Source organism: Cellulomonas sp. P4_H4 (assembly GCF_056400865.1).
Genome location: NZ_JBFUKL010000004.1, coordinates 1 through 228,191 on the forward strand (window position 1 = coordinate 1; position 228,191 = coordinate 228,191).

The following is a 228,191-nucleotide window of genomic DNA, read 5'->3' on the forward strand; positions in this document are numbered from 1 at the left end:
CCCTCGCAGCTGACCGGTACTAATAAGCCGACAACTTCATCACATTCATTCAAGTCAATGTGCTACGCGTCCACTGTGCGGTTCCCGAGAGACGAACGGGAACCCGTTTGACAACTCGACAACGTTACGGCGGTCATAGCGAAGGGGAAACGCCCGGTCCCATTCCGAACCCGGAAGCTAAGCCCTTCAGCGCCGATGGTACTGCACTCGCCAGGGTGTGGGAGAGTAGGACGCCGCCGGACATCATTCAGGAAGAGCCATCCCTCGCGGGGTGGCTCTTTCCTGTTTTACAGGCATTTTGTGCGCGCAGCGTCGGGCGTATCGAGGAATTCTTTGCCGCTCTGATCGGGGCTTCTGTCCGGTCGTCGTCCAGCCCGTCGAGGGTTCGTTCGGCGCCGGGAACGGGGGATGAGACGATAGGGCGGTCGAACGCGACGAGGAGAGCACACAGATGAACAGCGATGACCGTGCCCAGGGCACATCCGACGACCGTGGTCGGTCGGGTGGCGCCAGTGGCGGCCGATCCGGCAACGGGTCCAGCTCGCAGCGTGGCGCAGGCGGCTCTCAGAGCCGTGGCGGCTCGTCCGGCGGTGATCGTGGACGTTCCGGTGGAGCCTCGTACGGTGGCTCCCGGGACGGTGGCTCGCGTGAGCCGTATCGCGGAGGTGGCAGTGGCGGTCGCCCGCCGGCCGGCCGTGACGACCGTGGAGGTCGACCCTCGTCGGGCGACCGTGGCGGTCGTCCGTCCTACGGTGGGTCGTCGTCGGGTGACCGCTCGAGCAGCGGCGGGTCCTACGGTCGCTCGTCGGGCGGCGCGTCCGGCGGTGGACGTCCGTCGTATGGCGACAGGTCTGGTTCCTCGGGGCCTGGCTATGGCAGCCGGCCCTCGTCGGACCGCGGAGATCGGTCCGCCTACGGCAACCGGCCGTCGTCCGACCGTGGCGACAGGCCCGCGTACGGCGGCGCGCGCGGTGAGGACCGCTCGGGTCGTCCCGCGCCCGGCGGCCGCGATGGTCGACCGCCCTACGGTGGTGCCTCCCGCGGTGAGCGTCCCAGCTACTCGGGTCGTACGGACCGCCCGCCGTTCTCCGACCGTTCCCGTGGTGGTTCGGGCGACCGGCCGTCCTACGGTGACCGGCCGCGCACGGATCGCCCGTCGGGCGAGCGTTCCTCTTACGGGGACCGGCCGCGCACTGAGCGTCCGTCCGGTGAGCGTTCGTCCTATGGCGACCGCCCGCGCACGGATCGTCCGGCGTCGGGTGGCCGTCCTCCCTACTCGGGTCGTCCGGCCGGTGGCGAGCGTTCGTCGTACGGCGACCGTCCGCGTTCCGATCGTCCGGCGTCGAGCGATCGTTCCTCCGGCCAGCGTCCCTCGTCCGGGGACCGAGGCCGAGACGACCGTCGCCCGTCCGGGGACGGCGGCCGTCCTTCGTACGGCGATCGCTCGCGCAATGACCGTCCCGCGACGGGCGGGCGTCCGTCCTACGGTGACCGCAACGACCGTCCTGCCTCCGGCGAGCGCCCGTCCTACGGTGACCGTTCGCGAGCCAGTGAGGCGACCTCCGGTGAGCGCTTCTACGGCGACCGTCCGCGCACGGACCGGGCGCCCTACGGTGAGCGCTCGCGTGATGACCGTCAGTCGGGTGGGCGTCCCTCCTATGGTGACCGGCCGCGTGATGACCGTCAGTCCGGCGGGCGTCCCTCCTACGGTGACCGTCCCCGTGATGACCGTCAGTCGAGTGGGGGGCGTCCCTCGTACGGTGACCGTCCGCGCACCGACCGTCCCGCTTCCGGCGACCGTGCCGAGCGTTCGTCGTACGGCGATCGGCCGCGCACCGACCGACCGGCCTCCGGGCAGCGTCCGTCGTCCGACGAGCGTCCCCGCACCGACCGGCCGCGCACGGATCGGCCGTCGACCGGCGACCGGACCGAACGGTCCTCGAGCGGTGAGCGCCCCCGCACCGACCGCCCGTCCCACGGACGCAGCGACCGGCCGGCCACGAGCGACCGCCGGCCTCCTTCCGGGGACCGCGGGCGCCCGTCGCACGGATCCGCGGCTGTTGCGGGAGCGCGCGGCGCACAGCGTGGTGACGAGCGTCGGGACGACGACAAGCGGCTGACGCGTCCTCCGCAGGAGGAGCGCATCCAGGCACCCGAGATCCCCGAGGACGTCGTGTTCGCGGACCTCGACCGCTCGGTCCGGGGTCGGCTGCGCACGCTGAGCAAGGACAACGCCGACGGCGTCGGGCGACACCTGGTCATGGTGGGTCGTCTGCTCGACACCGACCCTGAGCTCGCCTACGAGCATGCGCAGGCTGCCGTCCGGCGCGCGGGCCGTGTCGACGTGGTGCGCGAGGCCGCTGGTCTCGCCGCCTATCGCACCGAGCGGTACGCCGAGGCGCTGCGCGAGCTGCGCACGGTCCGCCGGTTGAACGGCTCGTCCGAGCACCTGGCGATCATGGCCGACTGCGAGCGCGGCCTCGGTCGTCCTGAGCGTGCCCTCGTGCTCGCGCAGGAGCCGGAGGCGGCGACGCTCGACGCCGAGGCACAGATCGAGCTCGCGATCGTCGTGAGCGGCGCGCGTCTCGACCTCGGGCAGCCGGAGGCTGCGGTTGCTGCGCTCTCGACCGAGGCGGTCCGCGCCGGGACCGGGACGGTGGCGATCCGGGTCGCGCAGGCACGGGCGACCGCGCTCGAAGCGTCCGGACTCGTGGACGAGGCAGCCGCCGAGCTCGCGCCGTACACGCAGGACCAGCTCGACGAGGCGGCCGGTGACGTCGAGCCGGACGAAGAGTTCATCTCGTTCGACCTCAGCGAGTTCGACGCCGAGGGCGAGTACGAGGACTACCCGCTCGAGGCGTCCGGTGACGCCGGTACGTCGGAGATCGCGGAAGCCGGGCTCGACGACGACGAGGCACTCGCCGAGGCAGAGGCGCTCCTTGCCGACGAGGACGTCGACGACTCCGACGACTCCGACGAGTCGGATGACGAGGCCGGGTCGGCTGACGACTCGGACCACGTGGCCGCGTCCGACACCAGCTCGGCAGACGTTGCCGACCTGGAGGAGGACGAGTCCGACGACGTGAAGGGCGCTGGGGCCGATGAGGCCTCGAGCACCGGCGAGGGTGCGGGGAACGACGACGGCGAGGGCGATCGGTGACGGAACCGGCAACCCTGATCGGGTCGGCGACGCCTCTGGCAGACCGGTTCGACCTGGCGCTCGTCGATCTCGACGGCGTCGCGTACAAGGGTCACGACCCGATCGACGGTGCGGCCGAGGGCCTCTCGGCCGCCCGTGAGCGGGGGATGCGCCTGGTGTTCGTCACCAACAACGCGTCCCGTGAGCCCGAGTCGGTGGCGGACCAGCTGACCGACCTCGGGATCGCGACGAAGCCTGCCGAGGTCATGACCGCGGCGCAGGCTGCGGCCCAGCTGCTGACCTCGCGCCTTCCCGCGGGCGAGAAGGTGCTCGTGGTCGGCGGGGCCGGCCTCGTCACCGCGGTGCGGGCGGCGGGGTATGAGGTCGTCTTCTCGGCCGACGACAATCCGGCCGCGGTGGCCCAGGGCTTCGCGCCCGAGGTCGGCTGGCCGCAGCTGGCCGAGGCCGCGTACGCGATCGAGCGTGGCGCGTGGCACGTGGCGTCCAACCTCGACCTGAGCCTGCCGACCGCGCGGGGGTTCGCGCCAGGGAACGGGTCGCTGGTCGGGGCGGTGCGCGCCGCGACGGGTGTGACTCCGGACAGTGCGGGCAAGCCGTCACCGACGATGTACCGGATGGCCGTCGAGCGGGCCGGTGCGCGCGAGACGCTCGTCGTCGGAGATCGTCTCGACACGGACCTCGCGGGTGCGCGGGCGGGTGGCTACATCGGCCTGCACGTCCTCACCGGGGTGAACTCGGCCCGTGACGACGTGCTCGCGCACCCCGGCGAGCGCCCGCACCTGATCGGGGCCGACCTTCTCTCGTTGCTCGTCGCGCACCCTGAGCCGGTCCAGGCCGGTGACGGCTGGTGGACCTGCCGGGACGCTGCCGCACGCGTCGTCGACGGCGCCCTCGAGCTCGGCAGGTACCAGCCGTCGAGCACCGAGGACGGAGTCGACGTGGCGCGTGCCGCGTGCGCGGCCGCCTGGGCCGCGGCAGACGCCGGCGTCGAGATCGACCCGACCACAGTCCCGGAGCTCGCGACCGCCTGACGCGTCTGTGTGTGGCGGACGGGCCTCGTCCGACATCCCAGGTAGCGTGGGCGCGTCGCAGGCAGGACGTCGCCACGCGACGAGCAACGGCGCCCAGCAACCCCGGAGGCAGTGCAGTGAGCGAGATGGTCAGCCCAGCGATGGACGGCGGCGACGACGCGTACGAGTCGACGACCGACGCTGCCGTCGACGAGGCGCTCTCGCGGCTCCAGGGGCTCGAGGACCAGCCGCTACGCGCGCACGTCGCGGTGTTCGACGCGGTGCACGGCGCGCTGCAGGACCGGCTCGCCGACGCCGAGGGCTGACCCAGACGTGACCACTCGCCTCGACACCGAGCTCGTGCGGCGCGGCCTGGCCCGCTCGCGCAGGCACGCGGGGGATCTGATCGCTGCCGGGCGGGTGGCCGTGGACGGCCAGCCCGTCGCGCGCAGCGCCGCCCAGGTCACCGACGAGCGTGACGTCACGGTGCAGCCTGACGACGACGACCCGGGCTACGCCTCGCGCGCCGGGTTCAAGCTGGCCGGGGCGCTCGACGAGCTCGACGGTCTGGACGTCGTCGGCCGACGCTGCCTCGACGCGGGCGCGAGCACCGGTGGGTTCACCGACGTGCTGCTGCGTCGTGGCGCCGCGCACGTAGTCGCCGTCGACGTCGGCCACGACCAGATCGTCGCTGACCTTCGCGCCGACCCGCGGGTCGACGTGCGTGAGGGGGTCAACGTGCGATCGCTCGAGCGCGGCGACGTCGACCCGGCCCCGACGCTCGTCGTCGCGGACCTGTCGTTCATCTCGCTCACCCTCGTGCTGCCCGCGCTCGTCGACGTCGCGTCGCCCGACGCGGACCTGCTCCTCATGGTCAAGCCGCAGTTCGAGGTCGGTCGCGAGCGTCTCGGCTCCGGCGGCGTCGTCCGCGTGCCCGCCCTGTGGGTCGATGCGGTCGTCGGCGTCGCGCAGGCGGCGGCCGGGCTGGGACTGGGTCTCCGCGAGGTGGTGCGCAGCCCTCTGCCGGGACCGAGCGGGAACGTGGAGTTCTTCGTGTGGGTACGACGGACCGAGGAACCGAGCGTCGACGTGGAGCACATCCGGGCAGCCGTGCTCGACGAGGGGGAGCGATGACCAGGCGCGCGCTGGTGGTGACGCACGGCGGCCGCGAGGAGGCCCTGGCAGCCACGCGGGACGCCGTCGCGGCGTTGGAGGCGGCGGGTGTCGAGCCCGTGCTCGCGGCCGAGGACGCCGTCGCGGCCGATCTGCCGTCGTTCGAGCTGGCGATCGTGCTCGGGGGCGACGGCACGATCCTTCGCGCGGCCGAGCTCACGCGTGGCACGGCGGTGCCGCTCCTGGGGGTCAACCTCGGGCACGTGGGGTTCCTGGCGGAGAGCGAGCGCGACGACATCGGTGAGGCGGTGCGTCGACTCACGAGCGGCGACTTCGAGGTCGAGGAACGCGTCACGATCGACGTGCGCGTCCTGGTTCCCGACGGCGAGGTCGGCACGGGCTGGGCACTGAACGAGGCAGCACTGGAGAAGGTCGACCGGTCACGCATGCTCGAGGTCCTGGTCGAGGTCGACGGGCACCCGCTGTCCTCGTTCGGCTGTGACGGCATCGTCGCCGCGACAGCCACGGGGTCGACGGCGCACGCGTTCTCCGCAGGCGGGCCGGTCGTCTGGCCCGACGTCGACGGGATGATCCTGGTGCCGATCGCCGCGCACGCGCTGTTCGCCCGCCCTCTGGTCGTCGGACCGCACAGCATGCTCGCGGTCGAGGTGCTCGAGCGTTCACCTGCCGCAGGACTGGTCACGCTCGACGGTCGTCGGCGCCTCGAGGTGCCGGTCGGATCGCGCCTCGAGGTCACCCGTAGCGAGACTCCCGTTCGCCTCGCGCGGCTGACACCGGCACCCTTCACGACGCGTCTGGTGAACAAGTTCGCACTCCCGGTCGACGGCTGGCGCGGTCGACCGAACGGGCGCCGCCCACGGCACAGCGGAGGGGACGCCGGATGATCGAGGAGATCCGGATCGACAACCTCGGAGTCATCGGCCGAGCTCACCTCGAGCTCGGTCCGGGGCTCACCGTGATCACGGGGGAGACCGGCGCGGGCAAGACGATGGTGCTCACTGCGCTCGGGTTGCTGCTCGGTGGCAAGGCTGACTCCGCCACGGTGCGGGTCGGTGCCTCGTCGGCCGCAGTCGAGGGACGCGTGACTCTGGCCGCCGGCTCCGACGCGCTCGAGCGGGCGGCCGATGCCGGCGCCGACCTCGACGACGACGGCAGCCTGGTGCTGGTGCGGACCGTGGGCGCCGGAGCGGCAGGACGGTCCCGGGCGTTCCTCGGCGGACGCTCGGTGCCGCAGACCGTGCTCGCCGAGCTCGCGGACGACCTGGTGACCGTGCACGGCCAGGCAGACCAGGCACGGCTGCGCTCGCCGTCCCACCAGCGGGAGGCGCTCGATGCGTTCGTCGGCGCCGACCACCGTGACGCACTCACGCGGTACCGGACGGCATGGGCCGAGCGGGCGCGTGTCGACGCCGAGCTGACCGAACTGGTCGACCGTGCCCGCGACCGGACGCGCGAGGCGGAGCTGCTCCGGCTCGGCATCGCCGAGGTCGAGCGGGTGGACCCTCAGCACGCCGAAGACGTCACGCTGGCCGAGGAGGTCGAGCGGCTCGCGCACGCGGAGGACCTGCGTAGCGCCGCGAACGGGGCGCACTCGGCTCTCGTCGGCGGCGAGGTCGACGAGGCAGGTGCAGCGGTCCCGACCATCGAGCTGGCTCGCCGGCTGCTCGAGCACGAAGGTGCCCACGATCCCGCGCTGGCCGCGCTGGCGACCCGGATCGCCGAGGCGGGCTATCTCCTCGCGGACGCTGCGACCGACCTGGCGGCCTACCTGGAGGACCTCCAGGCGGATCCGCTGCGCCTCGACGCTGCGCAGCGACGGCGCGCGGAGCTCGCGACGCTGACCCGTAGCTACGGCTCGACGGTCGACGACGTGCTCGCGTGGGCGGACACGGCCGGGCGACGGCTCCTCGACCTCGACGGCGGAGACCAGAGGATCGAGGAGCTGCACGGCGCGCGCTCCGCACTGGACGCCGAGCTCGCGGCGCATGCGGCCCGCATCACCGCGGGGCGCGTGGACGGGGCGACGAGACTGTCGGCGGTGGTCTCCGACGAGCTCGCGGGCCTGGCGATGGGTGGCGCCGAGCTGCAGATCGTCGTCGTGCCGCTCGAGGAGCCGGGACCGCACGGTGCCGACCGCGTCGAGATGCTGCTCGTGCCCCACGCGGGAGCGCCCGCGCGCCCGCTCGGCAAGGGCGCCTCCGGCGGCGAGCTGTCCCGCGTCATGCTGGCGATCGAGGTCGCGCTCGCCACCGCACCAGACTCCGGGGCGACGCGGCCCGGCACGTTCGTCTTCGACGAGGTCGACGCGGGCGTCGGCGGTCGGGCGGCGGTCGAGGTCGGACGGCGGCTGGCCGGGCTCGCGCAGGGCACCCAGGTGCTCGTCGTCACGCACCTCGCGCAGGTCGCGGCGTTCGCCGACCGGCACCTCGTCGTCACCAAGTCGACCGCCGGCGGCGTCGATCTGGTCACCGAGTCGGACGTGCGCTTGGTCACGAACGACGACCGTGTACGCGAGCTCGCCCGCATGCTGTCGGGGCAGGAGGACTCCGACGCCGCGCGGACGCACGCTGCAGAACTTCTCGAGCTCTCGTCCGTGGGACGATGAGCGACGATGAGAGCATCCCTGCGCAAGCGCACTCCTGTGCCCGAAGCCGGCGTCGTCGCCGGTCCGGCCCGGGTCGACCCACGCACCAAGGGCCTCACCAAGCGCCTTCGCCCCGGTGACATCGCGGTCATCGATCACCTCGACCTCGACCGCGTCTCCGCCGAGGCCCTCGTTGCGTGCCAGCCTGCCGCGGTCCTGAACGCCGCCCGCTCGACCTCGGGTCGCTACCCGAACCTCGGGCCGGAGATCCTGATCGAGGCGGGTATCCCGCTCGTCGACGACCTCGGTGCGGACGTCATGTCGCTGACCGAGGGCCATCACCTGCGCGTGGTCGACGGTTGCGTCTACGAGGGCGAGGTCCTCGTGGCCGAGGGCGTCACCCAGACGGAGACGACGGTTGCCGCCGCCATGGAGGAAGCCCGAGCGGGTCTCTCCGTGCAGCTCGAGTCGTTCGCGGCGAACACGATGGACTACCTGCGCCGCGAACGGGACCTGCTGCTCGACGGAGTGGGCGTGCCGGACATCAGCACGCACATCGACGGGCGTCAGGTGCTGATCGTGGTGCGCGGCTACCACTACAAGGAAGACCTGGTCACGCTCCGGCCCTACATCCGCGAGTACCGGCCGGTCCTCATCGGCGTCGACGGGGGAGCGGACGCGATCCTGGACGCCGGCTGGCGGCCGGACATGATCGTCGGCGACATGGACTCGGTCTCCGACCGCGCGCTGACCTGCGGGGCCGAGGTCATCGTCCACGCGTACCGCGACGGCCGTGCGCCCGGGCTGGCGCGTGTCGAGCAGCTCGACGTCCCGCACGTGGTGTTCCCGGCCACGGGCACGAGCGAGGACGTCGCGATGCTGCTCGCCGACGACAAGGGCGCCGAGCTGATCGTCGCCGTCGGGACGCACGCGACCCTGGTGGAGTTCCTGGACAAGGGCCGCTCCGGTATGGCGAGCACGTTCCTGACCAGGCTGCGGGTCGGCAGCAAGCTCGTGGACGCCAAGGGTGTGTCGCGGCTGTACCGGAACCGCATCTCGAACGTCCAGCTGACGCTGCTCGTGCTCTCCGGCCTGCTCGCCCTCGGTGTCGCGCTCGCGTCCACCGCGGCGGGGCAGACGTTGATCGGCCTGCTCGGTGCCCGCATCGACGACATGACGTCGTGGGTCCGCGGCCTGTTCGACGGCATCTGAGCATGACCCCTCGCCGCCACCCCCACCTGCACCTGTACGTGACTCCGGCCATCGCCGGGCCCGGACCCGACGGAGACTGCGCACGATGATCGACTTCCGCTACCACGTCGTCTCACTGATCTCGGTGTTCCTGGCTCTCGCGGTGGGGATCGCGCTGGGCGCGGGTCCGCTCAAGGAGACGATCGGCGACACGCTGACCGGCCAGGTCCAGCAGCTGCGCGACGAGAAGGACGCACTGCGCGCCGAGCTCGACGACACGGCAGGTGCCCTGAAGGACTCCGAGTCCTACATCGACGCGGCCGGTCCCCAGCTGCTCGACGGGACCCTGACCGACCGACGCGTCGCCGTCATCGCGCTGGGCGAGGTGCCGGAGGGCACGCGCACCGCGATCGACCAGCGCCTCGGCGAGTCGGGTGCGACGGTCACGGCGCACGTCACGCTCACCGACATGTGGACGGACCCCGACGTCCGGACGTTCCGCCAGGCGCTCGTCGGCTTCCTCGCGCCGTACCTCGACCCGGCGCCCCCGGCCGATGCGGGCGTCGAGGCCGAGCTCGCCTCGGCGCTGGTGCAGGCGCTGGTCACCGCCGACCCCGCGAACCCGGACGCGCTGTCCAACGACGCGGTGACTCTGCTGGATGCGCTGTCGTCCTCGGAGAACAAGGACAACCCGCTCGTGTCCGTCTCCGACGAGGTGACGACACCGGCCGACGCGATCGTCGTCATCGCTGTCCCTGTCGAGGCAGCCGCCGAGGGCAGCACGCCGTCGCCCGAGCCCGAGGCGTCCGCAGTCGCCGCTCAGCTCGCGGTGCTCACCGCGGCCCAGGAGCTCTCGACGGGTGCGGTCCTCGCGGACGGCCCGCGGGGCAAGGACACGCTGACCGACGCGATCCTCGCGGACGGCGACCTCGCAGCGTCGCTGACGACCGTGTCGGGCACCGAGGTGCTCACCGGGCAGATCAATGTGCCGCTCGCGCTCGCCAACCGGATCGCCGGGACCAACGGTCACTACGGGTTCGGCGAGAACGAGACGCCGCTGCCGCCGGCCGTCACGCTGCCCACGGTGGACCGGACGGCGTCGGTCTCGGAGGGCACCCCGCAGGACACCGCTGTCGGGTCGGCACCGTGACGTCTCACCTCCTGCGCAGTGCTGCTGCGGGCACGGTGGCGAGCGTCGTCACGGCGGTCGTCCGCGGGACGTTCGACGGCCAGGCTCCCGGTGGTCAGGCGCGGTGGACGCGCACGAACCACCGGGGTGAGCCGGTCAGCCTGCTCGAGGGCCCGTCCGTCGCGGCCGGGTTGCTCGCCGGAGGTCTCGTCGGCGCGCAGTCCGCTCGCGACGCTGCGGCGCTGACGGTCGCGACGGCGGCGGGTGCCGCGTTCGGCCTCGCCGACGACCTCGGGGAGGACACCTCCGACCGGCGCAAGGGTCTGCGAGGGCACCTCGGAGCGCTGGCCCAGGGTCAGGTCACGACCGGCGGGCTCAAGGTGCTCGGCATCGGTGCGGGCGCGCTGGTGGCGGCCGCTCTCGCCACGCCCGGCCACCGGGCCGACGGCAGTCGACGGTCCGCGGTCGGCTGGCTCGCCGACGTCGCCGTCTCGGGTGCGCTGATCGCCTCGAGCGCCAACCTGGTCAACCTGCTCGACCTCCGCCCGGGCCGCGCCCTCAAAGCCGTGACCCTCGCGGCCGCCCCGCTCGCTCTGGGGGCCGGCGCAGGCGCCGGTGCTGCGGCTGCAGCGCTCGGTGCGAGCGGCGCCGCGATCGACCAGGACCTCGCCGAGGCCGACATGCTCGGCGACGGAGGCGCGAACGCGATCGGCGCGACGCTGGGCACATCCATCGTGCTCTCCGCACCCCGACCGGTCCGGGTCGCGGTGCTCGCGGCGGTCGTCGCGCTGACGGTCGCCAGCGAGAAGGTCAGCTTCACCAAGGTCATCGAGAGGACGCCCGTCCTGCGGGAGATCGACCGCTGGGGACGACGACCTGTGGGCCCGCAGGCGTGAGCCCGGCCGCGCGGCGCACCCTGGCCGGGCTCGGTGGTGCCGCGGCGATGATCGCGGCAGTCACCGTCCTGAGCCGGGTGCTGGGCTTCGGTCGCTACCTCGTGCAGGCGCACGCCTTCCAGGACGGCAGCATCGGCGGCGTCTACAACGCGGCCAACACGTTGCCGAACGTGCTCTTCGAGGTCGCGGCGGGCGGCGCCCTGGCGGGTGCGCTCGTGCCGCTGCTCGCTCTGCCGATCGCGCGCTCGCTCCGCAAGGACGTGGACGCGATCACCTCGGCGACGTTCGGGTGGACGCTCCTGGTGCTCGTCCCGCTCGGCGTCGCGCTCGCCGCGTGCAGCGGGCTCATCGCGTCGGTCTGGCCGGACCTCGACGACGCGCAACGCTCGCTGCTGCAGTACTTCATCGCCATCTTTGCGGTCCAGGTGCCGATGTACGGCGTCGCTGTGCTGCTCTACGCGGTCCTGCAGGCCCACAAGCGCTTCTTCTGGCCGGCGTTCGCGCCCGTGCTCTCCTCGCTCGTCGTCATCGCGACGTACCTGGTGTACTCGGCGCTCGCCGACGGCCAGCTGGACGACCCGAACGCCGTCCCTGGCGGTGCGCTCGCCGTGCTCGGCTGGGGAACGACGCTGGGCGTGGCCGCGATGTGCTTCCCGATGTTCGTGCCCGTGCACCGCCTGGGCGTCCGGATCCGGCCGACCCTGCGCTTTCCGGCCGGCATCGGTCGCAGGCTCGCGGTCCTGGCGTTCGCCGGAGTCGGCTCGCTCGTCGCCCAGCAAGTGTCCGTCCTGGTGGGGCTCCTCGTCGCCAGCGCCCGCGGCAACGTCGGTACCTGGTCGGTGTACCTCTGGTCCCAGCAGGTGTACCTGCTGCCCTACGCGGTGCTCGTCGTGCCGCTGGCCACCTCGACGTTCCCGCGGCTCTCGGCCCGGGCGGCGGGAGGGCAGCGCGAGGCGTTCGCTCGCATGGCGTCAGGGACCACGCGCGCAGTACTTGCCGCTGCGGCGCTCGGCAGCGCCGCGGTAGCCGCCGCCGCTCCGGCCGTGACCGACATCTTCGTCGGCATCTCTGACGGCGGAGCGGGCATGCGCGCGATGACGACGACGATCACGTGGCTCATGCCGGGTCTGCTCGGGTTCGGGCTGATGTTCCACGCGTCGCGCGCGCTGTACGCCCTCGAACGGGGACGGTCGGCGATCTCGGCCAACGTCGCCGGCTGGGGGACCGTGGCGATCGCAACGCCCGTCCTCGCGGCCCTCTACGCCCCGGACGGCCACGACCCTGGGGCCACCCTGCTCGCGCTCGCCCAGGCCAGCTCGATCGGCATGCTCGTCGGTGGCATCGCCGCGGTTCTGCTCCTGCGCCGCGCGGCGGGTCCGGCGGCCGTCGCCGGACTCGTGCGCAGCGGGTTCGTGCTCGTGCTGGGTGCGGCGGCCGGTGCGCTGGTGGGACGGTGGCTCGTCGACGCCGTCACGTCATTGGCCGGGCACGGCGTGCTGACGGCGATCGGTGCGGCGGCCGGAGGCGCGTTGCTGGCCGCCGTCGTCGTCGGCGGTGCGGTCCTGGTCGGCGACCGAGGCACGGTCCGCGACTTCCGGTCGCTCGACGCTCGGCCCCGACCCTCCGAGCGGGTCCCAGATCCCGCCAACCCGAACGCGCCGCTGTCCTGAGCACCGACGTGTCCTGACTCACCAGGCGTGGCTCTCCGGTATCGCCCGAAGGTCGGGTAGTCTGGAATCCCGTGACAGAGCGCGCGCATCGACTCTCCGGGCGGTCGGAATCCACGACCCGGCACATCTTCGTCACTGGGGGTGTTGCCTCCTCCCTCGGTAAGGGTCTGACGGCCAGCAGCCTCGGTCGACTTCTCCGCTCCCGTGGCCTCAAGGTCACGATGCAGAAGCTGGATCCGTATCTGAACGTGGATCCCGGCACCATGAACCCGTTCCAGCACGGCGAGGTGTTCGTCACCGAGGACGGTGCGGAGACGGACCTCGACGTCGGCCACTACGAGCGGTTCCTGGACGTGAACCTGGTGGGGTCGGCCAACGTCACCACCGGCCAGGTCTACTCGCAGGTGATCGCCAAGGAGCGTCGCGGCGAGTACCTCGGCGACACGGTGCAGGTGATCCCGCACATCACCGACGAGATCAAGTCCCGCATGCGGTCGCAGGCCGACGAGGACATCGACGTCATCATCACGGAGATCGGCGGCACGGTCGGTGACATCGAGTCGCTGCCGTTCCTCGAGGCCGCGCGCCAGGTCCGGCACGACCTAGGCCGCGACAACGTGTTCTTCCTGCACGTCTCGCTCGTGCCCTACATCGGGCCGTCGGGCGAGCTGAAGACCAAGCCGACCCAGCACTCGGTCGCCGCGCTGCGCAGCATCGGCATCCAGCCCGACGCGATCGTCCTGCGTGCGGACCGGGACGTGCCCGAGGCGACGAAGCGCAAGATCGCGCTCATGTGCGACGTCGACGTCGAGGGCGTCGTGACCGCCAAGGACGCGCCGAGCATCTACGACATCCCGCGCGTGCTGCACTCCGAGGGCCTCGACGCCTACGTCGTGCAGCGGCTCGCCCTGCCGTTCCGCGACGTCGAGTGGAAGGGCTGGGACGAGCTCCTGCACCGCGTGCACCAGCCCACCCACCGGGTCGAGGTCGCGCTCGTCGGCAAGTACATCGACCTGCCCGACGCCTACCTGTCCGTGACGGAGGCGCTGCGGGCCGGCGGGTTCCACCACGACACGAAGGTGGTCATCCGCTGGGTCACCTCGGACGACTGCCAGACGGCTGAGGGCGCTCGGCTCGCGCTCGAGGGTGTCGACGCGGTCCTCGTCCCCGGCGGCTTCGGGGTGCGGGGGATCGAGGGCAAGCTCGGCGCACTGCGCTGGGCACGGGAGAACCTGGTCCCGACGCTCGGCATCTGCCTCGGCCTGCAGTGCATGGTCATCGAGTACTCGCGCACGGTCCTCGGGCTCGAGGGCGCGTCGTCCTCCGAGTTCGACACCGACCCTGCGCATCCCGTCATCGCGACGATGGCCGAGCAGCACGCGTTCGTCGGCGGTGCCGGCGACCTCGGCGGCACGATGCGCCTGGGTGCGTACGACGCGGTCCTGACCCGCGGCTCGGTCGTTGCCGAGACCTACGGCAGCGAGCGCGTCTCGGAGCGGCACCGGCACCGCTACGAGGTGAACAACTCCTACCGCGACAAGCTCGAGGAGGCCGGCCTCGTGATCTCGGGTGTCTCGCCCGACACGTCGCTCGTGGAATTCGTCGAGCTGCCGCGCGAGGTGCACCCGTACTTCGTCGCCACGCAGGCGCACCCCGAGTTCAAGTCGCGTCCGACCAGGGCGCACCCGTTGTTCGCCGGTCTCATCGGCGCCGCCCTGGCTCTGCGCGGCGACGAGTCCTGATGCCGCTGGAGGACGTCGAGGCTCCTCGGCCGGTGGTCTCGAACCGCCGGATCCACCAGGGCAAGGTGTTCGACGTCGACGGGGACGTGGTGGACCTGGGGGAGACCCAGGTGCTCCGCGAGTACGTCGTCCACCCGGGCGCCGTCGCAGTCATCGCGTTGGACGACGAGGACCGGGTGCTGCTGCTGTCGCAGTACCGGCACCCGGTCCGTTCCGAGCTCTGGGAGCCGCCGGCGGGTCTGCGCGACGTTCCCGACGAGCTACTGGTGGTCGCGGCCGCGCGCGAGCTCGCCGAGGAGGCGGACCTGCGGGCCGGCTCGTGGTGGCGCCTGGTGGACTTCTACACGACGCCGGGCGCCTCGAACGAGCGGATCCAGGTGTTCCTGGCGCGGGACCTGTCGCTCGTGCCCGAGCCGGAGCGCCACGTGCGGACCGACGAGGAGGCGGGCATGGTCCCGGTGTGGGTCCCGCTCGACGAGGCCGTCGACGGCGCGCTCGCCGGTCGGCTGCACAGCCCGACTGCCGTGACAGGTGTACTCGCAGCCGCGGCGGCCAGGGCCCGCGGGTGGGCGACGCTCGAACCGGTCGCCCTCCCGGCTTGAGCCGGCCCCTCCTGAACAGCAGACGCCGCCCACCCGAGTCCGGGTGGGGCGGCGTCCTGCTCGGTGGGTCAGCGGCTCGCGGAGCGGCGGTACTGCGCGTTCGCCAGCGGGACGAAGACGACCAGGATGATCACGATCCAGAACGACGTGTAGAGCGCCGGGTTCTGCAGCGACCACTGCGTCGGTTCCGGCACGGCCGGCGGGATGTTGCCGAACAGCTCGCGTGCAGCCTGGGTCACGGTCGAGACCGGGTTCCAGGCCGCGAACGTCTGCAGGACGGGAGGCAGCGTGGCGAGCGGGACGAACGTGTTGGCGACGAACGTGAGCGGGAAGATCACGATGAACGCCGCGTTGTTGACCACCTCGGGGCTCGGCACGAGCATCCCGATCCACGCCATGATCCAGGAGATCGCATAGGCGAACGCGAGCAGGATGGCGAACCCACCGATCGCCTCGAGGACGCTGGTGTTGATCCGCCAGCCGACGAGCAGGCCCGTCAGCGACATGACGATGAGGACCAGGACGTTGTTGATGACGTCCGAGATCGTGCGGCCGGCCAGCACGGCCGACGGCGCCATCGGAAGCGACCGGAACCGGTCGATGATGCCCTTCTTCACGTCGTCGGCCAGGCCCGCGCCTGTGATGGTGGCGCCGAAGATGACCGTCTGCGCGAAGATCCCGGCCATCAGGAACTCGCGGTAGGACTGACCGTCACCGCCCCCGATCGCCCCTCCGAACACGAACGAGAACAGCAGGACGAACATGATCGGCTGGAGCGTCGTGAACACCAGCAGGTCGGGGACGCGCTTGATCTTGATGAGGTTCCGCTTGGCGACGACCGCCGCGTCCGCGAAGACGTAGGGGATGCTCATGCGCGGGCTCCTTCCTTGGCGCCGGTCTTCGAGTCGGCCTTCTCCGGGTCGCCCTCGTCCTCCGCGGTCGCGTGGCCGGTGAGCGACAGGAACACGTCGTCGAGCGTCGGACGACGCAGGCCCACGTCGTCGAGCCCGATGCCCGCGTCGTCGAGCAGCCGCAGCGCCTCGGTGAGGACCTGAGCGCCACCGGTGACCGGCATGACCAGCTGGCGCGAGCGGTCGTCGAGGACCGCCGTGCCGACGCCCTTCGGCTCGAGCAGCCCTCGCGCCTCGGCGAGGCGGGACCCGTCCTTGACGGTCAGCTCGAGCCGCTCCCCACCGACCTGGTTCTTCAGATGGTCGGAGGTGCCCTGAGCGATGATCCGCCCGTGGTCGATGACGACGATCTCGTCGGCCAGGAGGTCGGCCTCCTCGAGGTACTGCGTGGTGAGCAGGAGGGTCGTCCCACCCGCGACGAGTCCTTGGATGACCTCCCACATGTCGGTTCGGCCCCGGGGGTCCAGACCCGTGGTCGGTTCGTCGAGGAACAGCACCGGCGGGTCCGCGACCAGGGCGCCGGCGAGGTCGAGCCGTCGCCGCATGCCGCCCGAGTAGGTCTTGCTGGGCCGGTCGCCCGCGTCCTCGAGCCCGAACGCCGCGAGCAGCTCGCGCGCCCGCGCACGGGACTTGTTGCGGCCGAGGTGGTACAGCCGGCCGATCATGTCGAGGTTCTCGAATCCGGTCAGGTACTCGTCGACGGCGGCGTACTGCCCGGAGAGGCCGATGCGCCTTCGGACCTGGCGCGGATGGGCCAGGACGTCGATACCGGCCACCTGAGCGGTGCCGGAGTCCGGTTGGAGGAGGGTGCTGAGCACCCGGACGATCGTGGTCTTGCCTGCCCCGTTGGGACCGAGCAGACCGAGCACGGTTCCCTGCGGGACCGTGAGGTCGACGCCGTCCAGCGCTCGCAGGCTGCCGTACGTCTTCACCAATCCACGTGCTGTGATGGCTGGGTCCATCCGTCGAGCGTAGATGTGACGTCCGACACTGCACCCGACAATTCCCCACGAAGTCCGGCCAAGGGCCGGACGTAGTGCCGCTCAGCGAGCGGACGCGGCCCGGGCCGAGAGGTCGGCGGGCGCAGCGACGGGTCCCCGTGTACGGGTCGCCCAGACGAACGACGTCACCCCTGCGGTCAGCAGTGCGGCGCCGAGCATGTGCAGGTTGACCAGCGCGATCGGCAGGCCCGTGAACAGCTGCACGTACCCGATCAGCCCTTGCGCGAGGGTCACCGCGAGCAGCAGCAGCGCGGTCCGCCAGAGACGCCCTGTCGCGCCGGCCCGCCGGAGTCGCACGACGAGCGTGACCAGGACAGCGAGGAATGCCCAGACGGCCGCGGCGTGCACCTTTGCCATGAGCCAGGGATCGACGTCGAACCGGTAGCCCACCTCGTCGTCACCCGAGTGCGGGCCGGCACCGGTGACCACGACGCCGAGGACCAGGAGGACGGCGAGCAGGACGACGAGGACCCGGACGAGCGTGCGGTCCGTCGTCCCGACGAGGGAGGTGGACGGGCCGTCACCCTCGCGGAACCGGAGCATGAGCCAGGTCGAGAGGGCGACGAGCGTCATCGAGACGAGCAGGTGGATCCCGACGAACGCCGGGTTCAGGTCGAAGATGACGATGATCCCGCCGATCAGGGCCTGCGTCAGCACGAGGATCAGCGGCGCCATCCCCAGCCAGCGGTACGACGTCGGCCGGCGCCGGTCGGTCGCGACGAGAAGCGCGACGGCGACAGCGATGACGAGCAGGACTCCGGTGAGCGTCCGGTTGCCGAACTCGATGAGCGGGTTGATCGACATGGCCGCGTGCAGCTCGGGCGTGAACTGCCCGGGCTCGCACTCGGGCCACGTGGAGCAGCCGAGTCCCGATCCTGTGAGCCGCACCGCCCCGCCGGTCACGACGAGGCCGATCTGAGCGACGACGTTGGCGACGACGACGGGGAATCCGAGGCGTGTGCGCAGCCGGTCGAGCAGATCGAGGGCGGGGGACAGGATCACGCGCCCAGCCTAAGGTCCGACCGGCAGGCGACCGGCAGGCAACAGACCCTGACGCCCGCGAGACGCATCACACCAGGTCCGTCGTCAGTGCCAGCGGAACAGCCGCGAGGCTCCCCAGCCGAGTGCGGCCGTCCAACCGACGAGGACGACGACGGACCAGGCGGGCAGCGAGCCGTGCCAGAGCGTCTCGCGCATCGCGTCACCGAGGGCGCCGGACGGCAGCAGCAGGGCGATGTGCGCCATCGGGCCGGGCAGCCGGTCGGCCGGCACGATCACCCCACCCGCGACGGCGAGGAGCAGCAGCAGCAGGTTCGCGATCGCGAGGACGGCCTCGGCGCGCAGGGTGCCGGCGACGAGCAGTGCCAAGGACGTGAACGCCGCCGTGCCCAGGATCACGGCGACCACCGCGAGCAGCAGGCCGGTCGTGTCGGGATGCCAGCCGAGCAGGAGGGCAGTCGTCCCGATGACGACGACCTGGACGATCTCGACGGCGAGAACGCCGAGGATCTTTCCTGCGAGCAGGCCGCCTCGGCCCAGGGGCGTGGTGGACAGGAGCCGCAGGACGCCGTTGCGGCGGTCGAACGCCGAGGCGATCGCCTGGGACGTGAAGGACGACGTCATGATCGCGAGAGCGAGGACGCCGGGAGTGAAGAAGTCGATACGGCTCATGCCGTCGGTGTCGATCGCGATGCCGGTCGCCTTGGTCAGCCCGACCAGCACGAGGACGGGCACGATGATCGTGACGAGGAGCTGCTCGCCGTTGCGCAGGATCGCGCGGGCCTCGAACGACGTCTGGGCGAGGACCCGGCGCGATGCCGGTGCGGCGGCGCTCATCGCAGGCTCCGTCCGGTGAGGTCGAGGAACACGTCCTCGAGCGTCCGCCTGCCGACGGTGAGCCGGGTGACGAGCGCGTCGCGCTCGGCGAGCCAGGCGGTGAGAGCCGCGACGGTCGAGGGGCCGACCGCACCGGTGACCGTGTAGGAGCCCGAGGTCGGCTCGGTCACGACGAGCCCCACGACCTCGCTCAGCTGCGGCACGGGCAGCCCGGGTGTCGACTCGAAGCGCAGCGTCCGGTCCGCCGAGCCAGCGACGAGCGACCCGACCGTGCCGGACGCGATGACCGAGCCGTCGTCGATGACGACCACGTGGTCGGCCAGGTCCTCGGCCTCGTCCATGAGGTGCGTCGTCAGGACGACCGCGACGCCCTCGTCACGGAGCTCACGGACCAGGTCCCACACCGCGTGCCGCGACTGGGGGTCCATGCCGGCGCTGGGCTCGTCGAGGAACACGAGCTCGGGCTTGCCGACGACGGCCGCCGCGAGCGCGAGCCGCTGGCGCTGGCCGCCCGACAGCCGCCGCACGGTCGTGCCGGCGAACGATCCCAGGCCGAGCCGCTCGCTCAGCTCGCCGAGGTCCCGCGGCTCGGCGTACATCGTCGCCACGTGCGCGAGCATCTGGCGCGCCTTGACGCCCGTGGGCAGGCCGCCGTCCTGCAGCATCACGCCGACCCGCGGTCGGAGCTCGCGTGCGTCCGTGAGCGGGTTCAGCCCGAGCACGCGGACCGTCCCGGCATCGGGTTCGCGCAGACCTTCGCAGCACTCGATCGTGGTGGTCTTGCCGGCGCCGTTGGGACCCAGGACGGCGGTGACCTGACCGGGCAGCGCGACGAGGTCGATGCCGTCGACGACGGCCCGTGAGCCGTAGCGCTTGACGAGTCCGGAGATCTCGAGCGCGGGGGTGGCTGGCACGAGAGCGAAGTCTAGATCGGCCCGTCGGCACGGCCCTCGTGCGGTCCGTCACAGTCGGCGCTGCAAAGGGTGTCCTTGCTTGCCGGGATGGATATTCACAACAAGGATGTTGCCAATATCGAGGCGCGCCGTGCGGGTGCCCCGAGCAACGGCTCTGAAACGGTTCCTGGAGGTGTGCATGAGTGCGACGCTGCCCGTCGTGCACGCGGACACCTCCGACGCCGGAACGCGCGAGCGGGTGCTGCAGCTCGTGGCGTCGACCGGGCCGGTCGCGGCCGCGGAGCTCGCCAGCGCGCTCGACCTCGCCCCGGCCGGGATCCGACGCCACCTCGGCGTCCTCGAGTCGACCGACCAGATCACGGTGCACGACGCCGGTTCCGGCTCGGCGCACAAGGGACGCGGTCGGCCCGCACGTCGGTACGTGGTGACGTCGCACGGTCAGGCCGCGCTCTCGCACCGGTACTCCGAGCTCGCCACGCAGGCGTTGCGCTTCCTCGCCGAGACTGCCGGACCGCAGGCCGTCCAGGGCTTCGCCGAGCTGCGCATCCGTGAGCTCGAGGAGCGGCACACCGCCGCGGTCCAGGCAGCGGGCGACGACGTCGGCGCCCGCGTCCGTGCACTGGCCGACGGCCTCTCGGCCGACGGCTACGCCGCCTCCGCCCGCCCTGGGCCCGGTGGCTACGCGATGCAGCTCTGCCAGGGGCACTGCCCCGTGCAGGACGTCGCGCACGAGTTCCCCCAGCTGTGCGAGGCCGAGGCACGGGCGTTCTCGCGCCTCCTCGGCGTGCACGTGCAGCGCCTCGCGACGCTGGCCTCCGGCGGCCACGTCTGCACCACGAACATCCCGATCTCGAACGCACCCACCCCCAAGCACGTGCTCGTGGAAGGACACCCAGCATGAGTGCACAGACCGACAGCACGTCTGCCGCCGCTGCGCCGCAGATGACCCAGGACGAGGCCATCGCCTCCATCGGGAACTACAACTACGGCTGGCACGACGCCGACACCGCGGGGTCCGTCGCCACGCGTGGACTCTCGGAGGCGAAGGTCCGGGAGATCTCCGCGCTCAAGGACGAGCCCGAGTGGATGCTCAAGACGCGCCTGAAGTCGCTGCGCCTGTTCGACAAGAAGCCCATGCCCTGGTGGGGCTCGGACCTGTCGGGCATCGACTTCGACAACATCAAGTACTTCGTACGCTCGACCGAGAAGCAGGCCACCAGCTGGGAGGACCTGCCCGACGACATCAAGAACACGTACGACCGCCTGGGCATCCCGGAGGCCGAGAAGCAGCGGCTCGTCGCCGGCGTCGCCGCGCAGTACGAGTCCGAGGTCGTCTACCACCAGATCCAGGAGTCGCTCGAGGAGCAGGGCGTCATCTTCCTCGACACCGACACCGCGCTGCGCGAGCACCCGGAGATCTTCGAGCAGTACTTCGGCTCGGTCATCCCGCCCGGCGACAACAAGTTCGCCTCGCTGAACACCGCCGTCTGGTCGGGCGGCTCGTTCGTCTACGTCCCGCCGGGCGTGCACGTCGAGATCCCGCTGCAGGCCTACTTCCGTATCAACACGGAGAACATGGGCCAGTTCGAGCGGACGCTGATCATCGCCGACGAGGGTTCGTACGTTCACTACGTCGAGGGTTGTACTGCTCCCGTGTACTCGAGCGACTCGCTGCACTCCGCGGTCGTCGAGATCATCGTGAAGAAGAACGCCCGCGTGCGGTACACGACCATCCAGAACTGGTCGAACAACGTGTACAACCTCGTCACCAAGCGGGCGACCGCGGCCGAGGGCGCCACCATGGAGTGGGTCGACGGCAACATCGGCTCCAAGGTCACCATGAAGTACCCGGCGATCTACCTGATGGGCGAGCACGCCCGCGGCGAGACCCTGTCGATCGCGTTCGCGGGTGCCGGCCAGCACCAGGACGCGGGCGCCAAGATGGTGCACGCCGCGCCGTACACGTCCAGCTCGATCGTCTCCAAGTCGGTCGCGCGTGGCGGCGGACGCACGTCCTACCGCGGTCTGGTGCAGGTGCTCGAGGGCGCCCACCACTCCGCGTCGAACGTGCTCTGCGACGCTCTGCTCGTCGACCAGATCTCCCGCTCCGACACCTATCCGTATGTCGACGTCCGCGAGGACGACGTGTCGATGGGCCACGAGGCGACCGTGTCGCGCGTGAGCGAGGACCAGCTGTTCTACCTCATGTCCCGAGGCATGCCGGAGACCGAGGCCATGGCCATGATCGTGCGCGGGTTCGTCGAGCCCATCGCGCGTGAGCTGCCCATGGAGTACGCCCTCGAGCTGAACCGCCTCATCGAGCTGCAGATGGAAGGGGCCGTCGGCTGATGACGACCGCAACAGACTCCCTGTCGACGGACCACTCCAAGGCAACCGCCGTCGGGAGCCACAGCCACGGGGTCGGGCCGCTGCCCGAGGCGTCCCGTGCGTCCCGGCCCACGTCGTTCGACGTGGCCGACTTCCCCGTCCCGAACGGCCGCGAGGAGGAGTGGCGCTTCGCGCCGGTCGACCGCCTCGCGCCGCTGTTCGCCGGCGCGACCGACGGCGTGCTGTCGGGACACGGTGTGCTGACGACCGTCGTCGAGGCGCCCGAGGTCAAGGTCGAGATCGTCGACCGCGACGACGCCCGCCTGGGCACGGCCGGCAAGCCGGGCGACCGCACGGCCGCCGTCGCGTGGGCCTCGTTCCCGCGCGCCACGATCGTGACGATCCCGCAGGAGGCCGTCGCCACCGAGGTGACGTCGATCCGCATCGAGGGCGTCGAGGGGGCCGGCACGCACGAGGCCCCGCTGGAGCCCAGCGCGACGCACCTCGTGGTCCACGCCGAGGCGATGTCGCAGGCGGTCGTGGTCATCGACCACATCGGGCACGCGTCCCTGACGGAGACGGTCGAGATCGTCGCCGACGAGGGCGCGCACCTGACCGTCGTGACGGTGCACGACTGGGCGGACGGCTCCGTGCACGCGTCGAGCCACCGCCTGCGCATCGGCCGCGACGCGACCGTCAAGCACATCGCGGTCACGCTCGGTGGCGACGTCGTGCGGATCACTCCCGACGCCGAGTTCGTCGGCGAGGGTGCGGCCGTCAAGATGCTCGGCCTGTACTTCGCGGACGCCGGCCAGCACCAGGAGCAGCGGCTCTTCGTCGACCACGCCGTCCCCAACTGCGTGTCGCGCGTGGCCTACAAGGGTGCGCTGCAGGGCGAGGGTGCGCACACGGTGTGGGTCGGTGACGTGCTGATCCGCGCGGCCGCCGAGGGCACCGACACGTACGAGCTCAACCGCAACCTGGTCCTGTCCGACGGCGCCCGCGCCGACTCGGTGCCGAACCTGGAGATCGAGACGGGCCTCATCGAGGGCGCGGGCCACGCGAGCGCGACCGGCCGGTTCGACGACGAGCAGCTCTTCTACCTGCGCGCCCGCGGCATCCCGGAGCCCGACGCGCGTCGGCTCGTCGTGCGGGGCTTCTTCGCCGAGCTCATCCACGAGATCGGCGTCCCGTCGGTCGAGGAGCGTCTCATCGGAGCGATCGAGCGCGAGCTCGAGAAGTCGATGAGCGTGCTGGACGCCACGAGCGTCGAGGGCTCCGAGGTGGGCCTGACGACGGAGCGTGCATGAGCGCTCAGCTGGCCTGCTACGACGAGGACGTGCCCGTGGAGGGCACGTTCCGCGTCGAGCTCGAGGGCGAGAACGGCCCCGTCGAGGTCGCCATCGTGCGTGACGACGCCGGGGAGCTGCACGCCATCAGCGACATCTGCTCGCACGGCGCGGTCTCGCTGTCCGACGGCGAGGTGGAGGGCTGCACGATCGAGTGCTGGCTCCACGGCTCCCGTTTCGACCTGCGTACCGGCAAGCCCACCGGCCCGCCCGCTGTGCGCGCCGTCCCTGTCTACCCCGTGACCGTCGACGGCCAGCGCGTGCTGGTCGACATCGACGCCCCCCTCTGAACTGCCCCCGGAAGGAACACCGCATGTCCACCCTGGAGATCCGCGACCTGCACGTCAGCGTCGAGACCAAGGAAGGCCCCAAGCAGATCCTGCGCGGAGTCGACCTGACGGTCGCGAGCGGCGAGACGCACGCCATCATGGGCCCGAACGGCTCCGGCAAGTCCACGCTCGCGTACTCGCTGGCCGGTCACCCGAAGTACCACGTCACCAGCGGCACCGTGACGCTCGACGGCGAGGACGTCCTCGCGCTGTCGGTCGACGCTCGCGCTCGTGCGGGCCTGTTCCTCGCCATGCAGTACCCGGTCGAGGTTCCCGGTGTCAGCGTGAGCAACTTCCTGCGCACCGCGAAGACCGCGATCGACGGCCAGGCCCCGCCGCTGCGCTCCTGGGTCAAGGACGTCCGCAAGGCGATGGACGACCTGCGCATGGACCCGGCGTTCGCCGAGCGCTCGGTCAACGAGGGCTTCTCGGGCGGCGAGAAGAAGCGCCACGAGATCCTGCAGATGGAGCTCCTCAAGCCGAAGTTCGCGATCCTCGACGAAACCGACTCGGGTCTCGACGTCGACGCGCTCCGTGTCGTGTCCGAGGGCGTCAACCGCGTCAAGGAGAACCCCGACGTCGGCGTCCTGCTGATCACGCACTACACGCGGATCCTGCGCTACATCAAGCCCGACTTCGTGCACGTCTTCGTCGACGGCAAGGTCGCCGAGGAGGGTGGCCCGGAGCTGGCCGACCGCCTCGAGAACGAGGGCTACGACCGCTTCCTGACCACCGCGACCACGGTCGTCTGAGACTCGCCATGACCAGCACCCTCGAGGTTCCGGCCCGGACGCTCGACGCGACCGAGCTGGCTGCCGTGCGCGCGGACTTCCCGCTGCTCGCACGGACCCTGCGCGGCGGACGCGCGCTGGTGTACCTCGACTCGGGTGCCACCTCGCAGAAGCCCGAGGTGGTTCTCGACGCCGAGCAGGACTTCTACATCCAGCGCAACGCCGCCGTGCACCGCGGCGCGCACCAGCTGGCCGAGGAGGCCACCGAGGCGTTCGAGGACGCGCGCGACCGGGTCGCGTCGTTCGTCGGCGTCTCACCGGGGTCGCTGGTCTGGACGTCGAACGCGACGGCGGGCATCAACCTCGTCGCGTACGCGATGTCGAACGCGTCGCTCGGGCGCGGGGGAGCCGACGCACAGCGGCTCGCCCTGCGGCCCGGCGACGAGATCGTCGTCACCGAGGCCGAGCACCACGCCAACCTCGTGCCGTGGCAGGAGCTCGCCGCTCGCACGGGCGCGACGCTGCGGTGGATCGGGGTCGAGGACGACGGGCGCCTGCGGGTCGACGAGCTCGACACGGTCGTCACCGAGCGCACCAAGGTCCTCGCGTTCACGCACGCCTCGAACGTCACCGGTGCCATCACGCCCGTCGCGGCGTTCGTCGCGAAGGCGCGCTCGGTCGGGGCGCTCACCGTGCTGGACGCGTGCCAGTCGGTGCCGCACCTGCCGGTGGACCTGACCGCGCTCGGCGTCGACTTCGCCGCGTTCTCGGGGCACAAGATGCTCGGCCCGACCGGCGTCGGCGCCCTCTACGGCCGTCGCGAGCTGCTCGAGGCCATGCCTCCCGTGACCACGGGCGGGTCGATGGTCGAGGTCGTGACCATGGAGCGCACGACCTACGCGCCGCCGCCGCAGCGGTTCGAGGCCGGCACGCAGATGGTCTCGCAGGCCATCGGGATGGGAGCCGCGGCGAGCTACCTGGGTGAGCTGGGCATGGACGCGGTCGCCGCGCACGAGCACCACCTCGCCGGTCTGCTGCTCGACGCCGTCGCCTCGGTGCCGGGTGTCCGGGTCATCGGCCCGACGGACACCCGCGACCGGCTGGCGACCGTATCCTTCGTGGTGGACGGCGTGCACGCGCACGACGTCGGCCAGGTCCTCGACGACGCGGGCGTGGCCGTCCGCGTCGGTCACCACTGCGCGCAGCCCCTGCACCGCCGGTTCGGCGTAGCGTCCACCTCACGGGCCAGCGCCGCCGTCTACACGACGGACGAGGAGATCGAGGTCTTCCGGGAAGCACTGGCGGGGGTCCGGACGTTCTTCGGTCTGGAGGTGTCATGAGTTCCCAGATGGAGCAGCTGTACCAGCAGGTCATCCTCGACCACGCGAAGTTCCCGCACGGTCGCGGCCTGGGGCTCGTGGGGGACCATGTCGGTGAGTCCCACCAGGTCAACCCGACGTGCGGCGACGAGGTCACGCTGCAGGTCGACCTCTCTGATGGCGTCGTGCGCGACGTCCGCTGGGAGGGGCAAGGCTGCAGCATCTCCCAGGCCTCAATCTCCGTCCTGCACGACCTGGTCGTCGGCAACGACCTGGCGACCGTCGACCAGCTCGGCGGCACGTTCCGCCAGCTGATGTCCGCCCGCGGCAACGGCCTGGACGACGAGGCCGCCGAAGACTCGCTCGGCGACGCGACCGCCTTCACCGGGGTGGCCAAGTACCCCGCCCGCATCAAGTGCGCACTGCTCGGCTGGTCCGCGCTGACCGACGCACTCATCAAGACCGGCGCACGTCCCACGGAGGACTCATGACCACCCAACCGTCTCCGACCACGGTCGCCGATGTCGAGGAAGCCTTGCGCGACGTCATCGACCCCGAGCTCGGGATCAACGTCGTCGACCTCGGCCTGATCTACGGCGTCGTCATCGACCAGACGAACACCGCGATCATCGACATGACGCTCACGTCCGCCGCCTGCCCGCTGACCGACGTCATCGAGGACCAGTCCGCGTCCGCCCTCGACGGCATCGTCGACGGCTTCCGCATCAACTGGGTCTGGATGCCGCCGTGGGGTCCCGAGAAGATCACGCCCGACGGCCGCGAGCAGATGCGGGCCCTCGGCTTCAACATCTGACGCTCGACGACGGCGACCTCACGAAGGGCAGCACGATGAGCGGCGAGCTGGTGGTGCCCGAGACGCGGGGGATCGATGTGGAGCTGCTGTCCACGATCGACCTCGGCCCGGAGATCCCGGGCATGGAGGGTCTGCGGCTCAGGACTCGTCGGGTGACCATGGCACCCGGCGCAGTCTTCGGGCCGGTCCACGACCACCGGGGCCGACCGGGAACCGTCTACGTGCTCGAGGGCACGATCACCGACCACCGGGACGGCGTCGCCACGGACTACGGGCCTGGGCCAGGCTGGCCCGAGGACCGGAACACCGTGCACTGGCTCGAGAACCGCGGGTCCGTTCCGGCGGTCGAGGTCTCCGTGGACGTCGTCGGGCCCTCGTAGCGCTAGACCGTCGTCACCATCACGCAGTTGCGCGGCCCCTTGGGTCGCTGGTACTCGAACCCCGCCTTCTCGAAGAGCGTCCGGGTGCCGCTGTAGAGGAACGACGCCGACATCTTCTTTCCGCCCGTGTCGTGCGGGTAGGCCTCGACGATGCCGCCGCCCGCCGCCGCGATGAGGTCCAGGGCTCCGCGCAGAGCGACGCCCGACATCCCTCGACGTCGATAGTCGCGATCGACGAAGAAGCACGTGATCCGGTAGTCGGGCGCCTGGTCCAGTCCGGCCTCGTACTGCTTGCGGTGGTAGATGTTCGGCAGCTCGGTGGGGGTTCCGTACTCGGCCCACGCAACCGCCGCCTCGCCGTCGAAGACGAGTGCCGCGTGTGCGACGCCGTCGTGGACGAGGCGCTCCTTCATCAGCCGGCTGCCCTCGGCGCCAGGAGCCCGGTCCGGGATGCTCGGGTGGAAGTACGTGCACCAGCAGCCGCCCCACACGCCGTTGTGCTTCTCGGCGAGCCGGGCGAACGCGTCCCAGGTGTCCGGAGTCAGTGCCCTGACCTCGTAGTCGGCCATGCGCGCCTCACAGGGTGTCCGCAGCGAACGTGTCGCAGGCCTCCAGGGTGCCCTGCTCGTAGCCGGTTGTGAACCATCGTTCGCGCTGCTCGCTCGTGCCGTGCGTGAAGGCGTCGGGGTTCACGCCGCCTCCCGACTGCTTCTGGATGTGGTCGTCGCCGACCGCCGACGCCGCACCCAGCGCGTTCTGCAGCTGCTCCTTCGTGATCGGGTTCAGGAACGGCTTGCCGGTGTCCGGGTCGAGGGTCTCGGTCGCGTCGCCCACCCACATGCCCGCGTAGCAGTCGGCCTGGAGCTCGGTGCGCACGGAGTCCGAGTCGGCCCCGGTGCCCTGACGGTCCGCCTGGTCCATCACGCCCGTGATCTGCTGGATGTGGTGGCCGTACTCGTGCGCGACCACATACATCTCGGCCAGCGGACCGTCCTCGGCCCCGAGCTGCGACTCGAGGTCGTCGTAGAAGCTCACGTCGAGGTAGATCGTCTGGTCGGGCGGGCAGTAGAACGGGCCGGACGCGCTCGAGGCGTTGCCGCAACCCGTGCTCGTCGCCTGCGAGAAGGAGACGACTCCCGGCTGGCTGAACGCGGTGGGCACCGCGGCGGACCAGTAGACGTCGAGCGACTCGATGCTCCCCTCGAGCCGGCAGTCGCGGTCGGAGTTCGCCTCCGAGGCGGAGCACGCCGCGAGGGTGCTCTCCGCCTGCTGACCACCGCCCTGGCCGCCGGCCACCTGGTTGACGACGTTCGCGAGGTCGTTGTTGCCGGTGGCCTGCAGGATCAGGATCAGGGCCACGACCGCGATCCCGCCGATGCCGCCGCCGACCGCGACACCACCCTTGCCAGGTCCACGTCTGCGCACGCGGCCCGCGTCGAAGTTGCCACCCTCCTGAAACGTCATGAAAGCAACGTAGCTGCGCTCGCGCTCAGCCGCTCAGGGACGACCTGTCGCATCGACCGACCCCTGCGGCCAGGGGATGCCGCGTGCACGTCGAGGACGTGTCGCCACCGAGCCTGGTCAGTCCTCGCCCAGACCGCGGGCGGCGAGGGCGTCGCCGGTGGCGCGCGCGTGGGCGACCATCCGCACGGCGGCGGGGACGAGCACGGCCCTCGGGTTGCGCTCCAGACCGCGTGCACGCGCGGCGTCGCGGGTCTCGGTCGTCGTCCGCACTAGCACCGGGATGGTGCGCAGGAACAGACCGACGGTGAGCCCGAACAGCTCGGGGGAGAGTCCGACGTGACGCAGCGGCCGACCCATGCGGGCGAGCACGTCGAGCAGGGCGTCGGCACGCGTCGTTGCGGTGACGAGCGTGCTGACGAGCACGAGCGCGACCAGGTCGACCGCGACCTCGACCGCCGTCTGCCAGTCGCGCGCCCACCACTGGTAGCCACCGATCATCGCGGCGATCACGAGCGTCGGGACGAGGCCGCGGGTCGTCCGGTGCCAGGGCACGCGGGAGACGAGCTGCAGGAGCAGCGCGACGCCGAGCGCGACGAGGGCCGAGGCAGGTCCGTCTGCCAGGACCACGACCAGCGCGAAGACGGCGAGCAGGGCGAGCTTCAGGCCGGCTGGTGCGCGGTGCAGGAGGCTCGAACCCGGGTGGTAGAGGCCGAGGGGCCCGGTCCACGGCGGACGCAGCGGTCCCTGGCTCACGGCCGACCGGCTGTCATGAGCTCGCGGTAGAAGCCGACCGCGGGAGCCGGGTCCCCGTCGAACACCACGTCGCCCTGCTCGACGACGAGGACGCGATCGGCCTGCAGTGCGGCGTCGAGGTCGTGCGTGACGACGACGACCTGCTGGTCGAGGCCCGCGAGCAGGGTGTCGACGACGCCGCGCCATCGCAGGTCGAGAAGCGTGGTCGGCTCGTCGCAGACGAGGACCTGCGGCTCGGTGGCCAGCACGGACGCGAGAGCAAGAAGCTGGCGTTGGCCCCCGGACAGCGAGTGCACAGGGACCTCGGCGCGGTCTCCGAGCCCGAAGCGGTCCAGGGCGGCACGCGCTGCGCGGTCCCTTCCGGCCGCGTCCAGGGGGAGCCGGCGGAGCGACAGCGCGACGTCCTCGACGGGTGTCGGCATGACGAGCTGCGCATCGGGGTCGGTGAACATGAACCCCACCCGACGGCGCACCGCGGCCCCGTCCTTCGCCGTGTCGAGACCGTCCACGTGGACGGTGCCCGACGAGGGCAGGACGAGGCCGTTGAGCAGGCGCGCGAGCGTGGACTTGCCGGATCCGTTGGCGCCGACGATCGCGATACGGCGCTCGGCGAGCTCCAGGGTCACCGGCCCGAGCAGGCGCACGATGCGGTCCGCACCGCCTGCCGGATCGGGGCTGTACGCGGTGACCTGGACCTCGTCGAGCGTGATCACGTCTAGCGGCGGTTGCGCAGCATGTCGGGGAACGCGCGGAAGATCGCCATGGCGACGGCCGCGGCGGCGAGATTCTTGATGACGTCGCCGGGCCAGTAGACGACGTCGATCGCGAGGGCCTCGTGGAAGTCGATGCCCAGTCGTGCCATGAGGCCGAGGATTCCCGCGGGGTGGATGCTCAGGAAGCTCGCGGCGAGACCTGCCACGACCAGGGCGACGTACCGCAGGGCCCCCACGGCGAACTCCGAGGACACGCGACGATCGACCAGCCGCAGGCCGATACCGGCGAACAGGCCGGCGAGGACTGCGGCGACGGGGAACGCGAGCAGGTAGCCGACCGACGGCTTGCTCAGGACGGCGACGCCGCCGGTGCCCTCCGCGAAGATCGGCAGGCCGATCAGCCCGAGCGCGAGGTAGAGGAGGGTGGCCAGCCCGCCGCGGCGCCAGCCGAGCACGAGGCCGGACAGGATCACCCCGAACGTCTGCAGCGTGATGGGGACGCCGGACGGCGTCGGGATGCCGGGCAGGATCGCGCAGACCGCGATGAAGGCTGCGAAGCTCGCGATGAGCGCGATGTCGGTGGCCGCCGACGACCGGGCGACCGGTGCGGCGAGGACGGGCACGTCGGTGATGGCGGGTACGGCGTTGTCAGGTGCGCTGGACATGGTGACCCCTCGAGCGTCGTTGACGGTGAGCGGGAGATCCCGCTGGGGACGGCTGTGTCCTACGACTCAGCGACCGGCTGCAACGCTAGCCGCACGTAGACTCTTAGGCGTTTGTGCCGGCGACCAAGAGGCGCACGGCGATATCGGAGGAAACCGTCAAGTGATCACCGCCCAGGCTGTCGAGCTGCGCATCGGCGCACGTGTGCTGCTCGAGGAGTCGTCGTTCCGCATCGCGGGAGGCGACCGGATCGGGCTGGTCGGTCGCAACGGCGCCGGCAAGACGACCCTCACCAAGACCCTCGCGGGCGAGACGCAGCCGACCGGCGGCCAGATCGTCCGGTCGGGCGACGTCGGCTACCTGCCGCAGGACCCGCGCACCGGCGACCTAGAACAGCTCGCCATGGACCGCGTCCTCAGTGCCCGCGGCCTCGACGAGATCGTCCGGGCCTTGCGCGCGACCGAGACCGCGATGGCGAGCGAGGACGACGCCGTCCGCGAGAAGGCGATGGACAAGTACTCCCGCCTGGACGCCCGCTTCAACGCCGCCGGCGGTTACGCCGCCGAGAGCGAGGCGCACCGGATCGCGTCGAACCTCGGCCTCGACGAGCGCGTGCTCGGCCAGACGATCGGGACGCTCTCCGGTGGTCAGCGCCGCCGGGTGGAGCTCGCACGGATCCTGTTCTCCGGCGTCGAGACGCTGCTGCTCGACGAGCCGACCAACCACCTCGACGCCGACTCGATCATCTGGCTGCGCGACTACCTGAAGTCCTACAGCGGCGGGCTGATCGTCATCTCGCACGACGCCGACCTCCTGCGTGCCGTCGTGAACAAGGTGTTCCACCTCGACGCCAACCGCTCACAGCTCGACCAGTACGCCCTCGGCTGGGACGCGTACCTGCAGCAGCGCGAGACGGACGAGAAGCGCCGCCGCCGCGAGCGGGCCAACGCCGAGAAGAAGGCCTCGACGCTCATGGCGCAGGCCGACAAGATGCGCGCCAAGGCGACCAAGACCGTCGCCGCGCAGAACATGGCGCGCCGGGCCGAGCGTCTGCTGTCCGGGCTGGAGGACGTCCGCGCGTCCGACAAGGTCGCGCGCCTGCGGTTCCCGGAGCCCGCAGCCTGCGGCAAGACTCCGCTGACGGCCGCGGACCTGTCCAAGACGTACGGGTCGCAGGAGGTCTTCACCGGCGTCGACCTGGCGATCGACCGGGGGAGCAAGGTCGTCGTCCTCGGGCTCAACGGTGCGGGCAAGACGACCCTGCTGCGCATCCTCGGCGGCGTCGAGAAGTCGGACACAGGCGAGGTCCGTCCGGGTCACGGCCTCAAGCTGGGCTACTACGCGCAGGAGCACGAGACGCTCGACCTCGACCGGACGGTCGTCGAGAACCTCAAGTCCTCCGCCCCGGACCTGACCGAGACCCAGGTGCGGTCCGTCCTCGGCTCGTTCCTGTTCTCGGGCGACGACGCCGACAAGCCCGCCAAGGTCCTGTCCGGCGGGGAGAAGACCCGGCTCGCGCTCGCGGCCCTCGTCGTCTCGTCGGCCAACGTCCTGCTCCTCGACGAGCCCACGAACAACCTGGACCCCGCGTCCCGCGAGGAGATCCTCGCGGCGCTGCGCGGGTACTCCGGCGCGGTGGTCCTGGTCTCGCACGACGAGGGCGCCGTCGCGGCCCTCGACCCCGAGCGCGTCCTGCTGCTCCCGGACGGCGACGAGGACCTGTGGAACCCGGGCTACCTGGACCTGATCGCGCTGGCCTGAGGCCGGGCAGACGAACGGCCGGTGCCCTGCGGAGGGCACCGGCCGTTCCTGCTCTCAGTTCCTCGTGATCGTGAACGCCGGGCAGGTGTTGACGATGTCGTGCGAGTTGTTCGTCATCACCAGGTTGGTCAACGTCACCGCACGGATCCGTCCGGCCTTTGCGCGTTTGCCCGGTCGACCGTGACGTTGGTCAGCGCACAGCGTCAGCGGGTCGAGCGCTCGGCCTCGTCGAGCTGGGCGTCGATCAGAGCGTCCTCGGCGTCCTCGTCGCGGCCACCGCGACGGTGCGGCACGTTCGGGTCGCCGGCGCGACGCTTGGGCACGGGACGTCGGCGGGCAGGACGCGGGTCGTCGCGCGTGGGCCACAGCGCCGGGCCGTCGCCCTGCGGCTGCGGCGGCAGCTCCTGCGGCGGAGCGTTCTCGTACTGCTCCTCGAGCAGCTCACGCCGAGCCATGTAGAGGAACGCGATGAGCCCGCCGAGCGCGAACGCCCACCACTGGAACGCGTAGGAGAGATGCGAACCTGGATCCGTGCTCGGTGCCGGCAGCGGTCCGAGCAGCGCGCTCGCGGGCGGCGACTCCGACGCGAGCGCGCCGTACGCGTCGAACGTCGTCTCGTCGGGAGTCCCGGCCGCGTCCAGCACCTGCCCGACGGAGATCGCCTGCACCTGCCCGGGCGGCGCCGAACGGTTCGAGGCGGGCTCGTCCTGGCGCAGGATCGCGGTCAGGCGCACCGTGCCGGTCGGGGGCGCGGCCGGGTCGACCGCGGCGTCCGACGTCTCGCCGGTCGGTACCCAGCCCCGGTCGACCACGAGCACGGTGCCCGCCAGGGTCGGCTCGGGCGCGGTCCCCGCCGACGCGTCCTCGACGACGAACGGGACGAGCACGTGGTACGCCGCCGTCCCGTTGACCGGCCGGTTCCGCAGCAACGCGCCGGAGTCGGGCGCGTAGTGCCCGATCGCCTCGACGCGCCGCCACACGTCCTCGTCCGCGAGCGGGGAGTCCGTGGTCGGCAGAACCTCGTCGAGCGGCACGGGATCGGCCTGCGCGTTCGCCTTGACCACCGCGATCGCGTGGTCACGCCAGACGTGCCGGTTCCACTGCCAGCGGCCCAGGAAGGTGCACGCGGTGGCGACGACGATCGCGACGAGGACGAGCCCGGTCGCGCGACGGGCCGCGGGGCTCATGGCGCGTCGGCCTGCTCGAGCGTCGACGCGGGCACGACGTCACGCAGGAAGTCGCGGACGCCCAGGTACTGCGACAGGTGCTCGCGATGGTCGTCGCACGCGAGCCACACCTTGCGGCGTTCCGGCGTGTGCAGCTTCGGGTTGTTCCAGAGCAGACCCCACGTCGCCGTCGCCCGGCACCCTCGCGCGCTGCAGACCAGGTCGTCGACGGCGTCCGGCGTCGGTCCGAGCAGGCTCACGCGTCCGACTCCGGACCTCGGCCCGACGTCGGTGCCGGGCCCAGCCCGCCGGGCTCGCCCGTCCCGCCGGTGATCTCCCGCTGGGTCAGGTAGTCCGCGCCGTCGGTGTTGCGCTCGCGGCCGGCGTTGGCGAACAGGACGGCGGAGTACGGCAGCACGACGGTCGCGACGAGAAGGATGAGCGACGCCCAGCTCGGGATGTGACCCCACGTGAACACCGCGAGCAGGAAGCAGACGACACGCACGGACATCTGGATCACGTAGCGGTTCTGACGACGAGCCAGGTCTTGCGCGAGCGACTCCGGGGCGGTGGTGATCCTGTGCACCTCGCCCTCGGAGGCGTCCTGGCGTCGGGGGTTGCTGCTCACCTCCTGATGGTAGTCCGGTCCTGGTGAGGTGCCCCGCCCGGGCTTCGGGTACTCCTGAGCCTTTCTCAGGTTCACGCGCCGCTTGTGCAGGTCCCACAACGCTTCCCGAGGAACATGTGGGCGGCCGGTGCCGTGACGTGGGGCGGACGTCGGATAGCGTCGTGTCCCGTGCCTGAGACTTCCGACAACGTGACCCCCACTCCGCGCAGCGTCCTCGTGACCGGAGCCAACCGCGGGATCGGCCGCTCCATCGCCGAGCGGTTCGTGGCGAACGGTGACAAGGTCGCCACGATCTACCGCTCCGGTGACCTCCCCGACGGCGTCCTCGGCGTGGTCGGCGACGTCCGCGACACCGCGAGCGTCGACGCCGCGTTCGCGCAGATCGAGGCCGCGCACGGGCCGGTCGAGGTGCTCGTCGCCAATGCCGGCGTGACGCGCGACCAGCTGCTCATGCGGATGACCGACGAGGAGTTCGACGCGGTCATCGACGTCAACCTCACGGGCTCCTTCCGCTGTGCGCGCCGGGCGAGCAAGGGCATGATCCGGCTGCGCCGCGGGCGCATCATCTTCATCTCCTCGGTGGTCGGCCTGTACGGGTCCGCCGGGCAGGTCAACTACGCGGCCTCGAAGTCGGCGCTGGTCGGCATGGCCCGCTCGATCACGCGCGAGCTGGGCGGCCGTGCGATCACGGCCAACGTCGTCGCGCCCGGGTTCATCGACACCGACATGACGCGGGCGCTGCCCGAGGACCGTCAGAAGGCGTACCGCGACTCGATCCCTCTGGGGCGCTTCGCCGAGCCCGACGAGGTCGCCGGCGTCGTGGAGTTCCTCGCCTCGGATGCCGCCGCCTACATCTCCGGCGCGGTCATCCCGGTCGACGGCGGCCTCGGCATGGGTCACTGATCCACGAACCACAGCTCGACCGAACTAGAGCCTGAACTAGAGAACGGAACGCACATGGGTCTCCTCGACGGCAAGACACTCCTGGTCACGGGCGTCCTCACCGACGGATCGATCGCCTTCCACGTCGCGCGGCTCGCGCAGGAAGAGGGCGCGGAGGTGATCCTGACGTCGTTCGGGCGTCAGTTCCGGCTCACGCAGGCCATCTCGCGCCGCCTCCCCAAGCCTGCGCAGGTGCTGCAGCTCGACGTCACCGACGCGGAGGACCTCGCCGCTCTCGAGGGACGGGTGCGCGAGCACGCCGACCACCTCGACGGCGTCGTCCACTCGATCGGCTTCGCACCGCAGTCCGTCATGGGCGGAAACTTCCTGGCGGGCGAGTGGGACGACGTGGCGACGGCCCTGCAGGTGAGCGCCTACTCGCTCAAGTCGCTCGCGGTCGCGGCCCAGCCGCTGCTCACCCGAGGGTCGGCCGTCGTGGGCCTCACGTTCGACGCGCGCTACGCGTGGCCGGTGTACGACTGGATGGGCGTGGCCAAGGCCGCCTTCGAGTCGACCGCGCGCTACCTCGCCCGCGACCTCGGCAAGGAGGGGATCCGCGTCAACCTCGTGTCGGCCGGACCCATCCGCACCACGGCCGCCAAGTCGATCCCGGGGTTCAACACCATGGAGGAGGGCTGGTCCGACCGTGCCCCCCTCGGCTGGGACGTCAGCGACCCCGAGCCCACCGCGCGCGCCGTCGCAGCGCTGCTGTCCGACTGGTTCCCCGCGACGACCGGCGAGATCGTGCACGTCGACGGCGGCGTCCACGCGATGGGTCTGTGACGTCGCGGCGGTGCGCTCGACCGCTCGATGATGGGACGCTGAGCCGGTGACGCCCGATTCCGGCACCGCTCGTCAGCTGATCCTGCTGCGCCATGCCAAGGCGGAGCACCCGGAACGCATCGAGGACATCCAGCGTCCGCTGTCGCTCGTCGGGCGTCGCCAGGCGGGCCGTGTCGGCGCCACGCTGGCCGAGGACGGCCTCGTCCCCGACCTCGTGCTGAGCTCCTCGAGCGTGCGTACCCGGCAGACCTGGGAGCTCGCTCGTACGACCCTCGGGGCCACGCCGGAGGTGCGGTTCGTCGAGGGGATCTACTACGCGGGCGCGCGCGAGCTCCTGGAGATCGTGCAGGGGGTGTCCGACGACGTCCGCACGTTGCTCGTCGTCGGGCACGAACCCACGATGTCCCAGCTCGCCGCTGGCCTCGCGGGCCCGGACTCCGACGAGACGACCCTGGCGCGCGTGCGCGTCGGCGTACCGACCGCGAGCCGCTCCCTGCTCACGGTGCTCACCGTCTGGACCGAGCTCGCGCCCGGCGGTGCGACGCTCCGGCGGTTGACGCTCGCCGAGTGATCTACCGCGGCGCGGCCGCGGGCGCGACGACGAAGAAGCCCGGCCCCGATGGGCCGGGCTCCTTCGATGTCAGGCCGTGAAGACAGGGAGCGTGAGGACCGCGTCGAGACGGTCCTCGACGACCGCGTCGGCAGCGGCGCAGAGCAACGGCTTGGCGTTGTACGCGATCCCGAAGCCGGCCGTGGTCACCATGTCGATGTCGTTGGCGCCGTCCCCGATCGCGACCGTCCGGGTGAGGGGCAGGTCCACGCGTGCGGCGTAGTCGCGCAGCGTCACAGCCTTGGCGGCCCGGTCCACGACGTCGCCCGACACCCGGCCGGTGAGGCGCCCGTCGAGCACCTCGAGCCGGTTGGCGTGCGTCAGCGTGATGCCCAGCCTGGCGGCGAGCGGCTCCACGATCTCGATGAAACCGCCGGAGACCAGGCCGACGGGCCACCCACGCGCCGCCATCTCCGCGATGAGCTCGGTCGCGCCCGGCGACAGCTCGAGCTCGTCGAGGACGTCGGTGAACACGGAGACGGGAAGCCCGGCGAGCGTCGCGACGCGCTCGTGCAGCGAGGCCGCGAAGTCCAGCTCGCCACGCATCGCGCGCTCGGTGATCTCGGTGACCAGCTCCTCGGACCCGGCACGGGCCGCGAGCATCTCGACGACCTCGCCCGTGATGAGCGTGGAGTCGACGTCCATGACGAGGAGACGACGTCCGGGAGAGAGATCTAGAGCGGGGCCGGGGGAGGTCACGGGACGTGAGGGTAGCCGGTCGGCGACTCAGTCCGCCTCGATGACCGCGCCCTTCGGGACGACCGTGATCCCCGACTCCGTGACCGTGAACCCGCGTGCCCGGTCGTGCTCGTGGTCGAGCCCGATCCGCACGCGCTCGGGGATCACCACGTTCTTGTCGATGATCGCCCGGTGGATCTGCGCGTACCGACCCACCTCGACGTCGTCGAAGAGCACCGAGTCCGTGATCTGCGCCCACGAGTGCGCACGGATGCCCGGCGACAGGATCGAGCCGCTGACCGTGGCCCCGGAGATCAGCACGCCGGGGGAGACGATCGAGTCGGCCGCGTGCCCGAGGCGCCCGGCGCCCGCGTGCACGAACTTGGCCGGTGCCAGCGACGTGTACCCGTTGTAGAGCGGCCACGCGTTGTTGTAGAGGTTGAACACCGGCTCGATCGAGATGAGGTCGATGTTCGCCTCGTAGAACGCGTCGATCGTCCCGACGTCCCGCCAGTAGTTGCGGTCGCGGGGGGTCGAGCCCGGCACGTCGTTGCGGATGAAGTCGTAGACGCCCGCGGTGCCGCGCTCGACGAACCAGGGGGCGATGTCGCCACCCATGTCGTGACGCGAGTTCACGTCCTCGGCGTCCGCGGTCACGGCGGCGACGAGCGCGTCGGCGTTGGCCACGTAGTTGCCCATGGACGCGAGGATCTCGCCGGGGGAGTCGGCCAGCCCCACCGGGTCGGTCGGCTTCTCGCGGAAGCGGGCGATGCGGGTGGGGTCGTTCGGGTCGACCTCGATGACGCCGAACTGGTCGGACTCGTCGATCGACTGACGGATGGCGGCAACCGTGAACTCGGCCCCGGAGGCGATGTGGGAGTCGACCATCTGGGAGAAGTCCATGCGGTACACGTGGTCCGCACCGACGACGACCACGATGTCCGGACGCTCGTCGTCGATGATGTTGAGGCACTGGTAGATGGCGTCGGCGCTGCCCAGGTACCAGTGCTTGCCGACGCGCTGCTGCGCCGGGACGGCGGCGACGTAGTTGCCGAGCAGTGAGCTCATCCGCCAGGTCTGCGCGACGTGCCGGTCCAGGCTGTGGGACTTGTACTGGGTGAGCACGATGACGTGCAGGTACCGCGAGTTGATGACGTTCGACAGTGCGAAGTCGATCAACCGGTACAGGCCCCCGAAGGGCACCGCCGGCTTGGCTCGGTGTGCAGTCAGGGGCATGAGGCGTTTGCCTTCCCCACCTGCGAGGACGATAGCGAGAACCCGTGGCGCTGCCATGCCATGACCCTAGGCCCCCGCCGCGGTGTCAGCGAGGCCAGCCGCGGCTCACGCGCTAGCGTGTCGCGAGAAGAGCCGGTCGTCCGTGCCGGTGGGCGAGGGGATGGTGTCGCGTGCGTGTCGATCTGTTGACCCGGGAGTATCCGCCGCACGTCTACGGTGGCGCCGGTGTCCACGTCGCCGGACTGACGCGCGTCCTGGCGCGCACGATCGACGTGCGGGTGCACTGCTTCGACGGTCCGCGCGACGAACCGGGCGTCTCGGGGTACTCGGTGCCGAGCGAGCTCTCGGGTGCGAACGCGGCCCTGCAGACGTTCGGCGTCGACCTGGAGATGGCCGACGCGGTCGGTCACGTCGGTGCCGACGGGGTCGCCTCCGACCTCGTGCACTCGCACACCTGGTACGCGAACCTCGGCGGGCACCTCGCGGGCCTGCTGCACCAGATCCCGCACGTGGTCACCGCGCACAGCCTCGAGCCGCTGCGCCCGTGGAAGGCCGAGCAGCTCGGCGGGGGCTACGCGCTGTCCAGCTGGGCGGAGAAGACCGCCTACGAGGGCGCGGCGACCGTGATCGCCGTGAGCGGCGGCATGCGCGAGGACATCCTTCGCGCGTACCCGGCCGTCGACCCCGATCTGGTCAAGGTGGTCCACAACGGCATCGACCTCGAGCAGTGGCAGCGCCCGACGGGCGACGAGGCGCTCGCCCGCGCCGACGCCACGGTCCGCTCGCTCGGCATCGACCCGACGCGTCCGTCGGTCGTGTTCGTCGGCCGGATCACCCGCCAGAAGGGGCTGCCCTACTTCCTGCGTGCGGTCGAGCTGCTGGCACCGGACGTGCAGGTCGTGCTCTGCGCCGGTGCGCCGGACACCCCGGAGATCCTCGCCGAGGTGACGGGGCTCGTCGACGAGCTGCGCACGCGACGCACGGGGATCGTCTGGATCGAGCAGATGCTCCCGCGCGAGGATCTGATCGCCGTCCTCTCGCACGGCACGGTGTTCGCGTGCCCGTCGGTCTACGAGCCGTTGGGCATCGTGAACCTCGAGGCCATGGCCGTCGGGCTGCCCGTCGTCGGGACCGCCACCGGCGGGATCCCGGAGGTCATCGTCGACCGCGTCACCGGCCTGCTCGTCCCCATCGACCAGCTGCAGGACGGCACCGGGACGCCTGTGGATCCGGCGGCGTTCGTCGCTGACCTCGGGGCGGCGCTCACCGACGCCGTCAGCGACGCCACGCGGACCGCACAGTGGGGGCTCGCGTCGCGCCGTCGGGTCGAGGACCACTTCTCGTGGGAGGCCGTCGCCGAACGCACGTTGACGGTGTACCGCGCTGCCCTCGTGTGAGCTCTCAGCGGCCGGCTGCGTGCGCACGCGCTCTCGTCGTCGGCTGATCAGCCCTTGAGGGTCGTCGCCGCCGCGCTCATCGCGCGGCGCGCCATCCGGTCGACGTCGCGCAGCGCGGTCGAGCGTTGGTCGGCCTGCCACAGGTTCACGGCGGCGCCGTCGTCCTGCGCGGCGAGCATGACGATCGCGCGCAGCCGGGCCGCACTCGTCAGCACGCGGACGGCCCGGCCGTCCAGGCCGTCAGGCAGACGCCAGGCGGGCAGCCCGATGTCCCGCAGAGCGACGATCGCCTCCGCGGCGTCCGGCCGCCAGCGCGCCACGTCGAGCCGCTGCAGCGCCTCTGTCGCCTGCAGCAGTCCCTGGCGCAGGTCGCGCTCGGCCTCGGCGAGCGAGCCGGTGTGCGCGTGCACCCCGTGCCGCCAGTCCGACACCTCGGAGACCTCCCATGTCACGAGGTGCCCGGGCTCGAGGTCGGACCCGAATCGCTCCACGACCGGCACGGCGACGACGCACGTGTGCCCCGTGCGCACGAGGACTGCCTCGCCCGCGTCCGTCGCGGCCGCGCTCACCGCGGCGGGCGTCGCGCCCAGGTCACCGGGTGCCGGCAGGAGGGTGGCGGTCTCGCGCGGACCGGGCTCGAGCGCGTCCAGGAGCGAGGTCAGAGGCTGTGTCGTGACGTCGTCGCGGACGGGGTCGTCGGCGGCCGGCTCGAACCGGACCGTGTGGGGTTCGTCGTCCGACTGGACCGCCTGGAGCAGCGGTCCGCGGACGGCGCCGTCACTGCCGAGCCACAGGGCCAGCAGCACGGAGCGGGGGAGCTCCAGGGCGATGTCCATCCGACAAAGGTAGGACGTCCCGCTGCAGGTGACGGACCTCTCGCGGGTCCGGCGTCCCGTGTGGCCCGTCGCGCGCCCCTGCGGCGTTCCCGCCGGTTAGGGTCGTGCCCATGACCGACGTGCTCGACCTGCAGGCCGTGACCATCCGCCGCGGGACCACGACGATCCTGGACGACGTGTCCTGGACGGTCCGCGACGGTGAGCGCTGGGTGATCCTCGGACGCAACGGCGCCGGCAAGACGACGCTGGTGCAGGTCGCGTCCGGCCGGATGCACCCGACCACGGGTACGGCAGACCTGCTCGGCTCCCGTCTCGGCCGCGTCGACGTGTTCGAGCTGCGCCCCAGGATCGGGCTGTCCAGCGCCGCGCTCGCCGACAGGATCCCGGCGGGTGAGAAGGTCCGCGACGTCGTGCTGACCGCCGCCTACGGCGTGACGGGTCGGTGGCGCGAGGACTACGAGTCGCTCGACGAGGCGCGCGCGACTGACCTGCTGGCGGCGTTCGGCGTCGCGCACCTGACCGACCGGTACTTCGGCACCCTCAGCGAGGGTGAGCGCAAGCGGGTCCAGATCGCGCGCTCGCTCATGACCGACCCGGAGCTGCTGCTCCTCGACGAGCCGGCCGCAGGGCTGGACCTCGGGGGTCGCGAAGAGCTGGTCGGTGCGCTCTCCGAGCTGGCCGGTGACCACAAGTCGCCCGTGCTCGTGCTCGTCACGCACCACGTCGAGGAGATCCCGCCGGGCTTCACGCACGTGCTGCTGCTGCGGCAGGGCAAGGTCTTCGCGGCCGGTCCCGTCGACGAGGTGCTCACGGCGGAGACGCTGTCGGGTGCTTTCGACCTCGACCTCGTCGTGGACAAGGTCGAGGGTCGCTGGACTGCTCGCGCAACCGGCCCACGGTGAGGTCGCGGGCGTCCTACTATCGAAAGCAACTGGTCCGACGTCGGACGCGGCCCTACGCAGGAGAGTGAGCCCGATGGGTTGGCTGTGGTGGGTCGGCGGAGCGTTGATGTTCGGCATCCTCGAGATGCTCTCGCTCGACCTCGTCCTGGTGATGTTCGCCGGCGGTTGCCTCGCGGGCGCCGTCGCGTACCTGCTCGGTGCGTCCGTCGGAGTGCAGATCCTCGCCTTCGCGTTCACCTCGGTCCTCCTGCTCGCCACCCTGCGGCCGTTCCTGCTCAAGCGCCTGCGCGAGCGGACGCCGTTGATCGAGACCAACTCCGCGGCGCTCGTCGGTCAGGAGGCCGTCGTCGTGGCGACCGTGACGGTCGAGGGCGGTCGTGTGAAGCTCAACGGCGAGGTCTGGAGCGCTCGCGTGGACGCGGCGCAGGCGATACCGCCGGGCACGGAGGTGCGCGTGGCGCGCATCGAGGGTGCGACCGCTGTCGTCGCGCCGGTCGTCGGCCCCTGACGTCGGGCTGACCGCCTGGAGCCTTGTACGACGCGCGGGCAGCGTGTCCGAGCGTGATCTCTGGAGGATTGATGGACGAGCTGGGTTCCGGAACGATCGCCGCCTACATCGTCGGTGCGCTTGTCCTGCTGTTCGTCATCGTCGCCCTCGTGCGTGCGGTGCGGATCGTGCCGCAGGCCACCGCGGTGGTCGTCGAGCGGCTCGGCCGGTACTCGAGAACGCTGGATGCGGGTCTGCACCTGCTCATCCCGTTCATCGACCGGGTGCGCGCCGGCGTGGACCTGCGCGAGCAGGTGGTGTCGTTCCCGCCGCAGCCCGTGATCACGTCGGACAACCTCGTGGTGAGCATCGACACGGTCATCTACTTCCAGGTGACCGAGCCCAAGTCCGCGGTCTACGAGATCGCCAACTACATCCAGGGCATCGAGCAGCTCACCGTCACGACGCTCCGCAACGTCGTCGGGTCGATGGACCTCGAGCAGACGCTGACCAGCCGCGACCAGATCAACGGCCAGCTGCGCGGCGTGCTCGACGAGGCGACCGGCAAGTGGGGAGTGCGCGTCAACCGGGTCGAGCTCAAGTCGATCGACCCGCCGGACTCGATCAAGGGGTCGATGGAGCAGCAGATGCGTGCCGAGCGTGACCGGCGCGCCACGATCCTCACCGCGGAGGGCATCAAGCAGTCGCAGATCCTCACCGCGGAGGGCGAGAAGCAGGCGGCGATCCTGCGGGCCGAGGGCAACGCGCAGGCGGCGATCCTGAACGCCGAGGGCGAGGCCCGCGCGATCCTGCAGGTGTTCGACGCCGTCCACCGCGGGGATGCGGACCCGAAGCTGCTGGCCTACCAGTACCTGCAGACGCTGCCGAAGATCGCGGCGTACCCGTCGAACAAGATGTGGTTCCTGCCCTCGGAGCTGACCAGCGCGCTCGGCACGTTCGCGAAGGGCTTCGCCGGGCCGTTCACGCCTCAGGACGAGGAGTCGCGTCCGGCCGGGACGTCCCCGCTCCGCGACGACCTGCCGCCGACCACGCTGACCGACCCCGCCGTGGCGCTGGCCGAGGCGAGGCGCGAGTCGGCCGCTGCGACCGCGGACGCGACCAGCTCGGGGACGCTCAGCGGGGTGCCGTTCGACCCGGCCGTCGAGGTCGGCCAGCGTCCCGGTGCGGGAGCCGTCCCGCCTCGTGCGCCGGAGCCGCCGCCGGCCACGGAGGTCTGAGACCCGACCACCACGTGTTCGCTCACAGCGAACACGTGGTGGGAGTGAGTGCTCACTCAGTTAGGGTCGCACGCATGGAAGCCGTTGCCCCGGCCAAGGGTCGGGCCGCGCCGCTGCCGCCCGACGAGCGTCGTGCCGCGATCTTGCTGGCCGTCCAGCCGGTGCTCCTCGAGCGCGGTGCTGCGGCGACGACGCGGGAGCTCGCCGAGGCGGCGGGGGTGGCTGAGGGCACCTTGTTCCGCGTCTTCGCGGACAAGAACACCCTCGTGCGTCAGGCGGTCATGGCGGCCGTCGATCCGGCGGCCGGCGTGCCCGAGATCAATGCGGTGGACATGAGCCTGCCGCTGCGTGATCGTCTCGTGGTGCTCATGCAGCTCGGCCTCGACCGCGTCGAGAACGCCATGCGCTGGATGCAGGTCCTGCACGAGGTGGTCCGTCTCGACGACGTCCAGCCGGGGGACAAGCTCGAGCGCATGCGTGCGTGGTCGAAGCTCCAGGAACCCGGCAACGTGGCGCTCCGGGACGCGGTGCACGCGGTCCTGGCACCGGACGCCGACCAGCTGCGTCTCCCGGTCGCCGAGGTCGACGACCTGCTGGTGACCGTCCTGCTCGGCGCCATCATGCGGACCGCCGACGCTCGGCGTCGCGGCCTCGACCCCGAACCTCCCGACGCGGCACGTCTGGTCGACCTGATCCTGCACGGCGTCGCTCGCCCCGACGCATCCTCATCCCCCGAGAGGACCCGCTGATGCTCGTCAAGCTGCTCAAGGTGCACCTCAAGCCGTACCAGGGCGCCGTGATCGCGGTGGTCCTGCTCCAGCTGGTGCAGACGATGGCCACGTTGTACCTGCCCAGCCTGAATGCCCGGATCATCGACGACGGCGTGGTCGTCGGCGACACCGACGAGATCCTGCGGCTGGGCGGTGTGATGCTCGCGGTCAGCTTCGTGCAGGTCATCGCGGCCGTCATCGCGGTCTACTACGGCTCGCGCACGGCGATGGCGTTCGGGAGGGACGTGCGCGAGCGGCTGTTCGGTCAGGTGCAGACGTTCTCGGCGCAGGAGGTGGCCAAGTTCGGCGCGCCGACGCTCATCACGCGCACGACGAACGACGTCCAGCAGGTCCAGATGGTCACGCAGATGACCTTCACGATGATGATCATGGCGCCGATCATGCTGGTCGGCGGCGTGATCATGGCGATGCGCGAGGACGTGGTGCTCTCGGGCATCCTGCTCGTCTCGGTGCCCGTGCTCGGCCTGATCATCGGCCTGATCATCTCGAGGATGGTGCCGTACTTCCGGACCATGCAGAAGCGCATCGACGGGATCAACCGGGTGCTGCGCGAGCAGATCGCCGGGGTGCGCGTGGTGCGTGCGTTCGTCCGCGAGCGCCGCGAGTCGGAGCGGTTCGACGGTGCGAACGCCGAGCTCTACGACACGTCCCTGCGGGTGGGCAAGCTCATGGCCCTGATGTTCCCGTCGGTCATGGCCGTGCTCAACCTGACCAGCGTGGCGGTGCTGTGGTTCGGCGCCTACCGCGTCGACGCGGGAGACATGCAGATCGGCCAGCTCACCGCGTTCCTGTCCTACATCGCCTACATCCTCATCGCCGTGATGATGTCCACGATGATGTTCGTGATGGTCCCGCGGGCCGTGGTGTCCTCGGAGCGCATCGGTGAGGTGCTCGAGACCGAGACCTCGGTGGTCCCGCCGGCGAACCCCGTCCCGCTGCCCGGGACCCGTTCCGGTCTCCTGGAGCTGCGCGGCGTCGAGTTCCGCTACCCGGGCGCCGAGCGCTCGGTGCTGCACGGCGTCGACCTCGTCGCCGAGCCGGGCAGGACGACGGCGATCATCGGCTCGACCGGTTCGGGCAAGACCACGCTCGTGAACCTGATCCCGCGGCTGTTCGACGTGACGGGCGGCGCGGTGCTGCTCGACGGCGTCGACGTGCGCGAGCTCGACCCCGACGAGCTGTGGACGCAGATCGGCCTCGTGCCGCAGAAGCCCTACCTGTTCGCCGGGACGGTCCGCTCCAACCTCGAGTACGGCAAGCCGGGGGCGTCCGACGAGGAGCTGTGGCACGCGCTCGAGGTCGCGCAGGCACGCCCGTTCGTCGAGGCGCTGGCCGAGGGGCTCGACGCGCCGATCTCGCAGGGCGGCACCAACGTGTCCGGCGGGCAACGACAACGGCTCGCGATAGCCCGTGCACTCGTGCGGAAGCCCTCGGTGTACCTGTTCGACGACTCGTTCTCGGCACTCGACTACGCGACCGATGCGGCGCTGCGAGCGGCGCTCGTTCCCGAGACGCGCGACGCGACCGTGCTGGTCGTCGCGCAGCGCGTGGCCACCATCCGGCACGCGGACTCGATCGTCGTGATGGAGGACGGCCTGGTCGTCGGCGTGGGCACCCACCCCGAGCTGCTGGAGTCGTCGGAGACCTACCGGGAGATCGTGTACTCGCAGGTCAGCGTGGAGGAGGCAGCATGAGCACCGACGAGCGTCCCGGGACCGCACAGCGGATCCCCCCGCAGCGCCGCGGTCCAGGCGGCGGCGGTCCCATGATGAACATGGGCATGCCCGGCGAGAAGTCGATGAACTTCCGCGGCTCGGCCGGCCGGTTCCTGCGCGAGATGCGCGGCGAGCGGTGGCCGCTGGTGGCGATCATCGCGATGGGCACCGCGTCGGTGGTCCTGGCCGTCATCGGGCCCAAGCTGCTCGGCAACGCGACGAACGTGATCTTCAGCGGCGTGATCGGCAAGAAGCTGCCCGCCGGCACGACCAACGCGGAAGCGGTCGCGGGCCTGCGGGAGGCGGGGCAGACGTCCCAGGCCAACATCGTCGAGACGTCGGGCGCCGTGCCCGGCGTCGGGATCGACTTCACGCAGCTGCGCAACATCCTGCTCGTCGTCCTGGTGATCTACCTGGGGTCGTTCCTGTTCGGGTGGCTGCAGGGCCGCATGACGGCCGTGGTGGTCCAGCGCGTCGTCTACCAGATGCGCCAGCGCGTCGAGGCGAAGCTGTCGCGGCTTCCGTTGAAGTACCACGACGGCCAGCCGCGCGGTGAGCTGCTCAGCCGCGTCACCAACGACATCGACAACGTCGCCCAGACGCTCCAGCAGACCCTGTCGCAGCTCATCACGTCGGTGCTGACCGTCATCGGGGTGCTCGTGATGATGTTCCTCATCTCGCCGCTGCTCGCCGTCATCGCTCTGGTCACCGTGCCATTGTCGATGTGGATCGCGGGGATGATCGCGAAGCGTTCGCGTCCCCAGTTCATGCAGCAGTGGGCGGTCACGGGCCAGCTCAACGCCCACATCGAGGAGATGTTCACGGGGCACTCGCTGGTGACCGTCTTCGGTCGGCAGAAGGAGTCGGCGGAGACGTTCGCGGAGCGCAACGAGAGGCTCTACGAGTCGAGCTTCAAGGCGCAGTTCATCTCCGGGATCATCCAGCCGGCGCTCGGCTTCGTCGCCAACCTCAACTACGTGATCGTCGCGGTCGTCGGTGGTCTGCAGGTCGCCTCGGGCGCCCTGTCCCTGGGCAGCGTCCAGGCGTTCATCCAGTACAGCCGCCAGTTCACGCAGCCGATCACGGCGATCGCCTCGATGGCGAACCTGCTGCAGTCGGGCGTCGCGTCCGTGGAGCGCGTCTTCGAGCTTCTCGACGCCGACGAGCAGGAACCGGACCCGGCGACGCCGGCCCGGCCGGACCAGCCCATCGCGGGCCGCGTCGCGTTCGAGAACGTCGAGTTCAGCTACTCGCCCGACAAGCCGCTGATCCGCGACCTGTCTCTCGTGGCCGAGCCCGGTCAGACGATCGCGATCGTCGGACCGACCGGCGCCGGCAAGACGACGCTGGTGAACCTGCTCATGCGGTTCTACGAGGTCGACGGTGGCCGCATCACGCTCGACGGCGTCGACGTGCGCGACATGACCCGGGACGCGCTGCGCTCCGAGATGGGCATGGTGCTGCAGGACACCTGGCTGTTCGGCGGGACCCTGTCCGAGAACATCGCCTACGGCGTGGAGCACGCGACGCAGGACGAGATCGTCGAGGCGGCCGTGGCCACCCACGTCGACCGGTTCGTGCGGACGCTGCCCGACGGCTACGACACCGTGGTCGACGACGAGGGAGCGAACGTCTCGGCTGGGGAGAAGCAGCTGCTCACGATCGCCCGCGCCTTCCTGGCCGACCCCGCGATCCTCATCCTGGACGAGGCGACGTCGTCGGTGGACACCCGCACCGAGGTGCTCGTGCAGCAGGCGATGAACGCTCTGCGGCACGGCCGGACGTCGTTCGTCATCGCGCACCGGCTCTCCACGATCCGCGACGCCGACACGATCCTGGTCATGGAGGACGGCGCGATCGTCGAGCAGGGGTCGCACGACGAGCTGCTGGCGACCGACGGTGCATACGCCCGGCTGTACGCGAGCCAGTTCGCCGCGGCGGTGGCGCCCGTCGACTGACCGCGGAGCCCGTACGCTCGGCCCATGGTCACGCTCCCCACCGCCGAGAGGCCGGGACTCGAGCGGGACCGGATCACGATCGCGTTCTACGGCACCTTCGTGGTGTGGGGCTGGTTCCTGTACAGCTTCAACCCGAGCGTCCCGTTGCTCGCGGAGGACCTGGGCGTCTCCGACGCGCAGGCCGGTCTGCACGGCACGGCCATGGCGGCTGGGGCGATCCTGGCGGCCTTCCTGAGCCCGAGGTTCGTCCAGTGGTCCGGACGTCGGCCCGCGCTCCTCTCGTCGTTGGTCCTCATCGGGTGCGGTGTCGTGGCTCTGGTGCTCGCTCCGACGCTCGGATGGAGCCTCGCCGCGATCTTCTTCGTGGCGCTGGGGGGCAACGTCCTGATCAGCGCGACCCAGCCCGGGCTCGCGCTGCGGCACGGGGTGTCGGCGTCGGCCGCCCTGACGGAGGGGAACGGCGTCGGCTCCTCGATCGGTCTCCTCGGCCCGCTCGCCGTGGGCGCGTGCGTCGCCGTCGGCTGGGGCTGGCGTCCCGCGGTCGTCGTGACGTCGGTGCTCGCGCTCGTCTCGCTGCTGCTCTACACCCGGATCCCGGTGGGTGGAGCGATGACGCCGGCCCACGCCGAGGCGATCCCCGCGCCGACCGTGACGAGCGAGTCTCCTCCGCGTACGGCGCTGCCGGCGTGGTGCTTCCTGGTCTGCATGGTCGCCGCGATCGCGATGGAGTTCGCGACCACGTACTGGGCCACCGGCCTCGTGATCGACCAGACCGACGCCGGCGCAGGCATCGCAGCCGCGACCACCGCGGGGCTCGTCCTGGGCATGTCGGTGATCCGGTTCGTCGTCGGGCCGCTGTCCCTGCGCGTCGCACCGGCACTCCTGCTCGCGGCCGCCTTCGTCGTCGCGATCGGCGGTTGGACGATCTTGTGGACGGCGACCAGCCCCGCCGTGGCTATGGTCGGGCTCGTCGTCTCGGGCCTCGGCTACGGCGCCCAGTACCCGCTCTCGGTGGCGATGCTGCTGGCGACCGCACCGCACCGTCCGGACGCGACGCAGGCGCGGGCCACGCTCGCCGCCGGCCTGGCGATCGGCGTCTCGCCCTTCGCGCTCGGCGCGCTCGCCGACGAGTTCGGTACGCACGCCGCGTTCATCCTGGTGCCGGTGGTGGCGGTGGTCGGGGGTGTGGCTGCGCTGGTGGGCGGTCGCGCGGTGCGCCGGGCGGTCGTGGAGTCGGCCGACGCGGTCGCGCTGGGAAGATGAGCGGGTGCCCCGACCCGACCTCCAGACCGTCACCTCGTCCGACGACGAACGCCTCACCGACTACGTCTCCCTGACCGACGTCGCGCTGCGCTCGAAGCTGGAGCCCACCAAGGGCCTCTACATCGCCGAGAGCTCGACGGTCCTCGGGCGCGCGCTCGCCGCGGGCCACAAGCCGCGATCGGTCCTGCTGGCACCGCGATGGGTGCCGGACCTGGAGCGGATGCTCGCCGGGTTGCCCGACGACGACGTGGTGGTGCCCGTCTACGTCGCCGACGAACCCGTGCTCGAGGCGATCACCGGGTTCCACGTGCACCGCGGAGCGCTCGCGGCCATGCACCGGCCGCCGCTCGCACCGGTCGAGTCGCTGCTGACGACCGCGCGCCGGATCGCCGTGCTCGAGGACATCGTCGACCACACCAACGTCGGCGCCGCGATGCGTGCCTGCGCCGCGTTCGGGCTGGACGCCGTCCTCATCACACCCCGGTGCGCCGACCCGCTGTACCGGCGGTCCGTGCGCGTCTCCATGGGCACGGTGTTCCAGGTGCCGTGGACGCGTATCGACCCGTGGCCGGACGGGCTGGACCTACTGCGTTCGCTCGGGTTCGTCACGGCGTCGCTCGCGCTCACGGACGACTCGATCTCGCTGGACGCGCTGGCGGCCGACCCGCCCGTGCGGCTGGCCCTGATCCTCGGCGCCGAGGGCGACGGCCTCAAGCCGTCGACGATCGCCGGCTCCGACCTCGTGGTCCGCATCCCGATGGCGGGCGGCGTCGACTCGCTGAACGTGGCCTCCGCCGCGGCGGTGGCCTTCTGGGCGACGAGGGTGCCGTCCGTCTGAGGCCGTCACTAGGGTCGGCCTATGGCTGCTCCGACGACCGCCGCGCAGATCCTCGAGCGTCTCGGCGGGCTGCGGTCCGACGAGCAGCTGGCCGCGTACGAGCGGTACTTCCCCCTCGATGAGCGGGGCGACGACGTGTTCCTCGGGGTGCGGATGGGGGAGGCCTTCGCGCTGGCCAAGGAGGCGGTCGGGCTTCCGCTGGACGAGGTCGAGGTGCTGCTGGAGAGCGACGTGCACGAGGCCCGGGTGTGCGCGGTGAGCGTCCTCGACGCGCGCGCTCGGCTCGCGCGCACCTCGGACGACCAGCGGCGGGCGATGTACGAGCCGTACCTGCGCCGCCACGACCGGATCAACACCTGGGACCTGGTCGACCGTGCGGCCCTGCACGTCGTCGGGCGGTACCTGGAGAACCGCGACCGGGCTCCGCTGTACGAGCTCGCGCGCTCCGTCGACCCGTACGAGCGCCGGACCGCGATCGTCGCGACGATGTACTACCTGCGCGCGGGAGCCGCCGACCCGACGGACACCTTCGCGATCGCCGCTCTGCTGGTCGGCGACGAGTCGGACACGGTACGCAAGGGCGTCGGCTGGGCCTTGCGGGCCGCGGGCGGACCGGGGCTGGTCGCCTTCCTCGACACCCACGCGGAGCAGATGCCGAGGGTCATGCTGCGGGCCGCCGTCGAGCGGCTGCCGCCACCGGAGCGGGCACGCTACCTCGCGCAGGGGCCCGAGCGGGCCAGGTGACGGCGCAGCACGTCGGTCAGACGAGCTTGGGGAACGAGAGCAGCACCACGGAGAGCAGGACGAACCCGACCCCGCCGATCGCGAGCAGGAGCCACTGCGCGCGTGGTTGCCGCATCCGGCCCGAGAGCGCGCCGAGGAACAGCACGACCGCGAACGCCACCGTGAGCAGGGTGTAGTTGTCGCCGCGCTGGTTGTACACGAGCGCCAGGCCGAACTTCGTGTCGGCCCGGGCGTCGGCCTGCTGGGCCCTGGCCAGCTCCGGGATCACGTAGTCGGGCATCTCGAACGGGGTGGCCGGCGCGTCGCGGTTCTGCAGAGGCTTCTCGGCCACCCACTGCGGGAACGTCGTGGACAGGGGCTCGGGGAACCGCTCCTCGAGGAAGTCGGCGAGCTCCTGGTCACCTCCCTGGTACGCCTCCAGCCACTGCGTGAACAGGGAGACCTGGATCGTCTGCTTGCGGTCGGCGGTCGCCTCCATGCGCGCGGCCTCGATGCGGGCAGACGACGCCTGCGAGAACGAGATCGACATCGCGCCGGACCACTTGCTCGCCTGGAACCCGGTCCAGGCCGTGAGGATCGCGGTGACGGCTAGCAGGATCACGGCGACAAGCTCGCGACGGTCGGTCTGGGCCCTGCTCTCGTCTGCCACTGCACCCTCGTTCTGCGGAGCCGCCGGAGGCGCCGAGCCCGGCGTCGGATCACATCATGACGTGACCCACCCTCGACGGCCGGTCGACCCGGCCTTCCGCGTCGCCCTGGTCGTTGACACCATGGGGGCCATGTCCTCGGATCTGTTCGAACCGGTCGGGCACGAACCCGACGACGTCGCGAACCGGATGCTCGCCGCCACGCTCGGTGCGCAGGAGATGCTCGCGGTCTACGCGGGCGACCGGCTGGGGTGGTACGCGTCCCTGGCCGCCCACGGACCGTCGTCGTCGACAGAGCTCGCCGAGCGGACCGGGACTGACGAGCGCTATGCGCGCGAGTGGCTCGAGCACCAGGCGGTCGCGGGGTACGTCACGGTCGACGCATCGCACCGGTTCGCTCTGACCGAAGGTGCGCGCGAGGTCCTCACGGACGAGGACTCGGCCTTGTTCCTGGCGCCGCTCGGCCGTTTGCAGGCGGCGTCGGGGCGCGTGGTGGACGACCTGCTCGATGCCTACCGGACCGGTGGCGGGGTCTCGTGGGAGCGCATGGGCGACGACGCTCGCAGCTCGCAGGCGGCGCTGAACCGGCCGTTCTTCCTCGGCGCACTGGTCGACGACGTGCTGCCGTCGATCCCGTCCTTGCACACGATGCTGCGACGGGGCGGGCGGCTCGCGGACGTCGGGTGCGGTGCGGGCTGGTCGTCCATCTCCATCGCGCGGGCGTATCCCGACGTGTCGGTCGTCGGCATCGACATCGACGCGCCGTCGATCGAGTCCGCACGTCGCAGCGCCGCGTCCGCCGGGGTCGACGCGACGTTCGAGCTGGCCGACGCGGCCGTGCTGCAGGACGGCCGCTTCGACGTCGTGACGTTCTTCGAGTGCGTGCACGACATGCCGGACCCTGTCGCAGTGCTCGCGTCGGCCCGGCGGATGGTGCACGACGACGGGTACGTGCTCGTGGCCGACGAACGGACCCGGGAGTTGTTCTCGGCTCCCGGTGACGCGGTCGAGCGACTCTTCTACGGCTGGTCGCTGTCCGTGTGCCTCCCTGACGGTCGCTCGACGACACCGAGCGCCGCGACGGGCACCGTCATGCGTCCGGACACGCTGGACCGCTACGCACGGGAAGCAGGGTTCGCCGGTATCGAGATCCTGCCGGTGGAGCACGACCTGCTGCGCTTCTACCGTCTGCTCCTGGCGCCACAGGAGCCGTGAGCCGCCCGCCGTCACGGCGCCCTGCTGCCCGGTCGGCCGCCGCTCGAGGGGGCCGCACAGGTCTACAGCTGGGTGTCGGTCTTCGGGAAGGAGTACTGGCGCACAACTGGGCCGGGGTGGTCGCGCAGCTCACGACGATCGACGAGGAGCGCGGGCGAGCAGGGCGCCGGGCAGCGCGATCTTCGAGCGTCGCAGGCCGCTGCCGATGATGACGGGTCAGGTCGGGCGGTTGTCGTGACACGGGGAGGCGCGTAGCGTCGAGTCGGCCGAAATGACCGGAATGTCGCGCTTGTCGCTCACGAAGGAGAGAGACGATGAGGAAGCCTGCTCTTGCCGTCACAGCTGCCGCGCTCCTGATGCTCGGGCCGGTCGGGGCCGCCACCGCCGCACCGCCACCGACGGGGCCCACGACGCTGGCCCAGGGGCTGATCGGCCCGCTGCACCTGTCGGTCGGACCGGCGAAGACGGTCACCGTCTCCCAGGAGTTCGCCTCCCTGCTCACCAACGTCGGCAAGCGGGGTACGACGACGTTGTACGACGGCGGCCCGGAGTGGGACGTCTCGGGCGTCGACAACCTCGGGAGCAAGGTCTACTTCCTGGAGAGCCAGGGAGCGGGTCCGGAGGACCCCCGACCGCTCGCCGGCTCGCTCAAGGTGATCGACGCGCGCGGGCACGTCAGAACCGTCACCGACCAGATCGGCGCCTACGAGACGTCGGTCAACCCTGACGGCGATGTCGCCTACGGGCTGTCCGCAGCCGACGTGGCGGCGAACCCTGGCTGCGTCGCGCAGCTCACCGCCCTCGGGTTCCCGGTCAGCTACACGGGTGAGGTCGACTCCCACCCGTACTCGCTCGCTGTCGTCGGCAACACCGCATACGTCGCCGACGCCGGGATCAACGGCGTGCTCGCCGTGAACCTCCGCACCGGCGCGATCCGGACGGTGGCCGTGCTCCCACCGCGACCCGCCGCCATCACCCCGGAGGCCGGTGCCGCCTTCGGGCTGACCGACTGCGTGGGCCTGACGTACGCCTTCGAGCCCGTGCCGACCGACGTCGAGCTGGGACCGGACGGCTGGCTGTACGTCTCGTCGCTGCCGGGCGGACCGGAGGACGCCAGTCTCGGCGCCCGCGGCGCCGTGTTCCGGGTCTCCCCGACGAGCGGGTCTACCGAGGTCTACGTCGGCGGGCTCCTGTCGCCGACCGGGTTGACGCTCGACGGGGCGGGCAACGTGTACGTCGCGTCGCTCTTCGGCGAGGGCGTCTACAAGATCGCTGCCGGGTCCCGCGCCGTGAGCCTGTTCCTCCCGGCGAGCATGGCCGCGGACGTCGAGGTGAGCGGATCGACGCTCTACGCGACCACCGACGTCTTCGGCAACGGGACGCTCATCTCCGTCAGGCTGTAGGTCAACCACGACCTACGCCCCTCCGCCTGCTGCGCGGAGGGGCGTGGTCGTGCACCGGTCACCGGACCGGGAATCTGGCCCGTCTCCCGCTCGCTCAGCCCAGCGCGAGCCCGTCGACGACCTCGACACCCGGTGCGCGGGCGAGCAGCGCCCCGGGCAGCGCGATCTTGGAGCGGCGCAGACCGCTACCGATGATGACGGTGCCGCCGGCGTCCGGGTGGTCGACGGCGACGAGGCCGTCCACCAGCACGCGATAGCGGACGGGCAGGCCGAGCGGGGTGATGCCGCCGTACTCCATGCCGGACTCCTCGACCGCGCGGTCCATCGGCAGGAACGACGCCTTGCGCACGTCGAGGAGTCGTTTGACGGCGTTGTTCACGTCCGCGCGGGTCGTGGCGCGCACCACGCACGCAGCGACGCGTTCCTCACCCTCGCGCCGCCCCGCGACGAGCACGCAGTTCGCGGACGCGGCTGGTGGCAGGGCGAACGACTCGGTCAGGGTCGCGGTGTCGGCCAGCTCCGGGTCGATCTCGGTGACCAGCACGGTGTCGGCCACGGTCGCGTCCTCGTCGGCCCACGCGGTGATCGTCGCGAGGGTGGAAGGGGCGAGGAGGTCGGGGTGGTCGAGCGCGCGGGTCCAGGTCAGCGTGCCCAGGCTCATCGCTGGTAGGTCCCGACGAGGACGGCGCGCGCGAGCGTGTGGAAGGTGACCGCCGTGTTGGCGGCGCCCGGCATGGTGTCGGGGGAGAAGCCGAGCGACGGGGTGTCCAACGCGTGCACGACGTAGAAGTACCGGTGCACCTGGTCGCCCGGCGGCGGGGCCGCGCCGACGTAGCCCGCGACGCCGTCGTCGCCCTTCAGCTGCAGAGCGCCTGCCGGGAGGCCCGAGCCGTCCGGGTTGCCGGCTCCCCGGGGCAGGCTGGTGACGCTCGCAGGCACGTCCGCGAGGGTCCAGTGCCACCAGCCGGCGGGGCCGGGGGCGTCCGGGTCGAAGCAGGAGACCAGGAAGGACCTCGTGGCCTCCGGGAACCCCGACCAGGACAGCTGGGGGGAGACGTTGCGGTCGTCCGCCGTGTTGGTGTGCACGTCCGGGACCGGCTCGCCGCTGGTGATGTCCTCGCTGGTCAGCGCGAAGTCGGGGACCTTGGGCAGGAGCGAGTACGGGTCGGGGGCGACGGGGCGGGTGAGGTTCGCAGCCATGGCGACATCATGTCGCGGACGGGGCCTTGGTGCTGGCTGTCGTGCTCGTCGTCGTGCTCGTCGTCGTGCTCGTCGTCACCCGACCGACCAGGGCGCGGGCAGGCATCAGTCGGTCGATGCCCACGAGCGCGAGGCCGAGGACGAAGAAGCCCACGCCGTAGATCAGCACGTTGAGCAGCAGGCCGCCGTAGCCGAGCTCGGAGACGTCGATGAAGCCGTACGGGTAGTCGCTGCCGGGGCTGACCACGCCGCGGATCGTGGTGAACAGGCAGTACGCCACGGGGTAGGTGAGCCACCAGGCCGCGTTCCGGATGCGCAGGCTGCGGTGGGGGACCATCAGCAGGAAGTGCACGAACGTTGCGATGGGCGTCAGCCGGTGCACCAGCTGGTCGTGCGTCAGACCGAGCGCGATGACCTCTTCGCCCGGAGGGGCCGGGTCGAGGATCAGGTACGAGACCAGCCCCGTGATCAGGATGAACAGCGTCACGGCACCCCAGAGCCAGGGTCGCGGTTCCGTCCTGCGTGCGAGGACCGCGACGCCGCCCCAGAGCATCACGACCGCGAGCAGCAGGTTCGACTGGTTGGTGAAGTAGACGTAGTCCTCGAGGTCGAGGCTGACGCCACCGCTCGGTGACCAGAACAGCGCGACGAACGTGATCGCTGCCAACGCGAGGCGGTAGACCCCGACGACGACTCCCATGACTGCCCTCCCGACGCGCCGGCGACGCTGCCGGCTCGCGCAACCTACAACGGCCTGACGGCCCACCGGCGGATTGACAGTGCCGACGATGTCAGCGTGTACTGAGATACTTCGAACAGATGTTCGAGAGACCTGGCTTGAGCTGGTGCTGAGGTCCAACTTCATCGTGACGAGGGAGGTGCGCCGTGACCACCGGAACCATGACCCGGGAGGACCGGGTCCGGCTCGCCCGGGCTGCCCTCGCACGTGCCGAGGAGCGGACCGGTGCGCGCAGCGTGCTGCCGATCGGCACACGTCCTGAGCCGCCCGTCGTCGCACTGGTGCCCGAGGTGCCCACCGACGAGCCGGCGCCCGACGTGCATGTCGGGATCATCACCAGCGAACGACCGCCCATGGCGGTGCCTCCGGCGCTGGCCACGCTCCTGCCCGAGGGGCTGCGCCGCGGCGCGACGACGGTCGTGACCGGGTCCACCTCGCTGGTCCTCGTCATGCTCGCGCACGCGTGCGCCGGTGGGGCGTGGGCCGCGGTCGTCGGGCAGCCGACCGTCGGGCTGCTCGCCGCCGCGCAGGCAGGCGTGTCGCTCGAGCGGCTGGCCGTGGTACCGCGTCCCGGGCTCGAGTCGCCCACCGTGGTCGCCGCGCTGCTCGACGGGGTGGACGTCGTGGTCGTCGGACCGGAGGTCGCACTCACCGACGCCGACCGCAGGCGCCTGTCCTCCCGCGCTCGCGACCGCGGGTCCGTGCTGCTGTCGACCGTCGACTGGCCCGGTGCCGGGGTGGTGCTCACCGTGCAGCGGGGGCGGTGGACCGGGGTGGACGCGGGCGCGGGGCGGCTGCGGACGCACGAGATCCGGGTGGCGCGCACCGGCAGGGGCAGTGCCGCCGTGCCGCAGTCGCTCGACCTGACGCTGCCGCTGGGCGTCACCGAGCAGGTCAGCCAGCAGGTCACCGTTGCGCCGGCTGTCGAGGCGACCGGTCTGAGGCTCGTCGGATGAGCACGCGGACCACGGTGCTGTGGGTGCCGGACTGGCCGGTGGTAGCCGCCGCGGCGACCGAGGAGGTGCCTGCCCACCTGCCCGTCGCGGTGCACGACGGGCAGCGGCTCACGGCCGTGTCCGCCCTCGCGCGGGCCGAGGGGGTGCGCCGCGGGATGCGTCGGCGTCAGGCGCAGGGAGTCTGCCCGGAGCTGGTCCTGCTGCCTGCCGACGACACCCGCGACGTCCGCATGTTCGAGCCCGTCGCGGCTGCAGCGGAGACCGTGGTGGCCGGTATCGAGGTGGTCCGTGCCGGGATGCTCCTGCTGCCCGCAGGTGGCGCCAGCAGGTATCACGGGTCCGAGGAGGCGCTCGCGGAGCTGCTGGTCGACGCCGTCGCCGCGCGGTCAGGGCACGAGTGCGCGGTCGGCACCGCGGACGGGTTGCTGGCCGCGGTCCTGGCCACCCGGTCGGGGAGCGTCGTGCCACCGGGCGGGTCGCCCGCCTACCTCGCGCGGCACGGCGTGACCGAGCTGGTGCACGCGACGGTCACCGACGCGGCGGCGGCAGCGGTGACGGATCTGGTGGACCTGCTGCACAGGCTCGGGCTGCGCACGCTCGGGCAGCTCGCCGCGCTGCCGCCCACCGACGTGCACGCACGCTTCGGGCGCCTCGGCGCCTGGGCGCAGCTGCTCGCACGCGGGGACGACGAACGCCCGCCGGCACGCCGACGCCCCGAGGCTGACCTCGAGGTGTCCACCGAGCTGGACCCGCCGCTCGACCGGGTCGACTCGGCGACGTTCGCCGGTCGACGGCTGGCCGAGGAGCTGCACGAGCTGCTCGTGCAGCACTCCGTGACCTGCGGGCGCCTGCAGATCGCTGCACGCACGGACGAGGGCACCGACCTGGTCCGGACGTGGCGCACCGACCTCGGCGGATGGGGTGGCCTGACGCCTGCCCGCATCACCGACCGGATCCGCTGGCAGCTGGAGGGCTGGCTGGCCACGACCGCGGTCGAGACGGCACGCAGCCGCGCCGGGGACGACCCTGCGGCGCGTGTCCGGTCGGCCGGTGCGCGGGCGGCTGTCGCGTCAGGCAAGGACCCCTGGGCGCACGACGACCTGCCGGTGGACCCCTGGCACGACGACGACTCCCGGTCGGTCACGCTCGTGCACCTCGCCGTCACCGCCCTGGACGTCGCACCGGCCGGCGCCGAGCAGGGGCGCCTCTGGGGCGGACCGTCGGGCGGTGACCTGCGCGCGCACCGGGCGTTGGACCGCGTGCAGGGGATCGTCGGCGGGGCCGGGATCCTCGTCGCGACGCTGCAGGGCGGCCGCGACGTCCGTGACCAGGTGCACCTGCGGCCGTGGGGCGAGCAGACCGAGCCGGCGCGGCCGGTCGACCGACCCTGGCCGGGGCGGCTGCCCGATCCCGCGCCGGCGACGGTCCTGGACCCGCCCGAGCGGGTCGAGGTGCGCGACGCCGCAGGGATCCCGGTGGTGCTCGACGTGCGCGCGGGGATGACCGGGGAGCCGGCGTGGGTGCGGTGGCTCCCGCGGGAGGACGACGACACCACACCACAGGCTCGGCGACGACCCGGCGCGCGCTTCGACAAGCGGTCCCTCTCTCGTGCTGCCGTGCGGGACGTGCCCGCCGACGAGGTGCGGCCGGTCGTCGGCTGGGCGGGGCCGTGGCTGCTGAGCGAGCGCTGGTGGACCGACGACCGTCCAGGTCTGCGCGCGCACCTGCAGGTGACGTTCGACGACGGTCGCGCCGTGCTGCTCGCCTGCACGGCGACGGGCTGGACGTGCGAGGCGACGTATGACTGACACGGCAGCCGTCACCTCGCCGCGCGGCGGGACGTCGCTGCGCTACGCCGAGCTCCACGCGCACTCGGCCTTCAGCTTCCTGGACGGGGCCAGCCAGCCCGAGGAGCTGGCCGCGGAGGCGTCCCGGCTCGGGCTGCGGGCGCTCGCGGTCACGGATCACGACGGGCTCTACGGCGTGGTGCGGTTCGCGCAGGCGGCCCGCGCGGTCGGCCTGCCCACCGTGTTCGGCGCCGAGCTGCACCTTCCTGCACCGGACGGGCGCCGTCATCACCGGGAGGTCCGAGTGACCCCTGGGCCGCCGGTGCTCGACCTGCCGACGGGAGTGCCCGACCCGCGGTCGTCGCACCTGCTGGTGCTCGCCCGGGGTGCCGACGGGTACCGGGCACTGTCGCGCGCGATCGCGGAGGCGCACCTGCGCACCGGCAAGAAGGGCGCCGCGGACTACCGGCTCGAGGAGCTCGCCGCGACCGCGAACGGACAGTGGCTCGTGCTCACCGGGTGTCGCAAGGGGACCGTCCGTCGGGCGCTCGCAGGCGGTGACCCGTCCGGGGTCGCTGGAGTCGCAGCGTCGGGCGTCGAGGCCGCGCGCAGGGAGCTGGACCGGCTCGTCGCCCTGTTCGGGCGCGGCAACGTGGCGGTCGAGACAACGGCGGCGGGGGACCCGTACGACGCCGAACGGTCTGACGCCCTGGCATTCCTCGCAGCCGAGGCTGGCCTGCCGCTGGTCGCGACGGGGAACGTCCACTACGCCACCCCGCGCGACGCCGACCTCGCCTCGGCGCTCGCCGCGGTCCGCGCGCGGTCGTCGCTGGAGGACCTGGACGGCTGGTTGCCGGGCGGACCCGGTGCGCACCTGCGGTCGGCAGCCGAGATGCTCGCGCTGCACCGTCGGCACCCGTCGGCCGTCGGGACTGCGGCGGACCTGGCCGACGAGTGCGCGTTCGACCTGTCCCTCGTCGCGCCGAACCTGCCGCCCTACCCGGTGCCGGACGGCCACACCGAGGCGACCTGGCTGCGGGAGCTGGTTCGACGGGGTGCCCTCGAGCTGTACGGACCGCCCGACCATGAGCGTGTGCCCGGTGCGTACGCGCAGCTGGAGCACGAGCTGCGCGTGATCGAGGACCTCGGGTTCCCCGGCTACTTCCTGGTCGTCTACGACCTGGTCGACTTCTGCCGGCGCAACGGGATCATGGCCCAGGGCCGCGGCTCGGCCGCCAACTCGGCGGTCTGCTACGCGTTGCGGGTCACCGCCGTGGACGCCGTACGGCACGGTTTGCTGTTCGAGCGGTTCCTCGCCCCGGAGCGAGACGGGCCACCGGACATCGACGTCGACATCGAGTCCGCGCGCCGCGAGGAGGTCATCCAGTACGTCTACGCCAAGCACGGCCGCTCGCACGCCGCGCAGGTGGCCAACGTCATCTCCTACCGGCCACGGTCGGCCGTCCGGGACGCTGCCCGCGCGCTGGGGTACGACGCCGGGCAGCAGGACGCGTGGGCGTCGTCGATCGAGCGGTGGGGGAGCCTGCGCTCACCGGCCCAGCCCGTGCCGGTGCCGCCCGAACGTCCGCACACGAGCTCCCGGGCGCCTGCGCCGGTCGAGCCGGCACCGGGCCGTCCTGCCCGACCGCACGCCGGTCACGCCGGCCCGGTGCCCGAGCCCCCGACGACCGTCGTCACAGCACGCGAGGAGCGGTGGCGCACCCGGGCCTCGATGTGGGGCAACACGTGGGAGCCCGGGCCGGTGCTGCGGGCACCGAAGGGCGTGGACACCCCCGGGCTGGCCACGGCGGACGGGCACGACGTGGTCCCGGCGGTGCTGCCACCGTCCGCGAGCGACCTGGACGAGATCCCCGAGCAGGTCATCGACCTGGCGGACCGGTTCCTGCGGCTCCCGCGGCACCTGGGGATCCACTCGGGCGGGATGGTCATGTGCGACCGACCCGTGATCGAGGTGTGCCCGGTCGAGTGGGCGCGGATGCCCGGCCGCACGGTGCTGCAGTGGGACAAGGAGGACTGCGCGGACGCGGGGCTGGTGAAGTTCGACCTGCTCGGGCTCGGCATGCTCACCGCGCTGCGCATCGGGTTCTCGTTCGTGAAGGAGCACGAGGGCAAGGAGCTCGACCTGCACGGGCTGCCCGCCGAGGACTCGCAGGTGTACGACCTGCTCAGCGCGGCGGACACGGTCGGGGTGTTCCAGGTGGAGTCGCGTGCGCAGATGGGCACGCTGCCGCGTCTGCAGCCGCGCACGTTCTACGACATCGTGATCGAGGTCGCCCTGATCCGGCCTGGCCCGATCCAGGGTGGCTCGGTGCACCCGTACATCGAGCGCGCACACGGTCGGCAGCCGGTCACGTACCTGCACCCCCTGCTCGAGCGGTCGCTCGCCAAGACCAAGGGCGTCCCGCTGTTCCAGGAGCAGCTCATGCAGATGGCCATCGACGTCGCCGACTTCACGCCGGCCGAGGCGGACCAGCTGCGGCGCGCGATGGGGTCGAAGCGGTCGACCGAGCGGATGGAGGCGCTCCGGGGGCGGCTCCTCGACGGGATGGCGGGGCACGGGATCGACGCGGAGACCGGCCAGCAGATCTTCGACAAGCTCAAGGCGTTCGCGGACTTCGGGTTCCCGGAGTCGCACGCCTACTCGTTCGCGTTCCTCGTGTACGCCAGCGCGTGGCTGAAGGTCTACCACCCGGCCGCGTTCTACGCGGGTCTGCTGGCGGCGCAGCCGATGGGCTTCTACTCGCCGCAGTCGCTCGCCGCCGATGCTCGTCGGCACGGCCTGGAGGTGCTGCGCCCGGACGTCCAGCTCTCCGACGTGCAGGCGTGCGTCGAACGCCTGTGCCCGACGCCGACGGGCGGGGAGCCGCTCCTGGTCCCGACCCCCAGCGGGACCGGACCGGTCACCGCACCCGGCGTGCGCACCGGCGCGGGGGCAGAGCGGCCGAGGTCGTTGGCGGTGCGGCTCGGGCTCGCGTCGGTGCGGTCGGTGGGGGAGGACGTCGCGCAACGTGTCGTCGACGAACGCCGCGAGCGCGGCCCGTTCGCCGACCTGCGCCAGCTGGTCCGGCGGGTGCAGCTCTCCACCGCGCAGCTCGAGGCACTGGCCACCTCGGGGGCGCTGGACAGCCTGGGCGTGACGCGTCGGGAGGCGCTGTGGGCTGCCGGCGCGCTCGCGCAGGAAGGCCCGGACACGCTGCCGGGCGTCTCGGTCGGGGTCAGTGCACCGACGCTGCCGGGGCTGAGCGACGTGGAGATCGCCACCGCGGACGTGTGGGCGACGGGGGTGTCCGTCGACTCCTACCCGACGCAGTTCGTGCGCGACGGGTTGGACGCGGCGGGGGTCCTGCGGGTCGAGCAGGCGTACACGCACGAGATCGGGCGACGGGTGGCCGTCGCGGGCGTCGTCACGCACCGTCAGCGCCCGGGCACAGCCGGTGGTGTCACGTTCCTGTCGCTGGAGGACGAGACGGGGCTGCTCAACATCGTCTGCTCGGCGGGCCTGTGGCAACGGTTCCGCAAGGTGGCCCGCACGTCCCGTGCGCTGGTGGTGCGGGGGAGGCTGGAACGGTCCGACGGGGCGACCAACCTGGTCGCCGAGCACCTGGTGCCCATGTCGTTGCGGGTCAGGACGAGCTCACGCGACTTCCACTGAGGCGCCGGTGGCCCTCACGGTTCGCGGACCGGCTCTCCGTCTTCGATCTGCTCAACCTCGACGTCGGACGACGCGTCCTCCTCGTCCATCGGCGGGTCGAGCGTGCGCAACCGGGAGAAGATCGCCCAGCACACCGCGACGAGCGGCACGGCGATGACCGCTCCGAGGATCCCCGCCGTCAGGGTTCCGGCCGTGACCGACAGGGCGATGACGACCGGGTGGAGCCGCACCTGCCGACCCATGATGAACGGCTGGAGGATGTGCCCCTCGAGCTGCCCGATGCCGGCGATCCCGATCGTGACGAACACCGCGGACCAGAACCCGTTGGCGGCCAGGGCGACGATCGCGGCGATCACCATCGCCAGCGGCGCCCCGACCAGCGGGATGAACGCGCCGATCATCACGAGCACAGCCAGTGGCGCCGCGAGGGGCACGTCCAGGATCAGCAGCAGGACGAAGGCCAGGAAGCCGTCGGTGAGGGCGATGAACACCGTGCCCCGCGTGTACCCGGAGAATGTGTACCAGCCGGCGCCGGCCGCCGTCTTCCAGGTCTCCCGGACGCGGGACGGGAGCTGGTTGAGGAACCAGGTCCACATGTCTCGGCCGCGCGCCAGGAAGAACACCGTGCAGAAGATCGCCAGCGCCAGCGCGGTGAAGATCTCGACCACCGAGCCGGCTCCCGCAGCCGCCTGTCCGGCCAGGTCTCCGGCGTGGTCCTGCACCCACTCCTGCCCGTTGCTGATCCACTGGGCGATCTGGTCCGCCGTGATGGTGAACGGCAGCGACCCGCTCTCGAGGAAGTCGGTGATCTCGTTCAGGCCGTTGCCGAACTGCTTGGTCAGGTCGGTCCACTGGTCCGCCACGGAGTAGGCCACGTAGGCGAGCAGCCCGATGAACACGAAGAAGCCACCGAAGATCGCCAGCGCGGTCGACAGGCCCCGAGGGAGCCACCTCGACAGGAAGTCGACGATCGGACGCAGGACGGCGGTGAACACGAACGCGATGAACAGCGCGATGAACAGCAGCTGCACCTTCGCCAGCACGAAGACGATCACGTAGACCATCGCGAGGACGACGAGCAGCCGCCACGACACACCGGCCGAGTTCCGCAGCCACCGCGGCGCAGTTTGCTCGTTCCCGTACACGCTCGGATTGCGACGCGCACCGGCCACCTTCCGGGCAGCCGGCCCCGGTACACGCCCTGGTGTCTGGCCGACGTCCGTCATCGAGCTCCTTGCGTCGTCGAAGAATCCTCGTTCGTACCTCGCGCACAGTCTGCACCGGGCGACCGATGCGTGCCGGACTCCCGCGCCGTGCTATCTTTTCTGCCGCACCTGAGGGCGCCTCCGGGTGCCCTGCGGTCCACCTGTCCGGGTGGCGGAATGGCAGACGCGCTAGCTTGAGGTGCTAGTGCCCGAAAGGGCGTGGGGGTTCAAGTCCCCCTCCGGACACTCGTTGAGACAGCGACCAGAAGCCCCTGAACTGCGGAAACGCGGGTCGGGGGTTTCTTGGTTGGGCGCCGTCCCGAAGGTGAAATCGGGCGCGAGACGCTCGGCCCCCCTTCTGCAGCCTTCCGCCGAGCCCCTAGCGTGGACAATTCGGACACCGACGGCGGTGCCCGCCGTTCGTCAGGGGGATCTCATGGCACGTCTACGTCGCTCGCTCGCCACCGTCGGCCTTGCCGGCGGCTTGCTCCTCGCCTCGGCCGGTGCCGGGCTCGCATGCCCGTCGGACCCTTCCGCCGATCCGGCGACCTGGGAGTACGGAGGGGTCTACGACTGCAGCAAGGTCACCTACAAGCACGGGCCGCGGACGTACACCAAGCCGTCGGCCGTCGCGTTCGTCGTCATCAGGACAGGGAAGACGAACTTCGTCAGCGACCTCGGGGACGCGAACGAGGGCGACCGCACCTACGTCTTCACCAAGCCGATCCGGTTCGTCATCACGTGCTTGTTCACCGACGCGTAGTGGACCCGACGACCCTCAGCCGACGAGCCGCAGGGGCCGACCGGTGATCACCGCGAGCCGTTCGACCTCGCCGAGCGCTCCGGGCTGCGGCGCCAGGAACCACTCCACCCTGACGTCGTCGCCGGACTGAGACCACGTCCCGGACACGACGCCGCCCACGAGCACGAGGTTCGCGCCCTTGCTGACCAGGCCGCGCACCCCAGGAGGCACCACGTGCGCGTCTGCTGTGCCCGGGCCGAGGACCCACTGGTCGTACTTCGGCAGGAGCCGGACGTCGGTCGTCGCGGGAGTCGACCGCAGCTCGTCGAGGTCCTCGCGAAGGATGATCGCGGAGGTCCCCTCGACGTCGACAGACGCGAACCGGGAGGCCAGCGAGTCGAGCCAGGACCGGATCCGACGACGGCCCGCGCCCAGTCCGGCACCGAGCCAGTAGTACAGGTGGTCCGGCGTCGTCGGGCCATAGGCGCGCACGTAGGACTCGACGGCGTACCGACCGGCGTCCTCGAGCTCCGGCAGACCGGCCCAGAGCGGGTTGCCGTCCAGACGCTGGAACGTGCCGCCTGGCCCGAGGCAGAGGTCGCCCTGCCACGCGAGCGGCTTGAGCAGCGTCCAGGCACCCGCGGCGAACGCGCTCTCGAGGTGGCGGTACTCGGGTCTGGCGGTCAGGGCGGCGCCGAGCTCGTCGTGCGTCAGCGGACCGTCGCCGAGCGCCTCGCGGACTGCCGCCCGCAGCCGCGGCCAGTCCTGCGGTGCCAGTCCGTAGTAGCTCTGCCAGCTCGGCAGCTCCCACATCCGGCTCGCGGCGCGCAGGGCGAGGAACGCGGCGCCGTCCGACGGCGTCAGCAGGTGGGTCGCACCACGGAAGGCGAACGTCGAGATGACCTCCCCGGACGCCAGTGCGCGCGCGACGTCCCCCGGCCTCGGATCTCCGCGGCGGACGCCGGTGGCGAGCTCGGGCGCGTGCTCGGCGGGGACGGCGCCCAGCAGGCGCACCACGTCGGCGACCGACCGCTCGGCGACGCCCGGGGCGAGCGACTGCCGCCGCAGCCGCCAGGCGAGGGCCTGCGGCCAGCCGACCTTCGGGTCAGTCACCACCCGCACCCGGGACCTTGTCGGTGACGTCCTCGTACTCCTTGGCCGCCGGGAGCTGGCTGGGCGCGTAGATCAGTCGCACGACGCCCGTCGGGAAGACGTCCGAGCGCAGCAGCGTGAGCGGGTAGATCTGCTCACCCTCGTCGAAGAGCCGCTCTCCGTGCCGGGCCGCGACGGGGTGGACCAGGAGGCGCAGCTCGTCGAGAAGGCCCGCGGCCAGCAGCTGGCGGACGACGGAGATCGAGCCGGGAACCAGGATCTTGCCCTCGCCCGCCTTCAGGGCGGCCGCGACGTCGACGAGGTCGCCGTCCAGCTTCTCGGCGTTGCGCCAGCCGAGGTCCTGCGAACCACGGGTCACGACGATCTTGCGCACGTCTCCGAGCGACGCTGCGTACGCGGCGTCCTCGCCGCCTGCGGCCTCACGCTCGGGCCAGGCTCCGGCGAAGCTGTCGTACGTGACGCGCCCGATCAGCAGCACGTCGACGTCGGAGTAGTCGTCCCCGACCGCGGCGCCCATGTTCGAGTCGAAGTACGGGAAGTGCCACGCCGGGTCGATCTCGACGACACCGTCGAGAGAGATGAACAGGGTGGAGACGATCGTCGCCATGGGGTCCTCCGGGGCTTGTCGAACGTGGCCGCACGAACCGCGGCACCACACGATCTGACCGTATCGGGCGCCGCGGCGCAGGTCGGAAGCACCCTTGTGCCCTCGCGAGAGCCGGGCCTACGTTGGAAAAACCGCCGCCGGGCATCGGACCGGGGCTGCAGCGAAGCAGGCAAGAAATGTCCTCCGCGCTCTCCGCACTCGGTCGATGGGCCTTCCGCGCCCGCCGGCTCGTGGTGCTGCTGTGGGTCGCGGTCCTCGCGGTGCTCTTCGTCGCGGCCGGCCTGCTGGGCACGGGCACCGACAACACCTACAAGATTCCGGGGACCGAGTCGCAGGACGCGCTGGACTCGCTCGCCCGCACGTTCCCGCAGTTCAGCGGGTCGTCCGCACAGCTCGTCGCTGTCGCACCGGACGGGGGCGACGTCACCGCCCCGGACTTCGAGGCGGCCGTCGAGGCCGCTGTGGCCGCGATCACGGACATCCCGCAGGTCTCGGGCGCGTCGTCGCCGTACGGGGCGTCGACGGCCAACCTCAGCGCTGACCACTCGGCCGCGCTCGTTCCCGTCCAGCTGTCGGTGGGGACCACGTCGGTGCTCCCCGCGACCTCCGACGCACTGCAGCAGGCGGGCGTCGACCTCGAGGAGTCCCTGCCCGCCGGTTCGCAGGTGGCGGTGGGCGGGCAGCTGTTCGCGCAGAGCGCGGCCGGGATCAGCGTGACCGAGCTGGTCGGCATCGCGGTGGCGTTCGTGGTCCTGCTCGTGACGTTCGGGGCGTTCGCCGCCGCCGGGATGCCGCTGGTCACGGCACTCGTCGGCGCCGCGGCGTCGCTCGCGATCGTGTTCGTCGCGACGGGCTTCACGACGATCACGTCGACCACCCCGCTGCTCGCGCTCATGCTCGGGCTGGCGGTCGGCATCGACTACGCGCTGTTCATCCTGGCGCGCCACCAGGACCAGCTGAAGCAGGGCCTCGACCCGGAGGAGTCCGCGTCGCGCTCGGTCGCCACCGCCGGTTCGGCGGTCGTGTTCGCGGCGACCACCGTGATCATCGCGCTGCTCGGACTGAGCGTCGCGGGCATCCCGTTCCTCACCACGATGGGTCTCGCCGCCGCGCTCGCGGTCACCATCGCCGTCGTCGTCTCGATGACCTTGACGCCTGCGCTGCTCGGGTTCGCCGGATGGCGCGTGGCACCGAAGCGCTACCGCCCGGGCGCGCCGCAGGCGGAGGACGACGGCGAGGACGTCGCAGAGGCCCCACGGGGCGGCTTCTTCCTCGGCTGGGTGCGCGCGGTCACGCGGTGGCCGGTCGTGACGGTCGTCGGGGTCGTGCTCGTGCTGGGAGCGCTCGCCGTCCCGGCGGCCGGGCTGAGGCTCGCGCTGCCCGACGCGGGAGCACTCGACGAGGACGAGCCCGCGCGCATCACCTACGACCTGATCGCCGAGCACTTCGGTCCCGGGTACAACGGGCCCCTCGTCGTGACGGGCTCGGTGATCCAGAGCACCGACCCCGTCGGTCTCGTCAACGACGTCGCGGCCGAGATCGCCAAGGTCCCCGGGGTCGCGTCCGTGCCCCTGGCCACTCCCAACGAGTCCGGCGACACGGCGGTCATCCAGGTCGTCCCCGAAGGTTCTCCGGACTCCGAGGCGACGGAGGACCTGGTCGCGGCTCTGCGGGCGATGCACGACCAGCTCCAGGAGGAGTACCAGGTCGACCTGTCGGTGACGGGCTACACGGCGGCCGGCATCGACATCTCGGCCCGCCTGGCCGACGCGCTCCTGCCCTTCGGGCTCATCATCGTCGGCCTGTCGCTCGCGCTGCTCGCCATGGTGTTCCGCTCGATCGTCGTCCCGGTGACGGCGGCCCTCGGCTACGTCCTGTCGATCGCCGCAGCGTTCGGGCTCACCGCGCTCGTGTTCGTCGACGGGTTCCTCGCCGGACCGCTCAACGTCGCGTCGGTCGGGTCCGTCGTCAGCTTCATGCCGATCATCCTCATGGGCGTCCTGTTCGGGCTCGCGATGGACTACGAGGTCTTCCTGGTCAGTCGGATGCGTGAGCACTACGTGCACCACGGCGATCCCGAGGAGGCCATCGAGCAGGGCTTCCTCAGCTCGGCTCGGGTGGTCACGGCGGCCGCGATCATCATGGTCGCGGTCTTCGCGGCGTTCATCCCCGAGGGAGACGCGAACATCCAGCCGATCGCTTTCGGCCTCGCGGTCGGTGTGGCCATCGACGCGTTCGTCGTGCGGATGACGTTCATCCCGGCGGTCCTCGCGCTCTTCGGCGCCCGCGCGTGGTGGTTCCCGCGCTGGCTGGACCGGGTCCTGCCGCACGTCGACGTCGAGGGTGAGGGCCTCGCCAAGGAGCTCGTCCTGCAGGACTGGCCCGCGGAGCCCGGGATCGCGTTGGCGGCCGACGGCATGCGGGTCGGCTCGAGCGACGGGATCGACCTGCTCGTTCCCGTCGGTGACGTGCTCGTCGTCCGCGGTGGCTCCGAAGCGGACCGCCGGGCCGTGCTCCTCGGGCTCGCCGGGCGTCACCCGGTCACGGACGGCCACGTGAAGGTCGTCGGTCTCGTCCTGCCGCAGCGTGCCGCGTCGGTCCGGCGCGTGACGTCCTACGTCGACCTCGAGCTGTCGCCGGACCCCGTGGCGGACCTTCGCGCCGCCGTGCACGGCACGGTCAGGGTGCTCTTCGTCGCCGGTGTGGACACGCTCGCCGACCCGGCGACGCGGGGTGCCGTGCGAGACACGCTGGCCGAGGGCGAGCGCACGCTCGTGCTCGCGTGCCGTCCCGACGCCGACCTCGACGACGTCCTGCCCTTCGCGCGGACCCTGCAGGTGCTCGACCTCCCGACCGTGCTGACGGTGGCCTGATGCGCGGGAGAAGGTCCGTCGTGGTGGGTCTCGTCGTGCTGCCGCTCGCCGTCGCCGGGATCCTCACGTGGGCGCTGTCGACGCCGATGCAGCACCTGGACCGGATGACCGTCGCGATCGTCAACGACGACGTACCCGTCACGCTCAACGGCAAGACTGTCCCGGTCGGACGCGAGTTCGCGGCTGGGCTCGTGGGGTCCGACGACAGCTTCACCTGGGTGCTGACCAACGACGACGACGCGTCCGCAGGCCTGGCCTCGGGGGAGTACCTCGCGGTCGTCAGCATCCCGCCGTCGTTCTCCGAGTCCGCGACGTCGTTCTCGGGTCCCGCGCAGAGTGCGCACCAGGCCGATGTGCGCGTGGAGACCGCCTCGACGTCGGCGCTGCTCGACCCCGCGCTGACGCAAGCCGTCACCGAAGCCGCCGTGACCGCGCTGAACCAGCAGCTCACCGCGCAGTTCGTCGACCAGCTGCTGCAGGGCTACACGACGATCGACACGCAGATCGAGCAGGCCGCGACGGGGGCGTCCGACCTCGCGACCGGTGCCGCGTCTCTCGTGGACGGTGCGAACCAGCTGGTCGCCGGCGCGGGACAGCTCGACGCCGGGCTCACGACGCTCGACGCGGGTGCTGCGGCGCTCGCGGACGGCACCGCGTCGCTCGCATCCGGCGCGCAGGACCTGCCGGGCGAGACCGCGGGGCTGGCCAAGGGGTCGGCGGGGGTCGCCACAGCCACCGACGCTGCCGCCGCCAGGCTCGCGACCGCGACGACCCAGCTCACGACGGCCGTCGCGACCGTCTGCCAGACCCCGGGCCGAGCGTGCGACGAGGCGACCGCCGCGCTCGACGCCCTGCAGACCGCGAACGGCGACGTCAGCACCCTGGCGGGGGTCGCGGACCAGGTCGCGGCGGGCAACAAGAGCCTTGCCGCGGGGATGCCCGAGCTCGTCGACGGGATCGACTCGGCGGCGTCGGGGGCGGCGGACGTGGCGGCAGGCGCCGAGCAGGCGAGCGCGGGTTCGGGAGCCCTGGTCACGGGCGGCCAGAGCCTGGCCGCGGGAGCCACCCAGCTGCAGACGGGCGCCACCCAGCTCGCCGATGGCCTGACGCAGGCCGTCGACCAGATCCCGACCTATTCCGCCGACGACATCGGGATCCTGTCGACGGTCGCCGCCCAGCCGGTGCGTGCCGACCAGGTCGTGCCCGAGCCCGGCATGCAGGCGGTCCCGTTCTTCGCCGGGATCGCCCTGTGGATCGGAGCGCTCGTCGTCGCGTACGTGCGCCCGGCGCTCCCGACCCGGTCGGAGCTGCTGACCGCCGAGACGTCCACCTCGCTCGTCGGACGAGCCGTCCTGCCCGGCGCCCTCATCGGAGTCGTGCAGGGCGTGGTCGTGGGGATCGGTGTGCTGTTCGCGGTACACGTGGACGCGGGCGAGTGGTTCGGGTTCGTCGCGGCCTCCGCCCTGGTCGGTCTCGCGTTCGCGGTGGTGAACCAGGGGTTGGCGGCCGCGTTCGGCGGGGTCGGTCGGTTCGTCGCCGTGCTCGTCGGCGTCGTCGCGCTCGCCGTCGGCCTGTCGTCGACCGTGCCGCCGTCGCTCGACGCGCTCGCCGGCCTCCTGCCCACGACACCGGCCCTCGGGCTCCTGCTGAGCACCCTGACCGGAGGAACCGGCTGGGCGGACGCGTTCGCCCTGGTCGGCTTCGGCCTCGTGGGTCTGCTGCTCGTCCTCGCGGGTGTCGTCCGGGGACGTCAGGTGCGCGTGCTGGTCGCCGCGGCGTAGGCCGCCTTGATGACCGGCTCGGCGGCCTTGCCGAACACGTTGTAGTCGGCGTCGGTGGCCGCGTCGGCCTCGTCGTAGAGCTTCGCCGGCCAGTCCCAGAGCATGAAGCCCCGCACCCAGTCACGCCGTGCGCACGCGGTGAACGCGGCGTCGTACCAGTCGACCTGCGCCTGCTGCGAGGGCTCGCCCGGCAGGTTCCAGTCGTTGGGGATCGCGGGGGAGCCCGCGCGGCTCGGGCAGCCCGCCTCCATGAAGAAGAACGGTTTGTCGTGCGCCGCGACGACGGGCTCGATGCGATCGAGCTGGTTCTCCCAGTCGTCGACCGGGTAGTAGCCCGACGACGAGATGACGTCGACCGCGTCCCACCAGCCGACGTGGTCCTCCTGGTACTTGTCGCAGTTGTAGGTGATCAATCCGTCGTAGACGCCGCGGACCTGTGCGATCAACGACCGCCACTCGTCCTCGCGTCGGTCGGTCTGCACCATCTCGCAGCCGATGCAGAGCATCTCGACATCCTCCTCGGCCGCGATCCGGGCGTGATGCAGGATGAACTCGGTGTAGCTGGCGAACCAGTGCGACCACTTGGGCTCGGGCGGCACCTCGATGTCGAAGAAGTTGATGTGTGCCCGCCAGGTCCCGTCGGCGACGTTCACGACGGGCTTGAGGACGACCTTCAGACCGCGTGCCCTCGCCGCGCGGATCGCCCAGCGGACCTCGTCGTCGGTGACGGTCGGCTCGTCGCGGAAGTGGATCTGCGTGGACTGTGCCGTGTCCTGCAGAGCGGCGAAGGTGAGGGCGGTCCAGGTGACGCCGAGCCGTTCCACCATGAGGTCCAGGGAGCGTTCCGCCTCCGGGACGGCCCAGGTCCCGCGCACGCCGGTCCAGCCCCAGGTCATGCCTGCCACGTAGTCGTCGTTGATCACGGCGAGAGCATACGACTTATGTCGGCCGCTTAACAAAGCGCTGGCTGGGCTGTGGCGAGACGATCGGGAGACAGAGCCGAGGAGGCGACCATGCCCAAGACCGCGAAGTCCGGTGCCGCCAAGCAGAGCGAGCTCCCGGCGACGTTGCAGCGTTCCGACGAGAAGGCTCAGCGCACCTATGCGCACGCCTACGACGCGGCGATCGAGCAGTACGACGGCGACGAGGAGGCGGCGCACCGGGTCGCGTTCGCCGCGCTCAAGCACACGCACGAGAAGGTCGGCGACAGCTGGCGCCCGAAGGAGGAGAACGGGCCGAGCGACCAGCGCGCCGAGGAGGGCTACGGCTCGACGGCTCCCACCGCGGGCGGCGTCGACGCGAACGCGTCCAAGGCGCACCTGTACGACCTGGCCAAGGAGCTCGGGATCGAGGGGCGCTCGCGGATGACCAAGGGCGAGCTGGTCGAGGCGATCGAGAAGGAGAACGACCGTCGCAGCAGGCGGGCGGGCTAGTCCGCCAGCTCGCGCAGCGCGGAGGTCCGGTCGCCGCCCGCGTCACCCGTGTTGAGCGTCCCCGCCGGCTCGATGAGGATCGCCGACACCTCACCGTCCGCCCGGGGGCAGTGCTCGACCCCGCGCGGGACGACGAACACGTCCTGCGGCCCCAACAGGACGTCGCCGTCGCGCAGCTGGATGGTCAGCCGTCCGGAGAGGACCAGGAACAGCTCGTCGGTGTCGGGGTGGCTGTGCCAGACGAACTCGCCGTCGAGCTTGACCACCTTGACGTCGTAGTCGTTGACGCTGGCCAGCCGGTGCGGCTGCCAGGGCTCGGTGATCGTGTCGAGCGCGGCGTGGATGTTGCGCACCGTGGGAATCATCCTGCGAGCCTAGAAGGGCTCGAGCGCGACGATCGGCGGGACCAGCATCAACGGGTCAGCGTCCAGGTCGAGGACCTGCGAGCGGGCGGGCGGCGTGTCCACCGACTCGAACCTGACGGTGGCCTCACGACGACGCACGTGCACCACCCAGCCGCGGCCGAGGGTCTCGTGCTCGACGTCGAGCCCGGGCCGCGCGTTCTCCTCCGTGAGGGGCCGGGCCTGGGTCGGGTCTTCCGGCGGCAGATCGAGCGGCTCGGGCTCGATGTCGTCGACGTCCGGTCCCCACGGGAGCGTCAGCTGCGCGTGCGCGGACAGGTTGTGGAACGAGACGCCGAGCAGCCGCACGGAGTCCGTGATGCCCGCTGCCAGCGCCGCCTGCTGAGCGGCCGCGCGGAGCTCGGCGGGCTCGGCCGACGGCTGGGCGAGCGTGACCGAACGGGTCAGCGTCGTGAAGTCGGCGAACCGCACCTTGGCGACGACGGTCCGCGCGCCGCCGCCGTGTGCGGTCAGCCGGCGCAGCGCCTCGTCCGTGACGGCGTCGACCGCGGACGTGATGGCGTCCCGACCAAAGATGTCGGCGGCGAAGGTGCGCTCTGCGCCGACCGACTTGCGCTCGGCTCCCGGTGACACCGGCCGCGGGTCGATGCCGCGGGCGAGCCGGTAGAGGTTCGCTCCCGAGGACTCCCCGACGGTCATGGTGAGCATGTCGAGCGGTTGACGGCGCAGGGCGGCGACGGTCCGGGCGTCGAGACGTTCGAGCGCGGCCGCGGTCGCCGGACCGATGCCGGGCACCGCGCGCACGGGGAGAGGCAGCAGGAAGTCGTCCTCGTCGGCGGGCTCGACGACCAGCAGGCCGTCCGGCTTCGCGGCGTCGGAGGCGAGCTTGGCGACGAGCTTGGTCCGGCCGATGCCGATCGACACGGCGAGTCCCGTGCGGGCTCGGATGCTCGCCCGGACCTCGGCGGCCGCGGCCGCGGGGGCGTCGGCGAACGGTCCCTCTTCGAGATCGACGAACGCCTCGTCGATGCTGAGCTGCTCGACGAGCGCCGAGAGCGTGCCCAGCTCGGCCATGATCGCCCGCGAGTACGCGCTGTACGCCTCGAACCGCGGGTAGAGGACCGCCGCTGCCGGGGACAGGCGGCGCGCCCGGCTCATCGGCATCGCCGAGCGCGCGCCGGACTGCCGCGCCTCGTAGGACGCCGTCGAGACGACACCGCGCGGGCCCGTCCCGCCGACGAGCACCGGCTTGCCGCGCAGCGACGGCTTGTCGCGCTGCTCGACCGCGGCGAAGAACGAGTCCGCGTCTGCGTGCAGCACGGTCGCGCGGGTGCGCAGGCGGTCGACCACGCCCCTACTCTGCCCGCTGTCGCGCGCTCACTCGGGAGGCTCGGCCCGCACGAGGTCGCCGACGGGGTTGGGTGCCAGGATGCGGACGCGCATCTCGGCCGGCTCGCCGCCCTCGAGGCGCAACCTGGTCTCGGTGGGCGTGATCTCCACGACGTGCACCGAGCGCCACTCCGCGTCCGGCACGGCCTCGTGCCCGTCCAGCGGCACGGTGCGGCCCTCGAGCGTGTACGGCAGGAACGCCCACCACCGCCGGTCGATCGCCGCGAGCCCCGCCCGGTCCAGAGCAGCCCGTGCCTCGGGAGCCGGCATCGGGGCGCCTAGCGCGTGGCCGAGCAGGCTCGTCGGCACCACCACCACGTCGTCGTCCGTGGGCACCAGGTAGCCGACGTGCTCGCCGTCGGTCGAGCGGAGGTGGGGCGTCCAGGTCGCGGGGATCATGCCGCAGAGGCTCGCACCGTCGTGGCCGACGGGCCAGCGAAATCCGTCAGGCTGCGGCGAGCGCGTCGCGGGTGCCCAGGTCGTGCAGCGCGTCGAGGAGCACACGGTTGAACGCGACCGGTGCGTGAGCGTTCACGTCGTGACCGGCGCGGGGGACCACGGTCAGGCGGGCGCACGGCCGCGCCTCGAGGTAGCGGCGCTCGTCGAGACGCAGCGGGTCGCGGCTGCCGTTGACCAGCCACACCGGGAGCTCGGTGCTGCGCAGGTCGGCGAGCGGGGAGTAGCCGTCGAGCGACGTGAGCATGTCGGTGACGACGTTCCAGGTCCCGCCGCCCCGTCGCAGCGTTCGCGCGACGACGTCGGCGACGCGACGGTAGGTGCTGACCGGCTTGCCCTTGATCTCGGTCGAGCATCCCGCCAGGACGACGCCTGCGAGCTTGCTCTCGTGCTCGCGCGCGTAGGCGAGGCTCGCGTATCCGCCTAGCGAGAGCCCGACCAGCAGGGGCCGCTCGGAGCAGCTGTCGACGGCGGCGTCGATCGCCCGGATCGCGCCCGGGAGGCTGAAGCGCTCGCCGGTGCGGGTGCCGTGCCCGGGCAGGTCGATCGCGATCGTGCGGTGACCGGAGCGCTCGAGGGCGTCGACCTGTCGTCGCCAGATCAGCGAGGACGTGCGGGTGCCGTGCACGAAGACGATCGGTCGACGGTGGATCTCGGGCTCCGATGCTGGGGCGGCCCGCCGGGCGGTGGGGCCTGTAGCAACGTAATCGGCCGCCCTGGGAGTTTTGTGAGAGCTCTGGGTAGGCGCAGGTGGAGGTTGTGTGAGGGTCAGAGGTTGGGCGCGCACGCACCGGTGCCCAGCTCGGCGAGGCCCGCGAGGTCACCGGGCTGCAGCGTGGACACCGCTGCGCTGGCCCGGGGGTTCATGAGCTGGGCGGAATCGTCCACGTGGTCGAGACCGAGGACGTGCCCGAGCTCGTGGGTGATGACGCCGTAGGCACCGTTCGTTCCGTTGGGGCTGGCGAGCAGGTCGGCCATGGCAGGCGCGTCGAGGGTCACCGAGCCCGTCACGTAGACGGACAGACCGGCTCGCGTCACCGGCGCCGAGCCGCCGATCCCGACGGTGTCGCCGGCGAGGGTCGGCATCTCCTCGGGCGTCGACCACGCGATGAGCACCGGCGCCCAGCGCATCCCGTAGAGCTCCGGCTCGTAGGCGTCCCGGTCGACGCTCGGGGCCTCGTCGGTCAGTCCGTCGTCGACGAACTGCAGTCCCGACGCCGCAGAGATGCGCGCGACGGAGGTGGCGATCAGCTCGGGCCCTTTCACCGGGCTGCCCTGCGCGCGTACGACGTAGTGGATGGGCCGGCACGGGCTCCAGGCGACCGGACCGACGCCGTCCGGCTGCATCGCGGCGAACGCGTGGTTCCCCGTGGCCAGCAGCGTCGCGGCCGGCGGTGCCGAGAGTGGGCTCGACGCCTCCTCGAACCCGCCAGGCGGGGCGAAGGAGCTCTGGTTGGCAGTCCACCAGCGACCACCCGCGACCGCAGACGCCGAGACAAGAACCACCATGAGGAGCAGGAAGCCGCGCCGCGGGCGGCGTCGGACGGGCACGGGCGGCCCGAGGAACCGGATCGCGAGCGGCTCGTCGAGGGGCGCGCGGGGCGAGGGGAGCACGGGTGCGCGCCGGCCGTTCGCACGCGCATCGACCCACGGCTCGAACCCGTACGGGTTGTCACCGCTCACCGCGCCTCCTGCCGACACCTGTCTGCCGGACGCGCTCGACGACGACGACCACCCCGGTCCGCGAAGGATCGCACACGGACAAACCTCCGGCGAGCGCTCGACGGCCCACGACGGCACGGCGATAGCCTCGGTCGATGCCCGACCTCGATGTCCCCGCGAACCTGCGGGACGGCGTCGGACGGACCGCCGAGGGTGCGGCCTGGCTGCTCACCCTGCCCGGGCTGGTCGCCCGTTCGGCGCAACGGTGGGGCCTGGACCTGGGTCCCCCGTTCGAGTCGGGCGCCTCGGGCTGGACGGCCCCCGGCCGGGACGGTGACGACCGTGACATCGTCCTGAAGATCGCGTTCCCGCACGACGAGGCGCGGGACGAGGCTGTTGCGCTGCGTGCCTGGCACGGCCACGGTGTGCCGTTGCTCCTCGCCGACCACGCCGAGGACTGGGCGCTGCTGCTCGAGCGTGTGCTCCCGGGAACGCCTTTGGCCGGTGAGCCCGACGCGCAGCTCGTGGCGGCCGCGCATCTGGCCCGGGTCCTGCACGGCGCCCGCGTCGAGGCTGAGGTCCCGTCGATGGGCGTGGTGTGCGCCGCGTGGGCCGACAAGCTGGAGCAGCGCGCACTTCGTGTCGAGGTCGACCGCGGTCTGGCCAGGGCGGCCGCGAACCTGCTGCGGACGCTGCCCGGTGAGGTTCCGGGGGTCGTCGTGCACGGGGACCTCAACCCCGGCAACGTCCTGCGCGCGAGTGGAGGCTGGGTGGCCATCGACCCGAAGCCCATGCGCGGCGACCCGGCGTACGACCCGTGGCCGCTGCTCGAGCAGGTGGACGACCCGTTCGTGCAGCCCGACCGCGTGCTCGCCCGGCGGGTGGCGCTCGTCGCGGACGAGCTCGGGCTCGACCCTGCGCGCGTGACCGCGTGGGGGCTCGCGCGTGCGACCGAGGCCGGGCTCTGGCGGTGGGCAGCGCTCGGCGACGAGGCCGGTGGTCGCGACTGGCTCGAGCGCGCACGGGTGTGGGCTCGGCTCTCGACCTCAGAGTGACGCGGTGCCGGGCGCGTGCACGTGCTCGAACACGAGGCTCGTCTGCGTGTGGGCGACCTCGGGGCGCGTGCTGAGGTGCTCGAGGACGAATCGCCGCAGCTCGGGGGAGTCCCGCACCGCCACGTGGACCAGGACGTCGTCGACCCCCGCGAGCAGGTACACGTCGCGGACCTCCGGGCGCAGCGCCAGCCGGTGGGCCACCTCGGTGAGTCGCGAGCGTGCAGCCGCCTGCAGGCGCACCGCGATCATCGCCTGGAGTCCGCGTCCGACTGCCTCGGGATCGATCTGGGCATGGAACCCGCGCAGCACCCCCGACTCACGCAGCGCACGGACGCGTGCGTGGCATGTCGAGGGCGCGACGCCGACGAGCGCAGCGAGCTCCTTGTTCGAGATCCGCCCGTCGCGCTCGAGCTCGCGCAGGATGTCCCGGTCGACGCCGTCGAGCCCGAACGCCGTTCGGTCGGGATCGACAGAGGACGCTCGGACCGAATCGGGTGCGGACATCTGCCCAATCTAGCGAATGTTCGGCAATTGTGACCTGCTCGCAACACAGGAAGTTCACCATGGGGACCGCGAACTACCGCGAATGCACCGCTCACTTCATCCCGGACGGAGCCCCACGCATGAAGGTCGGCATCCCCAGCGAGGTCAAGAACCGTGAGTACCGCGTGGCCCTCACGCCGGCGGGGGTCCATCAGCTCGTCTCGTCCGGGCACCAGGTGCTCGTGCAGGCCGGTGCGGGCGAGGGCTCCGCGATCAGTGACGAGGACTTCCTCGCCGCCGGGGCGTCCGTCGTCGGCGACGCCGCCGAGGTCTGGGGTCGGGCCGAGCTCGTCTGCAAGGTCAAGGAGCCGGTCGCCTCGGAGTACGGGTACCTGCGCGACGACCTGATCCTGTTCACGTACCTGCACCTCGCGGCCGACCGGCCCGCGACCGACGCGTTGCTGGCCGCCGGCACGACGTCGATCGCGTACGAGACCGTCGAGCTGCCCGACCGGTCGCTCCCGTTGCTCGCACCCATGAGCGAGGTCGCCGGCCGTCTGTCCACCCAGGTCGGCGCGTACCACCTCATGAAGAACGAGGGCGGCTCCGGCGTGCTCCTCGGCGGCGTCCCCGGGGTCGACGCCGCGAAGGTCGTCGTGCTCGGCGGTGGCGTCGTCGGGCGGCACGCGGCCGAGATCGCGGTCGGCATGCGCGCCGACGTCGCGATCCTCGACGTCTCGCTGCCGCGACTTCGTGAGACGGACACGGTCTTCGGCGGGCGTGTCCGCACCATCGCGTCCAGCGCCTACGCGATCGAGCGCGAGCTGCTCGACGCCGACCTCGTGATCGGCGCCGTCCTGGTGACGGGTGCGCGCGCCCCCCGGCTGGTGAGCAACGACCTCGTCGCGCGCATGAAGCCCGGCTCGGTCCTGGTGGACGTCGCGGTCGACCAGGGCGGCTGCTTCGAGGACACCCGCGCGACCACACACGACGACCCCACCTTCAAGGTGCACGGATCGGTCTTCTACTGCGTCGCCAACATGCCGGGCGCCGTCCCCGTCACGTCGACGCGGGCGCTGACCAACGTGACCCTGCCCTACCTCTCCGCGCTCGCGGACCTGGGCTGGGAGGCCGCGTGCGCCAGGGACGAGGCGCTCGCCGCCGGCCTGACGACGCGAGGCGGCGTCCTGCTGAACGCCGCGGTCGCTCAGGCGCACGGCTACGAGGTGGCGCTCGCGGCACGCTGACGCAGCGACGGACCTGGGACGAAATCCCTTCCGCCGTCGGCCATGATGAACGCCATGACGATCGATCTCGCTGCTGACAACCCGTTCGCCACTCCGTCCACGCTGCCGTACGGCCTGCCGGACCACGCGCGCATCCGCGAAGAGCACTACCGACCAGCGCTTCTGGCGGGCATGGCGGAGCAGCGGGCGGAGATCGAGGCCGTCGCGACGAACCCGGAGCCGCCGACGATCGAGAACACGCTCGAGTCCATCGAGCGCTCGGGCCGTCTGCTGCACCGAGCGGCCACGTCGTTCTTCAACCAGTCGAGCTCGGACTCGTCACCGGCTCTCGACGAGATCGAGGAGGAGATCTCGCCGCTGCTCGCGGCCCACCACGACGCGATCTACCTGGACCCGCGCCTGTTCGCTCGAGTCGCCGCGCTCAAGGCCGACGAGTCGCTCGTCCTCGAGCCCGACACCGCCTGGCTGCTCGAGCGCACGCACGACGCGTTCGTCCGCGCGGGCGTGGGACTCGACGAGGCGTCGCAGGACCGCCTGCGGGTCCTGAACGGCGAGATCAACTCCTTGGAGACCGCCTTCGGGCGTGACCTGCTCGCCGCGACGAACGCCGCCGCTGTCCTGGTCACCGACGAGGCGGAGCTCGACGGGCTGGCCGCCGATGCCAGGGCCGCCGCAGCCAAGGCCGCGAGCGATCGCGGGTTCGAGCACGGCTGGCTCATCGAGCTCGAGCTGCCCACGCAGCAGGCGCCGCTGTCCTCCCTGACCAACCGCGCGCTGCGCGAGCGGATCTACCGCGCCTCGATCGCTCGCGGCGCGGCAGGCGACGAGCACGACACACGCGAGACCCTGCTCGGCCTGGCGCGCAAGCGCGCGGAGCGTGCCCAGCTGCTGGGGTACGCGCACCACGCGGAGTACATCGCCGCGGACGCGACCGCGAAGACGGCCGAGGCGGTGGCCGACATCCTCGAGAAGCTGGCGCCGGCGGCTGTCGCGAACGCCCGGGAGGAGGCCGCCGAGCTCGCCGAGGCGCTCGGTCACGACCACCCGGACGCCAACCTCGAACCGTGGGACTGGGCGTACTACGCCGAGAAGGTCAAGAAGGAGCGCCGCTCGCTGAGCGAGGACCAGCTCCGGCCCTACCTGGAGCTCGAGCGCGTGCTCGCCGACGGCGTGTTCCGGGCGGCGAACGAGCTCTACGGCGTCACGTTCGCCGAGCGTCACGACCTGGTGGGCTACCACCCCGACTCCCGCGTGTTCGAGGTCTTCGACCACGACGACACGGGGCTCGGGCTGTTCGTCGGCGACTTCTGGACGCGGGAGTCGAAGCGCGGCGGCGCCTGGATGAACAACCTGGTGGACCAGTCCACGCTGCTGGACGAGCCGCCCGTCGTCGTGAACAACCTCAACATCCCGAAGCCGCCGCCGGGGGAGCCCACGCTGCTCACCTGGGACAACGTGATCACTCTCTTCCACGAGTTCGGCCACGCGCTCCACGGCCTGTTCTCGGCGGTGCGTTGGCCGTCCCAGTCCGGAACCGAGGTGCCGCGCGACTTCGTCGAGTACCCGTCGCAGGTCAACGAGATCTGGGCGTGGGAGCCGTCGATCGTGACGGCGTTCGCGCTGCACCACGAGACGGGCGAGCCGATGCCGAGCGCCTGGGTGGACACCCTGCTGGCCGCCCGCCAGGACGGGGAGGGCTTCGCGACGACCGAGTACCTCGCGGCCGCCCTGCTCGACCAGGCCTGGTACCGGCTGACGCCCGACGAGGTGCCGACCGACGTCGCGCAGGTCGAGGCGTTCGAGGCGGCGGCGCTCGAGAAGGCCGGCGTCGCGTTCCGGCCGGTGCCGCCGCGCTACCGCACCACGTACTTCAACCACATCTTCGGCGGCGGCTACTCGGCCGGCTACTACTCGTACATCTGGTCGGAGGTGCTCGACGCCGACACGGTCGAGTGGTTCCGCGAGAACGGTGGCCTGCGGCGGGCGAACGGCGACGCGTTCCGCACGAAGCTGCTCTCGCGGGGCGGCTCGGTCGACTCGATGGACGCGTTCCGCGACCTGCGCGGCCGCGACCCGATCATCGCTCCGCTGCTCGCTCGTCGCGGTCTCGACGCGGCGTCGTCGTCCTGACCGCCCCGGTAGGTTGATCGCTATGTCCCAGACCTCGTCCTCGTTCCCGTCTGCCCAGGACGAGGTCGTGCAGATCTGTCGTGACCTCATCCGGATCGACTCGTCGAACTACGGCGACGACTCCGGGCCGGGGGAGCGCGTTGCTGCGGAGCACGTGATGGGTCTGCTGACCGACGTCGGGCTCGAACCGGAGCTCTTCGAGTCCGAGCCCGGCCGGTCCAGCGTCGTGGTGCGGCTCGAGGGCTCCGACCCGTCGCGGCCGGCGCTCGTCCTGCACGGGCACCTCGACGTCGTCCCGGCACGCGCGGAGGACTGGTCGGTGGACCCGTTCGGCGCCGAGGAGATCGACGGCCTCGTCTGGGGCCGCGGCGCCGTGGACATGAAGGACATGGACGCGATGATCCTGGCGGTCGTGCGGCAGATGGCTCGCGAGGGTCGCCGCCCGGCCCGGGACGTCGTCGTCGCGATGTTCGCGGACGAAGAGGCGGGCGGCGCCAAGGGCGCGCGCTGGGCCGTCGACAACCGTCCCGAGCTGTTCGAGGGTGCCACCGAGGCGATCAGCGAGGTCGGCGGCTTCTCGGTCGACGTCGACGGCCGGCGTGCTTACCTCCTGCAGACCGCCGAGAAGGGGCTGTCGTGGCTGCAGCTCGTGGCGAACGGGCGTGCGGGCCACGGGAGCCAGGTCAACGCGGACAACGCCGTGACCCATCTCGCCGAGGCCGTCGCGCGCCTGGGCAGGCACCCGTGGCCGCTGCAGCTCACCCCCACGGTGCGTGCGCTCCTCGACGGCGTCGGAGAGCTCACGGGGCTGACCTACGACCCGGAGGATCCCGCCGCCGTGGACGCGCTGGTCGCGGCACTCGGGCCCGCCTCGAAGTTCGTCGGCGCCACGCTGCGCAACACGACCAACCCGACGCAGCTGACCGCGGGCTACAAGGCGAACGTCATCCCCGGGTCGGCGCAGGCCACGGTCGACGGGCGCTTCCTGCCGGGCCACGAGGAGGACTTCCTCCGCACCGTGCGCGAGCTCGCGGGGGAGCACGTCACCGTCACGCCGCTGCACCACGACCAGGCCCTCGAGGTGCCGTTCTCGGGCGACCTCGTGGACCGCATGGTCGACGCGCTCGTCGCGGAGGACCCGGAGGCCGTCGTGCTGCCGTACACGCTGTCCGGCGGCACCGACAACAAGTCGCTCGCCCGCCTGGGGATCCACGGCTACGGCTTCGCGCCGCTGCGACTTCCGTCGGACCTCGACTTCGCCGGCATGTTCCACGGCGTCGACGAGCGTGTGCCCACCGATGCGCTCCGCTTCGGCACCCGCGTGCTCGACCGGCTCCTGCGCACCTGCTAGGCGCGCCTGCCCCTCGGGTCGAGAACGATCTCCCGCACGCTTTTCCTTGCTGAGCGAGGTCGTGGTGTCGATAAACAGGGCAACGACGCTGCGACGAGGGAGCCACCATGAACGACGACACGTACGTTCCGGACGCAGGCGGCGCCGTGCGCGGCGTCCACGGGCATGAGGTGCACGTCATGACGCCGTCCGACGACGAGTCGGTCGCGACGGTCGGTGACGTGGCCAACCTCATCGAGGTGAGCGGCTGGCTTCGCAACGTCGCACCCGCGATGAGCGTCGAGCAGTTCCGGAGCCGACGGCTGCCCCACGTGATGACGCCGTGGCGGGTCGCCCGCGCCTAGCGGGTTCGATCCACGAGGGCGCTCCGGGCAGTCACTCCGGGCCGAGGGTGCTCCGCACGCGGATCACCTTGCGCCGGAGCCACACCTTGCGCTCGCCCCCCGCGAACATGAGCGTGCGCGCCAGCTCCCAGCGGCCCAGCTCGGCGTGCTCGGTCAGCATCCGGCGAGCGTCGTTGCGGGACACGGACGCGGGAATCCGCAGCTCCCGGTACTCGTACTGGCCGCCCTGCGCGACCCAGTCGGGCCGCTTCGTGCGTGTCTGACTGTTGGCCATCCGTCACCCCGTCCGTTCCGTCGTCGGACCCACGCCGCAACTCTCGGTCCTGCCGGTGCCGAGACACCCTACGCGGTGCCATTGTGCCCCGCAGGAGGCTAACGTCGTCGCATGACCGTCGACCCGCGTGCCGCGCTGGACCGCCTGATCGCAGCCCTCGAGGCCCACTACACCGCCGTCGCATCGCCCCACGGCGAGGACGACCCCGCGGTCGACGACGCGTACGACATCCTGGCTGACGCCTTCGAGGTGTACGACGACGCCCTGGGCACCGTGCACGGCGAGGCCACGCCGTTCTACCTCGCCGAGGAGGACGACGACGAGGACGACGAGGACGACGACGAGCGGGACGACGAGGACTACGACGACGCGGACGTCGACGACCTCGCCCAGGCCTAGAACCTCTCGGGGTATCCGAGCGCCGGTGCGCTGATCTCGCTCAGCGCCTTGCGCAGCTCGTCGGGAAGCTCCAGGTCCTCGGCCGCGAGCGACGCTCGAAGCTGCGTGGCGGTGCGAGCACCGACGATCGCCGACGAGATCCCGCGGCCGAGCACCCAGGCCAGCGCGACGTCGAGCGGGGTGCGTTCCAGACCCTCGGCCGCCGTGGCGACGGCCTCGACGATCGTGGCGGAGGACCGAGCCAGGTAGGGCTCGACGAACCCGGCGAGGTGCGGTGACGCGGCGCGTGAGTCCGCCGGGATGGTGCGGCGGTACTTGCCGGTGAGGACACCCCGGCCGAGCGGCGACCAGGCGAGCACGCCGACCCCGAGCACGGTGGACGCGGGCAGCACCTCACGCTCGATCCCACGCTGCAGCAGCGAGTACTCGGCCTCGACTGCGGTCAGACCGATCTCGCGCTCCAGCAGGGTCGCGGCACGGGCGACCTGCCAGCCGGCGTGGTTGGACAGGCCGACGTAGCGCGCACGGCCGCTGGTGACCGCGAGCCGGAGCGCCGAGACCGTCTCGTCGAGCGGGGTGCGCGGGTCGGGCGTCTGGACCAGCCAGAGGTCGACGTGGTCGGTGCGCAGGCGCTTCAGCGACGCGTCCAGCGAGGCCAGGAGCCCGCCGCGGGACGCATCGATCACGCCGCCCGTGCTCGTCTGACGGATGCCGGCCTTGGTGCACAGGACCATCTCGTCGCGGGGGACCACGTCGTCGAGCAGAGCGCCCAGCAGCTCCTCGGCGCCGCCGTCCGCGTAGGACGCCGATGTGTCGACCAGCGTCCCGCCGGCGTCGGCGAAGTCCCGCAGCTGCTCGGAGGCGTCGTGGGCGTCGGTGTCGCGGCTCCACGTCATGGTGCCGAGCCCGAGCCGGGAGACCCGAAGACCTGTGCGGCCCAGGTGGCGCTGTTCCATGAGGCGCAACACTAATCGGGGCGGACCTGACATCCGGCGTGACGTGGCCCGGCTATGGTTCGGCTCGTGACTTCAGGAATGGGCTTGGGCGAGGCGATCCTTCTGGGGTTCGTGCAGGGTTTGACCGAGTTCCTGCCGATCTCCTCGAGCGCGCACCTGCGGATCGTCGGCGACCTGCTGGGCTCCGATCCCGGCGCCGCCTTCACGGCGATCACCCAGCTCGGCACCGAGACGGCCGTGCTCATGTACTTCCGGCGCGACCTCGCCCGGATCCTCGGTGCGTGGTGGGCGGCCCTGCGAGGCGGGTACGGAAGGTCGTGGCGCGCGCGCGTCGGAACGCCCGAGGGTGAGCCGGCGGACCACGACGCGCTCATGGCGTGGTTCATCGCGCTCGGCTCGTTGCCGATCATCGTGCTCGGGCTGCTGTTCCAGGACTCGATCGAGCAGACGTTCCGCAACCTGTGGCTCGTCGCGGTGACGCTCGCGGTCTTCGGCCTCGTGCTCGGCTGGGCGGACAAGGTCGGCACCAAGCGCCGCAGCCTCGACGAGATGACCGGCCGCAACGCCCTGCAGTTCGGCTTCTGGCAGGCGCTCGCGCTCGTGCCCGGAGTGTCGCGGTCGGGCGGCACCATCACGGGTGGGCTGCTCATGGGCTACACGCGTGAGGCGGCGGCCCGGTACTCGTTCCTGCTCGCCATCCCCGCGGTGTTCGGGTCCGGCCTGTTCCAGCTGGGCAAGAGCCTGGGCGACTTCGGCACCGCGGGGACGCCGGGGTTCTTCCCGACCCTCGTCGCGACGCTCGTGGCCTTCGTCGTCGGCTACATGGTCATCATCGTGTTCCTGAAGATCGTCTCGACCTTCAGCTACAAGCCGTTCGTCTACTACCGGCTCGGGCTCTCGGCGCTCGTCGTCGTGCTCCTGCTCACCGGCGTGCTGGAGGCGAACGGGACCGCCTAGGTCTCAGAGCCAGCCCGAGCGTCGGAACAGGGCGTAGAGGGAGACGCAGATGGCGGCCATGCCCAGCAGGACCGCCGGGTAGGCCCAGGTCCAGGCGAGCTCGGGCATGTGCTGGAAGTTCATGCCGTAGATCGACGCGACGAGGGTCGGTGCCGCGGCGATCGCCGCCCAGGCCGAGATCTTGCGGACGTCGTCGTTCTGCCGCACAGCCACCTGCGACAGGTACGCGGACAACATGTCACCCAGCAGGTCGTCGTGGGCGTCCAGGTGCCGGTCCAGGCGGTCCACCCACGCCTGCAGCCGACGCAACCACGGCCTGCCTCGGTGACCGCGCGCCTCCTCGGACTCCGCGATGAGCTCCGGCAGGACGGTCGCGACGGGCCCCAGCGCCCGTCGAGCTTCGGCGATCTCCCGCTTCAGGTCGTAGATCCTCTCGACCGGGTTGGGCTGCCTCGTTCTGGAGAAGACGGTGCGCTCGACCTCGGCCACGGCGTCACCGAGACCGACCTCCACGTCCGACGCCTCGGCGACGAGCGTGAGCAGGACCGCCGCGAGCACCTGGTGCTCGCCCTCGTCCGGCACCGGAAACCCGCCGGTGAGCTTCTGGACGGCGTGGTCGATGACTCCGGCGTCGCCGAGCTCGCACATGAGCACGACGCCGCCGCCGACGACGGCGGTCAGGGCACCGGTGCTCACGTCGTGGGTGGCCTCGGTGTAGGAGAGGGTCGGGACGGTCAGGACGAGCTCCTCGTCGGGCGAGCGGTCGAGGCGGGCGCGCACCGAGTGGTCGAGCGACCGGGAGTGCGACCCGGGGCCGCGGTGCTCCAGCAGCTCGAGCGCGGGCTGGCTGATGCCGTGCCGACGGGCTGCCGCCTCGAGGTCCGACCGGGAGTCGACGATCACCCACTGGCAGGCAGCCTTCTTGTCGCCAGCGGGCTCCCACCCGTGGGTCGTCCGCGTGAGGACCCGCTCGCCGTCGGCGTTCGGCTCGATGTCGTGCAGGGGGACGGCCTTGTCGCTCACCTGCGCATTGTGGACCTGTCACCCGTGTCCTGCTGGGCGCGGTTAGGCTTCCGCCGTGCTCACCTGGCCATCCCCGCATGTCCCTGTGCTACCCGGACGCGGTGACCCGATCCGGGTGCTCGACTCCTCGACCGGCGAGGTCGTGCTCGCGGCGTCGGGGCCTGAGGCCACCCTCTACGTCTGCGGCATCACGCCGTACGACGCCACGCACATGGGCCACGCCGCGACCTACGTCGCGTTCGACGTGCTCGGCCGCGCGTGGCGGGACGCGGGCCACACCGTCCGGTACGCCTCCAACGTCACCGACGTGGACGACCCGCTGCTCGAACGCGCTGCCGCGACGGGCGTCGACTGGCGCGAGCTGGCCGAGTCGCAGACCGCGCTCTACGCCGAGGACATGGCGGCGCTCGGCGTCATCCCTCCCGACGTGTACTCCGGAGTGGTCGAGGCCATACCCGCGGTCGTCGAGGCCGTCGAGAGGCTTCTGGCGGCAGGTGCGGCGTACCGCGTCCCGACCGACGGGCACGAGCTCGGCGACGTCTACGCGGACCTGTCCGCGGACCTCTCGTTCGGGCAGGTCGCCGGCCTCGCCGACGACCTGATGCGCACCACGTTCGCCGAGCGTGGGGGCGATCCCGAGCGCTCCGGGAAGCGTTCACCGCTCGATCCGCTGCTGTGGCGACGCTCGCGCGGCGGTGAGCCGTCGTGGGGCGGTGGGTCCCTGGGCGACGGTCGTCCCGGCTGGCACATCGAGTGCGCAGTCATCGCGCGCGACGGGCTCGGCCTGCCGTTCGACGTCGAGGGTGGTGGTTCGGACCTGCTCTTCCCGCACCACGAGATGAGCACGTCGCACGCCCGGTTGCTCGATGCCGGACACGGCGCCCGCGTGCACGTGCACGCCGGGATGGTGGGTCTCGACGGGCACAAGATGAGCAAGTCGCTGGGCAACCTCGTGCTCGTCTCGACGCTGCGGGCCGACGGCGTGGACCCGGTGGCGATCCGGCTCGCGATCCTGGCGCACCGCTACCGCGACGACTGGGACTGGACGTCCGCCGGTCTCTCCGCCGCGCAGGAGCGTGTCGACCGCTGGCGTGCGGCCGTCTCCGGGAACGGTGGGCCCGACCCGGACGCCACGCTCGCCGCCGTCCGAGCCGCGGTCGCCGACGACCTCGACACGCCGACCGCCCTGGCCGCGGTCGACTCGTGGGCGGACCTCTCTCTGGCCGGCACCGCCGTGCCGGTCGAAGGCGCTCCGGGCGTCATCGCGCGCATGGTCGACGCCCTCCTGGGCATCCGCCTCTGAGCCCGCCCGTGTCCGGGCCGGAGTCTCGCGATCAGGTGACGGGGCGTTCGGGTCAGCCGCCCGTGCCCTTGTCGCGGCGTCGCAGGTAGCGCTCGAACTCCTGCGCGATCGCCTCACCGCTGGCCTCGGGGAGGTCCGCGGTGTCCTTGGCCTCCTCGAGCTGCTGCACGTACTCGCCGATCTCGGAGTCCTCCGCGGCCAGCTCGTCGACGCCGTGCTGCCACGCGGCCGCGTCGTCGGGCAGCTCCTCGAGCGGCACGGGCTCGCCCAGCAGCTGCTCGAGGCGGTGCAGGAGCGCGAGCGTGGCCTTGGGCGACGGCGGGTGCGCGACGTAGTGCGGGACGGCGGCCCACAACGAGAGCGAACGCATGCCCCGCGCGGCGGCCTCGTGCTGCAGGACGCCCACGATGCCGGTCGGGCCCTCGTAGGTGTTGGGTTCCAGCCCGAAGCGCTCGCGAACCTCGGGGTCCTCGCTCGTGGCGTTCACGGGGATCGGTCGGGTGTGCGGCACGTCGGCGAGCAGGGCGCCGAGCGTGACCACCGTGGTGACCCCGAGACCGGCGGCGATGTCGAGCAGCTCGGTGCAGTACCGACGCCACCGCATCGACGGCTCGATGCCGTGCACCAGGACCACGCGCCGCCCGCTGACGGGTGCGGTCGCTACGGCGACAGCGGTGGTGGGCCAGGTGATCTCGCGCCGACCATCCGGTCCGGGGCCGACGATCGGCCGGTTCACCTGGAAGTCGTGGTATTCCTCCGGGTCGAGCTCGTCCACGTGCTCGGCGTCCCAGACCTCGTGCAGGTGCTCCAGCGCCTGGGTCGCGGCCGACCCCGCGTCGTTCCAGCCCTCGAACGCCGCGAGCAGGACCGTCTCGGTGGCGGGTAGGTCCGCGGCAGGCGAGCTCATCAGCCCAGAGTAGGTGTACTCAGCCGCTCGGCAGCGTTCATGACGGGCGGAAGCGTCGGCGCGCGTCGGGGAGGGTCCGGCGCCGCTCGTACGATGGCTCGGTGAATCAGCACCTGGCCGCAGTCCTGTGGGACATGGACGGCACCCTCATCGACACCGAGCCGTTCTGGATCGCCGCCGAGACGGAGCTCGTCGAGGCGCACGGCGGTGTCTGGACGCACGAGGACGGGCTGGCGATGGTGGGCAGCCCGATGATCGTGGGTGCCCAGACCCTCGCCGCCCGGGGGGTCGACCTGCCGCACGACGAGATCATCGACTTCCTCAACCAGCGCGTCGCGTCCGGTGTCGCCGCGGGGATCCCGTGGCAGCCGGGAGCCCAGGAGCTCCTGCAGGCCGTGCACGCCGCGGGCATCCCGATGGCGCTGGTCACGTCGTCGTTCGCGGTGCTCGCGGACCCGTTCGCGGCGGCAGTCGGCCTGTTCGACGCCGTGGTCAGCGGCGACGAGGTGAGCCGCCCGAAGCCCGACCCGGAGCCGTACGTTCTCGCTGCGCAGCGCCTCGGCGTCGAGATCGGGTCGACCATCGCGGTCGAGGACTCGCGATCGGGCATCGCCTCGGCCGTCGCCTCAGGTGCGCGGACCATCGCCGTCGAGGTGCACCACGCAGTCGGGTCTCGACCGGGCCTGAGCAGGATCGGCTCGCTCGCTGACGTCACGCTGGCCGACCTGCTGCGGGTGGCCGACGGTGACGTGCTCGACCTGCGCGTCGCCGGCTGAGGTCACGCCGCCGGCACGACCCCGATCGAACGCTCGACGGCGCCGGCGGGCACCTCGGGCGGCGTCCCGCCGAACGCGGGGCACAGCGCCTTGAACGAGCACCAGTCGCACAGCTTCGAGGGCCGCGGCCGCCAGTCGCCCGACCGCGCCGCGTCCTCGATGCCGCCCCAGATCGACCGCACGCGGGCTTCGATCGTGGCCATCTCGGACTCCGACGGCTCGTGCGTGAGCACGACTCCGTCGCCGAGGTACTCGAGCTGCAGCCGCTTGGGCAGGACGCCGCGGGTGCGCCAGATGACGTACGCGTAGAACCTCATCTGGAACAGGGCCGAGCTCTCGAAGCCGGCCCGGGGCGAACGGCCGGTCTTGTAGTCCACGACGCGCACCCAGCCGTTCGGCGCGACGTCGACACGGTCGATGATCCCGCGCAGCTGCGGACCGCCCTCGTCCAGGTCGGTGGAGACCATGAGCTCGCGCTCGCGAGGCTCGAGCCGCGTCGGGTCCTCGAGCGTGAAGTACGTCGCCAGCAGCGCCTCGGCGCTCGTCAACCACTCGGCGATGTCGGCGGGCTCGGCGAACAGCTCGCCGATCGACGGGTCACGCTCCAGGAGCATCTCCCACTGGACGGGCAGCAGCGCGGTCGCGGCCTCGATCGTGCGCTCGACGGCCGGGAGGTCGAACAGGTGCTCCAGGACCGCGTGCACCAGCGTCCCGCGGGCGGCCGCCGGGCTCGGCGGCTCGGGCAGGCGGTCGATCACCCGGAAGCGGAACATCTGCGGGCACTGCAGGAAGTCGTTGGCGCGGGAGGGTGAGAGCCCGGGACGCGACGGCGGCCGGGCGCCCTCGACCATCGCCTCCACGACCTCCTCGACCGCCTCGTCGGCGGTGAGCGCGTCACTGGTCACGGAACGCACCGGTTGCTGCTGGAAGAGGTCACGTCTCGACAGTAGGCGCCGCCACCGACACGGGCACGGACCGACGCACACCTACGCTAAGCCAGTGAGCAACAGCGGACGTACAGAGCGCCGGTCCTCGGGCTGGGTGATCGGTCGCGTCGCCGGCGCCCCGATCATCGTGGCGCCGAGCTGGGTGCTCGCGGCGATCGTGCTGACCCTGTTCATCGCCCCGAGCGTGCGCCGGTGGCTCGGCGGCGACGTCGGCCCGCGCAACTACGTCGTCGCCTTCGGCTTCGTCCTGCTGCTGTTCGCCTCCGTGCTCGTGCACGAGCTCGCGCACGGCCTCATGGCGCGCGCACGCGGTCAGCAGCCCCGTGAGTTCGTCCTCACCCTGTGGGGCGGGCACACGAGCTTCGGTGGCGTCTCGCCGACACCGCTGACCAGCATCCTGGTCGCGATCGTGGGACCCATCTCCAACCTGCTCCTCGCAGCGGCGTTCGCCTTCCTGGCGGCCCGGGTGGGGACGGACAGCGTCGGCGGCCTGCTGCTCTGGTCGGGCGCCGTCTCCAACGGGTTCCTGGGGGCCTTCAACCTGATCCCCGGCCTGCCGCTGGACGGTGGCTGGGTGCTCGAGGCGGCTGTCTGGGGGATCACCAAGAACCGGCACACCGGCACCGTCGTCGCGGGCTGGGCCGGTCGTGTGGTCGCCGTCGGTGTGCTCGCCTGGGCGCTGGTCGTCCCCCTCCTCGACGGCCGGCAACCCGCCTTCAGCGACGTGATCTGGGCCGCGCTGATCGGTGCGTTCCTGTGGTCGGGGGCGTCCGCAGCGGTCCGCGGCGGACGCACGCAGAAGGCCGTGCAGAAGCTCACCCTCGCCTCGATCGGGCGTCCCGCGGTCGGCGTCGGCCACACCGACTCGATAGCCCACGCCGGCGCCGTCGCGGCTGCCGCAGGTGTCGAGGAGGTGGTGATCCTGTCGCCCGACGGGCGCCCCGCGGCGTACGTCGACCGAGCTGCGGCTGCCTCCGTCCCGGCCGAAGCCGCGGGCACGACGCCGGTGACCGCCGTCGCCATCCCGTTGCCAGGCGGTGCGACCGTCGACGGCCGGCTGGAGGGCCAGGCGCTCGTCGGGGCCGTGGGTGAGGCGACCCGGAGCTCGCCGGTCGTGGCCGCGCTCGTCGACGGCAAGGTGGTCGGGCTGATCCGCGCGATGGACGTCGTCGCCGCCATCCGCTCCTAGACTCGGGGACCGTGAACCCCGACCAGACGTCCACCGGTGCCGCGCAACGCCGCGGTCCCTTCCGTGCGGGCGACCGCGTGCAGCTCACCGACCCGCGCGGCCGGCTGCACACGATCACTCTCGCCGAGGGCGGGTCGTTCCACACGCACCGCGGCTACCTCACCCACGACTCGCTGCTGGGCGCTCCCGAGGGCACCGTCGTACGCAACACCTCGGGCATCGAGTACCTCGCGGTGCGGCCTCTGCTGGCCGACTACGTGCTGTCGATGCCGCGCGGCGCGGCCGTGGTCTACCCCAAGGACTCGGGCCAGATCGTCGCCATGGCCGACATCTACCCCGGCGCACGCGTGATCGAGGCCGGCGTCGGCTCGGGCGCCCTCACGATGTCGCTCCTGCGTGCCGTCGGTGATGGCGGCTCGCTGCACTCGATCGAGCGCCGCGAGGACTTCGCCGCGATCGCCCGCGGCAACGTCGAGGGCTTCTTCGGTGGCCCGCACCCGGCGTGGCAGCTCTCCGTCGGAGACCTCTCGGACGTTCTGCCGACGGTCGCCGAGCCCGGCAGCATCGACCGCGTCGTCCTCGACATGCTGGCCCCGTGGGAGAACCTCGAGGCCGTCGCCGAGGCCCTCGCGCCCGGTGGGGTCTTCATCTCGTACGTCGCGACGACGACCCAGCTCTCGCGACTGGCCGAGGACATCCGCTCTGACGGCCGCTACACGGAGCCTGAGGCCTGGGAGTCGATGGTGCGCGGCTGGCACCTCGAAGGTCTCGCGGTCCGGCCGCAGCACCGCATGATCGGCCACACCGGCTTCCTGCTCACGACCCGTCGGCTCGCGGACGGAGTCGACGCCCCGCAGCGTCGGCGACGACCCGCCAAGGGCGCTTACCCCGTCGCGGCGGACGGTGCGCCGGCCGTCGACGACGCCGAGCTGTGGTCGCCGGAGGCCATGGGGGAGCGTGCCGTGAGCGACAAGAAGCTGCGCCGTGCGCGCCGCGACGTCGGCCAGGCGCCCACCCCCTGACGTGCCCTGGGGAGTGCGCCGGCGAAGGTGACGAACCGGCAACAGTTCGTCGCGTCGCGCCCCCGACGTTTGACTCGTGTGACTAAGGTCGTCGGACCAGCAGGCACAACGCGGTGCAGGATGGAGACGGAGACTGACACGCGCAAGCGGAACGGAGGCCGACGACATGACCGATCCGGCAGCCCCTGGGCGGGACCTGCACCGAGAGATGAGTGTCCTGGCGGCCAAGAACGAGCGCCTCAGCGACGCACTCGTGGCCGCACGTGAGCAGATCATCGACCTCAAGCGCCAGGTGGACGACCTGGCCAAGCCTCCGGGCACCTACGCGACGTTCCTCGGATCGCGCGACGACGGCACCGTCGACATCATCTCGGCCGGCCGCAAGATGCACGTGGGCGCCAGCCCCTCGCTCGACGTCACGAAGCTGCGCCCCGGCCAGGAGGTCATGCTGAACGAGGCGCTCACGGTCGTCGAGGCGGGCGGGTACGAGGAGGTCGGCGAGATCGTCACCGTCAAGGAGCTGCTCGGCACCGACCGTGCGCTCGTCGTGGGTCGCGGTGACGAGGAGCGGGTCGTCCGCTTCGCCGGTCAGGTCCGGGACGCACACGTGCGCGTCGGCGACGCCCTGACCATCGACTCCCGCAGCGGGTTCGTGTTCGAGGTCATCCCGCGCGCCGAGGTCGAGGACCTGGTGCTCGAAGAGGTCCCGGACATCGACTACAAGGACATCGGCGGCCTCGGACCGCAGATCGAGGCGATCCGCGATGCCGTCGAGCTGCCGTTCCTTCACCCCGAGCTGTTCCGCGAGCACGGTCTCAAGCCACCCAAGGGCGTCCTGCTGTACGGACCGCCCGGATGTGGCAAGACGCTCATCGCCAAGGCCGTCGCGCACTCGCTGGCGGCCACCGCAGCGGCTGCGCGCGGCGAGGACACCGCCGACACGAAGAGCTTCTTCCTGAACGTCAAGGGTCCGGAGCTGCTCAACAAGTACGTCGGCGAGACCGAGCGGCACATCCGGCTCATCTTCGCCCGGGCCCGCGAGAAGGCGTCGCAGGGGCACCCCGTCGTCGTGTTCTTCGACGAGATGGAGTCGCTGTTCCGGACCCGTGGGACGGGCGTGTCCAGCGACGTCGAGACGACGATCGTTCCGCAGCTGCTGAGCGAGATCGACGGCGTCGAGCGGCTCGAGAACGTCATCGTCATCGGCGCCTCGAACCGTGAGGACATGATCGACCCGGCCATCCTGCGGCCCGGCCGCCTGGACGTGAAGATCAAGATCGAACGGCCCGACGCCGAGGGTGCGCGCGAGATCTTCGCGAAGTACCTGGTGCCGAGCCTGCCGATCCACCCGGACGACCTCTCCGAGCACGGTGGGTCGCCCAGCGAGGCCGTCGACGCGATGATCAGCCGGGTCGTCGAGCGGATGTACACCGAGAGCGAAGAGAACCGGTTCCTGGAGGTCACCTACGCGAGCGGCGACAAGGAGGTCCTGTACTTCAAGGACTTCAACTCGGGCGCGATGATCCAGAACGTCGTCGACCGGGCCAAGAAGTCGGCGATCAAGGACTTCCTGTCCAGCGGGACGCGCGGCATCCGGGTCGAGCACCTGCTCACCGCGTGCGTCGACGAGTTCCGTGAGAACGAGGACCTGCCGAACACGACCAACCCCGACGACTGGGCCCGCATCTCCGGGAAGAAGGGCGAGCGCATCGTCTTCATCCGGACGATCGTGCAGGGCAAGAAGGGTGCCGAGGGCTCGCGCACCATCGAGACGGTCACGAGCACCGGTCAGTACCTGTAGGCGGACACCGGCGAGCACAGTTGCGGGGCGACCCTAGGGTGGTCCCGTGACTGTGCGCCGCGTGATGGGGATCGAGACCGAGTACGGGATCCTCCAGCCCGGACGCCCGATGGCCAACCCGATGCTGCTCTCCTCGCACGTCGTCGCGGTTCACGCGGCGGCCCGGGAGGGTGCCCGCACGCGCGCCCGGTGGGACTACGACGACGAGGACCCGCTGCACGACGCCCGAGGGTTCCACCTGCAGCGGGCGTCGGCCCACCCCTCGTTGCTGACGGACGACCCCGAGGTCCCGGCACCCTCGGGCGACGGACCGCAGGCCCTCCCGCGTGCCTCGACCGACGACTACGAGGACCCGGGCGCCGCCAACGTCATCCTCACCAACGGCGCTCGCCTGTACGTCGACCACGCGCACCCGGAGTACTCGTCCCCCGAGGTCACCAACCCGCTCGACGCGGTGCGCTGGGACCGCGCCGGGGAGCGGGTGATGCTCGCCTCGGTGCGCGCGCTCGCCTCCACGCAGGCGCTGCCGGACGTCGCGCTCTACAAGAACAACGTGGACGGCAAGGGTGCCACCTACGGGATGCACGAGAACTACCTGGTGGACCGGGCGGTGCCGTTCAACGACCTCGCGGCGCGCCTCATCCCGTTCTTCGTCACGCGGCAGGTGTTCACCGGCGCCGGTCGCGTCGGGCTTGGTCAGCGTGGCGAGGTGGCGGGCTTCCAGCTGGCCCAGCGTGCCGACTACATGGAGGCCGAGATCGGCCTCGAGACGACCCTTCGGCGCCCGATCATCAACACGCGCGACGAGCCGCACGCGGACCCGGACCGGTGGCGCCGGCTGCACGTCATCATCGGCGACGCGACGATGCTCGAGGTCTCCACGTACCTGCGCCTGGGCACCACGTCGCTCGTGCTGTGGCTCATCGAGCGCGCCGTCACGGACGGGGGAGCCGGGGGTGCTCTCGCGATCATCGACCGTCTGACGCTGCGCGACCCGGTGCAGGCGGTCCACACGGTCAGCCACGACCTGACCCTGACCGCGCGGATCGAGCTCGTGGACGGTCGACGGCTGACCGCTCTCGAGATCCAGGGCGAGTACCTGCGTGCCGTCCGCACCGCGCTGTCGTTCTCGGGTGACGAGCTGGACGAGCAGAGCGCCGACGTCCTGGAGCGTTGGGCGTCCGTCCTCGACCGGCTCGCGACCGACCCGGCGAGCTGTGCCCGTGAGGTCGAGTGGCTGGCCAAGCTGAGGCTCCTCGAGGGCATGCGCCGGCGTGACCATCTCGCCTGGGACCACCCACGGCTCGCGGCGATGGACCTCCAGTGGTCCGACGTGCGGCCTGAGCGGGGGCTCTACCACCGGTTGGTCAGCGCCGGCGCGGTCGAGCTGCTGGTGACGCCCGAGCAGGTGTCCGAGGCGGTCCTGCACCCGCCCCGTGACACGCGCGCCTACTTCCGCGGCGAGGCCGTCGCCCGGTACGGCACGGAGATCTCGGCGGCGAGCTGGGACTCGGTGGTGTTCGACGTCGCGGGGGCGGCGACGTTGCAGCGGGTCCCCATGCGCGACCCGCTACGCGGTACTGCTGCGCACGTGGAGGGCCTCCTGGACGCGAGCCCGGACGCGGCAGCACTCCTCGAGGCGCTCGGCGCCTGACGTCAGCTCATCTCGCTGACGTACCGGACGGCCTCCTTGGCGTCCCGAAGGCGCCGCTCGTAGGTCAGGCCGAGCCCGAGCAGGGCGGCGCCGCCCACGGCGAGGACGACCCACCAGCCGAGCCCGCCGATCGCCTGGCGCGTCACGGGTGCGAGCTGCAGGACCACCTCGACCACGAGTGCCGACGAACCGACCAGGAACGGTGCCTGCCAGCGACGCGCGGCACCCGCCCAGACGGCGACGATCCCGCCCGCGAGCACCCAGCCCACCCGCCATCCGTCGCTCGCGATCAGGGTGACGAGCGTCGGCGCCGCGAGCGCTCCGGCGAGGCCCGGGCCCAGGGCGGTCCAGGTCGGGGTCTGGGGGAACGCACGCATCCGCACTCCGCCGACGAGCAGTGCGGGCAGACCGAAGACGACGAGGACGACTGCGTCTGCGGGGACCGGCGAGTCGCGGTTCAAGGCGGCGACGGTGCCGGCGACGAGCAGCATCGCGCCGAGACCCAGAAAGTCCGCCGGCAACGGTGACCAGCGCGCGACACGCTCTCCGGGCAGCGCGGCCAGCCCAGCGACACCGCGAGCCCCGAGGTACGTGCCCAGTGCCGCGGCGACGCAGATCCGCACGATGCCGAGCGCGCCGTCGTCATGTGCCAGCAGCCCGGGCAGGGTGGCGACGACCATGACGACCCACGGCGCGCCGCGGCGGACGACGGCGTCCCGGCCGGGTCGGGCGAGCAACCAGCCGACGCACGCCCCGGCCAGCAGCGCCGCAGCGGGCAGCGCCCACAGCTCGATCGGGGGCTGCGGCTCGGTCCAGCTCTCCCTCGCCAGGACGACCGCCTGTCGCGCCGGCCCGAGCAGGGCGAGGAGGCCGCCGACCGCCGCCAGGGCCAGCACAGGGTCGACGCCCGTGGTGTGCGGGGTCGACCGGCGCCGCACGACGACCAGCGACGTCAGGACGAGGACCGCTGATGCCACCGTGGCGAGCACGGTGCGGTCGAGGCTCGTGCTCCCGAGCCTGAGCGGGTCGGCGATCACGGCGGTCGGGACGGTGGCGAGCGCGAGCCCGCTGCCGAGCAGGACGGCCGCCTGCGGTCCACCGCGCCACCAGCGGAACCCTCCGACGATCGCGAGGGTGACGCCGAGCGGCGCGAGGTATGCCTCGGGCACGCCGACGTCCTGAACCGTGAGCGCGCACCACGACGCCGCCACGAGCATCCCGAGCGCGACCCAGAGCTCGACGCGTCGGTCCGGTCGGACCGAGCATGCCGCCGCGACGAGGGCTGCGAGGACGAACGCGAGTGCCGCGGTCGAGGCGCTGTGTGCACCGGAGGCCAGGACGCCCGCGACGACGACGCCCCACCCGGAGAGCTCGAGCGGTGCCCGTCGGACGAGTGCGGCTGGCAGGGAGCCCGCGGCCACGGCGGCGATGCCGCCGATGGTCACGACGAGCAGGCAGGTCGCGACGGCGTCGGGCCGTCCCGCCAGCTGGTTCGCCGTCGCCAGGGCCAGCGCTGTCGACGGTGCGACCGCTGCGGTGGCGGCGACGAGGACCGTGGTCGTCAGGCGCCCGCGACCGCGCACCGCGACGCCGAGCACGGCCAGGGACACCGTGAAGCCGAGGACGACCGCGGGCCCGGCGACGGCCGGCGCCGACGTCGCGCTGACGGCCCATGTCACGGCGCCGACAACACCGCCGACGGCGAGCGCCGTGTGCCGATCGAGCGCGCCCGACGCGACCCACAGGGCCACCACGGTCAGGATCGCGACGGCGAGAGCTGCGGCGACGGCCAAGGGTTCGGCGACCTCACCGGCGGTCAGCAGCTGGGCCAGCGCCGCCCACCCGAGGACGGCGGTCGCGAACGTCGAGACGGCGCGGGACGTCTCGGTACCGCCCCACCATCGGGCCGAGTACGCGAGCGCCGTGCTCGCCGCCAGGACGCCACCGAGCCACCACGGCTGCCCCGCACTCGCGAGCAGCGCCGCGACCAGACCGAGCGTCGCGGTGGCCCGCAGGTACCGGCGCAGCCAGCCGAGGCGCAGGAGGCCGGCGACCCCCGACGCGAGGCTGACACCGAGCAGCGTCGCGTTCGCCGACTCGCCTCCGGCAACGGCGCCGGCGACGATTGCGAGGACGCCGGCCAGCGGGGCAGCCACGTGCCGGGCGACCCGGCGAGCCGGTCCACGGCGCCAGCGGGCGACCACGGTGAGGAGGACGACCAGTGCGGCGGACCCGCCGAGGACGCTCGCCGCCTCATCCCAGGTCGCCTCGCCGGGGTGAGTGATCGCGGACCCGCCCAGAGCGGCGAGCTGCGCGAGGGTCGACAGGCCGATGACGAGGGTGGTGAGCGTCGCCGCATCGGTCGCCTGCGCGGCGAGAGTGCGTCCCGGCCTGCCCCGCGGCCACCGGGACACGGCGAGTACGCCTGCGACGGCGAGCACGACGGGGAGCACGACGGCGTCCAGACCGAGAACCACCGAGACGGCCGCCGCTGCGGTCACGCCGAAGATGCCGAACCCGACTGCCCAGAACCAGCCTGCGACCGGGCGGCGGTCGGCTGCGTGCGCCGCGCGAGCGGCCAGGACGGCCTGGGCGAGGTTGAGCACGGCGCCGACCAGCAGGACGGCGATCCCCGACCAGACGTCGCCGTCTCCGACCGTCGTGACGATTGCGACGACCGCGACGATCCAGGCGAGCGTGACGCCGAAGACCGCCGCGACGTCGAGCACACCGCGCTCCGCGGACCGGTCGAGCCGGCGCATCTGCGGGACGAAACGAAGGGTCGCGATCACGGTGACGCCGAGCAGCAGGGCGGCAGCCTCCGCCACGGAGCGGACGTGGCCGAGGAGCATCAGCGGGGCGAGGGGAGCCAGCAGCGTGGCGGTGACGGTTCCCGCCCGGATCCCCGTCCGGCTTCCGTACGCGCCGAGCAGGGCGGCGCACGCGAGACAGGCGACGGCGGCGTAGACACCGGGGTCGGGACCCGGGGCCAGACCGATGGCGTAGACGGCCCAGGCGTCGAGGACGACGAGGACCGCGCCGAGCACGCCCACGGCCTGGGCGGACCCCTCGAGCTCGCGACGTTCGAGGACGGGTGCCAGTACGAGGACGCCGACGGTCCCGACCGCGATGACGAGGCCGCGCTGGCCGACGTCCATGACGTCCCAGCTGAAGACGAGGAACACCAGGCTCGCGACCGCGAGGAGCGCGACACCGAGGATCTGGAGCACCGACTGCACGCGCAACGGCGGGCGCGGCGGGCCGACCGGCGCAGGTGCGGTCCACCGCGGAGGGACAGCCGGGGCAAAGGTCACGGGTGCGGGTGCCGGGCGCGGAGCACGGCTACCCGAGTCCGCCGGGAATCCGGCGGGCACGGGCGGAGGTGTGACGGCGACCCGGGCGTGGGGTACGGCGGCCACGCGCACCCGGGCGGCGAGCACCGCGCGCGCCTCGATCGCGGCCACCGCGTCGAGCGACGCCTGCCAGATCTGTGCGCCCGCGTCGCCCGACAGGTCGATCCAGCACGTCCCACAGGTCGTCGTGGCGATCGGGCTGCCGCAGGACGGGCACGCCGCGGTGTCGAGCAGGATGCGCCGGGCACGAGCCATCTCGGAGGTCAGGTGGATCTCGGGCTCCGTCATGCGGCGATGATGGCAGCGCCGCGAACCCGGTGACGCACCAATCGCTGATCTGTGGAGAACCTTCCCTCGTCCGGTCCTGCGTGCTGCCCGTCGCACGACACGCAGGCACCGGCATCAGCAGGCGGTGGCCTCGCCCGCGGGCGGCACGGTGCGCCGCGCCGGACCGTCCGTACCGCGGGCGTCCGGGCCGGGCCGGGCCGAGGATGGGCCTAGGGTGGAGGTCAGGACGTCAGCTGGCACACCGGGAGGTCACGATGGCTGGTCAGGATCAGGTACGCCCTCGTCGCGAGGACGAGGAACCGGGCGACGCGCCCGAGACACCTACCCCCGCGACGCCCAGCGCGCAGTCCCGAGACGCGGACGTCGACGCCCTGCTCGACGAGATCGACGACGTCCTGGAGTCCAACGCGGAGCAGTTCGTGCGCGGGTTCGTCCAGAAAGGCGGCCAGTGAACCAGTACGACACGTCCGCCTCCGGGCGGCTGCCGCACGCGTTCACGACGCCCGGCTCGTCGTCGTTCGTGGAGTTCCTGTCCAGCCACGCACCGCACCTGCTGCCCGGCAGCCGCCCCACCGGGGAGCTGCAGGCGCCGCACGGCACCACGATCGTCTCCCTGACGTTCGACGGCGGCATCGTCATGGCGGGCGACCGCCGCGCGACGATGGGCTCGATGATCGCGAGCCGCGACATCGAGAAGGTGTTCCCGGCCGACGAGTACTCGGCGGTCGGCATCGCCGGCACGGCCGGTCTCGCCATCGAGCTCGTCCGGCTGTTCCAGCTCGAGCTCGAGCACTACGAGAAGATCGAGGGCTCGCTGCTCTCGCTCGACGGCAAGGCGAACCGCCTGGCGACGATGATCCGGGGCAACCTCGGCCTCGCGATGCAGGGCTTGGCCGTGGTGCCGCTGTTCGGGGGCTACGACCTCGACAAGCGCACCGGGCGGATCTTCTCGTACGACGTCACGGGCGGCCGCTACGAGGAGCACGACCACCACGCGGTGGGCTCGGGCTCCGTGTTCGCGCGCGGCTCGCTGAAGAAGACGTGGAAGCACGACCTGGACGCCGCCGGTGCGGTCCGGGTCGCGGTCGAGGCCCTCTGGGACGCCGCCGACGACGACTCCGCGACGGGCGGCCCCGACCGTACGCGGGGCATCTGGCCCGTCGTCGCGACGGTCACGGAAGCCGGCTACCTACGGGTGTCCGACGAGGAGCTGAGCGCGATCGTCGAGACGGTCGAGGAGCAGCGACGAGGAGCCCACCGCGCGCGGGGAGGTGGCCAGCGATGAGCATGCCGTTCTACGTCTCGCCCGAGCAGCTCATGAAGGACCGGGCCGACTACGCGCGCAAGGGCATCGCCCGCGGGCGGTCGGTCGTGGTCCTGCAGTACGACGACGGCATCGCGTTCGCGACCGAGAACGCGTCGCGCGCGCTGCACAAGATCTCGGAGATCTACGACCGGATCGGCTTCGCGGCCGTCGGCAAGTACAACGAGTTCGAGAACCTCCGGGTCGCCGGCGTGCGCTACGCGGACCTGCGGGGCTACTCCTACGACCGCGAGGACGTGAGCGTCCGGGGTCTGGCCAACGCGTACGCGCAGACGCTCGGCACCGTGTTCACGACGGAGTCCAAGCCGCTCGAGGTCGAGATCGTCGTCGCCGAGGTCGGCCGAGCGGCTGCGGGCGACCAGATCTACCGGCTCGCCTACGACGGGTCCGTGACCGACGAGCACGGGTACGTCGTCATGGGGGGTCAGGCCGAGCGCCTCGGCGCTGTCGTCGCCGAGGACTGGCGTGCAGGGATGTCTCTGCCCGAGGTCCTGGCGCTCGCCGTCCGGACGCTGGGGTCACCGGCGGACGAGAGCGGTGAGCAGCGAGTCATCCCCGCCGCGCAGCTGGAGGTCGCTGTGCTGGACCGGACGCGACCGCGGCGCACGTTCCGTCGGTTGGCGGGCCCCTTGCTGGAGGACCTGCTCGACTGACAGGTGGCACGGCACGACTCGAAGGAGGAACAGCGATGGACAGGCGGATCTTCGGCCTGGAGACCGAGTACGGCGTGACGTGCGCCGCCCAGGACGGGCGTGGGCTGTCGGCCGACGAGGTCGCGCGCTACCTCTTCCGCAAGGTCGTGGCCTGGGGCCGTTCGTCCAACGTGTTCCTGCGCAACGGGTCGCGGCTCTACCTCGACGTCGGCTCGCACCCGGAGTACGCGACCGCGGAGTGCGACGACGTCCGGCAGCTGGTCACGCACGACCGGGCCGGCGAGCGCATCCTGGAGGGCCTCGTCGCCGATGCCCAGCAGAGGCTCGAGCACGAGGGACTGCCCGGCACGATCCACCTGTTCAAGAACAACACCGACTCGGCAGGCAACTCCTACGGCTGCCACGAGAACTATCTCGTGCGGCGGCAGGGTGACTTCTCGCGGCTGTCCGACGTGCTGGTGCCCTTCCTCATCACGCGGCAGATCCTCACGGGTGCCGGCAAGGTGCTGACGACCCCGCGCGGTGCGGTCTACTGCCTGTCGCAGCGCGCCGACCACATCTGGGAGGCCGTCTCGAGCGCCACCACGCGCTCGCGGCCGATCATCAACACGCGCGACGAGCCGCACGCGGACGCCGAGCACTACCGCCGCCTGCACGTGATCGTGGGCGACTCGTCGATGTCGGAGACGACGACCATGCTCAAGGTCGGCGCGACCGACCTGCTGCTGCGCATGATCGAGGCGGGCGTCCCCATGCGGGAGATGACGCTGGAGAACCCGATCCGGGCGATCCGCGAGATCAGCCACGACATGACGGGCATGCACCCGATCACGATGGCGAACGGTCGCACCGTCACGGCGGTGGACCTGCAGGAGGAGTACCTGACGCGGGTCACCGACTTCCTGGCCGGTGAGGGCGGGCCGACTCCGGAGAACAAGCAGGTGCTCGACCTGTGGGAGCGCGGGCTGCGCGCGCTGCGGACCGGTGACCTGTCGCTCGTGGAGCGCGAGCTCGACTGGGTCATCAAGTACAAGCTCATCGAGCGCTACCAGGCCAAGCACAACCTGGAGCTGTCGGACGTGCGGGTGCAGCGCCTGGATCTCGCGTACCACGACATCTCGCGCACGGAGGGCCTCTACAACCTGCTCGCGGCACGCGGCATGGTCGAGCGGGTCACCACCGACCTCGAGATCTTCGAGGCCACCGCGGTGCCTCCGCAGACCACCCGGGCGAAGCTGCGGGGCGACTTCGTGCGCGCCGCGCAGGATGCCCGTCGCGACTACACGGTCGACTGGGTGCACCTCAAGCTCAACGACCAGGCGCAGCGGACCGTGCTGTGCAAGGACCCGTTCCGCAGCGTCGACGAGCGGGTGGATCGGCTCATCGAGTCGATGTGACGGGCGTGTGAGGGACTGCCGGAACAGTCCTGGATCAACAGCCGGTGACCGTACAGTGTCCCGGTGCGTCGGCCGGATCCGTCCGGGCAACGCCGAGCCTGTCTGTGAACAGCACCTGATCTGCCCGCATCGAGGAGGACCGACCGTGCGACGACTGCGCGCCCTGGCCGCCATGGCCGCGCTCGCGCTCACCCTCCTCGCGGTCGGCGGTTGCAGCACCCCGGAGACCACGAAGCCCGAGGTCACGGTCACCGGCGAGCCGGGTTCCGCGCCGACGATCACGTACCTCACGCCACTCGAGGTCGGATCGACGGACACCGAGCAGATCTGGCCGGGGACCGGTCCGGAGCTCGTCGACGGGCAGGCGGTCCTCATCGACTTCTGGCTAGAGGACGCGACCGACGCGTCGCTGGTCAAGGAGAGCTACTCGAGCAAGCCCACCGCGCTCCTGCTCACCGAGGTCGACCTGGGCAAGGACCTCTACCAGACGCTCCAGGGCCAGAACGTCGGGGCACGGATGCTCCAGGTCAGCCCCGGCAGCGGCACGGGCGCCACGGACTACCCGACCGTGACGGTGATCGACGTGCTCCCGACGCGCGCGTCCGGAGAAGCGGTCCCGCCGCTGTCGAGCCTCCCGGCGGTCACGCTCGACGCCTCCGGGGCGCCGTCGATCACCCCGACGGGGACCGAGCCACCCTCGACGCTCGTCGCCCAGCCGCTCGTCCGGGGCGCCGGAGACCAGGTCGAGGCCGACGACATCGTGACGGTCCAGTACACGGGCTTCGCGTGGACGTCCGGCGAGTCGTTCGACTCCACGTGGTCGCACGACGGACTGCCCGTGTCCTTCTCGCTGCAGGACGTCCAGGCGTGGGCCGACGGGCTGGTCGACCAGCCGGTCGGCAGCCAGGTGATGCTCGTCGTGCCGCCGACGTATGCGCTCGGCGTCACGGACAGCGAGGAGCTGTCCGGCCAGACCGTCGTCTTCGTCGTGGACATCCTCGACACACGCCGTCCTGAGCCTGCCGCAGGCTGATCAGACGGGGAGTGCCGCGCCCAGCTCGGCGAGATCGTCCTCGGCGCCCTGGAGCTCGACGTCGGCCGCCGCGCCCCGCCCGAACAGGTAGAGCGCGAGCTCGCCCACCTCGCCGTGGACGACGACCGAGCCGCGTTCGTCACGAGCGCGGTGCAGGAGGTGCCGGACCCCGTCGGGCCTCACGAGGATCACGCCCGGACGCACCTGCCGCAGCCGTGTGCCGCCGCGCCCGAGCAGCGCCGCCCAGAGGGCCTGCTCATGGTCAGGATCCAACGTCCGGGGCGAGCTCGAGCCGGCTCCACGACGCACGTCCTCGGTGTGCACGAACAGCTCGACCAGGTTGACGAGCTCCTGCGCCCACGCGATGGGGTGGAGCTTCGGAGGTCCGGCTGCGACGCGGTCCACGAGGTCCTGGTAGGCCCCGGGCGTGGCCGACCGGTCGGCCAGCCGGTCGATCGCCGACTCGGCCCGACCGGACAGGGCCGGCACGACGAGCGCGAGCCCGACCAACGGGTCACGCTCGCGCAGCACGATGTGCGCCGCGAGGTGGCGGGCCTGCCAGCCCTCGCACAGAGTGGGGGCGTCGGGTGCGACGGCGCTGAGGGCCTCGGACAGCTGCTCGCGCTCGATCGTGTGCCAAGGCATGTCGCATGCTCGCACGGACCGGGTTGGCAGGTCGTCGCGAACGGAGCGCTTGTCCGGCCCGTGAGAAACTTGTTGGCATCCCCACCTGCGCCACGGAAGGTCCTGTCGTGCCCACGCAAGCCGCCCCACAGCGATCGACGGCGCTCACCGGTTCGGTGCCGCGCCGTGCGACGCAGCTCATCTGGCGCGGGATGCGGTCCCATCCCGGCACGTACCTGGTCGCTGTGGGCACGGCAGGCGCGTTCGGCGTCCTGACGGTCGGAGTCAGCCGGGTGCTGGGCACGATCACCGACCAGGTGGTGGTCCCCGCGATCGCCGGTGACACGGACGCGCAGGCGAACATCTGGTGGGCTGGGGCGGCCATCGCCCTCGTCGCCGTCTCGCTCGCGGTCACCGTCGCGCTCCGCCGCGTCTTCGCGGGCCGCGGCTTCGCCCTGATCCAGGAGGACCACCGCACGGGCGTCACCCGCCAGTACCTGCACCTGCCGATGAGCTGGCACCGCCGGCACCCCACCGGCCAGCTGCTGTCGAACGCGAGCGCCGACGTCGAGGCGGCCACGAACATCTTCAACCCCCTGCCGTTCGCGCTGGGTGTCGCGGTGATGCTCGTCGTGGCCGCTGTGGCTCTGTTCCGGACCGACGTGTGGCTCGCGCTGGCGGCTCTCGTCGTCCTGCCGCTGGCGGTCGTCGCGAACCTGGTGTTCCAGCGCCGGATGTCCCCGGCGGCCATCCGCGCCCAGCAGCTCCGCGCGGACGTCGCCGACATCGCGCACGAGAGCTTCGAGGCCGCAGTGCTGGTCACGTCGTTGGGCACGGCGGCACGCGAGGAGGCACGGTTCGCGCGTCGTGCCGAGCAGCTGCGCGACGCGAACGTCCGCGTCGGCGTCGTGCGGGCGCTCTTCGACCCGGTGATCGACGTCCTGCCCGGCCTGGGCACGCTCCTCGTGCTCGTCGTCGGGACGGTGCAGGTCAGCGCCGGGAACATCGAGACCGGCGACGTCGTCGCGGCCGCCTACCTGCTGACCCTCCTCGCCATCCCCGTCCGGGCGTTCGGCTGGGTGCTCGGCGAGGTCCCTCGTGCGCTCGTCGGCTACGACCGGATCTCGCGGGTGCTCGACGCCCGCAGCGCGCTGCCGCCCGGCGACCGGCCGTGGACGCCTGCGGGTGGCGGCGCACGGGTCGAGCTGCGCGACGTCGGACTGTCGGTCGACCTGCCCGGCGGAGGAGAGCTGGCGCTGCTTCGCGACGTGCGGCTCGACGTCGCGCCTGGCCGGACCGTCGCGATCGTCGGGCCGACGGGTGCGGGCAAGACCACGCTCGTCTCGCTCGTGAGCAGGCTCAGCGACCCGACGAGCGGCACGGTGCTCGTCGACGGCGTGGACCTGCGAGACCTGGCTCCGTCCGACCTCGCCCGGCACGTCGCCCTCGTCTCGCAGTCCACCTTCGTGTTCGAGGACACGGTGCGGGGCAACGTGACCCTCGCGGACGTCGACGAGCCCGGCGGCCCGGACGACGACGCGGTCTGGTCCGCCCTGCGCGTGGCGCGCGTCGACGACGTGGTCCACGCCCTGCCCGGCGGCCTGGACGCCAGGCTGGGGGAGCGCGGCGCCAACCTGTCCGGCGGTCAGCGGCAGCGGCTGGCCCTGGCGCGGGCGCTCGTGCGTCGACCGGCCGTGCTCGTGCTCGACGACGCGACCTCGGCGGTCGACCCGCGCATCGAGCAGGCGATCCTGCGCGGGCTGCGCGGGGACGGCGGCCCGACGGTCCTCCTGGTCGCCTACCGGATGTCGTCGGTGCTGCTCGCGGACGAGGTCGTGCACGTCGAGGGCGGTCGGGTGGTGGACCGCGGCACGCACGAGCAGCTGCTCGCCCGCGACCCGGGGTACCGCGAGCTGGCGACCGCCTACGAGCAGGAGACGGCGCGCCGGGCCGCCGAGTCCGCCGACGAGCTGGCCCTGGACGCGGTCGTCGAGTCGTTCGTGGAGGACCCGGCATGAGCGCGATGGCTCCCGCGAGCTCGCTCGGCGTCCTGGCCACTCTGCGACGCGGCCTCGCGGTCTCCCCGCAGCTGGTCACCGGCTGGAGGATCACGCTCCTGCTGGCCGTGATCGCGTCGCTCGGTCGCGTCCTGGTCCCGATCGCGGTCCAGCAGACCGTGGACACCGGGATCCTCGCGCCGGGCGGACCGGACGTGCAGCGCGTCGTCACCCTCACGAGCATCGCCGCGGTCGGCCTGCTCATCGGTGCCGTCTGCTCGGGGTACGTCAACGTCCGCCTGTTCCGGTCGAGCGAGAGCGGGCTGCTCATGTTGCGTACCCAGGCGTTCCGGCACGTGCACGACCTCTCGGTCCTCACGCAGAACACCGAGCGGCGCGGCTCGCTCGTCTCGCGCGTGACCTCGGACGTCGACACGATCTCTCTGTTCGTTCAGTGGGGCGGGATCATGCTGCTCGTCTCGGTGCTGCAGATCGGCGTCGCGACGGTCCTCATGGCCGTCTACTCCTGGCAGCTGACCCTGATCGTCTGGGCGGGCTTCGTGCCGCTCTTCCTCGCGCTGCGTCCGCTCCAGAAGCGCGTCAACGTGCGGTACACGGTCGTCCGGGAGCGCGTCGGGGCGATGCTCGGCTCGATCTCCGAGGCGGTCGTCGGAGCCGAGACGATCCGGGCGTACGGGGTCGGGGAGCGTACGCAGCGCCGGATCGACGATTCGGTCCGCGCGACGCGTACCGCGATGGTGCGCGCGCAGAACCTGGTGGGCGTCGTGTTCTCCAGCGGCGTGCTGGTCGCGAACCTCGTGCTCGCGGTCGTCGTCGTCGCCGGGACGTACCTGGGCGTCGCGGGGGAGATGTCGGTGGGCAAGCTGCTCGCCTTCCTGTTCCTCGTCCAGCTGTTCACCGGCCCGGTCCAGATGGCGACCGAGGTGCTCAACGAGCTGCAGAACGCCGTCGCGGGCTGGCGTCGGGTGCTCGGAGTGCTCGAGACACCCGTCGAGGTGGTCGACGCCGGCGACGACGGCGTGCCGAGCCCCCGCGGGCCGGCGACGCTCGAGCTGCGCGACGTCGCCTACCACTACCCGGACGGCCCTCCGGTCCTGGTGGACATCGACGTCTCGGTCCCGTCCGGGACGTCCGTCGCGGTCGTCGGCGCGACGGGTTCGGGCAAGACCACGATCGCCAAGCTCGTCGCCCGGTTCATGGACCCCACGTCGGGCGCCGTGCTGCTCGACGGTGTGGACCTGCGCGACATCCCGGTGGACCAGCTGCGCCGCCGCATCGTGCTCGTCCCGCAGGAGGGGTTCCTGTTCGACGGGACGCTCGCGGAGAACATCGCCTACGGGCTGCGTTCCGACGACGACGCCGAGACCGCCCCGGCACACGACGCGCGCGTCCGGGAGGCGGTCGAGGCCCTCGGGCTCGCGGACTGGGTCGACGACCTCGCGGCGGGGCTGGGCACGTCCGTCGGGCAGCGCGGTGAGTCGTTGTCGGCAGGTGAGCGGCAGCTCGTGGCACTGGCGCGTGCGTACCTGGCCGACGCCGACCTGCTCCTGCTCGACGAGGCGACCTCGGCGGTCGACCCGGCGACCGAGGTGCGGATCGCGCGGGCCCTCGACTCGCTCACACGGGGGCGCAGCACCGTCACGATCGCGCACCGGCTGTCCACGGCGGAGGCTGCCGACGCCGTGGTCGTCGTCGACGCGGGGCGCGTGGTCGAGATCGGGCACCACGACGACCTGGTCGCGCGCGAGGGGCACTACGCGGCTCTGCACGCCGCATGGGTGTCGCAGACCCGCTGAGGACGGCGCGCGCAATGCGCGTGCGCGCACATGGGAGGATTCGTGGCGTGTCGTCCGTACCCACCCCCACGCTCGATCCCGCCGTCGCCGAGCGCCTCAGCCGCGACCCGCAGGGGCTCGTCGCGGCGATCGTCCAGCAGCACGATACACGCGAGGTGCTCATGCTCGGCTGGATGGACGACGAGGCGCTGCACCGCACGCTGACCACGGGGCGCGTCGTGTTCTGGAGCCGCTCGCGCCAGGAGTACTGGCGCAAGGGCGACACCTCGGGGCACGCGCAGTACGTCAAGGCGGTCAGCCTCGACTGCGACGGCGACGCCCTCCTGGTGGAGGTCGACCAGGTCGGCGCCGCCTGCCACACCGGCACCCGTTCCTGCTTCGACGCGGGCGGTCCGCTGCCTGCGGTCGTCGGCATGCGCCCGCTCGAGACCGGAGGACTGCGATGAGCACGCCGCCCGTAGCGCCAGCTCACGTGCCCACCCACGTCGCCGCGGCGGAAGTCCCCTGGGGTGGCACGTGGCCGTCGCTCGAGACGTTCCGCGCGCTCGCCGCCGAGCGCCGGGTGATCCCGGTGGTGCGCCGCCTGCTGGCCGACGACGTCACGCCGGTGGGCCTCTACCGCACGCTCGCGGCCGGTCGCCCTGGCACGTTCATCCTCGAGTCGGCCGAGGCCGACGGCACGTGGGACCGCTACTCGTTCGTCGGCGTGCACTCGCGCGCGACGCTCACGGTGCGCGACGGCTCGCCCGTCTGGGTAGGTGACGTCCCGGTCGGCGTCCCGACGCAGGGCGACGCGCTCGACGTGCTGGCGGGCACGCTCGACGCGCTGCGCACCCCCGCGATCGGGGGGCTGCCGCCCCTGACGAGCGGTCTCGTCGGCGCTCTCGGGTGGGACATCGTGCGGCACTGGGAGCCGACGCTGCCCGCGAACGCGCCCGACGAGCTGGGCGTGCCCGAGCTGACGCTGCTGCTGGCCACCGACCTCGCGGTCGTCGACCACCACGACGGTTCGGTCTGGCTCGTCGCGAACGCGATCAACTTCGACGACACCGACGAGCGCGTCGACGACGCGCACGCGGACGCGGTCGGCCGCCTCGACGCGATGCAGGCCCAGCTGCTGCACCCGGTCGAGCCCGGCCTGGCGGTGCTCGCGGACGTCGGCGAGCCCGAGCTGTCGTTCCGCACGAGCCGTGAGGACTTCGAGGACTCGGTCCGCACCGGGCAGGAAGCCATCAGGGACGGTGACGTCTTCCAGGTGGTCCTCTCGCAGCGCCTCGACCTGGACTGCCCGGCGGACCCGATCGACGTCTACCGCGTGCTGCGCACGATCAACCCGAGCCCGTACATGTACTACCTGCAGCTGCAGGACGCGGACGGACGCGACTTCGCGGTCGTCGGCTCGAGCCCGGAGACGCTGGTCAAGGTGACGTCGGGCCGCGTCGTGACGTTCCCGATCGCCGGCTCCCGGCCGCGTGGCGCGACGCCCGAGGAGGACCTGGCGCTGCAGGACGACGTGCTCGCGGACCCGAAGGAGCGCGCCGAGCACATCATGCTGGTCGACTTGTCCCGCAACGACCTCGTCAAGGTGTGCGAGCCGACGAGCGTCGAGGTCGTCGAGTTCATGGCGGTCAAGCGCTACTCGCACATCATGCACATCTGCTCGACCGTCGTCGGCCGGCTCCGCGAGGGGGCCACGGCCCTGCAGACGCTGATGGCGACGTTCCCCGCCGGGACGCTCTCGGGTGCGCCCAAGCCGCGCGCGATCGCGCTCATCGACGAGATCGAGCCGGCCCGTCGAGGCATCTACGGCGGGACGGTCGGCTACTTCGACTTCGCCGGCGACATGGACATGGCCATCGCGATCCGCACGGCGCTCATCCGGGACGGGCGCGCGAGCGTCCAGGCCGGCGGGGGGATCGTCGCCGACTCGGTCCCGGCGCTGGAGTACGAGGAGTCGCGCAACAAGGCGGCCGCCGCGGTTCGCGCCGTCCAGGTCGCCTCCCGTCTGCGGCGCGCGGGCGCGTGAGCGATCCGGCTCGCCGACGGGGCGGTCGCGGCCGGGCCGCGGCCCTGCTCCTGGTGCTCGCGGGCCTGACCGCCGTCACGGTGCTGCCCGTGTGGTTCACGACCTCGGGCTCCACAGCCCTCGAAGGCACGGTCGCGGTCACGGCGGCCGGGACCGACGTGGCTCCTGGCATCCTCGCCGCGGCCGTCGCGATCCTGGCGGCTGCCGCCGCGGTGGGTCTCGTGGGGCGGGTGGGCCGCTGGGTCGTCGCGCTCGTCGTCGCCCTGTGCGGCGTGCTCGTCGTCGCGACGACGGTCTCCGTGCTCGCGGACCCGGCCGCCGCGGTCGCCCCGGTGGTCGCGTCGCTCACCGGCGTGGGGCACCTCTCCGGGTCCGTCTCGACGAGCGCGTGGCCGACCGTCGCGATCGTCGTCGGCGTCCTGGACGTGCTCGCCGCGGTGTGGCTGGTCGTCGCGTCCCGCCGCTGGCCCGGGCCGACACGGCGCTACCAGTCGGACACCCCGACCCGACCGGCCGACGGGGCCGCGCCGGTCGCGGACGAGCGTGCCGACTGGGACGCCCTCAGCCGTGGCGACGACCCGTCCTGACCACGTCCGACGCGACGCGAGCGGCGGTGCGGGCGTTCCGCTGAGGCATCGCCGCGGTCCGCTAGGGTGAGCGCAGAACCGAGCACGAAGGGCACCCACATGGCTGACCGCACTCTCGCGCACAGCGCGCAGAACGTCATCACGACCGAGAAGCTGAACCTGCCGCCGACCGCGGCCCCCACGAACCACGGCAAGACCGTCGCCGCCTGGTTCACCACCTACGCCGTCATCGTGGCGTTCACGGTCGCCGGCCTCGGTGTCGCGTTCGCGCTCACCTGGCTGTTCTGGGCAGGGCTGGGTCTCATCGTCGTGAGCCTGATCGTCGCGCGGCTGCTCGTCGCGGGCGGCTACGGCCAGGGCGGGGCCAGGACTCGCGCGCGCCAGGCGAGCCGCGGCGGCCACTGAGCCTCCGGCCGGCGCCCTGACGCGCCGGTCGAAAAGCCCGGTCCAGCTGGGGTCGTTGCGCCTACGATGACCGGGCAGAGCACCGGTCGCGGGGGCTGGCTGTGTGTGTTCGCGACACTGCCTGCCTCGACGACGTAGCACGGCAGCCCGCGATCCAGGAGGAACGATGTCCACGCCCGACGAGCCGCAGAACCCCTACGACCCGCAGGGCGAGCCGGCACAGCCGCAGGACCCGTCCACCCCGCAGACGCCGCCGCCGACCGACCCGTACGGCGCACCGCCCGTCCCGCCCGCGGCGCCCGCCCCGTACGGCACCCCGCAGTACGGCCAGCCCCAGTACGGCCAGCCCCAGTACGGCTCGCCCCAGTACGGCCAGCCTCAGTACGGCGCCGCCCCGCAGTACGGTGCGTCGCCCTACCAGCCGCAGTACGCACCGGGTCCGCCCCCGAACAACTACCTCGTCTGGGCGATCCTCACCACGATCCTGTGCTGCCTCCCGCTGGGCATCGTCTCGATCGTCTTCTCCTCGCAGGTCAACACCAAGTGGTCGCAGGGCGACTTCGAGGGCGCGCAGAAGTCCTCGATCCGTGCGCGCCAGTTCGCGATGTGGAGCGCGATCGCGCTCGGCATCGGCGTCGTCCTGTACTTCATCCTGATCGCCATCGTCTTCGCCACCGGGTCCGGCACGGGCTCGACCTACTGACGTCGTGCGGTCCACCGATGCGGATGCCGGAGTCACCGACGACGTGCTGGTGACGCCGACACCCGCGCCGCCGCAGCTCGTCCGACGACTCGCGGGGCCCGTCGCCGTGGCCGTCGCCGCAAGCGTCGGGCTGGCGACGCTGGCACTCGTCGATCCGCACCAGGCCGGCCACTATCCGACGTGCCCGTTCCTCTGGCTCACCGGTCTCTACTGTCCGGGCTGCGGCTCGTTGCGTGCACTGCACGATCTCGCCGTGGTCGATCTTGCGGGCGCCTGGGGCATGAACCCGCTCCTGGTGGTCGCGCTGCCGCTCCTGCTCGTGAGCTGGCTGGCCTGGGCCCGGCGCTCCGTCACCGGTGCGCCACGCCGCCTGGCGCACCCCGCCTGGATCTGGGCGACTCTCGCCCTCGTCCTCGTCTACTGGGTCGCCAGGAACGTGCCCGCACTGGCGCCCTGGCTGGCGCCGTGACCGTGATGACGGGCTGATCGCGCGAGCCTCGTGCGGGTCGTCCTGGTTGGGGCCGGCTGACGCCCGGCGCCCGTGGCGAGTCGGCCGAAACCCCAGTCCAGCGGGGGTCTCTGCGCCTACGATGACCGGACACAGCACCGGTCGCTGGGGGCTGGCCGTGCGCGCTCGCGACACCGCCTGCGCCGAGCATCCTGGCAGCCCGCGATCCTGGAGGAACGATGTCCACGCCCGACGAGCCGCAGAACCCCTACGACCCGCAGGGCGAGCCGACGCGGCCGCAGGAACCGTCCACCCCCCAGACACCGGCACCCGACCCCTACGGCACTCCGCCTGCCGCTCCCGGCGGCCCGCAGTACCCGCCCGCGGCGCCGCCCTACGGCTCACCCCAGTACGGCCAGCAGCCGCCGTACGGGCAGCCGCAGTACGGCCAGCCACCGCAGCCGCCGCAGTATGGCCAGCCGCCGCAGTACGGGCAGCCGCCGCAACCGTACGGAGCCGCACCGCAGTACGGGCAGGACCCGCTGTACGGAGCACCCGGCTATCCCGGCGCCTACGGCCAGCCCGGGTACCCGGTCGCGAACAAGAACTCGCTCGGCGTCTGGGGCCTGGTCACCGGCATCATCGGCATCTTCCCGTGCTGCAGCATCTTCCTGTTCTCGATCGCTGCGATCGTCCTCGGTGTGCTGGCTCGCAAGGCGGTCCAGCGCGGCGAGGCGAGCAACGCCGGGATGGCGACTGCTGCGCTGGTCCTCGGCATCGTCGGCGTGGTGGCCGGTGTGATCGTCTGGATCGCCAACGCCGCAAGCTTCATGGACGGGTTCCAGGGTGGTTTCACCAGCTACCAGTAGAGACGCCGAGCGTTCGGCGGTGCGCGCGGGCATCCCTCGCGCGCCGCTGATCGTCGGTGCCTCCGTCGCGGCGGGAGTGCTGGTGATCGCCCTGCACGACCCGCACGTCTCCGGCAGCTATGGCGTGTGCCCGCTGGTCGCCCTCACGGGGCTCTGGTGCCCGATGTGCGGCGGCCTGCGGGCGACGCACGACCTGGCCCGCGGCGACCTCGTCGGCGCGTGGAGCATGAACCCGCTGTGGGTCGTCGTCGCCCCGCTCCTGGTCGCCGCCTGGAGCCGGTGGCTCGTGGCAGCACGACGCGGACGCCCGGTGCCGAGCCTGCCGTCGGCGCTGCCGTGGGTCCTGCTCGGTGCCGTGGTGCTGTTCGGCATCCTGCGCAACATCCCTGCGCTCTCGCCGTACCTGGCCCCCTGAACGTCGCGGCAGGTCGCGGGCGTCGGGCGCCTTCCCTGCGGCGGCGTCCCACACTTCGGCTGTGGTCAGGGTCACCTGATCGCCACCTCTACGATGGACTCTGGCCCGAGCCGCTCACATCGGTGTGTGCGGGCTGAGCAGACTGGGGAGAGGGTGAGTCTTCGATGACCGTGCTGGACGACATCATCGCCGGCGTCAGGCAGGACCTGGCTGTCCGCGAGGCAAACACGCCGCTCGCCGTGGTCAAGGAGCAGGCCGACCGTCGGACGTCCGCTCTCGACTGCCTGAACCGGCTGCGTGCCGAGGACGCCGTGCGGGTGATCGCCGAGGTCAAGCGCTCGAGCCCGAGCAAGGGCGCGCTCGCGACGATCAAGGATCCCGCCGCGCTGGCGGCCGAGTACGAGAAGGGCGGCGCCGCCGTCATCTCGGTGCTCACCGAGGAGCGACGGTTCCACGGCTCCCTCGCCGACCTCGACGCGGTCCGCGCACGGGTCGACATCCCGGTGCTCCGCAAGGACTTCGTCGTCACGCCCTACCAGGTCTGGGAGGCGCGAGCGCACGGCGCGGACCTGGTCCTGCTGATCGTCGCCGCGCTCGAGCAGACCGTGCTGGAGTCCCTCGTGGACCGGGTGCACTCGCTCGGCATGACGGCGCTGGTCGAGGTGCACGACACCGAGGAGGTCGCGCGTGCGACCGACGCCGGAGCCCGCGTGATCGGTGTGAACGCGCGTGACCTGCGCTCGCTCGAGGTCGACCGGACCACGTTCGCCCGCGTCGCGCCCAGCATCCCGTCGCACATCATCAAGATCGCCGAGTCGGGAGTGCGCGGCCCGCACGACGTCATGGACTACGCCCGCGCCGGCGCGGACGCGGTGCTCGTCGGCGAGGCGCTGGTGACGGACGACGCCCCGCGCGAGTCCGTCGCGGACCTCGTCGCCGCCGGTTCCCACCCGTCGCTGCGTGCGGTGCGCCAGTGAGTGGTCGTCCGTCGGTCGGGCCGCTGTCCGACAAGCTGCTCGAGGCTGTCGCGGGCGGCCCGCTCTCCACGCACGCCGGACCCTACTTCGGTGAGTTCGGCGGGCGGTTCGTGCCGGAGGCGCTCATCGCGGCCCTCGACGAGCTCGACACCGAGTACCACAAGGCTCTGACCGACCCGGCGTTCGGGCGCGAGCTGGCCCGGCTGCACCGCACGTACACGGGCCGTCCGAGCCCGCTCACCGAGGTCCCACGGTTCGCCAAGCACGTGGCCGAGGGCGTCCGGGTGTTCCTCAAGCGTGAGGACCTCAACCACACGGGCTCGCACAAGATCAACAACGTGCTCGGGCAGGCGCTGCTGGTCAAGCGCATGGGCAAGACGCGCGTGATTGCCGAGACGGGTGCGGGCCAGCACGGCGTGGCCACAGCGACCGCCGCCGCGCTCCTGGACCTCGAGTGCACCGTGTACATGGGCGAGGAGGACACCCGTCGCCAGGCCCTGAACGTGGCGCGCATGCGCCTGCTCGGTGCCGAGGTGATCCCGGTGACCATCGGGACCCGCACGCTCAAGGACGCGATCAACGAGGCCCTGCGCGACTGGGTGGCCAACGTCGAGACGACGCACTACCTGCTCGGTACCGTCACCGGCCCCCACCCGTTCCCGGAGATGGTGCGCGACTTCCACAAGATCATCGGCGAGGAGGCCAAGGCCCAGCTCCTCGAGGAGATCGGCCGGCTGCCCGACGCCGTGGCGGCGTGCGTCGGCGGGGGATCGAACGCGATGGGCATCTTCAACGCGTTCCTCGACGACCCGGACGTCCGGTTGTTCGGCTTCGAGGCGGGTGGCGAGGGCATCTCCTCCGGCCGCCACGCCGCGCGCTTCTCCGGCGGCGAGCCCGGCGTGCTGCACGGCGCCAAGTCCTACCTGCTGCAGGACGACGACGGCCAGACGCTGCCGAGCCACTCGGTGTCCGCCGGCCTCGACTACCCGAGCGTCGGCCCCGAGCACGCCTGGCTGCACGACATCGGTCGCGCCGACTACCGCCCGGTGACCGACGTAGAGGCCATGGACGCGTTCCGCATCCTGTGCCGCACCGAGGGCATCATCCCGGCGATCGAGTCGGCGCACGCCCTCGCGGGCGCGATCCAGCTCGGCCCGGAGCTCGCGGGATGGACCGGCGACGACGGCCACGAGCCGGTGCTGCTGATCAACCTGTCGGGTCGTGGGGACAAGGACGTGGCCACCGCCGCAGCGTGGTTCGACCTGATCGACGACGAGCCCGTCGTCCTCGCCGACCAGGGGGAGCAGCTATGACGCCGGTCGCCGTGCGCTCGCAGGTCGGGGAGCACCTCGACGGGCTCGGCCGTTCCGGCCTCATCGGCTACCTGCCGGTCGGCTACCCGAACGTCGCCGGCTCGGTCGACGCGGTCCGGACGATGATCGACGCCGGTGCCGACGTCGTCGAGCTGGGGGTCCCGTACAGCGACCCGGTCATGGACGGCCCGATCATCCAGCAGGCCGTCGACGCGGCGCTGGCCGGGGGAACCAAGGTGCGCGACACGATCCGTGCGGTCGAGCAGGTCTCCGGTCGTGGGGCGCCGATCCTCGTCATGACGTACTGGAACCTCGTGCTTCGCTACGGCGTCGACGCGTTCGCGCGCGACCTCGCCTCGGCGGGCGGTGCCGGGCTGATCACGCCGGACCTGATCCCCGACGAGGCTGCCGACTGGATCGCGGCCTCTGACGCCCACGGGCTCGACCGCGTGTTCCTGGTCGCTCCGAGCTCCACGCCCGAGCGGCTGGCGTCGACGAGCGCTGCCTCGCGCGGCTTCGTCTACGCCGCGTCGACGATGGGCGTCACGGGCGAGCGGACCACGCTCGGCAACCGCGCCGAGCAGCTGGTCGCGGACACCCGTGCGGCCGGCGCGGAGCGCGTCTGCGTCGGCGTGGGCGTCTCGACCCCCGAGCAGGCCGCTCAGGTGGCGCGGTACGCCGACGGCGTGATCGTCGGCTCGGCTCTGGTCCGTGTGCTGGTGAACGCCTCGGACGAGGCGGCCGGCCTCGCGGAGCTCGCCCGACTCACCACGGCTCTCGCAGACGGTGTGAGGTCGGCCCGATGACCGCACTGCTCCCCGGCGCGATCCCGAGCCCGTCCCAGGGCGTCTGGTACCTCGGCCCGTTCCCGGTGCGCGCGTACGCCTTCGCGATCCTGCTCGGCATCCTCGCGGCGCTCTGGATGACCCGACGCCGCTGGGTGGAACGCGGTGGCGAGGCCGACACCGTGCTGGAGATCTCGTTCTGGGCGGTGCCCTTCGGCATCCTCGGCGGCCGGATCTACCACGTGATCACCTCGCCGCAGGCGTACTTCGGCGAGGGCGGTGAGCCGCTCAAGGCGCTCTACATCTGGGAGGGCGGCCTCGGCATCTGGGGAGCCGTGGCGCTCGGAGCGGTCGGTGCCTGGATCGGGTGCCGGCGTCAGGGCGTGCGGCTCGCACCGTTCGCGGACGCTCTCGCGCCCGGCCTGCTCGTGGCGCAGGGCATCGGGCGCCTCGGCAACTGGTTCAACCAGGAGCTCTTCGGCGGTCCGACGACACTGCCGTGGGGACTGCGCATCGACGACGCCCACCTGCCTGCCGGCGCGGTCTCGGGCACGCTGTTCCACCCGACGTTCCTGTACGAGATGCTCTGGAACTTCGCGGGCGCTGCGCTGCTCATCTGGCTCGACCGCCGCTACAAGCTCGGCTACGGCCGTGTCTTCTGGCTGTACGTCGTGGTCTACACCACGGGTCGCCTCTGGATCGAGCTCCTGCGCATCGACCCGGCGAACCACATCCTCGGCGTTCGCCTCAACGTCTGGACGTCGATCATCGTCGGCGTCGGTGCGCTGGTAGCGTTCATCGTGGTCGGGCGCCGGCACCCAGGACGTGATACGACCCTCCTGCTGGCACCCCCGACCGTGCAGGACGACGAGGAGATCGCGACCGACCCGCCCGCAGACCCGCGGGAAGCCGGGAGCACTTCTCAGCTCTGACGATGCGCGTGGCCCGTGTGCCGCGCTGTATCGTCGCCACACCTCTGGGCCGACGGCGTCCCACGTACACCCCCATGTTCGTGCTATTTCCCCGACCGCCGGGGACCGTGAGGACGGTGCAGATGTCGACGACGCCCGTGAGCCCTGGCGCGCTGCGCGCGCCATCGCCGCAGGGTCTCTACGACCCCGCCGCCGAGCACGACGCGTGCGGTTTCGCGTTCGTTGCCACGCTGCGCGGCACGCCCGGCAGGGACATCGTCGACGCCGGTCTGACGGCCCTCCTGAACCTCGACCACCGCGGTGCCGTGGGCGCCGAGGAGGACAGCGGTGACGGCGCGGGCATCCTCACGCAGATCCCGGACGCGTTCCTGCGGGACGTCGTCGACGCCGAGCTGCCTCCCGCCGGCTTCTACGCGATCGGCATGGCGTTCCTGCCGGTCGACGAGATCGAGCAGCGGGTCGCGGTGACCGCGATCGAGTCGATCGCGGCCGAGGAGAAGCTCGACGTCCTCGCGTGGCGCGAGGTCGTCGTCACGGCCGACCTCGTCGGCCCCACGGCGCGCGCCTCGATGCCGGTCTTCCGTCAGCTCGTCGTCGCCGACCCGTCGCGGGAGCTCTCGGGCCTCGAGCTCGACCGCCGCGCCTACCGGCTGCGCAAGCGCGCCGAGCGTGAGCACGGCCTCTACTTCGCGTCGCTGTCGGCGCGCACGATCGCGTACAAGGGCATGCTGACCACGGGCCAGCTGGAGCCGTTCTTCGCGGACCTGTCGGACCCGCGGTATGCCTCTGAGATCGCGCTCGTGCACTCGCGCTTCTCGACCAACACCTTCCCGTCCTGGCCGCTCGCGCAGCCGTTCCGCATGGTCGCGCACAACGGCGAGATCAACACGGTGCGCGGCAACCGCAACTGGATCGCGGCCCGCGAGGGCACGCTGGCGAGCGAAGAGCTGGGTGACCTCGCCCCCTTGCTGCCCGTGTGCACGCCGGGTGGGTCGGACTCGGGCAGCTTCGACGAGGTGCTCGAGCTCCTGCACCTGTCGGGTCGCACGCTGCCGCACGCGGTCATGATGATGATCCCGGAGGCGTGGGAGAACCACGCCCAGATGGACCCCGCCCGGCGTGCGTTCTACGAGTACCACTCGACGCTCATGGAGCCGTGGGACGGGCCCGCGGCGATGACGTTCACCGACGGCACCCTGATCGGCTCGGTGCAGGACCGCAACGGGCTGCGTCCCGGCCGGTACTGGGTCACCGAGGACGGGCTCGTGGTCTGCGCGTCCGAGGCCGGCGTGCTCGACATCGACCCCGCGACCGTCGTCGCGAAGGGCCGTCTCGAGCCCGGCCGCATGTTCCTCGTCGACACCGGCAAGGGCCGGATCATCGACGACCAGGAGATCAAGTCCACGCTCGCGGCGCAGCGGCCCTACGCCGAGTGGGTCCGCGACAACTCGGTGTACCTCGCGCAGCTGCCCGAGCGCGAGCACGTCGCGCACTCCGCGGCCTCGGTCCGGCGTCGCCAGCGCGCCTTCGGGTACACCGAGGAAGAGCTGAAGATCCTGCTCAGCCCGATGGCCGCGGCCGGCGCCGAGCCGCTCGGCGCGATGGGTTCGGACACGCCGGTCGCGGTGCTCTCGAGCCGCCCGAGGTTGCTGTTCGACTACTTCACGCAGATGTTCGCGCAGGTCACCAACCCGCCGCTGGACGCCATCCGTGAGGAGCTGGTCACCGCCATCGGCGGCGCGATCGGCCCGGAGCCGAACCTCCTCGAGGACGGCCCGGGGCACGCCCGCAAGCTGATCCTGCCGTTCCCGGTGATCGACAACGACCAGCTGGCCAAGATCGTGCACGTCGCCAAGGAGCCGTCGCTCGGGTTCCGCTCGACCACCATCCGGGGCCTGTACAAGGTCAGCGGCGGGGGAGAGGCGCTCGAAGCTCGTCTCGACGAGATCTTCGCCGAGGTCGACGCTGCCGTGGCGGACGGCGTGAGCTTCCTGGTCCTCTCGGACCGGAACTCGGACGCCGACCTGGCGCCCATCCCGTCGCTGCTGCTGCTGAGCGCCGTGCACCACCACACGCTGCGTCGGCACACGAGGACGCAGATCTCGCTGGTCGTCGAGGCGGGCGACGTGCGCGAGGTGCACCACGTCGCGCTCCTGATCGGCTACGGCGCCGCGGCGGTGAACCCGTACCTCGCCATGGAGACCGTCGAGGACCTGGCCCGCTCGGGCTACCTGCCGGGCGTCGGGCCCGAGAAGGCCGTCGCCAACCTCATCAAGGCGCTCGGCAAGGGCGTCCTGAAGGTCATGTCGAAGATGGGCATCTCCACCATCGCCTCCTATCGGGGCGCTCAGGTGTTCGAGGCCATCGGCCTGTCCCAGCCTCTGGTGGACCGGTACTTCACCGGCACGACGAGCCGCCTCGGCGGCATCGGGCTCGACGTCATCGCGGCGGAGGTGGCGGCCCGGCACGCCGACGCCTACCCGGCGAGCGGCAACCGCCAGGCGCACCTGCGTCTCGCGGTCGGTGGTGAGTACCAGTGGCGTCGCGACGGCGAGGACCACCTGTTCGACCCTGAGACCGTCTTCCGCCTGCAGCACTCGACGCGCACGCGGCAGTACGACATCTTCCAGCAGTACACGAGCCGGGTGGACGAGCAGTCGTCGCGGCTCATGACGCTGCGCGGCCTGCTGGCGTTCAAGGACGGCGCACGCACGCCCGTCCCGCTCGACGAGGTCGAGCCCGTCAGCGAGATCGTCAAGCGGTTCAACACCGGGGCGATGTCGTACGGCTCCATCTCGGCGGAGGCGCACGAGACGCTGGCCGTCGCGATGAACAGCATCGGCGCCAAGTCGAACACCGGTGAGGGCGGCGAGGACGCCGAGCGCCTGCACGACCCGCAGCGTCGCTCGGCCATCAAGCAGATCGCCTCGGGCCGCTTCGGCGTGACCAGCGAGTACCTGACCAACGCCGACGACATCCAGATCAAGCTCGCCCAGGGCGCCAAGCCGGGCGAGGGTGGCCAGCTGCCCGGTCACAAGGTCTACCCGTGGGTCGCCAAGACGCGGCACTCGACGCCCGGCGTGGGCCTCATCTCGCCGCCGCCGCACCACGACATCTACTCGATCGAGGACCTGGCGCAGCTGATCCACGACGCCAAGAACGCGAACCCGAGAGCGCGCATCCACACGAAGCTTGTCAGCGAGTTCGGCGTCGGCACCATCGCCGCGGGCGTGGCCAAGGCGCACTCGGACGTCGTCCTGATCTCGGGTCACGACGGCGGCACCGGCGCCTCGCCGCTGACGTCCCTCAAGCACGCGGGCACCCCGTGGGAGATCGGCCTCGCCGAGACCCAGCAGACGCTCGTGCTCAACAACCTGCGCGACCGGGTCGTCGTCCAGGTCGACGGCCAGCTCAAGACCGGCCGCGACGTCCTCATCGGCGCGCTCCTGGGCGCCGAGGAGTTCGGCTTCGCGACGGCCCCGCTCGTCGTCTCGGGCTGCATCATGATGCGCGTCTGCCACCTCGACACCTGTCCGGTCGGCGTCGCCACCCAGAACCCCGAGCTGCGCGCGCGCTTCACCGGGAAGCCGGAGTTCGTCGTCACGTTCATGGAGTTCATCGCCCAGGAGGTCCGCGAGCTGCTCGCGCAGCTGGGCTTCCGGACGCTGCTCGAGGCCGTCGGACACGTCGAGCTCCTGGACACCCGCGCGGCCATCGACCACTGGAAGGCCGAGGGCCTCGACCTGTCGCCCGTGCTCGCGGTGCCGTCGCCGGTCGCCGGGACCGAGCTGCACCAGACCAAGCTGCAGGACCACGGTCTGGACCGCGCGCTCGACAACCGACTGATCGCGCTGGCCGAGGACGCCCTCGAGGGTCGTGCACCCGTGCGGATCGCCCTGCCCGTGCGCAACGTCAACCGGACGGTCGGCACCATGCTCGGCCACGAGGTGACCAAGCGGTACGGCGGTGCGGGCCTGCCCGCCGACACGATCGACGTCACGCTCACGGGCTCGGCCGGCCAGTCGTTCGGTGCGTTCCTGCCCAGCGGCATCACGCTGCGGCTGTTCGGCGACGCCAACGACTACGTCGGCAAGGGCCTCTCGGGTGGGCGGATCGCGATCCGGCCCGACCGCAACGCGGTGCTCTCCTCGCAGCACAACGTGGTCGCAGGCAACGTCATCGGCTACGGCGCCACGACCGGCCAGATCTTCCTGCGCGGTCTCGTCGGCGAGCGGTTCGGCGTCCGGAACTCGGGCGCCACGCTCGTGGTCGAGGGCGTCGGCGACCACGGCTGCGAGTACATGACTGGCGGCACCGTCCTGGTGCTCGGCCGGACGGGTCGCAACTTCGGTGCCGGCATGTCGGGCGGCTCCGCCTACGTGCTCGACCTCGTGCCCGCACTCGTGAACGTCGACGCGGTGCGGTCCAACGAGATCGCTCTGGACCCGCTGGACGACGAGGACGCCGCTCTCGTGGAGCAGCTCCTGCGCACGCACATCGAGGAGACCGGCTCGCCCGTCGCGGCCGAGCTGCTCGAGGACTTCCCCCAGGCGCTGGCGCGGTTCACGCGTCTGCTGCCCACCGAGTACGCCCGCGTCCGTCGTGCGCTCGCGCAGGCCGAGGCCGATGGTCTCGACCCCGCAGCGCCCGGCGTGTGGGACACGATCCTGGAGGTGGCCCGTGGCTGACCCCCGCGGCTTCCTCAAGGTCCGCGACCGTGAGCTCCCGCCGAACCGGCCCGTCGAGATCCGCCTGCGGGACTGGGCGGACGTGCACGAGCACCTGCAGGAGGGGCAGCCCTACCTCAAGGAGCAGGCCGGCCGCTGCATGGACTGCGGGATCCCGTTCTGCCACAACGGCTGCCCGCTCGGGAACCTGATCCCCGAGTGGAACGACCTGGTGTGGCGCGGGCAGTGGTCCGACGCGATCGACCGCCTGCACGCGACGAACAACTTCCCGGAGTTCACGGGTCGGATCTGCCCCGCTCCGTGCGAGTCGAGCTGCGTGCTGGGCATCAACCAGCCGGCCGTGACCATCAAGAACATCGAGGTCTCGATCATCGACGAGGCGTTCGACCAGGGTCTGGTCACGCCGCAGGTGCCGCAGAGGCTCACGGGTCACACGGTCGCCGTCGTCGGTTCCGGTCCCGCCGGCCTCGCCGCGGCCCAGCAGCTGACGCGCGCGGGCCACACGGTCGCCGTGTACGAGCGGGACGACGCCATCGGCGGCCTGCTGCGGTACGGCGTGCCGGACTTCAAGCTCGAGAAGATCCACATCGACCGCCGGCTCGAGCAGATGGAGGCGGAGGGCACACGTTTCCGTCCCGGGGTCGAGGTCGGTCGGGACGTGACGTGGCCGCAGCTGCAGGCGCGGTACGACGCGATCGTCATCGCGACCGGCGCCACCGTGCCGCGCGAGCTCGCGGTCCCGGGCAAGGAGCTCACCGGCGTCTACCCGGCGATGGAGTTCCTGCACCAGGCCAACGCGGTCGCGGCGGGCAAGGCCGTGACCGACCAGGTCACCGCGACGGGCAAGCACGTCATCATCATCGGCGGTGGCGACACCGGCTCGGACTGCCTCGGTACCGCCCTGCGTCAGGGTGCCGCCTCGGTGACCACGCTGGCGATCGGCAAGCGGCCGCCGGAGGATCGCCCCGAGCACCAGCCGTGGCCGACCGACCCGATCCTGTTCGAAATCTCGTCCTCGCACGCCGAGGGTGGCGACCGCGACTACCTGGCGTCGACCGTCGAGTTCCTCGGTGACGACGCAGGCGCGGTGCGCACGCTCAAGCTGGCGACGACCGAGTACCTGTCGGACGGGCGGCGCGTCCCGAAGGCCGGCACCGAGCGTGAGATCCCGGCCGACCTGGTGCTGGTAGCCATGGGGTTCTCGGGACCGGAGACCACGCCGCTGACCGACCAGATCGGCATCGAGCTCACCCCGCGCGGGCTCGTCACGCGGTCCGACGACTTCGCGACGTCGGTGCCGGGCGTGTTCGTCGCCGGCGACGCCGGGCGCGGCCAGTCACTCATCGTGTGGGCGATCGCCGAGGGCCGTGCTGCGGCCGCCGCGGTCGACACGTATCTCTCGGGCAGCACGGAGCTGCCCTCGCCCGTCACCGCCTCCACAGTGGCGCTGCGGCCATAGACCACCCCGATTGACCGGCGTCGACGAACCGCCTGGCCATGGGGTCGGGAGGGACGTTCGGCCCGACCACTGAAAACCAGGAAGGCATAGGCTCGCCCCATGCGTAGAGCGAAGATTGTCTGCACCATCGGCCCCGCGACGGAGTCCGCAGAGCAGATCCAGGCCCTTGTTGATGCCGGTATGGACGTGGCGCGGCTCAACCGCAGCCACGGCGACACCGAGGTGCACCAACGTGTGTACGACAACGTCCGTGCGGCGGCAGAGGCCTCGGGGCGCTCGGTCGCCGTTCTCGTTGACCTCCAGGGACCGAAGATCCGGCTCGGACGGTTCATCGACGAGAAGCACTTCCTCGCGGTCGGCGACGTGTTCACCATCACGACCGACGACGTCGAGGGCACCAAGGAGCGCGTCTCGACGACGCACAAGGGCCTGACGAACGACGCCCGCGTGGGCGACCCGATCCTCATCGACGACGGCAAGGTGCTCGTCCGTGTCACGGCCGTCGAGGGCAACGACGTCGTGACCCGCGTCGAGGTCCCCGGCCCGGTCTCGAACAACAAGGGCCTCAACCTGCCCGGCGTCGCGGTCTCGGTTCCCGCGATGAGCGACAAGGACGAGGACGACCTGCGGTGGGCGCTGCGCGTCGGCGCGGACATCATCGCGTTGTCGTTCGTGCGGTCCGCCGAGGACTACGCCGACGTGCGCCGGATCATGGAGGAGGAGAACCGGGTCGTCCCGGTCATCGCCAAGATCGAGAAGCCGCAGGCCGTCGAGAACCTCGCGGAGATCGTCGCCGCGTTCGACGGCATCATGGTGGCCCGTGGTGACCTGGGCGTCGAGCTGCCGCTCGAGCAGGTGCCGCTGGTGCAGAAGCGTGCGGTCGAGCTGGCCCGTCGCAACGCGAAGCCGGTCATCGTGGCGACGCAGGTCCTCGAGTCCATGACGACGAACCCGCGCCCGACGCGAGCCGAGACCTCGGACTGCGCCAACGCGGTGCTCGACGGTGCCGACGCGGTCATGCTCTCGGGCGAGACGTCCGTGGGCGACTACCCGATCGAGACCGTGCGCACGATGGCGCGGATCATCGAGGCGACCGAGGACCTCGGCCGTGAGCGGATGGCCCCTCTGGGGTCCACGCCGCACACGCGCGGTGGTGCCATCACGCGTGCAGCCGCCGAGATCGGCGAGGTGCTCGACGTCAAGTACCTGGTGACGTTCACGCAGTCGGGCGACTCGGCCCGCCGCATGTCGCGCCTGCGCTCGGCCATCCCGCTGATCGCGTTCACGCCCGAAGAGGGTGTGCGCAACACGCTCTCGCTGAGCTGGGGCGTGCAGACGTACCGTTCGCCGCAGGTGCTGAGCACGGACGAGATGGTGAACCAGGTCGACTCGACGCTGCGCGCGAACGGTCTCGCCGAGGTCGGCGACTACGTCGTTGTCGTGGCGGGTGCGCCGGTCGGCGTCGTGGGGTCGACCAACTCGATCGTCGTGCACAAGGTCGGCGACGACGAGCGCGCCGGCGGCCGTATCGCCTGATCCACGCAGCAACGCTGCACGACGAGAGGCCCGGAGAGTGATCTCCGGGCCTCTCGTCGACCGCCGGGTGTGGCGTCTAGAAGGTGACCGGGAACCGGGCGACGATCACCGCTGTCGTGAGCAGCAGGACGCCGGCGGCGACGATCATGGTGGCGCGCCGGCCGGGGGAGCCGAGCTTGAGACCGATGCCGCAGAAGAACAGCACGGAGGCGCACAGGACCGTGGCGAGCACGTAGTTGCCCGCTCTCGCGGTCGCCTGGCGGGCCTGCGCACTCGCTACCTCGGCCGACTTCTCGAGGTCGGTGGCCTTCTTGGTCGCGGCGAGCTCGTACTCCGGCATCACGAACGGGCTCGAGGGCGCCGAGGCGTTGGTACCGGGGTCCTCGGCGAGCCACGCGTGCAGCGCGGGCTGGAACTCGGGCCGGAAGCGCTTGTAGAGGAACGTCGAGTACGTGCCCGGGTCAGGGACGTACTCGACGGGCAACCGGCCACCGGTCTCGTCGCTCGCGGCCTGGAGCCAGTCGGTGAAGAGCAGGACGTCGATGATCCGCTGCTGGCCCGCCAGCGTCGAGGCCTTGGACGACTCCACGCGGTGCGCGGAGGCGACGCTGTAGGACCGGGTCTGCACGGCGTTCCACTTGTTCGCCTGGAACGCCGACCATGCGGTCATCACGGTGGCGACGGCGAGCAGGATCGTCGCGGTGAGCTCCAGGTGCCGGTGCCAGCGCCGCGGCGGCACGGTCGCCGGGGCAGAGCTCTCCGGTGCTGTCTCGTCGGCCACGCCGTACCTCCCGTTGCGGCTGGGCACACGCGCGCCCGGGGACGTGACGTCCCCGGGCGCGCGCGTGCACGACGGATCCTCAGGACGAGAGGATCTTGCTCTTCTGCACCTCGAACTCGATGTCCGTCAGGACGCCGGCGTCACGCAGGGCGCCGAGCTGGGACAGCTGGGCGAGCTTGTCGTCGGTGCTCGCGCCGGCCGGGGGGGCAGGCGGGGGCGGCGGTGGCGCGTACTGCGGCTCGGCGTACTGCGGGGCCGCGGCCTGCTGCTGGGCCGCTTCCTGGTCGTTCCAGCGGCCCGCCTGACGGCGGGACACCCGGTTGGACACCGCGGTGGCTGTTCCGGCGACGACTGCGGTCCTGGCGACGGTGCGCATCAATCTCGGCATGTTCCTATCCCTTCTCGAAGTCCCGTGGGGACTGCTGCTACTCGGCGGACTCGATCTCTTCCAGGGACGCGAGGATCGCCTGGATGGGGATGCGGCCGCTCGCGACGAGCTGGCCCCCAGCGCGACGCAAGGCGGCGGCGAACGGGGCGGCCCAGACGTTCTCGTAGACGAGCACGGCCGCTGCGGTGCTCGGGAGCAGCGCGTTCCCGGCCTCCGCGACGTCGTCGTCCCCGATGAGACCGGAGTGGACACCTGCGAACACGGTGAGGTCGAAGCCGCCGCCGTCGAGCTGGTCCAGCTCGATCGCCGCCACGTCGCCGTCGGCGTCCTTCGCCACGAAGACGAGGTCGAGGATCCGGATCGTGCCGTTGTCGACGAGGTCGAGCAGCAGCGGGAACGCTTCGCCGGTGAAGTTGGTCCGGGGGAACTCGATGACCAGGTAGTCGATCGGTCCGGTCTCTTCGAGGCTTTCGATGCCGGCGAGTTCGTCGGTCATGGGGGCTCTCCTTTCGTCGCGCAGTTCGTGCCCGGGCGGACGGTGGCCCGGGTGGTCAACCCGTGGTCGTCCTGGCCTGGCGTGCGGCTTCTCCGACAGAGAAGCACGCGACGTCGCGGTCTGGTCACCCACGGTGGCTCATGCGGTGGAACATTGCGACCTTAGCGCGCAATTCAGGCCCCGGGTGACGCCTGCGGCGAACGACGCGCCCAGGTTCGCCCAGGTGGCTGACCTCGACGTCTGGACCCGTCACTCGGTCGGGGCCAGGGGCTCATCCGAGGTCGTCGCGCTCGACCAGGAACGGCCGGCCGTCGGGCCCGACGACCCGCACGAAGTCCTGGTGGAGCTGCGTGTCGCGCGCGCGAGCGGCGTCGCTCACGGGGCGTCGCCGACTGCGGATGTTGCCGACCTGGGCAGGGCCGAAGTAGGTGAGCAGCCACTCGGTGGCGGTCCTGCGTCGCTTCTCGGCCATGGCTGCTCCTTCGATTAGTGCGCTAATCATATGCCTACACAGGATATGGTCGGAACATGACCGACCCGCTAACCGTCGAGGCCCAGGTGTGCCTGGCCATGTCCGCGGCCGCGCGCAGCCTGGTCGCGTTCTACAAGCCCCTTCTCGCGCCGCTCGGGCTCACGCACCCGCAGTACCTGGCGATGCTCGCGCTGTGGCAGTACGGCCCGATCTCGCTGGCGGAGCTCGCAGGGCACCTGCACCTCGAGCCGGCGACGGCATCGCCGCTCGTCCGTCGCCTCGAGGCGCTGGGGCTGCTGCGTCGCGAGCGGGACCGTGCCGACGAGCGCGCCCTGCTCATCGTGCTCACGGACGCCGGCAAGGAGATGCGCCGCCAGGCCGTAGGCATCCCGGTGACGATGGTCGAGCGGCTCGCCCTCGAGCCGGCCCAGATCGACCAGGTCCGAGAGTCGGCGGAGCTGCTCCTCGCCGCGTGCGCCGCCGCGTCGTCGGCACGACCGGCGGACGCCCGATAGTCCGACGTGGGTCCGACCTCGCGTCGGACCCGGCGCGCGCCCGGCATGCGGCACGATGGCCGCATGCCCGACCGTGACGCCAGCCTCGTGCGACGCCTGTGGTGGCGGGTCCAGGACTACGCAGCCGTGCTGCGGTGGCAGGCGGTATCGCCGGGCGGCCCCGACACGTACGAGCGGCCCGACGCCGTGGTGGGGCCGCCGGTCGTGCTGCTGCCGGGCGTGTGGGAGCCGTGGCAGTTCCTGCGTCCGCTGGCCGAGCTCTTGTTCGCCCACGGCATCCGGGTGCACACCATCCCCGGCCTCGGGTACAACCGGCGCCCTGTCGCGGAGGCTGCCCAGGTGCTCGGTGAGTTCCTGGTCGAGCGCGACCTGCGGGACGTCGTCCTGATCGCGCACAGCAAGGGCGGCCTGATCGGCAAGCTCGCGATGCTGAAGCACGACCCAGACGAACGGATCGCGTCGATGGTCGCCGTCAACACGCCGTTCTCAGGCTCGATCTACGCGCGCTGGGTGCCCATGCGCTCGGTGCGGGCCTTCACGCCGTCCGACGCGACGATCGTGGCTCTCGCCGCGGAGGTCGAGGTCAACCGACGGATCACGTCCGTGCACGCCTTCTGGGACCCGCACATCCCCGCGGGCAGCGCCCTGGACGGTGCCGAGGACGTCGTGCTGTCGACCCCGGGGCACTTCCGACCGCTGGCCGACCCACAGCTGAGCGCGCTCCTGCTGGAGCGCCTGACGGGCTGATCAGCTGCGCGGAAGCTGCAGGACGCGCGTGAAACCCGGCTCGTCCGGGTCGTCGACGATCTCCTCGTCGTCGAGCCACGAGGTGATGACGTGCGCGAGCTCGCCCGGATGGCTGAAGTTGATGGCGTGGGCCGCGCCCTCGATCAGCACAACAGTCACGTTGGGCGGCGCAAGGCGACTGACCTCCCGGACGCGGCTCGGCGGCGGCATGAGCGGGTCCTTCGAGCCCACGACCGCCAGCGCCGGCACCGGCAGCTCGATGAGCCGCTCGAGCGACGGGAACCGCGTGAGCTCGCTGAGCAGGTTCAGGCTGTTGACGAGCCCGAACCGGATGTAGTCCGGCACCGCGACGCGCGCCATCTTCGGGCTCTCGCGCACGCCGTCGATGGCCATCTGCTTGAGGGCGCGGGCGAACGGCTGGTTGGCCGCACCACCGGCCGCCGAGACGAGGACCACGCGATGGACCCGTTCCGGGGCAGTGTGCGCGACCTCGAGGCTGATCGGGCACCCCATCGAGTTGCCGATCAGGATGACCTTCTCGAAGCCGAGCTGGTCGAGGATCCTGATCAGCGTGCGAGCCAGCGCGGGGATCCCGAGCGTGTGCTCCGGGTTCTCGCTGCGGCCGTAGCCCGGCAGGTCCGGGACGACGTTCGCGCCACGGTCGGTCAGGAGCCGGGCCGTCGGCATCAGGTAGGACCCGGAGATGCCGAAGCCGTGCACGTGCACGATCGGGACGCCACCCTCGACGTCCGGGCTTCGCCGGTAGAACACCTTGCGCCCGTCGAGCGTAAGTTCGGCCTCGGTCCAGATCGTGTCGCTGCTGGTCACGTGCTGATCGTGGCATGAGCGGCGCCGCAGATCGAGTTGCGTCGGGGATCTCTCGGCGTGCCGTCCCGTACCGGTGCCGTACGCGCTACTTCCGGCGCCCCGTGCTCGAGGTCTGGCCCGTGAGGCCGCGTGAGTGCAGCACGCGTCGCTCGAGCGGCGAGAACACGATCAGCTCGACCGCGATGCCGACCAGGAAGATCAGGAAGATCGCGACGATCACCAGCGACATGTCGCTCAGCGAGCGGCCGCTCTCGAGGAGCTGGCCCAGGCCACCGCCAGCAGCGAGGGTGATGATCTCCGCCGCCATCAGAGAGCGCCAGGCGAACGCCCAGCCCTGCTTGAGGCCACCGAGGAACCCGGGCAGCGCGGCCGGCAGCAGCACGTACCGGATCCGGGTCCAGCCTCGGGCGCCGAGCACCTGGCCGACCCGCAGGAACAGGGGAGGGACCTGGTCCGTGCCGGTGAGCAGGCCGTTGACGATCGACGGGACGGCACCGAGCAGGATGACCGCGTAGGAGGTCGCGTCGCTGAAGCCGAACCAGATGATCGCGGCCGGCACCCACGCGACGGACGGCAGCGACTGGAGTCCGGTGATGATCGGGCCGAACGCCCGCCGCAGGAGCTGGGAGGCGGCCAGCGCGGCGCCGATCGTCACGCCGACCACGACCGACATCAGGAAGCCGACCGCGGCGCGCTGGACGCTGGTGCTCACGGCCTGCCACGCGGTGCCGTCCTCGACGGTGGCCAGGAACGTCTGCCACGTCTCGGCCGGTCCCGGCAGCGCGTACGGGGGCTTGAGCTCGAGCAGGAACGCGATCTGCCAGACGGCGAGGATCACGACGAGCGCGGTGAGGACGGGCCACACCGAGCGCCACACCTGCGACAGGAACGAGGGGCGCGGGTTGCTGATCGGCGTCTCGAGCGCGTCGAGCCCGGCCGCGAGTGCGCTGTCGGATGGGCGGTCCGGGTGGTGCACGGTGACCGGGGCGGAAGTCTCAGTGGCCATGGCGGGCGATCTCCTCACGCAGGTGCTCGGTGATCTCGGCGCTGAGCGCGGACACGTCGGCGTCCTCGATGCGTCTCGGCTGCGGGATGTCGATGCGCCACTCGCGCGCCACCCGTCCGGGTCGCGACGAGAGCAGGACGACGCGCTGCCCGAGCCGGACGGCCTCGCGGACGTTGTGGGTCACGAAGATGACCGCTCGGCCGGTCTCGGACCAGATGCGGATGAGCTCCTCGTGCAGGACGTCGCGCGTGATCGCGTCGAGCGCCGCGAACGGCTCGTCCATCAGGAGAAGATCACCTTCCTGAGCGAGTGCGCGGGCCAGGGCGACGCGCTGGCGCATCCCGCCCGAGAGCTCGTGCACGCGCTTGGGTGCCGCACCGTCCAGCCGGACGAGCGTCAGCAGGCGCTGCGCCTCGACCTTGCGCTCCTTGCGGGGCACCCCGCGCAGGCGCAGTGCCAGCTCGATGTTGGCGCCCGCGGTGAGCCACGGGTAGAGCGCGGGCTCCTGGAACATCAGAGCGGGCCGGCCGCCGGGCACCTCGACGTCGCCCGAGACGGGTTGGTCGAGGCCGGCGATCAGCGACAGGAGCGTCGACTTGCCGCACCCGGAGGCGCCGAGCAGGCAGACGAACTCTCCGGGCCTGACCGTGAGGTTGATGTGCTCGAGCACGGGCGGGCGCGAGGCCTCGCCGAAGTGCTGGGTGACGTCGGTGAGGCGTGCCGCAACGGCGGCCGGGGCATCGATGCCCGGGCCGCCGGCCGCCGTCGCGGTGGTGGTCACTTTCCGTCAGCTCCCAACCCGGCGTCGTCGGCCGGTTCCTGTCCGTTGGCCGCCAGCACCTCGTTGAGGAGCGTCAGGTCGTAGATACCTGTGAGGTCGGTCTCCTTCGACGTGCCCACCTCGACGCCGTGGTCGGCGGACGTCTGCAGGCTCGACGCGATCGGGTCGAGCGTGAGCCGCAGGTTGCCCCACGCCCGGTCCAGCACACCGTCGGCCAGCGGCTTGCCGGTGAGCTTCTCGATGTTCGCGTTGGCGGCCGTCTTCGCCGCGTCCTCGTTGGCGGTGATCCACTCGTTGGTCGCGTACTCCGCCTCGATGAGCTTCTTCACCGTGCCGGGGTACTTGTCCAGGAACTCGGTCGCGACGATGAGGTGCGTCGTCACGAAGTCGCCACCGGGCCACAGGTCCTTCTCGTCGACGAGCACGTGAGCGCCCGCGTCGACCAGTCGGGAGGCCCACGGCTCGGGCAGCCAGGCGCCGTCCACCTGACCGGCCTTGAAGGCGTCCAGGGTCTGCGAGTTCTCCTGCGGGAGGATGTTCACGTCCGACGGGGCACCCGTGATCGAGCTGGTGAGGTCCTGCTCCTCGAGCCAGGCGCGCAGCGCGACGTCCTGCGTGTTGCCGAGCTGCGGGGTGGCGAGCGCCTTGCCCTTGAGGTCGGCCGGGTCCTGGATCGAGTCGTTCACGACGAGCTGGGCACCACCGGACGTCGCACCGGCGACGATCTTGATGGCCTCGCCGTTCGACTGCGCGAACGCGTTGATGGCGGGGTTGGGCCCGACGTACGCGGCGTCGATCGCGCCGCTGAAGATGCCCTCGACCGCGGCCGGGCCGGCGTTGAAGATCGTCGTGGTCAGCTTCGTGTCACCGAGCGTCTCCTGGTAGGTGCCGTCCTCGACACCGATCAGGGGCAGGGCGTGCGTGACGTTCGCGAAGTAGCCGAGGCGGAGCTCGTCAGCCTCGGCGAGCGGGCCGGCGGTCGTCTCGGAGGCGGTCGGCTCGTCGCCGGTGCCGGCGGCAGAGTCGGCGGAGCACGCGCCGAGGGACGCGACGACGCCAGCGGTGAGCAGGGTGGTCAGGGTGGCGGCAAGGCGGCGCGCGCGAGGCGCGGGGCGAGCAGTCATGTCAGGGTCCTTCGGGATCTCGGGTCGGTCGGTCAGCGCGTGCGGTCGGTGATCGGCAGACATCGCCGACATCGCACGGCGGAGCGGTCCGAGGCGTGCGCGGCGGCACGTCGAGGATCTCCAGCAAGGACGAACAGGGTGGACGCCATGAGGCGCTTCCTCCGCGGGGGACGGGGGTGGCACGCGGTCTGGCCGGGCGTCCTGCGCACAGGGGCCGGGCGTTGAACGCGCGGCCGAGGGGGGACGGGGCCGTGGTTCAGATGGTCCGCGGACAGCAGGGGCGCGCGGCAGCCATCGTGACGTGACAACACGTCATGAGGGCGCGGCTGGTCTGCATGTGTAGAGGATGGCGGTCCGCGCGCCGCGGCAACACCCGCGTCTCGGATACTGGACTAAGCAGGTCGGAATATGGGACTTGTCTCAGGCCGGGCGAGCGTGCCGGGACCGTTCCGGGGCGGCGCTCGGTGGGGTGCGGGCCGGGTCGGCCGGGAGGTGCAGGAGGTCGCTCAGAGTGGCGACGTCAGAGCCCGGTCTGCGCCGGATCAGGTCGGCGACCACGCCCGTCCAGCCGGTCTGGTGGGTGGCGCCCAGACCGGCGCCGTCGTCACCGTGGAAGTACTCGTTGAACTGCACGAGACCCGCCCAGTGCGGGTTGTCCTGGAACACGCCGACGTGCCCGTAGCAGGGGCGGCGACCGTCCTCGTCCAGTGTGAAGAGCGAGATCAGCCGCGTCCGCAGCTCGTCCGCGATCGCCGTCAGGGACTTGTGCACGCCCGAGCCGGTCGGGAACTCGACCGTGGCGTCATCGCCGAAGAACGTGCCGTACACCTTGATCGAGCTCACCAGCAGGTAGTTCAGCGGGAACCAGATCGGCCCGCGCCAGTTCGAGTTCCCGCCGAACATCGCTGTCGTCGACTCCGCGGGCTCGTAGTCGATGCTCGCGGTGAGCTCACCGATCTCGAGCACGTACGGATGGTCACGATGCGTGGCCGAGACCGCGCGCAGCCCGTAGGGCGACAGGAACTCCTGCTCGTCGAAGAGTCGCTCGAAGAGTCGACCGACGCGCTCGACGCCCACCACCCCGAGGAGCATCCGCCGGTCGCCGGGCGTGCCCCGGACGGCCCCGCTGCCGGGCGTGAGGTTCGCCGGGTCCAGCGCGTCGCCCAGGAGGCTCGCGAAGCCCTTGCCGAGGACAGCGGCCTCCTGGATCAGCGCCTCGTCGATCACGAGGCCGGCCAGCACGGGCAGCACACCGACCATCGAGCGCACCTTCACGGGGATGCGCTGGCCGTCGTCGAGCGCGATGCGGTCGTAGAAGAACCCGTCGGCCTCGTCCCAGAGGCCCTGGTCGTCGAGGGCGTGCTTGATCAGGGCGAAGTGCTCGAGGAACTTGACGGTCAGGTCCTGCGTCGGCTGGTTGCCCCTGCGGCGCAGGACGAACGACATCGTCGCCATGTGCAGTGAGTACAAGCCCATCCACGCAGTCGCGTCGGACTGCTGCAGCGTGCCCTCGACCGGCAGCTTGTCGCGGTCGATGGGGCCGATGTTGTCGAGGCCGAGGAAGCCACCCTCGAACAGGTTGGAGCCGTCGGCGTCCTCGCGGTTGATCCACCACGTGAAGTTGACCAGGAGCTTGTCGAAGACCCGACGCAGGAAGTCGAGGTCGGTCCCGCCGTCGATCGCGAACACCTCGAGCGCTGCCCACGCCTGCACGGGCGGGTTGAGGTCGTCGAACGACCACTCGTACGCGGGCAGCGCTCCCGTCGGGTGCTGGAACCACTCGCGGCAGATCAGGATCAGCTGGTACTTGGCGAACGCGGGATCGATGTGCGCGAGCGCCACGCAGTGGAACGCGAGGTCCCACGCAGCGAACCAGGGGTACTCCCACGGGTCGGGCATCGACATGATGTCGAACGCGTCGAAGCTGCGCCACGTGCTGTTCCGGCCGGTCTTGCGTGACGCCGGGGGCACGGGCTGCCCGGGGTCGCCGTCAAGCCAGCGGGCGACGTCGTAGGCGTAGAGCTGCTTGGACCAGAGCATCCCCGCGAAGGCCTGGCGCATGACCAGCGCCTCGTCGGCGGACGTGCCCTCGGGCGTGAGCTCGGCGTAGAACTCGTCGGCCTCCGCACGACGCAGTGCCGTGACGGCGTCGAACGACGAACCGAGTGCCGGGCGCGCTCCGCCGCGGGGACGCAGTCGTAGGCGCAGCTCGACCATCTGCTGCGGCGCGACCTCGACCTGGTACCAGGCGGCGGCCTTGGTGCCCTCGTGCAACGGGTTGACAGTGTCCGCACCGTGCACGACGTGGTCGTTGATCCCGTCCTTGGGGTACGCCGGGCTCTCGTCGACCTCGAAGAGCTTCGCGGCGTTGGTCTCGTTGTCGCAGAACAGCAGCGGGGGAGCGATGCCGTCCGGCCCGGGGCCGACGACGAGCTCCAGGTCACCGAACTGCGGGTGGTCGATGTCGATCGACGACCCCTCGCTCGTCCGGAGGTGGGGCTTGGGCTCGTCGTCGCCCCACGACCACGTGTTGCGGAACCAGACGGTGGGCAGGACGTGGAGGGTCTCGGTGTCCGGTCCGGCGTTGGTGACCTGGACCGTCATCAGGACGTCGTGCGGGCCGTCCTTGGTGTACTCGACCTCGACCGCCCAGAAGCGGTCCTCGTCGAAGGCGCCCGTGTCGAGCAGCTCGTACTCGGGCTGGTGCTTGTCCCTCCGGCCGTTCTCCGCGACGAGGTCGTCGTAGGGGAACTCGCTCTGCGGATAGTGGTAGCGCCACCGGTTCAGGGCGTGGCTCGGGAGCGCGTCCTTGAACCACCAGTACTCCTTGACGTCCTCGCCATGGTTGCCCTGGTTGCCGGTCAGGCCGAACATCCGCTCCTTCAGGATCGGGTCGCGCCCGTTCCAGAGCGCCAGCGACAGGCAGAGGCGTTGCTCGATGTCGCTGAAGCCGGCCATGCCGTCCTCGCCCCACCGGTACGCGCGCGAGCGCGCCTGGTCGTGCGGGAAGTGGTCCCACGCCTCGCCGTCGGCGCTGTAGTCCTCCCGCACCGTTCCCCACTGGCGCTCGCTGAGGTACGGACCCCACAGGTACCAGTCGCTGGCCCGGAGCAGTCCGTCCTCGAGCTTTCCGAACGTGTTGACCCGGTCGCGTTCGGCCCCCACCGTCAGGCCTTCTCGTTCAGGGCCACGCAGCTGTCGGCGTCGGCGAACGCGGACCGCAACGTGCCGCCCGCATTCGAGGCGGCCGACGTGATCGTGGTCGCGTACGCCTTGGCGGCGTTCATGGCCTCAGACGTCGCGGTCAGCGCGGCGCCCGCTGCACCGATGAACCCCGCGACGTTCTCGGCGTCCGCTGCCTCCTGCGCGGCGTCCCGGGCATCCTGCGTGGCGGTCGCGACGTCGTCCGCGCTGCTCTCCAGGCTCGTCTTGAGGTCCTGGGCCTCCTCGGTCGTCGGAGCGTCGCTGATCGCAGCCAGCAGATCATCCAGGGACGTGCCGGCCGTCGCGACGTTGTCCTTGAGCTGGGTCTTGAGCTGGTCGAGGGCGTCTCCGGACCCGAGCTCGACGCTCAGACCCTGGGAGATGGCCCCGATGTTCGTGGTCAGGTCGCCGAGCGACGTGCACACGTTGTCCGCCCACGCGGACGCCGAGAGTCCTGTCGGCGTGGGGGTAGGCGTCGGCGTGGGCGGTGCGGCCTCCGGCTCGTCGTCGGACGAGCACGCGGTGAGCGCGAGGAGCGGGACGAGGATCAGGCTCAGAGCGGCACTGCGGGCAGACAGGCGCATGGGGTGGTCCTCCGGTTCGACGGGTCTCCCTCTGCAGACTGGTTCGCCGACGGGAGCACGTCAACAGGCAGGTGCGACCCGCGCGACGCTCAGGCCAGGAAGAACGCCCGGAGCACCGGCGCCAGCGCCGCGGCGTCGACGTCGTGCGTCTGGCCCTCGAGCACGGTGTGCCTGCCGTTCGGCAGCGCGTCCGTGACGGACTTGCCCGCGATCTGGAGGATCTCCGGGCTGCTACCACCCGTGACGACGACGGCCGGCACCGTGATCGTCGCGACGCTTGCCCGGGGCACGAGGCTGCCGGTCATCTGGGTGTTGTCGTAGGCGAGCGTCGGGGCGATGGCCTCGAACCGGTCCCAGCCCGGCTGAGCGCGCATGCCCGTCACGACCGGCTCGGGGATGCCGACGAACGTCATGAAGAGCGCGATCGCGTCCCCGCGCCGACCCTCGGCGAGCGCGCCCGTGAGCCGCGACGTGTAGGCGGCGACCCGGTCCTGCTCGCCCGCCTCGGCGATGTAGGGCGGCTCGTACAGCGCAAGACGAGTGACACCCGGGTCCACCGCGGCGGTCGCCAGAGCGAGCGCACCACCGGACGACATGGCGTAGACGCCGGCGGTGCCGCCCGCGACGGCGATCAGCGCTCGCAGGTCCTCCACCTCGCGCTGCACGTCGTACGGCTGGATGTCGCTGCTCTCGCCGCGGCCGCGGCGGTCGTACGTGTACACCGTGAACGTGTCCTGCAGCTGGTCGGCCATCGGGTCCATCGGGCCGGCGCCGCGGTAGCACATGGCTCCGTCGACGAGGATGACGGCAGGTCCGTCTCCGGTGCGCGAGTAGGCGATCGTGGTGCCGTCGGGGGAGGTGAGAGTGCTCATGGTCAGGCCCCGTGGGTGAGGGCGTCGACGTAGACGTCGAAGCGGTCGAGGCTGGTGACGAACCCGGCTTGCGCCTGCGGGCTCGCGAAGGCGGCGGGCACCCGGGCCTGGTGCGTGACCACCTCGGTGCGTCCGTCGTGCAGGTCCACGAACGTGATCGTGGTGAGCATCTCGCCGTCGGACTCCTGCCACACGAGGCGGTCCGGACGGCTGACCTCCACGTACGTCGCGCGCATCGTGTACGTGTCCCCGCTGGCCTCGTCGACCATCGTCGTCTCGAACGCACCGCCGGGGCGCAGGTCGACCGTGATGTTCTCGACCGGGGTCGAGGTGCCGCGCGGCCCCCAGAACTGCGCGAGGTGCTCGGGCGTGGTCATGCAGTCGAAGAGCAGCTCGGGCGTCGCGCGGTGCACCCGTCGGAACGTCAGCTCGGTCATGCGCTTCCTCCTTGCAGTGTCGCCAGGTGCTCAGCCAGACGGTCGTGCCGGTCGGCCCAGACCTGACGGTTGGTCTCGATCCAGCCTGCAGCCTCCGCGAGCCGTTCGGCTTCCAGCGCGCACGGGCGCGACTGCCCCACCCGGGACCGCGAGATGAGGCGGGCGCGCTCGAGCACCAGCAGGTGCTTGGACACGGCCTGCTGCGACATCGCGAAGGGTGCGGCGAGCTGGTGGACGGTCGCGTCGCCGTGCGCGAGGCGCTCGAGGATCGCTCGCCGGGTGGGGTCCGCGAGCGCGGTGAACATCAGGGTGAGGTCGTCCTCCAGCACGGGCATGCGACGAGGATATTCACAACTGCGACGTTGCACAACCCACTGGTTGTGAACCGTCCGACGTGCCCACCCGCGGCGGCCCGGTCCATAGTGGCGGGATGGACGACCCGAAAGAGACCCTGCACCGGTACCTGCGCACCCAGCGGACGAGCCTGCTCAGCAAGCTCGACGGGCTCGACGAGTACCAGGTCCGGCGGCCCATGACGCGCACGGGCACCAACCTCCTCGGCCTGGTCAAGCACGTCGCGAGCGTCGAGGTCGGCTACTTCGGCGACGTCTTCGACCGGCCGTCCGGGATCGAGCTCCCGTGGTTCGCCGACGGCGCGCCCGACAACGCCGACATGTGGGCCACGGCCGACGAGAGCCGCGAGCAGATCGTCGAGCTGCACGAGCGGTGCGCGGCGCACAGCGACGCGACGATCGACGCACTCCCGCTGGACGCCGTCGGGAACGTGCCCTGGTGGGGTGAGCGCGGGCGCGTGACGCTGCACCAGATGCTCGTGCACATGACCGTCGAGACGGCCCGCCACGCGGGGCACGCGGACATCGTGCGGGAGCTGCTCGACGGTGCCGTCGGCTCGCGGCCCGACGACCCGAACATCCCCGACGTGGACTGGTCGGACTACGTGGCCGGCGTCGAACAGGCCGCACGCGAGGCGAGCGCCCGCTGACCTTCGCGGTCGCTGACCGACAGGGCCACCGACCTCCGGAGGGGTGCGACGTTCCTGTCGTGCCGTTGCTCAGCCTGCCGTGCCCGGGGGCAGCAGGACCTGCACGTCATGGTCGGCCAGGGCGTCGGCCAGCTCGCCGGTGGGCGGCGCGTCGGTGACGAGGTAGTCGGCCCGGCCCAGGTCTGCGACCTGCGCGAACAGTCGTCGGCCGAACTTCGAGGAGTCGGCCAGGATCGCGACGCGCGAGGCGCGATCCATCATGTCGTTCATCATCGCGGCCTCGCCGAGGTTGCTCGTCGAGTAGCCACTCGGGGACACGGCGCCGACCGAGATCAGCGCGAGGTCGCACTGGATGTCCCGGTCGTAGCCCACGGCCGCCTGGAAGCTCACCGGACCGACCGTCGCCTGGGCCGAGAGCCGTACCGCGCCGCCGAACACGTACAGGTCCCGGAAGACCGCAGGGGAGATCTCGGCCGGGATCCGCAGGCTGTTCGTCGCGATCGTGAGCTCGCGATGGTCACGTAGGTGCCGGACGAGCGCCAGCGTCGTGGTGCCGGCGTTGATCAGGATGGCGGTGCCGTCCTCGACGAGTCCCGCGGCGACCGCACCGATCTGCTCCTTGGCAGCGGTCTGCAGGCGCAGCCGCACGTCGAGACCGGTGTCGGCCCGTGGCACGGCCGACAGGCTGACAGCCCCACCGTGCGTGCGGATGAGCACGCCGTCGGCGTCGAGCTGGTCGAGGTCGCGCCGGATCGTGTCGGGGGAGACGTCGAACCTCTCGGCCAGGCGCGCAACGGTGACCTGGCCGACCTCGAGCACGAAGGCGGCAAGGTCGGCCTTGCGACCGGCGGGGAGGCGGCGGTCGCCGTCGGACGTACTCACGCTGCTTGCAGACACACAGAACTTCTAGCACAAAAACGCTCGAAGTTGCGTGGATTGGCCGCATGCACGGCGATCCAGCCGGGGCTCATGTGCCAAAAGTGCAGGTGGCGCGCGTGCCGCTTGACGCGATCCAGCGGATCCGCGCATGAACGTGCACGGGTCCGGATAGTCCTCGACGGCATGCCGCACGTCGGAGCGGGAGCATGAAACACCCATCTGACCTGCATTAACGGACACGTGTCGTAGAAACCGACCGCTAGGTAACGATTCGGCCACTAGTGAAGAGAGGCCTCAGTTCGGGGTTGACGTCCGATTTGCGCGAGCCTAGGTTGAGAAAACACGCAGAAGTCCGCATGGAGTCGCATGATGCGGCAGCAACGACCCAAAGGAGAGTCATGAGCAACGGAGCTCGCGGTGGACGCTTCATTGCGATCCTCGGCGCCAGCGCAGTCGTGCTGGCCGGCTGTAGCGGTGGCAGTGGTTCGGACGACGGCGCGTCCTCGAGTGGCGACGTGACCCTCGAGTTCGCTCAGTGGTGGGAGCCCGAGCTGCCCGAGGGTGCGCTGCGTGGGGTGATGGACGACTTCGAGGCGGCCAACCCCGGTATCAAGGTCAAGCTGCTCAGCGGTCCGTACGCATCGACCAAGGAACAGATCGTCGCGGGCTCCGCGGCGGGCACCATGTCGGACGTCGTCGGCCTCGACGGGGCATGGGTCAACGACTTCGCGAAGCAGGGCTCGCTGGCCGACCTCTCGTCGATCATGTCGGACGCGGGCTACGACGACAGCGAGCTGGCGAGCCAGATCCAGGTCGACGGCGCGACGTACATGATCCCGGTGGTCAACTTCGTCTACCCGATGTTCACCAACGACGACCTGCTCACGCAGGCCGGCGTCACAGCACCCCCCACGAACCGTTCCGAGTTCGCGTCCGCGGCCGAGGCCGTCACCGGGCTGGGCGGGGAGGTGCACGGCTGGGTCCTGCCGCTGTCGATGGAGGCGCCGAACGGCATCCAGAACGACGTCATGTCCTGGGTCTGGGCCTCCGGAGGCTCGATGCTGAAGGACGGCCAGCCCGACGTGACCAACGAGGACGTCGCGGATGCGACGAACTTCGTCGTCGACCTGTACGACAAGGGCTACGTCGCCCCTGGTGCGCTCACCATGAAGGAGCAGGACAAGGTCGAGGAGTTCACCAACGGCCGGGTCGGCATGATGATCGACTCGCTGGCCCACGTGACCACGATCCGCGAGGCGAACCCGGACCTGAAGTTCTCGATCGCAGCGATCCCCGCGGTCGACGACTACTCGGGTGAACGCGGCATCCCTTACGCGTCCTGGGGCATCGGTATCGCCGAGAACAGCGAGCACAAGGCCGAGGCCTGGAAGCTGGTCGACTTCCTGATGTCGCAGGAGACGAACTCCGAGCTGTCGACGATGGCGAAGGCCTTCCCTGGCAACACGCAGTCCACGCCGGACTTCCTCGGTGACGACGCGCTGTACCAGACGGCGTTCGACATCTACAAGGCGGGCTACCCGGCCAACGAGTTCACCGGCCTGCCGGTGGCCGAGCAGCTGATGCGCGAGTTCGACGAGCAGCTCCAGCAGACGCTCTCCGGGGACCAGTCGGTCGACGACACCCTGAAGAAGGCACAAGACGCGTGGATGGCGGAGTTCTAGGCCCCCATCACGCTGCGGTCGCGCCAGGCGCCGAGAGGCACGACGACGCCTGGCGCGACCGATCTTCCTAGGAGATCCGCCGTGTCCACTTCCCAGCTCGAACGTCCGGCCGCACCGGTCGCGGACGTCCCCCGGCAGCGCCCCCGCTGGGCACTGTTCAAGCGCAGGGCCACCCCGTACGGCTTCCTGGCCCCGACCGTCGTCCTGATGCTCGTCCTGATGGTCACGCCGATCATCATGGTCATCGGCTACTCGTTGCTGAGTGGCGTGATCACCAACAAGAACCCGGTGTTCGTCGGCCTCGACAACTACCTCGAGGTGATCAAGGACCCGGTGTTCCTCACCGCGATCCGGAACACCCTGTTCTTCACGATCGTGAGCGTCGTGGCTCACCTGGTCATCGGCATGACGTTCGCGATGATGCTGAACACGAAGCTGCTCAGCGCCAAGCTCGTCGGTCTGTTCCGCGTGGTCTACGTCCTGCCGTGGCTGTTCACCGTGGCGATCGTCGCCGTCCTGTGGCGGCTCATGCTCGCCCCCAACGGCGTCATCAACTACCTGCTGAACTCCGACGTGGAGTGGTTGGCCTCGCCGTCGCACGCGCTGATGTCGGTCACCTTCATCAACATCTGGGCCGGTTATCCGTTCTTCATGATCAGCCTGCTGGCCGGGCTGCAGGGCATTCCCGCGGACCTCTACGAGGCGGCTCGCGTGGACGGTGCCAATGCGGTCCAGCGATTCTTCAATATCACGATCCCGCAGCTGCGGCCAATCATCATCAGCATGGCGCTGCTGGACTTCATCTGGACGTCTCAGCAGTTCGCGCTGATCTGGATGACCACAGGTGGCGGTCCGATCAATGTGACCGAGATGTTGAGCACGTTCACGTACAAGCTCGCATTCAGCAGGTACGAGTTCTCCGTGGCGTCGGCCGCCGCGGTCATCATTCTTCTCCTGTCGATGATCCTGGCCGTGTTCTACGCCAGGCACCAGAAAGCGCGGGACTGACCATGGCGACAGCAGTCTCTTCCCCGGTGACGTCGCAGACGCGCCGGCCCGTGAGCCAGAAGCTGGCCCGTACGCGGCTGGCCAAGAAGGTCGGCCTGATCGTCGGCCTTCTCGTCGGCGCCGTCTTCGCCGGCTTCCCGGTCCTCTGGATGCTCTCGAGCTCGTTCAAGTCGAACCTCGAGATCTTCCAGTACCCGCCGCGCCTGATCACGGAGTCGTTCTCGTTCGACGCGTACACGACGATCTTCACCGACCCGACCAAGCTGCGGTTCTTCTTCAACAGCTATGTGGTCGCGCTGTCGGTGACGTTCCTGACGCTCGTCGTCGCGATCCTCGCGGCGTACGCGTTCAGCCGCTACGACTTCAAGTTCAAGCGGATCCTCAACGTCGTCATCGTCAGCGTGCAGGCGGTGCCGCCCATCACGCTGCTCATCCCGTACTTCGGGCTGGTCGTCGCGCTCAAGCTCTACAACACCTACCAGGGCCTGATCCTCACCTACATGGTGTTCACGCTGCCCTACGCGATCATCATGCTCACCGGGTACTTCAACACGTTGCCCAAAGAGCTGGACGAGGCCGTCAAGGTCGACGGAGCCGGTCCGCTCACCGCGCTGTGGCGCATTCTCGTCCCCATCTCCGTGCCCGGTCTGGTCTCTGTGGGCGTCTACACGTTCATGATCTGCTGGAACGAGTTCCTCTTCGCGCTCACATTGACGCGGACCGAGGACATGCGCACGGTCCCCATCGGCATCCAGCTCCTCATGGGCCAGCATTCCTATGAATGGAACGAGATGATGGCGATGAGCATTCTTGGCTGCATTCCCGTGCTGGCACTCTTCCTGTTCTTCCAGCGGTACTTCATCGGGGGGATGACGGCTGGCGCAGTCAAGGTCTGACCCAACACACCCAGCAACACAAGGCAACACAACAAGGAGAGCTGTACACATGTTGATGAACGGCGTAGACCTGCTGACCGTGGCGAACGACAACGACTTCGCCGTGCCGGCGTTCAACATCAGCGACTACGCGATGCTGAACGGGATCATCGAGATCAGCGAGGAGAAGGAGTCCCCGGTCATCATCGCGATCCACCCAGACGAGCTGAGCCACATCGGCGAGGACGTCATGCCGGCGATCATCCAGCGTGCGCACCGCTCGTCGGTGCCCGTGACGATCCACTGGGACCACGGCGGCACGTACGAGCAGATCCTCACCGCGATCCAGTGCGGCTTCACGTCGGTGATGATCGACGGCTCGATGCTCCCGTTCGAGGAGAACGTGGCCATCACCAAGCGAGTCGTCGACGCGGCGCACGCCGTGGGCCTGTCGGTCGAGGGTGAGCTGGGCACCATCGGCAAGATGGACGACGAGGCCGAGGACGGCGCCTCGCAGATCATCTACACGGACCCGGACCAGGCGGTCGAGTTCGTGCAGCGGACCGGTGTGGACAGCCTGGCGATCGCGATCGGCACGAGCCACGGCATCTACCCGTCGACCATGAAGCCCGAGCTCAAGCTCGACCTGCTCACGCAGATCAAGGAGAAGGTGCGCGTCCCGCTCGTGCTGCACGGGGGCTCGAACAACCCGGACGACGAGATCGGCCAGTCCGTGAAGCTGGGCGTCAACAAGATCAACATCTCGAGCGACATCAAGGTGGCCTACCACCAGAAGATGCGAGAGGTGCTGGCCGACGGCACCCTGCGCGAGCCGAACTCGATCCAGCCGCCCTGCATCGAGGCCATGAAGGTCACCGCCGCGCAGAAGATCGACCTCTTCAACGCCGCGGGCAAGTCGGCTCTGTACTGAGTAGCACTGACCAGATGAGCACCAGCTACGTCCTGGGCCTCGGCGGCACGGTCGACTACGAGATCCGTTGGGACTCCCGCGTCGTCGAGACCCTGGTCCTCGAGTACGCCATCCGCGCTGCCGAGGTGAGTGCGTCGGTCCCGATCCGGTCCGAGCGTGACCTGCTCAGGACGTTGCTGGCGTTCGTCCGCGACGGTGTCGGGGGAGAGCGGTTCGTCGCCTCCTCCGACATCGTCGAGAAGTTTGCCGCCCGCTTCGAGCGGCGCATCACGCTGGGCGGCACGTGCGTCCGCGCGGCCCTGGCGATGGACAAGCTCGGCATCACCAGCACGGTGCACCTCGTGAGCATCGACGACCACGTGCGCCGGCTGCTGCCGCGGGCGGTGTCCTACGTGAGCAGCGCGACGCGGGACACCACGGACCCGCACCTGATCGTGCAGTTCGCCGCCGGGGCCCGCGTGCGAGCGGGTGACGTCGACGTCATGGCCGCGCACCCGAACCGGATCATCTACACCAACGACCCGCCGAACAGAGAGCTGCGGCTGAGCCCGGACCTCGGCCCGACGCTCGCCGACGCGGACGTGTTCCTGGTCTCGGGCTTCAACACGATCCAGGACCCCGCGGTCCTCGACGACAGACTCGCGGAGACCCGCAAGGTGATCGACTTCCTGCCGGAGCAGGCGGTCGTCTTCTACGAGGACGCGGGCTTCCACATCCCGGCCCACGCGGCGCGTGCCCGTGAGGCGCTCGTCGACGTGATCGACGTGTACAGCCTCAACGAGGACGAGCTGCAGGCGTACGTCGGTTCGTCGATCGACCTGCTCGACCCGGCCGCGGTCGGCGACGCGCTCCTGAGCCTGCACGCGCTCGTGCAGGTACCCGCCCTCGTCGTGCACACGCGGCACTGGGCATTGGCGATGAGCACGCACGCCTGGCGCTACCGGGGTGCGCTGCAGGGCGGGGTGACGATGGCCGGCGTGCGGTACCTCCTGGGCGACGGCTTCACCGCGACGGACTACGACGGCATGGTGCGACAGTCCGTCAGCGAGGCCGGCGTCGAGTTCGCCGCCGCGATCGAGAACCACCTGCCCGACCGGGTCGTGTGCGTGCCCGCCTACGACCTGAGCACGGACGACCCGACGACGATCGGGCTGGGTGACACCTTCGTCGGCGGCTTCCTGGCGGCACTCGCATGACGCTCCTCGACGAGGGGCTCGTCTCCCTCCCCGACGCGGTGGCGAGCGTGTTCGAGGGGACGAGCGTCACAGGTGAGCGGATCCTGACCCTCAGGCTCCTCGACGGGCTGCAGGTCGACGTCATGCCCGATCGCGGGCTCGACCTCGGTGCTGTCTGGTGGTGTGGGACGCCGGTCGCCTGGCGGTCGCCGAACCTTGTCGACCCCGGCCCCGGCCGGGACTGGGAGGCGCGGTTCCTCGGTGGGCTGCTGGCCACCTGCGGGCCGGACAACATCGGGCCACCGCGTGGATCCTCGGGGCAGCACGGCACGCACCACCTCACGCCCGCGCACGAGGTGCGGTGGTGGCGAGAACGGACTCCCACAGGGATCGAGGTGCACGTACGTGGGCTCGTCGCGCACACCTCGCTCGGCGGCCCAAAGATCGTCGTCGAGCGTGAGGTCGTCGCGACGACCGGACGTCCCGCGGTCGAGGTCCGCGACATCGTGCGCAACGTGGGCGACCGCCCGACGGCGGTCCCGCTGCTCTACCACGTGAACCTCGGCGCCCCGCTGCTCGCACCCGGCGGGACGCTCGAGGTCGCCGCGGACGCACCGGTGCTGCGCGAGCCTGCCCCGCCCGGCCGGCACCCGTTGCGGATGCCCGAGCCGTCCGCCGGCGCCGAGCCGGTCGTCGCGGAGCACCCTGACGTGGTGCCCGACAACGGCTGGGCGCGCGCACTGCTCACGGGCGGACCGCGCGCGGACGTGCGCGTCGAGTGGTCCGCGGACACCTTGCCCCGTCTGTGCACCTGGAGCTGGCCCGCGGCCGGTGCATGGGTGCTCGGCGTCGAGCCCACCAACGCCGCGCTGTTCGGCCCCGAGCGCGAGCTGCCCGACGCGGGGGCGCCGGTCCTCGGGCCGGGGGAGCAGTGGCGCACGACCGTGCGGGTCGTCGTCCGAGCCCGAGCACTCGACCACTGACCCAAGGAGACAGCCGTGTCGCTGCAGCAGCTGCAGGCCAACCAGCCGCCCGAACGCTTCTACGCTGGAGGCGAGCGCATCGCGGCGTTCCGCGGCGAAGGGGTCCGGTCGCGCCGGGTCCCGGAGGACTGGGTGGCATCGACGACCACGCTCTTCGGGGAGTCGACGCTCGGCCTCTCGCCGCTGCCCGGCGGCGACCTCCTGGCGGACGCCATCGCGCAGGATCCGGTGGGCTGGCTCGGGCCGGAGCACGTGGCGGCGTTCGGCGACAGCCCCGAGCTCCTGGTGAAGCTCCTCGACGCCGGTCAGCGGCTGCCCGTGCACGCGCACCCGGACGTCGCCTTCGCCGCGGAGCACCTGGGCCTCGCGCACGGCAAGACCGAGGCGTGGATCATGCTCGAACCCGCGACCGTGCGCCTCGGCTTCCGACGCGACGTCTCGGTGGACGAGCTCGCCCGGTGGACGGACACGCAGGACGTCGGCGGCATGCTGCATGCGATGCACCGGCTGCCGCTCGACCGTGGGGACGCAGTCCTCGTGCCGGCCGGACTGCCGCATGCGATCGGTGAGGGGGCGTTCCTCGTCGAGCTGCAGGAACCTACAGACCTCTCGATCCTGCTCGAGTGGACCGGGTTCGACATCGACGGCGCGCGCGACGGGCACCTCGGGCTCGGGTTCGGGGCTGCCCTCGAGGCGGTCGACCGTCGGGGATGGTCCGCGGAACAGGTAGCGGGTCTGCGCGGCGCCCGCGATTCCACGGTTGGTGACCTGCTGCCGGACGCCGCACCGTTCTTCCGCGTCGAGCGTCTACGAGGGCGCTCGACGCTCGACGCCGGGTACAGCGTGCTCGTCGTCGTCGCCGGGTCAGGGACTCTCGGAGAGGCTCAGGAGCTGCGGTCCGGACAGACGTACGTCGTGCCCTTCAGCGCCGGCGACCTCGCCCTCCGAGGTGACGGCCTCGAGGTGCTCGTTTGCAGGCCGCCGCAGCCCTGACCAGCGTCTACAGTCAGAACGTCCAGTTCGCGCACGTTACGAAGGAGCAACACAATGTCTGACGACTCTTCCAACGACATCGAGGTCTTCGCGGCCGTGACGGACGGGGCCTACACGCTCCTCGTCGCCGACTTCGCGAGCCTCGACACTGCCTGGGAGGCATACGAGGCCCTGAAGTCGGTCGAGGACGGCCGATCGGTCGAGATCGAGGGCGTCGTCGTCGTCAAGCGCGACGAGGACGGCAAGCTCGAGGTGCAGAAGGCGACCGACCACAGCACCAAGTCCGGCCTGAAGTGGGGCATCGTCGGCGGGATCGCGCTCGGTGTCATCTTCCCGCCGTCGATCCTCGGCAGCGCTGCTGTCCTGGGCGGCGCCGGCGCCGCGGTCGGCAAGGTCCGCGAGCTGAAGAACAAGAGCGAGCTCGCCAAGGAGCTCGAGGACGCGATCCTGCCGGGGCACTCCGGCCTGCTCGCGCTGGTCTCCGACCCGGGCGAGGTCAAGATCCGCAAGGCGCTCGAGAAGGCCGACCGGATCGTCGAGGGCGCCATCGAGGACGTCGTCGCCTCGGACATCAAGGCTGCCGCGAAGGAAGCCGACGCCAAGTAGTCCCCAGACGCCACGGGCGCCGTGCCGTCGAGGCGCGGCGCCCGTGTGCTGTCTCAGGGCGTGATGGTCAGGGCGGTGCCGCCCGACGTGAGCTGCCAGTCGGGGTTGCTCGCCGCGAAGGTCGCCGGGTCGATGACCTCGTTCTCGGTCACCCAGTCGATGAGCAGCTGGCGGATCTCGAGCTGCCGGTTGTAGACGACCGGTGCACCCACGACCCCGGGGAAGTTGCCACCGCCCGACTGCCGGTAGTTGTTGATCGCGACCACGAACTCCTGGCCGTCGGTGACCGGCACTCCGCCGTAGGACAGGCCGGTGATCCGGCTGCCGACGGGCTGGGCGAGGTCGATGTCATAGGTCAGCGGCTGGTCGAGGCCACCCATGACGTCGTAGTTGTAGTCGGGCGTGCCGTTCGGAGCCGTGGGGGTCACCGCGTTGGTGAGCGACGCAGCCGCGTACGTTCCCGGCGTCGGGGCGGCCTTGAAGTACTCCGCCGACTTCTCCAGGTACGCCTTGACCTGAGCGCCCGTGAGCTTGATGCCCAGGAGCGTGTTGTCGTAGATGTACAGGCCGGCGATGTCGCGGACCGAGACGTCGCCCGCGGGGATGGCCGCGTCCTTGTTGAACGGCGCCGCGATCGACAGCACCGGGAGGTCGGCGTCCGTGCCCGTGAGCCCGGCCTTGACCGCCCCGGCCTGCACGTAGTTGATGAAGTCGAGGGCGGCGGAGTCCTCGTACCGTGCGGTGGCCGCCGACATGGCCTCGGTCGCCGTGCCGATCACGCCGTTGACGTAGGTCACGACCTTCTGCTGCTCGTCGGCGAGCATCGAGACGATCTTCGGGTCCTCGGGCACGGTGTTGGAGTTCAGCACCTGGGAGCCCACCGACTGCACCGTCCAGCGACCGTGCTCGAACGAGAGGTCGATGTCGAACACCGAGAGACGCTCGCCCCACTTGAGCGGCTCGGAGAGCACGACGGGCTTGCCGGTCGACGTGTTCGTCACGACGCGCTGGGCGATCTCCTGGTGTGCGTGGCCGACGAGGATCGCGTCGATCCCGGGCACCTGCTGCGCCACGAGCGTCGCGGCGTTCTCGGGGAACGGCAGCGTGTCGCCGTACGACGAGGACGTGTCGGCTCCGGAGTGTGCGGCGACGACGACCACGTCGGCGCCCTTGCGCTTCAGCTCGGGAACGTACCGGGCGGCCTGCTCGACGAGCCCGTCGAAGTGCATCTTGCCCTCGACGTTGGCCTTGTCCCAGATCGCGATGCCGGGGTTGGTGAGCCCGAGGATGCCGACCTTGATCGGCTTGCCGTGCGCGGGCTTGACGGTCTTGATCGTGTACGGCGCGAACGCGGGCCGGCCGGTCCCGTCGTCGAGCGCGTTGGCCGCGAGCAGCGGGAAGTCCAGCTGCTTCTCGAACGTGCGCAGGTACGGGATCCCGTAGTTGAACTCGTGGTTGCCGACCGCGGCGGCGTCGTAGCCGATGGCGTTCATCGCGGCGGCCATCGGGTGCTCGACGCGCTTCGAGATGGGCTCGATCTTGGCGTAGTAGTAGGCGAGCGAGGTCCCCTGGATCGTGTCGCCGGCGTCGATCAGCAACGTGTTGCGCTTGCCCTTGTCGGCACGGACCTGGTTCACGAGCGTCGACACCTTGGCGAGGCCCACGTCGTTGTGGGCGCTGTCGTCGTACTCGGCGTTCTTGAAGTAGTCCCAGTTCAGGGCGCTGCCGTGCAGGTCCGTCGTGCCCATGACGGTCAGGTGGTAGTCGTCAGAACCGTGGTGGCCGTTCCGGTTGCCGGCAGTCGCCGGTGACGCCAGCGCGACGACGAGTGCCGCAGCCGCGAGCACCGCTCCCGCTCTCGGACCGTTGCTGAATCTCATGTCGGAGTCCTCCCATGATGTCGGTCGTGCACCGGGTTGCGGTGCGTCGCGCAACGTACCCCTTTCGGGTGTACTCGACATCTCGGGCGGTGACCACCGTCTGTGCCTACTGGTCCGCCGTCTTCATGAGCACGCTGTCCGGGTCCAGCCTGGTCAGGATCCGGGCGGTGATGCGGTCGAGGTCCGCGACGTCCTCGTCGTTCAACGGCCCGATCACCAGGTTCTTCACCGTCGCGACGTGTCCCGGGGCCGCGTCGACGACCGTGTCCCACCCCGCCGCGGTCAGCACCGCGTTGGTCGCTCGCCGGTCCTCCGGGCACGGTTCGCGGCGGACGAGGCCGCGCTTCTCCAGCCGTGACACCACGTGCGAGAGGCGCGCGAGCGTCGCGTTCGTCCGGGCGGCGAGCGCGGTCATGCGCAACGTCCGGTCGGGTGCCTCGGACAGCATCGCGATCGTGAAGTACTCGAAGTGCGTCAGCGCGGAGTCGCGCTGCAGCTGGGTCTCGAGCGCGCCGGGCAGCAGCTCGACCACGGCGATGAGCTGTTTCCAGGCGTGCAGCTGCTCGGCGGTCAGCCAACGATCATCCATGCCGCCGATCCTAGCGATTACTTGACGCGACAAGAATCAGTGCCGAGTCGCGACTCACGCGCGGACCGTGGAGGGCTTCTCCACCGGCAGCCCGAAGGGTCGCCAGAGGTTCGCGTCGAGGAAGCGCGTCACCGCCTCGACGTGCGCACCACCGACGGTGAGGACGAGCAGCCCGGCCCACGCCCCGCCGACGTAGCACCCGAACGCCGGCTGACCGTTCGCGCTCGAGGGCTCGAGGGTCAGCGACCGGTTGCCGGGCCAGCCCCAGCTGGCCTCGAGGAACCCGGCGATGGCGGCCGCGCCCTGGTACTCGTGGGGTGCCGGCGGCATCGACCACGTCGCGTGGTGCGCGAGAAGCGCGACCACACCCTCGATGTCGCGGGCCACGAACGCGTCGGCGAACCGCCGGACCAGCTCATCGGTGGCCGCGTCCGCGGCGTGGGACGCCGGTCGGGACGTCAGCCCGGAGCGACCGCGTTGCAGGAGCCCCTTCACCGCGACCGACGACGTCCCGAGGATCTCCGCGACCTCGGCGCTCGAGAAGTCGAGCACGTCGCACAGCACGACGGTCGCGAGCTGGCGTGCCGGCAGGTGCTGCAGGGCCACGACGAATGCCAAGGAGACGTCCTCGCGCTGTCCCTGCCGAACCGTCGGGTCGTCGTCCGCCCAGGCCGTCGGGCACGGCTGGAGCCAGGTGATCTCCCCGCGGCGCGTCGGCTCGGGCACCTCGAAGGGCGGGACCGGGACCGCGGGTCGGCGGCGGTCGGCGCGACGCGCGTTGAGGCATCGTCGGGTCGCGATGCTGTAGAGCCAGGTGCGGGTCGAGGACCGTCCCTCGAACTGCGGCAGCCCGCGCCACGCCGCGATCAGGACCTCCTGCAGCACGTCCTCGGCGTCGGTGGCGGACCCCAGGATCCGGTAGCAGTGCAGACGGAGCTCGCGCAGGTACGGCCGGACGAGCGCCGCGAACGCCGTGTCCTGCTCCGGACCGAGCTCGGGCCCCGATGTCATGGCAGGAAGTATCCGCGTTCCGTCTGACGGTCGCGCGGTGTCTACCTCTGCGTCGGATCGGACACACGGAGGTAGCAATGGCCACGGCGCTCGACACATCGCTCGCGTACTTCACCGCCTGGACGAGCGGCGACCTCGACCTCGCGATGGACCACGTCGCCCCCGACGTGGTCTGCCTCGCTCCGCCCGGCCGCCTCGAGGGATCCGAACGGCTCCGCGCGTTCATGGAGCCGTTCGCGCGGTCGCTCGTGTCGTCGTCGCTCGTCTCGGCCTTCGGGGACGACGGCGTGGCGGTCCTCTATTACGACACGTCGAGCGTCCTGGTCGCGTCCGCCCCGGCGGCCGAGCGTCACACGGTCGTCGGCGGTCGGATCACCGAGCTCCGGATCGTCTTCGACCGGCTGCCGTTCGAGCAGGCGAGGGCCGCCCACGGATGACCCGAGAGCTCACGCCCCGAACCAGTGCTTGACCTGCTCGACGATGGCCGCGTCGAACTGGTCGTCGCTGTGCCGGGCCCGCAGCCAGTGCGCGAAGCTGCCGCCTGCGGCGGCGTCGGCCTGGCGTCGGCACGCCTCGGTGTCGGTGACCGCGCGGTACAGCATCGACTCCGCCTCCGCCTTGCTGGTGTACAGGAACGGGTAGCGCGAGGGCAGGATCGCCCGGGCCCAGGGACGGTCCGGCAGGATGCCGACCGCACCCGCGAGGAGCGCCTCGATGTACTCGAGACCGTAGGACTCGTCGGTCGCGGTCGCGAGGAACGCGGTGGTGCGCGCCAGGGCGGTCCAGTAGTCCTCGCGTGTGGCCGTCAGGGGCCCGACCCACGCCCAGTCGTGCTGCGAGAGCCGCATGGCCTTCTCGGACGCCAGGGCCGACTCGTGCAGTCGCGCCTCGACGCGCAGCGGCACGCGTCGGGCCAGTCGCTCGACGACGTCGATGAAGACCTGCGGCTGCTTGCGGTCAGACATGTAGATCGCGGGATAGAGCACGACGGGAACCTCGGGGTCCTGGCGCGGCAGCACGTGGTCGAGCCGGATGCCGAGGTTGACCCACGATACGTCGGCCTTCTCCGCGATCGCCGGCACGGTCCACCGGTCGACCAGCTCCTCGACCTCGCCCGCCGTCCGCTCCGAGTTCGCGAACGTGGGGAACAGTGCGCAGGACAGCGCGATGCTCGTGCGGTCCACGATGTGCTCGACCTGCGACGTGCTCCACCAGACGAAGTTCATGATTCGCGGCTCGTCGCCACGTGCCGCGAGGGTGCGCCACACCCGCATCGAGTCGACGACGGCCATGTTGATGACGACGGTCCGCGCGGCGTCGATCAGCTCGAGCGGCCGGACGTCGAAGCCCGCGCAGTGCCGCGGGACGTCGCCGACGAGGATCGCGCCGGGGAAGATGCGGAGCAGTCGACGCACGAGGGTCGAACCGGCGTCGTGGCCCGCCACGTAGCCGTCCGCGTCGATGCGGAGGTCCGGGTAGCTGATCGCGATCTTCATCGTTCACCGGCGTTCGTGTCGACGAGGCGGCGGGTGGGGAGATCCTCGTCGCGCCAGGGTGCCCCGGTTTCCGCGTCCGGCGGACCGGCGGTGCCACGTTCCTCGACGGGCTCGCCGTCGTCGGCCAGCGTGGCCTTGATGCGCATGCCGTAGAAGGAGCGGTAGACGAAGTACGCGGAGGCGACGAAGAACGCCGCCGCGAGCCAGCTGACGAGCGTCTGGCGGCCGTCGTCGACCAGGGTCACCGAGAGCTGCACCGCCAGCAGCCCGAAGAGGGTCGTGAACTTGATGACCGGGTTCAGGGCGACCGACGACGTGTCCTTGAACGGGTCGCCGACGGTGTCTCCGATGATCGTGGCCTCGTGCAGGGCCGTGCCCTTGGCGTGCAGGTCGATCTCGACGATCTTCTTCGCGTTGTCCCACGCGCCGCCCGCGTTCGCCATGAAGAACGCCTGGTAGAGGCCGAAGATCGCGATGGAGATCAGGTAGCCGATGAAGAAGAACGGCTCCACGAAGGCGAACGCGAGGGTGGCGAAGAAGACCCCGAGGAACATGGTGAGCATGCCCTGCTGGGCGTACTGGGTGCAGATCTCCACGACGCGCCGTGAGTCCGCCTCGCTCGCCTTGGTGACGCCGTCGAGCCGGATCGTGGTCCTGATGAACTCGACCGCGCGGTAGGCCCCGGTGGTCACGGCCTGGATCGAGGCGCCGGTGAACCAGAAGATCACCGCGCCGCCCATGACGAGGCCGAGCAGGAAGGGCGGGTGCAGCAGCGACAGGTTCTGCAGACCGGTGGTCAGCCCCTCGGTCAGCCCCATGATGATCGAGAAGATCATCGTCGTGGCGCCGACGACGGCCGTGCCGATGAGGACGGGCTTCGCGGTCGCCTTGAACGTGTTCCCGGCGCCGTCGTTCTCCTCGAGCATCGTCTTGGCGCGGTCCCAGCTCGGTGCGAACCCGAACGACTCGGTGAGCTCGGCCTCGATGCCGTCGACCTCCTCGATCATCGACAGCTCGTAGACGCTCTGCGCGTTGTCGGTGACCGGGCCGTACGAGTCGACCGCGATCGTCACGGGACCCATGCCCAGGAACCCGAACGCGAGCAGGCCGAAGGCGAAGACCGCAGGCGCGAGCATGAGGACGCTCAGGCCCAGACCGGACAGCAGGTACGCACCGCCCATGAGGCCGACGATCGTGACCCCGAGCCAGTACGCGGAGAAGTTGCCGGCGACGAGCCCGGACAGGATGTTCAGCGACGGGCCGCCCTCGCGCGAGCTCATGACGACCTCGCGGACGTGGCGGCTCTCGGTCGACGTGAAGGCCTTGACCAGCTCCGGGATGACCGCACCGGCGAGCGTCCCGAGAGCGACGATGGTCGCGAAGACCCACCAGCGCGACGCGGTCGGACCGTCTCCGAGGATCGCGTAGGTGGTCGCGTACGTCGCGACGACGCAGACACCCGACGTGATCCACACCAGCGAGGTCAGCGGTGACTCGAAGTTCATCCGGGTCGCGTCCCGGTAGCGGCGGCGCACGATCGCGTCGTTGACCAGGTAGGACACTGCCGACGCGACGATCATCACCGCGCGCATGGCGAACATCCACACCAGGAGGGTGGCCTGCACCTGCGGGTCGTGGACGCCGAGCAGGACGAAGGTGATCAGCGCGACGCCGGTCACGCCGTAGGTCTCGAACCCGTCGGCGCTCGGGCCGACGGAGTCGCCCGCGTTGTCGCCCGTGCAGTCCGCGATGACGCCCGGGTTGCGGGCGTCGTCCTCCTTGATCCGGAACGCGATCTTCATCAGGTCGGATCCGATGTCCGCGATCTTGGTGAAGATGCCGCCCGCGATGCGCAGCGCCGCCGCTCCGAGCGACTCGCCGATGGCGAAGCCGATGAAGCAGGCGCCCGCGATCTCACGCGGCAGGAACAGCAGGATCACGAGCATCATGAGCAGCTCGAGGCTGATCAGGACCATGCCGATCGACATGCCGGACTTCAACGGGATCCGGTGCACGGGGAGAGGCCCACCACGCAGCGCGGCGAAGGACGTGCGCGAGTTGGCGAACGTGTTGACCCGGATGCCGAACCAGGCGACCGCGTACGAGCCGGCCATGCCGAGCAGGCTGAACGCGATGACGATCGCGACCTTGCCCCACGGGAAGTCGACGAGGAACCGGTAGTACACGACGATCACGGCCGCGATGAACGCCCAGAGCATCATGAGGAACCGGCCCTGCTGCACCAGGTAGGCCTTGCAGGTCGAGTAGATGAGTTCGGACACCTCGAGCATCGACCGGTGCACGGGCATCCGGCGCAGCTGCACGAACACCAGGAGGCCGAAGCCCAGACCGAGCAGACACACGACCAGGCCGATGCCCAGCAGGAGGCGACCGGAGACGCCACCCATCACCGTCACGGTGCTGAGGTCGGGGAGCACGAGGTTCGCCTCGCCGCCTGGATCGGTGCCAGGAGGAGCCCCCGTCGACGACAGGATGGTCCACGTGGCGGCGTCGATCAGCACGGCTTCCCCGATTCTTGTTGGGCGTTTCTCCACACCGAGGCTCCCGGGTCCGCTCGGGGGGTCGCCAGGGCCTTCCGACCCTGAGGTCCGCCGCACCCGGCCGCGGGACCTGGGCAGATGCGTCGCGAGGAGCCGCGCACGGTGACCGGTGGGCGGTCCAGGACGCGGGATCACGTAGCCTCCGGGCATGAGCACCCTGGACGAGGTCGGCACCCGCGACGGCTGGCGATGCTGGCTGTGTGACGAGCCAGTCGACCCGGACGCGTCGGTCAACGCCGACCGCGGCCCGAGCATCGACGGGGGAGCGACGCCGAAGGGCAAGAAGCCGGCACCGGGTTCGGAGCGGCTCGCGCACCGCGCGTGCAACACCCGCAAGGGCGCGGTGAAGCCCGTCGTGCCGTGGTCGCCCGACCTCTTCGTCGTCGAGCCGGCGCCGATCGTGTCCACCGTCGAGCGACTGACCCGCAAGGGCGGCCGTGAGGTCGTCGGTCGCTGCCCGACGCAGGCGGACGGCGACGAGGCTGCCGCCTGGCTCGAGGACCGGCTCTCGCGGTTCGCGCCGGGCCTGCGGGTCGCCGCGAGCGTCGAGCCGGGTGGCGGTCAGTTCCTCCTCGTCCTGCGCACGCTGTAGGGGGCGACTGTCACCGGTGCGGTCTAGCCTGGCGCGCGTGCCTGACGTAGGGAGACTGACGTGGTTCTGATCGGTGCTCACATCCGAGGCGACGACCCGGTCGCGGCCGCCGCGGAGCTCGACGCGCAGTGCGTGCAGGTGTTCCTGGCGGACCCTCAGGGCTGGAAGAAGCCCGTCCCGCGCGAGGACGCGGACGCGATCGTCGCCTCCGGCCTCGGCGTCTACGCCCACGCGCCGTACCTGGTGAACGTCGCCTCGACGAACAACCGGATCCGCATCCCGAGCCGCAACATGATCGCGCAGCACGCGGCCGCGGCGGCGAGTCTCGGAGCGCGAGGGCTGATCGTGCACGGCGGTCACGTCGGCGACGGCGACGACATCGCGGTCGGCATCGACAACTGGCGCAAGACGTTCGAGCGGGCGACCTTCCCGGTTCGGGTCCTCGTGGAGAACACCGCGGGCGGAGAGAACGCGTGCGCCCGGACGCTCGACCGGATCGCGCTGCTCTGGGACGCGATCGGGCAGTACGACGTCGGGTTCTGCCTCGACACCTGCCACGCGTGGGCGTCCGGCGAGGACCTCGAGACGATCGTCGACCGCGTGCGGGCGATCACCGGCCGCATCGACCTCGTGCACGCCAACAGCTCGCGCGACGAGCAGGGCTCCCAGCGCGACCGGCACGCGAGCTTCCGGTCGGGGACGATCCCGCCGGAGCTGATCGCGCACGTCGTCCGGGAGGCCGGTGGCGACGCTCTGGTCGAGACGCCGGCGGAGGGCCAGGCCGAGGACATCGCGTTCCTGAAGGCGGCACTGGCCGGCTGACCGGAACCAGCTCTGCTCAGATCCAGCCCGTGTCAGATCCAGCCGGTGATCAGATCCGGCCGCGCACCGGGGTTCGCTCGCCGGGCTCCGGGTCGTCGGGCATCGCCAGCTCCGCGCGGACGCCGAGCAGCCGGATCTCCCGGTCCTCGAGGGTCTCGGCGAGCGCCGCCAAAGCCTCGACGACGGCTGCGGCGTCGCTCGTCGGCTCGGGGAGCTTGCGGCTCATGGTCTTGGTGACGAACGGGGCGTAGCGCACCTTCAGCGCGACGCGGACCACGGGTCGGCCGTCCTGAGCGACGTCCTCCAGCACGTCGCGCGCGAGCTGCCGGACGGCCTCGCGTGCCTGCTCCGGGCTGGTCAGGTTCTGCTGGAACGTCGTCTCGCGGCTGTGCCCGCGCGGAACCCACGGGCGGTCGTCCACGGTGGCGGGCCCGAGCCCCTGACCGAGCTCGTGGTACCAGACGCCCATCCGCGGCCCGAACTCGGCGACGAGCGCGTCGGCCGGTGCGACCGCGAGCTCCTGCACGGTGCCGATGCCGAGCGAGGTGAGCCGGCGCGACACCTTCGTCCCCACGCCCCAGAGGTCGATCGTGGGCCGCGCACCCATCACGTCGAACCAGTTCTCGGCGGTGAGGCGGAACACTCCGGCCGGCTTGCCGAACTCCGTGGCGATCTTCGCGCGCACCTTGTTGTCGCCGATTCCGACCGAGCAGTGCAGGCGCGTCTCGCGCAGCACGGCCTCCTGGGCTTCCCGGGCCAGCGCCTCGGGGTCGTCGGTCTCCGCACCGAGGAAGGCCTCGTCCCAGCCGAGGACCTCGACGACGGCGCCGAGCGAACGCAGCGTGGCCATGACGCGCTGCGACGCCGCCTCGTACTCGGCGGCGTCGACCGGCAGGAAGACGGCGTCGGGCAGCTTGCGGGCGGCGACCCGCAGCGGCATCCCCGAGTGCACCCCGAACGCGCGCGCCTCGTAGGACGCGGTCGAGACCACGCCGCGCTCGGTGGGGTCGCCACGTCCACCGACCACCACCGGCTGACCGGCCAGCTCGGGGTGTCGCAGCACCTCGACGGCCGCGACGAACTGGTCGAGGTCGACGTGCAGCACCCAGCCCATGCGTCGAGTGTGCCCTCCGGGGGTGACACGGGCGTGGGGAGCGATCGCCGAGCGAGGCTGCGAGGCGACGTCGTGAGCGTGCCGGGTGGCTCACATGATGAAATCCGCGCGGATCAGGCTTACGGTGCGGCAAGGACCGTCAGAACGCTCGAAGGAGAGCCGTGTCGAACCACGTGGGAGCCGGATCATGAGCCTCGTCGACAGGTTCGGGACCGACGTGCTGCTCACCGGCTGGGGGCACTCGCCGTTCGGGAAGCTCGACGACGAGACGCTCGAGTCTCTCGTCGTGCAGGTCGCCCGTGACGCGATCACGACGAGCGGCCTCGAGGCCAAGGACATCGACGAGATCTACCTCGGCCAGTTCAACTCCGGCCTCGTGCCGCTGGGCTTCGCGTCGTCGCTCGCCCTGCAGGTGTCCGACGACCTGGCCGGGCGGCCCGCTACCCGGGTCGAGAACGCGTGCGCGTCGGGGTCGGCGGCGCTCCAGCAGGGCGTGAAGTCCCTGCTCGCCGGGACCGCCCGGACGGTTCTCGTCATCGGCGCCGAGAAGATGACGCACGCTCCGGCGTCCGTGGTCGGCGCCGCACTGCTCGGGGCCGACTACGAGATGGCCGGCAAGGAGTCCACGACCGGCTTCGCGGGGCTGTTCGCGCACACCGCCAACGCGTACCAGGACCGATACGGCAGCGTCTCGGACGTGCTCGGTTCCATCGCCTCCAAGAACCACCACAACGGCATGGCCAACCCCTACGCCCAGCTGCACAAGGAGCTGTCGGTCGAGTTCTGCCGGACGGTCTCCGAGCGCAACCCGATGGTGGCCGACCCGCTGCGACGCACGGACTGCTCTCCCGTGTCCGACGGCGCTGCGGCTGTCGTGCTGTCCTCAGCGCCGACACCGGGCGCCGCCACAGCCCCGGTCCGGCTCGTGGGCTTCGCGCAGGCGAACGACTTCCTGCCGCTGGACAAGCGCGACCCGACGGCGTTCGCGGGCGGTGTCGAGGCCTGGGCCAAGGCGCTGGCGATGGCGGGTGTCACCACCGACGACCTCGATCTCGTCGAGGTGCACGACTGCTTCACCATCGCCGAGCTCATCATGTACGAGGTCATGGGCCTGGCGCCGCGAGGCCAGGGGACGCGCGCGATCGACGAGGGCTGGGTCTACCGCGACGGGAAGCTGCCGGTGAACCTGTCGGGCGGGCTGAAGGCGAAGGGTCACCCGGTGGGCGCGACCGGCGTCTCGCAGCACGTCATCGCGGCCATGCAGCTGTCCGGCACGGCCGGCGACATGCAGCTGCCGGGTGCGCGGCGCGCAGCCGTGCACAACATGGGCGGTCTGGCAGTGGCCAACTACGTGAGCGTCCTCGAGGCGGCCTGAGCAGGACCTCGGCGCGTGACCGCTGCGTCGACGAGCGCGCGGATCCGCGTCGCCGTGGGCGTGCCGGTCCTGGCCAACCGGACCGGGTTCGGCAAGAGTCGGCCCGACGAACAGACAGGAGCGGCGCATGAGCGACATCAAGAAGGGGCTGGCCGGCGTCGTCGCCGACGTCACGGCAGTCTCGAAGGTCAACCCGGAGACCAACTCGCTGCTCTACCGCGGCTATCCCGTGCAGGAGCTCGCGTCGACGCAGTCGTTCGAGGCGGTCGCCTACCTGCTGTGGCACGGAGACCTTCCCGACGACGACCAGCTCGCCGCGCAGCGGGCCGCCGAGCGACCGCTGCGCGCCCTCGACCCCGACGTCCGGACGGTGCTCGACCTGCTGCCCCTGGACGCGCACCCGATGGACGACGTGCGCACGGCCGTCAGCCTGCTCGGTGCCGTGGACCTGGCGGGCACCGGATCGGTGCTCGACGCGAGCGGAAGCGTCGACGACAACCTGAGGCGCAGCCTCGCGCTGTTCGCGGCGCTGCCGTCGATCGTCGCCTACGGGCAGCGTCGCCGGCGTGGTCTGGACCTGGTGGCGCCGCGCGACGACCTCGACTACGCGGCGAACTTCCTCTGGATGACGTTCGGCGTGGAGTCCGACGACACCGTCGTCGACGCGTTCAACCGGTCGATGATCCTGTACGCCGAGCACTCGTTCAACGCCTCGACGTTCACCGCACGGGTGGTCACGTCCACGCTCAGCGATCTCTACTCGGCCGTCGTCGCAGCGATCGGCGCCCTCAAGGGACCGCTGCACGGCGGTGCCAACGAGGCCGTCATGCGCACGTTCGAGGAGATCGGCAGCGCGTCGAACGTCACGCCGTGGCTCGACGCGGCGCTGGGGGAGAAGCGCAAGATCATGGGCTTCGGACACCGGGTCTACAAGCGCGGCGACTCCCGGGTGCCCACCATGAAGGCGGCGCTGGACAGCCTCGTCGAGCACTACGACCGTCAGGACGTCCTGGATCTGTACACGGCGCTCGAGAGCGAGTTCGTCGCACGCAAGGGCATCTACCCCAACCTCGACTACCCGTCCGGGCCGGCCTACAACCTCATCGGCTTCGACACCTCGACCTTCACTCCGATCTTCGTCGCGGCGCGGGTTACCGGGTGGACGGCCCACATTCTCGAGCAGGCCGCCTCGAACGCTCTGATCCGCCCGCTGTCCGAGTACAACGGCGCGGACGAGCGTCACATCGACGGCTACGTCCCGCACCCCGACGAGCTCGCCATCGCCGATCGCGAGGAAGAGGCCTGACCGCCGCACGGGGGGTGGACATCGTCGTCCGCTCCGGCAGGGTCCGCGCATGTGAGGCATCTATGTTGCTGGGTCATACCCGTTTTGACAAGGGATGGCTTGTGGGAGCGCACCGGGGTAGTTTGCCCGGGATGTCCAGTGCCTACTGACCGGTAGCTCACAACGAGGAGAGCGCGATGCGCCGTCGAGGGAACCGTCAGATCTTGACCATCTGTGCCACGGCGGTCTTGGTGACCGCCACAGCCGTGACCCCTGCATTCGCGGCGGCACCGCCGCCGGACCCTGGCAAGTTCACCGCCGCCACGGTCGCCCCGGACAGCCGCGCCATCGAGACCGCCAAGGCGCCGAGCGCGAAGATCGCCCAGAGCGACCCCACGCTGCTCTCCAGCACCGACTCCGCACCCACGACGATCATGGTCAAGCTGGACTACGACGCGGCTGCTGCCTACGCGGGCGGCGTCGACGGTCTCGCCGCGACGAGCCCGGAGGTCACGGGCAAGGCGCTGCGCAAGAGCGACCCGGGTGTGTCGACGTACCTCAAGCACGTCGACGGGCAGGCAGCCGCGGCGGCCAAGGCGATCAAGGCCGTCGTGCCCTCCGCCACCGTGACCGGGGTGTTCAACGTCGCGTACGGCGGGCTGGCAGTGACGCTGCCGGAGAACCGCGCGAAGGACCTCCTCGTGATCCCGTCGGTCGCCGCCGTCCAGGTGGACGCCGTCAACCAGCTCCAGACGGACGTGGCCGCGACAGCGGGCTCGTCGTCCGTTCTGACCTCGACTGCGGCCGCGCCGCAGAACGGCACCTCCGCCTTCATCGGCGCCGAGAAGGTCTGGCCCTCCCTCGGCGGGCGTGACCACGCCGGCCAGGGGCTGATCGTCGGCGTCATCGACTCGGGCATCTGGCCCGAGCACCCGATGCTCAAGGACGTCGGGCTGCCCAAGCCCGCGGGCGGCCCCTGGAAGTGCCAGTTCGGTGACGGCGGTGCCGACCTCGGCGCGACCTTCGCCTGCAACAACAAGCTCGTGGGCGCGTACACGTTCCTCGCGACAGCCCTCTCGGTCGGCGCCGTCGGATCTGGCGAGTACTGCGTCACGCTCGCCCGCTGCTCGGCTCGGGACGCCGACGGGCACGGCACCCACACGGCGACGACCGCCGCGGGCAGCTACGTCGCCAGCGCACCGATGCTCGGCACCGACCGCGGCCCGGTCAGCGGGATCGCACCCGGTGCGTCGGTCATCTCCTACAAGGTCTGCTCCACGGGCTGCTACTCGTCCGACTCGGTCGCGGCCGTCCAGCAGGCGATCCTCGACGGGGTCGACGTCATCAACTTCTCGATCAGCGGCGGGGTCTCCGCCTACACCGACCCGGTCGAGCTCGCCTTCCTCGACGCCACGGCCGCAGGCATCAGCGTCAACGCCTCCGCCGGCAACGAAGGACCCGGATCGGGCACCGCCAACCACGCCGGTCCGTGGGTCACGACGGTCGGCGCCTCGACGTCGAACCGCTCGTTCTCCTCGACCCTCACGCTGACCTCGTCGGATGGTGCGACGTACAGCAAGGACGGTGCGACCGTCACGACGGGCGTCACCGCGACACCCGTCGTGCTCGCCTCCGCCGTGCCGGGGTACACGGGCGGGGCACTGTGCCTCGCCCCGTTCGCCGCAGGCTCGCTGACCGGCAAGGTCGTGGTGTGCGAGCGCGGCACCAACGGTCGCGTCGAGAAGGGCTTCTTCGCGTCCCAGGGCGGCGCCGCCGGCTTCATCCTGTACAACCCGACGACGAGCGACACCGAGACGGACAACCACTTCCTGCCGGCCATCCACCTGGAGGGTCCGAACACCGACCTGCTCGCGTTCCTCGCGGGGCACCCGGGCGTGACGGCGACGTGGGCCACGGGCAAGGTCGTCGCGAGCCAGGGTGACGTGATGGCCGGATTCAGCTCTCGCGGCCCGCTCGGTGACTTCGTGAAGCCGGACGTCACCGCTCCCGGCGTGCAGGTGCTGGCCGGCAACACCCCGACGCCCGCCGACCCGGCCGTCCTGCCGGGGCAGCTCTACCAGGCGATCGCGGGGACGTCGATGTCGAGCCCGCACTCGGCCGGTGTCTCGACGCTCGTCCGTGCGGCGCACCCGGGCTGGAACCCGGCGCAGGTCAAGTCGGCGCTCATGACGTCCTCTCTGCAGGCCGTCGTCAACGCCGACGGAACCACGGCCGGGGTCTTCGACCGCGGTGCGGGCTCGATCCGCGCCGACCGTGCGGTCGCTCCGTCCCTGACGTTCGGGTACGGCAAGGACGCCATCAACGACGTCGTGACCGACCCCCTGCACCGGGTCGACCTCAACCTGCCGAGCATCGCCGTGAACCCGCTCCCGGGCGCCGTGACGACGATCCGCACGGCGAAGAACGTCTCGGGTGCTACCCAGACGTTCAAGGTGACGGCGACCGGAGCCGACGGACTGAAGATCGTGGTCTCTCCGTCGACGTTCACGCTGGCCGCCAACGCCAGGCAGAAGCTGTCGGTCCTCGTCGACGGCACGGCCACGGCGGCCGGCTGGCACACGGGGCAGATCACGGTGAAGCCGACCAGGGGCAACGCAGCAGTGCTGCCTGTGGCCGTCAACACCGGTGACGCGGCGATCACGCTCGCGCAGACCTGCGCACCGGTGTCGATCGCGATCGGTGCCAAGACCAGCTGCACGGTCACGGCGACCAACACGCTGCCGGTCGAGGCGCAGGCGAAGGTCGCCGTCTCGTCGCTGGCGGGTCTGCCCATCACCTCGGTGACCGCACCGGCGCGCAAGACGACGCTCGGCGCCGTCTGGAGCGGGACGCTGAGCGCGTCCCTCGCGCCGACCATCACGTCGATCATGCCCGGAGAGACTCCGGGAGGCGGGTACCTGCCGCTGTCGGCGTTCGGGATCTCCCCGGTCGCCGGCGTGGGTGACGAGACGATCACCAACTTCACGGTCCCGGCGTTCAAGTTCGGCTCCGAGACCTACACCCGGATCGGCGTCGACTCCAACGGCTACGTGGTCGTGGGGGGCGGGACGGCCGAGGACAACGACTGCTGCAACCCGCAGACGTTCCCGAACACGACGCGTCCGAACAACGTCATCGCGCCGTACTGGACGGACCTCGATCTGACGCCGGGCGCCGGTCTGCCCGGTGCGCTCCGGGTCGGCACGCTGACGGACGGCACGAACACCTGGCTGATCGTCGACTACGACCAGGTCCGGGAGTACGGGACGTCAGCGCCGAACTCGTTCCAGATCTGGATCCAGCTCGGGGCGACCGAGGGGGTGTCGTTCGCCTACGGCGCACTGAGCACGATCACCTCGCCGCTGGTGGCCGGCGCGGAGAACCGGGACGGCACGAGCGGCGCGAACATCACGCCGGTGGCCGGCGGTCAGTTCGTCGTCACGACGGCCGGCCCGACGCCGGGTGGTTCGGTGACCTTCGGGTACTCGGCGACGGGCGTGACGCGGGGCAATTACACGCTGAGGGCCCAGCTGACCTCGCCGCTGCTCCGGACGACCTCGATCGCGCCGGTAGCGATCAAGGTCACCCGCTGACGCCCGAGGGGCCCGGCGTCATCGCCGGGCCCCTCGGACGAGCCCTCGCCCAGCGCGTCTAGCTCGACCGGGGATGGACGAGGGCTGCGGGTGCGGCGTCGGTGCGGGGGAGAGTCGCGACGCCGCGACGGTCGACGCCCAGAGGGGTGAGGGAGATGTCGACGAGGACGGTGCCGCCGGCACGGCGCATCCGAGGTGGCGCGAGCCCCTCGGCAGCGAGCCGCTGCAGCTCGCCGAGCACGATCCCGCAGGCCGGGGTCGACACGTCGAGCGAGATCTGGATGGTCTCGACCCCGTGCGTCGAGGCGTCGAGGACCGCCTGACGTACGAGGCCGGCAGTGGCACGTGCCGCCGGGAGCCCACTCTCGGAGTGGACGGTGATCTGGACGCGGCGCGTCTGGTCGAGCCTCAGCTCGGCGCTCGCTCCGGGCGCGCGAATCACGGATCGGCTGTGCGTCTCCGTGGGCATCGCGACCTCCTCCTGGACCCGACAAGTGCATACCGGGGGGAGCCGGATAGCCAGGGCCGAAGGTCCTGTGTGTGGTGTGCGGCTGCGGTATGTCGCGCGGGGCGCGGGGCTCCGAACCACCTGAGGCAACGGAAGCCTTGAGCTCCTACGGGAGCGTGACCGTCGGGTCACCCAGGAGCACGAGCGCCTGGCGGTCGAGGGCGGTGAGGCGCAGCCACGTCATGCTGTCGAGAACCTCGGTGTCGCCGTTGTCCAGCTGGGTGCGCAGGCGGGTCCAGTCCGTGTTCAGCACACCGACCGCCTCCCGGTAGCCGGCGAGCGCCATGCCGAGCGGCTGACCGTCGGCGAAGAGGTTGCTCGTGAGTGCGGCGACGACGTCGTGCCCGAGTCCCTGGCCGTGCGGCGTCCGCAGAGTCCAGTCGAACGTCGGCTCGACGTGCGCGACGACGGCTCTCACCGGGTCGGTCCTGCCGAGCAGACCGAGCGGTGCAGGGGACACGGTCGGTCCGGCGCCGGCGATCGCCGTCACCACGGCGCTGGGCGTGCTGCCGGGATCGAGGAGTCCCTCGTACTGACTCTGACCGTCGGAGCCGGCGGAGCAGCAGGCCTGGGCGTACCAGATGGCTCCGGCCGGCACGTGCGCGACGAGGTCGTCGACGCCGACGGCGCTGTAGGACGCATCGACCGGGAGACCGAGCTGCGCCACCATCTGCGTGGGCGCGTTCAGCGGTCCCGTCAGCCCGTGGCTGCTGGTCACGACGAGGGCGGGCGCGCGCTCGTCGAGCGCGGTGAGCAGGTTCGCTCCCGTCGCCTCCGCGTCGACGAGGTGCCGGACGCCGTCGAGGGTCCCGTCCATGGCGCGGAAGAGCGGGTCCGTGAGCGTCCGGCGCATCTCCGAGGTGATGTCGCCACCGCCGTGGTCGACAGTCCAGATCAGAGGGCTGTCGCGGGTCACCGGCCAGGGAGCCCACTCCTCGACGAGAGCAGCGACGTAGTGGGCGAGCGCGTCGCCGGTCAGCGGCAGCCGCCCGACGAAGTGCCGGACGGAGAGGTCGTACTGGACGCTCCACGGGATCACGTCGGGCCCGCCGACGATCAGGATGTAGCGGGGGAGCCGGTTGGGGCCGACGCCGAACTGCGTGTTCCCGACGAGCGAGTCCTGAGCACCTTGGTCGTCGTACCGGCGAAGGTAGCCCGGCTGGAGCTGAGGCACAGGCGACCAGCGCAGGATCTCGGTCCCGGGCCGCTTGGCCCTGAGGTCCCGGACCGGCTGCTCGGCGTCGACCGCCGCCGCACGGTCGGCGTCGGACAACGCCGGGTCCTCGGGGTCCCGAAGGAGGATCCCGTACCCGACGTCGGGCTCCCACCAGTGCCGCTGGTCGGCCGGCAGCCCGAACGGCAGGACCGCCTGCGACCTCGAGATGCCGGCCTTGCGCGCACCCCATCGCGCCGCGTCGGCGGTGACCGCTCCCTCCGCGACCGACTCACCGGTCCAGGCGTCGATCGAGATGCGCTCCGGGAGCGTCACGGCTGGGACAGCTCGGCGCGGAGCTTCACTATCCGGTCCGTGACCTCCGACAGGACGGCGGGGCTGATCGCGCTGAGGTCCTGGGACGCCAGGTACTTCTCCCAGGTGTCCAGCTGCCCTCGCAGCGACTCGTACGTGTCGACGGGAAGCTGCTTCGGCGGGATCGCGATGCGCAGGTTGTCGTCCTGCACGTAGAGGACCGGGTCGGACCACGAGTCACCCAGCACCGGGTCGGGGGAGCCGAGCACCACGCGGGGAGCGGTCAGGGCGGCGGCCCAGTCGAGCGTCCGCTCGGCGTCGCCGTCGCCGTCGACCGTGGCCCGCACGAGCGAGAGCGCCTCCGGGTAGAAGGCCGCGCAGAACCGCTCGACCGCGGTCAGGTCGACGAGCCGTCGCATGCCGATGACGGCCGGGATCCCCGGCTCGATCACGAGATCGTGCGCCATCGCCGTTCCGTCGCTCGCCGCGGCGGTCTCGCACGCCGCCAGCACGATCAGCCACGGATCGCACGTGCTGACGGCGTCGACGAGGTCCTTGACGAAGAGCTGGACCGAGCCCGTCTCGTGCTCGTCGGCCGCGAAGTCACCCACCGTGGCGAACGCGAGCGTGCGCGCGGTGTCGACGACACCGCCGTGGCAGAGCAGGTGCAGGACGTCCGGACGCGCGGCCGCGATCTGGCGGACGACCGCCGGCGACGTGCCCGCGATCTTCTCGGACGAGACCTTGACGCCGTCCGCCTGTGGGCCGTCGGCCAGGTCGAGGACGGCCTGCTCCCCGGAGATGACGTGCAACGTGACGCCCATGGCGATCGGGTCGGCCTCGGCGAGGCTCGCCAGGATCGCCTGCAGCTGTCCGACGCCCGACTGCCGAGCAGCGGAGATCACCGCGACGATGTGCAGCGGAGCGTCGTAGACGCGTGGCCGAAGGTCGCGGTGGCGGCGTCCGATCCGCGCGACGGGCCACCGTCGGTCGAGCGCGCAGAACCCGTGCTGCTCGACGTACAGCTCCTCCCACGGCAGCTCATCGGCCGCCCGGGACACCAGGTGGAAGTACAGCGGTGCGGGCGCCGACGTCGTCGGCAGCGTCAGGATCTGGTCGAGCCCCGCGATGACGGTGGCGTTGGTCCGGAGCCGGGTGAGGAGCTCCAGGCCGCGCACCTTCGCGTTGCCCGCTGCGAGCGGGGTGACGTCCACCGTGGCGTTGTCGCCGATGCCCGGGATGTCCTGCGGGAAGTCCTCCAGCTTGAGGACGGTGTCCGTCCCGAGCGGCTCGAAGCCCACGATCGTTCTGGTCATTTCTCCTCGCCCCCGTACTGCGCCAGGAGCGCGTTGAGGTCGCGGACCGCCGCCGCGGCGCCCGCGTCGTACGCCGACGAGGGGAGCTCGGACGAGCTGCTGGATGCCGACGCCAGCAGGTCGGCGACCTGCGAGTCGACGAACCGTGCCGACGACGCGAGCCACTGCGTGTCGTCGGCGGTAGGCGTCGTGGCGAGGAAGGTCCCCTCCGTGAGGTCCGCCAGCACGGGCGGCGGCTCCACGTCGTACCCGACGTCGGTGGCGAGGTCGTGGACGTGGGCGCCGAGCGGATCGGCCAGGAGCGCCTGGATGTCGGCCGGCTGGAGGTAGGCGAAGAGGCGCGGGTCGGTCGGCAACCTGCTCTCCGACCGGTCGGGGCGGGCGAGTAATGCGTAGGTCTCGACGAGCGAGTGCTCGGCCGGTCCGATCGCACTGTCCACGTCTCCGAGATCGCAGTAGAGCGTCGGTCCGGGGCGTCGCCCGCCCGCCTGGTCTGCAAGGAGGCGCGTGGCCACGTCAGACGGGTTGCCTGGTGGGGAGGCGAAGGCAAGCGTCGATGCGCCGACCGCGTCGGCCAGGATCTGGACCTGGTCCTCGCTGGCGAAGCCGCACGAGCTGAGGTCGCTCGGGACGGCTGGGTCCTCGGCCATCGTGAGCAGCGGGATGTCGACGTCGATGTGTGCCGTGCTCGCCAGGTGCAGAGCGTTCGCCGCGCGGCCCCCCATGCCGGTCACGATCCAGTCGGCCCAGACCTGGGCGGGGGTCCGGTAGGTCGAGACGTAGCTCGTCGCCGACAGGTGCGACCGTGCGACCGTCCGTGGCGCCCTTCGTGCGGCGCGCGGGTCGTGGACGACGACCGACGCGTTGCCCGCGCTGATGACGTCGGCGGACATGAGCGAGAACGTGCCCGCGTCCGGGAAGACGTGGACGAGCACAGGGAGGGGGAAGTGCGCGAGCGCCGCGACGAGGGTGCGCACGTGCTCGGCACCCCAGCGCTGATCGCGGTCCGCGTTGATCGCGGCGGCGATGGTCCAGCTGTCCTGCGGCTTGGTGCCGACCGGCAGCCGGTCCGGGACGCGCAGCACGGGCCGGCCGAGGGGAGCGAGCCCGCGCTCCCAGGGGACGGCGCCGAGGAACCCGCTCGGAGGGACGATGCGAAGCCAGAGGGCCGTGAGCTGCTCGCCCTCGTGGGCGAGGGCGTCGGCCACGCCTCTGACGACCGCGTCGGGCACCCGCGAGCTCGCTCCGCCCGAGCCGAGGCCGTAGTCACGCAGCGAGTCCCTGCGGCTCCACTGCTCCTCACGGCGGGCGGACGGGTGCGACAGGAAGGTGGCGACGACGGCCGGTTCTCGACGTGACACGTCGAGCTCGACGCGCAGCACCGCCAACCGCCACTGCTGGATGATCTGCATCGACATGTCGCACCCCTCAGGCGCCGACCAGGCAGCGCAGCGCGTGCCACATCGTCGGGTTGTTCACGGCGCCGTGCCCGGAGATCGCCGCGTGACCTGCCGCGTCCCGCCCGCCGTTCAGCGCGACGATGCGGACCGGCCCGCCGCCGGCGAGCGGGTAGGTGGCGCCCGGCTTCACCTGGACGGCGAGCGGACCGAGCCCCTCGTTCGGGCCGTACCCGCCGAGCGCGCCGAAGGTGTTCGTGCCGCCGGCGATGGCCGGCTCACCGAAGTGCGCCACCCCCATGACCCGGTGGAACACCTCGTGCAGCGGGATGTCGCGATCCGAGTAGGTGGTCAGGACGGGAAGCTCGACGCGTGAGAGCGCCGGCGCGTATCCGCCGGGCCCCGAGGCCTGTGGCATGCCCGCGCTGAGGTCGGGTGCGAAGCACCAGCGGTTGACCGCTGGTTGCAGCAGCAGGATCGACCGTGCAGCCCGTTCGGGTGCGTCGGCACCGTAGGAGATGGCCGACAGCACCACACGGGCTCCGAACGAGTGTCCGGTCAGGTGCACCCGGGGGCCGTCCTGCCCGCTCAGCAGCCGGCGCAGGATGGGGCCGACGCCCCGGGCGCCGATGACGCCTGCGCGGGCCTTCATCTTCCAGACGGACATCATCCGGATGAGGACTCGGGGGTCCAGGGTGAGGGCCGCGGCGGCTGGTCCGGCCTGCTTCCCGGCACCCGCGGTGCCCCAGCGTTCGTCGTCCCCCGACGGGCGGGCGGCCTGGGCGCCGAGGGCACGCCACAGGTCTTCGACCTGCGCCCCGACCGGGGTCGAGCCGTCGGCCTCGTCGCCGAAGTACTCCTCGACGGAGGCCACGAGCTTGGCGGCCTCGGCCGACGCCGCGAGGTCGACCTCGTGCGTGCCGTCGCCGAGCAGCGGTGCGAGCTGGTCGCGCGTGGCGTCGTCGTCGACCAGGTCGACGAGTGCCTCCTGAGGTGTCGGCGGCGGCGCGGCCGCGATGACCGGGCCTGACTCCCACGGGAAGACGAACGTCGTCGCAGGCCAGATCACGCCCAGGAGTGCTGGAGTGCTCGCGCACGGGGCCTCGCGGACGTATCCGGCGATGAACTGCTTGTACGCACCCACCGCGATGTCGTAGTCGTTGTTCCACCCGTGGGAGAACACGAAGGCGTCGTGCGCGCTCGAGGCTTCCGCGAGGAACGCTGCGAGATTCTCGGGACTCGTCGAGGTCCCGTGCTTGTCGAACCGGACCAGGTACAGGCGTCCTGTGCGCCCGCTCCCCAGATCGACCGGGATCACCCCACGCGGATCGTTCATCGGACCGTTCCCCCCACGGGTCACGCCAAGTGATCGCGCCGAACCTCGGACCTCGGAAGGTCCGGTACATACCACTTTGTCCTCACCGTGGCACCGGCCACCGCCCGTGGCAAGGACGAAGTCCGGGGTTCCAGGCCGGCTCAGAGAGCGATAGTGGCCAGGATCGGCAGTGGCAAGGACGAAGTGTTCCTCAGGTGAGGATGTTGACCGCACGGGCCAGCACGACGGCGACGGTGGCGAGCGAGACGATCGACTGCCACGCCATCAGCATCTTCGCGGTCCGGGTCAGCGGCATCGCGTCGGTCGGTGAGAACGCGACGAGGTTGGTGATCGACGATCGCGACGGCGAGCGCGATCTCGATGACCGGCACCAGCAGCAGGGGACCGAGCACGATCCGGTCGCGCATCAGGACCTGGGCGAGCACCGCGACGCAGACGGCGCTCAGGGGTGCCAGGTGCCAGGCGATCGCCCAGCGACGCGGACGGCGCACCGGTGTTCGCCTCGCTCACGAGCGCCCGCCTTCCCATCTCGTCCTGCGGTGGCCCGGCCGGGGCGGGGATCTACGAGCCCGCGGTGCCGTCGAGCAGCTCCCAACGTGCGACTGCCTCGCTCCGTGACGAGACGCCCAGCTTGCGGTAGCTCGAGATCGCCTGCGTCTTCACGGTGTTGCGGGAGACGCCCAGGCGCTCGGCGATCAGGGGGAACGTGAGGTGCGTCGCGAGCAGCGGCATGAGCCGGACCTCGGCGGGCGTCAGCTTGTCGGAGTGGCCCCCGAACGTGGCCTCGTGCACGGTCGCGCCGAGCGCCGCGACCCGGTCCGGCAGGTCACCCAGGCCGGGTCGTCGACGCATGATCTCCTGCGCCTGCCGCACGGTCGCGGAAGCTGCATGGAGGTCGCCGAGACCCAACGAGGCCTGCGCGGTGGTCAGGAGCGCCTGCGTCGAGACCACGGGGATCGCATGAGTGAGCAGAGGACGCAGTGCGAGGGCGTTGCGGGTGTGCTGGACGGCCTCGGTCCGCAGCCCGAGGTGGACCGCGGTGCGGCCCGCCCAGGCGTGCACCAGCGCGCTGGTCCAGTACGACTCGTAGCCGCCGTCGGCCACGATCGTCGAGGCGCGGCGGACGGACGCCACGGCGGCGTCCCAGTCGCCGCGCTCGACCGCGACCGCAGCACGCTCGCACAGGTCCATGGCGACGACGGGCTCGGCACGCGCCAGCTCGGCGGACTCGATCGCCTCGACGAAGAGGTCGTCCGCGCGGTCGAGGTCACCCTCGAGCAGGTAGGCGAGACCCTCGGTGTGGAACATCGCGGCACGGAACGGGCTCGCCGACGGCAGCCCGGCGCGGGCGGCGCGCGCGTCGACCCGCATCTGCACCGTCCCGTCGCGCGCCTCGATCGCCCTCAGATAGGCGACGGTTCCCTCGACGGTGCCACCGTCGGGCAGAGCGCCGGAGCCGGAGGCCGTGTGCGCCATCGCCGACCACCGCTGCGCGCCGGCCACCTCACCGAGCAGGCCGAAGATGAGCGATGCGTGAGCAGCGACCGCCGGGAAGACGTCGATGTCGCTCGCCTCCTCGAGCCAGGACATCCACTGCTGGACGGTGTCGATTCGCCCGCTCCGCCATGTGGGTTGCGCCCACTCGAGCACCAGCCGGGCGAGCTCCTCGTGGTCGCCTCCCCGATGTGCGTGCTCGATCGCCTGCTCCGGCAGGTGGGCGTCCTCGTACCAGCGGGCGGCCCGGCGGTGGAGCTCGGGGACGAGTGCGGGTTCCTTGCGGTGCAGCTCGGCGACGAGGAGCTCGTGGAGCAGGGGATGGCAGCGGTACCTCTCTCCGTCCCGGTCGACCGCCTGGATCACGCCGTGCGTCTCGAGGTGCTCGAGAGCCGTGCCGGAGGCGTGCGAGCGCAGGACGGCGTCGCAGACCGGACCCGACAGGTCGCCGAGGATCGAGCAGCGGACCAGGAGCGCGTTCTCGCGTACCCGGACGCCCCCGAGAACCTCGGTGAGCAGGTACTCGCGCATGAACCGGTCGTCACCGGTGAACGTGAGGGACTCGTCGTTGTGCCCGCCCTGAGCTCGGAGCGCCATGCCGGCGAGCCGCACGCCGACCGGCCAGCCTTCGGTGTGGTCGTGCAGAGCCGTCGCCGCCGTGGGGGAGAGGCGCACGCCCGAACGGCCGAGCACCTCGGCCTCCTCGTCGGGGAGCAGGCACAGCTCGCTGACGCCGATCTCCAGCAGCTCGCCGGCCGCACGCAACCGGGCGATCGGGAGCCGAGGCCGGGCACGGGAAGCGAAGCCGACGCGCCAGGCGTCAGGCAGACGGTCGATGACGTCGGTAAGCACGTTGAGGCTTCCGGCCCGGGTGATCGCCTGCAGGTCGTCGAGCAGCAGCGTGCGCGAGGGCTGCCTACGGAGTGCCGCGACGAGACCCGCGACGGTGACGATGCCCGGCTCCGCGCCCGCAGCGTCGCCCAGGGCGGACAGCAGGACCGCCGGGTCGTTGTCCCCATCGGTGCACGCGTGCCAGACGGCCGCACTAGCGAGCTGGTCGGCCCACTGGTCCAGGAGCGTCGACTTGCCGTATCCCGGCCCGGCGACGATCGCGACGACCCGTGCAGGCGAGCCCGCCACGAGGTCGACGAGGTGACCGCGCTGGAGCAGGCCGACGCTTGAGCGATGGCGACGGACCACGACCGGCCCCGTCTCGCTCAGGGTCGTCGGCGCGTTCGCCCCGACGGGCGAAACGGACGAATCGTGACGTTCCCCCACCGGCGCCACGCTACCGTCCGGCACCACGGGGACCGCAACCCCTCGGGTCGCGGCTGTCGGCGCACCCGTCAGTCTCGCGTCGGCGCGTCCAGGTCGATGTGGGGCACGTCGTCGGAGTCGTCGCCCCAGGCGATCCTGCGTGGTGCGTCGTGCGACTCGACGGTCGCCGCGTGGTCCCGTTCGAAGTAGTCCCACGCCCAGCTCAGGAACGCGTCCGTGCGACTGTGCACCCCGCTGAGCAGCATCGCGTGGACCCCGAGCCAGGCGGCGAACGCGAGCGGCCCGTCGACCTCATGACGGTGCGCTCCCACCTCCGCGACCGCGGCGTTGCGGCCGATCATCGCCATGATGCCCTTGTCCTTGTAGTGGAAGGGGGCGAGCGCGTCGCCCTGCGTCGAACGCAGGATGTTCTGGGCCGCCCACCGTCCGGACTGCTGGGCGACCGAGCCGAGCTGCGGCAACGTGGGGGCCCCTGCCTCCGGTCCGGAGGGGATGTTCGCGACGTCGCCGACGGCCCACACCCCGGGGAAGCCGTCGACCCCCAGGTCCGGCCGGACGTCGATGCGCCCGCCACGTCCCGTCGCGGGCCCCGCGTCCTGAGCGATGGCCGAGGCCGACTCACCGCCCGCCCAGATGACGGTCCGCGTCGGCAGGGTCGTCCCGTCGTCGAGGTCGACCCGGTCGGCGTGCACCGCTGCGACCCCCGTGCCGAGCCGGATGTCGACGCCGTCCTTGACGAGGTGGCGGTGCGCGTACTCCTGCGCCCGCGAGCTGAACTGGCCGAGCAACGCGTGCCCGCGGTCGACGAGGTGCACCTGCACGTCGTCGGGCACCATGCCCTGCGCCTTGAGAGCTGCGACGAGCTCGGCGAGGGCGCCTGAGACCTCGACCCCCGTCGGCCCGCCGCCGACCACGACGACGTCGCGCGCGTGCGGACCGCCGCTGCCCGCGACGGCCTCCTCGACGACCAGCGCCCGGTGGTGCCGTCGCAACCGCTCGGCGTCGACCACCGAGTAGAGCGGGAACGCGTGCTCGCGGGCACCAGGGACGCCGAAGAAGTTCGGGCGGGCGCCCGCGGCGAACACGACGTGATCGGCTGACAGCTGCCGGCCGTCGTCGAGCACGAGCGTGCGGTCCGCGAGCGAGGCGGACGCCACGCCCTGGACCACGACGTCGACGCTGGGCACGTCGGCGAAGATCGTGCGCAGCGGGCGCGCAACGTCTTCGGCGGGCAGCTGCGACGTGGCCACCTGGTAGAGCAGCGGCTGGAACTGGTGGTAGTCGGTGCGGTCGACGAGCGTCGTGCGGATGCCGGCCTCGCCGAGGGTCTGGGCCGCCGCGACACCCGCGAGCCCTCCACCGAGCACCAGCGCGTCCGTCACAGCGACATCTCCTGGACGCGTTCGGCGAGGATGATCCGTGCCGCGGCCTCGATGAGTGCCAGGTGCGAGAACGCCTGCGGGATGTTGCCCAGGTGCCGTGCCGCGTCCACCTCGAACTCCTCGGCGTAGAGGCCGAACGGCGAGGCGATCCGCAGGAGGCGCTCCATCAGGTCGAGCGCACGCTGGTTCTCGCCGACGACCATGAGGGCCGAGACCAGCCAGAACGAGCAGATGATGAACGTGCCCTCCTTGCCCGACATCCCGTCGTCGGTCTCGTCCGTCTTGTAGCGCAGGACGAAGCCGTTCTCGGAGAGCTCGTCGGCAATGGCGAGGACGCTCGCGTGGAGCCGCTTGTCCGTGCCCGGCAGCAGACCGAAGTGCGCCGCGAGCAGCGTCGAGGCGTCGAGGGCGTCCGTCTCGTAGTGCTGGCGGAGCACTCCACGGTCGCTCACCCCGTGCTCGAGGATGTCGGCCTTGATCTCGGCGGCGGTGGCGGCCCAGCTCGCCTCCAGCTCGGGCTCGCCGCGTATCCCGGCCAGCTGCGCGGCGCGATCCATGGCGACCCAGCACATGATCTTCGACGAGACGTAGTGCTGCGGCTTGCCGCGGGCCTCCCAGATGCCCTGGTCGGGCTGCTGCCAGATCGCGGCCGCGCACTGCGCCTGCGCCTTGACGATGGGCCACAGCCGCGCGGGCAGGCGTTCGCTGCGTCGGGTGTGCAGCAGGATCGAGTCGAGCACCGAGCCGAAGACGTCGTTCTGCTTCTGGTCGAACGCCCCGTTGCCGAGCCGGACGGGCCGCGCCCCCTGGTACCCGGTGAGCTCGTCGCGTGTCGTCTCGGTGAGGTCGCGTCGGCCGTCGATGCCGTACATGATCTGCAGGGCGCCGTCCTCGTTGGGCTCGACGTCCGCGACGAACTGCATGAACTCGTCGGCCTCCCAGTCGAGCCGCAGGTAGTGCAGCGCCTGGAGCGTGAACGTCGAGTCGCGCATCCACGTGTACCGGTAGTCCCAGTTGCGCTCGCCGCCCGGCGTCTCGGGCAGCGAGGTCGTCAGGGCTGCGACCGTGGCGCCGGTCGGCATGTAGGTCAGGCCTTTGATCACCAGCGCGGAGCGCTCGACGTAGGGCCGCAGGCGGTGGTCGGGCATCAAGGCCCTGCTCAGCCAGCGGCGCCAGAAGTCGCGCGTCGACGCGATCCGCGCCACGGCGTCGTCCGCGTCGGTCGGTCCTGCCAGTGAGGTGGCCCACGACAGCGAGCAGAAGACGGTCTCGCCCGCGGCGAGCTCGTGCCTGCCCCGGACCGCGTCGCCCTCGACGCCCAGCGCGAGGTCGGTGCTCAGACGCATCGTGAGGCCGGCTCCGCTGATGTCGGCCGTGTGCCCCCCGGGCGCGTCGAGCGACCAGGGCTCCCGCGTCCGGCCGTAGTCGAACGCGGGGTCGCACACGAGCTCCATCCGGACAGCCCCCTCGAGGCACGTCGCGGTCCGGACAAGGAGGTGCTCGGCGTCGTAGTCGGCGGGCGGGCGGGTGTGCGGCGTCGTCTCGTCGGGACCGTCATGCCTGGCCATGACGAGCGCGTCGCGCACCTCGACCCACCCCGACGGCGTGTGCCAGGTGGTGACGAGCACGTTGGTGCCGGGGTCGTAGGCGCGCGACGTGGGCACGTTGATGCCGTACGGAGCGAACCGGAAGTAGCCGGCGCCGCGGTCGAGCAGGCTGCCGAACACGCTCGGACTGTCGAACCGCGGCGCGCACAGCCAGTCGACCGATCCGTCCGGCGCGACGAGGGCGCCCGTGTGGCAGTCCGAGAGGAACGCGTACTCCGCGATCGGCGGGAAGGGCGACGCGGGGCTGTTCGAGTCCATGGAGTCCTCCTGGTGGGGTGGTCTCAGGCGAGGCGGGCGAGCAGGTGGTCCCCGACGCGCAGGGCGTTCGCCATCGCCGTCAGTGCGGGGTTCACCGCGCCGATGCTCGGGAAGAAGCTCGTGTCGACGACGTAGAGGTTGTCGACCTCGTGCGTGCGGCAGTCGCGGTCGAGCACCGACGTCGCGGGATCGGCGCCGAACCGGACCGTGCCGGCCTGGTGCGCGCAGCCCGCGACCGGGATGTCGTTCTTCATGTACACGTCGCGGGGTACCAGGTGGTGCGCGTGCATGCCGAGGTGCCCGAGGTTGCCCTTCACGCGGCTGTAGAGCTCGTCGAGTGCGCGCCTGTTGTTGGGCGTGTACGTGAGGACGACGTTGCCGTGGTTGCCGAGCGTCACGCGGTTGTCGGGATCGGGCAGGTCCTCGGCGGAGAGCCAGAAGTCGACCGCGTGCTCGGCTACCTCCTCGAGCGCGAACATCGGCGCGAAGCGAGCCTCCACAGGCTTCTCGCCGCGGTACATCGGCGCGGACGACTTGCCGACCATCTGCACGTTGCCCATCGGGAACGCGAACGCCTCGTCGCCGAAGTAGTAGTCGTTCATGCCCAGGGTCTTCTGGAAGCGGGTGTCGTTGCGCTCCAGAGAGATCGCGAGGAACGCCCGGCTGTTGTGGAACATGTAGTGCCGGCCGACCTGGTCGGATCCGTTCGCGAGCCCGTTCGGGTGCTGGTCGTTGGCGCTCGCGAGCAGCAGCTTCGCCGAGTTGGCGGCCCCAGCCGACACGACGACGACATCGCCCGAGAACCGCTGCTCGACCCCGTCGACGTCCGCAACGACCGACGTCACCGTGTGCCCCGAGTCGTCGGTCTCGAGCCTGCGCACCTCGGCGTTGCGGACCAGCGTGACGTTGGCGTGCTCCACGGCGGGCCGCACCGCGATGACCTCTGCGTCGGACTTGGCGTGCAGGAGGCACGCGAACCCGTCGCACGTCGCGGTACGGATGCAGGGGCTGTACGCCGGGTCCGCCTCGTTCAGCATGATGCCGGACGGGGCGTGGAACGGGTGCAGACCGATCGCCTTCATGTCGTCGAACAGCTTCTGGATGCGCGGCTCGTGCGAGACCGGCGGATGGGGGTAGGGGCCGGTCGACGGCGGCTCGGTGGGGTCCTCGCCCCGCGCGCCGTGCACCTGGTACAGGTCCTCCGCCTGGGTGTAGTACGGCTCGAACTCGTCGTACCCGACCGGCCAGGCGGGCGAGAGACCACCGTGGTGCTGCAGGTCCGAGAAGTCCTTCTCCCGCAGCCGGTAGAGCGCGGCGCCGTAGAACTTGGTCGCGCCGCCCACGTTGTAGTGCACCTGCGGCTGGAACGACCTGCCCTCGTGGTCGTACCAGGTGTCCTTGGAGACGTAACGGTTCTTGACGAACACTTCCGTCGCGTCCCAGTTCTCCAGCTCGCGCGGGAGCCAGTCGCCGCGCTCGAGGATGAGGATCTTCTTCCCGGACGGAGCGAGACGGTGTGCGAGGGTCCCGCCGCCCGCGCCCGAACCGACGATGACGACGTCGTAGTGCTCGGTCATGGCGTCGTCCTCACAGGCCCGGGCTGCTGTGCATGATGCCGCCGTCGGCGAAGACCGTCGTGGCGGTGATGTAGGAGGCGCCGTCGCCGGCGAGGAACGCGACCAGGCTGGCGATCTCCTCCGGCTCGGCCATCCTGCCCAGCGGGATCGCCGCGTCGAGCGTCTTCATCTTCTCGGGGTCGTTCATCGTCGAGGTGTTGATGGGCGTGGCGACCGCCCCGGGTCCGACGCCGACGACCTGCACGCCCTGTGGCCCGAGCTCGACGCCTGCCGTCCGGGTGAGCATCCGCATGCCGCCCTTGGACAGGCAGTAGGCGGTGTTCCCTGGCATGGGCCAGTCCTCGTGCACCGAGGTCATGTTGATGATCCGGCCGCCGGTGCCCTGCTTGATCATCTGCTTGGCGGCGATCTGGGTGCCGAAGAACGCGCTCTTGAGGTTGATGTCCATCACGCGCTGGTACTGCTCCTCGGTGGTGTCGAGGACCGACGTGCGCGTCTCGATGCCGGCGTTGTTCACCATGATGTCGAGGCGCCCGAACGCCTCCACCGTGCGCGCCACGAGCATCTCGAGGTCCGCGACCTTGCTCACGTCGGCGTCGACCCCGATCGCCTGGTCACCCAGGGCGTGGACCTGCCTCTCGAGCTCTTCGGTCGCCTCGGGGTGGGCCACGTAGTCGATCACGATGTTCGCGCCGGCTCGGGCCAGCGCGAGCACCACGGCCTTGCCGATGCCGCTGTTGCCGCCGGTGACGACCGCCACCTTTCCCTGCAGGCTCATCTGAGTGCTCCTTCGTCGAGGGGTGCGGACGGACCCGTAGTCGGGTCCGGTGGTGCGGCGGTCGGCGGGCCGCTGACCCGCCGACGGAAGACGACGTACGACCAGCCCTGGTAGATCAGCACCACGGGCAGGAGGACCAGGGCGACGACCGTCATGACCTGGAGCGCGTACTGCCCCGACGCGGTGCTCAGGACGGTGAGGCTGTCGCTCGCCGAGGTGCTGGAGACCAGGACGTTCGGGTAGAGGTTCGCGAACAGGGTCACGACGGTCAGCGCGATCCCGACGGCCGTCGCGGTGAACGCCCAGCCCTCGCGGTGCGCGCGCAGCAGGACGGCGGCGGCCAGGACGGCCACGACCGCGAGCACCGGCGGCACCACGCCACGGAGCGCGGGGGCGTCGGACACCGACGGCGTCCAGACGGCGAGCCCGAGCAGGAGCACGGCGGCCGGGACGTGCGCGACGGCGGCGGCGCGGTGCGCGCGGCGTCGCACGTCGCCCTCGGTGCGCAGCGCGAGGAACGTGGCGCCGTGCAGGACGCAGAGGGCGAGCAGGGTGAAGCCGACCAGCAGGCCGTAGCCCGTGACCGTGTCGGCCACGGTCCCCGTGAACTCCTCGGAGGAGTCGACGGGCATCCCGGCCAGCAGGTTGCCGAGCGCCACGCCGAGGAGCAGCGGGCACAGGGCGCTGCCGATCGTGAGGCTCCACGACCACGTCTGCCGCCAGCGGGTGGCCTCCATGCGCCCCCGGAACTCGAACGAGACCCCGCGGGCGATCAGCGCGACGAGCAGCAGCACCAGCGGGAGGTACATCGCCGAGAACCACGTGGCGTACCAGCTGGGGAAGGCCGCGAAGATCGCCGCGGCACCGACGATCAGCCACACCTCGTTGCCGTCCCAGAACGGCCCGATCGAGTTGATCGCGACGCGCTGCTCGGTGTCGTTGCGCCCGACCACCTTGTGCAGCATGCCGACGCCGAAGTCGAACCCCTCCAGCACGAAGAAGCCCGTCCAGAGCACGGCGACGATCAGGAACCACAGCGTCGGCAAGGTCATCGAGGCTCGTACTCCAATCTCAGGATCAGAAGGTCAGCGCGGGGACGCGCGGCTGCCCGCCGTCGTTGTCCGTGGGCTCGGGTTCGTCGGGCTCCAGCTCGAGCCCGCGGCGCGCGAACCGCATCATCAGGTAGACGTTGACGGCGCCGAGGATGAGGAAGGCGCCGTAGAAGACGACGAGGCTGATGACCAGCTCGGTGGAGCCGACTGACGGTGAGACCCCGTCGGACGTCTTCATCAGGCCCTGGACGATCCACGGCTGGCGGCCGTTCTCGGTGAGCATCCAGCCGGCCGTGTTCATGAGGAAGGGCGTGGCGACGGCCCACGTCGCGACGAAGAGGAACACGCGCGCCGTCGGCAGTCGTCGGCGCCAGATCAGCCACAGCCCCCACAGCGCGACGAGCGCGGCGAGGGAGCCCAGGTACGCCATGACGCGCATCGACCAGTATTGGACGAAGACGTTCGGCACGTAGTTCCCCGGGCCGTACTCCTCCTGGTACTGCGCGTTCAGCTCGTTGAGGCCCTCCACCTCGCCGTCCCACGTACCGGTCGCCAGGATCGAGAGAAGGTGCGGGATCTCGATGATCTTGGTGGGGGTCTGGTCGTTGTTGCCGCCGCCGATCTGGAACGCCGAGAACGAGCAGGGCTGGCACGTCTCCCACTGCCCCTCGGCGGCGGAGATCTTCATCGGCTGGTACGTCGCCTCGATGACACCGAGGTGGCTGCCGACGCCCAGCGCGAGGAAGATCGACGGCACCAGGACTGCGAGAGAGACCTTGGCCGAGCGCGTGAACACCTCCTGGTGGTGTCCCCGGCGCAGGTACCAGGCCGACACGCCCAGCATCAGGAACGCACCGGTGACCAGGGACGCGGTCAGCACGTGCGCGTAGCCCCAGAGGAACACCGGGTTCGTCATCACCGCGCCGATGTCGGACAGCTCGGGCCGTCCGGTCTCCGGGTCGACCGTGTACCCCACGGGGTGCTGCATCCACGAGTTCGCGGCCATGATGAACGCCGCCGAGCCTGCCGCTCCGGCCGCGACGAGCCACACCGTCAGCAGGTGAACACGGCGGGGCAGCACGTTCCAGCCGAACACCCACAGCCCGATGAACGTCGACTCGAGGAAGAACGCCGCGAGCCCCTCCATCGCCAGCGGTGCCCCGAAGACATCACCGACGTACCGGGAGTAGGCCGACCAGTTCATGCCGAACTGGAACTCCTGGATGAGGCCCGTCACCACACCCACGGCGACGTTGATCAGCAGCAGCGTGCCGAAGAACTTCGTCAGCCGCTTGTGGTCAGGGTTGCCCGATCGGTACCACATCGTGTGCAGCACGGCGACGAGGAAGCCCAGCCCGATCGTGATCGGGACGAAGAGGAAGTGGTAGATGCTCGTTGACGCGAACTGCAGACGGGCAAGGTCGAGATCGGACACCCGTCCTCCCAGAGGTACGGCGCGGCTGCGGCGACGGAACCAAGACGACGTCGCGGTCCGAGCGTCGCACCGGCGACAGCGCTCAGCATCATCCCGTCGGGATGAAAGGGGCGGCGCGGCGCGGCTCGCTGTGCCTGCGCGCACTGCGGCGCGAAGAGGGGAGGAGTCGGCGCGCGAGCCGAGGACGCCTGGCGTACCTTGGACCTCGCGTCGAGGCGTGGCGCTCCCCGCCCGCCGAAGGACATCGACGACACATGCGCATCGGAATCATCGCCCCGCCCTGGGTTCCCGTCCCGCCGCCCGCCTACGGCGGAACCGAGTCGGTGATCGACCGTCTGGCCCGTGGCCTGCAGGACGCGGGCCACGAGGTTCTGCTCGCGGCCGCGGCCAACAGCGAGTGCCCGGTACCTCGAGTTCCGGGGACGGCCCCGGCTCCACTCGACCGCCCCCTGACCGGCGACGCGGTCTCCGAGCTCGCCCACGTCCTGGCCGGCTATGCGGCGATGAGCGATCTCGACCTCGTCCACGACCACACGCTCGCCGGGCCGCTGCTCGAGCACGGGCACGGGACTCCGCCGATCGTCACGACGAACCACGGACCCTTCAATGCGGCACTCTCACCGCTCTACGAAGCGATGCGTGGCGTCGCGATCATCGCGATCTCGCACCACCAGGCCTCGACGGCGCACGGCATACCCGTCGCCGCCGTGATCCATCACGGGCTCGACGTCGAGCGGGTCCCCGTCGGAGCCGGTGACGGCGGGTACGTGAGCTTCGTCGGTCGGATGTGTGCCGAGAAGGGACCGCGCGAGGCGGCGCTCATCGCACGCGCGGCCGGGATGCCGTTGAAGATCGCCGCCAAGCTCAGGGAGCCCCGCGAGCACGAGTACTTCGAGCACGAGGTCGAGCCACTGCTGTCCCGCGACATCGAGTACGTGGGGGAGCTCGGCGAACGGGACAAGCTCGAGCTCATCGGCGGCTCGACCGCGCTGCTCAACCCCATGCAATGGCCTGAGCCGTTCGGGCTCGTGATGATCGAGGCGCTCGCGTGCGGGACCCCGGTGGTTGCGACACCGGCCGGTGCCGCACCCGAGATCGTGGACGACGGAGTCACCGGCTTCCTGCGGTGCACCGAGCGCGAGCTGGCGAGCGCGCTCCACGAGGCGGGTTCGCTCGACAGGGACGCCTGCCGAGCGGCGGCGCGGGAGCGCTTCTCGACGCGCCGCATGGTGGACGACCACATCCGCCTGTACTCCCAGGTGGCCGCCGGAACCACGTCGATGCTGCCATCATCCGTGGCGTGGTCGGCCCCCGTCGCGCAGCTGTCCAGCGCCGTCGCGAGCGGTGGTGCCGTCACGGTTGGCGGGACAGGGCGCGCCGCGCGCCGCGCTCGGTAGTCGCCATGTCGACCTCCGACGAGACCATGGCCCAGCTGGGCGCGCCCGGCGCCGTCACCCTCTTCGAGGGCTCCTCGTTCTGCCTGTCGGGGATCGACGGAAACATCGACCCTCGCCGACCGCACGGGGTCTTCTTCGAGGACACGCGCATCATCTCGTCGTGGCAGGTCCTGCTCGACGACCGGCCGCTCGAGGCGCTCGCGGTCATGACACCCGAGCCGTTCCGTGCGATCTTCGTCGGCCGGAACCCGAGGCACGGGCTCGACGACACCGAGCTCCTCGTCGAGCGTCAGCGACGGGTGGCCACGGGCCTGCGCGAGGACGTGCTGGTGCGCAACTACGGGCGCGCAGCGGTGACCTTCGTGCTCACGGTGCGGATCGCTGCGGACTTCGCGGACCTGTTCGAGGTGAAGGACGGGCGGGTCAGACGGGTGTGGGACCACAGCGCGCGGGTCGACGGGCGCGAGCTCGCGCTCGAGGCGGAGTGGCACGGTCACCGACGCGGCGTGGTCATCACGTCCGACGCTGGCGAGGCCGACGTCAGCGGGATCACCTTCCGCGGGACCGTGCCGGCGCACGGGACCTGGTCGGGCAACGTCATCGCACACCCGGTCGTCGACGGTGCGCGCGTGGAGAGCAGCTTTCCGGTGGGGGAGCCGTTGGAGGACTCAGGCCCGTCGCGTCGCTACCGCGCTTGGCGGGATCATGCGCCCATCGTCGCCGTGGACGACGAGTCCCTCCAGCGCATCCTCGAACGGAGCCAGACCGACCTCGGTGCGCTGCGTATCACCGACCCGGCGCATCCCGAGCGCACGGCGGTCGCTGCGGGCGCGCCGTGGTTCATGGCGCTGTTCGGCCGCGACTCGTTGCTCGCGTCGTTCATGGCGCTGCCGGTCGACCAGTCGCTCGCACTCGGCACGCTCCAGACGCTCGCGCACTACCAGGGCGCGAAGGTGGACCCGCTGACCGAGGAGCAGCCAGGACGGATCCTGCACGAGGTCCGGCTCGGCGTCGACACGGGCCTCGCGCTCGGCGGAGGCGGTGTGTACTACGGGACCGCCGACGCGACACCTCTCTTCGTGTGTCTCGTCGGGGAGCTGTGCCGCTGGGGCTTCGCGGACGACGACCTGGCAGCCCTGATGCCGCACGTCGACCGCGCCCTGGCCTGGGTCACCGATCACGGCGACCGCGACGGGGACGGCTTCGTCGAGTACGAGCGGCTGCACGCCGGCGGCCTGGCGAACCAGGGCTGGAAGGACTCCTGGGACGGGATCACGTTCGCGGACGGATCCCTGCCGCGCGCCCCGATTGCACTGTGCGAGGTGCAGGGATACGTGTACGCCGCGTACGTCGCGCGCGCCCTGCTCGCGCGGCACCACGGCGACGACCGGCTCGCGCAGGAGTGGCGCGATCGTGCCGCCGCGCTGAAGGAGCAGTTCAACCGGCGGTTCTGGCTCCCTGACCGAGGGCTGTTCGCGCTCGCGCTCGACCGCGACAAGCGGCCCGTCGATGCGTCCGCCTCGAACATCGGGCACTGCCTGTGGACCGGGATCGTCGACGAGGACAAGGCTGAGGCGGTCGCCGACCGGCTGCTGGCGCCCCCGATGTTCACGGGGTGGGGCGTGCGGACGCTCGCCTCGGACATGGGCGCGTACAACCCTGCGAGCTATCACAACGGGTCGGTGTGGCCCCACGACAACGCCCTGATCGCCGCCGGCCTCATGCGCTACGGGTTCGTCGAGCATTCCCAGCGCATCGCCGTCGGGCTCCTCGAGGCGGCCGAACGGTTCGGAGGTCGGCTTCCGGAGCTCTTCTGCGGCTTCGGGCGCGACGAGTATCCCGATGGGCCGGTCCCGTACCCGACGTCATGCTCGCCGCAGGCGTGGGCGACGACGACGCCGCTCCTGCTCCTGCGGACGCTGCTGCGGTACGACCCGTGCCTGCCGCACAAGACGGTCTGGTTGGCGCCCGCCCTGCCGCCCGGCTTCGGCCGGGTGCGCGTCGACAACGTGCCGCTCGCGGGCGCCCGGGTGGGGTTCGACGTCGCACCCGACAACGAGGCGGACATCGCGGACCTCCCCGCAGGCCTGACCCTGTCGAGGTCTCCGCGGCCGCTGCGGCACGACCTGGATCCGAGCACCGGACGTAGGTAGCGGTCCGTGCCTCACACGAGGGGCGAGAACGCGAGGATCCTCTCGACGACCACGTCGGTCTGCTCGGCGTCGTAGGTCGGCAGCGAGTCGTCGACGAACAGGTGCGAGCTGCCCGGGTAGACGAAGACGTCGCCGTCGCCAGCGGCAGCGACGAGCGCTCGGGCGTTCGTCGCTGCCTCCGCGCCGAAGAACTCGTCCTCCGCGTGACCGTGGACCTGCAGCGATACGCCCGCCGGCCAGCCGTCGAAGTCGTCGGGACTCGTGCAGGACTCGAGGAAGACCGCCCCGTGCGCGCCCGGCCGGGTGCGCACGAGGAGATGGCTGTACACGACGCCCATCGAGATCCCGACGTACACCAGCTCCGCCGGCAGGCCGGCAGCGGCGTCCCGGACCCTCGACTTCATGCCCTCCCAGCCGATGTCGTCCTCCTCGTGTGCCATGCCGGCGGCGAGGTCGTCGAACGTCCGGCCCTCGAAGAGGTCCGGTGCGTGCACCGTGTGTCCGGCACCACGGAAGCGCTCGGCGAGCGAGCGGACGCCGTCAGTGAGCCCGAGCACGTGGTGCAGGAGAAGGATCTCGGCCATACGAGCCCGTCAGCGCCGCGGCTCTGAGCTCTGCTCGTCCACGGTGACGTCGGGGTCGATCCGGTCGGCGGTGGTCAGTCGCTCGTCGAGCTCGGTCCGTGCTCCGCTCACGTCTTCTGCGTGCGCCCGCGCCTGGTTCTGCAGCGCCGCGGCGTCCGCCGCCCGTGCGTCCGCCTCGGCCTGCGCGAGCCGCGCCTGGGCGTCGAGGCGTGCCGCCTCGGCCTCGCGACGCTGCAGCTCGACCTGGTCCGCGGCAGCCTGCTCGCGAATCTCCTGCGCTCGGGCGCGCTGCGCGTCGTCGCTTCGGCGCGCGCGCCCGCTGAGCACCACGATGGCCGCCACGACAGCGGCGACGACGACGATGGCGACGATGATCCAGACAACTGTTGTGTCCATGGTGGAGCCTCCTTCGATCGTTCCCCCTCCGTGTAGTGGACAGCCGTCCGGATGGGTCCGCAACCGGGAGCGCGGTCTCTCAGTCGGCCATCAGTGCGAGCTCGACGACCTGGTACGGCTCGTGACCAGGCACGATGTTGTGCATCGTGAGGATCGCGTCCCTGGGCCGGACGTGGATCTGCCAACCCCAGTCGAGGCCGTCCTCAGCGGGATACGTCCCGTGAAGCCGAAGCTCGTCGCCGTCCGCGACGCCCGTGAAGCTCATCCACGTCGGCCCCGTGTGCCAGGAGTCCACCCACACAGCGGCCGCGTCGTCGGAGCCTCCACCGATCAGGACGAGCCCGTCCTGCGGAGCGTCCCCGTCGAACCACGTGTAGGCGATCGGGACGAAGCGGGCCGCGGTGAGGCCGACCGTGGCCGTCGCGACCGAGGACCGGTAGTCGTCGGTGGGCATCAGGCGCAGCCTGTTGGTGCCGTGCCAGGTGCCGAAGAACGGGGCGAGGTGGTCGACGACGCTCATACCTGAATGTAGCGAGCGAGCTCGGTGGGTGGTCGCTTGCTGACTCGACGGTCGGTGACGCAGGTGGTCGATCAGCGCGGTGGGATGTTCTGGTTGAGCCGGAAGACGTTGTCCGGGTCCCAGACCGACTTGACCTGCTGAAGACGCGCGTAGGTGGTGGCTCCGTACGCCCGGTGCACGCCCGCGTCGCCCTCGGTCCCGAGTGCGTTGACGTACACGCCGACGCTCCACGGCTCGATCGTCGCGGCGAGCCCCCGGCACGTTGCCGCGATCCGCTCGTCGTCGGCCCGGTCCTGCCACTTGGCGCCGACGTCGTACTCGAAACGCGCGTCGCGGTGTGCGAAGGCCGTCGCTCCCGGGTCGACGTCCGCGATCGCACCGCCGTAGGCGATGAGGCTCGCGGCACCCACGTCCGAGCCGGTGTGGGCGAGGAACGCCTCGAGCGCCGCGTCCGGCAGCTCCCGGACGTAGTGGCTCTTCGCGTAGCGACGGAAACCGTGCGCCGAGCCGACGTCGGACTGTCGCTGCAGGTCGAGGTAGCTGATCGGTGTGACGCGTCGGGCCAGGACGGTACCGAGACCGTCGAGCTCCGAGAGCAGCGGCGCCGCGTCGTCGGGTGCGCCGACCCAGACGAACCCGAGCGTCAGCAGACCTCCAGCGAGCACCTCGGCGAAGAGCGTCGCGCGCCTGGGTGCGTCGTCGGACCTCGCCAGCCAGGTCCGGAGCGCGTCGAGACCACGCTCCGGGTCGAGATCCACCTCGGCGACCAGCGCCTGCGTGCCGACGTCGTGCAGCGTGAGATCGAAGCGCGTCACCACGCCGAAGTTGCCGCCACCGCCCCGCAGTCCCCAGAAGAGGTCGGGGTGCTCGTCGGCTGTCGCGCGGACGAGCTCACCCTCGGCGGTCACCACCTCGTACGCGAGCGCGTTGTCGCAGGTCAGGCCGACCTGCCGGCCGAGCCAGCCGACGCCACCACCCAGCGCCAGCCCGCCGATGCCCGTGTGCGAGACGATCCCGGCCGTCGTCGCGAGCCCGTACGGCTGCGTGGCCGCGTCGAGCGACCCGAGCAGTGCCCCGCCCTGCACCTGAGCCGTTCGGGCCTCCGGGTCGACGTCGACACCCCGCATCCGGGAGAGGTCGATCATGAGCCCGCCATCGGGTACCGCCCATCCCGCCGCGCTGTGCCCGCCACCCCGCACGCCGAGTGGTAGACCGAGGTCGCGCGCGACCCGGACCGCGGAGCGTACGTCGTCGGTGCCGGCGCACCGCACGACGTACGCAGGCCGTCGGTCGACGGCGCCGTTCCAGACTGCCCGCGCGACGTCGTAGTCGGGGGAGCCAGGGACGAGCACGTCGCCCTCGAACGTGGCGGGCAGTGATCCGGCCGTCGTCATGTCACGACTCTGGCGTCCGCCGGGCTGGTCTGCCAAGGGTCCTGACCGGCCACCGTGCAGGAGCGCGCCACGGGCGTACGGTCGAGAGGACCAGGCACCGCACGACGAGGAGGCAGAGAAGATGAGCACCGACACCCCGCCGCTCCCTGACGACGAGACCCGGGCGCACGCGACCGAGCCTGCCGAGGGGGCTGCCGCGTCGTCGACTGCCGAGCCGACCGACGCACGTCGGCACGCCAGCGAGCCGGCCGAGGGCGAGGACGTCGCCGACGCCTGACAGGCACATGGCGCCTCGGGCGCGCACGGCGACGGGGGTTCTACCACCGGATGCGGGCGCGCCGTTCACCCGAAAGGCGTAGCGGGAAGCCGCGATCGGGAGCATGATCGCTGTCGAAGGCACCCAAAACGGCACGAAGCGGGCGCGGCGAGGGGGCGGTGCTGCATGGGCGAGCCGGACGAACGACCGGAGCCGATCGACACGAGGCTCCTGCGCACCCGCGACCTGGTCGACCTGAGGCTCGAGGCGCCCGGCTGCACGGTCGAACCGAGCGACGGCGGCGCGGAGCTCGTCGCCGGACCTGATGCATCGCTCGTCGTGCACTTCCCCCCGCAGCACCTGGGCGAGGAGGTCTGGCAGGCGGGCGCGCCGCCACCTCCTCCCGCGAAGCCGGGCAGTCCGTCCCGTCACGTCGCGGCGGGGCCGACGAGGCTCGTCTACGAGGTGACGGAAGGTACCCGGATCACCTACACGCTCGAGAAGGTCCTCGACGCGATCCAGACCCTGCGGCTGCGGGTGGCGCCCGGCGCGACCGAGAACGGCGAGTCGAACGGCTCGGGCATCGAACCGCCCCGTGACGTGGAGACCGCGATCGAGGCCCCGTACCGCCTGATCGTCTCGCCGAGCGCGCGGGGCGCGTTCCGCCACGAGACGAGCCCGAAGGGTCCGAGCGACCGGTCGGAGCTCTGGCGAACTCACCTGACGGTCCGCAGGGACGACGGGACCGTCGACGACGACGACGCCGACCAGCGCATCGTCCGCGCGCTGTGGACCCGCGACGACGAGCTCCCGCCGCCGGGCTTCGACCAGCCGCTCGTCCCGTTCGACCGCACCGCGATCGTCACGCAGACCCACGGGGGCAACCCCGAGAACGCGCGGACGCCGCTCGAGGTCTCCCGCCTGAGCCTGTCCAGCCTCGGCGCCTGGTTCGACTGGAAGCAGTCGTGGGAGTTCCCCGCCAACATCGTCGACTACCGGCACCAGGCGTTCATGGGACGCGACGGGTACGTGCGGGTGGCGTACCCGGGGATCCTGTTCCCGTTCGGGCACCGGTGCTTCCTGGTCAAGATCACGGAGCGGGAGGTCAAGCACCGGGACACCCCGGTCGCGTACCTGTGGCAGCGCTGGTTCATCATCGTGCGGCAGCCCACGCGGACGTACCCGACGACGGACCTCGACAACCCGTTCGGCCATGTCACGGTCAGCCCGCTGGTCACGCCCGACATCGACAAGCCGCCAGAGAACCAGCAGCCGTTCGTGCCGACTCGCAACGGTGCCCCGTTCCCGTTCACTCTCACCACGGTCGACCGCGGCGGCGAGACGCGGACCTGGCCGGCCCCGCTCGTGTTCGTTCAGGCAGGCAAGGACGGACCGCAGACGTTCGTCTTCCACGCCGAGGACGCCTCGCCGCGGTACTTCCCGGTGCGGCACATCCAGGGACGCGGGCAGACGCTGGCTGTGGCGAAGCCGGTCAAGGCAGGCGACACGTCGATCGAGGTCGGGCACCTGATCTTCGACGGTGAGATCGACTCCGCCAACGTGACGAGTCGGCCGTTCCTCACCGAGACGCGGTCGATCGTGCCGTCGATGCGACACCTCGCCCCACAGGCTCCGGCCGTGGACCTCGTCTTCGCCAAGCCGTACCTCGCGAACGGCCTCCCGGCACGGGCACTCGACGCCAAGCCGGTCCCGGGCGAACCCAACGCGGGCGAGCTCATCCTCGCCCTGAAGAGCGCGCCGCCCGCCGTCGACTTCTCGAAGGGGTCGGACCGGGCCGGCGGGTTCGTCGCGCCCAACCTGGCCGTCCGAGGGATCTCGCGCGCGCTCGGCGCGATCGGGGAGAGCGGCAACGCGCCGTCGGCGTTCGACGCGGCGAAGTTCGACCCCGGGGAGCTCCTGGCAGGCGCACTGCCCAAGCTGTTCGGGCTGTTCAGCCTCCTGGACCTGCTCGAGGAGGCGGGTCTCGACGAGGCTCCGGCCTTCGTGTCCGACGCGGTCGATGCCGTGACCAAGCTGCTCACTGAGGCGCAGCGGCTCAAGCAGGCTCTCGACGACGCCGAGGCGCGGCTGACGCAGGAGGTCGCGAACGCCGCGCACGGGGGAGCGCAGGCGGTCGCCCAGCACGCGAAGGACCAGCTCGACGCCGTCGTCGGCAACCTCACCACCCACCTCGACGCGCTGATCGCCGCTGTGCAGGGCCTGCCCGGCAACCCCGACGCGGTGAGCGCCGCGGCCGTCGCGCTCGCCGGCGACCTGCAGCCGCTGCTCGACGCCATCGGCGTACCCGGCGTGCCGGCCGCGCTCCGGTCCGCGCTGGAGAAGCCCGTCGCGACCCTGAAGACGCTGACGGACCTCGCCAAGGACGCCGCCGGGCTGGCGCAGATGCTCGAGGGGATCGCGGGCGGTCAGGTCACCGCACGGATGTCGTGGCGGCCGCTGATCAAGCCGTGGGGGCTGCCGGGCGCGCCGAACATCTTCAAGCCGAAGCCCGACTCGCTGCACCTCGACGTCGAGGTGCGCGCCTCCGCCAGCGCGCCGCCGGCGGTCGACATCGTCGCGGAGATCGTCGACTTCGACCTCAACCTCATCGGCGACGGCGACGCCGGGCTGATGAAGCTGATGTTCCGCCGGATCGGGTTCCACGCGGGGTCGTCGGGAAAGCCCGAGGTCGACGTGGTGTTCGGCGGGCTCGGGTTCCTCGGGCCGCTGTCGTTCGTCGACCGCCTGCGCGAGCTCATCCCGTTCGACGGGTTCTCCGACCCGCCCTACGTCGACGTCGCTCCCGAGGGCGTGACTGCCGGGTTCGACCTCACGCTCCCGAACGTGTCGGTCGGCGTGTTCAGCCTGGAGAACATCTCGCTGGGGGCCGACGCGCGGGTGCCGTTCCTCGGCGACGCGATGACCGTCGGATTCCACTTCTGCTCGAAGGACGCACCCTTCCGTCTCACGGTCATGTGCGTCGGTGGCGGCGGGTGGCTCGTGCTGCGGGCCGCGCCCAAGGGGCTGGTACTCCTGGAGCTCGGGCTCGAGGCGTGCGCGTCGCTGTCGGTCGACCTCGGCGTCGCGTCGGGCTCGGTGTCGATCTCCGTCGGTGTCTACCTACGGCTGGAGGCGGACAAGGGACTGTTCACCGCGTACTTCAGGATTCGCGGCGAGGTCGACGTGCTCGGCCTCATCAGCGCCTCGATCACGCTCGAGCTGTCGCTGACCTACCACTTCGAGACCGGCAAGCTCATCGGCCGAGCCTCGCTGGTGGTCGAGGTCGAGGTGCTGTTCTTCTCCGCGTCCGTGGAGATCTCGGTCGAGCGTAAGCTGGCCGGCTCCAAGGGGGATCCGACGATGTACCAGGTCATGCCCCCCGACGGCACGGGCATGAACGCCGACTGGGCCGAGTACTGCGGCGCGTTCGCGCCCGTGCCGGCGTAAGCGCAGGAGGACCGATGCCCACCACCGTCCTGGCGACCGCCCTGCCGCACTCGCTCGCCGACGACGCCCCCTTCCAGCTCACCGTCTTCCTCACGCACAAGCTCGTCGGGGGCGCGCTCCTGTCCGACTTCCCGGCGGCCGTCGACTGGCCGACGACGCTCGCCGGCTGCACGTTCGCGCTGGAGACCTCGCTCGGGACGACCCTCCCTCTGCGCGTCGTGTCCGTCGCCGACGCCGCGTCGTGGGCGGCCGTGCTTCCCCCGGGCACGCCGGTCGACGGCTTCCCGACGCCCGCGCTGTCCGACGAGACGTGGCGGACCAACCCCGCGAGCCGGATGAGCGACCATGCCGTGGACATGCACCTCGCGGCGATCACGGCGGCGCCGCTGACGAGGCCCCGTCTCGCGGGAGATCCCGTGGCCGGCGGGATGCTGCGCACCCTCGCGAACCTGGACCAGGGCGGCCCGCTCTGGCAGCTGCTCGACGACGAGGCGGGTCGCGCGCGGCGCTCGTTGCAGATCGCCGGCCGGCGGCTCAGGGATGCACTCACCACGATCGGGCCGCTCACCGAGGTCGATGACACCGACCCCGAGCACGGCCACGGCGGCGAGACCCCACCGCTGCCGCCGTACCAGTCGGAGATCGCCGACCAGCACTCGCCCGTGCAGGTGCTTCTGGACGATCCCGAGGCGGACACGCGAGTGACCCGGCAGCTGGACGCGCTGGCCGGGCAGGACCTGTCCGCGGACCCGCAGCTGCAGCTGATCGCCGACTCCCACGCCATGCGGCGCTACTACGAACGGCCCGAGCAGCCGCAGCAGGCACCTCGTACGGAGCCGGACCCCGCCGCGCCACCGACGCCTCGGCCGGACCGACCCGAGCACGACTTCCACGCCAAGGTCGGTTCCTTCGGTTCGACACCCGCCCTGCTACGGCGGCTCGGGCTGGCGGTCGACGTCGTGCTCGACGGGGTCGATGCCACGCGGGCACGTGCCGCGCTCGCCCGCGCGACCTGGGTGCGCGTGACCCTCACGTCGCCCGATGCCGACCTGCAGGTGCTCCCGCCACGGAAGACCGCCGTGGTCGTCGACGGCCCCGTCTTCGCAGCGCGGTCGAGCAAGGCGTGGGTCGGCGGCGCGCTGCCGCTCGGTGACGACGAGTGGGTCGTGCTCGACGTCGACCCGGACGCGTCCGGCCTCAAGCTCGACCAGCACGCGCGCAACCTCGCGCGGCAGTACGCGAGCGAGGCGAACGGGGACCCCGCGACCTCCGCGCCCGGGACGCTGCGCTCGACGGGCTTCGCGCTCGCTCGCCGTGAGCGTGCCGCCCAGCTGCGCGCCCGCGTCCAGGAGGCCGAGGCCCTGGCCGCCGACGACGGCACTCGCGAGCTGCTGCTGGACGACCTCGTGCGCGGCATCCGGGTCGAGGTCTGGGACGACGTGACCAAGGAGTGGCACAGCCTGCACCGCCGGCGCGTCACGGTCACGGCGGCGCCTGGCGGCCTCAGCGTGCTGGCCGACGAGCCCGACCTGGGGTTCCTGCAGCTCTCCGCGCTGAACCGGGCTCCCGGCGACGAGACGAACGGGTACTACCTGCACGAGGTCGTCGCGGGGTGGGACGGCTGGAGCCTGTCCGCGCCGCGGCCCGGACTGACCATCGTGCACGTGGAGCCGCCCGGTCCCGACGGAGCGACCGAGGCCGTCGTCGACACCCTGCCCGACGAGCCGATCGACGGCGCGCACACGGTCTCGCGCGTCGAACCGCTGTCGTTGCCGCGGCTGCGGTACGGCACGTCGTACAGCTTCCGGGTGCTGGCCGTGGACCTGGCCGGCAACTCGGTCCCGCAGGTGCCGCGGCGGCGGCCGCGTCGACCGGGTGAGCGCCAGGTCGGCGCGGCCCGTGAGCACCTCGACCGCGTGCGGGAGGCGTACGTGCGCCGGGACCGCGCAGGCGTCGCGGAGGCGAGGCGGCAGGCGGTGATCGAGCACCTGCGGACGGACCCGCCGCAGGCGATGCTGCTGCCCGACGAGCTGCTGTCCGGCGACGCGCGACTCGACGCGACGCTCGAGAACCTCGTAGCGCGGGCGACGGCGGCGGACGAGGCGGCGCCCGTCCAACGGCTGTTCGACGACGTCGCGGCGGCGTCGCGGATCCTCGCCGAGTCGCGGGCGACCCTGCGCGTGCGCCCCCAGCTGCGGATCGACGCGGGCGAGTTCGCGGGCCTGGCCGCCAACGACGACCTGCAGCTGCCCGACGAGGTGCGTCTGCCCCTCCGGTCCGTCGTCACGACGCCGCGCCCCTACCTGCGGTGGGAGCCGGTCCCGGCCCCCACGCTCGTCGTCCGGGCCGAGCTCACGCCGGGAGAGCAGCCCGCCGCGCTGGTGGTGCGCAGCGGCGGACCCGAGACGTCCGAGCGACACCTCGCCCCGCCCAAGGCCACCCAGCTCGAGGCAGAGACCGCCGGCGCGTTCGACAAGGCGATCGGCACGGGCGACGTGGCCGAGATCAAGCGCCTCTACGCCCTGGCACTCGCCGAGCGCGGCACGCTGCTCGACCAGTTCGTGCCCAGCCTGACCGACGCCACCGCGACCGTCGAGCAGCTCGGCATCGCGCTGGTCGACCGGCCAGGGGCAGACACGGGCTCCGCCCACCGGGCGACCCTCGCCCAGATCACGGCAGACCGCGGCCGACCCATCGGTGAGGGCCAGTACGTCGTCCACGACACCGACGCGTTGCGGCTCCCGTACCTGCCGGACCCGCACGCGACCGGGGTCTCGCTCGTGTTCTACGAGGCGGGCGCGCCGCACGTGCTGCCTGAGCCGCGCGCGCTGCAGGCAGTCTCCGTGCCCTACCCGGGCGTGTGGCCGTCCTTGCAGCCGCTGCGGATCGTCGTCGAGGCAGGGGAGGCGCTCGGCGCCCAGGTGGTCGGTCACGAGGTGCACGTCCAGCTCCCCCCGGGCGAGCAGGTGCGCGTCGCCGTGTCGAGCACCCTGGACGCGAGCTCGCTCGACAAGTTCGGCCTCTGGAGGTCGCACCTGGCCAGCGCGGTCGACCCCACGGACGGGTACACCACCGACGAGGTGGTCGCCGCAGCCGCGCTGATGCGGGCCGCGTCGTCCGGGTGGACCTGGTGGCTCACGCCCTCGACCGACGTCCGCCTGGTGCACGCGGTGCCGGCGCCGGTGCGGCCTCCCGAGCTCACGGTGCTCGACCTGTTCCTGCGTCCGCCCGGGCGTTCGGTCGCCGCCTTCACCGGCCTGCTCGACGTGCACGGTGCGAGCACGGACACGGTGGTCGTGCGGGCATCGTGGACCGAGACGGTCGACGACCCGACGGCGTCGACGCCACAGGTGGTGTCGAAGTCGGACGTCGTCGTGCGCTCGGCCGTCGCGGAACGTGCGACGACAGGAGTGCTGTTCCTCTACGACTTCCTGCCGACCGGTCCGCTGGCGCAGGCGCTCGGCGGCATCGGGTTCCACCGGATGCTGCAGACGTTCGAGGACACCCACTACCGGCGGGTCACCTACGTCCCGAGCGGGACCACCCGGTACGCCGAGTTCTTCCCGCTCGACCAGATCCCGGCAGAGCCCGAGCCCGGCGAGGCTGTGGTGCTCGACATCCCGTCGTCCGCTCGGCCCGCGGCACCCCTCGTGCTCGACGCGGTTCCGTTGCTGCGCTGGGAGCAGCAGCCCGAGCCCGCCGACCCGTTCGCGTGGCGGCAGGTCCGCCGGTCGGGCGTCCGCGTCTGGTTGGCCCGCCCCTGGTTCTCCTCAGGCGACGGTGAGCTTCTGGGCGTCCTCGTGTTCGACACCGACGAGTGGGTACAGGCTGGGGACGGCACGTGGTCGCGCCAGCCCAAGGCCAGGCAGGCGCCTGACGGCGCGACGAGCATCTGGGCCGCGGACCCGATCGTGCAGCACGGCGGTGCGACGACGAACCCGACCGTGCCTCCGCTGCTCACCTTCGACCAGCTGGTGCTCGACGTGGTCGAGACGGGCGCGGCCGAGGCCGTCGGGATCCGGCCGCCGCTCGACGGCGAGGTGCTCGGCGGGCGCGACCGCGGCTGGCCGGACGGCCCCGGGAACCCGGTCGCCGTAGCCGCGTCCGTGCCGCTGCGGGACGTGCGAGGTCACCCGGCGGTGAGGGTGCTGGGCTACCAGCCGGAGTTCGACGAGGCGACCGGACGCTGGTTCGTCGACGTCGCGCTGCAGGAGACTCCCGCGCTGTGGCCGTTCGTGCGCCTGGCCGTCGCTCGCTTCCAGCCGCAGTCGATCGAGGGCTGCTCGCTCTCGCCGGTCGCGCTGACGGGCTGGGTGCAGCCCCTTCCCACCCGCACGCTCACGGTGAGTCGGCCCGACCCGGGGCATGTCCAGGTCACCCTGACCGGCGTCGTGAGCTGGCTGCGGTTCGACCCGCACGGCGGCCCCGAGCTCCAGGGCGACCAGCTGAGCGCCGACAGCCCGACCGGCGACGCGGCGACCCGGGCCTCCCGGCTGCAGCAGTCGCGGACCGTGCGGGCGACCGTCCAGAGCAGGGTCGCGGGGGCCGGCGATCTGGAGTGGTCGACCTTCTCGACATCCGTGCTGCCCGCGGTGAGCGTCGAGGAGTCCGGCGGGTTCCGGGCCACCTGGACCGGGTCCGTGCTGCTCCCCGAGGGTGAGGGGTATCCCGGTCTGCGGCAGCCCGGGACGGTCGAGTCGGACTGGCGGGTGCTGGTGGAGGAGCACGAGCTGCTCGACGCCGACCCGACGGTGCCGGGGGTCGCCGGCGTGCCCGTGCCGCGGCTCGTCTATGCGGACGGTGTCCCGCTGTAGGTCGAGCAGAGAGTGGCTGCGCGACGAGGTCTCGGGCGGTCACACGCTGTTGCGTGGACGCCTCGAGAATCAGGTCGCCCCTTGTCGCCTTCAGATGCACGAGGAGAACAGGGGAGCTGGTGAAGTCTGGCTTCCTCTACGGCCCAGAGGAGCGCCTGGGTCAACCGTGGATGGCGCCTTTGACGTCGTCATCGACGATCGACCGGCAGTCCGTGCACTCGCCGGGGTCGGGGCCGTCGTCGTCGGGGAAGTTCGTGGCAGGCGAGATGTACTTGCCGCACGCGCTCATCCCGTCGCGGAAGAAGTGCTGTCGCGCGTCCCCGCTGGTCAGTCGCAGCCAACCTTCCGGGTAGGTGGTCGTCACGTCGGTCTTCCCTCCTCGAACTCCGCGAGGTCGTCCGAGATGGCGCGCAGCAGCCGGGCGGCCGCGTCACACAACGCCCGCGCAGCGGCGAGCTCGTCACCGATCTCGGCGGCCCTCACCGGAGATCCTCTGCCGGGCGCGGGCGCAGGGGTAGGGCAGAACGTCCCGACTGGGTCCGGTGCCCACGCACTCCCAGGGTCCGGTCTGACGTTAGGGTCGGCCGATGGCCCTGATCCACCGCGCCACCATTCGTCCGACCAAGGCGGAGCTGCTCGCCGAGTGGGTTCCTGCTCAGCCGTGGGGGGAGCAGGAGTTCGCGCTGGTCGGTGCGTACCGGTTCGACGACCCGGACGGCGAGGTCGGCATCGAGACGCACGTCCTGTCGACTGCCGACGGGCACCTGCTCCAGGTTCCGCTGACCTATCGCGGCGCACCGCTGCTCGACGCGTCACAGTTCCTGATCTGCACCATGGAGCACTCGGTGCTCGGGCGTCGCTGGATCTACGACGCGACAGGGGACCCCGTGTATGCCCGCGTGCTTGCGTCGGTGCTGCTGGCAGGTGTGGCCCAGGCCGAAGAGTTCGTCGAGGGCGCCGACGCACCACGCGATCCGAGCGTGCGCGTGACCGGGAGCGGCTCCCGCTCCCGTGCCGTCCCGCCCATCAGCGACGTGAGTGCGTCCTCCGACGGCTCGACGACAGTCCTGGAGATGTCCGGGGTGCCGCGCATCGTCATCTGCCGTCGTCTCGTCCGGCATGCGCCCACGGACGACCGCGCCTCCACCCTGACCGGCACGTGGTCGGGGCTCGAGGCGCCGGTCTTGCTCGCCTACGTCGCCTGAGGCGTTGCTCAGCCCGCAAAGATGAGGTGCGGCCGCCGTCACGTCCGGCGGCCGGCGGCATGTCGCGGGCCCTCGACCGGCGTGCCGCTGCGACCATGCCCAGATGGCATGGAACGTCTTGAGTCGCGTGCTTCCCGACAGTCAGCGTCGGACCAACGACGACCTGACGGCTGACCTGGACCTGTTCGCCGGGGAGGTCTCCGCGAAACGCTCGGCGTTCTGGACGATGCTCTTGCTGAGCTCGGTCATCGCGACGGCAGGGGTGCTGGCCGACTCCACGGCCACGGTCATCGGAGCGATGATCATCGCGCCGTTGTCGACCCCGATCATGGGCCTGGCCCTAGGGCTGGCGCGGGGTGCACCACGCTCGGCGGGTCAGTCCGCGTGGATCGTGACGATGGGAGTCGTCCTCGTCGTCGCGGTCGGGGCCTTGTTCTCGCTCGCCCTGCCCACGTCCTTCGATCTCCTGTCGAACGGGCAGATCACCTCGCGCACGTCGCCCGGTCTGCTCGACCTCGTCGCGGCCGTCGCGACGGGGTTCGCGGGCGCGATCGCGCTGGCCCGACGGGATGTCGCGGCGGTCCTGCCGGGGGTGGCGATCGCCATCTCGCTCGTCCCACCGCTCGCTGTGGTCGGGGTCTGCCTGGGTGACGGTGCTCCTAGCCTGGCGGGGGGCGCGTTCCTGCTGTTCTTGTCGAACGCCGTCGCCCTGGTCCTGGCGGGCTCGCTGGTGTTCGCCGTCACGGGATACGGCGTGTCACAGGCGGGGCAGGGGCAGCCGAGCCGACGACGTACCCACGTGACGATCCTCGTGGTCCTCGTGATCGTTGCGCTCCCGCTCGTGGCCAACACCGTCTTTACCTACCAGGTGGCGCTGACGTCGGAACGCGTAGAACGGGCGGCGGACGCCTGGCTGGCTGACGTCCCAGGGACCAATGTGACCCGGGTGTCCTACAGCGGTTCGCAGATCGAGATCGACGTCCGGACACACGGCGAGCTCCCAGACGCGGACATCTTGATCACCTCGCTCGAGCGTGTGGTCCCTCGCGGGACGCCCGTCGTCGTCGTCACCAACCTCGGTGATCGGCAGGAGGTCGGCCGGGTCGGCCCGAGCTGACGCAACGGCATCCCACCCCCCCGGTCGCTTCGCCCGGCCGCACGAGGCTCCGGTCCCGTCGGCCAGGAGGAGCAATGGCGTGACCCAGACCTCGCGTACCTGGAGCTGCCGCCTTGTCCAGCGGCCGCATCCGGCGTCGTGGGACTCGGGCTGCAGCGAGATCGAGAAGTCCGACCGTCGAGACCCGCCCCAACGGCGAAACCCTGGCGGAGCGCATAGCGCGACCCATGCGCTGACAACACAGGCGGGTGCCCAGGGGCCTTGCCCCGCCACGGTCGGGGGTGCCAACGTGGGACCGTGCCCGACACTCCGGTCGTCTCGGTGATGCTGGCCGTCCCTGACGCCGGTGCCGCCGCCAGGTGGTACGCCGCGGCCCTCGGCGCAACCGAGCTGTGGAACCTCGGCAGCGTCGTCGGCCTCAGCCTCGCCGGCACCGCGTTCTTCCTGGGTGAGCCGGCGTCGAACGGCTGGCAGACCCCGCAGGCCGCGGGGACCAGGACCGTGCGCGTCGAGATGTTCGTCGACGACCCCGACGACGTGGTCGCGCGGGCCGTCGCGGCGGGGGCGGACGGCGGCGGTCGTGAGGTCCAGGACTACGACACGCCCTGGGGCGCGCACCGGCAGGGCGGCTTCCTTGACCCGTTCGGGCACCTGTGGCTGGTCGGCGATCGCTCACCGCTCTCGCCGCACCCCGCCTCAGACTGACCCCCGCCTAGCGCCGCCGGCGTCGAGGCCATCGGCTGCGCAGGGCCGACTATCCGTCATTCCTCTTGCTCGCCTCTCCCTCGACGACCAGGACGCGCGCTCGCGTTCCGCGTAGGTGGCGGAGCTCCCACCACGGCGAGCTCGGCCTCCCGTCACACCAGACCTTCCGCCGACACGCTCTCAGGCTTCTCCACCACGGCACGACCGTCCGGCCCCTGCACCGGCACGCGGAGTTCGCGAACTGCGCCGCAGCCCCGGCGTCGGCCACGAACCGCGACCGACGTCCACCCGTAGCCGGTGCACATCGGACGCCCATCCGGCGCCACGGGCGTCGTGCCGGTCGACGGCCTGACGCAGTGGAGGCTGGGCGAGACCGTGGCCTGGGTATCGTGCCCAGCATGGGTCGACGAGCGTGGGCGGCATGGCGGGCCCGTCCCGTGGGCGTCCGCGATGCTTGGGTGGCGGGTGCGCTTGTGCTCGTCGAGTGCCTCCTGCTCGCGCGCAGCAGCGTGGACGTCGACGCCGTGGTGGCGGGCTCCGTCGTACTCGGTGCGGCGTCGCTCGCTTGGCGGCGCACCGCCCCGTTCGTCGCGCTGACTGTCACCGCGGTCGCTCTCGGCGTGACCACCGCCCTGGGCGGTCCTGGGTCGGGGGCGCTCGGCCCGGTCCTCATCGCCGTATACAGCGCGGTCGCGTGGGATCGCCGTCTCGCAGGGACCGTGGCGGCTGCGGTCGACGTGATGGCTGTCGCAGCTGCCGACGTCGTGCGCACGGGGGCCTGGTGGGGTGACGACGTGGCTCTGTCGGCGATGCTCGTGGCGGTCGTGCTTGCGGCCGGTTTCGCGGTCGGCTCGCGGCGGTCCACGCTCGTTGCGGCGAAGGACCGTGTCGAGCGTGCCGAGCGCACCCGTGAGGTGGAGGCCGCCCGACGCGTCGCCGAGGAGCGACTGAGGATCGCCCGGGAGCTGCACGACGTGCTCGGTCATCACGTCGCAGTGATCGGTGTGCAGGCGGGGGTCGCCGAGACTCTGCTGGAGAGTCGTCCGGAGGCTGCGCGCGCCGCGCTCGAGCACGTGCAGGACGCGAGCGGGAGCGTGCTGACGGAGCTCGCGGCGCTGGTGGAGGTCCTGCGTGAGCCGGGCGACGGCCCTGCGACGTCGCCGACACCGGGGCTGGAAGCGCTCGACGGTCTGCTCGAGGACGTGCGGTCCACCGGGCTGGTGGTCGACGTCGCGTCTCGCGGTGCACCCCCTCGGCTCGCGCCGGTCGTCGACCTGACCGCGTACCGGGTGGTTCAGGAGGCGCTGACGAACGCACACAAGCACGGCGACGGCCGCGCCGAGCTGATCATGACGCACGCGGCGGACGCCTTGACGATCGAGGTCCTGAACGCGTTCCGACCGGACGTCGCTGGAGGCGGTCGCGGGCACGGTCTCGTCGGGATGCGCGAGCGGGTCGTGTCCGTCGGAGGAAGTCTCGACGCCGGCGCGGACGGGCGTCACTTCCGGGTCTGTGCGGTGCTGCCCGTGCTCGCGGTCGGTGCTGGACAGGGTGCGGCCGCGGGCACGCGACGATGACGATCCGCGTGCTCGTCGCCGACGATCAGGATCTCATCCGGGCGGGCTTCGCCGCCCTGGTCGGCGCAGCCGACGACATGGAGGTTGTGGGAGAGGCGGCGGACGGCGCCGAGGCTGTCGAGGAGGTGCGCCAGACCCGGCCGGATGTCGTGCTGATGGATATCCGGATGCCGGGGGTCGACGGGATCGCCGCGACGGAGCAGATCGCTGCGGACCCGGCGCTGGCAGCGGTCAAGGTGATCGTGCTGACGACCTTCGAGATGGATGAGTACGTCCTCGCGGCCTTGCGCGCCGGGGCCAGCGGGTTCCTCGGCAAGGGGGTCCGGCCGGCGGCTCTGCTCGAGGGCATCCGGACCGTGGCTGCGGGGGAGTCGTTGCTGTCGCCGAAGGCGACCCGCGCCCTCATCTCGCAGATGCTCGACGTCCCGGTCGGACCTGTCGTCGACGTTCCGGCGTTTGCCGCCCTGACGCCGCGGGAGCGTGAGGTCGTCGAGCTCGTCGCGCACGGCCTGAGCAACGACGAGATCGCCGCGCGCCTGTACCTGTCGCCCCTCACGGCCAAGACGCACGTGAACCGCTCGATGACCAAGGTGGGCGCGCGCGACCGGGCACAGCTCGTCGTGCTCGCCTACCAGGCTGGGCTGACCGCCGGCTGACCCGCAGTTCAACCCCGCGCGACATGTCGCGACGCCGGCAGGACGACCGCCTGCTCGACTCCGTGTCGTGCCTGCGGCCGTCGCTGGTCCGGGTGGGTCGTCGTGGTCTGGCGTACTGCGATCGCAGTACGCCCAGGTGACTGCGCCTGGACGACGCGGACGACCCCCGTGGCAGGGCACCGTTGAAGACGTCGGAACCGGCAGGGTGACGACGAGCGGCAGGCCCTCCAGCACCTGCATCCACCCCAGGAGCATCACCATGACCGCCGTGGTCACCCCGAGCACGTCGAACCCGTCGAGCACCGTGACGACAGAACCCCCGGACTACCCGTTCTACAACGGCCTGCCTTCGCGCATCAGCGGTGCCGGCTGGGCAGCGATCCTGGCGGCCGTGGCGACCGGCGTCACAGCGGACATGTACCTGTCCGTCGGCGGGCCCACCTGGTTCTCGACGCTCGTGCGCGGACTCGTATTCGTCGCGATCCCGCTCATCACGTTCGTCCTCGTCGCTCGTCCCGACTGGCGAGTGATCTTCCGCCGCGTCGGCCGCCGGGAGGTCAAGCTCTGGGTCGGGTTTGCCGCACTCAACGTCGTGGTCACCTCTGTCGTCGGCGGCGTGCTCTCGCAGGTGATGGACATGCAGGCGAACCCGATGGGCAACATGCTCGCGCAGCTCAGCGGCGGGGAACGCGTCGCGACGTTCCTGGCGATGGTTCCTCAGCTCTTCGGCGAGGAGCTCTTCACCATCCTTGTTCTCCTCGCGACCATGACCCTGCTGACCCAGGTCATCCGTCTTCCTCGCCGGACCGCGGTCATCGGAGCGACGCTCGTCGCGACGCTCGCGTTCGCGGCGATCCACCTGCCCACCTACGGCGGAAACTTCCTGCAGTGCGTCGCCATCATCGGCGTGGCGCGCGTGGTGCTGCTCATCCCCTTCATCAAGACGAAGAACATCTGGGCGTCGACCGGAGCCCACGTGCTCAACGACTGGACGCTCTTCGCCATCGGGCTCGCAACGGCGGCGGCACTGATCTGACGTCCGTCACGCAGCAGGTGGACGCCCGCACCGGCGACCACCTGCCGTTGTGCGAGGTCGCTCTCACTGCAAGCGTCGAGGGTTCCTTGCTCGACGAGAGTCCTCGCCGCCACACCAAGCGGGCAACGTGAGCGCCTAGCGATGGGCTGCCCGGCACACGCCAGGGGTCACACGCCCAGTCACACGGGCGCGCGGTCTCCTGGTGCCTCGAGCCCGACGACCGTCGTCGGGCCGAGCACCGGAAGGTGAACTGCAATGGCCCTGTTCATGGACGCCCACACCATCGAGGGCGGAGTCTCGGCAAGCGACGTCGCGTCCGCCCACCAGGCCGATCTGGCTACTCAGGACGCGTACGGCGTCAGCTACGTGCGGTACTGGGTCGACGAGGCGGCAGGCAAGATCTTCTGCCTCGTCGAGGCGCCGGACGCCGAGGCCGCCTCCACCGTGCACCGCGAGGCCCATGGCCTCGTCGCCGACGAGATCTACTCCGTGGCCGAGGGCGCCTGACTCAGCGGGTCGGCAGCGACGCGGCCTCGTGCTGCGTCGCTGCCCGACCACCCCGTCACACCGACGTCCTGTGCCGCGCCCCAGATCAGGCGTACGGACTCGAGACAGAGAAGGTGCAACACCATGGATCCGATGGGCAAGTTGCTCGCGGGGTCGACGACTCACGCGCGGGCAGCCTCGCGGCGCGAAGTCGGGCACGAGGGACTCGCCGTGCGCGTACGAGAGCGCTGGGCCGGCGTCGTGCGCTGGCTCGGCAGCCATTCCTCCCAGCTGCCGGACGCCGACGTCCCGAGGTTGCCGGTGCCTGCAGCGGAGACGTTCCGCCCACGTTCGGTCGAGCTGGCTCAGGTCCTCGACCAGGCGGCGCACCGCGTCGCCGAGAGGGGCACGTCCGCGGAAGGCCGACTGCTCGAAGCCATGTCCGAGGTGGCAGCGCAGTCCGCGCCGGGTGTCGCAGGGGCACTGATGGACCCGGACGGTACCGAGATCTCCCGCCTGCGGGCGTTCGGTCTGGTGCACACCCACCTTCTGGAGGCGCTCGGTCCGCGCGAGCACGCGTGGCTGCTCGACCTCCTCGATGGCGAGCTCGGCGGGCTCGAGCGTCCGGCCGTCCCGGCCTGATGGGACGCCTCCGACATCACCGACCCACCGATGCAGGGCCCGCGTACCCGAGCCTTGTGCAAGGCTGCTCCACGTGAGCGCGAGCGCGCAGGAGCCGGCGCGAATCCCGCCGTCGACGCTGGTCGTCCAGCTGCTCGGCCGGCCCCGCACCGACGTCGACGGCGCACCCGGGTACCGCTTGCGCAGCCGCAAGAGCTGGGCGCTCCTGGCCTTCCTGCTGCTGGGCGAGAGGCCGCCGACACGCAACCAGCTGGCCTCGCTGCTCTTCGCCGAGGCGGACGACCCCCTCGGGGCCTTGCGGTGGTGCTTGGCGGAGATCCGACGCGCGCTCGGCTCCGCGGTCGTCCTGGATGGCGACCCAGTCACGATCTCGCTGCCCGCCGGTACCACCGTGGACGTTGACGTGCTGGTCCGCGGTCACTGGAGCGCCGCGGTCGAGCTCCCGGGCCTGGGCCACGACCTGCTCGACGGCCTCGTCATCCTGCATGCCGGCGCCTTCGAGTCGTGGTTGCTCTCCGAGCGCCGTCGGCTCGCGGCCGCCACGGAGTCGATCCTGCACGAGGCGGCGCTCGGGCACCTCGCCCGTGGAAACCTCGACCGCGCGCGAGACTTGGCCGTCCGGGCTGCCGTGCTGAGTCCTCTGGACGAGAACCACCAGGCGCTGCTGATCAGGCTCTATCGTCTGGCAGGCGAGGACGAGGCCGCCCGCCGCCAGTACGACGCCTGGGCGGCGGTCGCCGAGCGGGAGCTCGGCGCACCCCCCGGTGCTCCCGTGCTGCTCGCGATGCGGGAGGGACCCAGGCCGGCCGGCGGTACTGGGGGCGTCTCGATCCAGGCGGTGACCGAGGCCGGTGTCGCGGCCGTCTCCGCGGGTGCCCTTGTGGCCGGCGTGTCGTCCTTCGAGAACGCCGTCGGTCTCGCCGACCGCAGCGGCGTCGACAGCGAGCGGATCTCGACGCGACTGGTACTCGCGGAGGCCCTCATCCACACGCTGGGCGGCCTCGACGAGGCGGGTCTGACGATCCTGACCGAAGCCGAGCGCATCGCCGTTGCCAACGGGGACCGCGAGGCCACGACCCGGGTCCAGGCCGAGGTGGGGTACGTCGACTTCCTCCGAGCACGGTACGACCGAGCCGAACGATCGCTCACCCAGGTGCTCGCCGAGGATGCGACGTCGCCCTCAGTGCGGGCCAAGGCGATGACCTACCTCGGGTCCGTGGCCAGCGACCGCGCGGAGTATCCACGCGCCGTCGCCCTGCTGCGGGGCGCCGTCCGCGCCTCGCGCGAGGTCGATGAACCCCGGCGAGAGGCCTTCGCCCTGTCGATGCTGGGCCGGGTCAGCCTGCTCCGGGGAGAGCTGGCCGGAGCCACCGAGTTCCTTGCAGCCGCCGGCGACCTCGCCGAGCGCGACCACTGGCTCTCGTTCCTGCCATGGCCCCAGGCCATGCTCGGACAGACCTGGCTCTCGCTCGGCGACCTCGACGCGGCCGCCCGCGCGCTCGAGCAGTCGTTCGCGCGGGCATGCCAGATCGGTGACCCCTGCTGGGAGGGCATCTCGGCCCGTGGGCTGGCCATGCTGGCCGAGGCTCAAGGCGAGGTGGACCAGGCATTCGCGGTGCTCCTGGACGCGCGAGCGCGCGTCAACCGCTTGGCCGACCCGTACGTCTGGCTCGACGTCCACATTCTCGACGCGTTGTGCGAGATCGGACGCCGTCACGGACACCCGCTCACCGCGTCGTGGGCGGACGCCATGCTCGACCGCTCCTCACGTACCGGCATGCGGGAGCTGACCGTGCGGGCGATGCTCCACCAGGCCGCATCGGGCTTCCGGGCGGATGCCGAGATGGCCGCCCTGCTGGCTGACGACATCGACAACGCCGTGCTTTCCGCGCTGGTCGCGGCGGCCGGCGAGCGCTGACCGCCCTCGTCGCTCGCCGCGGTGTGCTGATGCGAGGCATTCCTCGACAGCAGGCTGGTGAGGCCGGCGCCAGCCGTCGCCGGACGGTGCCGGTGATGTGTCTCGCTCCGGTTCGATGGAGGCCGGTTGGCGGCCCGCCTAGTTCCTGACGGTCCTTTGGTTCGGGATGACGGTCGTCTGTGCGAGTGGCGCCGGGCGTTCGCGCAGGCACCCCGCAGCCGCCGGTGACGGACAACACCGGGCGCTCCTGGCACCGTGACCCGGGAACAGCGCGTCCTCAAGGGCGAATGTTGGCCTGACCTGCAGGGGGCTCGACGAGCGCTACCGAGATCAGGGTGACGCCGAGGTCTCGGATCCCGGCCAGCAGCCCGTGCAGCGCCGCCTGGTCCGCCACGGCGCCGGTGAGGATCGTCGAGCCGTCGGGCTCGCGGGACAGGGAGAGGTCTCCGAACCGTGGCGACCAGCGGTCGTCGAGGTGTCCGGCGATCCGGAGCGCCTGGACGGCGGACGCATCAGGACCGACGGGGCGGGTCACGTGAGTACGGCTCTCGGCACGGTCCTGGGCGTCCGGGCGCGGGGTCCTCGGAGGGTGACGTCTCCTGCCACGTGGGGGACCGAGACGAGCACGACGAGAACGACCGACCCCACCCGGTCGACCGGGTGGGGCGGGTTGTCGCGTGGACGGTCACTTGGCACCGGCCGTGTCGAGCCGAGGGCTGATCGCGTCCGGCAGGGGCCGAGCGGCCACAGTGCGGTGGTCTCGCCACAGTGAGTAGCCACCGCGTGCTCGAGGCTCCGCTCCTGTCTGTGACCCCTCAACAGGATCGCGGCAAGGTGGTCAGACCTCAGCCCCGACGATCCCTGATCAGTCGTCAGGCGTCGCTGGCACACGAACCCCGTTCGTGGGTCCAGATCGCACTCGGGGTCGCGCACCTGACCTGCGGTGCTGGTCTCGCTGTGTCCCCACTGGAGGCCCCTGTCCCCACGAAACCGCGTGCCGTCGGGGCAGAATGCGTGCCTGACCTGCAGTGTTACGGTCGCCATGGTGTGTGCCCCGAGTGGGATTCGAACCCACACTGGATCGGGTTTGAGCCGAACGCCTCTGCCGGTTGGGCTATCGGGGCCGTGCAGCAGGATACCGGGCGCGAAGGATGCGCGGACGCCGTGCAGTGCGAGGCAGCACACACCCTGATTGGTGCCGAACGTCCCTGGAGCAGAGCGACGCCTGCATGCCACCGTGGACGCGTGCTGACGACCGACGAGGCGATGGACTATCAGGCCGACTACGCAGCCACCAAGGTGGCGATGACCCGGCGACCGTTCGCCTACCTCCTGCAGGGTGCCCTGGCTGGGGCCTACGTCGGTGTCGCCGTGGTCCTGATGCTGACCGCCGCAGGCGGGTTCGCGCTCGAGGGCGCTCCGGTGACCAAGCTCGTGCAGGGGCTCGTGTTCGGCGTCGCCCTGACGCTGGTGCTCGCGGCCGGCGGTGAGCTGGCGACCTCGAACATGATGACCCTGACCCAGGGTGCGATCCGCAAGACCATCAGCTGGCGCGACGGGGGAGCGACCCTCGGCTTCTCCCTCGTCGGCAACCTGGTGGGGGCGATGGCCTTCGGTGCCATGGTCCACGCGTCCGGTGTGGTCGGTCCGGAGACGGCAGCGGGGAAGATGCTGGCGTCGCTCATCGAGGCGAAGGGCCACGAGTCCGGGAGCGAGCTGTTCTGGCGCGCCGTGCTGTGCAACATGCTCGTGTGCCTGGCGATCTGGTCGGCGGTCCGCCTGCGCAGCGAGGTCGCCAAGCTGATCGTGATCTTCTGGTGCCTGCTCGCCTTCATCACGTCAGGGTTCGAGCACGTGGTCGCCAACATGACCACGTTCACCCTCGGGATCCTCGGGGGCGTCCCGGGTGCGGATGTCCTCGAGTTCGCGCGGAACCTCCTGTTCGTAGGTACCGGCAACCTGGTCGGAGGCGCACTGGTCGTCGGCGCGGCCTACGCCGTGATCGCGGGTCGACCGGCTCGCACACTCGAGCCCGCAGCACCGGCGACCGAGGAGACCGACGCTCCGGGCGCCGAGCCTCAGGTGGGCGGGCTCACAGGCGCAGGTGCTGCTCACCGACTGGCAGCGCCTACTACTCTGTCCACGTGAGCACCGACGCCAAGCCCGAACCCACGGCCGACCCCGCCGCCCTCGACCTGAGCTCGACCGCCCCGGCGGCGGAGCCGGCACCTGCACCGACGCGCGCGGCCCGCCGTGCGGTCGTGGCCGAGGACGAGGCGCTGATCCGGATGGACGTCGTCGAGACGCTCCGGGACGCGGGCTTCGACGTGGTCGGGGAAGCGGGTGACGGCGAGCAGGCCGTGCAGCTCGTCACCGAGCTCAGGCCGGACGTCGTCGTCATGGACGTCAAGATGCCGATCCTTGACGGGATCTCGGCGGCCGAGCGCATCGGCAAGGCGCACCTTGCGCCCGTCGTGCTGCTGACGGCCTTCTCGCAGAAGGAGCTCGTCGAGCGCGCGAACGAGGCGGGCGCGATGGCGTACGTCATCAAGCCGTTCAGCCCGGCCGACCTGCTTCCCGCCGTCGAGATCGCGATCTCGCGCTACGCGCAGATCGCCGCGCTCGAGTCCGAGGTCGCGGACCTCGCCGAGCGGTTCGAGACTCGCAAGCGCGTGGACCGGGCCAAGGGCCTGCTCATGACCAAGATGGGTCTCACCGAGCCGGAGTCGTTCCGGTGGATCCAGAAGACGTCGATGGACCGTCGACTGACCATGCGCGAGGTGGCCGACGCCGTCATCGAGCAGGTCGGCGGAGGATCTGCCTGAGCCGCAGGTCAGACGACACAGCAGGTCACGCCCACGTTGGTCAGACGTCCAACAAGCGAAGTGACGGTTGGTCACAACTCTGCAACAACACGCCCCGGTAACTACCCGTTTCACACGGTGGACACAAACTATGTGTACTTTCGCGCCACACTGCAGGATTCCTACCGGGATCCCGCGGATCGCAGTACTCACAGAGGGGTACCACGCATGATTCGTTCGACACACGCAGTCCGGCTCGCGGCACTGGCGGGCGCAACCGCGCTCGTCCTCGCCGCGTGTGGCAGCAGCAACGACAGCGCAGACGACGACTCGTCGGAGTCCGCAGCACCGTCGGCCGATGCACTGATCATCGGCACGCTCCTGCCGCAGACGGGATCACTGGCCTACCTCGGCCCGCCTGAGATCGCGGGCGTCGGCCTGGCCGTCAAGGAGATCAACGAGGCCGGTGGCGTACTGGGCAAGGACGTCGTGCAGGAGGACGCGGACTCGTCCGACGCCGACCACGCAGAGGTTGCCACGCAGTCGGTGACTGACCTGCTGTCCAAGAAGGTCCAGGTCATCATCGGTGCGGCCTCTTCGTCGGTCACGCTCAACGTCGTCGACGACATCACCGCGGCGAAGGTCGTGCAGATCTCGCCCGCCAACACGGCCACCAAGCTCTCGGGCTACTCGCCGTACTACTTCCGTACGGCTCCGCCGGACACGGTCCAGGGTGCGGCGCTCGGCAACCTGATCACGGGTGACGGTCACTCCAACGTCGGCATCCTCGTCTTCAACGACGACTACGGCACATCGCTCCGCGACGTGGCGCAGGAGACGATCGAGGCAGCGGGCGGGACGGTCACCTACGGCGCCAACGGCGCCGGCCAGGAGTTCGACCCGGCCGCGAGCAGCTTCGACACCGACATCACGGCACTGCTCGCGACGAACCCCGACTCCGTCGTGGTCCTCGCGTTCGAGCAGACGAAGCAGATCATCCCGGGTCTCGTCGCCGCAGGCGTCGACCCGACGACGATCTACCTCGTCGACGGCAACACCGCCGACTACTCCGCGGACTTCCAGCCCGGCACGCTCGAGGGCGCGCAGGGCACCATCCCCGGCGCCTTCCCGAGCGACGAGTTCCAGGCGGCGCTCAAGACGGTCGACCCGGCGCTGAAGGACTTCGCGTACGGCCCCGAGTCGTACGACGCAGCCATCCTCGCCGCCCTGGCGGCCGAGAAGGGCGGCGGCACCGACGGCGAGACCATCCAGGCGAACCTGGCTGCAGTCTCGGGCGCCGACGGTGGCGAGAAGTGCACGACCTTCAAGGACTGCGTCGCCCTGATCAAGGACGGCAAGGACATCCAGTACACCGGTCAGGCCGGCGTCGGTCCGTTCAACGCCGACAACGACCCGTCCAGCGCGTTCATCGGCGTCTACAAGTACGGGGCCGACAACAAGAACGTCTGGGTCAAGGCCGTCGAGGGCAAGGTCGCTGACTGATCTGACCTGACGCCTCACCTGGTGTGAGACCTGGCGAAGGCCGGTGCGGAGAAGATCCGCACCGGCCTTTGCTGTGCCCGAGGGTCTAGGCGAGTCGGAGATCGACGACGAGGGCGCGGTGGTCCGAGACGCCGGTGTCGATCGCGAGGGCGGGCTGGGAGGCCGTGAGCGTGCCGTCGCCGAGCACGTGGTCGAGCTGCTGGGCCGGACGGCCGACCGGATAGGTGAGCGCCGTCGCGAGCGGTCGCAACCCGGAGATCCGCGTCACCTGCTCGGGCTCGAGGTTCAGGTCGCCCACCAGGACCAGAGGCCGGGGGAGCGGCCTCAGCTGGTCCGTCAGGTACCGCAGCTGCCGGACGGTGTGGCGGCGGATGAACGTCAGGTGGGTCGCGGTCACGGTGATGTCCCCGTGCGGCGTCTCGACCGTCGCGACGAGCGCCGCACGGGGCTCGTCCCGGACCATCGTCGGCCATCGGTTCCCGGGCCACCGGACGGCCGCACGACGTCGCAGGAGCGGCAGGTCGACCACCTGCCAGTCGCGGACCGGCCATCGGCTCAGGAGGGCGATCCCGTAGCTCGCGGACGCGGGTTGTCGGTCCCCGCTCGGTGCGCTCCAGACACCCGGCTCACCGTGCAGGACGGCCGCGAACCGATGCTCCGGGGCGCCCATGGCCTCCGCGGCGACCAGCGTCAGGTCGGCGCTGTGCGAGCGCGGCTGGTCCCGGTCGACCTCCTGCAGCGCGAGCACGTCGGCATCGAGTCCACGCACGGCGTCGGCGAAACGGTCGAGGTCCACCTCACCGTCGTTCAGGGACCGTCCGTGCAAGATGTTGAACGTCGCGATGCGCACCCGTCGATTCAACCGGCCGCCCTGCGAGCACGCGCGGCGGGGTGTAGACCTGCGTGCCATGACGCAGTCGGATGCCCTCGACGACCGCACCGCGCTCCAGGACGGGTTGCGCCTGACGGCGGTCGCCCTCATGGACGCCGAGATCCCTTTCGCGCTGGTCGGCGGGTACGCCGCGTGGGCACGTGGAGCACCCGAGCCGAGCCACGACGCCGACTTCGCGATCACCGAGGCGAACATCGACCGAGCCAAGGCGGCGATCGCGGCAGCGGGGCTCGAGGTCCAGGACCCGGCCGAGAACTGGTTGTTCAAGGCCTTCCACCACGGGCAGCTCGTCGACGTCCTGTTCCGGATGGTGGGCGAACCGATCACCGACGAGCTGCTGGCTCGCAGCGACGTCCTGGAGGTCCTCGCGGTGCGCATGCCCGTGCTGGGTGCCACGGACATCGTCTCGGCCAAGCTGCGGGTGCTGGGGGAGCACGCGTGCGACTTCGGGCGCCTGCTCGCGATCGTGCGCGCGCTGCGCGAGCAGGTCGACTGGGACCGGGTGCGCGCCGACGTCGGTGAGCACCCGTACGGCCGCGCGTTCCTGTTCCTCGCGGACGAGCTGGGCATCACCGACGTCGGCCTCGCTCCCGGTACCGACGTGGAACCGGGCCGCACGAGCGACGTCTGAGCGGTCAGGCCTCCGGGGGCTTGTTCGCCGCCTCGACGTCCGTCGCGAGCGTGCCCAGGTACAGCTCGATGACCTTGGGGTCGTTCATGAGCTGGCGTCCCGGACCGGAATAGGCGTTGCGGCCCTGGTCGAGGACGTAGGCGCGGTCGCAGATCTGCAGGGCACGACGAGCGTTCTGCTCGACGATGACGATCGAGACGCCGGCCTTGTTGATCTTGCGGGTGCGGATGAAGGTCTCGTCCTGACGGACGGGAGACAGCCCGGCCGACGGCTCGTCCAGGAGCAGCACGGACGGGTCCATCATCAGTGCGCGGGCCATGGCCACCATCTGACGCTCACCGCCCGACAGCGAGCCGGCCCGCTGCTTGCGGCGGTCGCCGAGCGTCGGGAACAGGCTGACGATGAACTCGAACCGCTCGGCGTACTTCTTGGGCGCCTGGAAGAGCCCCATCTGCAGGTTCTCCTCGATGCTCAACGAGGGGAACACGTTGTTGGACTGCGGGACGAACCCGACGCCGCGCCGGACCAGCGAGTCCGCACGCAGGTGCGTGATGTCCTCACCCTTCAGCGTGACCGTCCCGGTGCGTACCGAGACGAGCCCGAACAGAGCCTTGAGCAGCGTCGACTTGCCGGCGCCGTTCGGCCCGATGATCCCCACGAGCTCGCCGGGGTGCACCACCAGGTTGCAGCCGTTGAGGATGTCGACGCCCGGGATGTACCCCGCGTAGACGTCGCGCGCGTCGAGCAGAGGCTCGCCGGACGGCGCGCCGCGGTGGATCGACTCGGCGTCGGTGGTCGCGGTGCTCATGCGGTCTCCTCGTGCTGTGCCTGTGCCTCGGCCCGAGCAGCTTCCTCGGCCTGGACCTCGGCCTCGAGCTGCTCGGTCGTCTCGTCGTCCAGCAGGCTGTCGTCACCCAGGTCCGTGTCGTGGTGCTTGCCCAGGTAGGCGTCGACCACGGCCTGGTCCTGCATGACCGTCTCGGGTGGTCCCTCGGCGACGATCCGGCCCTCGGCCATCACGATGACCCAGTCCGAGATGTGCCGGACCATGTGCATGTCGTGCTCGACGAACAGCACGGTTGTGCCCTCGTCGCGCAGCGCCTGGACGTGGCCGAGCAGCGACTGCGTCAGTGCCGGGTTCACACCGGCCATCGGCTCGTCGAGCATGACCATCGTCGGCTTGCTCATGAGTGCCCGTGCCATCTCGAGCAGCTTGCGCTGTCCGCCGGACAGGCTGCCCGCGAAGTCGTCCCGCTTCGTGTCGAGCTTGAACCGTGCGAGGAGCTCCTCGGCCTGGACCGTGATCTCGGCCTCGCGCTTGCGCCACAACGCCGGCACGAGGGCCGTGCCGAGGTTCTCGCCGGGCTGCTTCGTCGCACCGAGCCGCATGTTCTCGATGACGGTCATGCGGCTCAGGGCCTTCGTCAGCTGGAACGTGCGGACCATCCCGGACCGGGCGACGCGTGCCGCAGAGACGCCCGACAGCGAGCGCCCCTCGAACGACCACGAGCCGGTGCTGGGCTTGTCGAAGCCGGTGAGCAGGTTGAACAGCGTCGTCTTTCCGGCGCCGTTCGGTCCGATCAGGGCGGTGATCGCACCGCGCTGGATCTCGATGTGGTCGACGTCGACGGCGGTCATGCCGCCGAAGTGCCGGGTGACGTGGTCGGCCACGACGATGGCGTCGGGCTTGGCCGCACCGGGCACCCGCGCGACGTCCGCGAGCTCGGCCGCGACGGCGGCCCGACGGCTCTCGGCCACCACCTTGGTGTCGCCGGAAGGAAGGTCAGCGGACATTGATCGCCAGCTCCTTCTTGTCGCCGAGGATGCCTTGTGGCCTGAAGATCACCAGCAGCATGAGCGTGACGCCGACGATGATCCAGCCGAACGCCTCGATCTGCTCACCACGCATGACGGACGTCGGGACGCCGTCGCGCATGACCGTCTTGATCAGCATGAGCCCGCACCAGAAGATGATCGACCCGAGCACAGGACCGAACACGGTCGCGGCGCCGCCGAGCAGCAGGATCGTCCACATGAGGAAGGTCATCGTGCGGCCCATCGAGTCGGGCTGGACGGCCCGGGGGAGCACGTAGATGATGCCGGCCACCGCACCGATGACGCCGCCGAGGATCAGCGACTGCATCTTGTACGAGTAGACGTTCTTGCCGAGCGAGCGCACGGCGTCCTCGTCCTCGCGGATGCCCTTGAGCACGCGACCCCAGGGGGAGCGCAGGAGCAGCCAGACGAGCCAGCACGCGAGCCCGACGACGACCCAGGCGATGATGCGGACCCACCAGCCGTTGGACGCGTTCGTCTGGTAGTCGAACGGGCCGAGCGACCACGTCGCGTCAGGCAGCGGTGAGGCGCCCTGGAACGTCTCCTTGTAGTCCTTCCCGCGGAGCCCGGACGAGGCGCCCGTGAGGTCGGTCAGGGCGGTCGAGCGGCCGACGAGGCGGACGATCTCCGCCGCGGCGATCGTGACGATGGCCAGGTAGTCGCCGCGCAGCTTCAGCGTGGGGATGCCGAGGATGAGCGCGAAGACCGCCGCAGCGGCCATGGCGACGGCGACGGCCGCCCACAGCGGCCAGCCGGCGATCGTCGCGATGGCGAAGCCGTAGGCACCGAGGAGCACGAAGCCGGCCTGGCCCATGTTGAGCAGCCCGGTGAGGCCGAAGTGGATGTTGAGGCCGATGGCGCCGAGCGCGTAAGCGGCCGTCGTCGGCGCGAAGGCCTCCGCGGCGACGTTGGTGAGGATGCGGTTCCAGTCCATGGCTACTCCTTAACCGATCCGCTCGGCGCGGCCCAGTAGACCCTGGGGGCGTAGCAGAAGCACGAGGATGAGGATGAGGAGCGCCCCGGCGTACCGCATGTCGCTGGGGAGCACGAGGTTCGAGAGCTCGACGACGAGCCCGATGACGATCGACCCCACGAGCGCACCGAACGGGGCGCCGAGTCCACCGAGCGTGACGGCCGAGAACATCAGCAGCAGCAGCGCGCCGCCCATGTTCCAGCTCGTCGCATTGAGGTACAGGCCCATCAGCACACCGCCGAGTGCGGCGAGCGCACCGCCGAGCACCCAGACGAGCCGGATGATCCGTTCGACCGTGATGCCCGACGCCGCGGCGAGCGCGGGGTTGTCGGACACCGCTCGGGTGGCGCGGCCGACGCGGGTGGCGAGCAGGAAGTAGGCGATCGCACCGAGGGCGGCGCACGCGATGATCACCGACCAGATCGAGGCGATCGAGATCCGCACGGTGCCGATGTGCACGATGTCCGGGTTCTCCGTGACGATGCGCAGGGCGCTGGCTCCGAAGAAGAACTGGTACGTGTACTGCAGCGCCATCGACAGACCGATCGTGACGATCATCTGCTGCGTGGTGCCGACGCGACGCTTGCGCAACGGGTGCCAGATCCCGGCGTCCTGGATGTAGCCCGACAGTCCGCCGGCGACCACCGCGATTGCGCCGGAGAGGATCAGCGGCAGCCCGAAGGTCTGGCAGCCGATGTAGGCGAGGATCGCGCCGAGCGTGACCTGCTCGCCGTGCGCGAAGTTGCTGAGGCCCGTGGTGCCGTAGATCAGCGACAGGCCGACCGACGCGAGCGCCAGCAGGATGCCGAAGACGAGGCCGCTGACGATCTGCTGGGCGAACCGGGGCCAGCTGAAGCCACCCTGTGAGGACGAGCCCGTGGGCGCTCCCGTCTCGCCCGAGTCGTCGCCGGGCGCGTTCGTCGCGCTGGGCGCCGGTCCGCTTCCGGTGTCGCCGCCAGGCTCGCCCAGCGGGAACAGTGCGCCGCTCGACGAACCGAGCGTGACCGTCACCGTGCGGGGGTTCGACTCCGGGTTGCGGAGCGTCTCACCCGCCGGAAGTGTCGCCGGGTCGAGCGTGACCGTGTAGTCGCCGGCCGCGGTGACCGCGACCGTCCACTTGCCCTCGGCGTCGGTCGTGGCGACCGCAGTGGTCTCGGGTCCGGCGATCGCGAGCGAGACGCCCGCTGCCGGTTGACCGTCTGAGGTCCGGATCGTGCCGTTGATGCAACCGGTCGCCGCGTCCGCTACGCATGGCGCCGTCGTCGCGGCGTGTGCCGCGGACGGAGCGAGGAGCAGGACCAGCGACGCGAGCAGCAGCACGATCAGTGCTCCTGCGCCTCGGCGCACGGTGGGAGAACGGTCCAGGGTGGCGAGTTCTCGCACCTGGAACCTCCGTCCGTATGTGTCGGTTTGAGCAGTTGTCACACAAGTTCGGCGTCGTTGCCGAGGCTCAGGTGCGACGTCCGCCGGGTGGCAGGACGATAGGCAGGGATTGTGTCGCTTTCGTTTCGTGAACGCGAGGTTGCGCGCCGTGAAATCTTCTGCGTGTCCTCGTCGAACCCAAGAATCTGGTCGATCGTCCAAGAAATGCACCCGTCCGAGGGAACCCGGGACTAGGCACCGCCCTCCACGGTGGTCCATGATCGACGACGACGCCATCGCGGGCAGGGATGTCGTCGCCCCGACCGGATCCCCCTCGTCCCGTCCGGAGGTTCATCTGCCGTGCGAATCGGTGTGCAAGTACACGCAGCCCAGCCGGGCGACCTCGACAGCCTCGTCGCGCTCGTCCTGACCGCGCGTCAGGAGGCCGGAGTTGGTTCGCAGCTGTGCACGGACGACGCCGCGAGACTCCATGACCAGCTCGGCACGCTGCTCGGTGTCCCGGGTGGACGCGTCCTGCTGGCGCAGCTCGACGGCGAGCCCGCCGGCCTGATGCTCGGGCGGATCGTCGGGCCGGGTCCGTTCACGGACGTCGTCGCCATGGACCTCGAGGCCGTCTACGTGAAGCCGGACGCGCGGCGCCGTGGTCTGGGTCGTGCGCTGCTGCTCGCGGCGGTGTCGATGGCCGACGAGGCCGGGGCCACCGAGATCTACTCGTCGCCGCTCCCGGGCGCACGCGGCATGCAGCGCTTCCTCGCGCGGGTCGGCTTCGCACCGGCGGCGTCGCACCGCGCGGTGTCGACGGCTGCGCTGCAGCGGCGCCTCGCGCAGGACCACGCCCCGGGGACGGCGCGTCGGCTCGAGGACCTCATCGCCCGGCGACGACAGTCGCGCGGCGCGCGGCAGACCGCCGACGAGACGCCGGTGACCGTCGCGAAGGCCTCGAACGCCGATCAGTCGCGCAGCTCGATCACCATGCAGGTCAACCGGGCGGTGCAGAGCAACCGGCCGCCGTCGTCCTCGACCACGACCTGGTAGGTGGCCAGCCGGCCCCCGAGATGGATCGCCGTCGCCGTCCCGGTGACGAGACCTGAGCGTGCGGACCGGTGGTGCGTCGCGTTGATCTCGATCCCGACGGCTCCACGGCCCGGCCCCGCGTGCACCTGGGCAGCGTAGGAACCGAGGGTCTCGGCGAGCGCTGCTGACGCGCCGCCGTGCAGGAGCCCGTAGGGCTGTGTGTTCCCCTCGACGGGCATCGTCCCGACGGCCCGCGTCGCGGACAGCTCGGTCAGCTCGATGCCGAGGCGATGGATCAGTGTGCCGTCGATGGACGGGATGGCGGCGAGGGCATCGGTGTCGGACATGGCAGATAGGTTGACACCCGTGAGCGACGCATTGCCAGCGACCCTGGTTTCCACGGCGGAGACGACCCCCGCCCGACTCCTCCTGATCGACGGGCACTCGATGGCCTACCGGGCGTTCTTCGCGCTCCCGGTGGACAAGTTCGCGACGTCTGCGGGGGAGCCCACCAATGCCGTGTTCGGGTTCTTCTCGATGATCGCGAACCTGCTGCGCGACGAGGTGCCCACGCACGTCGCGGTCGCGTTCGACGCCGGTCGGACCACGTTCCGGACCGAGGTCTACGAGGAGTACAAGGGCAACCGCGACGCGACACCGGCGCCGTTCCGCGGCCAGGTCGACGTGATCCAGCGAGTGCTCGACACGATGCACATCCCGTACCTGTCCAAGGCCCAGTTCGAGGCCGACGACATCCTGGCGACGCTGTCCGTCCAGGCGCGCGCACAGGGCATGCAGGTGCTCATCTGCACGGGTGACCGCGACGCGCTGCAGCTGGTCAACGAGGACGTCACGGTGCTGTACCCGGTCAAGGGCGTCTCCGAGCTCGCCCGCATGACGCCTGCCGCGGTCGAGACCAAGTACGGCGTTCCTCCCGAGCGGTACCCCGACCTGGCGGCACTGGTGGGGGAGACGAGCGACAACCTGCCCGGCATCCCCGGCGTCGGACCCAAGACCGCCGCGAAGTGGATCGCGCAGTACGACGGGCTGCCCGGGATCCTCGCGTCCGCTGCGGACGTGCCGGGCAAGGCGGGCGAGTCGCTGCGCGACAACCTGGACCAGGTCGCGCTGAACCGTCAGCTCAACCGGCTGCTCACGGACGTCGAGCTGCCGCTCGGCCCCGAGGACCTGGCCGTCCGACCGTGGGACCGGCACGCGCTGCACGCGATCCTCGAGGAGCTGGAGTTCCGCGCGATCCGGGACCGCCTGTTCGCCATGCTGCCCGACGAGGGCGAGAACTCCGCGACCGCCGTGGCGGCCGCGTCGCTGAACCTCACGGTCCTGGGCACGGGCGAGCTCGCCGCCTGGCTCTCGGCACGCGCCGGGCAGCCGCTCGGCCTCGACATCCGCGGCTCCGGGGCACCGGTGCGCGGTGATGCGTGGGGGGTCGCCCTCGCGGACCAGGACGGCGAGGCAGCAGCCTTCGACCTCCAGCAGATCGATCCCGCGGACGAGGCTGCCCTCGCGGCGTGGCTCGCGGACGCGGACTCGCCCAAGGTCGTGCACGCGGCGAAGGAGGCCTGGCACGCTCTGGCCGGCCGCGGGTTGCCGATCGCCGGCGTCGTGTTCGACACCGAGCTTGCCGCCTACCTGTGCCAGCCCGACCGGCGGGCCTACGACCTCGCCGACCTCGCGATCGGGTACCTGAAGCGCGAGCTCGGTGCGACCGACGCCGACGACGGCGGCCAGGGGCTCCTCGACCTCGAGATCGACGGCACCGACGAGGGCCGACGCGCGGCCGTCCGTGCCGCGGCCGTGCGTGACCTCTCGGAGGTGCTCGGCGGCGAGATCACCGACCGCGGCGCAGCGGGGCTGCTCGCGGATCTCGAGCTGCCGCTGGTCGATGTCCTGGCCCGCATGGAGCACACGGGCATCGCGATCGACCAGCCGTACCTCAGCAGCCTGGAGAAGTCGTTCGACGCCACGGTGCAGGAGGCCGCTGCCGACGCGTATGCCGTGATCGGCCGCGAGGTGAACCTCGGCTCGCCCAAGCAGCTGCAAGAGGTCCTGTTCGACCAGCTGGGGATGCCCAAGACCAAGAAGAACAAGACCGGGTACACCACCGACGCGAACGCGCTGACGGACTTGTTCGCGCGCACCCAGCACCCGTTCCTGGAGCACCTGCTGGCCCACCGCGACGCCATCCGGCTGCGCCAGACCGTCGAGGGTCTGCTCCGGTCGATCGCGGCCGACGCCAGGATCCACACGACGTTCCAGCAGACGATCGCCGCGACCGGACGGCTCTCGTCGGCCGACCCGAACCTGCAGAACATCCCGATCCGCACGGAGGCGGGCCGCCAGATCCGGCGCGCGTTCGTCGTCGGCGACGGGTACGAGACGCTGCTCACGGCCGACTACTCGCAGATCGAGATGCGCATCATGGCGCACCTGTCCGGCGACGAGGGCCTGATCGAGGCCTTCCGCTCGGGCGAGGACCTGCACAGCTTCGTCGGGTCCCACGTCTTCGGCGTGCCGACGAGCGAGGTCACTCCCGCGATGCGCTCCAAGATCAAGGCGATGAGCTACGGGCTCGCCTACGGCCTGTCGGCGTACGGGCTCTCGCAGCAGCTCTCGATCGAGGTCTCCGAGGCCTCCGCCCTGATGCGCGACTACTTCGAGCGGTTCGGCGGTGTCCGCGACTACCTCACGGGCGTGGTCGGTCTCGCGCGGACGACCGGGTACACCGCGACGATCCTCGGCCGCCGTCGCTACCTGCCGGACCTGACGAGCGACAACCGTCAGCGGCGTGACATGGCTGAGCGCATGGCCCTCAACGCACCGATCCAGGGCAGCGCTGCCGACCTCATCAAGGTCGCGATGCTGGGCGTCGACCGGGAGATCACGCGGCGAGGACTCTCGTCGCGGATGCTGCTGCAGGTGCACGACGAGCTCGTGCTCGAGGTCGCGCCGGGAGAATGCGACGAGGTCGAGTCGCTCGTCCGCGAGCAGATGGGCGCAGCCGGCGACGGAGCCACCGACGGGCCGCTGGACGTGCCGCTCGACGTCACGGTCGGCGTCGGCGGGTCCTGGCACGACGCCGCGCACTGATCAGCAGGAACATCCCAGAGCCAGGAGATGGCCGTCGTGCACTGACCTCGTGACCTCGTGACCTCGTGACCTCGGGCGGTGGTGCTCGCGCGCTACCGCCCGAGGTGCGCGACGAAGATCGCGGTCCCGGGCAGCCTCGCACCGCGGACCGGACCCCAGCCGCCCCACGTCCGGTCGTGCCCGGCCGGCCACTCGGGCTCGACGAGCCGGTCCAGCACGAACCCGGCGGCTGTCAGCTCCGCGACGTGGTCGCCCAGCGTGCGGTGGTACTCCGCGTAGAGCACCGCGCCCGACTCGCCGATCTCCGCGTACGGCGTCCGGTCGAAGTAGGACCGTGTGGCGGTCAGCCCGCCTTCGCCGGGGTCGTCGGGGAACGCCCAGCGCACGGGGTGCGTCACGGCGAACACCCACCGGCCGCCCGGTCGCAGGACGCGGGCGACCGACGCGTGCACGCGGTCGGCGTCGGGAACGAACGGGAGGGCGCCGAACGCGGTGAAGGCGACGTCGAACGAGGCGTCGGCGAAGGGCAGGCGGCGGGCATCGGCCTGGACGAGCGGTGTGACGACCCCTGCCGCCTCGTCGTAGCGCGATCCCGCTGCCAGCATCCCGCCGGACACGTCCGTCGCGACGACCTCGACGCCCTGTTCCACGAGCCAGCGCGCGCACTGTGCAGCACCCGAGCCCACCTCGAGCACCCGTTGACCGGACAGGTCGCCCAGCAGCCCCGCGTCCGCCTCGCGCAGACCCTCCGGGCACCAGCAGAAGTCGGCAGGTCCGAGGAACGCGCCGTGCTCGTCCAGGTACTCCGTCGCGTTGGCGTCCCACCAACCGCGCCCGGCGGACCCTCCGGAGGACGGCGGGATGTCCAGGTAGCCGGCCTCGGCGAGCGGGTCGTCGGTCATGCGTCCAGTGTCGCGCGTCCATTAGGGGCGTAGGTCCGCAGACGGACGTACGGCGCCTGGCTAGGGTGGGCGTCACGGCAGCCCGACGATGCGCTCCGCACACCAAGTTCACCGAAGTTCAAAGGGAGTGCCCGTGCGAGTCGGACTGCTCACCGGAGGCGGCGACGTCCCCGGCCTCAACGCTGCGATCCGTGCTGTCGTCAAGCGCGGGGAAGGCGAGTACGGCCACTCCATCATCGGGTTCCGCAACGGGTGGCGCGGCGTGGTGGACGGGTTCAGCATCCCGCTCACGCGCCAGCACATCCGCAACCAGCTCGCCGTGGGCGGCACGTTGCTCGGCACGGCCCGCTACCACCCGCACGCGGACGACGGCGGACTCGACGCGGTGCTGTCGACGCTCGAGTCGGAGCGCATCGAGGTCCTCATCTGCATCGGCGGCGACGGCACGTTGCACGCCGCGAGCAAGGTGGCCGAGGCAGGCGTGCGCATCATCGCGATCCCGAAGACGATCGACAACGACGTGTGGGGCACCGACCAGTCGATCGGCTTCGACACCGCGGTGGGCATCGCGACGGAGGCGATCGACCGCATCCACACCACGGCGGAGAGCCACAACCGCGTCATGATCGTCGAGGTCATGGGCCGGCACGCGGGCTGGATCGCCACGACGTCGGGCATCGCCGGGGGAGCCGAGCTGGTCCTCGCACCCGAGGAGCCGTTCGACATCGACAAGATCGAGCGGTTCCTCAAGCACCGCCACCGTGCGCACGCCAGCTTCTCGATCATCGTCGTCGCCGAGGGCGCGGTCCCGGCGGAGGGCACGTCGATGCACTACGAGACGCAGGTCGGCAAGTTCGGCGACATCGTCGCGGGAGCGATCGGCGAGCGGCTCAAGGCCGAGATCGAGCAGCGGACCGGCTTCGACACCCGGACCGTCGTGCTCGGGCACGTGCAGCGCGGCGGGATCCCGTCCCACGTCGACCGGATCCTCGGGTCGCGGTTCGGTGTTGCGGCCATCGACGCAGCCAGCGAGGGGCAGTCGAACGTCATGACGGCGCTGCGGGGCGAGTCCGTGCAGATGGTCTCGTTGGACGAGGTCGCAGGCAAGGTCAAGTACGTCCCGGAGGAGCTGCTCGCCGTGGCGCGAGCGCTGGGATGAGAGTCGGCTTCGACGCCCGGCCGACGCTTTGACCAGTCCATCCTCGCGCAGATAGGGTAGACGGCGGTGCCGCGCGCCTTGTTGCGACGGCTCATCCCGAACGTACTGCTCGTACGTGGATCGGATTCGCACTCGTGCGAGCCGGCCGGGGACGCCCCTCTTCACGTGGTCACCGCCTGAACCGAACCGTGCCACCCGGCACAAATTTCTTGTCCGTACAACTTCCCTGTCCGCATCGGAGCCCATCCCTACATGAGCATCACCACCCCCGCGAAGCCCGCCACGCCGCAGGTCGCGATCAACGACATCGGCTCGGCCGAGGACTTCCTCGCCGCGATCGACGCCACCATCAAGTACTTCAACGATGGCGACATCGTCGAGGGCACCATCGTCAAGGTCGACCGCGACGAGGTCCTTCTCGACATCGGTTACAAGACCGAGGGCGTCATCCCGTCCCGTGAGCTGTCCATCAAGCACGACGTGGACCCCGGAGACGTTGTCAAGGTCGGCGACGCAGTCGAGGCCCTCGTCCTCCAGAAGGAGGACAAGGAAGGCCGGCTGATCCTGTCCAAGAAGCGCGCACAGTACGAGCGCGCCTGGGGCACGATCGAGAAGATCAAGGAAGAGGACGGCGTCGTCACCGGCACCGTCATCGAGGTCGTCAAGGGCGGCCTCATCCTCGACATCGGCCTGCGCGGCTTCCTGCCCGCGTCGCTGGTGGAGATGCGTCGCGTCCGCGACCTCCAGCCGTACGTCGGCAAGGAGATCGAGGCCAAGATCATCGAGCTCGACAAGAACCGCAACAACGTGGTCCTGTCGCGCCGTGCCTGGCTCGAGCAGACGCAGTCCGAGGTGCGCTCCACCTTCCTGCAGACGCTGCAGAAGGGTCAGGTCCGCCCCGGCGTCGTGTCCTCGATCGTCAACTTCGGTGCGTTCGTCGACCTGGGTGGCGTGGACGGGCTCGTGCACGTCTCCGAGCTGTCCTGGAAGCACATCGACCACCCGTCCGAGGTCGTCGAGGTCGGCCAGGAGGTCACCGTCGAGGTTCTCGACGTCGACTTCGACCGCGAGCGTGTCTCCCTGTCGCTGAAGGCGACGCAGGAGGACCCGTGGCAGGCATTCGCCCGCACGCACGCCATCGGCCAGGTCGTCCCGGGCAAGGTCACCAAGCTGGTTCCGTTCGGTGCGTTCGTGCGCGTCGAGGACGGCATCGAGGGCCTCGTGCACATCTCGGAGCTGGCCGTGCGCCACGTCGAGATCCCGGAGCAGGTCGTCCAGGTGGGCGACGACGTCTTCGTCAAGGTCATCGACATCGACCTCGAGCGTCGCCGCATCTCGCTCTCGCTGAAGCAGGCGAACGAGGGCTTCGACCCGACGAGCGACGACTTCGACCCCGCGCTGTACGGCATGGCGGCGGAGTACGACGAGGCCGGCAACTACAAGTACCCCGAGGGCTTCGACCCGGCCACGAACGAGTGGCTCGAGGGCTTCGAGGCACAGCGCGAGGTGTGGGAGGCGCAGTACGCGCAGGCCCACGAGCGCTGGGAGGCGCACCGCAAGCAGGTCGCCGACGCCGCGAAGGCCGACGCCGAGGCTGCTCTCACGGCTGCCGAGGGTGGGGCGACGGCGACGTCCTCCTCGTCCTCGTCCTCCGCGGGTCCGGTTCCCTCCTCGTACTCGTCGAGCACCGAGGAGGCCGCGGGCACGCTCGCGTCCGACGAGGCGCTCGCCGCTCTGCGCGAGAAGCTCACGGGCAACTGATCCCAGCTGCTCACTGACGGGCCGGTCACCTTCGGGTGGCCGGCCCGTTCGCTCTGCCCCTGAGCGGATCGGCCGGCGTCCGGCAAGATGGACGGATGCAACGCATCGGACTCACAGGCGGGATCGCGGCTGGCAAGTCCGTCGCGGCACGGCGACTGGCCGAGCTCGGGGCGGTGGTGATCGACTCCGACGTGCTGGCGCGGCAGGCGGTCGCGCCCGGATCGGTGGGACTCGACGCCGTCGTCGAGGAGTTCGGTGACACGGTCCTCGCGCCCGACGGCTCGCTCGACCGAGGCGCCTTGGCACGGATCGTCTTCAGCGACCCCGCGGCTCGTGCACGGCTCGACGCGATCGTCCACCCCATCGTGCGGCGCCTCTCCGCGGAGCAGTCTGCCGCCGCCGCCGCTGCCGACCACGGTGCGGTCGTCGTGCACGACATCCCGCTGCTGGTCGAGACCGGGCAGGCGGAGGACTTCCACGTGCTCGTCGTCGTCGACGCTCCCGCACTGCTGCGGGTCGAGCGCCTGGTCCGGCTGCGAGGGATGGATCGTGCCGCCGCGGAGGCCCGCGTGGGCGCACAGGCGTCCGACGCCGAGCGGCTTGCGGTTGCCGACGTCGTGCTCGACGGGACAGGGAGCGACGACGACCTTCGCCTTCAGGTGGACGAGCTGTGGGAGCGCCTCGCTGTCGAGCGGGACGACGAGCTCGCCGCAGAGAAGCCGTGATCCTGCTGACGGGGTTCGAGCCGTTCGAGGGTCAGGCCGAGAACGCCTCGTGGCTGGCCGTGCGGGAGGTCGCCGCCGCCTGGGACGGGGAGCCGCTCGAGATCCGCGAGCTGCCGGTCTCCTTCCGCGGCGCGCGCCAGGTGCTGCGGACCGCCGTCGCCGAGCTGTCGCCGACGCTGGTGATCGGTGTGGGTGAGGCGAGCGGCCGCACCGCTGTGGGCATCGAGCGGGTCGCGGTGAACCTCATCGACGCGCGCATCCCCGACAACGACGGCTCCGCACCCGTCGACGTCCCGGTCATCGCGGGCGCGCCCGATGCGTTCTTCTCGACGCTGCCGGTCAAGGCGGCACTGGCAGCGGCTGGTGCCACGGACGTGCCTGTGGAGGTGTCCTACTCCGCGGGCACCTACGTGTGCAACGCAACCTTCTACGCGCTGCAGCACCTGCTGGCGTCCCGGCCGGAGGTCCGAAGCGGCTTCGTGCACGTCCCCAGGACCGGGCTGTCGACCCAGCAGGCGGCGACCGCCCTGACGGCAGTCCTGCGCGCCTGCGTCGCGACCACGGACGATCTCTCGCTGTCGGCGGGCACGCTGTCCTGAGACCTGACCGGAGCACGTGTCGGTGGGGGAACGTACGGTTGTCGCATGCGTCCCGTCACCGATCTGCAGCGGACCGTCGCCCCGTTCGAGGTCATCTCCGACTACACACCGTCGGGTGACCAGCCGAAGGCGATCAAGGAGCTCGCCGCGCGCATCAACGCCGGCGAGAAGGACGTCGTCCTTCTCGGTGCGACCGGCACGGGCAAGTCGGCGACGACTGCCTGGCTGATCGAGAAGCTGCAGCGCCCGACCCTCGTCATGGCGCCCAACAAGACCCTCGCTGCTCAGCTGGCCACGGAGTTCCGCGAGCTGCTGCCGAACAACGCGGTCGAGTACTTCGTCTCGTACTACGACTACTACCAGCCCGAGGCGTACATCGCGCAGACGGACACCTACATCGAGAAGGACTCGTCGATCAACGACGAGGTGGAGCGCCTGCGGCACTCGGCCACGAGCTCGTTGCTGACACGGCGTGACGTGATCGTCGTGGCCTCGGTGAGCTGCATCTACGGCCTGGGAACCCCGCAGGAGTACGTCGACCGGATGGTCGCCCTGTCGGTCGGCGACCGGGTGGACCGGGACCAGCTGCTGCGGCAGTTCGTCACCATGCAGTACACGCGCAACGACATGGCGTTCACCCGCGGGACGTTCCGCGTCCGCGGCGACACGGTCGAGATCATCCCGGTGTACGAGGAGCTCGCGATCCGCATCGAGTTCTTCGGCGACGAGATCGAGGCGATCGCGACGCTGCACCCGCTCACCGGCGACGTCGTGCGCGCAGAGAACCAGATCCACATCTTCCCGGCCACGCACTACGTTGCCGGCCCGGAACGCATGGAGCGCGCGATCGCCGGCATCGAGGTCGAGCTCGAGGACCGGCTGGCCGAGCTCGAACGACAGGGCAAGCTGCTCGAGGCCCAGCGTCTGCGCATGCGCACCACGTACGACGTCGAGATGATGCGCCAGATCGGCTCGTGCTCTGGCATCGAGAACTACTCGCGACACATCGACGGCCGCTCGTCCGGCACCGCGCCCAACACGTTGCTCGACTACTTCCCCGAGGACTTCCTGCTGGTCATCGACGAGTCGCACGTGACCGTGCCGCAGATCGGGGCGATGTTCGAGGGAGACATGTCGCGCAAGAGGGCGCTCGTGGACCACGGGTTCCGGCTGCCCAGTGCCACGGACAACCGGCCGTTGCGGTGGGAGGAGTTCGTCGAGCGGATCGGCCAGACCGTCTACCTGTCGGCCACGCCCGGCAACTACGAGATGTCGATCTCCGACGGCTTCGTCGAGCAGATCATCCGGCCGACCGGTCTGGTCGACCCGCAGGTCGTCGTGAAGCCGACCCACGGTCAGATCGACGACCTGCTCGGAGAGATCCACGACCGCGTCGAGAAGGACGAGCGGGTCCTCGTGACCACCCTCACCAAGAAGATGGCCGAGGACCTCACTGACTACTTCCTCGAGAAGGGCGTGCGGGTCCGCTACCTGCACTCCGAGGTGGACACGCTGCGGCGCGTCGAGCTCCTGCGGGAGCTCCGGATGGGCGAGTACGACGTGCTCGTCGGGATCAACCTGTTGCGAGAGGGCCTCGACCTGCCCGAGGTATCGCTCGTGGCGATCCTCGACGCGGACAAGGAGGGCTTCCTACGCTCGGGACGGTCGCTGATCCAGACGATCGGTCGCGCGGCCCGCAACGTCTCCGGCGAGGTCCACATGTACGCCGACCGCATCACGGACGGCATGGCGCAGGCGCTCGACGAGACCAACCGGCGGCGCGAGCGGCAGATCGCCTACAACCTCGAGCACGGGATCGACCCGACGCCGCTGCGCAAGAAGATCAACGACATCACCGACCTGCTGAACCGCGAGGACGCCGACACCGCCGAGCTGCTCGGGGGCGGAGGCCGGCAGACCAGCCGCGGCAAGGCGCCGGTGCCGGGTTTCGGGTCGAAGGGCAAGCCGCGTGACGAGCGCACCCGTCTGACGGGTGCCGCGGCGGGCGAGCTCGCGGACCTGATCCAGCAGCTGTCCGACCAGATGCACGCTGCGGCGGGGGAGCTGCAGTTCGAGCTCGCTGCGCGTCTGCGGGACGAGATCTCGGGCATGAAGAAGGAGCTGCGCCAGATGCAGGCCGCCACGGCCTGAGAGGAGTGGGGATGGCTGTCGAGGTCCAGGTGACGTTCGACGCTGGGGACGCCGAGGCGCTCGGACGGTTCTGGATCGAGGTTCTGGGGTACGTGCAGCAACCGCCACCTGACGGGCACGCGACCTGGGCCGAGTTCCTGGCGTCGGTGGGCGCACCCGAGGAGAACCTGTTCGCGGCGATCGACCCGGACGGAGTCGGGCCTCGGCTCCTCTTCCAAGGGGTGCCCGAGGGCAAGACGGCGAAGAACCGCGTGCATCTCGACGTGAACGTCGCCGCGAAGATCGCACCGCCGGACAGGGCCGCCTTCGTCCGGGCGCGGGCGGACGAGCTCGAGGCGCTCGGCGCGACGCAGCTCCAGGTTTTCGAGGGGCAGGAGGGGCCGGACAGCTTCTGGATCGTCATGGCCGACCCGGAGGGGAACGAGTTCTGCCTGCAGTGAGGCCGAGCGGGGTCGTGGACGTCACGGAGCCGGTGCAGATCACGTGCCCTATGCTTGCGCTCGTTGAAGGGGAGTACCCCAGACACGATCACGTCGTCATCACGGACCTGTCCGCACGGGGCCCGGCGCGATCGGTCCGCACCACGCTGAGCGTGCGGGCGGGGGAGACCTTCGGTCACGATGTTCTCGTACCGGAGGTATATCCATGGACGTGTCCGGCTGGGTCTGGGCAGGTACGGCGGTCTTCGTCGTCGGTCTGATCGTCTTCGACTTCTACGCCCACGTCCGCACGCCGCACGAGCCCACGTTCTCCGAGTCGGTCAAGTGGTCGATCTTCTACATCGCCATCGCGCTCGTGTTCGGGGTGGGGCTCGGGATCGTCTGGGGCTGGGACTTCGGCACGCAGTATTTCGCCGGGTACATCACCGAGAAGAGCCTGTCGGTCGACAACCTCTTCGTCTTCCTCATCATCATGACGAAGTTCGCGGTGCCGCGGATCTACCAGCAGAAGGTCCTCCTGGTCGGCGTGGTCATCGCGCTGGTGCTGCGGACGATCTTCATCCTGCTCGGCGCCGCGGCGATCGAGCAGTTCTCCTGGGTCTTCTACATCTTCGGCGCGTTCCTCGTGTACACGGCGGTCAAGCTGGCCCGCGAGCACCACGACAAGGAGCACGAGCCGAAGGACGAGCCCGACGGCATCGCCGTGCGGATGCTCAAGAAGGTCCTCCCGACCACGGAGGAGTATCACGGCGACCGGCTGAGCGTGCGGATCGACGGCAAGAGACTCTTCACGCCGATGCTCGTCGTGATGGTGGCGATCGGGTCGACCGACCTGTTGTTCGCTCTCGACTCGATTCCTGCGATCTACGGGCTGACCGACGAGGCCTTCATCGTCTTCACTGCGAACGCGTTCGCACTGCTCGGCCTGCGGCAGCTGTACTTCCTCATCGGCGGCCTCCTGAACCGCCTGGTCTACCTCTCGCAGGGTCTCGCCGTGATCCTCGGCTTCATCGGCGTCAAGCTCGTCCTGCACGCGCTGCACGTCAACGAGCTGCCGTTCATCAACGGTGGCGAGCCTGTGGAGTGGGCCCCCGAGATCCCGATCTGGGCGTCGCTGATCTTCATCCTCGGCACGCTCGCCGTGGCA

Annotated in this window: 206 protein-coding genes, 2 tRNA genes and 1 rRNA gene (1 of these 209 running past the window's edge); 125 read left to right on the forward strand and 84 right to left on the reverse strand. The window is 71.1% G+C overall.

The annotated features are described in order from the left end of the window. Positions 1-125 precede the first annotated feature (125 nt). The 13 genes from rrf (at position 126) to AC1DPN_RS13235 (ending at position 15,118) form a co-directional block, all read left to right on the forward strand. Positions 126-242 (forward strand): 5S ribosomal RNA (gene rrf, locus AC1DPN_RS13175). Positions 243-2,173: 1,931 nt separating this feature from the next. After that, the gene (locus AC1DPN_RS13180) at positions 2,174-3,160 is read left to right on the forward strand and encodes a hypothetical protein (RefSeq protein WP_477085216.1); all 987 of its coding nucleotides are present in this window, start codon (positions 2,174-2,176) and stop codon (positions 3,158-3,160) included. After that, complete coding sequence (locus AC1DPN_RS13185; RefSeq protein WP_477085217.1) at positions 3,157-4,191, forward strand: HAD-IIA family hydrolase; 1,035 nt, start codon at positions 3,157-3,159, stop codon at positions 4,189-4,191. The genes AC1DPN_RS13180 and AC1DPN_RS13185 overlap by 4 nt, the downstream gene beginning before the upstream one ends. Before the next feature lie 125 nt (positions 4,192-4,316). Next, positions 4,317-4,496, forward strand: a complete 180-nt coding sequence (locus tag AC1DPN_RS13190; protein ID WP_477085466.1) for a hypothetical protein — start codon at positions 4,317-4,319, stop codon at positions 4,494-4,496. 7 nt (positions 4,497-4,503) lie between these two features. Then, positions 4,504-5,304 (forward strand): TlyA family RNA methyltransferase, encoded by an 801-nt coding sequence (locus AC1DPN_RS13195; RefSeq protein WP_477085218.1) that lies wholly within the window; start codon positions 4,504-4,506, stop codon positions 5,302-5,304. After that, entirely contained in the window at positions 5,301-6,188 is an 888-nt protein-coding gene (locus AC1DPN_RS13200) for an NAD kinase (protein ID WP_477085219.1), read from the forward strand. The genes AC1DPN_RS13195 and AC1DPN_RS13200 overlap by 4 nt, the downstream gene beginning before the upstream one ends. Further along, on the forward strand, positions 6,185-7,909 hold the full coding sequence (recN, locus tag AC1DPN_RS13205) for a DNA repair protein RecN (RefSeq protein WP_477085220.1): 1,725 nt from the start codon (positions 6,185-6,187) through the stop codon (positions 7,907-7,909). Before AC1DPN_RS13200 ends, recN begins: the two co-directional genes overlap by 4 nt. A gap of 6 nt (positions 7,910-7,915) precedes the next feature. Further along, positions 7,916-9,100 carry a putative cytokinetic ring protein SteA gene (gene steA, locus AC1DPN_RS13210; RefSeq protein WP_477085221.1) on the forward strand — a complete coding sequence of 395 codons (1,185 nt, stop codon included), beginning with the start codon at positions 7,916-7,918 and terminating at the stop codon, positions 9,098-9,100. Between the two features lie 85 nt (positions 9,101-9,185). Further along, positions 9,186-10,229, forward strand: coding sequence for a copper transporter (locus AC1DPN_RS13215; protein WP_477085222.1), 1,044 nt, complete (start codon positions 9,186-9,188; stop codon positions 10,227-10,229). After that, positions 10,226-11,104: a hypothetical protein gene (locus AC1DPN_RS13220; protein WP_477085223.1), complete on the forward strand. Its 879-nt coding sequence runs from the start codon at positions 10,226-10,228 to the stop codon at positions 11,102-11,104. Before AC1DPN_RS13215 ends, AC1DPN_RS13220 begins: the two co-directional genes overlap by 4 nt. Next, on the forward strand, positions 11,101-12,774 hold the full coding sequence (murJ, locus tag AC1DPN_RS13225) for a murein biosynthesis integral membrane protein MurJ (protein ID WP_477085224.1): 1,674 nt from the start codon (positions 11,101-11,103) through the stop codon (positions 12,772-12,774). The genes AC1DPN_RS13220 and murJ overlap by 4 nt, the downstream gene beginning before the upstream one ends. Before the next feature lie 71 nt (positions 12,775-12,845). Continuing rightward, positions 12,846-14,516 (forward strand): CTP synthase, encoded by a 1,671-nt coding sequence (locus tag AC1DPN_RS13230; RefSeq protein ID WP_477085225.1) that lies wholly within the window; start codon positions 12,846-12,848, stop codon positions 14,514-14,516. After that, a complete protein-coding gene (locus AC1DPN_RS13235) occupies positions 14,516-15,118 on the forward strand; it encodes an NUDIX domain-containing protein (RefSeq protein ID WP_477085226.1) in 603 nt (200 codons plus the stop codon). Before AC1DPN_RS13230 ends, AC1DPN_RS13235 begins: the two co-directional genes overlap by 1 nt. Before the next feature lie 68 nt (positions 15,119-15,186). On the opposite strand, the gene AC1DPN_RS13240 is transcribed toward AC1DPN_RS13235, so the two are convergent. The 5 genes from AC1DPN_RS13240 to AC1DPN_RS13260 all read right to left on the reverse strand — a co-directional run bounded on the left by AC1DPN_RS13240 (position 15,187) and on the right by AC1DPN_RS13260 (position 19,780). After that, on the reverse strand, positions 15,187-15,990 hold the full coding sequence (locus AC1DPN_RS13240; RefSeq protein WP_477085227.1) for an ABC transporter permease: 804 nt from the start codon (positions 15,988-15,990) through the stop codon (positions 15,187-15,189). Beyond that, positions 15,987-16,991 (reverse strand): ATP-binding cassette domain-containing protein, encoded by a 1,005-nt coding sequence (locus AC1DPN_RS13245; RefSeq protein WP_477085228.1) that lies wholly within the window; start codon positions 16,989-16,991, stop codon positions 15,987-15,989. Before AC1DPN_RS13245 ends, AC1DPN_RS13240 begins: the two co-directional genes overlap by 4 nt. An 81-nt stretch (positions 16,992-17,072) precedes the next feature. Next, complete coding sequence (locus AC1DPN_RS13250; RefSeq protein ID WP_477085229.1) at positions 17,073-18,032, reverse strand: COX15/CtaA family protein; 960 nt, start codon at positions 18,030-18,032, stop codon at positions 17,073-17,075. A gap of 84 nt (positions 18,033-18,116) precedes the next feature. After that, positions 18,117-18,866, reverse strand: a complete 750-nt coding sequence (locus AC1DPN_RS13255; protein ID WP_477085230.1) for an ABC transporter permease — start codon at positions 18,864-18,866, stop codon at positions 18,117-18,119. Continuing rightward, positions 18,863-19,780, reverse strand: coding sequence for an ABC transporter ATP-binding protein (locus tag AC1DPN_RS13260; protein WP_477085231.1), 918 nt, complete (start codon positions 19,778-19,780; stop codon positions 18,863-18,865). The genes AC1DPN_RS13255 and AC1DPN_RS13260 overlap by 4 nt, the downstream gene beginning before the upstream one ends. A gap of 178 nt (positions 19,781-19,958) precedes the next feature. Here AC1DPN_RS13260 and AC1DPN_RS13265 point away from each other — a divergent pair, with 178 nt between their 5' ends. Genes AC1DPN_RS13265 through AC1DPN_RS13305 form a run of 9 tightly spaced genes read left to right on the forward strand, consistent with a single transcriptional unit; the run spans position 19,959 to position 27,030 of the window. Then, positions 19,959-20,681, forward strand: coding sequence for a helix-turn-helix transcriptional regulator (locus AC1DPN_RS13265; protein WP_477085232.1), 723 nt, complete (start codon positions 19,959-19,961; stop codon positions 20,679-20,681). Beyond that, complete coding sequence (sufB, locus tag AC1DPN_RS13270; protein WP_477085233.1) at positions 20,678-22,129, forward strand: Fe-S cluster assembly protein SufB; 1,452 nt, start codon at positions 20,678-20,680, stop codon at positions 22,127-22,129. Before AC1DPN_RS13265 ends, sufB begins: the two co-directional genes overlap by 4 nt. Beyond that, positions 22,129-23,418: a Fe-S cluster assembly protein SufD gene (gene sufD / locus AC1DPN_RS13275; RefSeq protein WP_477085234.1), complete on the forward strand. Its 1,290-nt coding sequence runs from the start codon at positions 22,129-22,131 to the stop codon at positions 23,416-23,418. Before sufB ends, sufD begins: the two co-directional genes overlap by 1 nt. Continuing rightward, the gene (locus AC1DPN_RS13280) at positions 23,415-23,747 is read left to right on the forward strand and encodes a non-heme iron oxygenase ferredoxin subunit (protein ID WP_477085235.1); all 333 of its coding nucleotides are present in this window, start codon (positions 23,415-23,417) and stop codon (positions 23,745-23,747) included. The genes sufD and AC1DPN_RS13280 overlap by 4 nt, the downstream gene beginning before the upstream one ends. A 23-nt stretch (positions 23,748-23,770) precedes the next feature. Further along, the gene (sufC, locus tag AC1DPN_RS13285; RefSeq protein ID WP_477085236.1) at positions 23,771-24,538 is read left to right on the forward strand and encodes a Fe-S cluster assembly ATPase SufC; all 768 of its coding nucleotides are present in this window, start codon (positions 23,771-23,773) and stop codon (positions 24,536-24,538) included. Between the two features lie 8 nt (positions 24,539-24,546). Continuing rightward, complete coding sequence (locus AC1DPN_RS13290; RefSeq protein ID WP_477085237.1) at positions 24,547-25,857, forward strand: cysteine desulfurase; 1,311 nt, start codon at positions 24,547-24,549, stop codon at positions 25,855-25,857. Further along, positions 25,854-26,327 (forward strand): Fe-S cluster assembly sulfur transfer protein SufU, encoded by a 474-nt coding sequence (sufU, locus tag AC1DPN_RS13295; RefSeq protein WP_477085238.1) that lies wholly within the window; start codon positions 25,854-25,856, stop codon positions 26,325-26,327. The genes AC1DPN_RS13290 and sufU overlap by 4 nt, the downstream gene beginning before the upstream one ends. Beyond that, positions 26,324-26,650 (forward strand): metal-sulfur cluster assembly factor, encoded by a 327-nt coding sequence (locus AC1DPN_RS13300; protein WP_477085239.1) that lies wholly within the window; start codon positions 26,324-26,326, stop codon positions 26,648-26,650. The genes sufU and AC1DPN_RS13300 overlap by 4 nt, the downstream gene beginning before the upstream one ends. Positions 26,651-26,685: 35 nt before the next feature. Next, on the forward strand, positions 26,686-27,030 hold the full coding sequence (locus tag AC1DPN_RS13305) for a cupin domain-containing protein (RefSeq protein ID WP_477085240.1): 345 nt from the start codon (positions 26,686-26,688) through the stop codon (positions 27,028-27,030). Positions 27,031-27,032: 2 nt separating this feature from the next. Here AC1DPN_RS13305 and AC1DPN_RS13310 read toward each other — a convergent pair whose 3' ends face one another. From AC1DPN_RS13310 to AC1DPN_RS13330, 5 genes are all read right to left on the reverse strand, one after another. Continuing rightward, positions 27,033-27,599: a GNAT family N-acetyltransferase gene (locus tag AC1DPN_RS13310; protein ID WP_477085241.1), complete on the reverse strand. Its 567-nt coding sequence runs from the start codon at positions 27,597-27,599 to the stop codon at positions 27,033-27,035. Between the two features lie 7 nt (positions 27,600-27,606). After that, positions 27,607-28,494, reverse strand: coding sequence for a KPN_02809 family neutral zinc metallopeptidase (gene ypfJ / locus AC1DPN_RS13315; RefSeq protein ID WP_477085242.1), 888 nt, complete (start codon positions 28,492-28,494; stop codon positions 27,607-27,609). Between the two features lie 117 nt (positions 28,495-28,611). Continuing rightward, the gene (locus AC1DPN_RS13320) at positions 28,612-29,247 is read right to left on the reverse strand and encodes an energy-coupling factor transporter transmembrane component T family protein (protein WP_477085243.1); all 636 of its coding nucleotides are present in this window, start codon (positions 29,245-29,247) and stop codon (positions 28,612-28,614) included. Further along, complete coding sequence (locus tag AC1DPN_RS13325) at positions 29,244-29,960, reverse strand: energy-coupling factor ABC transporter ATP-binding protein (protein WP_477085244.1); 717 nt, start codon at positions 29,958-29,960, stop codon at positions 29,244-29,246. Before AC1DPN_RS13325 ends, AC1DPN_RS13320 begins: the two co-directional genes overlap by 4 nt. Positions 29,961-29,962: 2 nt before the next feature. Next, the gene (locus tag AC1DPN_RS13330; protein WP_477085245.1) at positions 29,963-30,625 is read right to left on the reverse strand and encodes a biotin transporter BioY; all 663 of its coding nucleotides are present in this window, start codon (positions 30,623-30,625) and stop codon (positions 29,963-29,965) included. A gap of 160 nt (positions 30,626-30,785) precedes the next feature. On the opposite strand from AC1DPN_RS13330, the gene AC1DPN_RS13335 reads away from it, so the two are divergent. Beyond that, positions 30,786-32,384, forward strand: a complete 1,599-nt coding sequence (locus AC1DPN_RS13335; RefSeq protein ID WP_477085246.1) for an ABC-F family ATP-binding cassette domain-containing protein — start codon at positions 30,786-30,788, stop codon at positions 32,382-32,384. 203 nt (positions 32,385-32,587) lie between these two features. Here AC1DPN_RS13335 and AC1DPN_RS13340 read toward each other — a convergent pair whose 3' ends face one another. Genes AC1DPN_RS13340 through AC1DPN_RS13350 form a run of 3 tightly spaced genes read right to left on the reverse strand, consistent with a single transcriptional unit; the run spans position 32,588 to position 34,178 of the window. Then, positions 32,588-33,571 carry an SURF1 family cytochrome oxidase biogenesis protein gene (locus AC1DPN_RS13340; protein ID WP_477085247.1) on the reverse strand — a complete coding sequence of 328 codons (984 nt, stop codon included), beginning with the start codon at positions 33,569-33,571 and terminating at the stop codon, positions 32,588-32,590. Beyond that, positions 33,568-33,810: a hypothetical protein gene (locus tag AC1DPN_RS13345; RefSeq protein WP_477085248.1), complete on the reverse strand. Its 243-nt coding sequence runs from the start codon at positions 33,808-33,810 to the stop codon at positions 33,568-33,570. Before AC1DPN_RS13345 ends, AC1DPN_RS13340 begins: the two co-directional genes overlap by 4 nt. After that, positions 33,807-34,178, reverse strand: coding sequence for a DUF3099 domain-containing protein (locus AC1DPN_RS13350; RefSeq protein ID WP_477085249.1), 372 nt, complete (start codon positions 34,176-34,178; stop codon positions 33,807-33,809). The genes AC1DPN_RS13345 and AC1DPN_RS13350 overlap by 4 nt, the downstream gene beginning before the upstream one ends. 168 nt (positions 34,179-34,346) lie before the next feature. Between AC1DPN_RS13350 and fabG the strand changes: the two genes are divergently transcribed. The 3 genes from fabG to AC1DPN_RS13365 are packed head-to-tail and all read left to right on the forward strand — an operon-like array spanning position 34,347 to position 36,474. Next, complete coding sequence (gene fabG / locus AC1DPN_RS13355; protein WP_477085250.1) at positions 34,347-35,081, forward strand: 3-oxoacyl-ACP reductase FabG; 735 nt, start codon at positions 34,347-34,349, stop codon at positions 35,079-35,081. 54 nt (positions 35,082-35,135) lie between these two features. Then, on the forward strand, positions 35,136-35,903 hold the full coding sequence (gene fabI / locus AC1DPN_RS13360) for an enoyl-ACP reductase FabI (protein ID WP_477085251.1): 768 nt from the start codon (positions 35,136-35,138) through the stop codon (positions 35,901-35,903). A 46-nt stretch (positions 35,904-35,949) separates the two neighbouring features. Next, complete coding sequence (locus tag AC1DPN_RS13365; RefSeq protein ID WP_477085252.1) at positions 35,950-36,474, forward strand: SixA phosphatase family protein; 525 nt, start codon at positions 35,950-35,952, stop codon at positions 36,472-36,474. A gap of 69 nt (positions 36,475-36,543) precedes the next feature. Here AC1DPN_RS13365 and serB read toward each other — a convergent pair whose 3' ends face one another. Continuing rightward, positions 36,544-37,212: a phosphoserine phosphatase SerB gene (serB, locus tag AC1DPN_RS13370; RefSeq protein WP_477085253.1), complete on the reverse strand. Its 669-nt coding sequence runs from the start codon at positions 37,210-37,212 to the stop codon at positions 36,544-36,546. Between the two features lie 27 nt (positions 37,213-37,239). Continuing rightward, a complete protein-coding gene (gene glgC, locus AC1DPN_RS13375) occupies positions 37,240-38,484 on the reverse strand; it encodes a glucose-1-phosphate adenylyltransferase (RefSeq protein ID WP_477085254.1) in 1,245 nt (414 codons plus the stop codon). Positions 38,485-38,597: 113 nt separating this feature from the next. Between glgC and glgA the strand changes: the two genes are divergently transcribed. Beyond that, the gene (gene glgA, locus AC1DPN_RS13380) at positions 38,598-39,824 is read left to right on the forward strand and encodes a glycogen synthase (protein ID WP_477085255.1); all 1,227 of its coding nucleotides are present in this window, start codon (positions 38,598-38,600) and stop codon (positions 39,822-39,824) included. 47 nt (positions 39,825-39,871) lie between these two features. On the opposite strand, the gene AC1DPN_RS13385 is transcribed toward glgA, so the two are convergent. Continuing rightward, positions 39,872-40,660 carry a hypothetical protein gene (locus AC1DPN_RS13385; RefSeq protein ID WP_477085256.1) on the reverse strand — a complete coding sequence of 263 codons (789 nt, stop codon included), beginning with the start codon at positions 40,658-40,660 and terminating at the stop codon, positions 39,872-39,874. A gap of 110 nt (positions 40,661-40,770) precedes the next feature. Between AC1DPN_RS13385 and AC1DPN_RS13390 the strand changes: the two genes are divergently transcribed. From AC1DPN_RS13390 to AC1DPN_RS13430, 9 genes are all read left to right on the forward strand, one after another. After that, on the forward strand, positions 40,771-41,562 hold the full coding sequence (locus tag AC1DPN_RS13390) for an ABC transporter ATP-binding protein (RefSeq protein WP_477085257.1): 792 nt from the start codon (positions 40,771-40,773) through the stop codon (positions 41,560-41,562). Between the two features lie 73 nt (positions 41,563-41,635). Then, the gene (locus tag AC1DPN_RS13395; protein ID WP_477085258.1) at positions 41,636-42,070 is read left to right on the forward strand and encodes an NfeD family protein; all 435 of its coding nucleotides are present in this window, start codon (positions 41,636-41,638) and stop codon (positions 42,068-42,070) included. Between the two features lie 71 nt (positions 42,071-42,141). After that, entirely contained in the window at positions 42,142-43,287 is a 1,146-nt protein-coding gene (locus AC1DPN_RS13400) for an SPFH domain-containing protein (RefSeq protein ID WP_477085259.1), read from the forward strand. A gap of 74 nt (positions 43,288-43,361) precedes the next feature. After that, positions 43,362-44,036: a TetR/AcrR family transcriptional regulator gene (locus AC1DPN_RS13405; protein WP_477085260.1), complete on the forward strand. Its 675-nt coding sequence runs from the start codon at positions 43,362-43,364 to the stop codon at positions 44,034-44,036. After that, positions 44,036-45,772, forward strand: a complete 1,737-nt coding sequence (locus tag AC1DPN_RS13410) for an ABC transporter ATP-binding protein (RefSeq protein ID WP_477085261.1) — start codon at positions 44,036-44,038, stop codon at positions 45,770-45,772. The genes AC1DPN_RS13405 and AC1DPN_RS13410 overlap by 1 nt, the downstream gene beginning before the upstream one ends. Next, a complete protein-coding gene (locus AC1DPN_RS13415) occupies positions 45,769-47,751 on the forward strand; it encodes an ABC transporter ATP-binding protein (RefSeq protein WP_477085262.1) in 1,983 nt (660 codons plus the stop codon). Before AC1DPN_RS13410 ends, AC1DPN_RS13415 begins: the two co-directional genes overlap by 4 nt. A 24-nt stretch (positions 47,752-47,775) precedes the next feature. Next, positions 47,776-49,014, forward strand: coding sequence for an MFS transporter (locus tag AC1DPN_RS13420; RefSeq protein WP_477085263.1), 1,239 nt, complete (start codon positions 47,776-47,778; stop codon positions 49,012-49,014). Between the two features lie 4 nt (positions 49,015-49,018). After that, positions 49,019-49,852, forward strand: coding sequence for a TrmH family RNA methyltransferase (locus tag AC1DPN_RS13425; protein ID WP_477085264.1), 834 nt, complete (start codon positions 49,019-49,021; stop codon positions 49,850-49,852). A gap of 21 nt (positions 49,853-49,873) precedes the next feature. Further along, entirely contained in the window at positions 49,874-50,596 is a 723-nt protein-coding gene (locus AC1DPN_RS13430) for a DNA alkylation repair protein (RefSeq protein ID WP_477085265.1), read from the forward strand. A gap of 16 nt (positions 50,597-50,612) precedes the next feature. Here the strand turns inward: AC1DPN_RS13430 and AC1DPN_RS13435 are convergent, their stop codons facing one another. Then, the gene (locus tag AC1DPN_RS13435; RefSeq protein WP_477085266.1) at positions 50,613-51,245 is read right to left on the reverse strand and encodes a hypothetical protein; all 633 of its coding nucleotides are present in this window, start codon (positions 51,243-51,245) and stop codon (positions 50,613-50,615) included. 130 nt (positions 51,246-51,375) lie between these two features. On the opposite strand from AC1DPN_RS13435, the gene AC1DPN_RS13440 reads away from it, so the two are divergent. Beyond that, complete coding sequence (locus AC1DPN_RS13440; RefSeq protein ID WP_477085267.1) at positions 51,376-52,458, forward strand: class I SAM-dependent methyltransferase; 1,083 nt, start codon at positions 51,376-51,378, stop codon at positions 52,456-52,458. Between the two features lie 314 nt (positions 52,459-52,772). Next, positions 52,773-53,861 carry a ScyD/ScyE family protein gene (locus AC1DPN_RS13445; protein ID WP_477085268.1) on the forward strand — a complete coding sequence of 363 codons (1,089 nt, stop codon included), beginning with the start codon at positions 52,773-52,775 and terminating at the stop codon, positions 53,859-53,861. A 94-nt stretch (positions 53,862-53,955) separates the two neighbouring features. Here the strand turns inward: AC1DPN_RS13445 and AC1DPN_RS13450 are convergent, their stop codons facing one another. From AC1DPN_RS13450 to AC1DPN_RS13460, 3 genes are read right to left on the reverse strand one after another with little or no spacing between them, the layout of a single operon-like run. Continuing rightward, positions 53,956-54,522: a YbaK/EbsC family protein gene (locus AC1DPN_RS13450; protein WP_477085269.1), complete on the reverse strand. Its 567-nt coding sequence runs from the start codon at positions 54,520-54,522 to the stop codon at positions 53,956-53,958. Next, a complete protein-coding gene (locus AC1DPN_RS13455; protein ID WP_477085270.1) occupies positions 54,519-55,061 on the reverse strand; it encodes a YbhB/YbcL family Raf kinase inhibitor-like protein in 543 nt (180 codons plus the stop codon). The genes AC1DPN_RS13450 and AC1DPN_RS13455 overlap by 4 nt, the downstream gene beginning before the upstream one ends. A 7-nt stretch (positions 55,062-55,068) precedes the next feature. After that, entirely contained in the window at positions 55,069-55,761 is a 693-nt protein-coding gene (locus AC1DPN_RS13460; RefSeq protein ID WP_477085271.1) for a Pr6Pr family membrane protein, read from the reverse strand. Between the two features lie 185 nt (positions 55,762-55,946). Here AC1DPN_RS13460 and AC1DPN_RS13465 point away from each other — a divergent pair, with 185 nt between their 5' ends. From AC1DPN_RS13465 to AC1DPN_RS13475, 3 genes are read left to right on the forward strand one after another with little or no spacing between them, the layout of a single operon-like run. Beyond that, positions 55,947-56,756 (forward strand): hypothetical protein, encoded by an 810-nt coding sequence (locus tag AC1DPN_RS13465; RefSeq protein ID WP_477085272.1) that lies wholly within the window; start codon positions 55,947-55,949, stop codon positions 56,754-56,756. After that, on the forward strand, positions 56,753-58,564 hold the full coding sequence (locus tag AC1DPN_RS13470; RefSeq protein ID WP_477085273.1) for a DNA polymerase Y family protein: 1,812 nt from the start codon (positions 56,753-56,755) through the stop codon (positions 58,562-58,564). Before AC1DPN_RS13465 ends, AC1DPN_RS13470 begins: the two co-directional genes overlap by 4 nt. Further along, positions 58,557-62,216: an error-prone DNA polymerase gene (locus AC1DPN_RS13475; protein WP_477085274.1), complete on the forward strand. Its 3,660-nt coding sequence runs from the start codon at positions 58,557-58,559 to the stop codon at positions 62,214-62,216. The genes AC1DPN_RS13470 and AC1DPN_RS13475 overlap by 8 nt, the downstream gene beginning before the upstream one ends. A gap of 14 nt (positions 62,217-62,230) precedes the next feature. Here the strand turns inward: AC1DPN_RS13475 and AC1DPN_RS13480 are convergent, their stop codons facing one another. Then, on the reverse strand, positions 62,231-63,442 hold the full coding sequence (locus AC1DPN_RS13480) for an AI-2E family transporter (protein WP_477085275.1): 1,212 nt from the start codon (positions 63,440-63,442) through the stop codon (positions 62,231-62,233). Positions 63,443-63,584: 142 nt separating this feature from the next. On the opposite strand from AC1DPN_RS13480, the gene AC1DPN_RS13485 reads away from it, so the two are divergent. Together AC1DPN_RS13485 and AC1DPN_RS13490 are read left to right on the forward strand one after the other, a co-directional pair. After that, positions 63,585-63,667, forward strand: a tRNA-Leu gene (locus tag AC1DPN_RS13485). A gap of 190 nt (positions 63,668-63,857) precedes the next feature. Next, entirely contained in the window at positions 63,858-64,184 is a 327-nt protein-coding gene (locus tag AC1DPN_RS13490; protein WP_477085276.1) for a hypothetical protein, read from the forward strand. 15 nt (positions 64,185-64,199) lie between these two features. Here the strand turns inward: AC1DPN_RS13490 and AC1DPN_RS13495 are convergent, their stop codons facing one another. Then, a complete protein-coding gene (locus AC1DPN_RS13495; RefSeq protein ID WP_477085277.1) occupies positions 64,200-65,276 on the reverse strand; it encodes a DNA glycosylase AlkZ-like family protein in 1,077 nt (358 codons plus the stop codon). Beyond that, positions 65,269-65,883 (reverse strand): dihydrofolate reductase family protein, encoded by a 615-nt coding sequence (locus AC1DPN_RS13500; protein WP_477085278.1) that lies wholly within the window; start codon positions 65,881-65,883, stop codon positions 65,269-65,271. The genes AC1DPN_RS13495 and AC1DPN_RS13500 overlap by 8 nt, the downstream gene beginning before the upstream one ends. Positions 65,884-66,059: 176 nt before the next feature. On the opposite strand from AC1DPN_RS13500, the gene AC1DPN_RS13505 reads away from it, so the two are divergent. After that, entirely contained in the window at positions 66,060-68,756 is a 2,697-nt protein-coding gene (locus AC1DPN_RS13505) for an MMPL family transporter (RefSeq protein ID WP_477085279.1), read from the forward strand. Next, positions 68,756-70,537: a YhgE/Pip family protein gene (locus AC1DPN_RS13510; RefSeq protein ID WP_477085280.1), complete on the forward strand. Its 1,782-nt coding sequence runs from the start codon at positions 68,756-68,758 to the stop codon at positions 70,535-70,537. The genes AC1DPN_RS13505 and AC1DPN_RS13510 overlap by 1 nt, the downstream gene beginning before the upstream one ends. Here AC1DPN_RS13510 and AC1DPN_RS13515 read toward each other — a convergent pair. Further along, the gene (locus tag AC1DPN_RS13515) at positions 70,507-71,460 is read right to left on the reverse strand and encodes a glycoside hydrolase family 113 (protein ID WP_477085281.1); all 954 of its coding nucleotides are present in this window, start codon (positions 71,458-71,460) and stop codon (positions 70,507-70,509) included. The two genes, AC1DPN_RS13510 and AC1DPN_RS13515, sit on opposite strands and share 31 nt — an antisense overlap. Positions 71,461-71,550: 90 nt before the next feature. On the opposite strand from AC1DPN_RS13515, the gene AC1DPN_RS13520 reads away from it, so the two are divergent. After that, entirely contained in the window at positions 71,551-71,970 is a 420-nt protein-coding gene (locus tag AC1DPN_RS13520; protein ID WP_477085282.1) for a ChaB family protein, read from the forward strand. Here the strand turns inward: AC1DPN_RS13520 and AC1DPN_RS13525 are convergent. Genes AC1DPN_RS13525 through AC1DPN_RS13545 form a run of 5 tightly spaced genes read right to left on the reverse strand, consistent with a single transcriptional unit; the run spans position 71,967 to position 75,860 of the window. Beyond that, positions 71,967-72,335: a cupin domain-containing protein gene (locus AC1DPN_RS13525; RefSeq protein ID WP_477085283.1), complete on the reverse strand. Its 369-nt coding sequence runs from the start codon at positions 72,333-72,335 to the stop codon at positions 71,967-71,969. The genes AC1DPN_RS13520 and AC1DPN_RS13525 overlap by 4 nt on opposite strands. A 9-nt stretch (positions 72,336-72,344) precedes the next feature. Next, positions 72,345-73,682, reverse strand: coding sequence for a DNA polymerase IV (locus AC1DPN_RS13530; RefSeq protein ID WP_477085284.1), 1,338 nt, complete (start codon positions 73,680-73,682; stop codon positions 72,345-72,347). A 27-nt stretch (positions 73,683-73,709) separates the two neighbouring features. Beyond that, positions 73,710-74,120 (reverse strand): hypothetical protein, encoded by a 411-nt coding sequence (locus AC1DPN_RS13535; protein WP_477085285.1) that lies wholly within the window; start codon positions 74,118-74,120, stop codon positions 73,710-73,712. Between the two features lie 46 nt (positions 74,121-74,166). Next, entirely contained in the window at positions 74,167-74,964 is a 798-nt protein-coding gene (locus AC1DPN_RS13540) for an alpha/beta fold hydrolase (protein WP_477085286.1), read from the reverse strand. Further along, positions 74,946-75,860: a matrixin family metalloprotease gene (locus AC1DPN_RS13545; protein ID WP_477085287.1), complete on the reverse strand. Its 915-nt coding sequence runs from the start codon at positions 75,858-75,860 to the stop codon at positions 74,946-74,948. Before AC1DPN_RS13545 ends, AC1DPN_RS13540 begins: the two co-directional genes overlap by 19 nt. Before the next feature lie 134 nt (positions 75,861-75,994). Here AC1DPN_RS13545 and AC1DPN_RS13550 point away from each other — a divergent pair, with 134 nt between their 5' ends. Then, positions 75,995-76,894, forward strand: coding sequence for an aminoglycoside phosphotransferase family protein (locus tag AC1DPN_RS13550; protein ID WP_477085288.1), 900 nt, complete (start codon positions 75,995-75,997; stop codon positions 76,892-76,894). Here the strand turns inward: AC1DPN_RS13550 and AC1DPN_RS13555 are convergent. Continuing rightward, entirely contained in the window at positions 76,886-77,398 is a 513-nt protein-coding gene (locus tag AC1DPN_RS13555) for an Lrp/AsnC family transcriptional regulator (RefSeq protein ID WP_477085289.1), read from the reverse strand. The genes AC1DPN_RS13550 and AC1DPN_RS13555 overlap by 9 nt on opposite strands. Before the next feature lie 119 nt (positions 77,399-77,517). On the opposite strand from AC1DPN_RS13555, the gene ald reads away from it, so the two are divergent. The 4 genes from ald (at position 77,518) to AC1DPN_RS13575 (ending at position 82,449) form a co-directional block, all read left to right on the forward strand. Continuing rightward, the gene (gene ald, locus AC1DPN_RS13560) at positions 77,518-78,624 is read left to right on the forward strand and encodes an alanine dehydrogenase (protein WP_477085467.1); all 1,107 of its coding nucleotides are present in this window, start codon (positions 77,518-77,520) and stop codon (positions 78,622-78,624) included. A 54-nt stretch (positions 78,625-78,678) separates the two neighbouring features. Next, positions 78,679-80,754 (forward strand): M3 family metallopeptidase, encoded by a 2,076-nt coding sequence (locus AC1DPN_RS13565; RefSeq protein WP_477085290.1) that lies wholly within the window; start codon positions 78,679-78,681, stop codon positions 80,752-80,754. A gap of 22 nt (positions 80,755-80,776) precedes the next feature. Continuing rightward, entirely contained in the window at positions 80,777-82,105 is a 1,329-nt protein-coding gene (locus AC1DPN_RS13570; protein WP_477085291.1) for a M20/M25/M40 family metallo-hydrolase, read from the forward strand. Between the two features lie 107 nt (positions 82,106-82,212). Further along, positions 82,213-82,449, forward strand: coding sequence for a hypothetical protein (locus AC1DPN_RS13575; RefSeq protein ID WP_477085292.1), 237 nt, complete (start codon positions 82,213-82,215; stop codon positions 82,447-82,449). 31 nt (positions 82,450-82,480) lie between these two features. Here the strand turns inward: AC1DPN_RS13575 and AC1DPN_RS13580 are convergent, their stop codons facing one another. After that, positions 82,481-82,723: a DUF5703 family protein gene (locus AC1DPN_RS13580; RefSeq protein WP_477085293.1), complete on the reverse strand. Its 243-nt coding sequence runs from the start codon at positions 82,721-82,723 to the stop codon at positions 82,481-82,483. A 111-nt stretch (positions 82,724-82,834) separates the two neighbouring features. Between AC1DPN_RS13580 and AC1DPN_RS13585 the strand changes: the two genes are divergently transcribed. After that, positions 82,835-83,122: a primosomal protein gene (locus AC1DPN_RS13585; RefSeq protein WP_477085294.1), complete on the forward strand. Its 288-nt coding sequence runs from the start codon at positions 82,835-82,837 to the stop codon at positions 83,120-83,122. On the opposite strand, the gene AC1DPN_RS13590 is transcribed toward AC1DPN_RS13585, so the two are convergent. After that, the gene (locus AC1DPN_RS13590; RefSeq protein WP_477085295.1) at positions 83,119-84,078 is read right to left on the reverse strand and encodes an aldo/keto reductase; all 960 of its coding nucleotides are present in this window, start codon (positions 84,076-84,078) and stop codon (positions 83,119-83,121) included. The two genes, AC1DPN_RS13585 and AC1DPN_RS13590, sit on opposite strands and share 4 nt — an antisense overlap. 78 nt (positions 84,079-84,156) lie before the next feature. On the opposite strand from AC1DPN_RS13590, the gene AC1DPN_RS13595 reads away from it, so the two are divergent. Then, entirely contained in the window at positions 84,157-85,035 is an 879-nt protein-coding gene (locus tag AC1DPN_RS13595) for an undecaprenyl-diphosphate phosphatase (RefSeq protein ID WP_477085468.1), read from the forward strand. A 3-nt stretch (positions 85,036-85,038) separates the two neighbouring features. On the opposite strand, the gene AC1DPN_RS13600 is transcribed toward AC1DPN_RS13595, so the two are convergent. Continuing rightward, positions 85,039-86,058, reverse strand: coding sequence for a CorA family divalent cation transporter (locus tag AC1DPN_RS13600; protein ID WP_477085296.1), 1,020 nt, complete (start codon positions 86,056-86,058; stop codon positions 85,039-85,041). Positions 86,059-86,113: 55 nt separating this feature from the next. Here AC1DPN_RS13600 and mshC point away from each other — a divergent pair, with 55 nt between their 5' ends. After that, positions 86,114-87,361 carry a cysteine--1-D-myo-inosityl 2-amino-2-deoxy-alpha-D-glucopyranoside ligase gene (mshC, locus tag AC1DPN_RS13605; RefSeq protein ID WP_477085297.1) on the forward strand — a complete coding sequence of 416 codons (1,248 nt, stop codon included), beginning with the start codon at positions 86,114-86,116 and terminating at the stop codon, positions 87,359-87,361. A gap of 52 nt (positions 87,362-87,413) precedes the next feature. Here the strand turns inward: mshC and AC1DPN_RS13610 are convergent, their stop codons facing one another. Further along, positions 87,414-88,268 (reverse strand): PAC2 family protein, encoded by an 855-nt coding sequence (locus AC1DPN_RS13610; RefSeq protein ID WP_477085298.1) that lies wholly within the window; start codon positions 88,266-88,268, stop codon positions 87,414-87,416. A 101-nt stretch (positions 88,269-88,369) separates the two neighbouring features. Here AC1DPN_RS13610 and AC1DPN_RS13615 point away from each other — a divergent pair, with 101 nt between their 5' ends. Next, positions 88,370-89,044, forward strand: a complete 675-nt coding sequence (locus AC1DPN_RS13615) for an HAD family hydrolase (RefSeq protein WP_477085299.1) — start codon at positions 88,370-88,372, stop codon at positions 89,042-89,044. A 2-nt stretch (positions 89,045-89,046) separates the two neighbouring features. Here AC1DPN_RS13615 and AC1DPN_RS13620 read toward each other — a convergent pair whose 3' ends face one another. Next, positions 89,047-89,895 (reverse strand): RecB family exonuclease, encoded by an 849-nt coding sequence (locus AC1DPN_RS13620; RefSeq protein ID WP_477085469.1) that lies wholly within the window; start codon positions 89,893-89,895, stop codon positions 89,047-89,049. Between the two features lie 148 nt (positions 89,896-90,043). Here AC1DPN_RS13620 and AC1DPN_RS13625 point away from each other — a divergent pair, with 148 nt between their 5' ends. From AC1DPN_RS13625 to dop, 4 genes are all read left to right on the forward strand, one after another. Further along, entirely contained in the window at positions 90,044-91,180 is a 1,137-nt protein-coding gene (locus AC1DPN_RS13625) for a site-2 protease family protein (RefSeq protein ID WP_477085300.1), read from the forward strand. An 11-nt stretch (positions 91,181-91,191) separates the two neighbouring features. Beyond that, a complete protein-coding gene (locus tag AC1DPN_RS13630) occupies positions 91,192-92,202 on the forward strand; it encodes a tRNA (adenine-N1)-methyltransferase (protein ID WP_477085301.1) in 1,011 nt (336 codons plus the stop codon). Between the two features lie 166 nt (positions 92,203-92,368). Continuing rightward, positions 92,369-94,003 (forward strand): proteasome ATPase, encoded by a 1,635-nt coding sequence (gene arc / locus AC1DPN_RS13635; protein ID WP_477085302.1) that lies wholly within the window; start codon positions 92,369-92,371, stop codon positions 94,001-94,003. 46 nt (positions 94,004-94,049) lie between these two features. After that, on the forward strand, positions 94,050-95,657 hold the full coding sequence (dop, locus tag AC1DPN_RS13640) for a depupylase/deamidase Dop (protein ID WP_477085303.1): 1,608 nt from the start codon (positions 94,050-94,052) through the stop codon (positions 95,655-95,657). A 2-nt stretch (positions 95,658-95,659) separates the two neighbouring features. On the opposite strand, the gene AC1DPN_RS13645 is transcribed toward dop, so the two are convergent. Beyond that, a complete protein-coding gene (locus tag AC1DPN_RS13645) occupies positions 95,660-99,298 on the reverse strand; it encodes an SCO7613 C-terminal domain-containing membrane protein (protein ID WP_477085304.1) in 3,639 nt (1,212 codons plus the stop codon). Positions 99,299-99,552: 254 nt separating this feature from the next. Here AC1DPN_RS13645 and AC1DPN_RS13650 point away from each other — a divergent pair, with 254 nt between their 5' ends. The 5 genes from AC1DPN_RS13650 (at position 99,553) to AC1DPN_RS13670 (ending at position 103,705) form a co-directional block, all read left to right on the forward strand. Continuing rightward, on the forward strand, positions 99,553-99,750 hold the full coding sequence (locus AC1DPN_RS13650) for a ubiquitin-like protein Pup (protein WP_477085305.1): 198 nt from the start codon (positions 99,553-99,555) through the stop codon (positions 99,748-99,750). Next, positions 99,747-100,583 carry a proteasome subunit beta gene (gene prcB / locus AC1DPN_RS13655; protein ID WP_477085306.1) on the forward strand — a complete coding sequence of 279 codons (837 nt, stop codon included), beginning with the start codon at positions 99,747-99,749 and terminating at the stop codon, positions 100,581-100,583. The genes AC1DPN_RS13650 and prcB overlap by 4 nt, the downstream gene beginning before the upstream one ends. After that, positions 100,580-101,275: a proteasome subunit alpha gene (gene prcA / locus AC1DPN_RS13660; protein ID WP_477085307.1), complete on the forward strand. Its 696-nt coding sequence runs from the start codon at positions 100,580-100,582 to the stop codon at positions 101,273-101,275. Before prcB ends, prcA begins: the two co-directional genes overlap by 4 nt. Positions 101,276-101,310: 35 nt before the next feature. Beyond that, positions 101,311-102,672, forward strand: a complete 1,362-nt coding sequence (gene pafA / locus AC1DPN_RS13665) for a Pup--protein ligase (RefSeq protein ID WP_477085308.1) — start codon at positions 101,311-101,313, stop codon at positions 102,670-102,672. 145 nt (positions 102,673-102,817) lie between these two features. Continuing rightward, positions 102,818-103,705: an FKBP-type peptidyl-prolyl cis-trans isomerase gene (locus tag AC1DPN_RS13670; protein ID WP_477085309.1), complete on the forward strand. Its 888-nt coding sequence runs from the start codon at positions 102,818-102,820 to the stop codon at positions 103,703-103,705. Here the strand turns inward: AC1DPN_RS13670 and AC1DPN_RS13675 are convergent, their stop codons facing one another. Further along, positions 103,706-104,350 (reverse strand): TIGR03085 family metal-binding protein, encoded by a 645-nt coding sequence (locus AC1DPN_RS13675; RefSeq protein WP_477085310.1) that lies wholly within the window; start codon positions 104,348-104,350, stop codon positions 103,706-103,708. 191 nt (positions 104,351-104,541) lie between these two features. On the opposite strand from AC1DPN_RS13675, the gene AC1DPN_RS13680 reads away from it, so the two are divergent. The 17 genes from AC1DPN_RS13680 (at position 104,542) to pyk (ending at position 125,286) form a co-directional block, all read left to right on the forward strand. Then, a complete protein-coding gene (locus tag AC1DPN_RS13680) occupies positions 104,542-106,347 on the forward strand; it encodes an ABC transporter ATP-binding protein (protein ID WP_477085470.1) in 1,806 nt (601 codons plus the stop codon). Then, complete coding sequence (locus AC1DPN_RS13685; protein WP_477085311.1) at positions 106,344-108,143, forward strand: ABC transporter ATP-binding protein; 1,800 nt, start codon at positions 106,344-106,346, stop codon at positions 108,141-108,143. Before AC1DPN_RS13680 ends, AC1DPN_RS13685 begins: the two co-directional genes overlap by 4 nt. Before the next feature lie 47 nt (positions 108,144-108,190). Beyond that, positions 108,191-108,589: a phosphoribosyl-AMP cyclohydrolase gene (gene hisI, locus AC1DPN_RS13690; RefSeq protein WP_477085312.1), complete on the forward strand. Its 399-nt coding sequence runs from the start codon at positions 108,191-108,193 to the stop codon at positions 108,587-108,589. Next, positions 108,586-110,169, forward strand: coding sequence for an anthranilate synthase component I (locus AC1DPN_RS13695; RefSeq protein WP_477085313.1), 1,584 nt, complete (start codon positions 108,586-108,588; stop codon positions 110,167-110,169). Before hisI ends, AC1DPN_RS13695 begins: the two co-directional genes overlap by 4 nt. Further along, entirely contained in the window at positions 110,166-110,756 is a 591-nt protein-coding gene (locus AC1DPN_RS13700) for a Trp biosynthesis-associated membrane protein (protein ID WP_477085314.1), read from the forward strand. The genes AC1DPN_RS13695 and AC1DPN_RS13700 overlap by 4 nt, the downstream gene beginning before the upstream one ends. 99 nt (positions 110,757-110,855) lie before the next feature. Then, positions 110,856-111,161: an HGxxPAAW family protein gene (locus AC1DPN_RS13705; protein ID WP_477085315.1), complete on the forward strand. Its 306-nt coding sequence runs from the start codon at positions 110,856-110,858 to the stop codon at positions 111,159-111,161. A gap of 166 nt (positions 111,162-111,327) precedes the next feature. After that, a complete protein-coding gene (locus tag AC1DPN_RS13710) occupies positions 111,328-111,864 on the forward strand; it encodes a CD225/dispanin family protein (RefSeq protein ID WP_477085316.1) in 537 nt (178 codons plus the stop codon). 4 nt (positions 111,865-111,868) lie between these two features. Then, positions 111,869-112,333: a DUF2752 domain-containing protein gene (locus AC1DPN_RS13715; RefSeq protein ID WP_477085317.1), complete on the forward strand. Its 465-nt coding sequence runs from the start codon at positions 111,869-111,871 to the stop codon at positions 112,331-112,333. Between the two features lie 218 nt (positions 112,334-112,551). Then, positions 112,552-113,181, forward strand: coding sequence for a DUF4190 domain-containing protein (locus AC1DPN_RS13720; RefSeq protein ID WP_477085318.1), 630 nt, complete (start codon positions 112,552-112,554; stop codon positions 113,179-113,181). Positions 113,182-113,200: 19 nt separating this feature from the next. Then, the gene (locus tag AC1DPN_RS13725; RefSeq protein WP_477085319.1) at positions 113,201-113,596 is read left to right on the forward strand and encodes a DUF2752 domain-containing protein; all 396 of its coding nucleotides are present in this window, start codon (positions 113,201-113,203) and stop codon (positions 113,594-113,596) included. Positions 113,597-113,760: 164 nt separating this feature from the next. Beyond that, positions 113,761-114,573 (forward strand): indole-3-glycerol phosphate synthase TrpC, encoded by an 813-nt coding sequence (gene trpC, locus AC1DPN_RS13730; protein WP_477085320.1) that lies wholly within the window; start codon positions 113,761-113,763, stop codon positions 114,571-114,573. Then, positions 114,570-115,886: a tryptophan synthase subunit beta gene (trpB, locus tag AC1DPN_RS13735; protein ID WP_477085321.1), complete on the forward strand. Its 1,317-nt coding sequence runs from the start codon at positions 114,570-114,572 to the stop codon at positions 115,884-115,886. The genes trpC and trpB overlap by 4 nt, the downstream gene beginning before the upstream one ends. Continuing rightward, entirely contained in the window at positions 115,883-116,692 is an 810-nt protein-coding gene (gene trpA / locus AC1DPN_RS13740) for a tryptophan synthase subunit alpha (RefSeq protein WP_477085322.1), read from the forward strand. The genes trpB and trpA overlap by 4 nt, the downstream gene beginning before the upstream one ends. Then, the gene (lgt, locus tag AC1DPN_RS13745; RefSeq protein ID WP_477085323.1) at positions 116,689-117,603 is read left to right on the forward strand and encodes a prolipoprotein diacylglyceryl transferase; all 915 of its coding nucleotides are present in this window, start codon (positions 116,689-116,691) and stop codon (positions 117,601-117,603) included. The genes trpA and lgt overlap by 4 nt, the downstream gene beginning before the upstream one ends. 122 nt (positions 117,604-117,725) lie before the next feature. After that, positions 117,726-122,291 (forward strand): glutamate synthase large subunit, encoded by a 4,566-nt coding sequence (gene gltB, locus AC1DPN_RS13750; protein WP_477085324.1) that lies wholly within the window; start codon positions 117,726-117,728, stop codon positions 122,289-122,291. Further along, positions 122,284-123,750, forward strand: a complete 1,467-nt coding sequence (locus AC1DPN_RS13755; RefSeq protein WP_477085325.1) for a glutamate synthase subunit beta — start codon at positions 122,284-122,286, stop codon at positions 123,748-123,750. Before gltB ends, AC1DPN_RS13755 begins: the two co-directional genes overlap by 8 nt. A gap of 99 nt (positions 123,751-123,849) precedes the next feature. After that, entirely contained in the window at positions 123,850-125,286 is a 1,437-nt protein-coding gene (gene pyk, locus AC1DPN_RS13760) for a pyruvate kinase (RefSeq protein ID WP_477085326.1), read from the forward strand. 76 nt (positions 125,287-125,362) lie between these two features. On the opposite strand, the gene AC1DPN_RS13765 is transcribed toward pyk, so the two are convergent. From AC1DPN_RS13765 to AC1DPN_RS13780, 4 genes are all read right to left on the reverse strand, one after another. Continuing rightward, on the reverse strand, positions 125,363-126,067 hold the full coding sequence (locus AC1DPN_RS13765; RefSeq protein WP_477085327.1) for a hypothetical protein: 705 nt from the start codon (positions 126,065-126,067) through the stop codon (positions 125,363-125,365). A 79-nt stretch (positions 126,068-126,146) separates the two neighbouring features. Then, on the reverse strand, positions 126,147-126,455 hold the full coding sequence (locus AC1DPN_RS13770) for an SHOCT domain-containing protein (RefSeq protein ID WP_477085328.1): 309 nt from the start codon (positions 126,453-126,455) through the stop codon (positions 126,147-126,149). A 37-nt stretch (positions 126,456-126,492) separates the two neighbouring features. After that, on the reverse strand, positions 126,493-126,951 hold the full coding sequence (locus AC1DPN_RS13775) for a DUF6325 family protein (RefSeq protein ID WP_477085329.1): 459 nt from the start codon (positions 126,949-126,951) through the stop codon (positions 126,493-126,495). 271 nt (positions 126,952-127,222) lie between these two features. Continuing rightward, positions 127,223-127,423, reverse strand: a complete 201-nt coding sequence (locus AC1DPN_RS13780; RefSeq protein WP_477085330.1) for a hypothetical protein — start codon at positions 127,421-127,423, stop codon at positions 127,223-127,225. A gap of 56 nt (positions 127,424-127,479) precedes the next feature. Here AC1DPN_RS13780 and AC1DPN_RS13785 point away from each other — a divergent pair, with 56 nt between their 5' ends. Together AC1DPN_RS13785 and AC1DPN_RS13790 are read left to right on the forward strand one after the other, a co-directional pair. After that, a complete protein-coding gene (locus AC1DPN_RS13785; RefSeq protein WP_477085331.1) occupies positions 127,480-127,938 on the forward strand; it encodes a MarR family winged helix-turn-helix transcriptional regulator in 459 nt (152 codons plus the stop codon). A gap of 63 nt (positions 127,939-128,001) precedes the next feature. Then, positions 128,002-128,685, forward strand: coding sequence for an esterase/lipase family protein (locus AC1DPN_RS13790; protein ID WP_477085332.1), 684 nt, complete (start codon positions 128,002-128,004; stop codon positions 128,683-128,685). Here the strand turns inward: AC1DPN_RS13790 and AC1DPN_RS13795 are convergent, their stop codons facing one another. The 9 genes from AC1DPN_RS13795 to AC1DPN_RS13835 form a co-directional block, all read right to left on the reverse strand. After that, positions 128,686-129,513, reverse strand: coding sequence for an alpha/beta fold hydrolase (locus AC1DPN_RS13795; protein ID WP_477085333.1), 828 nt, complete (start codon positions 129,511-129,513; stop codon positions 128,686-128,688). 85 nt (positions 129,514-129,598) lie between these two features. Next, on the reverse strand, positions 129,599-130,519 hold the full coding sequence (locus tag AC1DPN_RS13800) for an ABC transporter permease (protein ID WP_477085334.1): 921 nt from the start codon (positions 130,517-130,519) through the stop codon (positions 129,599-129,601). Continuing rightward, positions 130,509-131,264 (reverse strand): ABC transporter ATP-binding protein, encoded by a 756-nt coding sequence (locus AC1DPN_RS13805; RefSeq protein ID WP_477085471.1) that lies wholly within the window; start codon positions 131,262-131,264, stop codon positions 130,509-130,511. The genes AC1DPN_RS13800 and AC1DPN_RS13805 overlap by 11 nt, the downstream gene beginning before the upstream one ends. 32 nt (positions 131,265-131,296) lie before the next feature. Continuing rightward, complete coding sequence (locus AC1DPN_RS13810) at positions 131,297-132,424, reverse strand: ABC transporter substrate-binding protein (protein WP_477085335.1); 1,128 nt, start codon at positions 132,422-132,424, stop codon at positions 131,297-131,299. Positions 132,425-132,844: 420 nt separating this feature from the next. After that, positions 132,845-135,589, reverse strand: coding sequence for an MGH1-like glycoside hydrolase domain-containing protein (locus tag AC1DPN_RS13815; RefSeq protein ID WP_477085336.1), 2,745 nt, complete (start codon positions 135,587-135,589; stop codon positions 132,845-132,847). Between the two features lie 2 nt (positions 135,590-135,591). Further along, positions 135,592-136,212: a hypothetical protein gene (locus AC1DPN_RS13820; protein ID WP_477085337.1), complete on the reverse strand. Its 621-nt coding sequence runs from the start codon at positions 136,210-136,212 to the stop codon at positions 135,592-135,594. A gap of 89 nt (positions 136,213-136,301) precedes the next feature. Continuing rightward, complete coding sequence (locus AC1DPN_RS13825) at positions 136,302-137,084, reverse strand: alpha/beta fold hydrolase (RefSeq protein WP_477085338.1); 783 nt, start codon at positions 137,082-137,084, stop codon at positions 136,302-136,304. A 2-nt stretch (positions 137,085-137,086) separates the two neighbouring features. Further along, the gene (locus AC1DPN_RS13830; protein ID WP_477085339.1) at positions 137,087-137,521 is read right to left on the reverse strand and encodes an SRPBCC family protein; all 435 of its coding nucleotides are present in this window, start codon (positions 137,519-137,521) and stop codon (positions 137,087-137,089) included. Then, positions 137,518-137,856 carry an ArsR/SmtB family transcription factor gene (locus AC1DPN_RS13835; RefSeq protein ID WP_477085340.1) on the reverse strand — a complete coding sequence of 113 codons (339 nt, stop codon included), beginning with the start codon at positions 137,854-137,856 and terminating at the stop codon, positions 137,518-137,520. Before AC1DPN_RS13835 ends, AC1DPN_RS13830 begins: the two co-directional genes overlap by 4 nt. Before the next feature lie 95 nt (positions 137,857-137,951). Between AC1DPN_RS13835 and AC1DPN_RS13840 the strand changes: the two genes are divergently transcribed. Further along, positions 137,952-138,524 (forward strand): DinB family protein, encoded by a 573-nt coding sequence (locus tag AC1DPN_RS13840; protein ID WP_477085341.1) that lies wholly within the window; start codon positions 137,952-137,954, stop codon positions 138,522-138,524. A 69-nt stretch (positions 138,525-138,593) separates the two neighbouring features. Here the strand turns inward: AC1DPN_RS13840 and AC1DPN_RS13845 are convergent, their stop codons facing one another. Next, entirely contained in the window at positions 138,594-139,406 is an 813-nt protein-coding gene (locus tag AC1DPN_RS13845) for a DeoR/GlpR family DNA-binding transcription regulator (RefSeq protein ID WP_477085342.1), read from the reverse strand. A gap of 395 nt (positions 139,407-139,801) precedes the next feature. Here AC1DPN_RS13845 and AC1DPN_RS13850 point away from each other — a divergent pair, with 395 nt between their 5' ends. From AC1DPN_RS13850 to AC1DPN_RS13885, 8 genes are all read left to right on the forward strand, one after another. Beyond that, a complete protein-coding gene (locus AC1DPN_RS13850; RefSeq protein ID WP_477085343.1) occupies positions 139,802-141,085 on the forward strand; it encodes an ABC transporter substrate-binding protein in 1,284 nt (427 codons plus the stop codon). An 81-nt stretch (positions 141,086-141,166) separates the two neighbouring features. Continuing rightward, positions 141,167-142,093, forward strand: coding sequence for a carbohydrate ABC transporter permease (locus AC1DPN_RS13855; RefSeq protein WP_477085344.1), 927 nt, complete (start codon positions 141,167-141,169; stop codon positions 142,091-142,093). A gap of 2 nt (positions 142,094-142,095) precedes the next feature. Next, positions 142,096-142,989 (forward strand): carbohydrate ABC transporter permease, encoded by an 894-nt coding sequence (locus AC1DPN_RS13860; protein WP_477085345.1) that lies wholly within the window; start codon positions 142,096-142,098, stop codon positions 142,987-142,989. Between the two features lie 55 nt (positions 142,990-143,044). Further along, positions 143,045-143,899 (forward strand): ketose-bisphosphate aldolase, encoded by an 855-nt coding sequence (locus AC1DPN_RS13865; RefSeq protein ID WP_477085346.1) that lies wholly within the window; start codon positions 143,045-143,047, stop codon positions 143,897-143,899. Positions 143,900-143,913: 14 nt separating this feature from the next. Further along, a complete protein-coding gene (locus AC1DPN_RS13870; RefSeq protein WP_477085347.1) occupies positions 143,914-145,095 on the forward strand; it encodes an ADP-dependent glucokinase/phosphofructokinase in 1,182 nt (393 codons plus the stop codon). Beyond that, a complete protein-coding gene (locus tag AC1DPN_RS13875) occupies positions 145,092-146,057 on the forward strand; it encodes a DUF4432 family protein (RefSeq protein WP_477085348.1) in 966 nt (321 codons plus the stop codon). Before AC1DPN_RS13870 ends, AC1DPN_RS13875 begins: the two co-directional genes overlap by 4 nt. A gap of 15 nt (positions 146,058-146,072) precedes the next feature. Continuing rightward, positions 146,073-147,050: a class I mannose-6-phosphate isomerase gene (locus AC1DPN_RS13880; protein WP_477085349.1), complete on the forward strand. Its 978-nt coding sequence runs from the start codon at positions 146,073-146,075 to the stop codon at positions 147,048-147,050. 54 nt (positions 147,051-147,104) lie between these two features. Then, positions 147,105-147,656, forward strand: a complete 552-nt coding sequence (locus AC1DPN_RS13885; protein ID WP_477085350.1) for a DUF1269 domain-containing protein — start codon at positions 147,105-147,107, stop codon at positions 147,654-147,656. A gap of 53 nt (positions 147,657-147,709) precedes the next feature. On the opposite strand, the gene AC1DPN_RS13890 is transcribed toward AC1DPN_RS13885, so the two are convergent. The 3 genes from AC1DPN_RS13890 to AC1DPN_RS13900 form a co-directional block, all read right to left on the reverse strand. Further along, positions 147,710-149,536 (reverse strand): bifunctional metallophosphatase/5'-nucleotidase, encoded by a 1,827-nt coding sequence (locus AC1DPN_RS13890; protein WP_477085351.1) that lies wholly within the window; start codon positions 149,534-149,536, stop codon positions 147,710-147,712. 106 nt (positions 149,537-149,642) lie between these two features. Next, positions 149,643-150,125, reverse strand: a complete 483-nt coding sequence (locus tag AC1DPN_RS13895; RefSeq protein WP_477085352.1) for a MarR family winged helix-turn-helix transcriptional regulator — start codon at positions 150,123-150,125, stop codon at positions 149,643-149,645. Between the two features lie 54 nt (positions 150,126-150,179). After that, positions 150,180-151,136, reverse strand: coding sequence for an RNA polymerase subunit sigma-70 (locus AC1DPN_RS13900; RefSeq protein WP_477085353.1), 957 nt, complete (start codon positions 151,134-151,136; stop codon positions 150,180-150,182). A 77-nt stretch (positions 151,137-151,213) separates the two neighbouring features. Here AC1DPN_RS13900 and AC1DPN_RS13905 point away from each other — a divergent pair, with 77 nt between their 5' ends. Further along, the gene (locus AC1DPN_RS13905) at positions 151,214-151,573 is read left to right on the forward strand and encodes a nuclear transport factor 2 family protein (RefSeq protein ID WP_477085354.1); all 360 of its coding nucleotides are present in this window, start codon (positions 151,214-151,216) and stop codon (positions 151,571-151,573) included. 9 nt (positions 151,574-151,582) lie between these two features. On the opposite strand, the gene AC1DPN_RS13910 is transcribed toward AC1DPN_RS13905, so the two are convergent. Both AC1DPN_RS13910 and AC1DPN_RS13915 read right to left on the reverse strand, forming a co-directional pair. Then, positions 151,583-152,632: a glycosyltransferase family 1 protein gene (locus AC1DPN_RS13910; protein WP_477085355.1), complete on the reverse strand. Its 1,050-nt coding sequence runs from the start codon at positions 152,630-152,632 to the stop codon at positions 151,583-151,585. Next, positions 152,629-155,154, reverse strand: a complete 2,526-nt coding sequence (locus AC1DPN_RS13915) for a sodium-translocating pyrophosphatase (RefSeq protein WP_477085356.1) — start codon at positions 155,152-155,154, stop codon at positions 152,629-152,631. Before AC1DPN_RS13915 ends, AC1DPN_RS13910 begins: the two co-directional genes overlap by 4 nt. A 187-nt stretch (positions 155,155-155,341) precedes the next feature. Between AC1DPN_RS13915 and AC1DPN_RS13920 the strand changes: the two genes are divergently transcribed. After that, positions 155,342-155,785 carry a hypothetical protein gene (locus tag AC1DPN_RS13920; RefSeq protein WP_477085357.1) on the forward strand — a complete coding sequence of 148 codons (444 nt, stop codon included), beginning with the start codon at positions 155,342-155,344 and terminating at the stop codon, positions 155,783-155,785. A 60-nt stretch (positions 155,786-155,845) separates the two neighbouring features. After that, a complete protein-coding gene (locus tag AC1DPN_RS13925) occupies positions 155,846-156,607 on the forward strand; it encodes a deoxyribonuclease IV (protein WP_477085358.1) in 762 nt (253 codons plus the stop codon). Positions 156,608-156,656: 49 nt separating this feature from the next. On the opposite strand, the gene AC1DPN_RS13930 is transcribed toward AC1DPN_RS13925, so the two are convergent. Beyond that, positions 156,657-157,721, reverse strand: a complete 1,065-nt coding sequence (locus AC1DPN_RS13930; RefSeq protein WP_477085359.1) for a DNA polymerase IV — start codon at positions 157,719-157,721, stop codon at positions 156,657-156,659. 187 nt (positions 157,722-157,908) lie between these two features. Between AC1DPN_RS13930 and AC1DPN_RS13935 the strand changes: the two genes are divergently transcribed. From AC1DPN_RS13935 to AC1DPN_RS13945, 3 genes are all read left to right on the forward strand, one after another. Continuing rightward, positions 157,909-159,096: an acetyl-CoA acetyltransferase gene (locus AC1DPN_RS13935; protein WP_477085360.1), complete on the forward strand. Its 1,188-nt coding sequence runs from the start codon at positions 157,909-157,911 to the stop codon at positions 159,094-159,096. A gap of 127 nt (positions 159,097-159,223) precedes the next feature. Next, the gene (locus AC1DPN_RS13940) at positions 159,224-160,402 is read left to right on the forward strand and encodes a bifunctional 2-methylcitrate synthase/citrate synthase (RefSeq protein ID WP_477085361.1); all 1,179 of its coding nucleotides are present in this window, start codon (positions 159,224-159,226) and stop codon (positions 160,400-160,402) included. Positions 160,403-160,647: 245 nt separating this feature from the next. Then, positions 160,648-163,974, forward strand: a complete 3,327-nt coding sequence (locus tag AC1DPN_RS13945) for a S8 family serine peptidase (RefSeq protein WP_477085362.1) — start codon at positions 160,648-160,650, stop codon at positions 163,972-163,974. A 58-nt stretch (positions 163,975-164,032) separates the two neighbouring features. On the opposite strand, the gene AC1DPN_RS13950 is transcribed toward AC1DPN_RS13945, so the two are convergent. The 12 genes from AC1DPN_RS13950 to AC1DPN_RS14005 form a co-directional block, all read right to left on the reverse strand. Continuing rightward, positions 164,033-164,443: a hypothetical protein gene (locus AC1DPN_RS13950; protein WP_477085363.1), complete on the reverse strand. Its 411-nt coding sequence runs from the start codon at positions 164,441-164,443 to the stop codon at positions 164,033-164,035. 145 nt (positions 164,444-164,588) lie between these two features. After that, entirely contained in the window at positions 164,589-165,971 is a 1,383-nt protein-coding gene (locus tag AC1DPN_RS13955) for a hypothetical protein (protein WP_477085364.1), read from the reverse strand. Continuing rightward, positions 165,968-167,266: a CHAT domain-containing protein gene (locus AC1DPN_RS13960; RefSeq protein ID WP_477085365.1), complete on the reverse strand. Its 1,299-nt coding sequence runs from the start codon at positions 167,264-167,266 to the stop codon at positions 165,968-165,970. The genes AC1DPN_RS13955 and AC1DPN_RS13960 overlap by 4 nt, the downstream gene beginning before the upstream one ends. Then, entirely contained in the window at positions 167,263-168,684 is a 1,422-nt protein-coding gene (locus tag AC1DPN_RS13965) for a hypothetical protein (RefSeq protein WP_477085366.1), read from the reverse strand. The genes AC1DPN_RS13960 and AC1DPN_RS13965 overlap by 4 nt, the downstream gene beginning before the upstream one ends. Positions 168,685-168,694: 10 nt before the next feature. Then, positions 168,695-169,999: an alpha/beta fold hydrolase gene (locus AC1DPN_RS13970; protein ID WP_477085367.1), complete on the reverse strand. Its 1,305-nt coding sequence runs from the start codon at positions 169,997-169,999 to the stop codon at positions 168,695-168,697. A gap of 561 nt (positions 170,000-170,560) precedes the next feature. Beyond that, complete coding sequence (locus AC1DPN_RS13975; RefSeq protein ID WP_477085368.1) at positions 170,561-172,693, reverse strand: winged helix-turn-helix domain-containing protein; 2,133 nt, start codon at positions 172,691-172,693, stop codon at positions 170,561-170,563. 146 nt (positions 172,694-172,839) lie between these two features. Beyond that, positions 172,840-174,153 (reverse strand): NAD(P)/FAD-dependent oxidoreductase, encoded by a 1,314-nt coding sequence (locus AC1DPN_RS13980; RefSeq protein ID WP_477085369.1) that lies wholly within the window; start codon positions 174,151-174,153, stop codon positions 172,840-172,842. Next, positions 174,150-176,018, reverse strand: a complete 1,869-nt coding sequence (locus AC1DPN_RS13985) for a glycoside hydrolase family 15 protein (RefSeq protein ID WP_477085370.1) — start codon at positions 176,016-176,018, stop codon at positions 174,150-174,152. Before AC1DPN_RS13985 ends, AC1DPN_RS13980 begins: the two co-directional genes overlap by 4 nt. A 23-nt stretch (positions 176,019-176,041) precedes the next feature. Further along, positions 176,042-177,595 (reverse strand): GMC family oxidoreductase, encoded by a 1,554-nt coding sequence (locus tag AC1DPN_RS13990; protein ID WP_477085371.1) that lies wholly within the window; start codon positions 177,593-177,595, stop codon positions 176,042-176,044. A gap of 10 nt (positions 177,596-177,605) precedes the next feature. After that, entirely contained in the window at positions 177,606-178,373 is a 768-nt protein-coding gene (locus AC1DPN_RS13995) for a glucose 1-dehydrogenase (protein ID WP_477085372.1), read from the reverse strand. Continuing rightward, positions 178,370-179,425 (reverse strand): cytochrome d ubiquinol oxidase subunit II, encoded by a 1,056-nt coding sequence (gene cydB, locus AC1DPN_RS14000; protein ID WP_477085373.1) that lies wholly within the window; start codon positions 179,423-179,425, stop codon positions 178,370-178,372. The genes AC1DPN_RS13995 and cydB overlap by 4 nt, the downstream gene beginning before the upstream one ends. 25 nt (positions 179,426-179,450) lie before the next feature. Beyond that, a complete protein-coding gene (locus AC1DPN_RS14005; RefSeq protein ID WP_477085374.1) occupies positions 179,451-180,860 on the reverse strand; it encodes a cytochrome ubiquinol oxidase subunit I in 1,410 nt (469 codons plus the stop codon). A gap of 254 nt (positions 180,861-181,114) precedes the next feature. Between AC1DPN_RS14005 and AC1DPN_RS14010 the strand changes: the two genes are divergently transcribed. Continuing rightward, a complete protein-coding gene (locus AC1DPN_RS14010) occupies positions 181,115-182,257 on the forward strand; it encodes a glycosyltransferase family 4 protein (protein ID WP_477085375.1) in 1,143 nt (380 codons plus the stop codon). 5 nt (positions 182,258-182,262) lie between these two features. Then, positions 182,263-184,410 (forward strand): amylo-alpha-1,6-glucosidase, encoded by a 2,148-nt coding sequence (locus AC1DPN_RS14015; protein ID WP_477085376.1) that lies wholly within the window; start codon positions 182,263-182,265, stop codon positions 184,408-184,410. Positions 184,411-184,421: 11 nt separating this feature from the next. On the opposite strand, the gene AC1DPN_RS14020 is transcribed toward AC1DPN_RS14015, so the two are convergent. The 4 genes from AC1DPN_RS14020 to AC1DPN_RS14035 all read right to left on the reverse strand — a co-directional run bounded on the left by AC1DPN_RS14020 (position 184,422) and on the right by AC1DPN_RS14035 (position 187,304). Next, positions 184,422-184,994, reverse strand: a complete 573-nt coding sequence (locus AC1DPN_RS14020) for a dienelactone hydrolase family protein (protein ID WP_477085377.1) — start codon at positions 184,992-184,994, stop codon at positions 184,422-184,424. 9 nt (positions 184,995-185,003) lie between these two features. Next, positions 185,004-185,390 (reverse strand): hypothetical protein, encoded by a 387-nt coding sequence (locus AC1DPN_RS14025; RefSeq protein ID WP_477085378.1) that lies wholly within the window; start codon positions 185,388-185,390, stop codon positions 185,004-185,006. Between the two features lie 79 nt (positions 185,391-185,469). Next, positions 185,470-185,910: a DUF1579 family protein gene (locus tag AC1DPN_RS14030; protein WP_477085379.1), complete on the reverse strand. Its 441-nt coding sequence runs from the start codon at positions 185,908-185,910 to the stop codon at positions 185,470-185,472. A gap of 71 nt (positions 185,911-185,981) precedes the next feature. Then, the gene (locus AC1DPN_RS14035; protein ID WP_477085380.1) at positions 185,982-187,304 is read right to left on the reverse strand and encodes an FAD-binding oxidoreductase; all 1,323 of its coding nucleotides are present in this window, start codon (positions 187,302-187,304) and stop codon (positions 185,982-185,984) included. A gap of 121 nt (positions 187,305-187,425) precedes the next feature. Here AC1DPN_RS14035 and AC1DPN_RS14040 point away from each other — a divergent pair, with 121 nt between their 5' ends. From AC1DPN_RS14040 to AC1DPN_RS14050, 3 genes are all read left to right on the forward strand, one after another. Then, a complete protein-coding gene (locus AC1DPN_RS14040) occupies positions 187,426-187,581 on the forward strand; it encodes a hypothetical protein (RefSeq protein WP_477085381.1) in 156 nt (51 codons plus the stop codon). Between the two features lie 165 nt (positions 187,582-187,746). Continuing rightward, positions 187,747-191,007, forward strand: a complete 3,261-nt coding sequence (locus AC1DPN_RS14045) for a hypothetical protein (protein WP_477085382.1) — start codon at positions 187,747-187,749, stop codon at positions 191,005-191,007. A 14-nt stretch (positions 191,008-191,021) separates the two neighbouring features. Beyond that, positions 191,022-195,821, forward strand: a complete 4,800-nt coding sequence (locus AC1DPN_RS14050; RefSeq protein ID WP_477085383.1) for a hypothetical protein — start codon at positions 191,022-191,024, stop codon at positions 195,819-195,821. Between the two features lie 160 nt (positions 195,822-195,981). Here the strand turns inward: AC1DPN_RS14050 and AC1DPN_RS14055 are convergent, their stop codons facing one another. Next, positions 195,982-196,185, reverse strand: a complete 204-nt coding sequence (locus tag AC1DPN_RS14055; protein WP_477085384.1) for a hypothetical protein — start codon at positions 196,183-196,185, stop codon at positions 195,982-195,984. Then, positions 196,182-196,304 (reverse strand): dsRBD fold-containing protein, encoded by a 123-nt coding sequence (locus tag AC1DPN_RS14060; protein ID WP_477085385.1) that lies wholly within the window; start codon positions 196,302-196,304, stop codon positions 196,182-196,184. The genes AC1DPN_RS14055 and AC1DPN_RS14060 overlap by 4 nt, the downstream gene beginning before the upstream one ends. Before the next feature lie 104 nt (positions 196,305-196,408). On the opposite strand from AC1DPN_RS14060, the gene AC1DPN_RS14065 reads away from it, so the two are divergent. From AC1DPN_RS14065 to AC1DPN_RS14105, 9 genes are all read left to right on the forward strand, one after another. Beyond that, positions 196,409-197,026 (forward strand): CG0192-related protein, encoded by a 618-nt coding sequence (locus tag AC1DPN_RS14065; RefSeq protein WP_477085386.1) that lies wholly within the window; start codon positions 196,409-196,411, stop codon positions 197,024-197,026. A 103-nt stretch (positions 197,027-197,129) separates the two neighbouring features. After that, on the forward strand, positions 197,130-198,143 hold the full coding sequence (locus AC1DPN_RS14070; protein WP_477085387.1) for a TIGR00341 family protein: 1,014 nt from the start codon (positions 197,130-197,132) through the stop codon (positions 198,141-198,143). A 297-nt stretch (positions 198,144-198,440) separates the two neighbouring features. Then, complete coding sequence (locus AC1DPN_RS14075; RefSeq protein WP_477085388.1) at positions 198,441-198,848, forward strand: VOC family protein; 408 nt, start codon at positions 198,441-198,443, stop codon at positions 198,846-198,848. A gap of 398 nt (positions 198,849-199,246) precedes the next feature. Beyond that, positions 199,247-200,425, forward strand: coding sequence for a sensor histidine kinase (locus AC1DPN_RS14080; protein ID WP_477085389.1), 1,179 nt, complete (start codon positions 199,247-199,249; stop codon positions 200,423-200,425). Continuing rightward, positions 200,422-201,081 carry a response regulator transcription factor gene (locus AC1DPN_RS14085; RefSeq protein WP_477085390.1) on the forward strand — a complete coding sequence of 220 codons (660 nt, stop codon included), beginning with the start codon at positions 200,422-200,424 and terminating at the stop codon, positions 201,079-201,081. Before AC1DPN_RS14080 ends, AC1DPN_RS14085 begins: the two co-directional genes overlap by 4 nt. A 259-nt stretch (positions 201,082-201,340) precedes the next feature. Further along, positions 201,341-202,117 carry a CPBP family intramembrane glutamic endopeptidase gene (locus tag AC1DPN_RS14090; RefSeq protein WP_477085391.1) on the forward strand — a complete coding sequence of 259 codons (777 nt, stop codon included), beginning with the start codon at positions 201,341-201,343 and terminating at the stop codon, positions 202,115-202,117. Positions 202,118-202,372: 255 nt separating this feature from the next. Next, positions 202,373-202,624, forward strand: coding sequence for a DUF4242 domain-containing protein (locus AC1DPN_RS14095; protein WP_477085392.1), 252 nt, complete (start codon positions 202,373-202,375; stop codon positions 202,622-202,624). A gap of 210 nt (positions 202,625-202,834) precedes the next feature. Further along, entirely contained in the window at positions 202,835-203,245 is a 411-nt protein-coding gene (locus AC1DPN_RS14100; protein ID WP_477085393.1) for a hypothetical protein, read from the forward strand. A 73-nt stretch (positions 203,246-203,318) separates the two neighbouring features. Beyond that, the gene (locus AC1DPN_RS14105) at positions 203,319-205,163 is read left to right on the forward strand and encodes a BTAD domain-containing putative transcriptional regulator (RefSeq protein ID WP_477085394.1); all 1,845 of its coding nucleotides are present in this window, start codon (positions 203,319-203,321) and stop codon (positions 205,161-205,163) included. 277 nt (positions 205,164-205,440) lie between these two features. Here AC1DPN_RS14105 and AC1DPN_RS14110 read toward each other — a convergent pair whose 3' ends face one another. Both AC1DPN_RS14110 and AC1DPN_RS14115 read right to left on the reverse strand, forming a co-directional pair. Next, positions 205,441-205,698, reverse strand: a complete 258-nt coding sequence (locus tag AC1DPN_RS14110) for a hypothetical protein (RefSeq protein ID WP_477085395.1) — start codon at positions 205,696-205,698, stop codon at positions 205,441-205,443. A gap of 515 nt (positions 205,699-206,213) precedes the next feature. Continuing rightward, positions 206,214-206,287 (reverse strand) — tRNA-Leu (locus AC1DPN_RS14115). 121 nt (positions 206,288-206,408) lie between these two features. On the opposite strand from AC1DPN_RS14115, the gene AC1DPN_RS14120 reads away from it, so the two are divergent. From AC1DPN_RS14120 to AC1DPN_RS14130, 3 genes are all read left to right on the forward strand, one after another. Continuing rightward, positions 206,409-207,311: a formate/nitrite transporter family protein gene (locus AC1DPN_RS14120; RefSeq protein ID WP_477085396.1), complete on the forward strand. Its 903-nt coding sequence runs from the start codon at positions 206,409-206,411 to the stop codon at positions 207,309-207,311. 47 nt (positions 207,312-207,358) lie between these two features. Beyond that, positions 207,359-207,988: an ANTAR domain-containing response regulator gene (locus tag AC1DPN_RS14125; protein ID WP_477085472.1), complete on the forward strand. Its 630-nt coding sequence runs from the start codon at positions 207,359-207,361 to the stop codon at positions 207,986-207,988. Between the two features lie 207 nt (positions 207,989-208,195). Continuing rightward, positions 208,196-209,470, forward strand: coding sequence for an ABC transporter substrate-binding protein (locus AC1DPN_RS14130; protein WP_477085397.1), 1,275 nt, complete (start codon positions 208,196-208,198; stop codon positions 209,468-209,470). 85 nt (positions 209,471-209,555) lie between these two features. Here the strand turns inward: AC1DPN_RS14130 and AC1DPN_RS14135 are convergent, their stop codons facing one another. Further along, entirely contained in the window at positions 209,556-210,320 is a 765-nt protein-coding gene (locus tag AC1DPN_RS14135; protein WP_477085398.1) for an endonuclease/exonuclease/phosphatase family protein, read from the reverse strand. Between the two features lie 58 nt (positions 210,321-210,378). Here AC1DPN_RS14135 and AC1DPN_RS14140 point away from each other — a divergent pair, with 58 nt between their 5' ends. Continuing rightward, on the forward strand, positions 210,379-210,993 hold the full coding sequence (locus AC1DPN_RS14140) for a nucleotidyltransferase family protein (protein WP_477085399.1): 615 nt from the start codon (positions 210,379-210,381) through the stop codon (positions 210,991-210,993). Positions 210,994-210,997: 4 nt separating this feature from the next. On the opposite strand, the gene AC1DPN_RS14145 is transcribed toward AC1DPN_RS14140, so the two are convergent. From AC1DPN_RS14145 to AC1DPN_RS14160, 4 genes are read right to left on the reverse strand one after another with little or no spacing between them, the layout of a single operon-like run. Beyond that, the gene (locus tag AC1DPN_RS14145; RefSeq protein WP_477085400.1) at positions 210,998-211,801 is read right to left on the reverse strand and encodes an ABC transporter ATP-binding protein; all 804 of its coding nucleotides are present in this window, start codon (positions 211,799-211,801) and stop codon (positions 210,998-211,000) included. Continuing rightward, positions 211,798-212,787 carry an ABC transporter ATP-binding protein gene (locus AC1DPN_RS14150; protein WP_477085401.1) on the reverse strand — a complete coding sequence of 330 codons (990 nt, stop codon included), beginning with the start codon at positions 212,785-212,787 and terminating at the stop codon, positions 211,798-211,800. The genes AC1DPN_RS14145 and AC1DPN_RS14150 overlap by 4 nt, the downstream gene beginning before the upstream one ends. Beyond that, complete coding sequence (locus AC1DPN_RS14155) at positions 212,777-213,763, reverse strand: branched-chain amino acid ABC transporter permease (protein WP_477085402.1); 987 nt, start codon at positions 213,761-213,763, stop codon at positions 212,777-212,779. The genes AC1DPN_RS14150 and AC1DPN_RS14155 overlap by 11 nt, the downstream gene beginning before the upstream one ends. Positions 213,764-213,772: 9 nt before the next feature. Further along, positions 213,773-215,185: a branched-chain amino acid ABC transporter permease gene (locus AC1DPN_RS14160; RefSeq protein WP_477085403.1), complete on the reverse strand. Its 1,413-nt coding sequence runs from the start codon at positions 215,183-215,185 to the stop codon at positions 213,773-213,775. 339 nt (positions 215,186-215,524) lie between these two features. On the opposite strand from AC1DPN_RS14160, the gene AC1DPN_RS14165 reads away from it, so the two are divergent. Beyond that, positions 215,525-216,220 (forward strand): N-acetyltransferase family protein, encoded by a 696-nt coding sequence (locus AC1DPN_RS14165; RefSeq protein ID WP_477085404.1) that lies wholly within the window; start codon positions 215,525-215,527, stop codon positions 216,218-216,220. On the opposite strand, the gene AC1DPN_RS14170 is transcribed toward AC1DPN_RS14165, so the two are convergent. Continuing rightward, positions 216,136-216,546 carry a PaaI family thioesterase gene (locus tag AC1DPN_RS14170; RefSeq protein ID WP_477085405.1) on the reverse strand — a complete coding sequence of 137 codons (411 nt, stop codon included), beginning with the start codon at positions 216,544-216,546 and terminating at the stop codon, positions 216,136-216,138. The genes AC1DPN_RS14165 and AC1DPN_RS14170 overlap by 85 nt on opposite strands. On the opposite strand from AC1DPN_RS14170, the gene polA reads away from it, so the two are divergent. Further along, the gene (gene polA / locus AC1DPN_RS14175; protein WP_477085406.1) at positions 216,545-219,307 is read left to right on the forward strand and encodes a DNA polymerase I; all 2,763 of its coding nucleotides are present in this window, start codon (positions 216,545-216,547) and stop codon (positions 219,305-219,307) included. The genes AC1DPN_RS14170 and polA overlap by 2 nt on opposite strands. 92 nt (positions 219,308-219,399) lie before the next feature. Here polA and AC1DPN_RS14180 read toward each other — a convergent pair whose 3' ends face one another. Beyond that, a complete protein-coding gene (locus AC1DPN_RS14180; protein WP_477085407.1) occupies positions 219,400-220,209 on the reverse strand; it encodes a class I SAM-dependent methyltransferase in 810 nt (269 codons plus the stop codon). A gap of 133 nt (positions 220,210-220,342) precedes the next feature. Here AC1DPN_RS14180 and AC1DPN_RS14185 point away from each other — a divergent pair, with 133 nt between their 5' ends. The 7 genes from AC1DPN_RS14185 to AC1DPN_RS14215 form a co-directional block, all read left to right on the forward strand. Beyond that, positions 220,343-221,368 (forward strand): 6-phosphofructokinase, encoded by a 1,026-nt coding sequence (locus AC1DPN_RS14185; protein WP_477085408.1) that lies wholly within the window; start codon positions 220,343-220,345, stop codon positions 221,366-221,368. Positions 221,369-221,620: 252 nt separating this feature from the next. Beyond that, positions 221,621-223,129: a 30S ribosomal protein S1 gene (gene rpsA, locus AC1DPN_RS14190; protein WP_426595633.1), complete on the forward strand. Its 1,509-nt coding sequence runs from the start codon at positions 221,621-221,623 to the stop codon at positions 223,127-223,129. Positions 223,130-223,224: 95 nt separating this feature from the next. Then, the gene (gene coaE / locus AC1DPN_RS14195) at positions 223,225-223,854 is read left to right on the forward strand and encodes a dephospho-CoA kinase (RefSeq protein ID WP_477085409.1); all 630 of its coding nucleotides are present in this window, start codon (positions 223,225-223,227) and stop codon (positions 223,852-223,854) included. Then, a complete protein-coding gene (locus AC1DPN_RS14200) occupies positions 223,851-224,453 on the forward strand; it encodes a pyroglutamyl-peptidase I (RefSeq protein WP_477085410.1) in 603 nt (200 codons plus the stop codon). Before coaE ends, AC1DPN_RS14200 begins: the two co-directional genes overlap by 4 nt. Positions 224,454-224,498: 45 nt before the next feature. Beyond that, positions 224,499-226,604, forward strand: coding sequence for an excinuclease ABC subunit UvrB (uvrB, locus tag AC1DPN_RS14205; RefSeq protein WP_477085411.1), 2,106 nt, complete (start codon positions 224,499-224,501; stop codon positions 226,602-226,604). 11 nt (positions 226,605-226,615) lie between these two features. After that, positions 226,616-227,044, forward strand: coding sequence for a VOC family protein (locus AC1DPN_RS14210; protein WP_477085412.1), 429 nt, complete (start codon positions 226,616-226,618; stop codon positions 227,042-227,044). A gap of 205 nt (positions 227,045-227,249) precedes the next feature. Continuing rightward, positions 227,250-228,191, forward strand: partial view of a TerC family protein gene (locus tag AC1DPN_RS14215; protein ID WP_477085413.1) — the 5' portion only. It continues 63 nt past the right edge of the window; the window shows 942 of its 1,005 coding nt (coding positions 1-942); the start codon lies at positions 227,250-227,252; the stop codon falls past the right edge of the window.

What these genes read in the sequence shown, in the direction of transcription:
- AC1DPN_RS14130 (WP_477085397.1), top strand. Translation starts at nt 208,196, where the DNA reads ATGATTCGTTCGACACACGCAGTCCGGCTCGCGGCACTGGCGGGCGCA.
- AC1DPN_RS13685 (WP_477085311.1), top strand. Translation starts at nt 106,344, where the DNA reads ATGAGCGCGATGGCTCCCGCGAGCTCGCTCGGCGTCCTGGCCACTCTG.
- AC1DPN_RS14015 (WP_477085376.1), top strand. Translation starts at nt 182,263, where the DNA reads ATGTCGACCTCCGACGAGACCATGGCCCAGCTGGGCGCGCCCGGCGCC.
- pafA (WP_477085308.1), top strand. Translation starts at nt 101,311, where the DNA reads ATGGACAGGCGGATCTTCGGCCTGGAGACCGAGTACGGCGTGACGTGC.
- AC1DPN_RS13570 (WP_477085291.1), top strand. Translation starts at nt 80,777, where the DNA reads ATGTCCCAGACCTCGTCCTCGTTCCCGTCTGCCCAGGACGAGGTCGTG.
- AC1DPN_RS13400 (WP_477085259.1), top strand. Translation starts at nt 42,142, where the DNA reads ATGGACGAGCTGGGTTCCGGAACGATCGCCGCCTACATCGTCGGTGCG.
- AC1DPN_RS13555 (WP_477085289.1), bottom strand. Translation starts at nt 77,398, where the DNA reads ATGTCCGCACCCGATTCGGTCCGAGCGTCCTCTGTCGATCCCGACCGA.
- uvrB (WP_477085411.1), top strand. Translation starts at nt 224,499, where the DNA reads ATGCGTCCCGTCACCGATCTGCAGCGGACCGTCGCCCCGTTCGAGGTC.
- AC1DPN_RS13835 (WP_477085340.1), bottom strand. Translation starts at nt 137,856, where the DNA reads ATGCCCGTGCTGGAGGACGACCTCACCCTGATGTTCACCGCGCTCGCG.
- AC1DPN_RS13575 (WP_477085292.1), top strand. Translation starts at nt 82,213, where the DNA reads ATGAACGACGACACGTACGTTCCGGACGCAGGCGGCGCCGTGCGCGGC.
- AC1DPN_RS13585 (WP_477085294.1), top strand. Translation starts at nt 82,835, where the DNA reads ATGACCGTCGACCCGCGTGCCGCGCTGGACCGCCTGATCGCAGCCCTC.
- AC1DPN_RS13720 (WP_477085318.1), top strand. Translation starts at nt 112,552, where the DNA reads ATGTCCACGCCCGACGAGCCGCAGAACCCCTACGACCCGCAGGGCGAG.
- AC1DPN_RS13240 (WP_477085227.1), bottom strand. Translation starts at nt 15,990, where the DNA reads ATGAGCATCCCCTACGTCTTCGCGGACGCGGCGGTCGTCGCCAAGCGG.
- cydB (WP_477085373.1), bottom strand. Translation starts at nt 179,425, where the DNA reads ATGACCTTGCCGACGCTGTGGTTCCTGATCGTCGCCGTGCTCTGGACG.
- AC1DPN_RS13995 (WP_477085372.1), bottom strand. Translation starts at nt 178,373, where the DNA reads ATGAGCCTGCAGGGAAAGGTGGCGGTCGTCACCGGCGGCAACAGCGGC.
- lgt (WP_477085323.1), top strand. Translation starts at nt 116,689, where the DNA reads ATGACCGCACTGCTCCCCGGCGCGATCCCGAGCCCGTCCCAGGGCGTC.
- AC1DPN_RS14180 (WP_477085407.1), bottom strand. Translation starts at nt 220,209, where the DNA reads ATGACCGACGACCCGCTCGCCGAGGCCGGCTACCTGGACATCCCGCCG.
- AC1DPN_RS13985 (WP_477085370.1), bottom strand. Translation starts at nt 176,018, where the DNA reads ATGGACTCGAACAGCCCCGCGTCGCCCTTCCCGCCGATCGCGGAGTAC.
- sufU (WP_477085238.1), top strand. Translation starts at nt 25,854, where the DNA reads ATGAGTTCCCAGATGGAGCAGCTGTACCAGCAGGTCATCCTCGACCAC.
- AC1DPN_RS13420 (WP_477085263.1), top strand. Translation starts at nt 47,776, where the DNA reads ATGGTCACGCTCCCCACCGCCGAGAGGCCGGGACTCGAGCGGGACCGG.
- AC1DPN_RS14095 (WP_477085392.1), top strand. Translation starts at nt 202,373, where the DNA reads ATGGCCCTGTTCATGGACGCCCACACCATCGAGGGCGGAGTCTCGGCA.
- AC1DPN_RS13190 (WP_477085466.1), top strand. Translation starts at nt 4,317, where the DNA reads ATGGTCAGCCCAGCGATGGACGGCGGCGACGACGCGTACGAGTCGACG.
- AC1DPN_RS13215 (WP_477085222.1), top strand. Translation starts at nt 9,186, where the DNA reads ATGATCGACTTCCGCTACCACGTCGTCTCACTGATCTCGGTGTTCCTG.
- pyk (WP_477085326.1), top strand. Translation starts at nt 123,850, where the DNA reads ATGCGTAGAGCGAAGATTGTCTGCACCATCGGCCCCGCGACGGAGTCC.
- AC1DPN_RS13470 (WP_477085273.1), top strand. Translation starts at nt 56,753, where the DNA reads ATGAGCACGCGGACCACGGTGCTGTGGGTGCCGGACTGGCCGGTGGTA.
- polA (WP_477085406.1), top strand. Translation starts at nt 216,545, where the DNA reads ATGGCAGATAGGTTGACACCCGTGAGCGACGCATTGCCAGCGACCCTG.
- glgC (WP_477085254.1), bottom strand. Translation starts at nt 38,484, where the DNA reads ATGGCAGCGCCACGGGTTCTCGCTATCGTCCTCGCAGGTGGGGAAGGC.
- AC1DPN_RS14030 (WP_477085379.1), bottom strand. Translation starts at nt 185,910, where the DNA reads ATGAGCGTCGTCGACCACCTCGCCCCGTTCTTCGGCACCTGGCACGGC.
- AC1DPN_RS13705 (WP_477085315.1), top strand. Translation starts at nt 110,856, where the DNA reads ATGGCTGACCGCACTCTCGCGCACAGCGCGCAGAACGTCATCACGACC.
- AC1DPN_RS13200 (WP_477085219.1), top strand. Translation starts at nt 5,301, where the DNA reads ATGACCAGGCGCGCGCTGGTGGTGACGCACGGCGGCCGCGAGGAGGCC.
- AC1DPN_RS13410 (WP_477085261.1), top strand. Translation starts at nt 44,036, where the DNA reads ATGCTCGTCAAGCTGCTCAAGGTGCACCTCAAGCCGTACCAGGGCGCC.
- AC1DPN_RS13790 (WP_477085332.1), top strand. Translation starts at nt 128,002, where the DNA reads ATGCCCGACCGTGACGCCAGCCTCGTGCGACGCCTGTGGTGGCGGGTC.
- AC1DPN_RS13675 (WP_477085310.1), bottom strand. Translation starts at nt 104,350, where the DNA reads ATGCCTTGGCACACGATCGAGCGCGAGCAGCTGTCCGAGGCCCTCAGC.
- AC1DPN_RS13770 (WP_477085328.1), bottom strand. Translation starts at nt 126,455, where the DNA reads ATGCCGAGATTGATGCGCACCGTCGCCAGGACCGCAGTCGTCGCCGGA.
- AC1DPN_RS13785 (WP_477085331.1), top strand. Translation starts at nt 127,480, where the DNA reads ATGACCGACCCGCTAACCGTCGAGGCCCAGGTGTGCCTGGCCATGTCC.
- AC1DPN_RS13255 (WP_477085230.1), bottom strand. Translation starts at nt 18,866, where the DNA reads ATGAGCGCCGCCGCACCGGCATCGCGCCGGGTCCTCGCCCAGACGTCG.
- AC1DPN_RS13520 (WP_477085282.1), top strand. Translation starts at nt 71,551, where the DNA reads ATGCCCAAGACCGCGAAGTCCGGTGCCGCCAAGCAGAGCGAGCTCCCG.
- AC1DPN_RS13710 (WP_477085316.1), top strand. Translation starts at nt 111,328, where the DNA reads ATGTCCACGCCCGACGAGCCGCAGAACCCCTACGACCCGCAGGGCGAG.
- AC1DPN_RS14070 (WP_477085387.1), top strand. Translation starts at nt 197,130, where the DNA reads ATGGCATGGAACGTCTTGAGTCGCGTGCTTCCCGACAGTCAGCGTCGG.
- ypfJ (WP_477085242.1), bottom strand. Translation starts at nt 28,494, where the DNA reads ATGACGTTTCAGGAGGGTGGCAACTTCGACGCGGGCCGCGTGCGCAGA.
- AC1DPN_RS13290 (WP_477085237.1), top strand. Translation starts at nt 24,547, where the DNA reads ATGACCAGCACCCTCGAGGTTCCGGCCCGGACGCTCGACGCGACCGAG.
- prcA (WP_477085307.1), top strand. Translation starts at nt 100,580, where the DNA reads ATGAGCATGCCGTTCTACGTCTCGCCCGAGCAGCTCATGAAGGACCGG.
- AC1DPN_RS13950 (WP_477085363.1), bottom strand. Translation starts at nt 164,443, where the DNA reads ATGCCCACGGAGACGCACAGCCGATCCGTGATTCGCGCGCCCGGAGCG.
- gltB (WP_477085324.1), top strand. Translation starts at nt 117,726, where the DNA reads ATGTCGACGACGCCCGTGAGCCCTGGCGCGCTGCGCGCGCCATCGCCG.
- AC1DPN_RS13310 (WP_477085241.1), bottom strand. Translation starts at nt 27,599, where the DNA reads ATGGCCGACTACGAGGTCAGGGCACTGACTCCGGACACCTGGGACGCG.
- AC1DPN_RS13580 (WP_477085293.1), bottom strand. Translation starts at nt 82,723, where the DNA reads ATGGCCAACAGTCAGACACGCACGAAGCGGCCCGACTGGGTCGCGCAG.
- AC1DPN_RS14210 (WP_477085412.1), top strand. Translation starts at nt 226,616, where the DNA reads ATGGCTGTCGAGGTCCAGGTGACGTTCGACGCTGGGGACGCCGAGGCG.
- AC1DPN_RS14090 (WP_477085391.1), top strand. Translation starts at nt 201,341, where the DNA reads ATGACCGCCGTGGTCACCCCGAGCACGTCGAACCCGTCGAGCACCGTG.
- AC1DPN_RS13840 (WP_477085341.1), top strand. Translation starts at nt 137,952, where the DNA reads ATGGACGACCCGAAAGAGACCCTGCACCGGTACCTGCGCACCCAGCGG.
- AC1DPN_RS13825 (WP_477085338.1), bottom strand. Translation starts at nt 137,084, where the DNA reads ATGAGCACTCTCACCTCCCCCGACGGCACCACGATCGCCTACTCGCGC.
- AC1DPN_RS13480 (WP_477085275.1), bottom strand. Translation starts at nt 63,442, where the DNA reads ATGACGGACGTCGGCCAGACACCAGGGCGTGTACCGGGGCCGGCTGCC.
- AC1DPN_RS13820 (WP_477085337.1), bottom strand. Translation starts at nt 136,212, where the DNA reads ATGCGCCTGTCTGCCCGCAGTGCCGCTCTGAGCCTGATCCTCGTCCCG.
- AC1DPN_RS13455 (WP_477085270.1), bottom strand. Translation starts at nt 55,061, where the DNA reads ATGGCTGCGAACCTCACCCGCCCCGTCGCCCCCGACCCGTACTCGCTC.
- sufC (WP_477085236.1), top strand. Translation starts at nt 23,771, where the DNA reads ATGTCCACCCTGGAGATCCGCGACCTGCACGTCAGCGTCGAGACCAAG.
- recN (WP_477085220.1), top strand. Translation starts at nt 6,185, where the DNA reads ATGATCGAGGAGATCCGGATCGACAACCTCGGAGTCATCGGCCGAGCT.
- AC1DPN_RS13385 (WP_477085256.1), bottom strand. Translation starts at nt 40,660, where the DNA reads ATGGACATCGCCCTGGAGCTCCCCCGCTCCGTGCTGCTGGCCCTGTGG.
- AC1DPN_RS14150 (WP_477085401.1), bottom strand. Translation starts at nt 212,787, where the DNA reads ATGTCCGCTGACCTTCCTTCCGGCGACACCAAGGTGGTGGCCGAGAGC.
- AC1DPN_RS13870 (WP_477085347.1), top strand. Translation starts at nt 143,914, where the DNA reads ATGAGCACCAGCTACGTCCTGGGCCTCGGCGGCACGGTCGACTACGAG.
- AC1DPN_RS13450 (WP_477085269.1), bottom strand. Translation starts at nt 54,522, where the DNA reads ATGAGCCTGGGCACGCTGACCTGGACCCGCGCGCTCGACCACCCCGAC.
- AC1DPN_RS14080 (WP_477085389.1), top strand. Translation starts at nt 199,247, where the DNA reads ATGGGTCGACGAGCGTGGGCGGCATGGCGGGCCCGTCCCGTGGGCGTC.
- AC1DPN_RS14170 (WP_477085405.1), bottom strand. Translation starts at nt 216,546, where the DNA reads ATGTCCGACACCGATGCCCTCGCCGCCATCCCGTCCATCGACGGCACA.
- AC1DPN_RS14155 (WP_477085402.1), bottom strand. Translation starts at nt 213,763, where the DNA reads ATGGACTGGAACCGCATCCTCACCAACGTCGCCGCGGAGGCCTTCGCG.
- AC1DPN_RS14085 (WP_477085390.1), top strand. Translation starts at nt 200,422, where the DNA reads ATGACGATCCGCGTGCTCGTCGCCGACGATCAGGATCTCATCCGGGCG.
- AC1DPN_RS13475 (WP_477085274.1), top strand. Translation starts at nt 58,557, where the DNA reads ATGACTGACACGGCAGCCGTCACCTCGCCGCGCGGCGGGACGTCGCTG.
- AC1DPN_RS13800 (WP_477085334.1), bottom strand. Translation starts at nt 130,519, where the DNA reads ATGGCCACTGAGACTTCCGCCCCGGTCACCGTGCACCACCCGGACCGC.
- AC1DPN_RS13415 (WP_477085262.1), top strand. Translation starts at nt 45,769, where the DNA reads ATGAGCACCGACGAGCGTCCCGGGACCGCACAGCGGATCCCCCCGCAG.
- AC1DPN_RS14035 (WP_477085380.1), bottom strand. Translation starts at nt 187,304, where the DNA reads ATGACGACGGCCGGATCACTGCCCGCCACGTTCGAGGGCGACGTGCTC.
- AC1DPN_RS13780 (WP_477085330.1), bottom strand. Translation starts at nt 127,423, where the DNA reads ATGGCCGAGAAGCGACGCAGGACCGCCACCGAGTGGCTGCTCACCTAC.
- AC1DPN_RS13265 (WP_477085232.1), top strand. Translation starts at nt 19,959, where the DNA reads ATGAGTGCGACGCTGCCCGTCGTGCACGCGGACACCTCCGACGCCGGA.
- sufD (WP_477085234.1), top strand. Translation starts at nt 22,129, where the DNA reads ATGACGACCGCAACAGACTCCCTGTCGACGGACCACTCCAAGGCAACC.
- AC1DPN_RS13970 (WP_477085367.1), bottom strand. Translation starts at nt 169,999, where the DNA reads ATGAACGATCCGCGTGGGGTGATCCCGGTCGATCTGGGGAGCGGGCGC.
- AC1DPN_RS13920 (WP_477085357.1), top strand. Translation starts at nt 155,342, where the DNA reads ATGAGCACCCTGGACGAGGTCGGCACCCGCGACGGCTGGCGATGCTGG.
- AC1DPN_RS13395 (WP_477085258.1), top strand. Translation starts at nt 41,636, where the DNA reads ATGGGTTGGCTGTGGTGGGTCGGCGGAGCGTTGATGTTCGGCATCCTC.
- AC1DPN_RS13595 (WP_477085468.1), top strand. Translation starts at nt 84,157, where the DNA reads ATGGGCTTGGGCGAGGCGATCCTTCTGGGGTTCGTGCAGGGTTTGACC.
- AC1DPN_RS14045 (WP_477085382.1), top strand. Translation starts at nt 187,747, where the DNA reads ATGGGCGAGCCGGACGAACGACCGGAGCCGATCGACACGAGGCTCCTG.
- AC1DPN_RS13440 (WP_477085267.1), top strand. Translation starts at nt 51,376, where the DNA reads ATGTCCTCGGATCTGTTCGAACCGGTCGGGCACGAACCCGACGACGTC.
- AC1DPN_RS13300 (WP_477085239.1), top strand. Translation starts at nt 26,324, where the DNA reads ATGACCACCCAACCGTCTCCGACCACGGTCGCCGATGTCGAGGAAGCC.
- AC1DPN_RS13905 (WP_477085354.1), top strand. Translation starts at nt 151,214, where the DNA reads ATGGCCACGGCGCTCGACACATCGCTCGCGTACTTCACCGCCTGGACG.
- AC1DPN_RS14025 (WP_477085378.1), bottom strand. Translation starts at nt 185,390, where the DNA reads ATGGACACAACAGTTGTCTGGATCATCGTCGCCATCGTCGTCGTCGCC.
- AC1DPN_RS14010 (WP_477085375.1), top strand. Translation starts at nt 181,115, where the DNA reads ATGCGCATCGGAATCATCGCCCCGCCCTGGGTTCCCGTCCCGCCGCCC.
- AC1DPN_RS13620 (WP_477085469.1), bottom strand. Translation starts at nt 89,895, where the DNA reads ATGGTCGAGGGCGCCCGGCCGCCGTCGCGTCCCGGGCTCTCACCCTCC.
- AC1DPN_RS14050 (WP_477085383.1), top strand. Translation starts at nt 191,022, where the DNA reads ATGCCCACCACCGTCCTGGCGACCGCCCTGCCGCACTCGCTCGCCGAC.
- AC1DPN_RS13590 (WP_477085295.1), bottom strand. Translation starts at nt 84,078, where the DNA reads ATGGAACAGCGCCACCTGGGCCGCACAGGTCTTCGGGTCTCCCGGCTC.
- AC1DPN_RS13775 (WP_477085329.1), bottom strand. Translation starts at nt 126,951, where the DNA reads ATGACCGACGAACTCGCCGGCATCGAAAGCCTCGAAGAGACCGGACCG.
- trpA (WP_477085322.1), top strand. Translation starts at nt 115,883, where the DNA reads ATGACGCCGGTCGCCGTGCGCTCGCAGGTCGGGGAGCACCTCGACGGG.
- AC1DPN_RS13930 (WP_477085359.1), bottom strand. Translation starts at nt 157,721, where the DNA reads ATGGGCTGGGTGCTGCACGTCGACCTCGACCAGTTCGTCGCGGCCGTC.
- AC1DPN_RS14040 (WP_477085381.1), top strand. Translation starts at nt 187,426, where the DNA reads ATGAGCACCGACACCCCGCCGCTCCCTGACGACGAGACCCGGGCGCAC.
- AC1DPN_RS14140 (WP_477085399.1), top strand. Translation starts at nt 210,379, where the DNA reads ATGACGCAGTCGGATGCCCTCGACGACCGCACCGCGCTCCAGGACGGG.
- AC1DPN_RS13390 (WP_477085257.1), top strand. Translation starts at nt 40,771, where the DNA reads ATGACCGACGTGCTCGACCTGCAGGCCGTGACCATCCGCCGCGGGACC.
- AC1DPN_RS13680 (WP_477085470.1), top strand. Translation starts at nt 104,542, where the DNA reads ATGCGGTCCCATCCCGGCACGTACCTGGTCGCTGTGGGCACGGCAGGC.
- coaE (WP_477085409.1), top strand. Translation starts at nt 223,225, where the DNA reads ATGCAACGCATCGGACTCACAGGCGGGATCGCGGCTGGCAAGTCCGTC.
- AC1DPN_RS13895 (WP_477085352.1), bottom strand. Translation starts at nt 150,125, where the DNA reads ATGGATGATCGTTGGCTGACCGCCGAGCAGCTGCACGCCTGGAAACAG.
- AC1DPN_RS13550 (WP_477085288.1), top strand. Translation starts at nt 75,995, where the DNA reads ATGCCCGACCTCGATGTCCCCGCGAACCTGCGGGACGGCGTCGGACGG.
- AC1DPN_RS13960 (WP_477085365.1), bottom strand. Translation starts at nt 167,266, where the DNA reads ATGACCAGAACGATCGTGGGCTTCGAGCCGCTCGGGACGGACACCGTC.
- AC1DPN_RS13305 (WP_477085240.1), top strand. Translation starts at nt 26,686, where the DNA reads ATGAGCGGCGAGCTGGTGGTGCCCGAGACGCGGGGGATCGATGTGGAG.
- ald (WP_477085467.1), top strand. Translation starts at nt 77,518, where the DNA reads ATGAAGGTCGGCATCCCCAGCGAGGTCAAGAACCGTGAGTACCGCGTG.
- AC1DPN_RS13885 (WP_477085350.1), top strand. Translation starts at nt 147,105, where the DNA reads ATGTCTGACGACTCTTCCAACGACATCGAGGTCTTCGCGGCCGTGACG.
- sufB (WP_477085233.1), top strand. Translation starts at nt 20,678, where the DNA reads ATGAGTGCACAGACCGACAGCACGTCTGCCGCCGCTGCGCCGCAGATG.
- AC1DPN_RS13430 (WP_477085265.1), top strand. Translation starts at nt 49,874, where the DNA reads ATGGCTGCTCCGACGACCGCCGCGCAGATCCTCGAGCGTCTCGGCGGG.
- AC1DPN_RS13340 (WP_477085247.1), bottom strand. Translation starts at nt 33,571, where the DNA reads ATGAGCCCCGCGGCCCGTCGCGCGACCGGGCTCGTCCTCGTCGCGATC.
- rpsA (WP_426595633.1), top strand. Translation starts at nt 221,621, where the DNA reads ATGAGCATCACCACCCCCGCGAAGCCCGCCACGCCGCAGGTCGCGATC.
- trpC (WP_477085320.1), top strand. Translation starts at nt 113,761, where the DNA reads ATGACCGTGCTGGACGACATCATCGCCGGCGTCAGGCAGGACCTGGCT.
- AC1DPN_RS13535 (WP_477085285.1), bottom strand. Translation starts at nt 74,120, where the DNA reads ATGATCCCCGCGACCTGGACGCCCCACCTCCGCTCGACCGACGGCGAG.
- AC1DPN_RS13875 (WP_477085348.1), top strand. Translation starts at nt 145,092, where the DNA reads ATGACGCTCCTCGACGAGGGGCTCGTCTCCCTCCCCGACGCGGTGGCG.
- AC1DPN_RS13890 (WP_477085351.1), bottom strand. Translation starts at nt 149,536, where the DNA reads ATGAGATTCAGCAACGGTCCGAGAGCGGGAGCGGTGCTCGCGGCTGCG.
- AC1DPN_RS13490 (WP_477085276.1), top strand. Translation starts at nt 63,858, where the DNA reads ATGGCACGTCTACGTCGCTCGCTCGCCACCGTCGGCCTTGCCGGCGGC.
- AC1DPN_RS13510 (WP_477085280.1), top strand. Translation starts at nt 68,756, where the DNA reads ATGCGCGGGAGAAGGTCCGTCGTGGTGGGTCTCGTCGTGCTGCCGCTC.
- AC1DPN_RS13565 (WP_477085290.1), top strand. Translation starts at nt 78,679, where the DNA reads ATGACGATCGATCTCGCTGCTGACAACCCGTTCGCCACTCCGTCCACG.
- AC1DPN_RS13235 (WP_477085226.1), top strand. Translation starts at nt 14,516, where the DNA reads ATGCCGCTGGAGGACGTCGAGGCTCCTCGGCCGGTGGTCTCGAACCGC.
- AC1DPN_RS13460 (WP_477085271.1), bottom strand. Translation starts at nt 55,761, where the DNA reads ATGGGAGTCGTCGTCGGGGTCTACCGCCTCGCGTTGGCAGCGATCACG.
- AC1DPN_RS13695 (WP_477085313.1), top strand. Translation starts at nt 108,586, where the DNA reads ATGAGCACGCCGCCCGTAGCGCCAGCTCACGTGCCCACCCACGTCGCC.
- AC1DPN_RS14145 (WP_477085400.1), bottom strand. Translation starts at nt 211,801, where the DNA reads ATGAGCACCGCGACCACCGACGCCGAGTCGATCCACCGCGGCGCGCCG.
- AC1DPN_RS14065 (WP_477085386.1), top strand. Translation starts at nt 196,409, where the DNA reads ATGGCCCTGATCCACCGCGCCACCATTCGTCCGACCAAGGCGGAGCTG.
- AC1DPN_RS13405 (WP_477085260.1), top strand. Translation starts at nt 43,362, where the DNA reads ATGGAAGCCGTTGCCCCGGCCAAGGGTCGGGCCGCGCCGCTGCCGCCC.
- AC1DPN_RS13810 (WP_477085335.1), bottom strand. Translation starts at nt 132,424, where the DNA reads ATGACTGCTCGCCCCGCGCCTCGCGCGCGCCGCCTTGCCGCCACCCTG.
- AC1DPN_RS13990 (WP_477085371.1), bottom strand. Translation starts at nt 177,595, where the DNA reads ATGACCGAGCACTACGACGTCGTCATCGTCGGTTCGGGCGCGGGCGGC.
- AC1DPN_RS13245 (WP_477085228.1), bottom strand. Translation starts at nt 16,991, where the DNA reads ATGGACCCAGCCATCACAGCACGTGGATTGGTGAAGACGTACGGCAGC.
- AC1DPN_RS13860 (WP_477085345.1), top strand. Translation starts at nt 142,096, where the DNA reads ATGGCGACAGCAGTCTCTTCCCCGGTGACGTCGCAGACGCGCCGGCCC.
- AC1DPN_RS13900 (WP_477085353.1), bottom strand. Translation starts at nt 151,136, where the DNA reads ATGACATCGGGGCCCGAGCTCGGTCCGGAGCAGGACACGGCGTTCGCG.
- AC1DPN_RS13330 (WP_477085245.1), bottom strand. Translation starts at nt 30,625, where the DNA reads ATGTCCAGCGCACCTGACAACGCCGTACCCGCCATCACCGACGTGCCC.
- steA (WP_477085221.1), top strand. Translation starts at nt 7,916, where the DNA reads ATGAGAGCATCCCTGCGCAAGCGCACTCCTGTGCCCGAAGCCGGCGTC.
- AC1DPN_RS13940 (WP_477085361.1), top strand. Translation starts at nt 159,224, where the DNA reads ATGAGCGACATCAAGAAGGGGCTGGCCGGCGTCGTCGCCGACGTCACG.
- AC1DPN_RS13965 (WP_477085366.1), bottom strand. Translation starts at nt 168,684, where the DNA reads ATGTCGATGCAGATCATCCAGCAGTGGCGGTTGGCGGTGCTGCGCGTC.
- AC1DPN_RS13865 (WP_477085346.1), top strand. Translation starts at nt 143,045, where the DNA reads ATGAACGGCGTAGACCTGCTGACCGTGGCGAACGACAACGACTTCGCC.
- AC1DPN_RS13645 (WP_477085304.1), bottom strand. Translation starts at nt 99,298, where the DNA reads ATGACGGAGCCCGAGATCCACCTGACCTCCGAGATGGCTCGTGCCCGG.
- AC1DPN_RS13830 (WP_477085339.1), bottom strand. Translation starts at nt 137,521, where the DNA reads ATGACCGAGCTGACGTTCCGACGGGTGCACCGCGCGACGCCCGAGCTG.
- fabI (WP_477085251.1), top strand. Translation starts at nt 35,136, where the DNA reads ATGGGTCTCCTCGACGGCAAGACACTCCTGGTCACGGGCGTCCTCACC.
- AC1DPN_RS13500 (WP_477085278.1), bottom strand. Translation starts at nt 65,883, where the DNA reads ATGGCGACGATCGTCTCCACCCTGTTCATCTCTCTCGACGGTGTCGTC.
- AC1DPN_RS13650 (WP_477085305.1), top strand. Translation starts at nt 99,553, where the DNA reads ATGGCTGGTCAGGATCAGGTACGCCCTCGTCGCGAGGACGAGGAACCG.
- AC1DPN_RS13280 (WP_477085235.1), top strand. Translation starts at nt 23,415, where the DNA reads ATGAGCGCTCAGCTGGCCTGCTACGACGAGGACGTGCCCGTGGAGGGC.
- AC1DPN_RS13505 (WP_477085279.1), top strand. Translation starts at nt 66,060, where the DNA reads ATGTCCTCCGCGCTCTCCGCACTCGGTCGATGGGCCTTCCGCGCCCGC.
- arc (WP_477085302.1), top strand. Translation starts at nt 92,369, where the DNA reads ATGACCGATCCGGCAGCCCCTGGGCGGGACCTGCACCGAGAGATGAGT.
- AC1DPN_RS14020 (WP_477085377.1), bottom strand. Translation starts at nt 184,994, where the DNA reads ATGGCCGAGATCCTTCTCCTGCACCACGTGCTCGGGCTCACTGACGGC.
- AC1DPN_RS13445 (WP_477085268.1), top strand. Translation starts at nt 52,773, where the DNA reads ATGAGGAAGCCTGCTCTTGCCGTCACAGCTGCCGCGCTCCTGATGCTC.
- AC1DPN_RS13850 (WP_477085343.1), top strand. Translation starts at nt 139,802, where the DNA reads ATGAGCAACGGAGCTCGCGGTGGACGCTTCATTGCGATCCTCGGCGCC.
- AC1DPN_RS13935 (WP_477085360.1), top strand. Translation starts at nt 157,909, where the DNA reads ATGAGCCTCGTCGACAGGTTCGGGACCGACGTGCTGCTCACCGGCTGG.
- AC1DPN_RS13610 (WP_477085298.1), bottom strand. Translation starts at nt 88,268, where the DNA reads ATGAGCTCGCCTGCCGCGGACCTACCCGCCACCGAGACGGTCCTGCTC.
- AC1DPN_RS13910 (WP_477085355.1), bottom strand. Translation starts at nt 152,632, where the DNA reads ATGAAGATCGCGATCAGCTACCCGGACCTCCGCATCGACGCGGACGGC.
- AC1DPN_RS13525 (WP_477085283.1), bottom strand. Translation starts at nt 72,335, where the DNA reads ATGATTCCCACGGTGCGCAACATCCACGCCGCGCTCGACACGATCACC.